Source organism: Ignavigranum ruoffiae (assembly GCF_023195815.2).
GTDB lineage: Bacteria > Bacillota > Bacilli > Lactobacillales > Aerococcaceae > Ignavigranum > Ignavigranum ruoffiae.
Map to the genome: position 1 here is coordinate 1,326,446 of NZ_CP096206.2, position 230,686 is coordinate 1,557,131.

Annotated in this window: 201 protein-coding genes, 16 tRNA genes, 3 rRNA genes and 1 pseudogene (1 of these 221 only partly in view); 55 read left to right on the plus strand and 166 right to left on the minus strand. The window is 39.3% G+C overall.

Going from position 1 to position 230,686, the window contains the following annotated elements; genetic code table 11:
- The 5 genes from M0R79_RS06285 to M0R79_RS09280 all read left to right on the plus strand — a co-directional run.
- Positions 1-264, plus strand: the end of a protein-coding gene (locus M0R79_RS06285; protein ID WP_248415964.1) for a hypothetical protein. The gene continues 312 nt to the left of window position 1, outside the view; the window shows 264 of its 576 coding nt (coding positions 313-576); its start codon lies beyond the left edge, outside the window; its stop codon occupies positions 262-264.
- 329 nt (positions 265-593) lie between these two features.
- Positions 594-1,535, plus strand: a complete 942-nt coding sequence (locus M0R79_RS06290; protein ID WP_248415963.1) for a DDE-type integrase/transposase/recombinase — start codon at positions 594-596, stop codon at positions 1,533-1,535.
- Positions 1,536-1,751: 216 nt separating this feature from the next.
- A tRNA-Arg gene (locus M0R79_RS06295) sits at positions 1,752-1,824 on the plus strand.
- A gap of 202 nt (positions 1,825-2,026) precedes the next feature.
- Positions 2,027-2,614, plus strand: a complete 588-nt coding sequence (locus M0R79_RS09275; protein ID WP_310795404.1) for a helix-turn-helix domain-containing protein — start codon at positions 2,027-2,029, stop codon at positions 2,612-2,614.
- Complete coding sequence (locus tag M0R79_RS09280; RefSeq protein WP_310795421.1) at positions 2,578-3,453, plus strand: IS3 family transposase; 876 nt, start codon at positions 2,578-2,580, stop codon at positions 3,451-3,453. Before M0R79_RS09275 ends, M0R79_RS09280 begins: the two co-directional genes overlap by 37 nt.
- A gap of 344 nt (positions 3,454-3,797) precedes the next feature.
- On the opposite strand, the gene M0R79_RS06305 is transcribed toward M0R79_RS09280, so the two are convergent.
- The 9 genes from M0R79_RS06305 to M0R79_RS06340 form a co-directional block, all read right to left on the minus strand.
- Positions 3,798-4,082 carry a DUF7675 family protein gene (locus M0R79_RS06305; protein WP_248415962.1) on the minus strand — a complete coding sequence of 95 codons (285 nt, stop codon included), beginning with the start codon at positions 4,080-4,082 and terminating at the stop codon, positions 3,798-3,800.
- Between the two features lie 516 nt (positions 4,083-4,598).
- Entirely contained in the window at positions 4,599-4,799 is a 201-nt protein-coding gene (locus tag M0R79_RS06310) for a hypothetical protein (RefSeq protein WP_248415961.1), read from the minus strand.
- A 424-nt stretch (positions 4,800-5,223) separates the two neighbouring features.
- Entirely contained in the window at positions 5,224-6,159 is a 936-nt protein-coding gene (locus M0R79_RS06315; protein ID WP_310795419.1) for an IS3 family transposase, read from the minus strand.
- Complete coding sequence (locus tag M0R79_RS09285; protein ID WP_310795404.1) at positions 6,063-6,650, minus strand: helix-turn-helix domain-containing protein; 588 nt, start codon at positions 6,648-6,650, stop codon at positions 6,063-6,065. The genes M0R79_RS06315 and M0R79_RS09285 overlap by 97 nt, the downstream gene beginning before the upstream one ends.
- Before the next feature lie 86 nt (positions 6,651-6,736).
- Positions 6,737-6,898: a histidine kinase gene (locus M0R79_RS06320; RefSeq protein ID WP_248415960.1), complete on the minus strand. Its 162-nt coding sequence runs from the start codon at positions 6,896-6,898 to the stop codon at positions 6,737-6,739.
- Between the two features lie 403 nt (positions 6,899-7,301).
- A complete protein-coding gene (gene surE / locus M0R79_RS06325) occupies positions 7,302-8,072 on the minus strand; it encodes a 5'/3'-nucleotidase SurE (RefSeq protein WP_259560358.1) in 771 nt (256 codons plus the stop codon).
- Positions 8,073-8,078: 6 nt separating this feature from the next.
- A complete protein-coding gene (locus tag M0R79_RS06330) occupies positions 8,079-8,456 on the minus strand; it encodes a RidA family protein (RefSeq protein ID WP_092570464.1) in 378 nt (125 codons plus the stop codon).
- 58 nt (positions 8,457-8,514) lie between these two features.
- Positions 8,515-9,705, minus strand: a complete 1,191-nt coding sequence (gene megL, locus M0R79_RS06335; RefSeq protein ID WP_310795405.1) for a methionine gamma-lyase — start codon at positions 9,703-9,705, stop codon at positions 8,515-8,517.
- A 21-nt stretch (positions 9,706-9,726) separates the two neighbouring features.
- Positions 9,727-11,124: a Na+/H+ antiporter NhaC family protein gene (locus M0R79_RS06340; protein WP_248415958.1), complete on the minus strand. Its 1,398-nt coding sequence runs from the start codon at positions 11,122-11,124 to the stop codon at positions 9,727-9,729.
- A gap of 403 nt (positions 11,125-11,527) precedes the next feature.
- On the opposite strand from M0R79_RS06340, the gene M0R79_RS06345 reads away from it, so the two are divergent.
- Entirely contained in the window at positions 11,528-13,051 is a 1,524-nt protein-coding gene (locus tag M0R79_RS06345) for an AcpB/EbpR/MafR family transcriptional regulator (protein WP_248415957.1), read from the plus strand.
- A gap of 114 nt (positions 13,052-13,165) precedes the next feature.
- On the opposite strand, the gene M0R79_RS06350 is transcribed toward M0R79_RS06345, so the two are convergent.
- From M0R79_RS06350 to M0R79_RS06360, 3 genes are all read right to left on the minus strand, one after another.
- Positions 13,166-14,638 carry a carbon starvation CstA family protein gene (locus M0R79_RS06350; protein WP_248415956.1) on the minus strand — a complete coding sequence of 491 codons (1,473 nt, stop codon included), beginning with the start codon at positions 14,636-14,638 and terminating at the stop codon, positions 13,166-13,168.
- 133 nt (positions 14,639-14,771) lie between these two features.
- Positions 14,772-15,527, minus strand: coding sequence for a LytR/AlgR family response regulator transcription factor (locus M0R79_RS06355; protein ID WP_092570474.1), 756 nt, complete (start codon positions 15,525-15,527; stop codon positions 14,772-14,774).
- On the minus strand, positions 15,524-17,284 hold the full coding sequence (locus M0R79_RS06360) for a LytS/YhcK type 5TM receptor domain-containing protein (RefSeq protein ID WP_159428821.1): 1,761 nt from the start codon (positions 17,282-17,284) through the stop codon (positions 15,524-15,526). The genes M0R79_RS06355 and M0R79_RS06360 overlap by 4 nt, the downstream gene beginning before the upstream one ends.
- Positions 17,285-17,581: 297 nt before the next feature.
- On the opposite strand from M0R79_RS06360, the gene M0R79_RS06365 reads away from it, so the two are divergent.
- Positions 17,582-17,654: transfer RNA gene (locus M0R79_RS06365), tRNA-Ala, on the plus strand.
- Between the two features lie 113 nt (positions 17,655-17,767).
- Here M0R79_RS06365 and M0R79_RS06370 read toward each other — a convergent pair.
- Entirely contained in the window at positions 17,768-20,857 is a 3,090-nt protein-coding gene (locus M0R79_RS06370) for a Cna B-type domain-containing protein (protein ID WP_248415955.1), read from the minus strand.
- A 12-nt stretch (positions 20,858-20,869) separates the two neighbouring features.
- Positions 20,870-22,783 (minus strand): hypothetical protein, encoded by a 1,914-nt coding sequence (locus tag M0R79_RS06375; RefSeq protein WP_248415954.1) that lies wholly within the window; start codon positions 22,781-22,783, stop codon positions 20,870-20,872.
- Between the two features lie 287 nt (positions 22,784-23,070).
- On the opposite strand from M0R79_RS06375, the gene M0R79_RS06380 reads away from it, so the two are divergent.
- Complete coding sequence (locus tag M0R79_RS06380) at positions 23,071-23,877, plus strand: DUF6612 family protein (protein ID WP_092570483.1); 807 nt, start codon at positions 23,071-23,073, stop codon at positions 23,875-23,877.
- A 247-nt stretch (positions 23,878-24,124) separates the two neighbouring features.
- Here the strand turns inward: M0R79_RS06380 and M0R79_RS06385 are convergent, their stop codons facing one another.
- The 3 genes from M0R79_RS06385 to M0R79_RS06395 are packed head-to-tail and all read right to left on the minus strand — an operon-like array spanning position 24,125 to position 26,518.
- Positions 24,125-24,859 (minus strand): ABC transporter permease, encoded by a 735-nt coding sequence (locus M0R79_RS06385; RefSeq protein ID WP_092570485.1) that lies wholly within the window; start codon positions 24,857-24,859, stop codon positions 24,125-24,127.
- 1 nt (position 24,860) lies between these two features.
- Positions 24,861-25,601, minus strand: a complete 741-nt coding sequence (locus M0R79_RS06390) for an ABC-2 transporter permease family protein (protein ID WP_092570487.1) — start codon at positions 25,599-25,601, stop codon at positions 24,861-24,863.
- Entirely contained in the window at positions 25,598-26,518 is a 921-nt protein-coding gene (locus M0R79_RS06395) for an ABC transporter ATP-binding protein (RefSeq protein ID WP_092570490.1), read from the minus strand. Before M0R79_RS06395 ends, M0R79_RS06390 begins: the two co-directional genes overlap by 4 nt.
- A gap of 138 nt (positions 26,519-26,656) precedes the next feature.
- Between M0R79_RS06395 and M0R79_RS06400 the strand changes: the two genes are divergently transcribed.
- The 4 genes from M0R79_RS06400 to rpmF all read left to right on the plus strand — a co-directional run bounded on the left by M0R79_RS06400 (position 26,657) and on the right by rpmF (position 29,340).
- Positions 26,657-27,349 carry a response regulator transcription factor gene (locus tag M0R79_RS06400; protein ID WP_092570492.1) on the plus strand — a complete coding sequence of 231 codons (693 nt, stop codon included), beginning with the start codon at positions 26,657-26,659 and terminating at the stop codon, positions 27,347-27,349.
- Positions 27,350-27,352: 3 nt separating this feature from the next.
- Positions 27,353-28,678, plus strand: a complete 1,326-nt coding sequence (locus M0R79_RS06405) for a sensor histidine kinase (RefSeq protein WP_248415953.1) — start codon at positions 27,353-27,355, stop codon at positions 28,676-28,678.
- 65 nt (positions 28,679-28,743) lie between these two features.
- Positions 28,744-29,145, plus strand: coding sequence for a hypothetical protein (locus tag M0R79_RS06410; RefSeq protein WP_092570496.1), 402 nt, complete (start codon positions 28,744-28,746; stop codon positions 29,143-29,145).
- Between the two features lie 15 nt (positions 29,146-29,160).
- Complete coding sequence (rpmF, locus tag M0R79_RS06415) at positions 29,161-29,340, plus strand: 50S ribosomal protein L32 (protein ID WP_092570498.1); 180 nt, start codon at positions 29,161-29,163, stop codon at positions 29,338-29,340.
- Between the two features lie 217 nt (positions 29,341-29,557).
- Here rpmF and M0R79_RS06420 read toward each other — a convergent pair whose 3' ends face one another.
- A complete protein-coding gene (locus M0R79_RS06420; protein ID WP_259561195.1) occupies positions 29,558-30,502 on the minus strand; it encodes a nitronate monooxygenase in 945 nt (314 codons plus the stop codon).
- 264 nt (positions 30,503-30,766) lie between these two features.
- The gene (locus M0R79_RS06425; protein ID WP_248415952.1) at positions 30,767-32,647 is read right to left on the minus strand and encodes a fructose-1,6-bisphosphatase; all 1,881 of its coding nucleotides are present in this window, start codon (positions 32,645-32,647) and stop codon (positions 30,767-30,769) included.
- A 337-nt stretch (positions 32,648-32,984) separates the two neighbouring features.
- On the opposite strand from M0R79_RS06425, the gene M0R79_RS06430 reads away from it, so the two are divergent.
- Entirely contained in the window at positions 32,985-33,710 is a 726-nt protein-coding gene (locus M0R79_RS06430; protein ID WP_092570504.1) for a hypothetical protein, read from the plus strand.
- Between the two features lie 43 nt (positions 33,711-33,753).
- On the opposite strand, the gene glmS is transcribed toward M0R79_RS06430, so the two are convergent.
- From glmS to M0R79_RS06450, 4 genes are all read right to left on the minus strand, one after another.
- Positions 33,754-35,550, minus strand: coding sequence for a glutamine--fructose-6-phosphate transaminase (isomerizing) (gene glmS / locus M0R79_RS06435; RefSeq protein ID WP_092570506.1), 1,797 nt, complete (start codon positions 35,548-35,550; stop codon positions 33,754-33,756).
- Positions 35,551-36,483: 933 nt separating this feature from the next.
- Positions 36,484-37,038 (minus strand): DUF402 domain-containing protein, encoded by a 555-nt coding sequence (locus M0R79_RS06440; protein ID WP_248415951.1) that lies wholly within the window; start codon positions 37,036-37,038, stop codon positions 36,484-36,486.
- A gap of 118 nt (positions 37,039-37,156) precedes the next feature.
- On the minus strand, positions 37,157-38,362 hold the full coding sequence (gene mutY, locus M0R79_RS06445) for an A/G-specific adenine glycosylase (RefSeq protein WP_092570510.1): 1,206 nt from the start codon (positions 38,360-38,362) through the stop codon (positions 37,157-37,159).
- A 12-nt stretch (positions 38,363-38,374) separates the two neighbouring features.
- The gene (locus M0R79_RS06450) at positions 38,375-39,196 is read right to left on the minus strand and encodes a RecX family transcriptional regulator (RefSeq protein ID WP_248415950.1); all 822 of its coding nucleotides are present in this window, start codon (positions 39,194-39,196) and stop codon (positions 38,375-38,377) included.
- A gap of 115 nt (positions 39,197-39,311) precedes the next feature.
- Between M0R79_RS06450 and M0R79_RS06455 the strand changes: the two genes are divergently transcribed.
- Together M0R79_RS06455 and M0R79_RS06460 are read left to right on the plus strand one after the other, a co-directional pair.
- Positions 39,312-40,085 carry a threonine/serine exporter family protein gene (locus M0R79_RS06455; protein ID WP_092570514.1) on the plus strand — a complete coding sequence of 258 codons (774 nt, stop codon included), beginning with the start codon at positions 39,312-39,314 and terminating at the stop codon, positions 40,083-40,085.
- A complete protein-coding gene (locus tag M0R79_RS06460; protein ID WP_092570516.1) occupies positions 40,085-40,561 on the plus strand; it encodes a threonine/serine exporter family protein in 477 nt (158 codons plus the stop codon). The genes M0R79_RS06455 and M0R79_RS06460 overlap by 1 nt, the downstream gene beginning before the upstream one ends.
- A gap of 190 nt (positions 40,562-40,751) precedes the next feature.
- Here the strand turns inward: M0R79_RS06460 and purL are convergent, their stop codons facing one another.
- The 19 genes from purL to M0R79_RS06555 all read right to left on the minus strand — a co-directional run bounded on the left by purL (position 40,752) and on the right by M0R79_RS06555 (position 67,756).
- The gene (purL, locus tag M0R79_RS06465) at positions 40,752-43,001 is read right to left on the minus strand and encodes a phosphoribosylformylglycinamidine synthase subunit PurL (RefSeq protein WP_375163558.1); all 2,250 of its coding nucleotides are present in this window, start codon (positions 42,999-43,001) and stop codon (positions 40,752-40,754) included.
- Between the two features lie 5 nt (positions 43,002-43,006).
- On the minus strand, positions 43,007-43,684 hold the full coding sequence (purQ, locus tag M0R79_RS06470; protein WP_248415947.1) for a phosphoribosylformylglycinamidine synthase subunit PurQ: 678 nt from the start codon (positions 43,682-43,684) through the stop codon (positions 43,007-43,009).
- Positions 43,685-43,686: 2 nt separating this feature from the next.
- Entirely contained in the window at positions 43,687-43,935 is a 249-nt protein-coding gene (gene purS, locus M0R79_RS06475; protein ID WP_248415946.1) for a phosphoribosylformylglycinamidine synthase subunit PurS, read from the minus strand.
- A 796-nt stretch (positions 43,936-44,731) separates the two neighbouring features.
- Positions 44,732-46,294: an ATP-binding cassette domain-containing protein gene (locus M0R79_RS06480; RefSeq protein WP_248415945.1), complete on the minus strand. Its 1,563-nt coding sequence runs from the start codon at positions 46,292-46,294 to the stop codon at positions 44,732-44,734.
- Entirely contained in the window at positions 46,281-46,733 is a 453-nt protein-coding gene (locus tag M0R79_RS06485; RefSeq protein ID WP_159428822.1) for a helix-turn-helix domain-containing protein, read from the minus strand. Before M0R79_RS06485 ends, M0R79_RS06480 begins: the two co-directional genes overlap by 14 nt.
- A gap of 206 nt (positions 46,734-46,939) precedes the next feature.
- Entirely contained in the window at positions 46,940-48,322 is a 1,383-nt protein-coding gene (locus tag M0R79_RS06490; protein WP_248415944.1) for a L,D-transpeptidase family protein, read from the minus strand.
- Between the two features lie 198 nt (positions 48,323-48,520).
- Complete coding sequence (gene gatB, locus M0R79_RS06495; RefSeq protein WP_248415943.1) at positions 48,521-49,951, minus strand: Asp-tRNA(Asn)/Glu-tRNA(Gln) amidotransferase subunit GatB; 1,431 nt, start codon at positions 49,949-49,951, stop codon at positions 48,521-48,523.
- Between the two features lie 13 nt (positions 49,952-49,964).
- Entirely contained in the window at positions 49,965-51,422 is a 1,458-nt protein-coding gene (gene gatA / locus M0R79_RS06500; RefSeq protein WP_248415942.1) for an Asp-tRNA(Asn)/Glu-tRNA(Gln) amidotransferase subunit GatA, read from the minus strand.
- Complete coding sequence (gatC, locus tag M0R79_RS06505) at positions 51,422-51,718, minus strand: Asp-tRNA(Asn)/Glu-tRNA(Gln) amidotransferase subunit GatC (RefSeq protein WP_248415941.1); 297 nt, start codon at positions 51,716-51,718, stop codon at positions 51,422-51,424. Before gatC ends, gatA begins: the two co-directional genes overlap by 1 nt.
- Before the next feature lie 18 nt (positions 51,719-51,736).
- Complete coding sequence (locus M0R79_RS06510) at positions 51,737-52,966, minus strand: CamS family sex pheromone protein (RefSeq protein ID WP_248415940.1); 1,230 nt, start codon at positions 52,964-52,966, stop codon at positions 51,737-51,739.
- Positions 52,959-54,986 carry an NAD-dependent DNA ligase LigA gene (gene ligA / locus M0R79_RS06515; protein ID WP_248415939.1) on the minus strand — a complete coding sequence of 676 codons (2,028 nt, stop codon included), beginning with the start codon at positions 54,984-54,986 and terminating at the stop codon, positions 52,959-52,961. Before ligA ends, M0R79_RS06510 begins: the two co-directional genes overlap by 8 nt.
- A 162-nt stretch (positions 54,987-55,148) precedes the next feature.
- On the minus strand, positions 55,149-57,437 hold the full coding sequence (pcrA, locus tag M0R79_RS06520) for a DNA helicase PcrA (RefSeq protein WP_248417176.1): 2,289 nt from the start codon (positions 57,435-57,437) through the stop codon (positions 55,149-55,151).
- Positions 57,438-57,500: 63 nt separating this feature from the next.
- On the minus strand, positions 57,501-58,643 hold the full coding sequence (locus M0R79_RS06525; protein ID WP_092570540.1) for an ATP-grasp domain-containing protein: 1,143 nt from the start codon (positions 58,641-58,643) through the stop codon (positions 57,501-57,503).
- A gap of 93 nt (positions 58,644-58,736) precedes the next feature.
- Entirely contained in the window at positions 58,737-59,225 is a 489-nt protein-coding gene (locus M0R79_RS06530) for a glycoside hydrolase family 73 protein (RefSeq protein ID WP_248415938.1), read from the minus strand.
- Between the two features lie 224 nt (positions 59,226-59,449).
- Positions 59,450-59,974, minus strand: coding sequence for a hypothetical protein (locus M0R79_RS06535; protein ID WP_092570544.1), 525 nt, complete (start codon positions 59,972-59,974; stop codon positions 59,450-59,452).
- Between the two features lie 101 nt (positions 59,975-60,075).
- Positions 60,076-61,887: a serine hydrolase gene (locus M0R79_RS06540; RefSeq protein WP_092570546.1), complete on the minus strand. Its 1,812-nt coding sequence runs from the start codon at positions 61,885-61,887 to the stop codon at positions 60,076-60,078.
- A gap of 81 nt (positions 61,888-61,968) precedes the next feature.
- Positions 61,969-65,832: an FtsX-like permease family protein gene (locus M0R79_RS06545; RefSeq protein ID WP_248415937.1), complete on the minus strand. Its 3,864-nt coding sequence runs from the start codon at positions 65,830-65,832 to the stop codon at positions 61,969-61,971.
- Between the two features lie 34 nt (positions 65,833-65,866).
- A complete protein-coding gene (locus M0R79_RS06550; RefSeq protein ID WP_248415936.1) occupies positions 65,867-66,568 on the minus strand; it encodes an ABC transporter ATP-binding protein in 702 nt (233 codons plus the stop codon).
- 9 nt (positions 66,569-66,577) lie between these two features.
- Positions 66,578-67,756 (minus strand): class I SAM-dependent rRNA methyltransferase, encoded by a 1,179-nt coding sequence (locus M0R79_RS06555; RefSeq protein ID WP_259560390.1) that lies wholly within the window; start codon positions 67,754-67,756, stop codon positions 66,578-66,580.
- Positions 67,757-67,901: 145 nt separating this feature from the next.
- Between M0R79_RS06555 and M0R79_RS06560 the strand changes: the two genes are divergently transcribed.
- Complete coding sequence (locus M0R79_RS06560; protein WP_248415934.1) at positions 67,902-68,480, plus strand: TetR/AcrR family transcriptional regulator; 579 nt, start codon at positions 67,902-67,904, stop codon at positions 68,478-68,480.
- A 532-nt stretch (positions 68,481-69,012) separates the two neighbouring features.
- Here the strand turns inward: M0R79_RS06560 and M0R79_RS06565 are convergent.
- Positions 69,013-70,074: a hypothetical protein gene (locus M0R79_RS06565; RefSeq protein ID WP_248415933.1), complete on the minus strand. Its 1,062-nt coding sequence runs from the start codon at positions 70,072-70,074 to the stop codon at positions 69,013-69,015.
- Positions 70,075-70,253: 179 nt separating this feature from the next.
- Between M0R79_RS06565 and M0R79_RS06570 the strand changes: the two genes are divergently transcribed.
- Positions 70,254-71,711 (plus strand): NCS2 family permease, encoded by a 1,458-nt coding sequence (locus M0R79_RS06570; RefSeq protein WP_200793404.1) that lies wholly within the window; start codon positions 70,254-70,256, stop codon positions 71,709-71,711.
- 88 nt (positions 71,712-71,799) lie between these two features.
- Here the strand turns inward: M0R79_RS06570 and M0R79_RS06575 are convergent, their stop codons facing one another.
- The 7 genes from M0R79_RS06575 to M0R79_RS06605 form a co-directional block, all read right to left on the minus strand.
- Entirely contained in the window at positions 71,800-72,954 is a 1,155-nt protein-coding gene (locus tag M0R79_RS06575) for a metallophosphoesterase (RefSeq protein WP_248415932.1), read from the minus strand.
- Positions 72,955-72,966: 12 nt separating this feature from the next.
- Positions 72,967-73,737, minus strand: a complete 771-nt coding sequence (gene phnE / locus M0R79_RS06580) for a phosphonate ABC transporter, permease protein PhnE (RefSeq protein WP_248415931.1) — start codon at positions 73,735-73,737, stop codon at positions 72,967-72,969.
- On the minus strand, positions 73,737-74,516 hold the full coding sequence (phnE, locus tag M0R79_RS06585; protein ID WP_248415930.1) for a phosphonate ABC transporter, permease protein PhnE: 780 nt from the start codon (positions 74,514-74,516) through the stop codon (positions 73,737-73,739). The genes phnE (M0R79_RS06580) and phnE (M0R79_RS06585) overlap by 1 nt, the downstream gene beginning before the upstream one ends.
- On the minus strand, positions 74,513-75,277 hold the full coding sequence (gene phnC, locus M0R79_RS06590) for a phosphonate ABC transporter ATP-binding protein (protein WP_248415929.1): 765 nt from the start codon (positions 75,275-75,277) through the stop codon (positions 74,513-74,515). Before phnC ends, phnE (M0R79_RS06585) begins: the two co-directional genes overlap by 4 nt.
- A gap of 88 nt (positions 75,278-75,365) precedes the next feature.
- Positions 75,366-76,283 carry a phosphate/phosphite/phosphonate ABC transporter substrate-binding protein gene (locus M0R79_RS06595; protein ID WP_248415928.1) on the minus strand — a complete coding sequence of 306 codons (918 nt, stop codon included), beginning with the start codon at positions 76,281-76,283 and terminating at the stop codon, positions 75,366-75,368.
- A gap of 328 nt (positions 76,284-76,611) precedes the next feature.
- A complete protein-coding gene (locus M0R79_RS06600; protein WP_310795406.1) occupies positions 76,612-77,340 on the minus strand; it encodes an amino acid ABC transporter ATP-binding protein in 729 nt (242 codons plus the stop codon).
- Positions 77,341-78,807: an ABC transporter substrate-binding protein/permease gene (locus M0R79_RS06605; protein WP_248415927.1), complete on the minus strand. Its 1,467-nt coding sequence runs from the start codon at positions 78,805-78,807 to the stop codon at positions 77,341-77,343.
- Positions 78,808-79,111: 304 nt separating this feature from the next.
- Here M0R79_RS06605 and M0R79_RS06610 point away from each other — a divergent pair, with 304 nt between their 5' ends.
- Positions 79,112-80,647: a ClC family H(+)/Cl(-) exchange transporter gene (locus M0R79_RS06610; protein ID WP_248415926.1), complete on the plus strand. Its 1,536-nt coding sequence runs from the start codon at positions 79,112-79,114 to the stop codon at positions 80,645-80,647.
- 37 nt (positions 80,648-80,684) lie between these two features.
- Here M0R79_RS06610 and M0R79_RS06615 read toward each other — a convergent pair whose 3' ends face one another.
- Both M0R79_RS06615 and M0R79_RS06620 read right to left on the minus strand, forming a co-directional pair.
- The gene (locus M0R79_RS06615) at positions 80,685-83,510 is read right to left on the minus strand and encodes an ABC transporter permease (protein ID WP_248415925.1); all 2,826 of its coding nucleotides are present in this window, start codon (positions 83,508-83,510) and stop codon (positions 80,685-80,687) included.
- An 11-nt stretch (positions 83,511-83,521) separates the two neighbouring features.
- Positions 83,522-84,223 (minus strand): ABC transporter ATP-binding protein, encoded by a 702-nt coding sequence (locus tag M0R79_RS06620; RefSeq protein ID WP_248415924.1) that lies wholly within the window; start codon positions 84,221-84,223, stop codon positions 83,522-83,524.
- 168 nt (positions 84,224-84,391) lie between these two features.
- Here M0R79_RS06620 and M0R79_RS06625 point away from each other — a divergent pair, with 168 nt between their 5' ends.
- The 4 genes from M0R79_RS06625 (at position 84,392) to M0R79_RS06640 (ending at position 88,576) form a co-directional block, all read left to right on the plus strand.
- Complete coding sequence (locus M0R79_RS06625) at positions 84,392-84,985, plus strand: TetR/AcrR family transcriptional regulator (protein WP_248415923.1); 594 nt, start codon at positions 84,392-84,394, stop codon at positions 84,983-84,985.
- Between the two features lie 123 nt (positions 84,986-85,108).
- Positions 85,109-85,191: transfer RNA gene (locus M0R79_RS06630), tRNA-Leu, on the plus strand.
- 1,250 nt (positions 85,192-86,441) lie between these two features.
- On the plus strand, positions 86,442-87,827 hold the full coding sequence (locus M0R79_RS06635) for an L-cystine transporter (RefSeq protein WP_248415922.1): 1,386 nt from the start codon (positions 86,442-86,444) through the stop codon (positions 87,825-87,827).
- 227 nt (positions 87,828-88,054) lie between these two features.
- Positions 88,055-88,576, plus strand: a complete 522-nt coding sequence (locus M0R79_RS06640) for a hypothetical protein (RefSeq protein ID WP_248415921.1) — start codon at positions 88,055-88,057, stop codon at positions 88,574-88,576.
- Between the two features lie 221 nt (positions 88,577-88,797).
- Here M0R79_RS06640 and M0R79_RS06645 read toward each other — a convergent pair whose 3' ends face one another.
- From M0R79_RS06645 to M0R79_RS06725, 17 genes are all read right to left on the minus strand, one after another.
- Positions 88,798-90,963 carry a Tex family protein gene (locus M0R79_RS06645; protein ID WP_248415920.1) on the minus strand — a complete coding sequence of 722 codons (2,166 nt, stop codon included), beginning with the start codon at positions 90,961-90,963 and terminating at the stop codon, positions 88,798-88,800.
- Between the two features lie 287 nt (positions 90,964-91,250).
- Complete coding sequence (locus M0R79_RS06650) at positions 91,251-91,514, minus strand: barstar family protein (RefSeq protein WP_248415919.1); 264 nt, start codon at positions 91,512-91,514, stop codon at positions 91,251-91,253.
- A gap of 9 nt (positions 91,515-91,523) precedes the next feature.
- Positions 91,524-91,973, minus strand: coding sequence for a ribonuclease domain-containing protein (locus tag M0R79_RS06655; protein WP_248415918.1), 450 nt, complete (start codon positions 91,971-91,973; stop codon positions 91,524-91,526).
- 103 nt (positions 91,974-92,076) lie between these two features.
- The gene (locus M0R79_RS06660) at positions 92,077-93,348 is read right to left on the minus strand and encodes an ABC transporter substrate-binding protein (protein WP_248415917.1); all 1,272 of its coding nucleotides are present in this window, start codon (positions 93,346-93,348) and stop codon (positions 92,077-92,079) included.
- Positions 93,349-93,382: 34 nt separating this feature from the next.
- Positions 93,383-94,210, minus strand: coding sequence for a carbohydrate ABC transporter permease (locus tag M0R79_RS06665; protein WP_248415916.1), 828 nt, complete (start codon positions 94,208-94,210; stop codon positions 93,383-93,385).
- Position 94,211: 1 nt separating this feature from the next.
- Positions 94,212-95,111 (minus strand): carbohydrate ABC transporter permease, encoded by a 900-nt coding sequence (locus M0R79_RS06670; protein ID WP_248415915.1) that lies wholly within the window; start codon positions 95,109-95,111, stop codon positions 94,212-94,214.
- Positions 95,095-96,141, minus strand: a complete 1,047-nt coding sequence (locus M0R79_RS06675) for an ABC transporter ATP-binding protein (protein WP_248415914.1) — start codon at positions 96,139-96,141, stop codon at positions 95,095-95,097. Before M0R79_RS06675 ends, M0R79_RS06670 begins: the two co-directional genes overlap by 17 nt.
- Positions 96,142-96,583: 442 nt before the next feature.
- Positions 96,584-98,179: a bifunctional metallophosphatase/5'-nucleotidase gene (locus M0R79_RS06680; RefSeq protein WP_248415913.1), complete on the minus strand. Its 1,596-nt coding sequence runs from the start codon at positions 98,177-98,179 to the stop codon at positions 96,584-96,586.
- Entirely contained in the window at positions 98,176-99,516 is a 1,341-nt protein-coding gene (locus tag M0R79_RS06685; protein ID WP_248415912.1) for an MBL fold metallo-hydrolase, read from the minus strand. Before M0R79_RS06685 ends, M0R79_RS06680 begins: the two co-directional genes overlap by 4 nt.
- 235 nt (positions 99,517-99,751) lie before the next feature.
- On the minus strand, positions 99,752-100,336 hold the full coding sequence (locus tag M0R79_RS06690) for a histidine phosphatase family protein (RefSeq protein ID WP_248415911.1): 585 nt from the start codon (positions 100,334-100,336) through the stop codon (positions 99,752-99,754).
- A complete protein-coding gene (locus tag M0R79_RS06695; RefSeq protein WP_248415910.1) occupies positions 100,333-101,184 on the minus strand; it encodes a Cof-type HAD-IIB family hydrolase in 852 nt (283 codons plus the stop codon). Before M0R79_RS06695 ends, M0R79_RS06690 begins: the two co-directional genes overlap by 4 nt.
- Positions 101,185-101,188: 4 nt before the next feature.
- Positions 101,189-102,604 (minus strand): glycoside hydrolase family 1 protein, encoded by a 1,416-nt coding sequence (locus tag M0R79_RS06700; RefSeq protein WP_248415909.1) that lies wholly within the window; start codon positions 102,602-102,604, stop codon positions 101,189-101,191.
- A gap of 70 nt (positions 102,605-102,674) precedes the next feature.
- The gene (locus tag M0R79_RS06705; RefSeq protein WP_248415908.1) at positions 102,675-104,096 is read right to left on the minus strand and encodes a PTS transporter subunit EIIC; all 1,422 of its coding nucleotides are present in this window, start codon (positions 104,094-104,096) and stop codon (positions 102,675-102,677) included.
- 27 nt (positions 104,097-104,123) lie between these two features.
- Entirely contained in the window at positions 104,124-105,560 is a 1,437-nt protein-coding gene (locus tag M0R79_RS06710; RefSeq protein ID WP_248415907.1) for a 6-phospho-beta-glucosidase, read from the minus strand.
- Positions 105,553-107,511: a glucose PTS transporter subunit IIA gene (locus tag M0R79_RS06715; RefSeq protein WP_248415906.1), complete on the minus strand. Its 1,959-nt coding sequence runs from the start codon at positions 107,509-107,511 to the stop codon at positions 105,553-105,555. The genes M0R79_RS06710 and M0R79_RS06715 overlap by 8 nt, the downstream gene beginning before the upstream one ends.
- A gap of 114 nt (positions 107,512-107,625) precedes the next feature.
- On the minus strand, positions 107,626-108,453 hold the full coding sequence (gene licT, locus M0R79_RS06720) for a BglG family transcription antiterminator LicT (RefSeq protein WP_248415905.1): 828 nt from the start codon (positions 108,451-108,453) through the stop codon (positions 107,626-107,628).
- Positions 108,454-108,653: 200 nt separating this feature from the next.
- Positions 108,654-109,745, minus strand: coding sequence for a LysM peptidoglycan-binding domain-containing protein (locus M0R79_RS06725; RefSeq protein ID WP_248415904.1), 1,092 nt, complete (start codon positions 109,743-109,745; stop codon positions 108,654-108,656).
- A 381-nt stretch (positions 109,746-110,126) separates the two neighbouring features.
- On the opposite strand from M0R79_RS06725, the gene M0R79_RS06730 reads away from it, so the two are divergent.
- Positions 110,127-110,408: an ArsR/SmtB family transcription factor gene (locus tag M0R79_RS06730; protein ID WP_248415903.1), complete on the plus strand. Its 282-nt coding sequence runs from the start codon at positions 110,127-110,129 to the stop codon at positions 110,406-110,408.
- A gap of 148 nt (positions 110,409-110,556) precedes the next feature.
- On the opposite strand, the gene M0R79_RS06735 is transcribed toward M0R79_RS06730, so the two are convergent.
- The 4 genes from M0R79_RS06735 to M0R79_RS06750 all read right to left on the minus strand — a co-directional run bounded on the left by M0R79_RS06735 (position 110,557) and on the right by M0R79_RS06750 (position 114,624).
- Positions 110,557-112,347 (minus strand): serine hydrolase, encoded by a 1,791-nt coding sequence (locus M0R79_RS06735; protein WP_248415902.1) that lies wholly within the window; start codon positions 112,345-112,347, stop codon positions 110,557-110,559.
- A 24-nt stretch (positions 112,348-112,371) separates the two neighbouring features.
- A complete protein-coding gene (locus M0R79_RS06740; protein ID WP_248415901.1) occupies positions 112,372-113,127 on the minus strand; it encodes a hypothetical protein in 756 nt (251 codons plus the stop codon).
- A 136-nt stretch (positions 113,128-113,263) separates the two neighbouring features.
- On the minus strand, positions 113,264-113,746 hold the full coding sequence (locus M0R79_RS06745) for a GNAT family N-acetyltransferase (RefSeq protein ID WP_375163581.1): 483 nt from the start codon (positions 113,744-113,746) through the stop codon (positions 113,264-113,266).
- 17 nt (positions 113,747-113,763) lie between these two features.
- Entirely contained in the window at positions 113,764-114,624 is an 861-nt protein-coding gene (locus tag M0R79_RS06750) for an MBL fold metallo-hydrolase (protein WP_259560400.1), read from the minus strand.
- Between the two features lie 170 nt (positions 114,625-114,794).
- On the opposite strand from M0R79_RS06750, the gene M0R79_RS06755 reads away from it, so the two are divergent.
- Complete coding sequence (locus M0R79_RS06755) at positions 114,795-115,097, plus strand: DUF6693 family protein (RefSeq protein ID WP_248415898.1); 303 nt, start codon at positions 114,795-114,797, stop codon at positions 115,095-115,097.
- A 179-nt stretch (positions 115,098-115,276) separates the two neighbouring features.
- Positions 115,277-116,377 (plus strand): site-specific integrase, encoded by a 1,101-nt coding sequence (locus M0R79_RS06760; protein ID WP_248415897.1) that lies wholly within the window; start codon positions 115,277-115,279, stop codon positions 116,375-116,377.
- Between the two features lie 161 nt (positions 116,378-116,538).
- On the opposite strand, the gene M0R79_RS06765 is transcribed toward M0R79_RS06760, so the two are convergent.
- From M0R79_RS06765 to M0R79_RS06840, 17 genes are all read right to left on the minus strand, one after another.
- Positions 116,539-117,474, minus strand: a complete 936-nt coding sequence (locus M0R79_RS06765) for an IS3 family transposase (RefSeq protein ID WP_310795419.1) — start codon at positions 117,472-117,474, stop codon at positions 116,539-116,541.
- Positions 117,378-117,965 (minus strand): helix-turn-helix domain-containing protein, encoded by a 588-nt coding sequence (locus tag M0R79_RS09290; RefSeq protein WP_310795404.1) that lies wholly within the window; start codon positions 117,963-117,965, stop codon positions 117,378-117,380. The genes M0R79_RS06765 and M0R79_RS09290 overlap by 97 nt, the downstream gene beginning before the upstream one ends.
- Before the next feature lie 370 nt (positions 117,966-118,335).
- Positions 118,336-118,419 (minus strand) — tRNA-Leu (locus tag M0R79_RS06770).
- A 16-nt stretch (positions 118,420-118,435) separates the two neighbouring features.
- Positions 118,436-118,507: transfer RNA gene (locus tag M0R79_RS06775), tRNA-Cys, on the minus strand.
- 23 nt (positions 118,508-118,530) lie between these two features.
- A tRNA-Gln gene (locus M0R79_RS06780) sits at positions 118,531-118,602 on the minus strand.
- A 17-nt stretch (positions 118,603-118,619) separates the two neighbouring features.
- Positions 118,620-118,692: transfer RNA gene (locus tag M0R79_RS06785), tRNA-His, on the minus strand.
- A gap of 13 nt (positions 118,693-118,705) precedes the next feature.
- Positions 118,706-118,776, minus strand: a tRNA-Trp gene (locus M0R79_RS06790).
- 48 nt (positions 118,777-118,824) lie between these two features.
- Positions 118,825-118,905: transfer RNA gene (locus M0R79_RS06795), tRNA-Tyr, on the minus strand.
- Between the two features lie 4 nt (positions 118,906-118,909).
- A tRNA-Phe gene (locus tag M0R79_RS06800) sits at positions 118,910-118,982 on the minus strand.
- Between the two features lie 4 nt (positions 118,983-118,986).
- Positions 118,987-119,059: transfer RNA gene (locus M0R79_RS06805), tRNA-Asp, on the minus strand.
- A gap of 6 nt (positions 119,060-119,065) precedes the next feature.
- Positions 119,066-119,138, minus strand: a tRNA-Val gene (locus tag M0R79_RS06810).
- 19 nt (positions 119,139-119,157) lie between these two features.
- A tRNA-Glu gene (locus tag M0R79_RS06815) sits at positions 119,158-119,229 on the minus strand.
- Between the two features lie 86 nt (positions 119,230-119,315).
- Positions 119,316-119,404: transfer RNA gene (locus M0R79_RS06820), tRNA-Ser, on the minus strand.
- 7 nt (positions 119,405-119,411) lie between these two features.
- A tRNA-Asn gene (locus M0R79_RS06825) sits at positions 119,412-119,484 on the minus strand.
- Between the two features lie 16 nt (positions 119,485-119,500).
- Positions 119,501-119,616: ribosomal RNA gene (rrf, locus tag M0R79_RS06830) — 5S ribosomal RNA — on the minus strand.
- Positions 119,617-119,703: 87 nt separating this feature from the next.
- Positions 119,704-122,572: ribosomal RNA gene (locus tag M0R79_RS06835) — 23S ribosomal RNA — on the minus strand.
- 332 nt (positions 122,573-122,904) lie between these two features.
- Positions 122,905-124,451 (minus strand): 16S ribosomal RNA (locus M0R79_RS06840).
- The 16S, 23S and 5S rRNA genes sit together here with 12 tRNA genes alongside, the layout of an rRNA operon.
- Positions 124,452-125,022: 571 nt before the next feature.
- On the opposite strand from M0R79_RS06840, the gene gshAB reads away from it, so the two are divergent.
- Complete coding sequence (gshAB, locus tag M0R79_RS06845) at positions 125,023-127,320, plus strand: bifunctional glutamate--cysteine ligase GshA/glutathione synthetase GshB (protein ID WP_092572598.1); 2,298 nt, start codon at positions 125,023-125,025, stop codon at positions 127,318-127,320.
- A gap of 233 nt (positions 127,321-127,553) precedes the next feature.
- On the opposite strand, the gene lplA is transcribed toward gshAB, so the two are convergent.
- The gene (gene lplA, locus M0R79_RS06850; RefSeq protein WP_248415896.1) at positions 127,554-128,561 is read right to left on the minus strand and encodes a lipoate--protein ligase; all 1,008 of its coding nucleotides are present in this window, start codon (positions 128,559-128,561) and stop codon (positions 127,554-127,556) included.
- Positions 128,562-128,814: 253 nt separating this feature from the next.
- Here lplA and M0R79_RS06855 point away from each other — a divergent pair, with 253 nt between their 5' ends.
- Both M0R79_RS06855 and M0R79_RS06860 read left to right on the plus strand, forming a co-directional pair.
- Complete coding sequence (locus tag M0R79_RS06855) at positions 128,815-129,807, plus strand: hypothetical protein (protein WP_248415895.1); 993 nt, start codon at positions 128,815-128,817, stop codon at positions 129,805-129,807.
- A 55-nt stretch (positions 129,808-129,862) separates the two neighbouring features.
- Positions 129,863-130,468 carry a thioredoxin family protein gene (locus M0R79_RS06860; RefSeq protein WP_248415894.1) on the plus strand — a complete coding sequence of 202 codons (606 nt, stop codon included), beginning with the start codon at positions 129,863-129,865 and terminating at the stop codon, positions 130,466-130,468.
- A 300-nt stretch (positions 130,469-130,768) separates the two neighbouring features.
- On the opposite strand, the gene M0R79_RS06865 is transcribed toward M0R79_RS06860, so the two are convergent.
- From M0R79_RS06865 to M0R79_RS06900, 8 genes are all read right to left on the minus strand, one after another.
- Positions 130,769-132,235 carry an LPXTG cell wall anchor domain-containing protein gene (locus M0R79_RS06865; RefSeq protein WP_248415893.1) on the minus strand — a complete coding sequence of 489 codons (1,467 nt, stop codon included), beginning with the start codon at positions 132,233-132,235 and terminating at the stop codon, positions 130,769-130,771.
- Positions 132,236-132,573: 338 nt separating this feature from the next.
- On the minus strand, positions 132,574-134,373 hold the full coding sequence (locus M0R79_RS06870) for a hypothetical protein (protein ID WP_248415892.1): 1,800 nt from the start codon (positions 134,371-134,373) through the stop codon (positions 132,574-132,576).
- Between the two features lie 75 nt (positions 134,374-134,448).
- Entirely contained in the window at positions 134,449-135,711 is a 1,263-nt protein-coding gene (locus M0R79_RS06875) for an ABC transporter permease (RefSeq protein ID WP_248415891.1), read from the minus strand.
- Positions 135,708-136,439: an ABC transporter ATP-binding protein gene (locus M0R79_RS06880; RefSeq protein ID WP_248415890.1), complete on the minus strand. Its 732-nt coding sequence runs from the start codon at positions 136,437-136,439 to the stop codon at positions 135,708-135,710. The genes M0R79_RS06875 and M0R79_RS06880 overlap by 4 nt, the downstream gene beginning before the upstream one ends.
- A gap of 782 nt (positions 136,440-137,221) precedes the next feature.
- Positions 137,222-137,998, minus strand: coding sequence for an SDR family NAD(P)-dependent oxidoreductase (locus tag M0R79_RS06885; protein WP_248415889.1), 777 nt, complete (start codon positions 137,996-137,998; stop codon positions 137,222-137,224).
- 197 nt (positions 137,999-138,195) lie between these two features.
- Positions 138,196-138,268: transfer RNA gene (locus tag M0R79_RS06890), tRNA-Lys, on the minus strand.
- 256 nt (positions 138,269-138,524) lie between these two features.
- Complete coding sequence (locus tag M0R79_RS06895; RefSeq protein ID WP_248415888.1) at positions 138,525-139,256, minus strand: Panacea domain-containing protein; 732 nt, start codon at positions 139,254-139,256, stop codon at positions 138,525-138,527.
- Between the two features lie 16 nt (positions 139,257-139,272).
- Complete coding sequence (locus M0R79_RS06900; protein ID WP_248415887.1) at positions 139,273-139,884, minus strand: RelA/SpoT-related domain-containing protein; 612 nt, start codon at positions 139,882-139,884, stop codon at positions 139,273-139,275.
- A gap of 527 nt (positions 139,885-140,411) precedes the next feature.
- Here M0R79_RS06900 and M0R79_RS06905 point away from each other — a divergent pair.
- The gene (locus M0R79_RS06905) at positions 140,412-141,158 is read left to right on the plus strand and encodes a hypothetical protein (RefSeq protein ID WP_248415886.1); all 747 of its coding nucleotides are present in this window, start codon (positions 140,412-140,414) and stop codon (positions 141,156-141,158) included.
- Between the two features lie 164 nt (positions 141,159-141,322).
- Here M0R79_RS06905 and M0R79_RS06910 read toward each other — a convergent pair whose 3' ends face one another.
- From M0R79_RS06910 to M0R79_RS06925, 4 genes are all read right to left on the minus strand, one after another.
- Positions 141,323-141,706, minus strand: coding sequence for a VOC family protein (locus M0R79_RS06910; protein WP_248415885.1), 384 nt, complete (start codon positions 141,704-141,706; stop codon positions 141,323-141,325).
- Positions 141,707-141,742: 36 nt separating this feature from the next.
- Positions 141,743-142,624: a DMT family transporter gene (locus tag M0R79_RS06915; protein WP_248415884.1), complete on the minus strand. Its 882-nt coding sequence runs from the start codon at positions 142,622-142,624 to the stop codon at positions 141,743-141,745.
- Positions 142,625-142,784: 160 nt separating this feature from the next.
- Entirely contained in the window at positions 142,785-143,780 is a 996-nt protein-coding gene (locus M0R79_RS06920; RefSeq protein ID WP_248417174.1) for an alpha/beta hydrolase, read from the minus strand.
- Complete coding sequence (locus tag M0R79_RS06925; RefSeq protein ID WP_248415883.1) at positions 143,780-144,364, minus strand: DapH/DapD/GlmU-related protein; 585 nt, start codon at positions 144,362-144,364, stop codon at positions 143,780-143,782. Before M0R79_RS06925 ends, M0R79_RS06920 begins: the two co-directional genes overlap by 1 nt.
- A gap of 128 nt (positions 144,365-144,492) precedes the next feature.
- Here M0R79_RS06925 and M0R79_RS06930 point away from each other — a divergent pair, with 128 nt between their 5' ends.
- The gene (locus M0R79_RS06930; protein ID WP_248415882.1) at positions 144,493-145,374 is read left to right on the plus strand and encodes a LysR family transcriptional regulator; all 882 of its coding nucleotides are present in this window, start codon (positions 144,493-144,495) and stop codon (positions 145,372-145,374) included.
- A 105-nt stretch (positions 145,375-145,479) separates the two neighbouring features.
- Here M0R79_RS06930 and M0R79_RS06935 read toward each other — a convergent pair whose 3' ends face one another.
- From M0R79_RS06935 to M0R79_RS06955, 5 genes are all read right to left on the minus strand, one after another.
- Positions 145,480-145,719, minus strand: coding sequence for a hypothetical protein (locus M0R79_RS06935; RefSeq protein ID WP_248415881.1), 240 nt, complete (start codon positions 145,717-145,719; stop codon positions 145,480-145,482).
- 491 nt (positions 145,720-146,210) lie between these two features.
- Positions 146,211-146,780 (minus strand): NAD(P)H-dependent oxidoreductase, encoded by a 570-nt coding sequence (locus tag M0R79_RS06940; protein ID WP_248415880.1) that lies wholly within the window; start codon positions 146,778-146,780, stop codon positions 146,211-146,213.
- Entirely contained in the window at positions 146,773-147,186 is a 414-nt protein-coding gene (locus tag M0R79_RS06945) for a MerR family transcriptional regulator (RefSeq protein ID WP_248415879.1), read from the minus strand. Before M0R79_RS06945 ends, M0R79_RS06940 begins: the two co-directional genes overlap by 8 nt.
- A 266-nt stretch (positions 147,187-147,452) precedes the next feature.
- A complete protein-coding gene (locus M0R79_RS06950; RefSeq protein WP_259560408.1) occupies positions 147,453-147,731 on the minus strand; it encodes a DUF503 family protein in 279 nt (92 codons plus the stop codon).
- 360 nt (positions 147,732-148,091) lie between these two features.
- The gene (locus M0R79_RS06955; protein ID WP_248415877.1) at positions 148,092-148,643 is read right to left on the minus strand and encodes a hypothetical protein; all 552 of its coding nucleotides are present in this window, start codon (positions 148,641-148,643) and stop codon (positions 148,092-148,094) included.
- A 187-nt stretch (positions 148,644-148,830) separates the two neighbouring features.
- On the opposite strand from M0R79_RS06955, the gene M0R79_RS09295 reads away from it, so the two are divergent.
- Together M0R79_RS09295 and M0R79_RS09300 are read left to right on the plus strand one after the other, a co-directional pair.
- Positions 148,831-149,418, plus strand: a complete 588-nt coding sequence (locus M0R79_RS09295; RefSeq protein ID WP_310795404.1) for a helix-turn-helix domain-containing protein — start codon at positions 148,831-148,833, stop codon at positions 149,416-149,418.
- Entirely contained in the window at positions 149,382-150,257 is an 876-nt protein-coding gene (locus M0R79_RS09300; protein WP_310795421.1) for an IS3 family transposase, read from the plus strand. The genes M0R79_RS09295 and M0R79_RS09300 overlap by 37 nt, the downstream gene beginning before the upstream one ends.
- Here the strand turns inward: M0R79_RS09300 and M0R79_RS06965 are convergent.
- From M0R79_RS06965 to rhuM, 5 genes are all read right to left on the minus strand, one after another.
- Complete coding sequence (locus M0R79_RS06965) at positions 150,219-151,556, minus strand: serine hydrolase domain-containing protein (protein WP_248415876.1); 1,338 nt, start codon at positions 151,554-151,556, stop codon at positions 150,219-150,221. The genes M0R79_RS09300 and M0R79_RS06965 overlap by 39 nt on opposite strands.
- A 54-nt stretch (positions 151,557-151,610) precedes the next feature.
- Positions 151,611-152,240, minus strand: a complete 630-nt coding sequence (locus tag M0R79_RS06970) for a TetR/AcrR family transcriptional regulator (RefSeq protein ID WP_248415875.1) — start codon at positions 152,238-152,240, stop codon at positions 151,611-151,613.
- A 326-nt stretch (positions 152,241-152,566) separates the two neighbouring features.
- Positions 152,567-152,872: a DUF503 family protein gene (locus M0R79_RS06975; RefSeq protein WP_248415874.1), complete on the minus strand. Its 306-nt coding sequence runs from the start codon at positions 152,870-152,872 to the stop codon at positions 152,567-152,569.
- Positions 152,873-152,926: 54 nt separating this feature from the next.
- Complete coding sequence (locus tag M0R79_RS06980) at positions 152,927-153,538, minus strand: Type 1 glutamine amidotransferase-like domain-containing protein (RefSeq protein WP_248415873.1); 612 nt, start codon at positions 153,536-153,538, stop codon at positions 152,927-152,929.
- A gap of 123 nt (positions 153,539-153,661) precedes the next feature.
- Positions 153,662-153,811, minus strand: coding sequence for a RhuM family protein (gene rhuM, locus M0R79_RS09360; protein ID WP_248417173.1), 150 nt, complete (start codon positions 153,809-153,811; stop codon positions 153,662-153,664).
- A gap of 762 nt (positions 153,812-154,573) precedes the next feature.
- Here rhuM and M0R79_RS06985 point away from each other — a divergent pair.
- From M0R79_RS06985 to M0R79_RS07010, 6 genes are all read left to right on the plus strand, one after another.
- Complete coding sequence (locus tag M0R79_RS06985; RefSeq protein ID WP_248415872.1) at positions 154,574-154,990, plus strand: helix-turn-helix domain-containing protein; 417 nt, start codon at positions 154,574-154,576, stop codon at positions 154,988-154,990.
- The gene (locus tag M0R79_RS06990) at positions 154,987-155,511 is read left to right on the plus strand and encodes a hypothetical protein (protein WP_248415871.1); all 525 of its coding nucleotides are present in this window, start codon (positions 154,987-154,989) and stop codon (positions 155,509-155,511) included. Before M0R79_RS06985 ends, M0R79_RS06990 begins: the two co-directional genes overlap by 4 nt.
- 722 nt (positions 155,512-156,233) lie before the next feature.
- The gene (locus tag M0R79_RS06995) at positions 156,234-156,383 is read left to right on the plus strand and encodes a type II toxin-antitoxin system HicA family toxin (protein ID WP_375163582.1); all 150 of its coding nucleotides are present in this window, start codon (positions 156,234-156,236) and stop codon (positions 156,381-156,383) included.
- A 64-nt stretch (positions 156,384-156,447) separates the two neighbouring features.
- Positions 156,448-156,882, plus strand: a complete 435-nt coding sequence (locus tag M0R79_RS07000; RefSeq protein WP_248415869.1) for a type II toxin-antitoxin system HicB family antitoxin — start codon at positions 156,448-156,450, stop codon at positions 156,880-156,882.
- Positions 156,883-157,054: 172 nt separating this feature from the next.
- Positions 157,055-157,246: a type II toxin-antitoxin system HicA family toxin gene (locus tag M0R79_RS07005; protein WP_248415868.1), complete on the plus strand. Its 192-nt coding sequence runs from the start codon at positions 157,055-157,057 to the stop codon at positions 157,244-157,246.
- 48 nt (positions 157,247-157,294) lie between these two features.
- Positions 157,295-157,672, plus strand: coding sequence for a type II toxin-antitoxin system HicB family antitoxin (locus M0R79_RS07010; protein WP_248415867.1), 378 nt, complete (start codon positions 157,295-157,297; stop codon positions 157,670-157,672).
- A 239-nt stretch (positions 157,673-157,911) separates the two neighbouring features.
- Here M0R79_RS07010 and M0R79_RS07015 read toward each other — a convergent pair whose 3' ends face one another.
- The 11 genes and pseudogenes from M0R79_RS07015 to M0R79_RS07065 all read right to left on the minus strand — a co-directional run bounded on the left by M0R79_RS07015 (position 157,912) and on the right by M0R79_RS07065 (position 169,165).
- Complete coding sequence (locus M0R79_RS07015; RefSeq protein ID WP_248415866.1) at positions 157,912-158,838, minus strand: DUF4349 domain-containing protein; 927 nt, start codon at positions 158,836-158,838, stop codon at positions 157,912-157,914.
- 223 nt (positions 158,839-159,061) lie between these two features.
- Positions 159,062-159,742, minus strand: coding sequence for a metal-dependent hydrolase (locus tag M0R79_RS07020; protein ID WP_248415865.1), 681 nt, complete (start codon positions 159,740-159,742; stop codon positions 159,062-159,064).
- A 28-nt stretch (positions 159,743-159,770) separates the two neighbouring features.
- On the minus strand, positions 159,771-160,559 hold the full coding sequence (gene yghU, locus M0R79_RS07025; protein ID WP_248415864.1) for a glutathione-dependent disulfide-bond oxidoreductase: 789 nt from the start codon (positions 160,557-160,559) through the stop codon (positions 159,771-159,773).
- 269 nt (positions 160,560-160,828) lie between these two features.
- Positions 160,829-161,161, minus strand: a complete 333-nt coding sequence (locus M0R79_RS07030; protein WP_248415863.1) for a hypothetical protein — start codon at positions 161,159-161,161, stop codon at positions 160,829-160,831.
- A 76-nt stretch (positions 161,162-161,237) separates the two neighbouring features.
- A complete protein-coding gene (hemW, locus tag M0R79_RS07035) occupies positions 161,238-162,368 on the minus strand; it encodes a radical SAM family heme chaperone HemW (RefSeq protein WP_248415862.1) in 1,131 nt (376 codons plus the stop codon).
- 133 nt (positions 162,369-162,501) lie between these two features.
- Positions 162,502-163,674, minus strand: a complete 1,173-nt coding sequence (locus M0R79_RS07040) for a MalY/PatB family protein (RefSeq protein ID WP_248415861.1) — start codon at positions 163,672-163,674, stop codon at positions 162,502-162,504.
- Positions 163,664-165,254: pseudogene (gene malX / locus M0R79_RS07045) on the minus strand (maltose/glucose-specific PTS transporter subunit IIBC). The gene M0R79_RS07040 and the pseudogene malX overlap by 11 nt, the downstream one beginning before the upstream one ends.
- Positions 165,255-165,307: 53 nt before the next feature.
- Entirely contained in the window at positions 165,308-166,084 is a 777-nt protein-coding gene (locus M0R79_RS07050; protein ID WP_248415860.1) for a MurR/RpiR family transcriptional regulator, read from the minus strand.
- A 106-nt stretch (positions 166,085-166,190) separates the two neighbouring features.
- Complete coding sequence (locus tag M0R79_RS07055) at positions 166,191-166,697, minus strand: helix-turn-helix domain-containing protein (protein ID WP_248415859.1); 507 nt, start codon at positions 166,695-166,697, stop codon at positions 166,191-166,193.
- Positions 166,698-166,757: 60 nt separating this feature from the next.
- Complete coding sequence (locus tag M0R79_RS07060; protein WP_248415858.1) at positions 166,758-167,222, minus strand: NUDIX domain-containing protein; 465 nt, start codon at positions 167,220-167,222, stop codon at positions 166,758-166,760.
- A 170-nt stretch (positions 167,223-167,392) separates the two neighbouring features.
- On the minus strand, positions 167,393-169,165 hold the full coding sequence (locus tag M0R79_RS07065; protein WP_248415857.1) for an oleate hydratase: 1,773 nt from the start codon (positions 169,163-169,165) through the stop codon (positions 167,393-167,395).
- Positions 169,166-169,293: 128 nt separating this feature from the next.
- Here M0R79_RS07065 and M0R79_RS07070 point away from each other — a divergent pair, with 128 nt between their 5' ends.
- The gene (locus M0R79_RS07070; protein ID WP_248415856.1) at positions 169,294-169,911 is read left to right on the plus strand and encodes a TetR/AcrR family transcriptional regulator; all 618 of its coding nucleotides are present in this window, start codon (positions 169,294-169,296) and stop codon (positions 169,909-169,911) included.
- On the opposite strand, the gene M0R79_RS07075 is transcribed toward M0R79_RS07070, so the two are convergent.
- Genes M0R79_RS07075 through M0R79_RS07090 form a run of 4 tightly spaced genes read right to left on the minus strand, consistent with a single transcriptional unit; the run spans position 169,892 to position 174,588 of the window.
- Positions 169,892-172,345: an ABC transporter permease gene (locus tag M0R79_RS07075; protein WP_248415855.1), complete on the minus strand. Its 2,454-nt coding sequence runs from the start codon at positions 172,343-172,345 to the stop codon at positions 169,892-169,894. The genes M0R79_RS07070 and M0R79_RS07075 overlap by 20 nt on opposite strands.
- Complete coding sequence (locus tag M0R79_RS07080; protein ID WP_248415854.1) at positions 172,338-173,018, minus strand: ABC transporter ATP-binding protein; 681 nt, start codon at positions 173,016-173,018, stop codon at positions 172,338-172,340. Before M0R79_RS07080 ends, M0R79_RS07075 begins: the two co-directional genes overlap by 8 nt.
- 37 nt (positions 173,019-173,055) lie before the next feature.
- Positions 173,056-173,931, minus strand: coding sequence for a sensor histidine kinase (locus M0R79_RS07085; protein WP_248415853.1), 876 nt, complete (start codon positions 173,929-173,931; stop codon positions 173,056-173,058).
- Positions 173,932-173,934: 3 nt separating this feature from the next.
- Positions 173,935-174,588, minus strand: coding sequence for a response regulator transcription factor (locus tag M0R79_RS07090; protein WP_248415852.1), 654 nt, complete (start codon positions 174,586-174,588; stop codon positions 173,935-173,937).
- Between the two features lie 188 nt (positions 174,589-174,776).
- Here M0R79_RS07090 and M0R79_RS07095 point away from each other — a divergent pair, with 188 nt between their 5' ends.
- The 4 genes from M0R79_RS07095 (at position 174,777) to M0R79_RS07110 (ending at position 178,845) form a co-directional block, all read left to right on the plus strand.
- A complete protein-coding gene (locus M0R79_RS07095; RefSeq protein WP_248415851.1) occupies positions 174,777-175,718 on the plus strand; it encodes an ABC transporter ATP-binding protein in 942 nt (313 codons plus the stop codon).
- A complete protein-coding gene (locus M0R79_RS07100) occupies positions 175,711-176,922 on the plus strand; it encodes an ABC transporter permease (RefSeq protein WP_248415850.1) in 1,212 nt (403 codons plus the stop codon). Before M0R79_RS07095 ends, M0R79_RS07100 begins: the two co-directional genes overlap by 8 nt.
- Positions 176,909-178,099: an ABC transporter permease gene (locus M0R79_RS07105; RefSeq protein ID WP_248415849.1), complete on the plus strand. Its 1,191-nt coding sequence runs from the start codon at positions 176,909-176,911 to the stop codon at positions 178,097-178,099. Before M0R79_RS07100 ends, M0R79_RS07105 begins: the two co-directional genes overlap by 14 nt.
- Positions 178,100-178,188: 89 nt before the next feature.
- On the plus strand, positions 178,189-178,845 hold the full coding sequence (locus tag M0R79_RS07110) for a nitroreductase family protein (RefSeq protein WP_248415848.1): 657 nt from the start codon (positions 178,189-178,191) through the stop codon (positions 178,843-178,845).
- Between the two features lie 214 nt (positions 178,846-179,059).
- Here M0R79_RS07110 and M0R79_RS07115 read toward each other — a convergent pair whose 3' ends face one another.
- The 10 genes from M0R79_RS07115 to M0R79_RS07155 form a co-directional block, all read right to left on the minus strand.
- Positions 179,060-179,878, minus strand: a complete 819-nt coding sequence (locus M0R79_RS07115; RefSeq protein WP_248415847.1) for a glycosyltransferase family 8 protein — start codon at positions 179,876-179,878, stop codon at positions 179,060-179,062.
- Between the two features lie 44 nt (positions 179,879-179,922).
- Positions 179,923-180,273, minus strand: a complete 351-nt coding sequence (locus M0R79_RS07120; RefSeq protein WP_248415846.1) for a DUF4298 domain-containing protein — start codon at positions 180,271-180,273, stop codon at positions 179,923-179,925.
- A gap of 481 nt (positions 180,274-180,754) precedes the next feature.
- On the minus strand, positions 180,755-182,053 hold the full coding sequence (locus M0R79_RS07125; RefSeq protein WP_248415845.1) for a hypothetical protein: 1,299 nt from the start codon (positions 182,051-182,053) through the stop codon (positions 180,755-180,757).
- Between the two features lie 107 nt (positions 182,054-182,160).
- Complete coding sequence (locus tag M0R79_RS07130; RefSeq protein WP_248415844.1) at positions 182,161-182,850, minus strand: type 1 glutamine amidotransferase domain-containing protein; 690 nt, start codon at positions 182,848-182,850, stop codon at positions 182,161-182,163.
- A gap of 345 nt (positions 182,851-183,195) precedes the next feature.
- Positions 183,196-183,846, minus strand: a complete 651-nt coding sequence (kdpC, locus tag M0R79_RS07135) for a potassium-transporting ATPase subunit KdpC (RefSeq protein ID WP_248415843.1) — start codon at positions 183,844-183,846, stop codon at positions 183,196-183,198.
- 11 nt (positions 183,847-183,857) lie between these two features.
- Entirely contained in the window at positions 183,858-185,912 is a 2,055-nt protein-coding gene (gene kdpB / locus M0R79_RS07140) for a potassium-transporting ATPase subunit KdpB (RefSeq protein WP_248415842.1), read from the minus strand.
- A 26-nt stretch (positions 185,913-185,938) separates the two neighbouring features.
- The gene (locus M0R79_RS07145; protein WP_248415841.1) at positions 185,939-187,681 is read right to left on the minus strand and encodes a potassium-transporting ATPase subunit KdpA; all 1,743 of its coding nucleotides are present in this window, start codon (positions 187,679-187,681) and stop codon (positions 185,939-185,941) included.
- A 21-nt stretch (positions 187,682-187,702) separates the two neighbouring features.
- Positions 187,703-187,780: a K(+)-transporting ATPase subunit F gene (gene kdpF, locus M0R79_RS09365; protein ID WP_375163583.1), complete on the minus strand. Its 78-nt coding sequence runs from the start codon at positions 187,778-187,780 to the stop codon at positions 187,703-187,705.
- A 440-nt stretch (positions 187,781-188,220) separates the two neighbouring features.
- Positions 188,221-188,919, minus strand: coding sequence for a response regulator (locus tag M0R79_RS07150; protein WP_248415840.1), 699 nt, complete (start codon positions 188,917-188,919; stop codon positions 188,221-188,223).
- On the minus strand, positions 188,912-191,590 hold the full coding sequence (locus tag M0R79_RS07155; protein WP_248415839.1) for an ATP-binding protein: 2,679 nt from the start codon (positions 191,588-191,590) through the stop codon (positions 188,912-188,914). Before M0R79_RS07155 ends, M0R79_RS07150 begins: the two co-directional genes overlap by 8 nt.
- A 196-nt stretch (positions 191,591-191,786) precedes the next feature.
- On the opposite strand from M0R79_RS07155, the gene M0R79_RS07160 reads away from it, so the two are divergent.
- Positions 191,787-192,044 carry a hypothetical protein gene (locus M0R79_RS07160; protein ID WP_248415838.1) on the plus strand — a complete coding sequence of 86 codons (258 nt, stop codon included), beginning with the start codon at positions 191,787-191,789 and terminating at the stop codon, positions 192,042-192,044.
- A gap of 92 nt (positions 192,045-192,136) precedes the next feature.
- Here the strand turns inward: M0R79_RS07160 and M0R79_RS07165 are convergent, their stop codons facing one another.
- From M0R79_RS07165 to M0R79_RS07180, 4 genes are all read right to left on the minus strand, one after another.
- Positions 192,137-192,562: an SRPBCC family protein gene (locus M0R79_RS07165; protein ID WP_248415837.1), complete on the minus strand. Its 426-nt coding sequence runs from the start codon at positions 192,560-192,562 to the stop codon at positions 192,137-192,139.
- 206 nt (positions 192,563-192,768) lie between these two features.
- Complete coding sequence (locus tag M0R79_RS07170; RefSeq protein ID WP_248415836.1) at positions 192,769-194,193, minus strand: basic amino acid/polyamine antiporter; 1,425 nt, start codon at positions 194,191-194,193, stop codon at positions 192,769-192,771.
- 22 nt (positions 194,194-194,215) lie between these two features.
- A complete protein-coding gene (locus M0R79_RS07175) occupies positions 194,216-195,304 on the minus strand; it encodes an alanine/ornithine racemase family PLP-dependent enzyme (protein ID WP_248415835.1) in 1,089 nt (362 codons plus the stop codon).
- Positions 195,305-195,431: 127 nt separating this feature from the next.
- Positions 195,432-196,199, minus strand: a complete 768-nt coding sequence (locus M0R79_RS07180) for a dimethylarginine dimethylaminohydrolase family protein (RefSeq protein WP_248415834.1) — start codon at positions 196,197-196,199, stop codon at positions 195,432-195,434.
- A 113-nt stretch (positions 196,200-196,312) separates the two neighbouring features.
- Between M0R79_RS07180 and M0R79_RS07185 the strand changes: the two genes are divergently transcribed.
- Complete coding sequence (locus tag M0R79_RS07185; protein WP_092571999.1) at positions 196,313-196,963, plus strand: GntR family transcriptional regulator; 651 nt, start codon at positions 196,313-196,315, stop codon at positions 196,961-196,963.
- 93 nt (positions 196,964-197,056) lie between these two features.
- Here the strand turns inward: M0R79_RS07185 and M0R79_RS07190 are convergent, their stop codons facing one another.
- From M0R79_RS07190 to mgtA, 4 genes are all read right to left on the minus strand, one after another.
- Positions 197,057-197,836 carry a dimethylarginine dimethylaminohydrolase family protein gene (locus tag M0R79_RS07190; RefSeq protein ID WP_248415833.1) on the minus strand — a complete coding sequence of 260 codons (780 nt, stop codon included), beginning with the start codon at positions 197,834-197,836 and terminating at the stop codon, positions 197,057-197,059.
- Between the two features lie 150 nt (positions 197,837-197,986).
- On the minus strand, positions 197,987-198,433 hold the full coding sequence (locus tag M0R79_RS07195) for a GNAT family N-acetyltransferase (protein ID WP_248415832.1): 447 nt from the start codon (positions 198,431-198,433) through the stop codon (positions 197,987-197,989).
- Positions 198,434-198,445: 12 nt separating this feature from the next.
- Positions 198,446-198,961 (minus strand): GNAT family N-acetyltransferase, encoded by a 516-nt coding sequence (locus M0R79_RS07200; RefSeq protein WP_248415831.1) that lies wholly within the window; start codon positions 198,959-198,961, stop codon positions 198,446-198,448.
- Between the two features lie 125 nt (positions 198,962-199,086).
- A complete protein-coding gene (gene mgtA, locus M0R79_RS07205) occupies positions 199,087-201,618 on the minus strand; it encodes a magnesium-translocating P-type ATPase (RefSeq protein ID WP_248415830.1) in 2,532 nt (843 codons plus the stop codon).
- A 305-nt stretch (positions 201,619-201,923) separates the two neighbouring features.
- On the opposite strand from mgtA, the gene M0R79_RS07210 reads away from it, so the two are divergent.
- The 3 genes from M0R79_RS07210 (at position 201,924) to M0R79_RS09310 (ending at position 204,398) form a co-directional block, all read left to right on the plus strand.
- Entirely contained in the window at positions 201,924-202,871 is a 948-nt protein-coding gene (locus M0R79_RS07210) for an alpha/beta hydrolase (RefSeq protein WP_248415829.1), read from the plus strand.
- Between the two features lie 100 nt (positions 202,872-202,971).
- A complete protein-coding gene (locus tag M0R79_RS09305; protein WP_310795404.1) occupies positions 202,972-203,559 on the plus strand; it encodes a helix-turn-helix domain-containing protein in 588 nt (195 codons plus the stop codon).
- A complete protein-coding gene (locus tag M0R79_RS09310) occupies positions 203,523-204,398 on the plus strand; it encodes an IS3 family transposase (RefSeq protein WP_310795421.1) in 876 nt (291 codons plus the stop codon). Before M0R79_RS09305 ends, M0R79_RS09310 begins: the two co-directional genes overlap by 37 nt.
- A 114-nt stretch (positions 204,399-204,512) precedes the next feature.
- Here the strand turns inward: M0R79_RS09310 and M0R79_RS07220 are convergent, their stop codons facing one another.
- The 17 genes from M0R79_RS07220 to M0R79_RS07300 all read right to left on the minus strand — a co-directional run bounded on the left by M0R79_RS07220 (position 204,513) and on the right by M0R79_RS07300 (position 221,747).
- A complete protein-coding gene (locus M0R79_RS07220; protein ID WP_248415828.1) occupies positions 204,513-205,469 on the minus strand; it encodes a glutathione S-transferase family protein in 957 nt (318 codons plus the stop codon).
- A 54-nt stretch (positions 205,470-205,523) separates the two neighbouring features.
- A complete protein-coding gene (locus M0R79_RS07225; protein ID WP_248415827.1) occupies positions 205,524-206,957 on the minus strand; it encodes an FAD-dependent oxidoreductase in 1,434 nt (477 codons plus the stop codon).
- 244 nt (positions 206,958-207,201) lie between these two features.
- The gene (locus M0R79_RS07230; protein WP_248415826.1) at positions 207,202-207,762 is read right to left on the minus strand and encodes an LOG family protein; all 561 of its coding nucleotides are present in this window, start codon (positions 207,760-207,762) and stop codon (positions 207,202-207,204) included.
- Entirely contained in the window at positions 207,759-208,076 is a 318-nt protein-coding gene (locus M0R79_RS07235; protein ID WP_248415825.1) for a MazG nucleotide pyrophosphohydrolase domain-containing protein, read from the minus strand. The genes M0R79_RS07230 and M0R79_RS07235 overlap by 4 nt, the downstream gene beginning before the upstream one ends.
- 222 nt (positions 208,077-208,298) lie before the next feature.
- Positions 208,299-210,200: a purple acid phosphatase family protein gene (locus M0R79_RS07240; protein ID WP_248415824.1), complete on the minus strand. Its 1,902-nt coding sequence runs from the start codon at positions 210,198-210,200 to the stop codon at positions 208,299-208,301.
- Between the two features lie 119 nt (positions 210,201-210,319).
- Positions 210,320-211,159 carry an MBL fold metallo-hydrolase gene (locus M0R79_RS07245; protein WP_248415823.1) on the minus strand — a complete coding sequence of 280 codons (840 nt, stop codon included), beginning with the start codon at positions 211,157-211,159 and terminating at the stop codon, positions 210,320-210,322.
- A gap of 81 nt (positions 211,160-211,240) precedes the next feature.
- The gene (locus tag M0R79_RS07250) at positions 211,241-211,651 is read right to left on the minus strand and encodes a GNAT family N-acetyltransferase (protein ID WP_310795407.1); all 411 of its coding nucleotides are present in this window, start codon (positions 211,649-211,651) and stop codon (positions 211,241-211,243) included.
- Positions 211,652-211,880: 229 nt separating this feature from the next.
- Positions 211,881-212,417, minus strand: a complete 537-nt coding sequence (locus M0R79_RS07255; RefSeq protein ID WP_248415822.1) for a hypothetical protein — start codon at positions 212,415-212,417, stop codon at positions 211,881-211,883.
- A 315-nt stretch (positions 212,418-212,732) separates the two neighbouring features.
- Complete coding sequence (locus M0R79_RS07260) at positions 212,733-213,707, minus strand: NAD(P)-dependent oxidoreductase (protein WP_248415821.1); 975 nt, start codon at positions 213,705-213,707, stop codon at positions 212,733-212,735.
- A gap of 89 nt (positions 213,708-213,796) precedes the next feature.
- Positions 213,797-213,994: a GNAT family N-acetyltransferase gene (locus M0R79_RS07265; protein ID WP_248415820.1), complete on the minus strand. Its 198-nt coding sequence runs from the start codon at positions 213,992-213,994 to the stop codon at positions 213,797-213,799.
- A gap of 31 nt (positions 213,995-214,025) precedes the next feature.
- The gene (abc-f, locus tag M0R79_RS07270) at positions 214,026-215,636 is read right to left on the minus strand and encodes a ribosomal protection-like ABC-F family protein (RefSeq protein WP_248415819.1); all 1,611 of its coding nucleotides are present in this window, start codon (positions 215,634-215,636) and stop codon (positions 214,026-214,028) included.
- Positions 215,637-215,856: 220 nt separating this feature from the next.
- Positions 215,857-216,198, minus strand: a complete 342-nt coding sequence (locus M0R79_RS07275; RefSeq protein WP_248415818.1) for a YkvA family protein — start codon at positions 216,196-216,198, stop codon at positions 215,857-215,859.
- Positions 216,199-216,349: 151 nt separating this feature from the next.
- Positions 216,350-217,198: a MerR family transcriptional regulator gene (locus tag M0R79_RS07280; protein ID WP_248415817.1), complete on the minus strand. Its 849-nt coding sequence runs from the start codon at positions 217,196-217,198 to the stop codon at positions 216,350-216,352.
- Positions 217,199-217,389: 191 nt separating this feature from the next.
- Positions 217,390-218,904, minus strand: a complete 1,515-nt coding sequence (locus M0R79_RS07285) for an ABC transporter permease (protein ID WP_259560435.1) — start codon at positions 218,902-218,904, stop codon at positions 217,390-217,392.
- 157 nt (positions 218,905-219,061) lie between these two features.
- Positions 219,062-220,048, minus strand: a complete 987-nt coding sequence (locus M0R79_RS07290; protein ID WP_248415815.1) for an extracellular solute-binding protein — start codon at positions 220,046-220,048, stop codon at positions 219,062-219,064.
- A gap of 11 nt (positions 220,049-220,059) precedes the next feature.
- Positions 220,060-221,013 carry an ABC transporter ATP-binding protein gene (locus M0R79_RS07295; RefSeq protein WP_248415814.1) on the minus strand — a complete coding sequence of 318 codons (954 nt, stop codon included), beginning with the start codon at positions 221,011-221,013 and terminating at the stop codon, positions 220,060-220,062.
- 284 nt (positions 221,014-221,297) lie between these two features.
- Complete coding sequence (locus M0R79_RS07300; RefSeq protein ID WP_248415813.1) at positions 221,298-221,747, minus strand: SixA phosphatase family protein; 450 nt, start codon at positions 221,745-221,747, stop codon at positions 221,298-221,300.
- 354 nt (positions 221,748-222,101) lie between these two features.
- Here M0R79_RS07300 and M0R79_RS07305 point away from each other — a divergent pair, with 354 nt between their 5' ends.
- Together M0R79_RS07305 and M0R79_RS07310 are read left to right on the plus strand one after the other, a co-directional pair.
- Positions 222,102-222,368 carry a type II toxin-antitoxin system prevent-host-death family antitoxin gene (locus tag M0R79_RS07305; protein WP_248415812.1) on the plus strand — a complete coding sequence of 89 codons (267 nt, stop codon included), beginning with the start codon at positions 222,102-222,104 and terminating at the stop codon, positions 222,366-222,368.
- Positions 222,361-222,669 (plus strand): type II toxin-antitoxin system RelE/ParE family toxin, encoded by a 309-nt coding sequence (locus M0R79_RS07310; RefSeq protein ID WP_248415811.1) that lies wholly within the window; start codon positions 222,361-222,363, stop codon positions 222,667-222,669. The genes M0R79_RS07305 and M0R79_RS07310 overlap by 8 nt, the downstream gene beginning before the upstream one ends.
- Positions 222,670-222,954: 285 nt before the next feature.
- On the opposite strand, the gene M0R79_RS07315 is transcribed toward M0R79_RS07310, so the two are convergent.
- Positions 222,955-223,392 (minus strand): VOC family protein, encoded by a 438-nt coding sequence (locus M0R79_RS07315; RefSeq protein ID WP_248415810.1) that lies wholly within the window; start codon positions 223,390-223,392, stop codon positions 222,955-222,957.
- A gap of 345 nt (positions 223,393-223,737) precedes the next feature.
- Positions 223,738-225,126 (minus strand): ATP-binding protein, encoded by a 1,389-nt coding sequence (locus M0R79_RS07320; protein WP_248415809.1) that lies wholly within the window; start codon positions 225,124-225,126, stop codon positions 223,738-223,740.
- 257 nt (positions 225,127-225,383) lie between these two features.
- Here M0R79_RS07320 and M0R79_RS07325 point away from each other — a divergent pair, with 257 nt between their 5' ends.
- The 5 genes from M0R79_RS07325 to M0R79_RS07345 all read left to right on the plus strand — a co-directional run bounded on the left by M0R79_RS07325 (position 225,384) and on the right by M0R79_RS07345 (position 229,739).
- Entirely contained in the window at positions 225,384-226,736 is a 1,353-nt protein-coding gene (locus M0R79_RS07325; RefSeq protein ID WP_248415808.1) for an efflux RND transporter periplasmic adaptor subunit, read from the plus strand.
- Positions 226,729-227,478 carry an ABC transporter ATP-binding protein gene (locus tag M0R79_RS07330; protein WP_259561198.1) on the plus strand — a complete coding sequence of 250 codons (750 nt, stop codon included), beginning with the start codon at positions 226,729-226,731 and terminating at the stop codon, positions 227,476-227,478. The genes M0R79_RS07325 and M0R79_RS07330 overlap by 8 nt, the downstream gene beginning before the upstream one ends.
- Positions 227,468-228,697: an ABC transporter permease gene (locus tag M0R79_RS07335; RefSeq protein ID WP_259560441.1), complete on the plus strand. Its 1,230-nt coding sequence runs from the start codon at positions 227,468-227,470 to the stop codon at positions 228,695-228,697. Before M0R79_RS07330 ends, M0R79_RS07335 begins: the two co-directional genes overlap by 11 nt.
- 102 nt (positions 228,698-228,799) lie before the next feature.
- Entirely contained in the window at positions 228,800-229,306 is a 507-nt protein-coding gene (locus M0R79_RS07340) for a GNAT family N-acetyltransferase (protein ID WP_259560444.1), read from the plus strand.
- Between the two features lie 133 nt (positions 229,307-229,439).
- A complete protein-coding gene (locus M0R79_RS07345; protein WP_259561199.1) occupies positions 229,440-229,739 on the plus strand; it encodes a VanZ family protein in 300 nt (99 codons plus the stop codon).
- A gap of 241 nt (positions 229,740-229,980) precedes the next feature.
- Here M0R79_RS07345 and M0R79_RS07350 read toward each other — a convergent pair whose 3' ends face one another.
- Complete coding sequence (locus M0R79_RS07350; protein WP_248415805.1) at positions 229,981-230,463, minus strand: acyl-CoA thioesterase; 483 nt, start codon at positions 230,461-230,463, stop codon at positions 229,981-229,983.
- Positions 230,464-230,686 lie beyond the last annotated feature (223 nt).

The following is a 230,686-nucleotide window of genomic DNA, read 5'->3' on the forward strand; positions in this document are numbered from 1 at the left end:
GCTTTAGAAAACTTGTTCACTGTTGAGATTTCCGACGGTCAGGACGATAAAGCTGTCAATGATTGGACAATCTATCCTTTATATGAAGATGGCGATAATCAAATGGCCATCAGTAAAGAATTTAATTGGGATAAGAAAATCCAACCCGGGGCTAGCCAAGTGTTCATGATTATCTATCCTAAAGACTACCTCTACTCCTATAAACTCTTAGTGAATGATGGAGACTTAAGCTTAGATGCTTATATTAGTGAGTACGAAAAATAAGGTATAATTCCGTAAAGATTCTATGTAAATATTACAAAAATAAAGCGAGTATTTATCTGTCAAGGGAGAGCTAGCAAGCCTAGACCCTACAAACCTTAATCGATAAATATTCGCTCTTTGTCTGTGCTATTAATATTTCTAAGCAAACTGATGCTAATAAAGGACCAATCTAATCATAAATAAAATGTAATGTTTTGATTGTCCTGGCCGTGATTTTAATAATAATTTTCACAAATGTTAGACGATAATACATATGTGACAAAAAAACATAAAAAAATAGGAAGCTTCTGATACACTATGTTTGAGCAGAACAGTGAAAGGAGCTTCCTATGAAACTCATTATAACAGAAGAAATGCGCTATCGGAAAAAAGTTGTCGAATATGCGATAAAATATAATAACAATGCAGCGGCCGCTAGACGATATCATACGAGCCGCCAGAATGTGAAACGTTGGCGGGATCGCTACGATGGCAGTTGGGATAGTTTACGATTAAAGAGTCGCCGACCCCATTCCCATCCGAATCAGCATCGTCCTAAAGAACTTGAAATCATTCAACAAAAATATCAACGGTATGGTCATGAAGGACTTGCCGAGGTATACGTTCAATGCCGTCGTCAAGGATACACCCGAAGCTATGACTCGATGTGTAAGCAAGTGCGCCTAAGAGGTTGGAATCGCAACGAGAAACCGGTCAAAAAGACCTATCCGAAAACAAACTGGCGTCCTCATCTCGTCACATATCCGGGTGAAAAGGTCCAAATCGATATCAAATATGTTCCTCAACAGTGTATTCGTTGGGATAGCCATGGGAAACGTTATTATCAAATCACAGCCATCGACGAATACAGTCGAAAACGAGTCTGTAAAATTGTTGACGAAAAAAGTGTGACGCATACGGCGACCTTTCTCATTGATTTAGAAGACAAATTTGGTTTTAAGATCGACACCATTCAAACCGATAATGGGTCAGAATTTACAAACTCAATGCATGATACCCAACAGCTCAGTGTATTTGAAGAAGTGCTAGCCATGAAAGGGATTCGTTATCAACGCACCCGACCTTACTCTCCATGGCAAAATGGCATTGTAGAACGGAGTCATCGAGAAGATAGTGAACGCATTTATGGTCGTGTATTTGATTCAGAAGCCCAGTTGATCGCGGCCCATCAACGTTACATAAACCGCGGGAATAACGTTCATCGCAAACAATTAAACTTTAAAAGCCCGAATGAAGTGGTTAAAGAATATTTTGAGACGACGATGTCCTAGCCTTAACCAGTTTATCTTTTTCCTGGGGACGGTCAAGGATCGCGGTGCTTTCCTCCTTGACCGTCCCCAGGAAAAAGATGATTGAATGATAGGCTCGGCCAGCATCAGAAGTTTTCTATATTTGTAACATATGTTTGACAACTCTAGAGATTTTAATAATATTTTTCACAAATCTAATTATTTTTACTTCGAAATATGATATGATAGATAAATCAGATACCGATAGCTCAATTGGATAGAGCTCCAGCCTCCTAAGCTGAAGATGCGGGTTCAATTCCCGCTCGGTATATAATTAGACTTTATTACATATCAAAACACCCGATGAACCTTGATAATAAGCCTTTATTCAGAAAACTTCATTCAAATAAATGATTATGAAAGGGAGGATAAGGAGGATAAAAAAGGTGATAAATAATTGCTCCCCAGACAAAATCAAAGTGTACTGACCCCCTAAAGTTGGACCGAATGATCCAACTTTAGGGGGTATTTGTATGGCTAAATATAGTTTAGAATTTAAAATGAAAATTGTATCCGAATATCTTTCTGGAACCATCGGGATGAAGACGTTGACGAAGAAATATAAGATTAAATCCTCCCAAGAATTAAGAACCTGGGTGAACGCTTATAAAACTTTAGGAATAAAAGGGTTAATGCGCTCTCGAAAAAATAAGACATACAGTGTAAACTTTAAGTTAAAAGCAATCACTTTGTATGAAGCCAGTGAGAAATCCTATCAAGATGTGGCGAATGAATTGGGATTGAATAATCCTTCACTGATTCCTAGATGGCGTCAAGAGTATCATAACCACGGGATTGAAGGTCTTTCTCGCAAACCAGGGAGGCCACCAATGTCTAAGCAAGAACGAACGAGCAGAGAAAAACGAACTTCTTCTATTCCATTGAAGATAACGGATCTAGAGTGGGCAAATAAACGAATTGAAGAACTTGAGTATGAATTAAAGATGCAAACGATAAAAAATGAATACTTGGAAATGCTAAGGAGCTTGCGGCAACAGAAAGCAATGAAGACAAAGCAAGAATCATCCACAAGCTCCGACAACAAGAAAGATTTACTTTAGCTGAGATTCTTGCGGCGATTGATTTTCCTAAATCCACTTATATGTATTGGCAAGCTCATTGGAAAAAATCAGATCCAGACCAAAAAGTCAAAGATGCCATCTTGTTGATTCGTAAGAAACATCCGAATTACGGCTATCGTCGGATTCATGCGACCCTTGTTAACCAAGGGTGGCACATTAATAAAAAGAAAGTCCAACGTCTCTGTCAAGTATTAAAGATTCAGGTTAAAAACTTCGGACGTAAATATCGAAAATACAATAGTTACAAGGGAGTCCTAGGACGGATTGCTCCTAACCGGATGAATCGAAGATTTGAGACGTCCATCCCTAGACAAAAGATTACTACGGATACGACCGAATTCAAATATTATGAAGAAGATCATTCTGGTAAACTTCAAGTTAAGAAAATGTATTTAGATCCTTTTATGGATCTGTATAATCTAGAAATCATTAGTTTTAAAGTATCTTCTCAACCGAATCGGATCACGATGATTGAGGCGTTGAAAGAAGCTTTAGAAGCATCGAAAGAATGCGCCTATCGACGAACCTTCCACTCAGATCGTGGCTGGGCTTATCAAATGAAGGAATATCAGGCGTTACTAGTAGAACATCAAGTATTCCAAAGTATGTCGCGTAAAGGGAATTGTTATGATAATGCCCCGATCGAAAATTTCTTTAGTGTGATGAAACAGGAGATGTATTATGGGAAAATATATCGAAGTTACAAGGAATTAGAAACTGCAATCACAGATTACATTCAGTATTATAACGAAGAACGAATTAAAGAAAAATTGAATTGGCTAAGTCCTGTGGCATATAGAAAAGCGCAAGCGGCTTAACAATTTATCATTAAACCAAAAGAGAGACAAACACAAAATAGTGTTCATCTCTCTGGTCCAACTATTTGGGGTCACTCTAAAGGACTAGCATAGGCTAGCCTTTTTTTTATAAAAAAGCCCAAGATAATAATATAACATGAATTTACATGGCTTTTATTATTTTTTAGCGGTGGCTAAGTTGATTATAAAATCCGCCAACTTATACATATTTTATTTAAAACAAAAAATTAACCTGCCTCCAATTAAGTAAGTAGGTTTTTTGATCGCCAAATTTAATTTTTTTATCTATTATTATCCCCCCTTTCTAAGGGTGCCAATCAAAAACACCTCCTAAAAATAAAAAATTACGGTTTAAGTTTTGCCATCTCTGGAAACTCTTCTTTAAACATTTTTATTTGCTTATCAGACAACTTATGTGGATAGTCTGACCAAAAATTGTATATTGTTTCCATATCAAAACTAAAAAGAAATTTACCTAAAACTATTTGACCATCTTGTAGTTCGTCTATTAGATAAATATTATTTTCAGGAGTTTCTTTATAAAAATCTGAATATCCATCAAACTCATTTTCATAAATAATCATTGTGTCATCATCCTCATCCTCTATTTTTTGAATATCATTTAACATAATCATCAACTCCCTTCTTTTCCATTGTTGTATTAATAAACCTAAAATTTTTGGAATGCATCGCTTTCATTAAGCGAGTCGGCATTGATTAAATAGCTTTTTCAAGATATTCTTTTCCCATTAGATCCATTTTTGACTTCTTTTTTGTGATATGTATTGGCGCGAGAAAAAATGTGCAGTACGGTGTGAAGTCCCGAGCAACCAACGGTGGGGTGGTATGCCCCCACTCGGTATATAACTAACCTTAAGAATCAATCAATACCCCTCATAATTATTGACAACATAATGCTTTCATACAAATTTGATTTATTTTGATTTGGAGTAAAATATTGAGTGTGGCGTAAAATTTGCCCCCTTATAGATGATTAAAAAAGGTATAGAATAGACTAGTCTAATTTAGACTATAAATCTTAACTAATCGATTGCATATCTCTATCTTTTTTTACTTTCTTATGTCTATTTCAAAATCATTTTAACCGATGAATTGCAATAATAAGTGCGACAAAAATATCTCCTTTATTCAATAATCTCTATTTTTATTATATCGTCCTCATAAAATTCATAAGGATATAGGTGACCAATTGCATCAACAATAATACTTTCCTTGTCATTTTCATTATCTTCAGGATATATATAATCGGTCACTTTTCCCCTAAAGATTTTTCCATCCGCAGATTCTATAATAACTTTCTTGCCCCAAACTTTTTTTATTCGCATCTTTATTCCTTCCTTGTTGCAAATCTCTAAAAACCTGCCAAGTTATAAAATATATTTATTATTCAGACTCTCAACACTCTCAACTATACTACTACACTTTCCACAATAAATGTATTTTTATATTCTGTTTAGTATCTTATGCTTAATTAACTATTAGTGAAGTATCCAATTTTGGATTTGTTTTTTATATCAAAAAATTACCGCACCTCGGATTAAGGAAGTAGGGTTTTAATTTAATTGCCAAATTTAATCCTATTACCTAACATTACCACTCCTTCCTAAGGGGGCCAATCAAAAACACCTCCTAAAAATAAATATTAAAAAGGCACATCTAACATCTTACAATAGAGTGACCCCAAATAGTTGGACCAGAGAGATGAACACTATTTTGTGTTTGTCTCTCTTTTGGTTTAATGATAAATTGTTAAGCCGCTTGCGCTTTTCTATATGCCACAGGACTTAGCCAATTCAATTTTTCTTTAATTCGTTCTTCGTTATAATACTGAATGTAATCTGTGATTGCAGTTTCTAATTCCTTGTAACTTCGATATATTTTCCCATAATACATCTCCTGTTTCATCACACTAAAGAAATTTTCGATCGGGGCATTATCATAACAATTCCCTTTACGCGACATACTTTGGAATACTTGATGTTCTACTAGTAACGCCTGATATTCCTTCATTTGATAAGCCCAGCCACGATCTGAGTGGAAGGTTCGTCGATAGGCGCATTCTTTCGATGCTTCTAAAGCTTCTTTCAACGCCTCAATCATCGTGATCCGATTCGGTTGAGAAGATACTTTAAAACTAATGATTTCTAGATTATACAGATCCATAAAAGGATCTAAATACATTTTCTTAACTTGAAGTTTACCAGAATGATCTTCTTCATAATATTTGAATTCGGTCGTATCCGTAGTAATCTTTTGTCTAGGGATGGACGTCTCAAATCTTCGATTCATCCGGTTAGGAGCAATCCGTCCTAGGACTCCCTTGTAACTATTGTATTTTCGATATTTACGTCCGAAGTTTTTAACCTGAATCTTTAATACTTGACAGAGACGTTGGACTTTCTTTTTATTAATGTGCCACCCTTGGTTAACAAGGGTCGCATGAATCCGACGATAGCCGTAATTCGGATGTTTCTTACGAATCAACAAGATGGCATCTTTGACTTTTTGGTCTGGATCTGATTTTTTCCAATGAGCTTGCCAATACATATAAGTGGATTTAGGAAAATCAATCGCCGCAAGAATCTCAGCTAAAGTAAATCTTTCTTGTTGTCGGAGCTTGTGGATGATTCTTGCTTTGTCTTCATTGCTTTCTGTTGCCGCAAGCTCCTTAGCATTTCCAAGTATTCATTTTTTATCGTTTGCATCTTTAATTCATACTCAAGTTCTTCAATTCGTTTATTTGCCCACTCTAGATCCGTTATCTTCAATGGAATAGAAGAAGTTCGTTTTTCTCTGCTCGTTCGTTCTTGCTTAGACATTGGTGGCCTCCCTGGTTTGCGAGAAAGACCTTCAATCCCGTGGTTATGATACTCTTGACGCCATCTAGGAATCAGTGAAGGATTATTCAATCCCAATTCATTCGCCACATCTTGATAGGATTTCTCACTGGCTTCATACAAAGTGATTGCTTTTAACTTAAAGTTTACACTGTATGTCTTATTTTTTCGAGAGCGCATTAACCCTTTTATTCCTAAAGTTTTATAAGCGTTCACCCAGGTTCTTAATTCTTGGGAGGATTTAATCTTATATTTCTTCGTCAACGTCTTCATCCCGATGGTTCCAGAAAGATATTCGGATACAATTTTCATTTTAAATTCTAAACTATATTTAGCCATACAAATACCCCCTAAAGTTGGATCATTCGGTCCAACTTTAGGGGGTCAGTACACAACTGTAAGTTATTAGTGTGCTTTCTAATAATTTAATTCTTGTTCTTTTTCATCTTTTTTCTGTATTCTTCAATTTTCTTTCTATTTTTCTTAGCTTGTTCTTCTTGCTCTTTTGTTAATTTACGAGGACACTCTGAATTATATCTTGCTTGGATTATTTCTGCTACCTTTTCATCAGTTAATTTCTCTTTCATTTTCTATCACCCTTAAAATCTTAAATTCTTTATTCTTATATACTTCTTCTAATTTAGTATTAGTATTTAATTAAAATTCTATTTGTGTAAAGCCGCCTCAAAAAAGAAAGATGACTTCAACAAGGAAATTCAAAAAAGAGAGCTAAAACAACTGGCAAAAACAAATAGATAAACATATCGAAGTTTTTATTCGATTAAAGAATAAATAAATATAAACGATATTGATTTAGAATTTGCTCTTAAAGTCCATGAAATAAGGACACAGAAATTAGTAACTAAAAACCATGCTTGAAATGAATCTTCTGACCCCCTAAAGTTGGATGCTTTGGTCCAACTTTAGGGGGTCAGTCTATAATCAGGCGTGTCTATTTTTCTAAACTTTATTCATTTCCTTAAAAGACAACTAACTTTCAGCATCAAACACTTCTTGCAGAGCTTGGCAAAATGATCGAGGACTTGAAGCAAGCTGAATTGGCGTAATCGTCGTATACCCAGCTAAGACCCGGTCTAAATCGGATTGGTCAACGACTTTCTGGTCAGACCGATGCAACCAGTAGACAGGCTCATCTTTAGGGGTTCGATAGGCCTGATACTCAAAGCGTAGTTCAGCCTGGTTTAATGGCGCGACTATTATCTTCGATGTTGTTAGCTGCTCTTCCTTGACTAAGTTGATATTATAGAAACAATACTCAGGCAAGGATATTTGGCAGAGCATATGCCAAATTTTTGTCAGTTGAGGCAGCATATGATCGTAATCAATTTGGCCCTGTTCTGACTTTCTCGCTGAAATGGCCATGGCCGGAACACCGTGAAGACTTGCCTCAACAGCTGCAGCTACCGTTCCCGAATAATAGATATATTGACCGATATTATCACCCAGATTGATCCCCGACATCACCCAATCAATTGGTTGATCAATCAAGACCTCCAGACCCAACTTGACACAATCTGCTGGCGACCCATTGACAATGTAAGCTGCTTGACAGCCAGGAAAGTCAATCTTTTTATAAGCGAGGGGTTGTCGCATGGTAATGGCTTGACTGGTTGCACTTTGCTCACTGGCAGGAGCAAGTAAGTAGACTTCTGCCCTTTGACTTAACCATTGGACTAAGGCTTTTAAGGCTGGTGAATGAATGCCGTCATCATTTGATACCAGGACTCTCATCATCGTCATGACAGATTAAGCGCGCTCAGCGATAACTTCTATTTCTACTTTAGCTCCGAGTGGTAAACCAGCTACAGCAAAGGCGCTTCGAGCCGGATATAAACCAGCAAAAGCTTCAGCATAGATTGTATTCATTGCTTGAAAATCATTAATATCAGCCAATAACACGGTAACTTTAACGACATTGGCTAAGCTTAAGCCTGCTTCTTCCAAGACATATTGAATATTCTTAAAGACTTGTTTAGTCTGAGCTTCAATATCCCCTTCGACCAACTTCCCGATTTCTCGGTCAATACCAATTTGACCAGATAGAAAGACAAGATTGCCACTTTCAATCGCTTGAGAATAAGCACCTACCGGTTGGGGAGCAAATTGTGATTCAATGGTTTTCATACAATTCCTACTTTCTTCTTATAATCTGCCTCGATTATAACATATTCTCTAGATAATCCTATAATTTATCTAAGCCCATTTTTAAATCAGCAATGATATCATCGGCATCTTCTAGGCCGACTGATAGACGAATTAATCCTTCCGCAATCCCTGAGGCTGCCCGTTCTTCTTCAGTATAAGGTGAATGAGTCATAGAAGCTGGGTGTTGGATCAGCGTTTCACAGTCGCCCAGAGAAACCGCCAAAGTACATAATTCTAATGAATTAATGAAATTAATTCCAGCTTGTTTGCCACCTTTGACTTCGAATGAAATCATGCCACCAAACTGGTTCATTTGTGATTTAGCTAATTCGTGTTGAGGGAAGCTAGCTAAGCCTGGATAGTAAACTTTTTCGACATTATCGTGGCTTTCTAAGAATTCAGCAATCTTCATTGCATTGCTTGAATGTTTCTCCATCCGTAATTCCAAAGTTTTCATGCCTCTTTGAATCAAATACGCATCGAAAGGTGATAAAACGGATCCGGTCATATCTTTAATCCCAAATAAAGCGACTTGACTAATAATTTCTTTGCTACCTACCGCAAAGCCGGCAATGACATCACCGTGACCATTCAAGTATTTGGTTGCTGAGTGAACCACCACATCGGCACCAAGTTCAAGCGGTCTCTGGATATAAGGGGTATTGAACGTATTGTCAACAACCAAATAGCAGTCCTTTTGAGCCTTGACTAACTCAGCAGTCGCTTTGATATCGGTGATTAACAAGTTAGGGTTGGCTGGCGTTTCTAAATAAACAACCTTGGTATTCTCTTTCATGGCTGCCTTAATTTCTTCTTGGTTCGAAGCATCCACAAAGGTCACTTCAACTCCATAGCGTGTTAAACCATGACTTAACAAGGCAAAGGTACAACCATAAAGTGTTTTCGAAGCGACTACGTGGTCACCAGCCTTTAATAAGGTCCATAGTACTGAACTAATAGCTCCCATCCCTGAGGCAGTAGCGACTGCGGCTTCACCTGCTTCAAGATGAGCTAACTTATCTTCAACTACTTTAACGGTCGGATTTCCTAGACGACCATAAATATACCCCTCTTCTTCCAAGGCGAAACGACGGCCACCTTGTTCTGCATTTTCAAAGACAAAGGTTGAAGTTTGATAAATGGGTGTTGTCAAAGCTCCATATTTATTCGTATCATGTCCTGCATGAATCGCTCGAGTTGCAAAACCTAAATCTTTGTTCATTTCCATAATTACCACTCCTCATATATTTTATATTGTTATTGATTTTTGTCTGGGACATTCTTCCAGGACGGTCCATTTCTCAAAGTCCCAAGGGTGTTTGTGAATATAACCATTCGCAAACGGATAAATACTAGAACCAATGGTTAATAAAAGTACGATGAACTGATACCAAAGTAGCGGAATGATCTCTAGTGGACTAACCGCGCCTTTGGTTAAACCAGCTGCAATTAAGACCTGCGCGCCATACGGGATTAATCCTTGCATAAATGTTGAATAGCAAGAAAGCAAGGTGGCTGAGCGCCGTGGATCAATGCGATAAGTTTCAGAAATCCGTCGGCATGTTGGGCCGGAGATAATAATTGCTACCGTATTGTTGGCAACCGCCGCATCAATTAAGGAGACAATCGCCCCAATGCCAAATTCAGCCGTCATTTGATTCTTAATGACTTTCTCAATTTTATTCAATATCCACTGGATACCGCCGCCATAAGTCACTAAGGCAGCGAGACCCCCAGACAGAATGGCTAGCAGAACCATTTCAAACATGCCGGCAAAACCATCGTAGCTCAACTGGGTATAGGTCACGAGATCAAACTCACCATAGAATAGACCGATGATTCCTGATATCAGTAAACCCATGCCTAGTACGACAAAGACATTCATGCCCATCAAGGCGAAGATTAAGACGAAAAGATAGGGAATCACTTTCACTAGCTCATAGTCATATGAAGCAACTTGTAAATCGGCAATCGATTCCGGCCGACCGAAAATATAGAGTAGGATTACCGTAATAACCATGGCTGGAAGAGCAATCATAAGACTGGTTCTAAATTTATCCTTCATGGAACAGCCCTGTGTTCGAGTCGAAGCGATCGTCGTGTCAGAGATAATTGACAAATTATCGCCAAACATGGCCCCACCAATTAAAGCCGCGATCATTAAAGCTAAAGAAACTCCTGTCTTGTCAGCAAATCCAACTGCAATCGGCCCAACTGCGGCAATCGTTCCGACTGAGGTCCCCGTGGAAACCGAAATAAAACCCGCAATTACAAAAATTCCGATAGTAATCAATGATGGTGGAATGAAATTTAAACCTAGATTCACTACTGAATCGACCCCACCCATGGCTTCCGAAACTGTTGAGAAAGCACCGGCTAACATATAAATCATAATCATAATGATAATGTCGCTATCGCCACAACCTTTGATAAAGACATCGAATTTGTCATCGAACTTTCCTTTGATTATTAGAAAGCCAGAGATAATCCCGATTAAAATGGCAATCGGTGCTTTTAACACATAAAACCCCATCGGGTCTCCCTGAGAAACAAAGAACATACCTGCGCCAAGATAAATCCCTACGAAAATTAAAAAAGGAACGAGAGCTCGTGCTGAGCCAACTTGTATTTCTTTATCTTCTTTCATATATTCACTCCTTTATTATGAATCTGTGTATAGGCTGCCCTCCTTTGTAAAATGATTTCGCTTTCATCGACAGCTCTATCATATACGATTTTTCACTGAAATCACTTTCACAATCCTGCATTTACAGGCTTAAGTCTAATAATACAGACACCAAATCGCCAAGAAATTAGTACAGAATTCTGCTATAATCATTCAGTTAAGATAGGGATTAGATTGTTTTCATAAAATTTATTGTAACAAGACCTTTCTTCTGTTTCATGGATGATATGACAAATTTTGCTTCAGTAATCTCGAAGGGGTTTATCAATTCCTTGCCCCTCGGGGTATTTCTTTATCTTCGGAAACTTTTTCTGGTAGAATGATTGAAGAATGTAAAACGTTTACATATATTAGGGGGATTATTATGCGTTACATGTTATCCAAAAGCAAACTACGAATGGTTGAGTTAGTAGACTTTCTTTATCCCCAACATGATTGGCTGACCATTAAAGAAATTGCCGACCATTTCGGCTGCTCTGAACGTACCATTAAGAAAGATCTGGCCTTAATCCGTAATGAGAGTCAAGAAATTTATACAGAAAGTTCCAGTGAGGGAATTCGCCTGCATGTCGCTGAAAATCATGGCATCGAGAGCTTCTATCGGCAAATATTTGCTAATGATTATGTATATACCTTATTAGAATATTTACTCATTCATGGCGAGACCACCATCGAAAAGTTGTCCGAAGATTTATTTATCAGTGTGCCTACACTCTATCGTTTGACCCATCAAGCCAACGAAACTTTAAGCAGAAATTTCGAAGTTAAAATTCAAACCAGTCCCTTTTCCTTGGTAGGTAATGAGAAGACGATTCGTTTTATCATTGCGCAATACTATACCGAGGCCTATCCAAGTTATCAGTGGCCCTTTGAATATCTTGATGAGCATTTTCTAGAAGAATTCTTAATTTTTCTAAGTCATCATTGCCAAATTAAATTAACCTTTGCTGATTTGCGGGCCTTGAAACTCTCTACAGCGGTTTATCTATATCGCCACTTTGACCAACATATCGCCAATTGGCATATCGATCAGGATAAATCGGATGATTATTATCATTCGTTGATGATGGATTATCGCTTCCGCAATTTGCAAGCAGAATTTGAACAACGCTATCAAATAACCTTTAATCAGAAAACGTTTGAAGATCTTTTTGGTCCATATTTAAATCCACTCTACTTTCTATCATTTCGAGATTGGCAACAAGAACGAAAATACAGTCCCTTGGCTGAGAAATCCTATCAATTCCTTTCTCACTGGCTGACTGACCTCGCTCGTCAATTTGAAATCCCTCTAGAGAATAAAGATCTAATCATGTTAAAGCTACATAATACTTTACAAACCGAAGGTATCGAGACGCGGGCGATTTTCTTAATGTCTAATCGTAAGCAACAATTTTGCCAGTTGATTAAAGATAAAGATCTCGAATTCTATCATAAGGTTCATCAAGGAATTCTTGAATATCGCCAACTCTTCCATAAAAATGACAACATTCAAATAGTATATCATATGATTTATCTGGTTTATATCACTTGGACTAACCTATTTACTCATTTAGCCAACCGTAAAAAGCCGATCAATGCTCTGATATTAAGTGACTTTGATCAGGGGCATACCCTCTTAATTCAAAATATTATTGACCATCATTTTGCCAATCGCTTAGTGACTCATGCTTATCAGTCTTTAGACATCAAGGAGTCCATCTTGCAGAAATATGATATTATTATCGCAAACTTCCACATCCCTCATACCAATCATCCACGAATTATATGTGTAGATTGTGTACCCACTAAATCCGATCTCGTCTGGGTGAATCAGATGATTGAACAAGTCCATGAAGAACGAGACAAAGAGGTTAAAGCGCAGAATTTTTTCCCAATCATTGAATAATTGGCCTCAGATTAAAAAGACTAACCCGCAATTCATCACTTCACTAAAAATAATAAAGTGAAGAACGGATGACAGGTTAGTCTTTTATTGGATAAATGTTTCTCTAAAGTTGGCTTATCTAGCCAAGGTTTGAATCGGTAGATGATCATTCAGTAAAGCATGACCAGGTTCTAAGCGATTCTTCTGAATTCGGCCACTCTTAATAAACAAAAGCGTGATGGTAGTTGAAATCAAAATACTGAAACCGTGAGTCAAGAAACCTAAACCTAGATTGAAACCAATGGGTTGGCTTAAAATATAAGCGACACAAGCATAGAGCATTAACACAGCTGGTAAGAATGTTACCCAGTAATTCCGCTGATGCAAGAACAGATAACGGGTAGATACGAATAAGGAAATTACTGCCGTAACTTGATTAGCCCAGTTGAAATAGCGCCAAATAATATTGAAATCCATCATAGTTAAGACAAAAGCGACCGCGAAGATGGGTAAAGTTAAGGTTAATACATCTCGAGCTGTATCTTGTTTAAAACCAATATATTCCGCGAGAATATTACGCAAACTTCTAAAGGCAGAAAGTCCTGAAGAAATTGGCAGAACAATCACACCTAGAATAGCGGCTGTCCCTAATACATTCCCTAAAAGCAATACTGAGACTTGATTAACCACATAAGAAGGGGTACCCGTTTGAATCATTTCGGCTAAGGTTCGACCTTCAAATAAAGTCATTGAAGCCGCTGCCCAAATCATCGCAATAATCCCTTCCGCAATCATCATTCCATAGAAAGTAATTCGCCCTTCTCTTTCTTTGGTCATAGTCCGACTGACCATCGGAGTTTGGGTCGCATGGAACCCTGAGATAGCCCCACAAGAAACCGTAAAGAATAAAGCAGGAAAAATAGGCGTATGGTTTGGATGAATATTGGTTAAATGAGCAACATTCAAGTCAGGAAGTTGATAACCGCCAGTAAGTAGAGCAATTCCCATCGCCACTGTTGAAAGGATTAATATTCCGGCAAACCAAGGGTAAACTTTACCCATAGCTTGATCGATTGGCAAGAACGTCGAAATAATGTAATAGACAAAGATGAGGAAAGTCGTCAAACCAATACCAATAAAATCTGGAGTAATATCGGCAATCAAGGTAGCAGGCGAAATCACAAACACAGTCCCCACCAATAAGAGCAGTAACATGATAAAGATATTGACCAGATGACGAACAGGCTTGCCGAGGTACTTGGCCGCTAGTTCTGGTAAGTGAGCTCCATTATTTCTCAATGAAATCATACCGATCATATAATCATGAACGGCTCCGGCAAAGATACAACCTAGAACAATCCAAATATAAGCCGCTGGTCCATATAAAGCTCCCATAATCGGTCCAAAAATAGGTCCTGTTCCCGCAATATTTAATAATTCAATGATACAATTTTTCCACCGTGGCATCGGTACAAAATCCATACCATCTTGTAATACTTCAGCCGGAGTTAAGCGGTCTGGATTAATTTGAAAGTTTCTTTCAATATAACTTCCATAAAATATATAGCCCAAGATTAATAAGACAATTCCGCCAATAAATGTTAACACAGCCATCTTCCTTTCTTTCAATAATGCGCTTACATTATATGAAAGAAAGAGCTGTTTGCGTAAAATACATGACGAAATAACTAATATTTCCGATGAAATGCAGTCTTGCCCCTTTCAAATACAGTAAGACCTACTAGTCTATTCCTAGCATGGTCTTAAAATGATTCAAATAGGAGCGACTAACTGGAACTTTATCTCCATTAATCATGGTTAAACGAAAAGTTTGGTTAAACCAAGGCTGAATTTCTTTCAGGGCCGTTTGGTTAATAACATAAGATCGATGAACTTGAATAAATCGCTGCCCGGATAATTTCTCTCTTAGGGCTTTTAAGGTGGTTTTACTAATGTATACTTTTTCAGCTAAGTGAATCTCAACTTGGCCCGCATCCGCCAATAAATAAATAATTTCTTGCGGATCAATCATAATTATTCGGTCTTCGATTTGGATGGGCAAAGTCGAGCTGGGCTCAGTTATAATTGTCGATGTCGCTATTTCCTCAGTTTTTGTTTGAACTGAATTTTTATGACTAGCAGCCAATCCTTGAATTTTAGTAATAATTCGTTGGACTTCTTCTTGACGGAAGGGTTTTAACAAATAATCGACCGCATTTTGATGGAAGGCATCAATGGCATACTGACCAAAAGCCGTGGCAAAGACAATATAAGGCGGATGATCTAATTTGTTAATCATTTGAGCAAGTTCGATCCCCGACTCTTCTTGCATCTGAATATCTAGAAAGGCCACATCAAAGGTCTGCCCCAATAGTTTAGGGAGTGCTGTTTTGATGGAATGACTTGATTCTACCTTAGCTTGAGAATCAACCGACTTAATCAGATAAGTCAATTCCTGAATGGCTAAAGGTTCATCATCGACTAAGATATAATTCATGATATTTGACCTCCTTGAATGGGGATCTTGGTCTCAATACAAGTCCCTTCCCCTTGGCGACTCTCAATCTGCAAAGCTGCACTTTGATCAAAAATTCCCACTAAACGTTGATTGAGATTGTACAAGGCGGTTCCAGTGCCAGTCTCAGATTCTATGGGTTGATGCGTAATTTCCTTTAGAATCTCTAGACGGATGCCCCGACCATTATCTTGGACGCGTAATAATAAATAATTGGCTCTACAACGAGCTTTAACCCATACCTTGGCACCATCTTCAACTTGCCAATGTTTAAAAGCGTGGCGCATCGCATTCTCCACCAGTACTTGAACGGTAAAATTCGGCAATTCAATAGACAGACATTGAGGGTCTACATCAAAATTGACCTCTACCCGACCAGGAAAACGGGCCTCCTCTATTTCTAAATACGCTTGAACATGTTGAATTTCTGCAGCCAAGCTAATTAAAGGATGTTGGTGATTGGTGAGTGAAGCCCTGAAATAATCGGAAAGATTGAGCAACAAGTGGCGAGCTTTATCAACATCAAAACGCATAATGGCTGAAATAGTATTCAAAGCATTGAAGAAAAAATGGGGATTCACTTGGGCTTGTAAACTTTTGAGCTCAGCTTGTTCGAGCAATTGTTTCTGCGCTTGAATCATCCCAAAGGTTAATTGCATGGAAAAGATATCTGCTAATCCAGAGGCTAATTCTTCTTCTAATGCAGTTATATCTTCTGACCGGTAGAAATAAAATTTCAAGGTTCCTAAGGTCTCATTTTGGTTCTTTAGAGGCACGATAATGCCTGCTGCGATTGGGCAATTAGCTTGATGACAACCAATCTGGTCTGAATTCAAGGCAATCGACTTCTTACCACTAGCTAAGGTCGTCTGAGTCAAGTCGGTGCGAATATCTTGGCCCGCAAAATGATGGTCAGAGCCTGCACCAATATAAGCCAACACTTGATGATCATTGGTAATTGAAACGGCGGCTGCGTTGACAGCGGGATAAATCAATTCGACCAAAGCTTGAGCAGAGGTTCGATTCAGTCCTTGATTGAAATATGGTAAGGTTTGATTAGCCAGTGACAGTACTTGAGAAGTCTGGATGGCCTTTGTATTTACCCCTTGGCGAATTAATAATTGAATGATAGACATAAAGACACCCGCACCCAGACTATTCACCACAACCATAGGAATGATAATTAGTTGGATTAACTGAAGCGCTTGACTAGCATTCTGGCTGAACAGATAGATAATCAACATTTGCAGAAGCTCCATCATGGTCGCACAAAGACTAGCTTCACTCACCGATAGATAACGTTGTTGGCGAATTGATCGATCCCCCAGTAAGCCAGATATAATCCCTACCGAAACTGAAGAAACAAAATAGATAAAGGGATCTAAACCTCCTTGTAGGACACGGACAATGCCGGTAACCAAACCCACTGCAAAACCTAGAAACGTTCCGCCAATCATGCCCGAAATACTAATCGCTAAAACACGAGAATTTGCTAAAGAAGCGCCCGCTGGAAGTTGCCAAAGGTTAGACGTATTAACAATTTGATCCCCTTCAACCACAACACCCATAAAATTTGAGATAATTGCAAACAAGGCAAAGACAATAAATAGCCAGACCCATGACTTCTTACTTTGGCGTTGCTTCATGGCTAATTGTAATTTATCCGTCGTCATTAAGGTGTAAGCCAAAATAACAATAAACGACGCCCTCAGTAATAACTGTAAAAATAAATTCGCCATCATCTTGCCCCCTATATCCATAGCAATATTTATTTTATAAGAAAGTCTAGCTAGACGCAAAAAATTGTTAGCTATCATTGATTTGAAGTGCCTTCGTCGCTTAATTCCTCAAATTATCGATAAACCACCACCCAAAAATAGATGGGAACATTTAAGCCAAGTCAGATTAAATCAGCATTCTCAAACAATATTTGATAAAATCAATTATAATCAGCTTTTTCAATTTCAGGTCTTGCCATCTTTCAGTAAACATGATAGACTAATAAAAGTTTCTGTTTTAATTAATCAGAAACTTCTGGGGGCGTAGCTCAGTTGGGAGAGCGCTACAATGGCATTGTAGAGGTCGTCGGTTCGATCCCGATCGTCTCCATTCCATATGAATAATTCAAAAAGACTAGCTAAGTTGCTAGTCTTTTTGCTATTTATCCATAAAAAATAGAGCAGTAGATTATCTACTGCCCTATCAAAATCTCTCAGATGTGTTTAATAGGATTGACGCTTAATTAACACACATCCAAGTCCAACAAATAGTAGTCCAAATAAACTATATGCAAACAATTCAAGGTCTGATTCACCAGTTTCCGGTAAAACATTGGCTTTAACCACTGGAATTTCTGGTTCTTCAGGAATCTTCGGCTCTTGAGGCTCGTTTGGTTCTTCTGGTTCCTCAGGCTCGTTTGGTTCTTCTGGTTCCTCAGGCTCCTCTGGCTCTTCAGGCTCTGGATCCTTAGGTTGATCAGGTTGCTCAGGGTCAGGATATTTATTAGTAATTTCAAACCCTTGAGTCATATCCCCAGTGATTACAACTTCCACACCTTCTAATAAGTGTTCAGCCACGGTATATAGATATTTTTTACCTTCAGCATCCCATTTAGGAAGGTCTTTCCAAGTATAGGCTGTCTCCCCATCTTTGAGTTCAATGGTATCGACGACTTCGCCATCACGCAGTAAATCAATCGTGATGGTTGGCTTTTCAGCTGGACCATTAATCCACACTTTCTTAACGCCTAGTTCCGTCAATTCAATAATAAACTCATTGATTAACTTATTGCCATCTTGGCGACTGGTATAGCCATCAACTGGACGTTCTTGAACGGTATAGGTATATTCGTTACCTTCTTCATCCCATTTAGGAAGGTCTTTCCAAGTATAGGCTGTTTCCCCATCTTTGAGTTCGATGGTATCGACGACTTTGCCATTACGCAGTAAATCAATTGTGATGGTTGGTTTTTCAGCTGGACCATTGATCCATTCTTTTTCGATGGCAAGTTGAGTTAAGTCAATAATAAACTCATTGATTAACTTATTGCCTTCTTGGCGACTGGTATAGCCGTCAACAGGACGTTCTTGAACGGTATAGGTATATTCGTTACCTTCTTCATCCCATTTAGGAAGATCTTTCCAAGTATAGGCTGTCTCCCCATCTTTAAGTTCGACGGTATCGACGACTTTACCATCACGCAGTAAATCAATCGTGATGGTTGGCTTTTCAGCTGGACCATTGATCCATTCCTTTTCGATGGCAAGTTGAGTTAAGTCAATGATAAACTCATTGATTAACTTATTGCCTTCTTGGCGACTGGTATAGCCATCAACTGGACGTTCTTGAACGGTATAGGTATATTCTTTACCTTCTTCATCCCATTTAGGAAGGTCTTTCCAAGTATAGGCTGTCTCCCCATCTTTAAGTTCGACGGTATCGACGACTTCGCCATTACGCAGTAAATCAATTGTGATGGTTGGTTTTTCAGCTGGACCATTGATCCATTCCTTTTCCACTTCAATATCTATTTTATAAGTGTTCTTGATCTGCCAGGTTAATCCATTCGTATTATCCGATTGAATCAAGTCAACTTTTGGATAGCTACCATGCTCATTTGGAGTTGGATTTGTTACATTGAATAAACTATAAGCCACTCCATCAATCATTAGTTTAGGTAGATACAAACGATATAATCCATCAGCATCTTTACGTAGATAGAAGTTATACTCAGTTAAGCCAGGCACATTGCTTTCAACTACATATTCAGCAATTCTTAATGGTTGACCATTTAAAATCAACTCGATGGGATTTTCCTGACCAAAAATCACTGATTTATTCAATTGAGTTAACCATTCACCATCCAAAACAGGATGTGGAATCTTATCCCAAACAAATTCTTGTGATTCAACTATTTTATCATCAACCACTAAATTTAGCTTAATATTACCCATAAAATCTTTAAAATGATCGTTGGTAGGTAATAATCTAATTAAACCATCATCAGTTAAGCCAGCTTCCGGACGATAGTTATCTGCATATTCTATGCGGAAAATATATTTTCCTTTTGATGGAATCTCAATATATTTTCCATTAAAGTGATCAACAGTAGCTTCTTCTATACTGTATTTTCCTTGGGCCAAAGCTAAAGGATCTAAGCGATCGAATCGACCTTGCCATTGATTTTCTTTATTTAAGATTAATTGGCGATAAACTGGTTTTCCATCTTGATCATAAGATTCAACAACCTTTTTGCCATCTTTTAATAGATAAACAATAACTTCCTTGGGAAAATCTTTCTCAGGGATTTTATCTTCATTTATCCATTTTTTCTCAACTTCTAGGCTAGTTTGCTCGAAATTGGTTAGGGTAAAAGTATGTTCACTAGCATCTTGAACAATTTCACTGGTTTCTACCAGTTGTTCTGCCATAAATCCACTACTTGCGGTATCGTCATAATCTTGAATCCATAGATATGGTAAACGTAATGTATAGGTGCCATCAGCATTCCGAACTAAAACGACGGCATAACCACTATCATGAATACCATAACCGTGAATATCTTTACTCCAGTCTTCTCCATAATCGATGAAGGCTCGATCTTGGCCGTAGTATTCGATATTGTTAATTTTATTCAGCAATAAAGGATGCTTCAACAAGCTTTGCCATTGAGTTGCTTCGGTCAATTCAGCATGATCAATTAAAGTTAATGCTTGATCTTGATCTTTGAAATATAAGTAAATCTTAGATTCTGGCATTTCTGCTTCATCATCATAATCTGGACCTAAATCTGTAGAGAAAATACGTTTAATCACTAGGTGACCTGCTTCAATTTTCTGTTCATCTTGTTGAACACGTTCAGTGACTTCAACATGGTATTGATTACCTTGTTCAATCACTAAGTATTTCAAACCACGTTTTGCCAATTCAGCCGCTGAGAAAATCAAGCCTTTATCTAAAGAATTTGCCGGCAGACCTTCAATGTCAGCATAAGGCGTTTGGTGGAATAAAGCAGACCATTGATTATCCTTATTGAGCGTGATTTCACCATATTTATATAGGCGAGGATCCTTGGCATAATTATCGCGGACATATTGGCTGTCTACATCTTCTGGCACAATAAAGATATCAACGATAACATCCTTATTTTCTACCGAAGAAGAGATTGAAGGATCCCAGATTTTCTCAAGACGTAAGTTATAATCACCCAAATCTTCTGGTGTGGTTAGGTTAGCATTAGAGCCAAAGCCCCCACCATTTCGTGAAGTATTACCTAGGATAAAGGTTTGCGCTGTTTGCCAAGCTTCTTCCATCAGAGCGTCATCTTATACCGCACGTAAATTAACCATAAGATCGGTATATGATAGATGATCAGGAATCTCGTCGCCTGTCTTTCCTTCTTGAATGAATTTAATAATGTTCAAGGCTTTAGTCACTGGTGAAAGTTGAGAGTAAAACTTATCTTTAATATTTATCTTATTTAAAAGGAAATATTTAGTCTTCTTAGAGAAGGTTAAATCTCGACCCGCACCATCTGCTTTATTATTAAAGACATAAACGGTATGGCCATCGCCTATATGCACAAATCCAGTTGGACAATTCCATAAGCCACCACCATTACCACCACCAAATGAATCAATCCAAGTGGCTCGAGCAGTGTTTTCAGTAATCAATAACTTATCAAGAATTTGAATACGTGGCGGGAATGAAACATAGACGCCACCACCAAAATTATTTGAACGGTTGTCCAAGATCATTGTTTTTACAAAGTGAACAAAGTTAGTGTCTACATAGACACCTCCACCCACGGTAGAAGCCACATTCTTATAAATCAAGCCACCCTTTAATGAAGCTTCTGATTTATTTTCTTTGAGGTGCTTCTCGTAGTTTGCAGGAGTATTAGCATATTCGCGGTTGACAATGTTACTGAATTCACTCAAAAATTGATCAGAAACAGCAATTCCGCCACCAGATCCAGAACGATTATTGGCCACAATCCCATCATTCAATGTTAATTTGGCCGCCGGATAAACAGTAATTCCGCCGCCGGATTGGAAGCGAGTATTTGATTTGTTATTAACAATCAAACCACCATTCATTTCGAAATAGGCAGTATCAGCCGAACCGAATAAACTCCCTACAAATACACCACCAGTGATTCCCCCATTGTTATTATCAATCAAGCCATTGTTCATCGTAAAACTAGCGCCTGGGTCAACATAGACAGCTCCAGCCGAGGTCGGACGAGTATAATCAGGGTCAATCTTTTCATAAGATGTATTCTGACTGATTCGTCCCCCATCCATAATCAATTGGCCACCTTTTTTAACTTTAATCGGCGCTGTATAACCATGATTGTTCTTACTTCCCATAAGAATAGCATTAATGATACGTAGCTTACCGCGGATATCCATCATGGTTCCTCGATCGTCAAAGGCAGTTTGAACCGAGCTATTGCCATCGATATATAAAGCGCTTTCTTTATCGCCCAAAATCAGTTCACCTATAACTTCGAACAAAGTATCGGTCACAAAGTTATCAGCCCGTCTAATTACAACAGCCCCTGATTCACGTGTCGGTAAAGGATTATTGGTTAAATCACCAATCTTTATTGCTTCCTCTCCGCGACGTCGAGCTTCTTCAATGATTTCTCGTTGACTAGCTTCGCCACGGTTAGCTGCATCTGCTGGTTGTTCAATCGCTTGCCAAGCTTCATCTGCTACTTTTGCATTATTAGCCGTTAAGGTAATCTGTTGATCCTTACCAATTCTCAGTTTCTCCGTTAAGTCAAAACTGTCCATAATCTTAATGGTGGTAGCTTCAGTGCCGGCTTCAGCAATCGCTTGCTTTAATTCTTCAAAAGTCCGCACTTCCACGACAGATGCATCTTCAACATTTGGACTTGGGTTCTCTTCAGCTGCTAAGCTACTATCTGCAGCAGGTGTTTCTTCCTCAGCGAGTATGTCCATCTCTGGGCTAGGGATTTCATCTTCTGCAGGCATCACTGGATCAGTTTGAGGAACAGCTTCCTCCTTACTGCCTGATTCTGGCTCTTCGGTCAACATTTCAGCAACAGGAATCCCTGAAGCTTCTTCGGGTTCAATTTCTAAAGCATTATTGACCGTTCCAACTTCTGGTTGTTCCACTAAATTGACTTCTTGAGCACTGACTATATTCATCGGAATAAAATACAAGACCATCGTAAATAACACAAATAAACATCGTTTAAATCGATTCATGTCATTTCTCCTTTCTATTAAATATTTAGAATAAAGCCAAAAAAGCCACCAATAGATTTACCCAAAAATAAACCCACAATGACTACCCAACTTCATTCTATAATAATATTATCACATAATAATTATTTATTCAGTAATAAATTTATATTTCTGCCAATTATTAACCGATTTAATAGTTGATAAAATTTGCACATGTAGCTGATTTAATCCATAGGGAATACCTTATCTTTGGTATTAACTTTACGCTTCAGTTATACTCAATTTAATCGAAGGAAAGGAGCTTTTAAATGAAAAAACTACTGAAAAGTATTGTCTGTTTCTTAATATTCAGCCTAAGCATAAATCTAGCTCAGACTGCTTACGGCCAAGATGAGGCTTTTGATTTAAGTCAGTATAGTGAGAGTAATATGGATGTCAAGGAATTTTCCGATAAAATCAGCCAGGCCGCTAACGAAATTGAAAATGTCGAAGAAGATATTAATGTTGATATTCTCGTAGAAACAGCTGAAGATGAAGATCAATCTAACTTAACGGGAAACTTTAAACTATTATATGATCAAACACAAAGTTTAGCGTCAGTCATTCTAAACGTAGAAGTAGACGATGGCAATCAGCTTCAAAAAAACCAAGTATATATGCCCAATGGTGAAAAAAGTCTTTGGATCCGCGAAGATAGCCAAGATAATTGGACTAATCAAACACCAGCAGGCCCGCTTGACCAATACCATTCCAAGCCCAATTATCTTCTAGTCTTAGACACAATTCTAGACTTACAAGACGATCTAAAGATTCTAGAAAATGAAGATGCTTACGTTCTGACTCCAAAAGATGATTCGGTTGATTTATTTCACGCTTTTCAAGACCATTATGATCTTAAATTCGACGGAAATCCGAACGACTTAGATCAACAAGCCATCTTTATCTTTGACAAGGATAATTTTAACCTAAGCCAGGTCCATCTTAAATTCTTCTTTGAAACGGAGGAAGGACGACTGAATATGGACGTCTTAACGGATTTCTCCAATTGGAACCAACTCGACCCTAGTATCTTTGAACAAAATCCTGAAGAAGCCACCATTGAATCATCATTCTAATAATTATTTTTTTGACTTGTTTAGTTATTTAATAATCTGTTTTATGCCTTATCGCCAATAAATCTACAAAAGACCGAATGACAAATACAGAAATAAGGGAACCTCCTCCACATTATTTACTTGGTATAATATTTCAAGCAATGTCTGTAGAGTCCTAATCCACTAGGAAATTGTTAACCCTATTCTGATTGATTATACTTCGGTCCTTTTTTCGAATTGCTGGTAATAACATCGCCCTGAATATTCTTTATTTTCTTAATTTTCTAAAATAGGCTATTTGCAGATAATAGAATAGTACAAAAATCAGCAGACTAGTAGCAATCATCTTGAACCACTCCGCCCCACTAACATCAATATTTGGATATTGATTATTCATGGCTAAAGATAATTTCGCTGAGACAAATAAATAAGAGAGAATTTCAATTCTTTGCTGACTGGCCAAGAAGAAAGACAAAATCCCAGTAGCTAAAGATATTGCCACGGGAATGGCAAAACTATCAAATCTGAGTGATAAATAGGATTGGATACACATCATGACTACTGAAAATAAGGTGACCCAGCCCAACCAGCCCGCTATACCCAAAGGCATGGCTGATTCAAAATTAAATAGACTCCCAGCACTAAAGTAAAGAAGGATAAACCATAATTGACTGAGACAAATCACAATGAACGCCGTCATAATTTTGGCTAGAATAATTTGTCCTTCTGAATAGGCTGCTGAAAGTAGGAGTCGTATGCCATGATGGCGATGTTCTTGTCGCCAAATGAACGCTAAACACAGTCCTACAACAAAAGGATAGAAGAAGGAACCATAAAATAGAAAGACTTGCGTCCATAAGCTAACCCATTCTCGCTGTAAAATAGCTTGATTATAGGAAAAATTAATACTACCAAAAATCACGGCAAACAAAGGGAGTCCAATTAAAGGAAGATATATTTTGGATTGCTTTAATTTCAAAAATTCAAGTCTGATTAAATTCATTTTATTCACCTACCTTCGTTTTTTGGCCGAAATACACGCCGAGAATACCGAGAAGGAATCCAGCTAGGATTGGATAGAAAGTGAAATTTCGTAAATGGTATTGGAAAGTTTCACCAACTCTTTCTGCATCAAGGCGCATCAATAATATATACCAGGCATAGGGTATGACATAAGTCATCAATTCTGAAATTAACATTACCGCGATTCCAATTAATGAACCAAAGATAGCTCCAGCCATATTAGCCAAAGGATTCTCAAATTTTAGGGCCAAATAATAATGAACGCCACTTAAAGCAAAATTCACCGCCACAGTTCCTAAATAATAATAAGCTATTTCAATCGCAGAAAGACTAAAGGGAACTGAATAAACCATTAGTATGCCAAAAATTATTAAATACATCAGGCTAGTAAATAGCCAGAGAACCCCCTGCAAATACCAAAACTTAACTTGGTTCACCGTCTGAACCGACAAACCACTGGTATAAATTATTTTCCACATATTGTGTTTAGCTTCCTGTTGAATGCCAATATTATAGATACTGGCAATTAATAATGGATTAACAATAATTGCCAAGAGACTCAAGGCATCAAAGACTTTGTATATCGTAAAATGATTAATATCACCCATTATTTGTAAAAATACAATGAAAAGATTGATAAGTATCATTCCGATAAAAAGAATCACAAAATAGAATAAAGAATATTTTTTAGCTTCTAATTGAAATAATTGACCTAAATTCATTGAATCCCTCCTGACAGACTCTTGTCAGCAGTGAATTCTATAAATAGTTCTTCTAAAGAACGAACATTTTCATAAAGTCGATAAACCTCAATTCCAGCTTGAACCAATTGCTGATTCATTTGAGCCACTCTGGCATCTTCTTGATAAGGCAGTTGGATTTCATCAGCTTGGATTGATTGGTTCGGCAGATTCAGTAAAGAACATGCCAATTCATTATCAGATGTTTTTATACAAAAGCTACGCCGCTGGTGATGTTTAAAATTCTCTATCGTCCCTTGATACAAAAGTTCTCCCTGGGCTAAGATTCCTATCTGACTGGCCATCTTCTCAATCTCATCCAAGGCATGCGATGACACCATAACGGTTGTCTGATAACAATCGGGCAAACTTTTGACTAAACGACGAATTTCATCTTTGGCCTGGGGGTCTAAGCCGTTGGTCGGTTCGTCCAAAATCACCAAAGGAGGACGGCCCATGATAGCCATGGCTATCGCTAAACGCTGCTTCATCCCAAGGGAATAATGTTTAACTTTCTTCTTTACCTGGCCGGACAAGCCGACAATTTCAAGCGCCTCTTCAATAACTTGCGCTGGTAATCTCTTCATTTGACTGACAATCTCTAAATTTTCGGGTCCAGTTAAATTCTCGTAATAAGAGGGTTCTTCAATCAAAGCCCCAATCCTTTGCATGAGGGCTTGACGGTCTTGGTTTTGTCGATCTTGCCCGAATAAATGAACAGCTCCACTGGTAGCTTCTTGTAAGCCACATATAATCTTCATAATGGTTGATTTACCTGCTCCATTCGGACCAATCAGTCCGTAAACTTCGCCTTGTTGAATGACCAGCTGATCGATATCGACGACTTTTTGTTGCTGAAACGACTTGGTCAAATGTTCAAGTCTGACAATTTCTTTCATTCTTATCACCTCGTATTCAGCTTAACTCATAAATCATAAATCCAGCTAAATTCTACCTTAATTTTCCCTTAAATCGGTCAGAATCAGTCAATGTTAATCCTTTACCATGATATACTAAGAGAAAGGAGGGACTTATCCGTGAACTATTATCAACGCCGTCTATTATTGGTCGAGGATCACCAAGAGATTGCTCAATTTATTCGTCAAAGTTTAATACAAGCCGGTTTCCAATCGATTAATTGGAAAGCAGATTTCCAATCCGCCCTTCTAGCACTGGACCAAGAGGCTTTCGATTTAGCCATACTAGATATCATGCTTCCTGATGGAAATGGCTATGACCTTCTACAATATATTCGTCAAAGTTCGCGTATGCCCGTCCTCTTCTTATCGGCCGTATCAGATATTGAACAACAATATAAAGGCTTTGAATTAGGTGCTGACGATTATATTGTCAAACCCTTTAAGACACGTGACTTGGTTCTGCGGATTCGTTCCTTGCTTAAACGAGCCTATCCAGAAGCCAGAAATTGGATTCAAATTGGCAACCGCAGAGTTGACTTTAGTCGGGCAATCATTATTCATCAACAAGAAGAAATTCCTTTAACCGCCAAAGAATATGCTATTCTTAAGGTATTAGCGGACCAACCTAACCGGATAGTAAGCTTTGACCAAATAATGATACAAGTCTGGGGGCATGCCTATGAGGGCTATCAGAATAGCTTGATGGCTCATATCCATAAAATTCGCCAAAAAATCGAAAATAACCCCACTGAACCTAAGTATCTATTGACAATGAAAGGCTTAGGCTACAAATTAAATTTGGAGCGATAAAATATGTCTACGTTCAAATACTTAACCCGCTTGATTGCCCAATCAACTCTGACCATCTTGCTGGTCTTTATTACCAGTTTGGCCATTTTTATAGCTGCTGTTTTTTTCCTCTTGGTGCAAGATTATCATACTAATCATCATCCAAATCAAATCCAGGTTCAACTAATAAATGATACTCAGGAATTAGAACTCACCAAAAGCAATAAAGATCTCTTAAGAAAAGAAAAAATTTGGCTGATGGAACTTAATCAAGAAGGACAGATCGTCCAATCGTTTGATCTGCCAGATAACTTAAAGCGAGATTATCAACTGAATGATGTCGTTCGCTTTACCCGCTGGTATTTAGAAGATTATCCCGTCTTCTCTTACCCTATCAATCAACACTTGTTAGTCCTAGGTTACCCCAAACACAGCTTTGATAAATTTCCGATGAATTATTATCGTTTAACCAAATTAAAGGGTTTGTTTTTGCTGGGTTTAATATGTTTCGCCATTTTTGCCCTTGGTTTATATATCATATATTTACGAAACCGATTATCTTTGAACCAAGAACTTGCGCCAATCAATCAAGCTATTCAAGATTTACAAAATCAACAAGACATTTCCTTGAATGAAGTCGGTAGCTTTAGCGAAATCAAACGTACGCTTAATCAAACTGCTCAAGTTATCCAAGACCATCGCAAGCAAAAAGATCATTGGATTCGTGGTGTAAGTCATGATTTACGAAACCCTTTGACACTTATTCTCCAACATAGTGACAACTTGGCAAATAAAATAAAGGATGCCAACGACCTGCAACAAATTGAAAAGCAAGTCCAAAATATGCAAGATATTATAGAAAATTTAAATTTATCCTATATCTTGGATCAACAAGAGCTCCAGCAACAAATTGAATCTGTCTCTTTTAATCAAATACTACGAACTATCCTGACTGACTTTATTAACACATATCCCGAACTGGCTATTGATTATCAAATAGTGGACCAAGAAATTTATATCCAAGCCATTCCTTCCCTTATTCAACGTGCCATTAATAACATACTCTACAACTCTATTAAGCATAACCAAGAAGTGACTATAAATATTCAGCAAAGAATTGAAAACAATCAGATTCAACTAGATATCATAGATAATGGGACCATCACGCTTCAACAAGTCGAAAAGTTAAATCATAAAACTGACAACTACGAGAACCATGGCCTCGGCAGTCTGATCAGTCAACAAATTATCCGCCTACACCATGGAACGATGAAATATTTTTATCAAGACCCTGGTCTAAAAGTTAGTCTCCGACTACCCCTAGCTCGAGAAAAACAAAATAATTCTTGACAGGTCATAAACGATTTAGTAGGATAATTAGTAATTGTTACTATTATTTGATTGGAGAAATTATCATGGATGCTTACTTTACCTATCCCGAATTAGTTGAAGAAGCCTATAGCTTTTACCAAAATTCCGATATAGAGATCGATAAACTCAGTCTTTGGCGGAATATGGTCGATTTAGGGATCCTCGATGGTCTAGGACAACCGACCTCGGCAGCCATAAATTCTGGTCTAGTCCGTGAATTTATCGAAGAAGAAAATCTTAGCCTGGCGGAATTCAAAGAAGTCTATCCAGTTTTTGATCGTTATTCGGATCAATTCTTTATCTTTCAGGACGGCTTCTGGCAAGTCCATGCTGATTTGCTTGACCTTATCCAAATAGATATTGAAGATGGTAGCCTTTCAGCACCAGAGGTGATGGAACTGGAAGCCTATTTCAACAATCAGATTGATGACATATTTAAAGATTAAAGGAGCGAAAAATATATGGCAGTCCCAAAAAGCAAAACCTCAAAATCTCGTAAAAATAAAAGACGAGCCCAACACAAGTTGTCCAGTCTAAACCTTAGTTTCGATTCGCAAACCGGTAGCTATAAAATGAGCCACCGAATTGATGAAAATGGCTACTATAAAGGACGACAAGTCATTAAAGTCAAACAAAAATAAAACTGAATAATTGTTTAATTGCAAATTAAACGACAGACATACGAAGCAAAAAGATCCACTGACAAGTCAGCCAATTTCTCTATTGGCTAGCTTGGTGGATCTTTTATTTACGCTTAGCTGGGTGTAGTAGCGCGGATAAATCTTCTTAACTACAAGAAAGACAAGTTTACAAGAAGTATTTATTCTGCCAAGCGGATATTAAATAATGTTATGCAAACTAGTAAATAATCTTTAAATCTTTTAAGACAGCTTCAGCTTCGTTAAAGAGACTTTCAATAATTTCTTTACAAGGGCGAATTTCAGTAAACATACCCGCAACTTCACCGCACATTGGTGATCCGGTATTCATGTCGCCTTCATAAACCGCACGGCCAAGCGAACCTTCTGTCAATTTCATGAGTTCTTCTTTTGGTGCATTTTCTTTCTCTAGTTCATAGAACTTAACTAACATTTCATTGGCTAGGGAACGAACAGGGTCTTTCATTGAGCGACCTGTTACAATCGTGGCAGTGTCATTAGCATTAATAACGGCTTGCTTATAATTCTCATGAATTGGGCATTCTTCAGCAGTTAAGAAAGCTGTTCCGACTTGAATACCTTGGGCTCCGAGGGCATACATAGCCACTACTGAACGGCCATCTCCAATTCCTCCAGCCCCAATGACCGGAATATCAACTGCATCAACGATTTGAGGAAGAAGTGACATGGTTGAGGTTTGACCGATATGGCCCCCAGCTTCTTGCCCTTCAGCGACTACCCCATCAGCGCCAGCAGCTTCCATCTTCTTCGCATGTTTAATTGAAGCAATGACTGGGAAGACTTTGATTCCCGCTTCTTTCAAGCTAGGAATATATTTAGCCGGCGATCCAGCTCCGGTAGTAACCAAATCAACTTTTTTCTCAATAATAACTTCGACTAATTCATCGCAATTATCAACTTGTAACATCAAATTAACACCGAAGGGTTTATCAGTGATTGCTCTTAAATCATCAATTTCTTGGCGCAGTTGATCGGCAGACATACCACCAGAAGCGATAATTCCCAATCCACCTGCTTCTGAAACGGCAGCAGCTAGTTTATGAGTCGCAATCCGAGCCATAGCCCCTTGAAAGACTGGATATTTTATCCCTAACATTTCACAAACCGTTGACATAACATACACTCCTTTTGTGTTATTTTTCACATTTTATGTTTAAATTATACACTTAGGATTTTTGCTTTTCAAGCTACAATATTTTGTTTTTGCTATATAAAACTTGCTAATTAAGTCCATTAAAATGTAAAAAAAGCCGATACAATCAAGTTTACATAGCATTCATAAGTGCTCGCCTACAAAATTGTATCCGCTTTATTAAATTATTTAATCACTTTATTAGAGAACCTTATTGAAATTGACTCGACAAAGGTATATGTGAATTATAGCACTTTACTGCTTGTTTTCCAAGTCCTGACGCTGTTTTAAATTCTCAAAAATTTGTACACTTTGGTCTTGGAGCATCTTGCCAATGTCAGTGTCCTTAACTTGTAAACGTTCAGAACGTTTTAATACCATCTTTTGTTCTGGCAGAATGGTGATGCGGTTCTCAATGGCATGTTTTTTATTCTTAAATGGATGGTGAGCTGCCAAATAAACCTCATGAGAATTATCAACCAAGGTATAGCCAGCAATTCCGGTAACTTTATTATATGCTTTAGCCAAGCCGCCATCGATTACTAACATTCGTCCATTGGCTTTGATTGGGTCTTCCCCACTCTTGGCTTTGACGGGCGTATGACCATTAATGATATATCCTGATTTACTTGAGCCAAATAGGTCCATCAAGCGAAGACAGAATTTCTCATCATTGCGATAGAAATAATAAACATTCTGAATTTCTTTATGGGTTTCTTTCTCGGCAATGTAATAACGTTCGAAAGTCTTCATGGTATGCTTACCAAAGAGTGACGACCCTTCGCCACACCAGAGATACCACATTAAATCAGTGGCAAAGTCTTCATGAGATTGGGGATCGGCCATTGCCTGATAAATAGCTTCTTGATAAAAATCCATCAAGGCCTTCCCTGAATAGCTTTCACCATTGAAACTAATCTCTTTTAGTGAACCATCTTCATTACAAGGAATGCAACCGTGGAACAATAAATTGCCATTATAAATCGTGTACATCGAGCCTTGATCAACTAGAAAATCAATATGTTTCTTTAAAGACTCACTATTTTGGAATTGATTCATTAAATCAACAATAATCAGCTCTTCATCTAAGGTCAATTCGTAAGGATTCTCATAATCAACCAAATCAAAGGCGCCATTAATGATGTCATAGGTGCGTTGATTGATAGTAATCGTCTTGCGATCTTCGGACAGCTTCTCAAGTAGTAGGCGATTACTTTGTTTAAACTCTGGTCGACGGTGGATAATTTGCCCCTCTAATTTGAATTGAATGATCGCAATCGCTTGGTGCATCTTGGAAATTGCAATTTGCTCTTCCACCGTATAATTGTCTTTCTCGGCTCCCCGTGGTCGGAACTCATCATTATCTTGATAGTATTTCTCTGAGAATTTACGTAAACGGTTTAAATTAATCCCATAATCGTCTTCCAACAAACGAGTATGTCCATAGCGCAAAGTAATTCTCAAGACAATCGCTAAACAAGCAAAATTGCGAGCCATCGCCCCCATCCAAATCAAATCATGGTTGCCCCATTGAATATCTAACGATGGCGCTTTCATCAAAGCTTCGATAATCAGGTCTGGTCGCGGCCCACGATCATAAATATCCCCTAAGATATGTAGATGATCGACCACAAAACGTTGAATTAAATAAGATAATACAACCGCAAAATCATAGGCTAAGTTCAAATCGATAATCATTGAAAAAATTGAATCAAAATATTCTTGTTTATTACCCGATTCATCATATTGATATAAAAGTTCTTCTAGAATATAAGCATATTCCTTGGGCATGGCTTTGCGGACTTTCGACCGAGTATATTTACTAGAAACATAACGTGTCACCCGAACTAATTGGTTTAAGAGAATCATCCAATCTTCATCATTATAATTCTTCTCTTTCAAAACCTCTTCGGGATAATAAATAATATAGCAGAGTTCCTTCTGACTCGCTGTCGACAGTTCCCCCCGAAACAATTCCGCGACTTTGATACTGATAATGCCGGAGCAATTTCTCAATATATGATCAAACGTTTCAAATTCCCCGTGCAAATCACTGATAAAATGTTCCGTAGCTTTGGGAAGTTGTTGTATTGCTTCTAAATTTATTAACTCTGTCAAACTCTCCAATGTATTCATCAATCCATCTCCTCATCCAAACATACATCTACCTTATAATAATACAAAACAGCGGATATATGTCAATCTAAAAGACAAAAAATACGACTTATTTCATAAATTTAGCAAGAATCCTCGTAAACAATTCAATATTAATTTAGGAATAATATTATTTTGAAATAGAATTATTTAGAGAAAAAACGGCGAAGAATTCAGAAATTCAAAGAGTCCCCTTATTGGCCTGATAAGAGTCTCAAATTATTATATTAATACATCTGAATCCTGCCTAGCATTCAACGAAAGATCATGTTATCTTGAGCCTAGTTGCAATCATAAGCAATGAGGAGGATGGATCAATATGACAACTAAAGCGAAAAATAATCAAAAAGTTAAATACCATTTAAATAAGGATTGGCAGGGACTGGTAAACTATTTATTGTCACAAGGTCACCGACTCAATCCTCAATACTTAAATAAGATTGACCCTTTATTAATTTTTAATCTGGATGCTTGTCTCACTTCAGCTAAGACCTTAATCATCGACCACCATAATCAAATCTGGCATAGTTCTGAAAACTTTCGTAAATTAGCTAACCAGTGGTTCAACGAGGTCGCCTACTCCTATCCTGATTGGTGCAATGTTCTGGCAAAGATTCTAGGAAATCGGCAAAAAGACTTCCCGTTTGTCTATGGTAATCATATCTTCATTAAACTTTATCTAGATGCGAGTAGCACCTACCACTGGATCAACTTGAGTCATTGTCAATCTATCCAAAAAGAAGAACAGATAAACCATCTCCGTTTTATTTTTGACTATGACGGTGACGACCTCCCTCAACACTTTAAAATGATTATTGATAGTCAAAGACAACAACTTCAACAACAAATTCGCCTGGCTTATCGCCTCAATCAAACTTATCATCAAGCCTTACGTCTATTCTTGCGGCAATTTCATTCCATGCAAGATTCTTCTTATTGGCTATTAACTCATCCCTGTTTTCAATCCTTAGACGAGCAACTCAGTCGTAGTCAGAATCTCTCATTGCAGGCACAAGATCTTCGCCCACTCCTTTTACCAAAATAAAAAACCTATGTTAACCCAAGATAGGTCAATATAGGTTGATAGATTACTCAACGGTCACTGACTTCGCCAAATTCCGCGGTTTATCTACATCTAAATCTTTAGCCAAAGCCGTATAATAGGCTAATAACTGACCGTATACTACACTGGTCAATGGGCTCAATAAATCTGAACTGGTCGGCAAAATTAGCTGATCGCCTGCTTGTTGATTGGCTTCATCGGCAATTACAATAACCTCAGCTCCCCGAGCCTTGACTTCTTCAATATTACCTCGAGTGTGAGCTGCCGTCTTTGCGTCGGTAATAATCGCAATGACCGGAACCCCTTTTTCAATTAAGGCAATCGTTCCATGTTTAAGCTCACCGGCGGCAAAAGCTTCTGTATGAATATAAGAAATTTCTTTTAATTTTAAGGCGGCTTCCAAAGCCACTGCATAATCCAATTGGCGGCCAATATAGAAGACATGTTCAGTCGCTAGTAAGGTATCTTTAACAATACGTTCGATTTCCGACTTATTGGCTAAGATAATTTCGATATCATTGGCCACTTTACTTAAGGAAGCAGCGATGTTTAAATGCTTATCTTCAGCTAAGGCATCACAGAGAATGGCTAACATAGCAATTTGAGCAGTATAAGCCTTGGTAGAAGCCACCGCAATCTCTGGACCGGCATGTAATAAAAGCGTGTGTTTAGCTTCCCGAGATAAGGTCGACCCTTTAACATTAGTAATGGTTAACGATGGAGCATTCCATTCATTAACTTGTAATAATGCTTGACGTGAATCCGCCGTTTCCCCACTTTGACTTAAGAAGATAAAGAAAGGATGTTGCGATTTAAGCGGTGGATGATAAGCAAATTCGCTAGCTAAATATACTTGACACGGCACACCTAACCAATCTTCGAAGAAGCTCCGTCCAACCAATCCCGCATTATAAGATGTGCCACAGGCTACAATATAAACTTGGTCCGCAGCTTTTAAATCCGCTAAGATTTCTGAATCAATTCGTACGGTTTGATCTGGATAATATGTTTGGATTAAATGACGGATAACCCCTGCTTGTTCATCAATCTCTTTTAACATATGGAAAGGATATGGACCTTTTTCAATATCTTGAACATCAATATCCGCATAGAAACTAGATCGTTCTACAACTTCTCCTTGAAGATTTTTAATGGTAATGTCATCCGCAGATACAATCACAATTTCTTGATCTTTAATCGCTAGATATTCTTGACTTAAATCAATAGTAGCCATGGCATCTGAACAAATAACATTGAATCCTTGACCCATCCCAACTAAGAGCGGACTCTTATTCTTGGCCACATATAGAACGTCCGGTTGAGTCCGATCAATTAAAGCGAGCGCATATGAACCACGAATCAATGAAAGAACCTGACGGAAGATTTCTTCAGTCGACTTGTCTTCAGCTTGTTTGACCATATAATCCATTAATTGAACAATGACTTCTGTATCGGTATTTGATTTAAAAGTGACATCTTTTAAACAGTTTTCCTTAAGTTCGGCATAATTTTCAATAACTCCGTTATGAACAAGGACAAAACGCTCAGATGCTGATACATGAGGATGAGCATTATCCGTCGTCGCCGGACCATGCGTTGCCCAACGTGTGTGACCAATCCCAGCGACGGCCCCAACATGGTCCTTAACAATAGCTTCTAAATCTTTAATCCGACCTTTGGTTTTATATAATTCACCATGGCCTGTACTATCCACCGTATAAATTCCAGCTGAATCATAGCCGCGATATTCTAAACGGCCTAATCCAGTTAATAAATGCTCTTGAATCTTACCTTGTCCAACAAAACCAACAATTCCACACATAAATATTCCTCGATTCTATTCTGAATGATTGCTTTTAGGTGTGTAATATTTCTTTTGGCTTAAAATTTGCATCTTAATTTTGTGAAATATTTGTAGACTACACTGCCTTGAGCCACCCGCCGAAATTTCGATAAGCTCAATCCTCGTCACCTATATAAGGTCTGGCGCTATCCAATTTATTTACCTTTCTATCAATTTTCTAAAAGCTTTATAATGTTAAACAATTATCAAGCCAATGTCAAAAGATTTCTTTGAAATATATTATTATTTTCAAAATATTCTCTATATAATCGGATGGGAAAACAGACCTATCAATAAATTAGCAACTGCACAAGAATACGTAAAAAAAACTAATAAATCCCCTTTTAAAAGGTAGAATTTTACTTGTATTTATTTGTGAACTATCAAACAATAAACGACCCTCACAATTTCCAAAATGTGCAGACAGCTTACACAGACTTAGAACCTGGTCGCTTAGATTTTGTCTAGTAGATCTAGTCCGGAAAAGCCTTGCTTTGAAGTATAATCACTTGCAAGCAGACTCCTTTATTTTTTATTGGGAAAGAGCTTTTGAAAAAAGAGAATAAATTCATTTTTAGCTTAGGTTTTGAATGGACCTTAAGAACCATTGGAACAGCATACTTTACTCACATCATTCCCTTGAACCTTTTGGCTTTTAGGGAATGAGTCGAAAAGTAAGTCTGGAGCTTATGTAATAAGCGGAAGACGGTGCCCTAATGGTTCGAAAAACCCATGCAAAACAATCTAAGCTAAAGTTTAACATTAAATTTTTGTTTTTGATAAATATATAGAAGATAATAAAAATGGTCTAAGCAAAATATCTGGTAGTATTAATTTTAGACAAAGAAAAAAGAGCAGTCACCTGCCCTAATCTCTCTTTAGGTCTTTACCTACCTCTATTGAGACTTCATCCTATTTAGTTATTTTCTTTTTATTCCGATAGGTCAACTGACAATATCTTTCATACCAAATATCAATAAATTTAGGCGAGAAAGGTCCCCGCTCTTCTTTAATCCAACGGACTAATTCCTTTATCTGATACTTAATAATCTGATCAATCTCATCTGAGTAATGATAGCGACGTCCATGTAATTCATATTCATCTAAATCCAGAAGCCGCTTCTCCCCATCTGGAAACACTTTAATATCTAAATCATAGTCGATGTACTTTAAGGCTTCCTTATCCATCACAAATGGGGAAGCCAGATTGCAGTAATAGGTCACTCCTCGTTTGCGTAGCATGGCAATAATATTAAACCAAAAATGTCTATGATAATAGACCAAGGCTACTTCCCGAGTAACCCAACGTCGACCATCTGATTCAATCACTAAAGTGTGGTCGTTACAACCGATAATAGACTGCTCACTGGTCTTTAAGACCATGTTATCGCGCCAAGTTCGGTGTAATGAACCATCATGTTTATAACTTTTAATAGTGATGAACTCCCCTTCCCTAGGTTGTTTCATCACTGATCCTACTTTCTATGATATTTAGAAAAAATTTGGATCATCCAAATTTATACAGAAATAGTATACCACAATTAGGGCCATTTTGTCCGCAAAGCAACAATTTTTAACAAAATCCTTATTTAGGATCAAAAGGCAACCTAGCTTGCAATAATTTCTTTTGTAAAGTAGATATTGGGATTTGATCAAGCTTTGATGCATCAATCCAGATAAAATCTTCTGGCCAGTTAACCGAGTCCGTCATTTCTTCTGCAGGGCTAAGGATTAAAGGCACCAGTTGACACTGCCAGATGCGATGACTAAAGACATGCTTAACTTGGCCATAGTGATTAAAATCAGTTTGTTGATATTGGTTGCGATTATGGAGTAGTTTCAACGCTTCGTTTTTGATTCCTAATGCTTGCAAATCCTGGCCAAAATCACGCCACAGCGGATCAATTAATTCACCGCGGCTGACAGTTTCCATTACCATATCTTGTTCAACCAAGGGGAAATGCCAGAGACCACTTAATAATTCCTGGTCTGTATGACGGCGCATCAAGAATTGTCCGGCAGCATTCTGAATCACATAAGCTAGATAGGTATGTTTACTGGCTTTAAGCTTGGCTTTTTTCACCGGATAGAGATGACTGGTCTGATGTTGGTAAGATTGGTCGAAATCCTTCAACGGATGAGGATCTGGCCTATCCTGATGAGGGGTCATGACCATCGCCCCCATATCCATCAGCGCTTGATTGAAATCGCCTGGGCGCTCAGGGTCAATCAACTGGTAGAGATAGGCACGAATCTTGTGTTGAGTTGCTGTTAAAGTTACATCCTCTTCAATTTCAAACAACCGGCTAACAATTCGAATCAAATTACCGTCCATAGCTGGCTCAGCTTGATTGAAAGCTATAGAGGCGATCGCTCCAGCGGTGTAGGGACCGATCCCCTTCAAGGTAAGTAAATCTTGATAAGCTTGCGGAAATTCTCCAGCAAAGTCTGTTTCAATCTGTTGAGCGGCCACTTTCATATTCTTCACTCGCGAATAATAGCCCAAGCCTTGCCAAAGGCCTAAGAGCGTATCCTCATCGGCCTGGGCCAGGGCGGCAACATCGGGTAATTCTTCAATAAAGCGATAATAATAAGGGATCACGGTCGCTACTTGGGTTTGTTGTAGCATGATTTCACTGACCCAAATTTTATAAGGATCCTGATCCTGGCGCCAAGGCAAGTCGCGGCCTGTTTGATCGTACCAGGCTAACAAGGTGTCTCGAAAGGCAGCAACCTGTTCCTCAGTCCAGGGAATCGGATATCTTTCAATTAACTGTTGACGTTTGACCACGGTACTTCCCTCCTATTTCTCAGCAAACCAGTCCAAATGATCTTGCAAGCAAGACTCGATATCATCCTGATTGAATCCTTTACGGTATAGATTTTGGCGGATTATTTGCTTTAATTGATTTCCCTGGTATATGCGTGATTTTCGTTGATAGAGCTTGGTAGCTTCGGCTTCAACCAACTCTTGATCATCGACATCATTGGTTAATAAATCATGATAGTCCACACTTGCAATCCAGTCTTGCGCATATCCCTTGCTTTGTAAGTGCTGGTTCAGCTTTAAGCTTTGCATTTTTCGACTGAGTTTACGATGTTTCTTGGTAAATTTTTCCGCCAGATGGCGCAAATTTTCTTGTCCCTGTGCTAAAGGATATTCGGCCAAAGCAAGCTGAATCTTTTCAGCGTTCAAGCCTTTTTGTCTGAGTTCTTGTTCAATCAGTAAAGGCCCCTTACGGTTAATCCGCATCTTGGTCCGGACATAGGCTTGGCCATAATAGACATCATCCACAAGCGCCTGGTCTCGCAACTTGTTCAAAATATGCTCAATGTCCTCCTCACGACTCGCTCGATCTTGGGGAAGATGTTTATGAAGATACTGACGCATTTGGTTAACCGTTCTTAAACCATAAGATAAATAATTTAAAGCTTGATTGTAATATTTATTGACTTCTTCATCATAACGAATATGAGCTAAGCGATCAGGAGTCACTTCCAACCCTTTGTACAAAGCATATTTGACCAGAATATTCTCATCAATCCCTAGATAGAATTTCCCATCAACATATAGATTATAGCGATTAGCTCTTTTACTTTGTTTTTCAATTTTACTGATAATCATCGCGATTCCTCATTCAATCTTAAATAATTACATAAAATGGTGCTAACATATACCTTTCTATGTTAACATGATTGAGAATAGAACCCAATCTTAATCTCTTGGATGAGGTGTGAACTTGAAACAGAAATATAAAGATTTAGTTGAAGTCGCTGCCCAAGCAGGGATTATTCTACTTGAATCCCATGCAGAATCTTATCGGGTTGAAGATACGGTCCGCCGTATGTTGCAGACCTCCGGCTTTTCAAAAATTGATGTCATCTCGAATACGACCGGTCTTTTTATCACTTTGGATGATGATGATCCCTTGGTCGAACCCTATACCATTGTTAAAAGAATTACCGAGCGAGGCAATCATTTAAATAAAATCTACCGCGTGAATAATATTTCTCGGTCGTTAGTTGATGGGACTCTGTCCGTTGAAGAAGCCAGTTACCTCTTGAAATTGGTCGACGACTCGGAATATACCGTGATTAATAAAGACATGGGCACCATCCTGATGGTAGTTGGCTTTGCCATTCTTCTAGGCGGTAATATTTGGGAGGTCCTGATTTCTTTTATTGCCGGTGGTACAGTCGCTCTCTCGCGCTTAGGTCAACAAGCTTGGAATCTGAACAGCTTCATTGCTGCCACCTTCGCAACTCTGCTGACCACATTGATTGTGAATGCGATCGTTTATCTGGTTCCTGACTATGCTCAAAGCGATATCATTATTATCTCGGCCTTGATGCCCCTCTTCCCCGGTATGGCCTTTACCAATGGCCTAAGAGATACCCTTAAAGGGGATTACATCTCAGGAGTGGCTCGAATTAGTGACGCCTTAGTAATCGCGCTTAGTATCGCCCTTGGCGTAGCGATTGGCTTAGCAATCTTTACCGGGGTGGTGAGCTAATGTTTTGGGATGTTTTTAATATCTTAGCCTTATTGTTTGCTGGCTTTCTCATCAGCTTAGCCGCTTCGATTATTCTTGAAGTGCCCCGCAACCTCATTCTTAAGAATGGTATTATTGGAATCATCGCTGAAGCGGTCTTTATCCTGACCAATTTGAAATTCAATGCTGCCATTTCAGTCTTAGCGGCCTCAATTGTCGTCACCTTAATTTCTCAAGTCGCTGCCCGCCTATATCGGGCACCGGTCACCGTCTTTTACATTCCCGTCTTCTTTATCTTTGTACCCGGGGCCGCCCTCTATAAGATCGCCTATTATCTAATCCAAGGTCAACAAAATCAGACCATTGATTCACTCTTTGAGGCCTTGACTATTTCCGGTGCGGTCGCCCTCGGCGTCTTCTTCGGCGACAGTTTCCTCGAAATCATGACCACCTTACGGAACAAAAGAAAGAACAAGAATGAAGAATTAGAATCATAAATTAACAATCGTCAAAAAACTCAAGCCCTCTCACACAATGCCTATCCTGAATAAGGGATAGAGATTGGTTGAGAAAGGACTTGAGTTTTGTTTTTCTTATATGCTACTTATTATCCTCGCAGTAAACAGCTTGTCTGGCTGACTTTATTTGACTCAGCATTCTAATACTTTTTACTGAATTCATCTAATATTAATATTGTAAAAGTTGCAAAATTTGTTGACGCCATTGGTCTTCAATATCTGACTTATGGAATTCGGCAACTTCTTCTAAGGAAGCAAGGATAATTTCATCAGAATTGTGAACTTGACCGAGTTTCTCAATTTGAATACCAGCTTGTTCAGCTAGACTTTCGAATTGTTCTTGGTCTTCGGAAGTAATGGTTAACACAAAACGAGATTGACTCTCACTAAAAAGTTGTGCACTGCTGCCATTATAATGGGCTTCGAATCCGAAAGGAGTTTTGAGCAACATTTGCATTAAGGCAACGGCCAAGCCACCTTCAGAAATATCATGGGCAGCCGTCAACAAGTCTGCTTGATTCGCTTGATAGACAAAGTCTTGCACCTTGGCTTCGGTTTCTAAATCAAAGTCCAACAGTCCAGCAATGTCACCAGTTTGATATTTTTGAATCAGTGAGCCGGCATAGTCATCTTTGGTCTGCCCGACTAGATAAATTAAGTCGCCTGCTTGTTTAAACTGTTGGGTTAAGACCTGATCTAGATTATCAACCAAACCAACCATACCAATCATCGGTGTTGGGTAGACCGCGCCATCTTGGTTCTCATTATATAGGGACACGTTCCCCGAAATCACTGGGGTTTCTAAGCGACGACATGCTTGAGTAATCCCCCGTGCTGCTTGGGCAAATTCGTAAAAGATTTCAGGATCTTTCGGATTACCATAATTCAAGCAATCCGTAATTCCTAAAGGTTTACCCCCTGAAGCAACAATATTTCGAGCAGCTTCAGCCACCGCAATTTGTCCACCTTGATAAGGATCTAAATAAATATAACGAGAATTACAGTCGGTGGTCATCGCCAAGGCTTTCTGAGTACCTCTCACCCGAAGTACTGCCGCATCTGAACCTGGTCCAACCACGGTTGAAGTTCTAACTTGGGAATCATAGCGTTGATAGAGCGGTTCTTTATCAGCTAAATCCGCGGTTAATAATAAATCGAAAAGACTCTTTTGAATCTCATCAATTTTCGGTACAAATTTATCTGCTTCTCGGTAGGCTTGCATCCGGGCAGGTTCGCTTTGAGGATTCTCATACACCGGTGCATCTTCGGCCAAGGTATCGACGGGGATATCAGCGACTAATTGACCCGCTTGGAAGACTTTATAGTCATGACCTTCCACGACCTTGCCACAAATAACGGCTTCTAAGCCATAACGAGCAAAGAGATCCGTTACTTGTTGCTCCTGACCTTGCTTCACACAAATTAACATCCGTTCTTGAGATTCAGATAATAGAATTTCGTACGGGGTCATTTCAGTTTCTCGTTGAGGAACATCATCAAGATATAATTCCAAGCCTGAATTGGCTTTTGAAGCCATTTCAGAAGAAGATGAGACGAGTCCAGCCGCCCCCATATCTTGAATCCCCACTAGAATATCGGCATGATTACGAATTAAATCTAAGCAGGCATCCATCAGCAGTTTTTCCATAAATGGGTCACCAACTTGAATGGCTGAACGTTGGCTTTCATTCTTCTCTGAGAATTCATCGGAAGCGAAAGTTGCCCCATGAATCCCGTCTCGCCCTGTCTTAGCGCCCACATACATAATTGAGTTATTTAATCCTTTTGCTTGTCCTTTTTGAATATCTTTGTGGTCAATCAGACCGACACACATGGCATTTACCAAAGGATTCCCCTTATAAGCTGCATCAAACTTAGTCATTCCCCCAACTGTAGGAACACCAATGGAATTACCATAGCCACCAATACCATCAACTACCCCAGATACAATTTCTTTCGTCCGTTGATCCGTCAATTCCCCAAAGAAGAGAGCATCTAAGACAGCTATCGGTTGTGCACCCATTGAGAAGATATCACGCAGGATACCGCCAACCCCGGTTGCTGCTCCTTCATAGGGTTCTACTGCTGAGGGGTGGTTGTGAGATTCTGCTTTAAATACGACCGCTTGTTCATCGCCAATATCAATAATACCAGCACCTTCCCCTGGACCTTGTAAGACTTGAGGCCCTTCGGTATAGAATTGTTTGAGGATGGGTTTAGAATTCTTATAGGAACAGTGTTCACTCCACATCACAGCATAGAGACCAGTCTCTGTGTAGTTAGGCAAACGACCTAGAAGGCCTTGAATTTTGTCATACTCTTGATCTGTAAGACCCCATTCTTGATAGATTTTGGAGTCTCGCACCTCTTCAGGCGTCATCGCTTGTAATTGCATAATCGATTCCTTTCTATCGTTCATCCTGATTAAAGTTTGTCCTTTAATGCATCTCTTAAAGAAGTAAAGACTCTTAAACCATCAATATAACCTAGGACAGCTTCAACAGCCCGTTCAGGATGGGGCATTAGCGCCACCACATTTCCTTCCTTATTAGAAATTCCAGCAATATTAGCAACCGAACCATTTGGATTATCTCCTTCAGGATAACGGAAAATGATCTGATTGTTCGCTTCCAATTCTGCCAAAACTTCAGGATCACAATAATAATTCCCTTCAGCATGAGCGATTGGGAATATGACTTCCTCGCCAGCTTGATACTGTTGAGTAAAGATTGTCTGATTATTTTCAATAATTACCCGTTGAGGTTTACATACAAAGTGGAGTCCGGCATTGCGTGATAATGAACCTGGCAATAGGCCAGCTTCAGTCAAGATTTGAAATCCATTACAGGCCCCAAAGACTGGCACACCTTGAGCTGCCTTCTCTTTAATCGCCTTCATGATTGGACTACGCGCAGCAATTGCCCCAGCCCGTAAATAATCCCCATAAGTAAATCCACCAGGAATTAAGATAGCATCATAGCCAGCCAAACTTTCTTGACGGTAGTCGACATAGTCCACATCTTCCTTTAGCACCGAATTGATCGCTTCATACATATCCAGATCACAATTAGAGCCTGGAAATTGAATTACCGCAAATTTCATCCTTATTCCACCTCAATTTCATAACGATAGGATTCCATCGTTACGTTGGCTAATAACTTATCACAAATATCATCGATTTTCTCTTCTAAACCAGCCCGATCATTCTCAACAATTCGAAGTTCAAAGTATTTACCCATTCGAACTTCTTCTACCATATTGTAACCCATACCATGAATTGCCTTCTTGATAGCTTCCCCTTGCGGATCCAGAATTGATTCCTTATAACTCACATATACCTTTACTAGAAACATTGCCCGTTCCTCCATTTCTGATAATCTGACCTATCAGCCATTATTTGCCTTCACTCTAACACGCTTTCCCCTAAAAAACAGCAAAAAATGAACTTAATTATTATTTTATCCGTAAACGTTCGGGTTTTGATTTAAAGAAGATAATTTTTGCCTAGAAAAAACCTATCCCTAGATATCTCTAAGAATAAGCTGGACAAAATTTTGATAATCAAACTCCGCTATCTCTTTCATTCCCTTAAAGACTCCTTCTTATAGGAAGTGAGGCCTAAAGTAAGTCTGGAGCTGATGGAATATTTGGAAAAGGTGCCCAATTTTACTTTTCCGACTTTCAAAAACTATTAATAGTAATTGACTAAGTAGTGTGTGATTAAACTTTCAAAATAAATATGAATCAATGAAACTCGCAAGCATAAGAAAATCCACCTAGCTTATAAACTCTTAGCAACCAGTCGCTTAGAGCTTGTCTAGTGGATTTAGTTCGGAAAAGAAACGCTAAGAAGGACGGTTGCTTAATCTAGTCTTGGTGCTAATTCCCATATTTATGCACATAAAATGATTGTTTAACATATCCAACTATGCATAGTGATTAAGTATTTTTATGATTGGGCTTTGATTTTACATGGCATATCTGAACCATCGGAGTAGCATACTTTACCCACATCATTCCCTTGAAGCCTCTGGCTTTTAGGGAATGAGTCGTAAAGTAAGTCTGGAGCTTATGGAATAAGCGGAAGACGGTGCCCAATGGTTCAAGATATCTCATGTACAAAAGATCAAAGCGTATATATCAATTTTTTTACAACACGATTCTGCGGTTACAGTACTTATCCTTACTTGGGTCATGGCTGATTACAAAGACAATCTTATCCCCAAAGTATTCCTTTAATAACTGAAATATCTTCTCAGCACTTTCTTCATCAACCGCACTGGTAATCTCATCCAGAATGATGACATCAGGATCTTGTAACAGCAAGCGAGCGATGGCTATCCGTTGCTTCTCCCCGCCCGAGAGATTACTCCCCCCTTGTTGAATGAAACTCTGCCAATCTTTATATTCAAAAATAGTTGATAGAATCTCGGTTTCTTCTAAGAGCACCTTTTCCTCTTGATTCAAGGCTCGTCCATTGCCAATATTCTCCGCTAAAGTCTTATTAAAGATTGGCGGTTCTTGAGTTAGGTAGGCGATTCGACCACGCAAGTTCAAGTTTGAGACTTGATCTAGCGGCAAACCATCAATATAAATTCCTGAGCTAGTCCTGAATTTCAAGAGCGCTTTCATCAAGCTACTTTTTCCAGAACCAGACGGACCAGCCACTTTAATCCAATCCCCTCCAGTAAATTGTTGATTGATCACTATCTTTCGTTCATGATCTAGTTGATAAATGACCTCGTTCATCTGAATCGAATCGATCTGCTCTATTTCTACTCCATGATCTACTGCTTCTGTATAGGGCAAAATGTGCTCCATTAAATAATCTTCAGCGGTACGTAAAGAAGACATATCTAAATTCGCTCGAGTTAAATCACCCATGGCTTGGAAATATATCGGCAAGACAATACTTGTCGTCAAGAGACTGGCAATACTGGTTTCGGCCTTAGCTACCGACAGAATCAGCAGTAAATATATAGAATACTGGACGCACTGATTAAGGCTAGAAATTAAGTTGGAAGAAATATTGGCAAAACGATTGGTCTTAGCCAAACGGCCATAGGCTTCAAGAATATCCACGGCGATTAATTGATGGATTGTATTGTAAGAGGCCAATGATTTTAAATAATCTACATTGGCTACAATTTGGATAATATTTTGTTGAGTACTGGCGAATTTCTCTTGAAAGTTCCGCATACGTTGACTCAGACTACAGTTGATATAACGAAAGCCAAAATAATTAATCGGCAAGAGTAATAATAAACTAAGAAAAATCTTGAAATCCAACCACAGAGCTACGGCTAATGTTAAGGCAATTAAGACGCCCGCTGTTAATAAACTATTCAAACCTCCCATAACAAAAAGGTAAAGAGCATCCACCACTTCAAAGAATCGTTGAATAATCGCAGTTGCCCCTTGTTGCACAATCTGGTCATATTCAAGTTGAAATAAGTAGCGCAGATTATCCTCAAAATGATTAGCATTCATCTCTTGGGTCCATCGCTCTCGTATCATTGTCAATAAGGATTGTAGCAAGAATGAAACCAGCATCATACCAACAAAAATAACTAATATTGTTTGACGCGATAAATTTAAAAGAGGACTATTAGGGACTAATAAAGGTAGTAACACTCGAGACAAAGCTAGAATCAAAGCGGACAGAGCCACCATAAAAAGTAATTTCTTGGGAATTTTCTTAATCAATTTCATCTTGAGCGCCTCTTCCTAAATTTAAGGCTGTATAAATCAGCGAAAATTCATTCAGATCAGCCATTAGATTTACCTGAATTCGTTGATCAGAGACTTTTTGCATGAAATAGGACAAACTACTTTTAGCATGGTCAGCCAAATATTGATTAATTTTCTGGGTAAAGACCTGACTAAATTGTTCTGCAGTGGTTGAATCGCTAAAACTCTTTTCAAATTGCAGGGAAAAGTAGTCAGCTTCCTGGTCAATAAATCGTTGTTGATTTTGATTGCTTTGATACTCTTGTTGAATAAATCGTTCAACATCATCCTGAGTAAAATGCCATTTGCCGGCGAATTTCTGTCCTCTTAGTCTACCATCACGCAAGTAGTTACGGATAGACCGTGTTGTCACTCCTAACAGTTCTGCCACTTCTTTACTTGAATAAGTTTCTTCTTCCATGTACATCCTCCTTTTTAAATTTTTCCTATATTTTCCTATTGTTACCTTTATTTTCCTATGTTTTCCTTGGAAATGCAAATAAATTTTCCAAAAATTAAGCAAAGAACGCTATCATCGTTCTCTCTTCCTTGTCCGAGAATATAAACAAAAAATGCATAAAAAAGAGTTGGGCCGATGGTCCAACTCAAAAATAATTTTATTTAATTTTAGTAGAATACAACGACTGGGGTTCCTACGTTAACATATTGGAAAATAGTTGCTACTGCATCATAAGGTGTATTGATGCAACCGAGCGATCCGGCATAGGTAAAGACATCGCCCCCATAAGCTCCTTGCCATGAGGCATCGTGAATCCCTTGGGCATTGTCATCAAAACGAATCCAATAATTTACCGGCACACTATATTCGACCTTCAAACGTGGATTATAACCAATTAAATCCGTGTTGGCTAACATTTCGTTAACCGCATCGGCTCCCGGAACGGTATCGGTTCCCGGCATCCCTGAAACAATACCAGTTTCAACGATTAATTCGCCATCAACATAGAGCAACATCGTTTGATAGGTTAAATCAATCTCAATATAAGTATCACCAAATTCATTGGCTTCACCACCGTTGTCACCCGTACTATAAATTTCTGGCTTCCGTTTAACATCTTTACCTGCTAAGATATCTGCTTCTAACTCAGGTAATTCCAATTCTGTATCAATCTGCCAGCCCAATATACCTGGTGGAACCTCTACGGTTCCTTGATACGTTGATTCAAATTCTCTTACAGTACCGAAGGTGGAGTATTTTTCATTCAAGGAATCTAAATATGGCACTAAGGCTTCTTCATCCACGACAATCTCACCTTGATCATCCAAGGAAACCCATTCGACCAATTTATCATTCGGAATTGTAACTTCATCCCCAGCTAATAAATAAGTTATCTTAAGATCCTTATAATTATTAATCTTAGCCAGTTTGGCTTCCAATGTTTCTGTATCCGTCACATCTAGATGGGTCGTATAGTTATCTTCTAACTGAATTGTATCTTGATGACTTTCAACCGCTTGAATGATCGACTCGGTCAATTGGTCAAAATTAATGGTCGTCCCATCTTTACCATCTTGAATATAATATCCTTTTTTATCATCATGGGCTAAAGTATCTGGTGTTGCTTCTTGCCGGTCTTGATTCCCTAGTCCTGCTTCTTCAGCTAAGCCCTTCAATTTATCAGTATCTAATTCTACTTCATCATGAAGCCCCTGTTCAGCTTTAGTCGTCTTCATAAAAGCGAGTGGCCAAGAAGTCACATCCCGTTGCTGATAAAGTTCTTCCAGTTGTTGGTCAAGATTAATCTTAGGTTCTAAATCTTTCAGTTGAACGGTTAAGACTTCTTGGCCTTTCTCTTGGATATGCAGTGTCTTGTCCTCAAGATCTTGACAAACTTTATCCTTGGCTTGAGCTAATGTTAAATTGCCAATATTACTGGAAATAAATTGGGTATTGGCCGTAAATTTATCGGTATAATATTGTTTACCTAAGAAATAGCCTCCTATGATGGTTAATAGAAGGACCGTTCCTATAATGAGTTTCTTTTTCACTGTCAAAACGCCTTTCTACTTAATTAAACATCCGTTATTAATTATTCGCATTCATAGGATACCATAACTTAGAATTCGAAACTAGGGAATTTAAAGATTTCTTAAACTTATCTTAAAATTTAACATATTATTCATAAAAAAGACATAATTGAAACCTCTTACTGCACTAGGGGTTTCGCTTATGCCTAGTTGATTAGATTAAGCTTGATCTAAACTTGTCTTTAATAATTGATTAACCACTTGTGGATTTGCTTGACCCTTGGTCGCTTGCATAATTTGGCCGACTAGATAACCCATCGCCCGTTTCTTACCATTCTTGTAATCTTCAATAGATTCTTGGTTCTTAGCCAGAACGTCATCGATGATTGGTTGTAATTTCGCTGGGTCACTTAATTGAACCATGCCTTCAGCTTCGACAATTTCCTCAGCATTTCCACCTTTAGTTACCAGAATCTTAAAGAGTTTCTTGGCCATCTTCGAAGAAATCGTGCCGTCATCAATCAACTGAATCATCTGACTCAAGTTTTCTGGTGTCAATTTAGTTTCAAGTAGACTTAAATTCTCTTTGTTCATATGCGCTGACACTTCACCCATCAACCAGTTGGAAACTTGTTTAGGATCCACTTGGTGGGCGACTGCTTGGTCAAAGAAGTCTGACATTTCTTTCGTTTGGGTCAGCACCATCGCATCATAAGCTGGCAGTTCAAATTCATGAATATACCGATGGCGGCGTTGATCCGGCATCTCAGGCAGAGTGGCTTTAACAGTATTAATCCATTCTTCCGAAATCGTCATTGGCGGCACATCTGGTTCAGGGAAGTAACGGTAATCCGCAGCCCCTTCTTTTACCCGCATTAGAATTGTCTTACCCGTACTTTCATCGAAACGGCGGGTTGCTTGTTGGACTTGATCACCCCGGCGAAGAATATTGGCCTGACGTTGTTCTTCATATTCTAAGGCTTTCTTAACATAGTTAAAACTATTTAGATTTTTGATCTCCGTTTTGGTACCAAAAGCTTTTTGACCATAGGGTCTAAGTGAAATGTTGGCGTCACACCGGAGAGACCCTTCTTCCATCTTCACATCGGAAACACCCGTATAAAGAATTTGTTCCCGTAATGCTTCCAAATAAGCATAGGCTTCTTCAGCTGAACGGATATCTGCTTCAGAAACAATCTCAATTAAAGGAGTTCCTTGCCGATTCAAATCAACATAAGAAAATCCTGCTTGGCCGTGGGTATTCTTACCTGCATCTTCTTCCAAGTGGAGACGGTGAATCCGAATCCGCTTAGTTTCGCCATTGACTTCAATATCCAAATACCCGTTCCGACCAATTGGCTGGCTTTCTTGGGTAATTTGATAGGCTGAAGGATTATCAGGATAGAAATAATTCTTGCGGTCGAAGGACATTTCGCGTGCAATCTCGCAATTTAAGGCCAGAGCAGCTTTCATGCCATACTCAATGGCTCCGCGATTGGCTACGGGTAGAACCCCTGGATAAGCCCAGTCTTTAGGATTTGTATTGGAGTTTGGTTCAGCACCGAAGTGAGCAGCTGAAGTTGAGAAGATCTTAGCTTGCGTCTTCAGTTCCACATGGACTTCTAGTCCGATTACTGTTTCAAAATTCATTACTTACATCCTCCTATAACTCGGGTCTTTGGTTGACAAAGTCATGGTTCTTTTCAAAATTATCTGCCACTTGATAAATCCGCGCTTCGTCAAGGGCCTTGCCCATTAATTGTAAACCAATTGGCAGATTATTTTGGTCGAAACCAGCTGGAATCGAAATACTTGGAATCCCCACTAAGTTCACCGGTACTGTCAACAAGTCCGCTAGGTACATTTCAATTGGATCTTGGGTACGGGTACCAATCTTAAAGGCTGTAGTCGTTGTTACCGGCCCCATAATTAAATGATAATTCTCAAATACTTGATTAAATTCGTCCTTTATCATGGTTCTGACTTGAGCAGCCTTCTTGAAATATTCATCATAGGCCCCTGAACTTAAGGAGTAAGTCCCCATCATAATCCGGCGCTTAACTTCAGCCCCAAATCCTTCTGAACGAGTCTTGAAATAGACTTCTTCTAAGTTGCTGGCTTCTGGTGACCGATAACCATAACGAATTCCGTCGAAACGTTGCAGATTTGAAGAAGCTTCTGCAGAAGCAATAATATAATACACATTGATGCCATATTTTGAATGAGGCAGGGATACTTCTTCAACAATCGCTCCTTGAGATGCAAAATAAGCGGCCGCTTCTTCCATGGCTTGACGGATTTCAGCTTGAATCTTATCCGACTTAAATTCTTTAGGAAAAGCAATCCGTAGACCCTTGATTGATTGACCGATGAATTTGCTGTAATCAGTATCTATAGCTTCTAGACTGGTCCCATCTTGGTCATCATGACCCGCAATAACAGATAATAATTTGGCATTATCTTCTACAGTTAGCGTCATTGGCCCAATTTGATCTAGACTAGAGGCAAAAGCAATCGCTCCATACCGTGAAACTGCTCCATAAGTTGGCTTCATGCCAACAATCCCATTGTAAGCGGCCGGACAGCGGACACTTCCCCCAGTATCGGTTCCTAAAGAAGCTGGTACTTGACGACAAGCGACCGTGGCACCTGAACCTCCAGAAGAACCTCCGGGTACGTAATCTAGATTCCATGGATTGTGGGTCGTTCCGAAATAAGACGTTTCAGTCGAAGCTCCCATCGCAAATTCATCCAAATTTACTTTACCAATTATTATCGCTCCGGCTTCTTTAAGCTTACGAATGACCGTCGCATCATAGACAGGTACGAAGTCTTCTAGCATTTTGCTCGCAGCTGTCGTTCGTAAATCCTTCGTCAGAATATTATCTTTAATCGCAATTGGAACACCATTGAGGGCAACACTTGAATCTTGGTAACCTCTCTGATCCGCTTCTTTGGCAGCCTTCAAGGCTTCTTCTTTATTAAGACTGATAAAGGCATTGAGTTGTTGATCAGTGGCATCGATATAGTCGAAAAGATGTTCCACAAGTTCAACACTGGTAAATTGTCCTGCTTTTAAACCAATTTGAATTTCTTTGATCGTTGTTGGAAATTCCTTCATTAAGCTTCCTCACTCTCTATAATGACTGGAACTCGAATAAAGCCGTCTTCACTGTCGGGCGCATTGGCTAACATCGCCTCAGGCAAGTCGCTAGGAACGGCTTGGTCTTCGCGAAAGACGTTCTTCTTCTGATTACCATGGAAGGTCGGCTCGATCCCCTCGGTATCAATGACCTGTAATTCTTGAACCAAAGCCATAATACGACCAATTTCATCGGTATAGCTTTCCAGTTCATCCTCGGCAATCACTAATTTGGCTAATCCAGCTAATCTTTGAATATCTTCTTGATTTAACATCTGCTTCTCCTTTACCTATTAATGAAATACATGGCTTTGTATTTGATTCTTATCGGCAGACCGGCTAATAAAGGCTTGAATCCCATCTACCGATTCAATCCGAATTTCTAAGTCAATGTTCTCTGGCAATTCATCTTGGACCACGTCGCTAACATGCTGAGCCAGAGCGGCGACTTGAGTATTTTGATAGAATTGAGTCACAATCTCAATATCTAAACTTTTGAGCGTATCATCGACATATAAAGCTTGACCGCTAATGCCATTCAGATTTGGAAAGAAATCTAAGACACGATTCCTAAAGCTATCAAAATAAGTATAGCGTTCAGATTGTTGTTCAGGATCCAAAATCGGTAGTAGCACCCGATATTCATTATGCTCGGTCCAATCAGCTACCGCATTCCCTTCGCGAGAGATACCATCGAGAATAAAGGTACCCCCTACCACATCACTATTCGGGGCATCACGATATAGACCCACTAGAATGGGGATTGAACGTAATTCTTCAGTGTTACGCAAACGACCCACAATGATATTCGCATATTGTTTACCGCGCTCGCGCATTTCACCCATTGAAATTTCTTGTTCATGAACCACGCCCTGATCATCGGTGTATGAATAGGTTGAATTCATAGCTAATCCAATGACGATGCCACTTAAAGCAAACCCATCCTCAGTCTCAACCATAATATTCTTCTCTAGTATTTGATTCAAAAAGAGGGGCGTAGTTTGATTATCGACGGACACTTGATTGTTATCACCGGACTCGGTCGATTCTTCTAACGTCGTTTCTTCCGAAGTCATTTCTGTCATGGTTGTTTCTTCTTCAGAAGTGGTCGTCTCTTCCCCTTCAGCCAAGGCCGGATTCAAGCCTTCGGGATTATCTTCCGATTCACGACCTAGCCAAGCGGTCAAGGTTTCTGAGTCAATTAATTGGCCTTCTTGCAAATAATATTGGTCTGGTGGAAAGACTGATTTACTAATCCGCATCAATCCTTCTTCGAAAGCCTTGGCATTACCGACAGAGGCCGGTGTATTAGTTGAAGAAGCGGAAGCCCCTAATTGATATTTACCATCGATAATGACCGCACGGTATAGGTCGGCCGCTAATTGATGGTTGGTCGTATTTACCGTCGCTTGGTTTGGTTTAACCTCAGCTTGATCATCTTTGGGCCCCACATTTTCAATACATCCTGTCAGACTGGCTAGGCAGGCTAGCAGGGAAATCCCTTGTATATATCGCTTATTCATTCGCATCTACCTCATTTAATTTCTCTAATAATTCTGCTTCATTGATTACTGGCACCCCTAAATCTTGAGCCTTCGTCAATTTGCTCCCAGTCTTCTCGCCGGCGACTAAAAGGTCGGTCTGTTTGGATACACTACTGGTCACATTGGCTCCCAGTTGACTTAATAAATCTTTAATCTCATTTCGGGTATATGTTGATAAACTTCCTGTGACGACTACGGTTTTGTCTTGCCAATATGACGATCCTTGAGCGATTTGATTTTCGTCTTTGTCACGGCTCAGCTTCAAGCCTGTAGCTTCTAGTCGCTTGAGTAGATTGAGTGATTCTTCATTCTCCATATAGGCACGGATTGAATGGCTAATCATCGGACCAATACCTTCAATTTGACTAATTTCTTCGGCACTGGCCGCTTGTAAGGCATCCATACTCATGAAATGGTCGGCTAATAATCGAGCGGCTTTAGCCCCAACATGACGAATTCCTAAGCCAAAAATTAACTTAGCTAAGTCTTGATTCTTACTGGCTTGAATTGATTGGTAATAATTTTCGGCTGATTTCTCCTTGGTTTGAGGCAGTTTGAGGAAATCTGCTACTTCTAAATCATATAAGTCAGCCACATCGTGAATCAATTCTTGCTCTAACAATTTTCCAACGACCTTCTCGCCAATACCGACAATATTCATGGCATCTCGGGAAGTGAAATGAGAAATCTGAGCCAATTGTTGTGCCGGGCAAGCTAGATTGATACACCGTAAGGCGACCTCTTCATCCAACCGGACCAATTTACTTTGACAAACTGGACAATGGTCAGGAATGGATAAAGGCTCAGAGTCCTCTGGACGTTGATCCACTAAAACACTCACGACTTCGGGAATAATATCGCCTGCTTTCTGCAGTATCACTCGGTCATGCAAGCGAATATCTAAATTCTTAATATAGTCCACATTATGTAAGCTAGCGCGTTGAACTTTGGTACCAGCCAATTGCACAGGAGACATGACCGCCGTTGGCGTCACCACGCCCGTTCGACCTACGGTCCATTCGACCTCAAGGACCTCTGTTTCAGCTTGTTCTGCCTTAAATTTATAAGCAATCGCCCAGCGTGGGGCTTTGACGGTAAAGCCTAAGCGATCTTGATCCTCAAAGCGGTTCACTTTGATCACCGCACCATCAATTTCATAATCCAAACTTTGACGTTGTTGTTCAATTTGCTGTAGAAACTCAATGACTTCTTCCTTGGTCTGACACAATTTGCGGAAAGGATTGGTTCTAAGACCAATTTTCTCCAATTCTTCGAAGAGTTCCGCCTGCGAACTAGGCTGAAAGTCCTCGCCAATCACTGCACTGTATAAGAAAAGATTTAGTTTACGTTGAGCCGTAACCTTAGGGTCGATTTGGCGCAAAGCTCCAGCAGCGGCATTCCGTGGATTGGCTAATGGAACCTGGCCAGACTCTTCCCGGCCCTGATTTAACTCGAGAAAGACGGCTTTAGGCATATAGGCCTCGCCACGGACAATTAAATTGATTGGCGTTTGTAAGCGCAGAGGCATCGATTTGATGGTTCTTAAGTTCTGGCTGATATCTTCGCCGACGGTTCCATCTCCCCGTGTGGCTCCATTAACAAATTGACCACCCTCATAAGTTAAGGAGATGGCCAAACCATCAATTTTACATTCCACCATAAACTCAACCTGATGACCTAATTGTTGAATCACCCGATCCAAGAAATTGGCCACTTCCTCAGCTGAAAAAGCGTTATTTAAACTATACATCGGTACTTGATGTCTAACTTTATTAAAGCCTGATAGCAATTGATCGCCGACACGCTGAGTCGGAGAATCCTGGCGAATCAAGTCAGGATAAGCCTTTTCTAAGCTTTCTAACTCACGGTAGAGCATATCATAATCATAATCGGTGACGGTAGGTTCATCTAAAACATAGTATTGATAAGCATATTGATTGAGCAAGTCAATAAGTTCATCGATTCGTTTCTGAGCCTCTTGTTGGTTTGAATTTGGCACCTTTCAACCTCCGTTCTATGTCTTGTCTAGTATAACATTAAATAGTTAAACTGTAATCGAAAAGCGGTCTTTTTCCTTTGAGGGTCGCTCAATTATACAAACCTTTATTCAGTAGCTTTTCTTGCACAGATTAAGCTTGGCGAGTCAATCATTTCTAATCTCTTATTGATCGACTTTTTTAATCGGAGCGAACTTGGCTAGGACTTGTTTGTCTCCTTGACTGGCAAAGGAAATCGTCAGCAGTTGGTCGCCACCGGATTCAACAACTTGCTTGACTTGACCTAAGCCCCAAGCCCGATGATCAACTTGGTCACCAACTTGCCAGTGCACATCGTTATCGGTCACTTGACTTTGAGTGCGGGCCCGCTTATTTCCAGAACTTGTTCGAGGGTTAAGAATCACCCGGCGGGCACTTTGTCGGGCCTGATTGTCTCGTTCATCAGGCATCTTCCAGCGTTCGACAAAGTTGGTCTGTGATTTTTGTAAATACTGGTCGTCAATTTCATCGACGAAGCGACTGGGCAGATTTTGTTGGTAGCGACCATATAAGAGCCGGGACCGAGAAGCGGTTAGATACAAGACTAGTTCGGCGCGGGTCATCCCCACATAGGCTAATCGGCGCTCTTCTTCAAGTTCTTCTTCACTTTCAAGCGCTCGCCTCAGTGGAAAAAGACCCTCCTCTAAGCCGACAATAAAGACATAAGGAAATTCTAAGCCCTTGGCCGCATGCATGGTCATCAAAGTGACTTGGTCAGCTGTTTCAACATCGTCCTGATCGGTTGCTAACGAAAGATCCGCTAAGAAACGGGTTAACTTTGGTCGAGCCTGGTTGGCATCCTGATTTTCGCCATTAACTTTAAAATCAGGATCACTTTCCTCTAAATCACTAAAAGCTTCATCAAATTGCTTGGTCACCGATTCGAATTCTTCTAAGTTCTCTAGTCGATTCTGAGCTTCGAGCGTTCCTTCTGTTCTTAAAGACTCAATATAATCGCTCTGTTGCCAGACTTGATCGACCAACTCACTCATGGTTAGAAATTCAGCCTGCTGTCTTAAGCGCAAAACCATCGCTTGAAAACGTTGTAACTTAGTAATGGTTCTTGCTGGTAGATTGGAATGATTCAGCTCGCTTATTGCCTGAAATAAGCTGAGATTGATTGATTGGGCAAATTCGGCTAATTTATCAATCGTAGCTTGACCAATCCCCCGCTTAGGCACATTAATAATTCGGTTGAAGGAAAGATTATCTACTTCGTTATCAATTAAGCGTAGATATGCTAGAGTATCTTGAATTTCTTTACGCGCGTAGAATTTAAGACCTCCAATAATTCGATAAGGTAAGTTGGCCTTAAGAAGTTGTTCTTCCAAGCTCCGTGATTGGGCCTGAGTCCGATAAAGAATAGCAACATCCTGATTAGCCAGTCCCTTATCTTCTTTTAACTGATAAATTTGTTGAATAACATAACGCGCCTCATCAATATCTGTTTCGGCCATATGGAAGTGGACTTTCGGACCTTCAGGATTATCTGACCATAATTTCTTAGGTTTACGATGCACATTGTTGGCAATCACAGAGTTAGCTGCATTTAGGATATTTTGCGTAGAGCGATAATTTTGCTCTAAGAGGATGACTTTAGCATCAGGATAATCCTCTTCAAAGTTGAGAATATTCTCCATGTTAGCGCCCCGCCATCCATAAATACTTTGATCAGCATCGCCCACTACACAGACATTCCGAAGCAAACCAGTGAGTAAGTGAATCAATTGATACTGACTATGGTTGGTATCCTGATATTCGTCAACGTGGATATAATGAAATTTCTGTTGATAGAATTCACGAACATCCTCATGTTCAGTTAAAAGCTTAACCGTCAGCATAATCAAATCATTGAAATCCATCGCATTGCTCTGAAAGAGTTGACTTTGATATTGCTTATAAACAGTGGCTTGAATATCGCCGAAATAACCCACAACTGTCTCAGCATAAGCATTCGGCTCTAACCCCTCATTCTTAGCCTCATCGATCGCTGCTAAGAAATTCTTATAGTTAAATCGTTGGCTGTCCAGATTCAAACGCTTCATAATTTGTTTCATCAATGTTTGCTGCTCACTACTATCAATAATTGAAAAATTCGTTTGATAGCCTAAGCGATGGCCTTCTCGACGCAGAATTCGAGCACACATGGCGTGGAAAGTAGCCACCCAAATCGATTCGGCTTGCGGCCCGACTAAGTGTTGGATCCGGCTTTTCATCTCGTTGGCCGCTTTATTAGTAAAGGTAATCGCCAATATATTCCAAGGGTTGACCGCTTCTTGTTCAATTAAGTAAGCGATGCGATGGGTCAACACGCGTGTCTTGCCCGATCCGGCCCCAGCCGCTATCAACAAAGGACCTTGGGTGGTTAGGACGGCTTCTTTCTGTTTGGCATTCAACCGGTCAATACTTTGCATTAATGCCGTTGTCACGATATATTCCTCCTAAAATAATAAAACGATGTACCCTTTGTACACCGTTTAAAGTGATGACTCTGCTAATAGATTGGTAATTTCAACTTGTCTTTGACAGCTCTCTAGTGAATCCCCAGTAACCACGACTTGGCCTAACAAATTTGGACTAGCCGACAAGTAGGAATTAAATAAGGCAAACCCCCAGTCGGTTCTCAACATATATTGAGTCATGACTGACTCTTTGTTCAAGGCTTCTAATGGGTATGAGATGGCTGCCGGATGTTGAATCCTTAATTTTGGTAAAGGTAAGCCAACATAGGCTCGGATGGTCGCTTCAAAATGCGACACCGACATTGAGCCAATGGTGAACATGGCTTCACTGGAAAGACCGATGCTAGCTCCATTGAGATAAATCACGCCTGCCGCAGTAACCAAGAAGGTCAGCGTCAAAGAGCCAATCAAATGAAGATCGTCAGCCAATTGATGGGCTATTCGAAACATCTCTTGAGTAATATATTCATCCACTTGAGCTGGATAGCGAACTTGTTCTCCCGAAGCAAAACCTTGGTTGACAATCTCAAAGATTGGATAGATTAAAATTTCTCCCCGTTCATTACGGACGGCTGTGAGCGATACTCGTTTTTCAGTAGGAATCCAAGATTCAAGGATACATGACCCCCGCTGTAATTTTTCTTCAGCTTGTGGATAATCCTCAGTAGAATAGAGGAAGACGTGTTCCTTGGCATCTTGCAAGTGGCGTTGACTCGATTTCAGCACAGCTGGGAAGCCAATATATTCAATGGCTTCTTTAATATCTGTTAACGAGGTCACTAAGGAGAAAGGCGCAACCAGAATACGATGGGCATCTAGATAGGCTTTCTCGATAAGTCGGTCGGTCGTAATCGCCCGCAAATCTTCCGACAAGGTTAAGTCCGTCTGTTGGGCCAATATATTAAATTGTTGGTTAGTTAATAACCCTTTTTCGACGACGACTAAGTCTACCCGACTGGCAAAATATTCTAAGGTTTCTTGATCAAGGGTATTGACGACCACCTGCCATGAGGCAAATTGACGAATCGGATTATCTTCATGAATGACTAAGTTTCCTACACGATAGCCCAATCTTCCTGCTTCTTGTGCTAATATAGCCGAGGAAATCGATTCTCCAATAATTCCAATGGTTTCCCCGGGATAATGTCTCTGCGCCATCGTGTCACCTCCATTAATATCTTTATTATTTTAGCATATCTAATCCTTTTTGTAAGGATATCTTAATGAATTTATTGACTCTACTTTGAATTATTAGGGACTAGTCTGATCATATTGATCAAGTTGCCAAGTTTCAATCATATCAATTAACTTCTGGGCATAATCAGGATCGGTTGCATAGCCCGCCTCAGCCAAGCCCTGAGCTTGACTCTGATAATCTTTGCCCACTTTGACTGCCTGATAATAATTGGGATCCCAGGTTGTACCATAATAGATTAATTCAGCATGGGCTCGCATCGAACTAGCCCAATCTGGATAGACTTTGAAGCGATCCTCCATCTCAGTCATTTCGCCATCAATGAATTCTAAAGTGGGTAAATCCACCCCTGCTGGATCAGAAGCTTCCGTCTTTACCCCATATAGATTATGATATTGGGCTGATAACTGACTTTCGCCAAAATTAGATTCCAAAGCGGCTTGGGCCATGGAGATACTGGCGAGTATCCCGTATTCTTTCTGCAAAGTTTGGGCGATTGGAGCAATTTCTTCAATAAAATTTGCCTGTTGTTGATAGGTTATCATCTGTGGATCTTGATTTTGACCCGGGCTAAAATTTATCCATTTAAAAACCAGCACAAGAAAGAGACCCAGCAGAACAAATAAAAAAATAGTCAAACAGCCGATTTTTTGGAGAAATTTCGGCTTAAATTTTTTCCATTTTTTTATCAGCGGATGTTGTCTGGGTCTTTTCTTAATGGTTTTACGTTTATAAGTTTTTGCCTTTTTTGTCGGCATCGGCATCACTCTTAATCTTTGTCTTTTAGTTTTTCACTTTCATCATCGAACCATTGGAGTAAGCGGATCTCATCATGACCAATTTGTTGTTGAATGACTCCAGGCAAACGATACTCAATAATATCATTATAACCCCAGAAATTGTAATCAGCAATCACCCGCAGAATGACCATGTTGGAACGGCGTAGACTGTCTTCTTCATTCTCTTCGGTTTGAGCCCATTCGACCCGAGCATTGCCATGATTCATCCAAGTCTTGCCAATTTGATATTTCAAGAAATGGTATTCGCTGACCGGGTCAATCATCCCAGGCATAATTTCTGAATTGCGGACGACTTTTTGTACGAGCATCCATTCATAATCGGTAAAGAGGGTTGAGAGAATTTGAACGTTCTCATATTTTAGCCCTTGTTCGCCCTTCTTCCAGCGGTCCCAGGACTGAGGCGAGATGCCCAACTTTTCCGTATAAAAAGCTTTCTCACTGATATACTTTTCGTTAATCGCCCGAACGACAATATCAATTAAAGATTTATTCATATTCATCACCTTTTACGTGTATTTTTAATTAATTATACACCCTGAAAGTGTATGATGCAAAAAGAAACCGGCACGAAGCCGGATTCTTTGTAGTCACAGAATTAATTTCCTGAAGTATATTGATAACTTTGAGTGGCTTCATTCCAGAACCAGGTGACTGGAATCGGATTCCCTGCTTCATCTGTAATGACAGGTAAGGAGACATTGCCTCGACCTTCCACATATTGCTCAGAGTATTGTGGCGTTGGCTCAGCGGTCACGGCCGGTTCTTCACCAATAATTTCAACCTGAGCATTCTGACTTGTCGCCTCAGTTTGTTCCGTACTTTCTTCGCTTGTGGTCTCTTCTTCGGTTGAAGTGACTTCACCCGTAGTTAATAGTTTCATACTATCTTGCACGGCTTGGCGAATACTATCTACACTGGCTTCAGCATCTTCCATTTCTGAAGCGAGAATGACTAAGACATAAGTTTTATCTTCTCCTTCAAGGATCGCTGAATAATATTGTTGTTTACTATTATCATCAACGGAAGTAATCTCATAACGACGACGGACGTCAGTTAGGTTCTCTTCTGGATACTTGCGTGAGATTGGCGTTTGAAGCAAGGCTTCTTTCAATTGTTGGTCAGTTGTCTCATTGATTAATTGATCTTGTGCCAGCTTTTCTAGCAATAGCACAATGTCCTTGACATTGGTCACAGCACCTTGGATACTTCCAGTCTCATCGCTGGCCAACTTATTGGTCACTTTCGTTCCAAAGTAATTTGATTCATTTAACCAAAGATTGAAGTCATTAGGACCCCCCGTCGCTTGAATCAGGTGATTCATCGCGGTCACATCTTGTTGCTGAACGACCAAGCGAACAAGCGATTCTACTGAATATTCACTTTCAGGTTCAGCTTGGGCAAATTCACCTTGATCGCCTTCGGCAATCAGTTGTTCATTTAATGGAATTGTTTGGTCCATGGTCAAGCTATCTTGGTCGACGGCTTGATACACTCGTTCAAGAATAAACCAAGCAATCATCGCATCAGCATCCACTGATTGACTATCGTAGACAAGAGCCCCGTCTTGATCTGAACCGACTTCTTTAATCATCGCAGAAACTTTTTGGTTGGTGCCGGCTACTTGGTCATAGATTTCATTAAACTGATCGAGTTGAGCTTGATCCAAATTGTTCTTAGGTAACTTATAGCTTAGACTTTCTTTGAAATTCAAATCCTTGGCTTCAATCACTAAATTTTGTTCTTGGTTACCATTCGATAAGACATCTGCACTTGGATCATTGAAAGAGATGGTCAGGCGATTGCCTTCTTTAATTAAAGAATATTCATCTTCAATCACTTTTTCTTGACCATTGCTCATCAATTTAAAACTAAAAGTATCGCGACTAATCTTATCCACCGGTCCCTCGAGGTCTAAATTCACTTGCACAATCGGGAACTTATCTAGATTGACCTGGCTATCTTTCAATACCAGATCGGCCGCCTCACTTTGACTGGCTTCACTTGTCGCTTCTTGACCAGCCTGGGTCGTCGCTTCTTCTGCTGATTGAGAAGCCGCTTCTTCACTTGTTTCAGATTCTTTGGTTGGGGCTTGGGCAACTTGAGGTGACCCATTAAAGAATTGTTCAGCGCGTTTAAATAATTGAGGTCCAAACATAAATGCCAAAAACACCAGTAAGACCATCAGTAAGAGTTTGAACAGCCCCCAAATAAATTTACCGACGCCAGAGGCTTTCTTACGAGGTGTCTTAGGTACGATGGTAACTTCTTCAAATTCTCTTGTTTTAGGACTTTCTTCAAGGGGGGTAGTCTCTTGACTTTCAATCTTATCATCGCTACCAAATACATAACCACAATGGGCGCATTGATGTTTACTCCGGACTTTACGTCCACAATTTGGACACTGCATACAAAAAACCTCCTGTATTTTCCTCGATATATTCCTCTTTATTGTAGCATATTCACTTGACTTTTGTCAGTTAGAAATGGTCTATTCTACCGCCTTCAAGGCCTCAACCATATCAATATGTCGAATCTTTCGATGCATAACGGCCATGACAATCGCTGAGAACAGAATCGTAAGTAAGAATGAATAAAGATAACTTAGTAGATGGACTCGTGGGTAGAAGAGCACATCATTGAGCTGCATCGTCTTCATTATAAAATGAGTCAAACCATAGCCCATGGCCATACCCAGACCAGATCCTAAGAGGGTCAAGACCAATATTTCATCATAAATATACAGACTGACTTCGTGACTATAAAACCCTAAGACCTTAATCGTCGCTAACTCTTTCATCCGTTCCTGGATATTGATGTTGGTAAGATTATAAAGGACGACAAAAGCCAAGCCAGCTGCAGAGACGATCAGGACGACCGTAATTAAATCCAGACTCCCCAAGGAACTTTCAATGCCAGATGCTAAATCCGAAATTTCAAAGACGGTCAGAACGGTCTCTTCGTTCATTAAAGCTTCTTTAACTTGACGATGATTTTGACTACGATAATCCAAATAAAAGGCATTCACTACCGGTTCTTCTAACATGTATTTGCGATAATCATCCGCCGTCATATACATATAATGACCAATGTAATTCTCTGTAACCGCCTTGACCGGAATTTCTTGTTGGAGGTTACCGTAACTAATAGGTAGCCGTCCTCGTTCCTGACTCTTGACAAATTCTTCTAATCGTTCACTGATATAAATTTGACCTGGTTTCAAAGCAAGTTGTTGATCCGGAGTTTGCCGACGGTGAAGATGAACTAGTTGGTTAAAGCTGGTTAAATCCTGATCCAGCGGAACAATCAAATTAATCTCTTGATTGCTAATCTGATCGAGGCGACTTTGGATAGTGGCTTGATAAATTGGCACGTAGTTATTTATTTCTTGATTTTGCTTTAATTTATCTTCTATTTGCTGAACTTCTTCAGCTTCGGCTCCTTCATCCAAGATAACAATCGCATCAAAAGTCTGAATTTGCTTAAACTGCTGATCGATAATCCCCGAAATGGTATTGGAAATACCAAATCCAGTCACAATTAACATGGTACAACCCGCCACCCCTAAGAGCGTCATGGCATTGCGTCCCTTGTAGCGAATCAAATTACGCACGGTCATCTTGCTCTTAAAGGATAAAGCGCGCCAAATTAGTGAAATTCGCTCTAAGAGAATTTTCTTCCCTGATCTTGGGGCTGGGGGCCTCAATAGTGAAGCTGGCGTCTCTTTAAGTAATTGTTTGGGTGAAGCAATGGCTGGGATTAGTCCTGTCGCTAAGGCAATCGCCGACACGGCCAAAATCCAGCCCATTGAATAGACAATGACGGGTTGATCGAACAGAAACATGATATTGTAAGCTTTGAGAATGACATTAGGAAAAATTGCATAACCACTAGCTAGACCAATCAACGTTCCTAAAAGGGTAGCTAATCCAGCATAGATAACAAACTTCTTCAAAATGTCCAGATCAGCAAATCCTAGTTGTTTCAAGGTTCCCATGAAATTTCGCTGTTCAGTGGTCATCCGCTTCACGGTAGTAAAGCTAACCAGTACCGCAATGAATAAAAAAAACATAGGGAAAATATTAGAAATCACATTGAGTTGATTGGCATTGTCACGGACACTCAAATAGACAGAGTCTTCTTGACTCAGTTTAATTAAAAACTCTGGTGTTAACAATTTTCGTAAGTCTTCACGGGCTGATTCTAGCGCCTGCTGGCCAGATTCAATCTGAGCTAGGGCTTCAGGATAAGTTGAAGCGAATTCCTTTGATGCAGATTGATAGGCATTTTGACCAGACTGATAGTCTCTTTCGGCCGCCGAAAGTTGCTGGCGCCCCTCTGCTAAAGAAGCTTGACCCGCTTCTATTTGAGCCTGGGCGTCCACCAGTTGTTGCCAAGCTACTGCCAATTGATCATAACCTGCAGCTAAGGCGTTCCGCCCACTCTCTAATTGCAAGCGACCTGCTTCCAATTCCCGGCTGGCGCTCTCAAGCACGCTGGGTGATAATTGCTGATAGGAAGCAATTTCTTGCCAAGCTGAGGCTAATTCCTGGCTAGCCTGGTCGAGCTGTTCTTTCTGGCTATAATATTCTTGCCAGCTACTCTCTAGTGCATCTTTCCCTTGGATGAAATCCTGAATTCGACTTTGCCAAGTTTGGTACAAGTCACTTTGACGGATGGATTCAATTTGGACTTGATCGAGTTGCTCTAATAAACTAGCCAATTGATTCGCCAACGCTTGAGAATTATTCTCTTGAATTTGACTCTCTTCTAAAGCTGCATAAGCCTCTAATATTTCTTGATCAAGCGCCTGTAATTCAGCCATCATCTGATCCAATGTAGCTTGGTCGATTGCTGAGTCAGCTTCTTCGCCTGATCCGGTTTCATCTTGATTCCCTGCTTGACTTAACAAGAATTCAATTTGATCGGCTAACTGGGCCCGTTCTGCTTCTAACTTAGCTAAATCAGTCGAAGCGTTAGGCAAATCGGTGGTCGAATTATCGGCTTGTTCCGATTGCAAGGTTTCAATTTGGCGTTTGATTTGATCAATGAGGCCAGGATAATCATTGACTAAAGATTCCAACTCGGCAAGATTGTCAATGCCAGCAGGTAAGAGGTCTTTAAGTTGAGCCTCAATGGCTGAGCGAGCCGACTCATAAGTCGCTTGACCAAATTCTAGCTGTTGGCGACCAGATTCTAGTGCCGCTAAACCAGATTCTAGTTCAGTCTGATGCTGAGTCAGATTAGCAATTATCTCGGCAAGACCACCATTTAATAAACTCTCGGCCAATTGATATTGGCCGAGTCCTTCTTGATATGAAGCTTCATAGCCATTCAAAACCTGTTCTTGTTTGGCTATTTCTTGAGCACCCTGATGATATTCTTGATAGCCTTGTTGATAGGCCTGCCAACCCTGGTCAATTCTTGCTTGACCGGCTTGTAAATCGGCTCGACCCTGTTGAATTGCCAAACTAGCCGAATGCAAATCACTTCCTTGCTGTCTTAAAGCCTCTTCGCCACTTTCCAGTTCTGATGAAGCTTGTTCAAGTTCGGCTTCTTGCTTGGCTAACTCTTCTTCAGCCTCCTGGGTCAACTGACTCAACTTGGCCTCACCTCGACCATCGAGTGCTTTATTGATTGCTTCTTTGTCTTGTTTAAGTCGATCTTCCCAGCTGCTTTCATAAGCTTTTTGATTACTTAAATAACGATCCCAAAAGAAGGCATCCGTATAAATATCCGCTTGAATCGCCTCGGCTGTCGAAAGGGCAAAAATATCAATCGACTCATTACCGCGGTTTGTCCGTTCGAAATAAATGGGACTCTCAACGAAACCAACTACCTTAAAGCGTTCTTGCTTCAAATGGGGTGCCTGGTCGTCTGCGCTCTCTTTCGATTTATTAGTTAAATCAATCCAATCACCTAAATTGACCGTCAGATCTTGATTGTCCTGATAATAATCCAATAATTGACTATCCAAAGCAATTTCATTATCTGCTTGGGGCCATCTTCCTTTGTTGAGTTTAAAGAAATTCTGCTGAGGATCCTTGGCTAAGGGGTAGACCTTGACCGTTAAATCACCTGGCGTCAAATTCACACGAGCCGAACTGATTGGCAACCAATCGACCTCCACTTGGGCCAATAAGTCTAAATCTGCTTGATTAATGCCATAAGTTCCTTGAACTTGACCATGGGGAAGATGATTTTCGCGGAAATACTTCTGACTGGTCGCAATCATCGACGGCCCTGCAGCCTTAATCCCTATAAAAAAGGCAACCCCCAAGGCAATAATCGCCAATATCGATAAAAAGCGGGGAAAGGACAATTTAATCTCCCGCCAGACATCTTTCCATAGCATCTTCTTCCCCTCCTTTCTACTTGAAAATAACACACTACCATTTTATTTCTTCCACACGTTTAGGATGGTCCACCTGCTCAATCTCACTGACTTTACCGTCATTAATCCGAATTACTCGGTGGGCCATTTGGGCAATCGTCGAGTTGTGAGTGATGACCACAACCGTCGTATTAAATTGAGCACCCATTTCCTGCAATAATGCCAACACCTGTTGTCCCGTTTCAAAATCTAAAGCCCCAGTAGGTTCATCAGCCAAGAGTAACTTCGGCTGACTGGCGATGGCTCGGGCAATCGAAACCCGTTGTTGTTCGCCCCCTGATAATTGGGCCGGGAAATTATCCAAACGGTGGCCTAAGCCACATTGTTGAAGCACTTGATCAGCATCTGCACGACTTTTTGAGATTTGAATCGACAGTTCTACATTCTCGCGGGCGGTCAGATTGGGTACTAAATTGTAATTTTGAAAGACAAAACCGATATTTTCACGGCGGAATTTAGTTAACTCTTTATCAGAGTAATCGGAAATATCCTGACCATCGACCCATATTTCGCCCGAAGTTGGATGATCCATCCCGCCTAATAGATTCAGGGTTGTCGATTTACCTGCTCCTGAAGGGCCTAGGATTACGGCAAACTCCCCCTGCTCAATTGTAAAAGAAACTCGGTCATTGGCCTTGGTCACAATATCACCGGTACGATATTCTCTTGTCACATCAATAAATTCAATATAGGCCATACGAACCTCCTAACAAGTCCGATAAAATACTAAGACTTTCAAGTATTGACTTTGCGGATCTTCACTGGTCGGGTAGTCTTCAGGCAGATCAAAGGATTGAATTAATTGACATTTCCCTGGATGCTGATTGGCGACTTCAATCATCTCTTGACGGAAATCGTTACTATCATAGCCACTGTGATTGGTAGAAATGACGGTCATCCCCCCTGGCTTAGTCAGGGTGAATAATTCTTCAGCCAAGCTAGGGTAATCTCGATCAGCTGAGAAAACATATTTTTTAGTGCGGGCGTAAGTTGGTGGGTCGCAAACCACCCAATCGAATTGAAGTTGATGTCTTTTGGCATAACGTAAATAATCAAACACATCCATGATTCGAATTTCATGGTCGCTTTCGGCGAGATTGATACCATTCAAACTAAAATTATCAGTAATCCCTTGACGACTCCGATTCGCCACATCTACAGAAACCGTCTTCTCAATACCGGCTAAAGCAGCCACTAGTGAAAAAGCCCCCGTATAAGCAAATAAATTTAACAAAGACTCGCCTTGAGCCTGTTGGCTAATAAATAAACGCACATCTCGTTGATCGGTAAAAATACCGGTCATCCAGTCCTGACCCAGATAAATCGCAAAAGATACCCCATTTTCTAAAATCATCAAGGGTTGAGGGGCCTGATCGCCCCAAAGATGTTGGATGGCTGCTTCATCGCCAGTCAAATCGAAACGCAGCGTCTGATAACACCCTTTGAAATCATAGGGACTGGCTTGCAAATAATGGTTTAACCATTGACGATAGGCATAGATTCCCCGTGAATACCAATTTATTTGTAAATACCCATCATAATAATCTAGGGTAAAGCCACCTACTCCATCCCCTTCACCATTAAATAGACGAAAAGCATTGGTCTTTTGTAAATCAAAACTTGCAAAACGTTGATCAATGGCTTGGACAAGACAATACTCGAAGAATTCTCGAGTAAAATATTGGTCTGCGCGAGTACTATAAATCCAGGCAAAGCCCTTATGCTGACGACCCACAATCGCCTGGGCTAAAATTTTTCCGTTCGCTTGAGTCAAAGTAATGCGTTGACCCTCTTCCTCATTTTCTATGCCCTGACCGCTTAGGAAATCCTCTTCTGTAATTAATTTATATCCCTGAAGAATCTTTTGACTAGCTTCAGACTTCATTTTGTAAGTTGTCATAACTTTCCCCAATCTCCTATTCGTGTTATAATCGATCCGATGTTACAATTGTAACATCAACATGATTTGAGTACAAGACTCGAGCCCGCTGCTGTGACAATCCTAGCCATTTTGTAAAGGATGTGAACCAATGACAAGTTCGAACAAAAATAATCTAGAACTAAGCAAAGAGTCTTTACGTACCGCTTTGCTACAATTAATGCATGACACTCCACTTCATCAAATTAAGGTCACTCAACTTTGTCAAAAAGCTGGCGTTTCCCGAATGGCATATTATCGCAATTACCCCTCGCTCTTGGCCCTCTATCAAGATATCATCCATAGCTTCTTAGCCGAATTTCTGCAAAATTCCTACCACTATATCCAAGCAGGTCGCTGGCAGGACTTCTGGTTGAAATTCTTTACCTATATCCATCAACATCAGGATCTGGTTCGAATTATTCTAAATCATCAAAGTCAAAGTGAAATTCTCCATTACTTGAACCAATTATTTGTTCCTAAAGACCAAGAAATTAGCCAACAACAGCAATATTATATCCGCGGAATCATCGGCCTGACCTATAATATAATGTTGGCTTGGGTTGAAAGTGATTTTAATTTATTACCCGAGGACCTGGCCCAGCTCTGCCAACAAATGATTCCATCCAGCCTAACTGACCAAGGACTTCATCAGTTTTTTCATCCAAAATCAGATAACCAAGACTCATAATCGATTTTTTAAAAGCAACTGAATATTTAGCAACATTCCTTAGATATCTATGGTGATAGGCCACGTAGAAATCCAAATCATATAAAAAAATACGAATCAGTATGACACGCAAGAAATAGAAGATCCACGCAGCTTACAAGTACTTAACGACTTGTCGCTTAGAACTTGTCTAGTGGTTCTAGTCCGGAAAAGCCTCATGCTTTGAAGGACGGTTACTTGCCTGTCAACTGATTCGTAGATTTTTTGTTCGATGATCATTCATATTTTAAAGCCATTAATTTGAGATTAAATGAATAGCTTAGGGCCTTATTTTTATAGAAGTGTTAGAACCATCGGATTAGCATACTTTACTCTCATCAGTCCCTTGAAGTCTTCGACTTTTAGGGACTGAGTCGTAAAAGTAAGTCTGGAGCTTATAATATAAGCGGAAGACGGTGCCCTGATGGTGCTTACACTTAATAAAAAAGACCTAAGCAAAATATGCTTAGATCTCAAACAGTTTATTGAATTTTATTAATTTTTACTACATTAATTAATCCGTCAGCAAACTCAATTCCTGGTTCAAATCCTCCAGACTTAAGCTATTTAAGTCACTTTCCTCAACGAGTGGTTCAGCCAATGGTTCCACATAAACACTCAACTGATAATTATGCGTTCGATACTTGGCCGTTTCATGATCAAAAATATTTAAATCAAAATCTTCCACCAAACCCACAAAATCCGCCTGATAAGTTAACATGTCAGGATCCACCAAGAAGGTATACTGGGTTAATTTATCAGAAACCGTCTTCGACTGGTATTGATAGATCATGTGGCCCACCTGATCAACCGCCTGAAATTGATTTAGCCGACCATTCAGCTGTAAACCCCAAGAAATAAATGGTCGATGCGCCTGCCATTCGAGACCAGCTTCTACATTTAAATTCTGTCCCGCCACTTCATCCGACAAATAATCTGTTCTTTGGTAAAAAGATACCGTTTGATCAAAATTTAATATTCCATCAGGAATCCCTAAACGTTGACTGCGAATGCCTAGACGTTGATCTTGAATGGCTCGAATCACTTGATAAGGTTTAAAATTTCTAACTTGGTTCAAAGAAGGTAGAAGCTGCAAAGATGGCGTCAATTGACTCACAAGCAAGTCAGAATTTCCTCTGCTCGGAATACTTACAAAAGTCTCTTCCAAGGGGAATGTCTGACCGATTTGCTGAAAGGTCAACCCACTGACAAAACTCGGCTGAATTAACGAATCCAGGGCTAGGTAGTTTCTTTGTAAATCTTGAAAACTTAACAAGTGATAAGTATAAGGTTGTTGAGATGTCTCAGCAAGTGAACTCTCCTGGGTTGCCGGATAGAAATCTAATCTTAGGTCCATCGCCCCATGTTTTTGATCGACTAAAGCCCGGCCATATAATAAGAATTCACCAGTATTTTGATTCTTTAATTGATATTGGACTTGATATTGGTCCAGACGCCGAATTTTGGCCAAAGTTTGTTCAATGGATTTCATTTGCTGGAACTTACTAACCAGCAGCACTTGGCTATGAACTTGAATGGGTTCTATAAAAACAGGACAAAGCATCAATAATGCCAAGCAGAAACCCCTTAATCTCTTTCCCATCATCATCCTCTTTTCTCAAACAATATTGCCATCGCTCTCAGCAAAAACACGAACATTAATCCTGAAAAAATTATTAATATTAGTTATTTTCACTTGCCTCTTTTAAATCGTGGTATACTCAGCCTACAAATTAATCATTGGAGGGAAAATTTTTGGAAAATTTCTTTAAACTAAAGGAAAACAACACTTCCGTTTCCACGGAAATTATGGCTGGGATTACCACATTCTTAGCGATGTCATATATTCTTTTTGTCAACCCTGCTATTCTATCACAAACAGGGATGCCAAGTCAGGCAATCTTTCTGGCAACTTTATTTGCTTCAGCCATTTCGACATTATTTATCGGTTTATTCGCCAATGTTCCTTATGCCTTAGCACCCGGAATGGGACTGAATGCATTCTTTACCTACACCGTCGTATTCAGTTTAGGTTTTACTTGGCAAGAAGCTTTATCCATGGTCTTTATTTGTGGTCTATTTAATATTCTAATCACTGTAACCAAAGTCCGCAAGGAATTAATTCGGGCCATCCCAGAATTCTTACAACATGCGATTTCAGCAGGAATTGGTGTCTTTATTGGCTATATTGGGATTAAAAATGCTGGACTGCTCCAATTTATTTCTGATGCACCGAATATCGTTTCAATCAATGGTGGTCCTGCCGATGCGACTTCTTTCCCGGAAGGTGTTTATACCGTCTTAACTAATTCAGCCATTGTGCCTGAATTGATTAAATTTAATAATCCATCGGTATTCTTAGCACTCTTAGGACTCGCCATCACCGTTATACTAATGATTCGCAATGTTAAAGGTGCTATTCTGATTGGTATTCTATTGACTTCGATTATTGCTATTCCAATGGGCGTGACTGATTTATCCAGTCTAAATATGGCTGAGAATTCGTTGGGTAATGCCTTTGGCGAATTAGGTCAAACCTTCCTCGTGATATTTACCCCAGCTGGTTTACCATCCTTATTCAGTGATTTAACCCGCTTACCGATTGTCTTAATGACCATCTTTGCTTTCTCATTATCCGATATCTTTGACACGATTGGTACCTTTATCGGTACTGGTCTAAAAACAGGTATTTTCACCAGTCAAGATATTCAAGACCTAGAGAATTCAACGGGATTTGATTCTAAGATGGATAAGGCCTTGTTTGGCGATGCGATTGGAACTTTCTTTGGCGCCTTATTAGGAACCTCAAATACAACCACTTATGTTGAGTCTGCTGCTGGAATTGGTGCGGGTGGACGAACAGGATTAACTTCAATCTCCACCGCAGTGATGTTCTTATTAGCGATGTTCCTAGCGCCATTTCTTAGCTTAGTCCCTGCTGCGGCCACTGCCCCAGCCTTGATTATTGTCGGCATCTTGATGTTAGCTTCAATCAAAGAAATTGAATGGGATGACTTCTCGATAGCGGTCCCTTCTTTCTTTACCGCCATCTTTATGGGCTTAGCCTACTCTATCTCAAATGGGATTGCAGCTGGCTTCATTACCTATGGTTTGATTAAATTATGTAAAGGCGAAGCCAAGGATTTACATCCATTAATGTGGATTTCGATTATCCTCTTCCTATTGAATTATGGTATTCTAGCCATTCTATAGGTATTCACTTGCAAGAAGCACATGAGGTGCTTCTTTTTTTATACGATAAATAATAAATTTAACAGCGACAAATAATGATGACAACCCTTCAAGCTAAATAGCGACCTGAGTTGACTAAGAAATCGAACAGAGGAAAGATTAATCTTTGTCGACAGTACTTGCTCGGTAAATTTCCGGCAAGACTAAGAACTTCTTTGAAATTTCCCTGAACATCGGCAGCTTGCGCTGGCAACAAATGTGCTCCTCGCTTAACTATGACTTGGTTAAATTCTTCTTTATTAAATAGGTATTTAGCTAAAGAGAAGGGTTGGGGGATTGCCTGATATAAATCAGCCCAAGTCTCTGCCGATAAATCCCAATAAACCCACTGATCCGGGAAAATTTCTCTCAGAGTCTGTAATCCATCTTGATAATCAGCGGGAGAATGAAACCAATCTGCGAAAGCTTGTCGATCCTCAAGTGGCCAAGGATGGTCTTTCAAAGGATGAATCCTTGCTTCAAGCCAACCGCCTTGCTCTGACCATAATAATTCGCCATAACAACTTCCCTGACTACCGGCCTGAATAATCGCTTGACCGGTAGGAATAATCTGACTATAAGTGAAGTGCTGATGACCACAAATTAAACCCTTCACTGCTGGATAACTTTCTAAGAATTCATGAGCTTGGTCAGCTTGATTCGGGTAGGTCCATAATCGATGTTGTCTCAAATCTTTAATCAAGCCCCCGTGGTAGGCTATTAGAATCAGATCGACCCTCCCTTCCAGTTGGTCAATCAGTCGGCCCACGCTAATCAGTGGGTCTTCGATAAAGACTTCTAAACTATGAGCATGGGGCATGGTTTGCCGACATTCACTATTGAGAACGCCAATCATTGCCACCTTGTATCCACGAATTTCTCGAATGATATAAGCATCAAAGCAAGCTTGACCTGATCGATCAAAGACATTGGCAGCAAGATAAGGCATGTCTATAGCTACTACCTGTGTCTTCAACCAAGCCAGACCATAATCTAAGTCGTGGTTTCCGATGACCATCGCATCAAAAGCCAAATCATTGGCTACATTGACCAAGGGGGAGATTTGATTAGTCTTAGCAAAGTAGCTGGCCAAGGGGCTACCCGTGAAGAAATCACCATTATCAATAAAAATATCGATCCCTGCGCGAAAACTGGGTTTAGCTAATTCATACAAGCCTCGATCAAGGAAGCCATGAATATCAGTGGTCGCCACAATCCTAATCATAATATTTCCCCCTTATTTTAGCTTATGACGTAAGATAGCATTCAAGTAGTCGATCAGTAAGACCACGAAAATAATCGATAAGAGAATAATACTAACTTTGGACCAATCGCGTTGCTGTAAAGCAAAAATAATCGGCGCTCCGATACCGCCCGCCCCCACTAAACCAAGCACAGTAGCACTTCGGACATTAATTTCAAAATGAGTCAAAATATATGTGAAGGTCTTAGCCACAATTTGGGGAAGCTTTGCATATTGAAAAACTTGCCAAGCACTGGCCCCACTCGCTTCAAAAGCTTCAATCGGTTGCCATTCAATTTGATCACAAGCCTCGGCGACTAACTTACCAACCATACCCACCACTTGGATACTTAGGGCCAAAGCTCCGGCAAAGGGGCCAGGACCCACAATTCTAACAAAAAGAATCCCATAGATTAAAGCAGGAATCGCCCTTAAAAAAGCAAAAAATCCTTTAATCACGCTCGATAAACTCTGCAATTTACGACCTGTTATTCGCTTAGAAGCTAAGAGTGCTAAGGGAAAGGCTAAGATCGACCCTAATACTGTTCCAAAAAAAGCAATATTTATCGTCTCAATCATCAAACTCAATAAATCTTCTTGGCTACCATCATAGAGGTAGGTCCACTCAGGTTGCATCAAACCACTTACAATATGCCGTAAATCACGCCAATGTACTAAAGTCATATTAGAAAAATCAATCCGCATGAAAGTTAGGACGAGCACACAGATAAAAATAATCGATAATCCAAATTTTTTCCGAGACATCAGAGCACCTCTTTTCTGAGATAATAACTCAGCCCATCCGTCAGCAACACAATTAACAGAACAACCAAAATAATTAGAGAAACGCGATCATATTTGAAAAAACCTAAATTTGTCTGCAGAACCACCCCTAAACCACCGGCACCCACATAACCCAAAATCGCTGAAGCTCGAATATTCACCTCGAAGGCGTATAGGCAATAAGAATAAATGTCATGCTCGACTTGAGGCCATACCGAATTACAAGCAATTTGCATTCTACTCGCTCCTACCGCCTGATCCGCTTCAAGCGTTTGCGCATCAAGCGTTTCAATACTTCCATAAATCAATTGAGAAACCATCCCAAAAGTAAAGACAGCAATCGTGAGAACTCCCGTAGCTGGTCCAATACCGATAATGGCAACAAATAAGGCTGCTAATAATAAGTTAGGAATGGTCCGAATCACGGCAAAGATTGAGCGAATAATGGCCGACAAAGCTAACAGTTGAGAGACCATCGGTGTTGCGAGGAAGGCTATCGGAATAGCTAATATAGATCCTAGAAACGTTCCCACCACCGCCATGGCTAGCGTATCGATTACTGGGTCAATAAGTTTGGGAAAATAAGCCCAGTCCGGGTTCATAAAAGAGGATAAGAAAAGCTGGAATTGTTGCCGATTATCCAACACCTCCCGCCAATCGGCCGCTAAGTTGTGTTGACTATAATAAAGAATGACTAATAGGCCTAACAAACCTAACAGATGAAGACCTAAACGATCATGGATAGTATCTTTCAATCTCATTTCGAAGCCACTTCCCTTAGCCAGAGACTTTGCCCATAAATTTCTTCCAGGCGCGCATCATCTGCATCCTGAACTGGACCGTCAAATACAATCCGTCCCGATTGCATGCCAATAATACGACTGGCATAGCGACGTGCCAAGTCAATAGAATGGAGGTTAATCACAATGGTTCGACCATATTTCTGATTTAAACGTTGGAAATCTTTCATAACACTCTCAGCAATAACCGGATCGAGCGAAGCCACGGGTTCATCCGCCAAGATAATTTCCGCTTCTTGGACAATAGCCCGAGCGATGGACACTCTTTGTTGTTGGCCTCCTGATAAGTTACGAGATCGTTCCTTTAACTTATCCTCTAAGCCAACTAGTTTTAACGCTTCGATAACCTTTTGATAATCAGTTGAACGATACCAACCCAGTAAAGTCTGTAAGTTATTGTAGTAACCTAGACGACCTGAAATGACATTCTTCTGAACGGTATGACGTTTAATCAATTGAAATTGTTGAAAAATCATACCAATATTACGTCGGATTTCTCTAAGTTCACGACCTCGAGCTTGAGTCAAGGACTGACCATTGATAAAGACTTCCCCATCACTGACTTCAATGAGACGATTTATCGTACGTAACAGCGTACTTTTCCCAGCTCCCGAAGAACCGATTACCGCCACAAATTCGCCTTGGTTAATGGTCAAATTAATCTGGTCCAAACCGCGCACACCATTGGCGTACACCTTGCTTACATGTCTTAATTCTATCATTCTAAGCTCCTTATCCTGATAAATTCACAAAAAAATCTCATTTGACAGACCCTGCCAAATGAGAAACAAAGCTTTGATAAATGATTCTTTATTCAGCAGCGATCTTGGTATATTCAACCACTGTGTCATAAACCGACTCATCAGCTTCAACATAACCTAAGTGATTCCATAAGGCCATAATATCTTTACCTTCATCAGACTGATTCATCTCCAAGAAAGTTTGTTTTACTTTCTCTTTCAAATCAGCATCCATCTTTGGTTGAACTGCAATCGCATCATTAGGGATTTCCCCTTCAGATAAATATAATACTTTTAAATCTTCTGGAAGTTTATTATCTGGGAAAGCCTTAGAGAAAACATAGCGCGTACCTTGGAAAGAAAAGCCGGCATCTTGTTGACCATTTAAAATCGCCGTAATCATTGATGGAATATCGTTCACCACGGTTAAGTTAGCTTCACTGACTAAATCAATTCCTTGGTTTTTTAATTCAGCAATCGGATAGATATAACCGGAAGCAGAGCTAGGATTTAAGGTCGCAATGTTCTTGCCCACTAAATCTTTGACATCTTTCAGATCACTGTCTGCCTTGACTAAAATCTCAGCTCGGAATGATCCGGTCGTTTCACCCTCTAAGGGTTCACCAGTTTCGTCATCAAATGCTCCCAAAACAGAGGTCAATAATGCTTCAGCTGCTCCCATCTCGCGTGCTTGCGTATAAGCAGCTGGTGGCATAATACCGATATCCACTTGACCAGAAGCCATCGCTTGAACAATAGTTGAATAATCAGTGGCTAAGGTGACATTCACTTCCCGTCCTAATTTCTCACTTAAATATTTAGCGAAAGGTTCTGCCTTAGCCTGCATCGATCCATCATTATTAGTTGGTACAAATTGAACTTCAAGAGCTTTCTCTTCAGCTTCAGCCTTGAAATTTAAACCAGTAGCAACGAATACAATAGCAATCAGCACCAGAGAAACGATCGATAAGAAAGATTTTTTACCCATGAATTATTCCCCTTTTTTTAATTGATACCTTTATTATAAGTAGGAATTATTAATTTTAAGTAAATCTTTTGTAAATCTTTGGCAAAGGCTAAAAATAATTTAAGTTTCAATACTTTTTTAAACAAAGCAAGCTTCATTTAATCAATATAAATAACCGAACGGTTATCAATGATCAGAATCTTTAAGTTTGGACTTTAATTTTTTCAGTGGATTTTGCTAAGCAATTTCCAGGAAAAGGTTGTTCCTTACTTGATGGGTTGATTCATATATTGAGTAACCATTCGGTTCATTTGTTAAATTAAGTATTAAGTTTTGACTATTCTTTGACTTATAAGACTTTATCAAGGAACTCTTTGGTTCGTTCTTCTTTAGGTTGATTAAATAATTGATCAGGAGTGTTTACTTCAACCACATAACCTTCTTCCATAAAGACCACCCGGTCAGCAACTTCACGGGCGAAGCCCATTTCATGTGTTACCACAATCATGGTCATCCCTTCATTAGCTAGATTCTGCATGACAGCGAGAACATCGCCGACCATCTCCGGGTCGAGGGCGGAAGTTGGTTCGTCAAACAGCATAATGTCTGGTTTCATCGCCAAGGCTCGAGCAATGGCCACCCGTTGCTTCTGACCTCCTGAGAGCGAACGCGGATAAGCATCAACCTTATCAGAGAGGTCAACTGTTTCTAATAATTCTCGCGCATAATCTTCGGCCTCTTTCTCAGACATCTTACCTAATTCTACCGGAGCTAGGCTAATGTTGTCCAAGATCGATAAATGAGGGAAAAGATTAAAGTGTTGGAAGACCATACCAATATGCTCGCGGACTTTATTAATATCTACATCGGCAGAAGTAATATCTTCTCCCTTAATCAAGACTGATCCCCCTTGGATGTCTTCCAGACGGTTCAGACAACGAAGTAGGGTTGATTTGCCCGATCCCGATGGGCCGATAATACAGACCACTTCACCCTCTTCAACTTCTAAATCAATTGACTTTAAGACTTCATGCTCACCAAATGATTTCTTTAATTGTTTTACTTCTACTATCGACATTTAAACCATCAACTCTCTTTCTAGACGGTTGGAAATCTTCGTAAGAATCGTAATCAGAATGACATAGATCAAACCAACAATTAACCAAATTGATCCTGATTGGTAAGTACGGGCAATGATAATTCGTCCGGTCTGGGTGAGTTCGACCAGGCCAATAATGGATAGAATCGAGGTATCTTTTAGAGTAATGACAAATTGGTTAATAAAAGACGGCACCATCACTTTTAAAGCCTGAGGTAAGATAATTTTCCTCATGGTTGTCTTCTTACTTAGACCTAGTGAACGCCCTGCTTCCATCTGACCGACCGGGATGGCTTGAATCCCACCACGAACAATTTCAGCAATATAGGCTGCTGCGTTTAAGCCCAGCGTTAAGATGCCTGCGACTGGGGTGGCGAATTTGATGCCAGTCATCTGAGGGATCCCGAAGTAGATAAAGAAAGCCAGTACTAGCAGTGGCAAGCCCCGCATCAAATCAATATAGACTAAAGCAATGGTTGACAGGACTGTATTTTCTGAATTTCGCATCATCCCTAATAGAATTCCTAATACAAAGGCAAAGAATAAAGAAGCAAAGGTAATCAGAATTGTCTTATATAAACCTCTCATCAAGGCAGGTAAATTTCCCTTTAATTGACCGAAGAAGGAATTATCCACCGTTTCATCGGCTTCGGCACCAATATATCTATCGAGGATTTCGTCATATTTACCGGAATCCTTAATCGATTTCAAACCAGCATTAAACATTTCTAGCAGTTCCTTATTTTCGCCTTTACTCACTGCGAAGCCAAAAGGCATCTTTTCGATTTCTTCACCAATTAGGCGTAAATCAATGGTTCCTGTATTGACCGCATAGGCCATGACCGGGTAGTCTTCAATCACGGCATGACTATTTCCAGAAATTACATCTTGATACATATTGACCGAATCTTCAAATTTGGTCACTTTGTAACCATATTGATCTTTCAAGCGCTCGGCAATATCGGCCCCTTGTGAACCAATTTTGGTCGCAACCTGCTTGCCTTTCAAATCTTCAAGTTTTTGAATATCGCTTTTGGCATCAACGGCAAACATGGAACCTGCTTCAAAGTAAGGATCAGAAAAGTCAAAGGATTGTTTTCTTTCATCAGTGATTCCCATGCCATCAATCATACCGTCAGCCTGTTTAGATTCCAAAGCTTGCAGCCCTGATGAAAAAGGCATAATCTTGTACTCTATCTCAAAACCTTGATCTTCAGCAATAGCTTCCAGAATCTCAATATCAATTCCAATTAATTCACCATTTTCATCAGTAAATTCAAATGGACTATAATCTGTAGAGGTAATCACACTGTACGTCTTTTTCTCTTGGGCAAGTGCTTGACTAGCGGGCAATATCAGACTTAAACCAAAAATGAATAAGATCCAACAAGACAAGACCGACCCGATTTTTTTACTTTTTTTGTGTTTTTTACTTTTAGTATTCACATAAATCCACCTCTTGTTAAAAATTTTAAAGAATAAAATTAAAAAAAGCAAAAGATATACACTATAATATGAAATATATATGAGTTTCTGTGGATTTTTTCTTATTTTAATCTAATCTTAATCAAGCGAAAGCAAAAAAAGACGCCTGCAAAACAGACGTCCTATGTTAGAAGCGCTAACACAAGATTAATTCTATCACTTGCCTAGTCAGGTCGCAAGATTTATGACTATGAGTGAAATCAATTTTCCCACGCGCTATCAACTTATGCTAAAATGGAAATGTATGTTCTAAAGGAGGAATTCGATGCAATCCGGTCCCACAAATACCTTAGAGTCACAACCCTCGCTACCAATCCTGATGGTTTTAGGGGCCATCATTGGACTCGTCGCTGGCTTAACTTCGATTGCTTATCGCTTTGTGATTAGTCAATTTGAAAGCTATCGACATATTTTATATAGTCAGACAAGTTTATTCTATCTTATCTTGTATGGACTGGCTATCTTATTGATTGCCTATATTCTACGACGTTTATTACAATGGGCTCCTTTTTCGAATGGATCTGGTATCCCGCAAATTAAAGCAGAAATTATGAATCATATTGATCAAGCGGCTTGGCCAACTATCATAAGTAAATTTTTCGGTGGATCATTAAACAGTCTGATTGGTTTTAGCCTAGGAAGAGAAGGCCCCTCAATTCAAATTGGAGGTATGGCTGGCAAATGGTTGAGTCAAGTCTTCAAAGTACCTAGCCTTTCCCGTAAATTTCTAATCACAGCTGGTGCCTCGGCTGGATTATCTGCGGCTTTCAATGCACCTCTGGCTGGCGTTCTGTTCACCTTAGAGGAAATGTATGGCACCCTATCAGCAGCCATTATCGTGCCCAGCATGGTAGCCAGTCTGGTAGCCAACTTCGTTTCCTTTAAATTAATGGGTCTGGAATACTCTTTCTCATTCGCCATTAATCAGAACCTGCCCTTGGATTGGTGGTATTTATTAATTATACTCGGCTTAGCTTCGGGAATTGTAGGTGTTGCCTTCAATACTTTATTGGAACAAGGCCGCCAACTGTTAGCCAAGAGTAAGTTGAAGCCTTACACTATTATCATCTTGACCAGTTTCATCGTCTTGGCACTAGGTTACACCTTGCCAGAAGTGCTTGGTGGTGGCCATCACTGGATCGAAGAAATGTCCACTCGACACTTCAGTCTCGCCTTTCTAGCCCTAATTCTTACCGTAAAAATGATCTTAACCATTCTTTGTTATAATTCAGGTGTCCAAGGGGGCATCTTTCTCCCTGTCTTAGTCTTGGGCGCAACGCTGGGAAATATTATTGCTCAAAGCAGTCTAACGCCCCAAGATCAAGACACCTATTTGATTAATTTCATGATTCTGGCCATGGCCGGTGTGCTGACTTCGGTAGTTCGAGCACCCCTGATGTCAATTCTCTTAATTACCGAAATGACTGGCTCTTTAAATCATTTCATTAATATTGCCATCGTCGCTTTCATCGCCATGGTGACCGCTGATTTATTAAATTCTCAACCAGTCTATCATACCTTATACAGCAATCTACTCCGACGAATCGAACGTGATCAATTACAAATCCATGATCATCAACAAATAATTATCTCGCCGATTCAAATCAGTCACTCTGATCGCCAGGCCTCATTATTGATCAAGGATCTAACCCTGGATTGTCCCTTCCAAATTGTCATAGTCATTCGCGAAGAACAAAGCTTTATCCCAAACGGATCCGATGTGCTTCTACCCGGTGATTTAATTTACGTCGCTTTCGCCAAATCCGATGCCGAAAAAGTTATTTCCTATTTCCAAAGTTAAAAGAGACCGGATGCCTGAATCGGTCTCTTTGTTTTATTTATTCAACAGATTTTAATGCTTCGAGCATATCTACTCGTCTTAAGCGCCGATTAACCATAAATCCTAGAACTGTGAAAATAATCACTACAATTGCCAATGGTAACAGGTAGGCCATCGATCCAACAATCGGGTTGAACATAACATCCTCTGGGGCCACAGTCGTAATAATGTAACGATGAAGTAGATTTCCCAGTAGATAGCCTAGTAGAATCCCCACTAAAGATTGAATAATTGTTTCACGATAGATATACATTGTCACTTCTTTATTATGGAATCCAAGAACTTTGATCGTTGACAATTCACGTAATCGTTCCGAAACATTGATATTGGTCAAATTATAAAGGATAACAATCGTAAGGAAAATTGCCACCACGATCAATACTTCCATAATCATATTGAGTGAATCTACTACAGTAGCTATCTGATTTATATGAGATATGTTTTGAATAACACCTTCAACACCCTTTAAATTCATAAATTGGGTTGCTATTTCTTCCACATTTTCTTTAGACTTATCTTTTAGCTGAATAAGCTGACCATTGGTTTCATAGTCTTGTGCGAAAGATTTTTCATAATATTCTGAATTCATAAAGACAAAATGAGCAATATACATTTCTGTAACATCAGCAACTTTAATCGTATGATTTTTCCCTTGTGAATCTTCAATTTCAAAAGAGTCACCAGGTTCTAGATCCAATAATTTAGCCAGTTTTTCAGAAATTATTGCCCCGTCAGAGCTCAACTTTAAGGCTTCTCGATTCTCCCGATGATTCAAGTTCAAATATTGGTTGAAAGCAAGCGATTTTTCTGGAACGATCAAATTGATTTCTTGTTCATCCGCTTTCTTTCCAGCAACTTTTGAAAGTTTATCGAAATGGATAGCCAAATGATGAGCAATGTCATCTTGATCTAATTTTTCCGATAATTTATGGTTTTCTTCATCAGTCAAGTAATCTTTTTGAGCGACAATCATGTCGTATTGGATTATTTCTTGGAATTGTCGATTACTAATCCCTGAGATAGAGTGTTGGACCGCTAGACCAGCAAAAAGCAAGGCCACACCCCCACTAACACCAAAGATTGTCATAAACATCCGTTTCTTATAACGAAAGATATTTCTTGCGGTAACCTTCTTGGTAAAGGAAAGCCGTTTCCAGATAAAAGGGATGCGTTCTAATAAGATTTTTTCCCCCTGAACGGGTGGTTTTGGTAATAACAATTGGGCTGGACTTTCTTTTAATTCTTGTCTAACGACTTTTAGTGCTGGTATGACCGCACTGATAAGTGCGAGGATTATGGCAATCAAGGTAACATCCCAATAGAAGTGAAGTTCTAAAGGTTGAATCTTATATGCATCTTTATATGCTGAATATACAATGATTGGTAATAAGGTATGTCCTAGGGCAATCCCTATTGTTGCTCCCAATAGACTCGCAACTAATCCATATACAACAAACTTCTTACTTACATCACGATCCGTATAGCCTATGGCTTTTAATATTCCAGCATTCATTCTTTCTTCATCGACGAACCTTGTCATCGTATTAAAAGTAACTAAAGCAGCCACAAAATAAAGAAAAATCGGAAAAATATTGGCCAAATCTTCAACTATTTCCTCGATATTCGTGTAAATTTTATAACCTTTGGCTCCGGGCGTTTCGCGTCGAGTTAAAATCGAATATTTAGATTCAGTCAAATTTGTTATAAACTCTTCCGCTTTGACAATATCTTTTTCAGCTGTTTTAATCGTTTCTTCGGCATCAGCTTTCTTTTCTTCAAATTTGTGGTGTTTGTCCTCATATTTTTTGGCATTATCTTGCCATTCAGCTTCTGCCAAATCATAACTAGCTTTTTTCTCATCATAAACAGCTTGCAAGGCTTCTGGATTGGCCTCTGCTTGGGCTTTTAATTGATTTAAAGTTGCTTTACTCTCGTCTAGTTGACGACGTCCTTGGTCTAATTGATCTTTTGCATCTTCTAATTCGATTTCCTTATTTTTAATTTTTTGACGACTATCAGCAATATCTTGTTGTCCTTCTGAAATCGCTTCTTGAGTATCGTCCCTTAATTCTTGATAACGTTCTGCAGAACGATGGTCAAATTGGTCCTCAAGCTCTTCTTTATGCTTATGTAGACGCTTGATATATGTCTGACTATAGGGATTCACTCCAACTAAGTTATCAAAGCTTAAACGAGCATTCATATAAACCGGAGAATCGAAAGTTATCGGTGCAACGACACCATAAGCCTTTAATTCACCTGAACCTGATTGAGAAGGACCCAAACTTACAGTCGACAAAATCTCCGTTGAATCAACGAAACCAACCACCTTAAATTTATGATTCTCCAAATTATAATGGTCAAGACTGTTAGGTAATTCTTTCACATCAATCCAAGAGTCCAAAGGATATTGATCCATCATATCTGAATAGAGCGCAATTTCATTCTTTTTGCTCGGCAGAATGCCCTCTACCAATCGATATTGGGAAAGACTTGGAGTTTTAGAAAAAATTCGTAAAGACTGATTGGTTCTTTTAATAACGACATCTTGTTGATAACCAAATTCGACTTGATTAATCCCAGCCACTTGCTGAATCAAATCTTTATCATCTTGGTTCAACCCATATTGACTCATTACAATGATATCGGCTAATTGATGTTGATCAAAATAATCTTGACCGGTTCGACGCATGTCAGGACCGGTAACTTTTAAACCCACTAAGGCGAAAGATCCTAAAGCTATTAAACAAATAATTGAAAAAAATCGTCCTTTAGAATGTCTAAAAGCCTTGCGGATATCCTTCCATAAGGTACTTTTCTTCATGATTCTCCCTCCTACCATTCAAGTTCTTCAATTAGTTTGGGCTGATCATTCAAAGAAATTTCAGACACACTAGCGTCATGCATATGGATGACTCGGTCTGCAATCGGCGCTATGGCACTATTGTGGGTAACAATCACAACCGTAGCTCCCTGTTTACGACTCATATCTTGAAGTATTTGTAATACTTGTTTCCCCGTATTATAATCCAAAGCACCTGTTGGCTCATCACACAAGAGAATCTTTGGTTTTTTGGCCACTGCTCGTGCAATTGATACACGTTGTTGCTCCCCACCAGAAAGTTGGGCAGGAAAATTATTAATTCGGTGCTCAAGGCCTACCTTTTTTAAGACTTCCACAGGGTCCTCAGCATCTTTTACGATTTCAGTAGCGAGCTCAACATTTTCTTTAGCAGTCAAATTAGCTACCAAGTTATAAAATTGAAATACAAATCCTACATCATTTCGCCGATATTCTGTTAATTGATGAGAACTATAATCAGAAATATCCTGATTATCAATAATGACTTGCCCCTTAGTATTACTGTCCATGCCACCAAGAATATTTAATACCGTTGATTTACCTGCACCAGAAGCGCCGAGAATCACAACCAGTTCGCCTTTTTCAATTTCAAAATTGACATCTCGGTTAGCCGTTATTTCAGTATCTCCTGTTTGATAAGTTTTATAACTATGTTTCATTTCTATATAACTCATATCTTCACTCCTTATGAATATTTACCCTAGATTCGGTAGAATTAAATAAAACACGCCTCAAATAAAATGAACAGCGTGTTGATTATTTAATGGTCATATTATAAAATGACCTCAGATAGGAATCAATAAGCAATAATCAACAAGTTGTTGATTTAGGAAGGATAAAACATGAGTCAACGACAAACAAAAACTAAAGAAAAAATCAAACAAGTCTTAATCAAACTCGTTAAAGAAAAGGGCTTAGCCAATGTTACCGTTAGCGACATCGCCCGCGAAGCTCAAATAAATCGCGGAACTTTCTATCTACACTACATTGACAAATTTGATTTAATTGAAAAACTAGAAACAGAAGCGATTAACGATTTATCTGCGATATTATTGGCCGAACCTGAAAAAGAAGCCCTTACTTCCCCCATCGAACTTTTCCCATATAGTCTAATCCTACAGACCATGTACTATATCAAAGATAACTATGCTTTTATTGCTACCATGACGCAACAAGGACACAACCAAGAATTTATGGAACAGTTCAAAAATATCTTGAAACAATTAATCCAACAAAAATTAGATCGCCACCATATCCAACTGGCTAATGTTTCAGGTCTTTCCGTGGAATATGCTGATGAAATCCTTTCCAGCAGTATCTTGGCCATCGTTACGCTTTGGGTTAGACGGGAGCTTAAAGAAACACCAGAAGAAATTGCCGAAATGATTGTCCAGACTAAACATTATGGACCTTATCAAATTATTCAAAAATATTAAACTGTACCCAATTCTTAGCTCTTGAAACAAAACAAACAAATTACCAAATTATAAAGAATGACATTTGGATTGAAGTATTTGACAGATAGGCTAATAATAGCGTATAATAAATTCTATCGTCATGCGGACATGGCGGAATGGCAGACGCGCTATCTTGAGGGGGTAGTGAGTGAATACTCGTGTGGGTTCAAATCCCATTGTCCGCATTATCAATTTTTGTTGTTTTTTTAAAGAAGTATAAACGTTGGTAATATAATGTTTTAAATGTAAAATGATATTGTTTGATATTAACTAAAATCAAATTTTACAAACAATTTTACATACAACTTTTATAAATTAATATGTCCTCAACAAAATTCAACAAAATATTATTTTTTAAGAGCCTGTAATTGGCTCTTTTTATTTTTAAATGAGATAAAAAATGTAACAGACACAAAATAAGAATCCTGTCACTCGCAAGAAGATGGAAATCCACGCAGCTTACAATCTCTTACGATTTGTCAATTAGAGATTGTCTAATGGATTTAGTTCGGAAAAGCAAGGCTTTGAAAAACGACCAACCCAGATATCTCTTTTTATTCTTCAAAAAAACATATAATCTTTAGTTCGAGTAATCTAAAAAGTTATTTTTTCTTAAGTCGGAAGCATGGGCATACGAGAACCCTAGGATCAGCATACTTTACCCACATCAATCCCTTGAAGCCTCCGGCTTTTAGGGATTGAGTCGAAAAGTAAGTCTGGAGCTTATGAAAATAAGCGGAAGACAGTGCCCAATTTTTTCTATTATTGATAGATACTAATCTCTCATAAATTTAGTAAAACAGAAAATTTTAAAGAGATTAAATGAGTTTTGATAATTTCATTAACAAAATACGAATCCTGACACTCGCAAGAAGATGGAAATCCACGCAGCTTACAATCTCTTACGACTTGTCGATTAGAGATTGTCTAGTGGATTTAGTTCGGAAAAGCAAGGCTTTGAAGAACGACCACGCCCAACACTCTCTTATTTTATTATTCAAAAAATATAAATTTTAGTTCGAGTAATTTATTAAGTTATTTTTTCTTAAGTCGGAAGCATGGGCATACGAGAACCCTAGGATTAGCATACTTTACCCACATCAATCCCTTGAAGCCTCTGGCTTTTAGGGATTGAGTCGAAAAGTAAGTCTGAAGCTTATGAAAATAAGCGGAAGACGGTGCCCAAGAGTTCGAGTAAGCCCATGCCATAGACTTAAACAAGAAAAAATTGTCTAATCCCATTAATTAGTCTTTCTAAAATTATAATCTTTCTCATTTTAATCACATTATTTGTTTGATTATCAGTTAAATATCATAGTTCCTTGAATGGATACTTATGCCTTTACAAGCTTATTCTCTTTTGTTAGAATTCGTACTATAAATTCTGAGAGTTTACAGATGTAATCTCTACTATTTTATTTAGGAGGATGGTTTGATGGCAATTATTTTATTTTTATTCGTTTTTCTTACCTTATTGTTTTTACTTTTCCGCATGAGTCGGACTCACGTAGCCTATGCCAAACGGGTCTTCACCGGCTTGGGCTTAGGGATTGTCCTGGGGGCAATCATTCAGTGGCTATACGGCGTTGAGAGTGATACCACCAATCAAATAATGGATTGGATTTCGATCGTCGGCTCCACCTATATCAAATTGTTACAAATGTTAGTCGTGCCTTTAATCTTTGTTTCCTTGGTTAAAGCCTTTACCCAAATGGAAGGCCATAGCCACCTAGGGAAAATCTCAGCCCATATTCTTACCGTTTTAATTGGGACTGTTTCTGTTGCAGCGACATTGGGAATTGCCTCAGTATTGCTATTTGGACTTAATGGCGCTGAATTCAGCCAAGGTGCTCAAGAATTGGCTCGCATTGAAAGCCTGCAAGAACGCAGTGCCATGGTTGCCGACCTCAGCCTACCTCAACAGATTATTGAATTCGTGCCAAGTAATATCTTCGAAGATTTAGCAGGTAGCCGACCAACCAGTACCATCGCGGTCGTTATCTTCTCAGCCTTAGTAGGAATTGCCTATCTAGGTGTCGCCCGAAAATATCCAGAAGATGCACGAACTTTCAAGGGTATTATTGATGCCCTACACCGCATTGTCATGCGCTTAGTATCACTTGTTTTACGCATGGCTCCTTACGGAATTCTGTCTCTGATGACCATGATGGTCGCTACTTCCAGCTTACAAGCCTTGTTGAACATGGGAACCGTCTTATTGGCTTCATATTTTGCTTTTGCCATTATGTTTATCATTCATGGACTCATCTTGGCAGTCAATGGTCTGTCACCGATGACTTACTTTAAGAAAGCTTGGAATGTCTTGAGCTTTGCCATTACCTCTCGCTCTAGTGCAGCGGCTCTGCCTTTGAATATTGCGACTCAAGAAGAGGCCTTTGGGGTCGACTCTACGACGGCGAATTTCTCAGCCACTCTGGGAATGTCCATTGGCCAAAATGGCTGTGCCGGAATTTATCCTGCCATGTTAGTAGCTATTATTGCTCCAACCGTTGGTCTTGATTTATCTAATCCGATGACCTGGTTAACCATTGTCGCAACTGTAGCGATTTCTTCATTTGGTGTCGCTGGTGTTGGTGGGGGAGCTACTTTCGCTGCCTTGATTGTCTTTGGAACCTTGGGCTTACCGATTGAAATTATTGGTCTAATGGTTTCTATCGAACCGGTGATTGATATGGGGCGGACAGCATTAAATGTTTCTGATTCTATCGTGGCAGGTCTAGTCACTTCTAAACGACTACACTCGATGAATACACAAGAATTTAATGATCCCGAACAACAATTAACAACTGAAATTGGTTAATTAATAGACTTATTGTTTAAAAAGCTATTCTAAACCTGCTTGAAAGTAATTTCTTGCGCTTTGGGATAGCTTTTATCTTGCTCAATTATTGATCCATTTCTACTTGGCTTAAATTTATTTTCGGCTATAATTAAATTATAATGATAATCTCTTAAGTCCGTTCGTCAATTTTGCTGTTTTTTGCTTCAACGATTCAGAAAGAATAATGAAATTAGAGGAGGATCTGTATGCTTAAGAAGTGTCAACCCTATCTGTTGTTTAGCTTAGCTATCTTTTTTATCTTTAACCTATTTTCCCCTCACGTTGTAGCCAAAGACTTAAGTTTTGAAGATTTTATCGGAACTTATACGCTAGAGGATAGTTTTATTAAGGAGCTTTCTGTCGAAGAAGACCAGGTCATACTTTATCTAGACGATATCGAGCAAGCTATTGGCAAAGATGACCCGCTAGAAGAAGTTTACCTGCAGATTAAGAATTTTGTGGCCAACGAACCTAGACAGGACTTAGCTGATCCCACTGAAAGTAATCAAGACTCGCGCTTAATCGCCAAAGCTTCTTATCAAGAAAATAAAGATACCGATCATGAAGTGAGTCACCAATTAGTCTTTGAAGATTTGATTCAATCGGCAATGGTTCAAGATAACCGCTTAGAATTAGCTTTAAATGATAAGTATCTCTTCCAACTTTCTAAGGACAAAGATGGTAACTTAGTTGATGACCAGCACCAAGTCACTTTCAACAAGCAATAACTTTATAGAGACACATGGAGCAATCACTTATCCAATAGAATTTAAATATTTAAACAAAAATAGACCGAATATTTACCTGCATCGGCAGAAATAAATCTGACGAATAGTAAATATCCGGTTTTTTTTATGATATATTGATTGACTGAACCCGAGAACTTATGTCTGGTTTCTATACCTTGCCTACACAGACAAAATTTAGCTTCAATCTTATCTAAACTTTATCAACCGCGTTTCAGACCGATACGCTGACTTTGTGGATCCAATGAGATCACTTCAACTTCAACAATATCGCCGACGGCGACCACTTCTGCAGGATGCTCGATAAACTTATCTGATAATTTGGAAATATGAATTAAGCCGTCTTGCTTGACGCCAATATCGACAAACGCTCCAAAATCAACCACATTGCGGACCACCCCTTGCAAGGTCATACCGACTGATAAATCTTCAAAACTTAAGACATCCTCGCGTAAGATCGGGGTAGCTTGACCATCACGAATATCCGCCGTTGGATGCATCAAGCCAGCCAAGATATCCTCGAGGGTTTCTTTACCAGTAGCCAAACCTTGACTCAATTCAGTAAGATTAAGCTGGCCGAGGGCCTGTGTGGCTTGTTCACTGCCCAGGTCAGCCAGATCAATACCGGCTAGGGCTAAGATTTTCCGGGCCAAGGGATAGGATTCAGGATGAATCGAGGTCTGATCTAAGGGATTGTCTCCACCTAAAACCCGGATGAAACCAATCGCTTGCTCAAAAGTCTTGGGACCGAGTCGTTTTACTGCTTTAATCTGGTCTCGCGACTGATAGCTACCGATACTATTGCGATAATCCACAATATTCTTGGCGGTCGTTGAACTCAAGCCTGAAACATGCTGTAGGAGTTGAACCGATGCCGTATTGATATCGACGCCAACTTGGTTTACCGTCATGTTGACCACGAAATCGAGTTGTTCGTTTAAGGCTTTTTGGGATACATCGTGTTGATATTGACCCACTCCCATTGATTTAGGGTCGATCTTAATTAATTCTGCCAAGGGATCTTGCAAACGACGGGCGATTGATACCGCTGATCGTTCTTCCACTTGGAAATCAGGAAATTCTTGGCGAGCAACCTCACTGGCCGAATAGACTGAAGCCCCCGCTTCACTCACCACAATAAAGCGAGCGGCTAGTTGATGTTCTTGGATGACTTGGGCCACGAACTGTTCAGATTCTCGACTGGCTGTTCCATTGCCAATCGCAATCACTTCAATTTGATATTCTTCGATAAGTTCAGCTAGTTTGTCAGCTGCGGCTTGTCTTTGAGCTTGGCTGGCCGGTTTATGCGGATAAATGACTGCTTTGGCTAAGACGTAACCTGTTTCATTAATCATCGCCAATTTACATCCCGTTCGATAAGCTGGGTCAAAGCCCATAATCCGTTTGCCCTTTAGGGGAGCTTGGAGTAACAAATGACGCAAGTTATAACCAAAAACTTCAATCGCTTGTTGGTCAGCTTCTTCTGTCATTTGGTTGCGGATCTCACGCTCTATCGCTGGTTGAATGAAACGCTTGTAGGCATCTTCGATGGCTACCAAGACACGGTCCTTCTTCGGCTTGGCCAAAGAATCAGCCACAAAGCGTTTAACCATATAATGAATCGCTGGTTCAGCATCCGCCTCCACCTTGACCGAGATGACGCCTTCTTTTTCAGCACGATTCATCGCCAATGTCCGATGGGCCTGAAGTTGGCTCAGCTTTTCCGTGAAATCATAGTACATTTCATAGACCTTTTGCGGGTCTGATTCTGCGTCTTTCAATTGACTTTGGACCACCGCATTATAATGATAATACTTGCGAATAAAATCGCGGAAATCAGCCCGATCAGACACAGCCTCAGCGATGATTTCATGGGCTCCCGCTAAGGCGGCTTGAACGTCTTCTATCTCTTCGGAAAGAAATTGCTCAGCCTTCTGCTCAATATTGCCAGTCTCTTCTGGGGCTTGTAACCAATCTGCTAATGGTTCTAGTCCCTGTTCCTTGGCAATCATGGCTTTGGTTCTCCGCTTTTGCTTATAAGGTCGGTAGAGATCTTCAACTTGTTGCAAAGTGTCAGCTTGTTGGATCGCTATTTGTAATTCTGGGGTGAGCTTGTCTTGCTCAGCAATCAAACGTTCAACATCCGCCTTTCGCTCAGCTAGGGCTAAGATTTGCTGTTGCTGTTGTTGGATTTCATATATTTGAACCTCATCTAAGGATCCCGTCCTTTCCTTACGGTAACGGGCAATAAAAGGGATCGTATTCCCCTCCGCTAACAATTCTAGCGTTGCTTGGATCTGCCGAGCTTTAATTTGGGTCGCCTGACCTATCTGTTGAATTAAATCGGCTTGAGTCATAATCTCTGACATAGAACAATTCCTCGCTTTCTATAACGAGCTAATTATAGCATAGGTTGATGGGACCAACAAAACCTGGGCTTTATACTTAGGCAATATAAAGTCATATAGCTTTCTTAATATAAAAAGCTGGGCTCCCTAATGAAACCCAGTTTTATAAAGATTGACTTCTACCGTTTTATACTTTTATATTGCACTTATATCCAACGTTTTTCCAAGTCAGTCCATTTTGTTTTGTTTTTTCCAAAGTGTCATCAGCTTAACATAGTGATAAATCACGCTATTTGCTAGCTGACTGCTTACCAATACATCACAACTTCGTAGCTGTCTTCAAAGTTCAAATCGCCAAAGAGATCTAACAAATCACGACCATAATCACCTAGATTATCCAAACAGTAGCGCGCATTAATAAAGGTAATCTGCAAATCGGGCAAATCTAAGAGGACATCCCATAAAGCATCTAAATTATGTCCCGTATAATCAGGCAACTGTAACATCTCAATCAAATATTCATAGGTCGCTTCTCGACTGGTCATCATTTGCCCATCAATAATATAGTCCATAGTTTCCTCCTAATATAATTGTTCAAAGGTCTGATAATGATCGGGGGTGTAATAAATCAACCCATCATTGGAATAAATCAAGCGTTCAGGCCCGCGATGGTCGGTATAACCTGATTGAAGGTCAGCCTCGTAATACTGTCGGCCTTGTGCTTTGGGAAGTTTGCCTTCACGATTACCGAAACGATTGCCACCTACCACAAATTCTTTGTCTTGAGGAGTCCAGCCACGGTTCTCCGCTTCCTGTTTACTAATATAATTGTCAGGTAAACGCTGGTACTGATGAATATAAGCGGCCACTTCTTCTTTACTATAATAATAGCCATCCTCTTGAATGTGGCTGGCTTGTTCGGTCACTCCTTGCGAAACTTCTTGAACCGGTGAATTCGTATTGGTAAAGAACCAGACCAAACCCGCTAGACAGATTAACAATAGACTGGTTAGTGTTTTTTTGCTTTCCATAGTTAATTCCTTTCATTTTTTATTATCATAACAGAAAGTCTGCATTAAAAATACCTTGCCGGTTAAAGCAAGGTAAATTATTTGTTGCTGGCAGAATCTTTCATTAAAGTCCTAAGTGGCCTTTGACTAAATCTTCAATGCTTTGCAAGCTTTCTTTCACATCAGCATCATTTAAGACAATATCTTCGATGACTGTATTCAATTCATTAAAGACCTCACCAGAACCTACATATGGAACTTGTGATTGTCCGTATTCTAATTCTTTGGTTGCTGCTTCAACATAAGGGTTTTCTTCCAAATATTTCTTCCAAATTTCAGAATCTGTACCCGATTTGGTAATTGGTAAATAGCCTGATTTGGTGGCCCAAGTAGCTGTATTATCGGCCTCTAAAAGATAAGCCATAAAAGCCACAGCACCAGCTTTCTCTTCATCAGTGGCTGATTCGAAGATCCCTAAATCATTCCCGGCAAATAAAGTTAAAGCTTCACCCTCACCGTAAACTGGGATTTCAGCCGTTTCTAAGGTCATTCCGGATTCCTCAACCCCTGGTAATACATAAGGGATTCCGGCAGAAGAACCGATATAAAGAACAGACTCACCTTGAGAGAATGGACCAGACATATAACCATCTTCACCAGCGGTCCGAGCATAGCCTTGATCAATTAAATCTTTTAAGAATTGCATAGGTTCCACGGCTTTATCTGAAGCGATATCGGTTGAAGATAAGTCTTCAGCGATCCAAGTAGCCCCATTTTGACGGGCCATGGTTTCTAGTTCCATGGAGAAGCCATTCTCTAAGCCCATGGCTGGTTTATCTACGCCAGCTTCTTTCAAGGCATCACCTAAAGCTTTGACTTCATCCCAGGTCTTAGGAACTTCAACGCCCGCTTTATCCAATAAGTCCTTATTGACGAACATCAAGCGAACTGATTTAGAGAATGGAATCGCATAAATTTGGTCATCCATCTTGACTCCGGTCATAAATCCTTCGTAAATATCATCCATTAAGGCTTGGCTAAAGCCATTTTCATCGGTAAGTAATTCATCGAGTGGAGTCAGAATTCCTTCACCAGCGTAATCGGTGATATTTGAAGGGGTTAATTGAGACATGGTTGGTAATTCATTGGATACCACAGCACCAAGAACTTTTTGATTTAAGGTATCATATTCACCTTGGTTTTGTTCGACCACTTCATATTGATCTTGAGACTCATTGAATTGTTTGACTAATTCAGTGATGGCTTCTTGATGCGGACCATTCATTGCATGCCAGAAAGTCACTTTCACTTTTTCTTGAGCGGATACAGACGTTAAGCTAAATAAGCTCGCCACCGCTAGGACAAAAACAGCTAGTAGATTGATAATTTTTTTCATGGAAAATTTTCCCTCCTGAGATTTTTCTGAAACTTTAACCTTTAATACCAGCGCGCGAAATTCCTTGGACAATATACTTCTGCAACAACAAATAGATGACTACCATGGGCACAATGACCAGGGTTGAAGCAGCCATTAACAATTCGAAGTTAGTGCCTGCTTCCGTGGTAAAGGCTTGCAGTCCCACGGGTAAAGTCCGTAAAGATTTATCATTCGTGACAATCAAGGGCCACATGAATGAATTCCAAGAACCAATCACTTTTAGAATCATTACCGCCATCAAGGTTGACTTAGACAAGGGCACCATGACTTCCCAGAGGAAGCGCCAGTCCGATGACCCATCAACTTTGGCTGCATAATAAAGAGCATCTGGGATCGATTCGAAGGATTGTTTCAGGGTGAAGACCGAGAATACTGAGGCTAGCCAAGGGATAATTAGCGCCCCATAAGTATTAATCAAATTCAATTTCGATAAAGTGACGAAATTAGGGATGGTCATTAACTCACCAGGAACCATCATCGTTGACAATAAGAGAATAAACAAGACATTCTTGCCCCAAAATTTCATCTTGGCAAAGGCAAAAGCCGCTAAAATACTGGTAAATAATTCGCCCACAGTGGTGATTGTAGTCACAAAGAGCGAATTCAAGAAATAACGGGCAAAAGGAGCCGTCTTTAATGCTTTGGCATAATTAGAGAATAGCCAAGACTTGGGCAACCAAGTTGGTGGGATTTGAGCCACTTCACCCGGAGATTTCAAGGAAGTTGCTAACATCCAATAAAAAGGGATCACCATCAAAATTCCACCCAAGGTCAGCAAGACATAGCGTAAAATTGTACTCAGCTGTTGTCTGCGATGCATGCTACTCCCCTCCCCGCTTAGCAAAATAACGATTACCATAGTATTGGATTAAAGTAATCGCTAGGACGATGGCAAATAATACAATTCCCGAAGCGGCAGCTACCCCGTATTTATTCTGGACATAGAATTTTTGGAAAAGATAATAAACTAAGGTAGTCGCAGAACCCGCTGGACCCGGCCGACCCGAGAATAAAGCGAAGACTTCATCAAAAACCTTGAATCCATTAATCACGCCCATGACGGATAGTAGGAATAACATTGGCCGTAACAAGGGCAGCGTAATGGTCCAGAAACGTTGCCAAGGCCCAGCTCCGTCAACTTTAGCCGCTTTGTAATAGCTGTCATCAATATTAGACAGGCCGACCAATAATAAGAGGATATTAAAGCCCAAGCCTTTCCAAATTGCCATCAAAATAACGGCAATCATGGCATAGTCAGGAGAATTGAGCCAATTGATCGCTGGTAGCCCCAGACTAGTCAAGACATAATTTATTAAACCAAAGCGTGAGTGATACAACCAAGACCAAACCACAGAAATAGCCACGGTCGAAGTGACAAAGGGAATGAAATAAAGTGAACGAAAGAAACTCTGTAATCTTTTGATACTATAGAGCAAATTGGCAATCAAAAGCGAAATCACTAACGAAGCAGGAACAACACCTAGAACATAGAGCGCCGAATTCTTCAAAGCCTGGTAGAATTTCCGATCTTTCAATAGAATCTGATAATTCTTAAAGCCATAAGCGCTGAATTCACCAGTGAAGATTTTAAAATTCTCTTGCAGACTCATCTCAGCCGATTTAAAAATTGGATAAATCGTAAAGATGCCGACTAAAATTAACATCGGTAGAATGTAGAGGCCAGCTCGCCATGTCGACTTCCAACTAGCTTTCTGGTTCATGGTTAGCCTCCTCAATCCGTCGGCCTTGTTTATCAAAACGCAAGAGATTCTGATCCGCTACCTTGAAGAATAGTTCTTGGCCCACTTCGACGGGCGTCGAGGATGTTTGAGACCATACGAAATCCTCACCAGGACCTTGTAAATAGATTGTCACATCTTTACCGACCTGCTCAATCCGACTTACCTGGCCTTTCAGTAAAGCTTCATCTGCAGAAGTCATGATTAAATGCTCAGGCCGTACCCCTAGATATTGCCAAGCATCCTTATCTAAGATTTTATGTTTTAATAAGTTAGGACTCTGAGGTTGGAAGATATTAATCACCGGCGACCCAATAAATTTTGCCACAAAAAGATTTTCCGGCTGGGCATACAAGCTGACGGGGTCAGACATTTGTTGGATTTCACCCTGATTAAGAATCATGACGTTATCTGCTATCGACAAGGCTTCTTCTTGATCATGGGTTACAAAGATGGTCGTGATCCCAGTTTCTTGTTGAATCCGCCGAATCTCACGGCGCATCTCAATTCTTAGCCGGGCATCTAAGTTGGACAAGGGTTCGTCCATCAATAAGACAGAGGGTTCTTTGACTAAGGCACGACTAATGGCCACCCGTTGCTGTTGACCCCCTGATAATTGACTAGGAAATTTATCTAATTGGTCAGCAATTTGTGTGAGTTCTGCCATTTTCATCGCGCGTTGGACTCGGTCAGCCTTAGGAACTTTAGCAATCTTTAAGGGATACATAATATTATCCAAAACGGTCATATGAGGATAAAGGGCATAATTCTGGAAGACTAGGCCAATATTCCGTTTAACCGGGTCTAAATCCGTCACATCCCGATCATCAAAGAAAATCCGACCCGAACTGACTTCTAATAAACCTGAAATCAAATAGAGCGTCGTCGACTTGCCACTCCCACTCGGACCCAAGAATGAGGTCAGTGCCCGGTCAGGAAGATTAAAAGAAATATGATTTAATACCGTTTTATCTCCAAAACGTAAAGAGACATCGTCAAAGCGGACTTGCACGTTCTCACCTCATCATAAGATAGTTACAACTTAAATATAGCAAATAATCAGCCATTGTAATGTAAAGATTATGTAAAGGTTGATGATGCCCTGGTATTAAGCCTTGCTATCATAAGCTTTTACCAACCATTATTAAATTAACTAATCATTATATAAGCAATGGGGAAAGAATAGTCAGAAAATAAAAAAGTCCTACCTAGCTAAAAGGCTCATCAAATTATGATTGAGATCTTAGCAAGTAGGACTGAAAAATATTGAATGAAAATTTGTCCAGTAACTGAGTACTCAGGATTATTAGACAAATGGTTTTCAAGAGGAACAGAAATCGGTTGAACGCCGTTTTTAAAAGCGAGGATCGCATAAAACAGAGTCGAGTAGTTTAAATATTTGAATTAGCCAAAAATCACTATCCCCCGAAACCATCTCACGCTATCGGCGAAAGTTACTCGTCCAGACTTAGAGGATCTTTGGCTAAGGAATAGTGTTCCACGAAATCCATATGACGATAATTGTGATTAATGGCTTGCCAATCACTGGCAGTGTAATTTTCCAAGGCTTGGTGGATTAATTTTGCAATATCTATCTCAGACAGGGATAAGACTTTGTCTTTACTAAACCAATGATAATTGCCGCCACCAACTGATCGGTATTGGGTCACAGCGACCGTATAAACTTGATCCATCACTAAGGCTTGGCCAGTAGCTTCATCGGTCATTTCTAGCACGCGTTGGCCGACTGGCTGTTTTAAATCGACTAAACAATGGAAACCTGAATAAAGGTCATAGTTGTAATGTTGAGGTTTTGGCTCTAATTTACGAGGGTTAACCCGCAACTCTCCTCGCGAATTAAAAGAGAAATATTTCAAATTAAATTCCATAATCTCTTTTAACTCTTGACCAGTCAAAGCCACCTTAGCTATCAAGTTATAGAAAGGATAGGATAGGAGCAACTTCTCATTGGTAATGGGACCGACAAAATCAGCGAAACTATCATTAACGATCGCAATGCCAGAAAATTGTGCCCCCGTCTCTTTTAACTGCAATTGATTTAAGAGTTCAGCATAGGGATGGCCGTACAAACGTGCAGCAAAGGCATCTTGAGTTGGCGATTGAATATCGGCGCTACCAATCACATGGTGAAGCCATTGACGTCCTTGCTGATAATCTGGATTCAAGACAGTCATCAGATTGCTATCATCTTCCTTAGCTTTGCTAATCGGAATGAGTTGAGCCGACTTATCAATTATTCGATGGTGATCAATGGTCAAATCAATTCGGCCGATAAATTCGCCACCAAATCCAGGCTGTACTACGGCAACTTGTCTGACGATCTCGGCAATCTCACGGTGTTGGTGACCCGTCAAGAGCACATCAATTCCCTGAATTTCTTCTAACATTCTGGCTCCTTGGTTTTCACCGGTTTGCGGTTCAATCGGTTGGAAATCAACCAAGTCCTTCTCAAATCCACCGTGATAAGCTAGAATCAGAACATCGACTTGGGGTCTAAGTTCAGTCACATATTTTTTAGCTGTTTCAAAGGCATCAGGGAAATCAAGACCTTGATAATTCTGAGCTAATTCCCAATGTTTAATATAGGAAGTTGTTAAGCCAATAATCCCGATCTTTTGGCCTTGAATTTCAATGATATCGTAGGGTTGACCATAAATAGGTTGACCCGAAATAGCGTCCACGGTATTGGCTGCCAGAATCTTCGCCTTTAATTGTTGCAAAATGTGATCACGATATTGATTACCAAAGTTAAACTCATGATTGCCAATCAATTGATAATCGTAATTCAAATAGTTCATGACCCGGGCAAACATATCCCCATTTTCTTCAATTTGAGCATAATAGGTGGCTAAGCCAGAACCCTGAATAAAATCACCTAAATCTATGGTTAAATAAGGATGATCACATTCAGCTTGTAATTTTTTTAAGCATACGGCTGTATCTTTGAGCGATAAATTATCGGCGTCTGGCCGTTCAATCCATTGTCCGTGGGTATCACTAGTAACAAAGAGGGTTAATTCCAAAGTCATGCCATTCCTTCCTTCTGTAGGTCAATCATCGACTTGATTTCTTCTATAGTATACCACTGATGCTTGACCGGCAAGCAAGTCGCTAGGCCATGTTGGTTTAAAGCCTGACCAAATTCCAACGGATTGAAGCTATGCCAAGGCAAGACTCCCTTGGCTTGAATCAGATACGCCAGGTTGAGTAAATCACGCTGTTCAGCATGACCAGAGACATCCGCTTGATAGAACGTCCAACCGCGTTCCACGATCCCGCGGACAAACGCCTCATAACCAGGCATAAATAAACCTAAAGGCTCGCCATTCGAATGTAAATAGCTACCTCGAGGCAATTGATCAATAATTTCCAGGAAATCTTGATCCACTTGGATAAGATAGGACCCTGGATCAGAATGAATAGCGTCTAAATTGGCTTGTTTGATAGATTTGACCGTTAAATCTGCCGGTAGGAAGGCCTTAATAAAATGATAGAAAGCTTCTTGAACTAGGACCTGCCGCCCACATTGCTGACAAAGTTCGACAAGCTGGATGAAACGCTCTACATTTTGCGGATAACCATTAAAGGTAAACAGCTGATCAGGTTGCTGAATCAATAAGTTTTCTATCTTCTGTAAGAGGCCTAACTCGCTAGGTGCTTGAAGCGGAGTCATTAATTCAGCCAAAGCCAAAGCGACGGGTGTTTGCCGATCGGCAAATTCAGAGAAAGAGGTCCCTTCCAGAAGAAGCAAATCAACCTGCTTCTGCCGAGCCTCTAAAGCCCAAGTCCAAACCCGCTCGGGGTGAAAACCGGTTAGACGCAAATCTCCTGAATGAATCAATTGTCCATCCGGACACTCAATAAAGATCACTGAAGCACCCAAAGTATCATGGTCACTCTGTCGATAACGGATTTTAAAGGGTCCAAATTCTAAGGGAACCTCTGCTTCCACCGGTCTTAACTCAAGCTGATAATCTGATAAAAAGCCATGATTGACTAACTGTTGATAAAGCGGCAGCGCCTCCACTGAAGCATAGATCGGCAGCTCTGAACTTACATGCTTCAGAGAACCTAGATGGTCAATGTGCAGATGACTGAGACAAATAATGGTCTCTTTTTGCCGGGATTGATAAGATTGAATTTGAGTCTTTCCCACTTGTTCTTGTGGATAGATTCCATCAACCTTGGGTAACAAGCCGATTTCGATTAATTCGGCGGTCTTAGATAAATCAAGTAAATCTTTAGCCTGAGCACCCACCTGAGCCCCAAAATCAGTAATCACACGATAATCCCCATGTTCAATAAGAATAATATTCCCGCCAATTGTATCTAAGCCAGCCAAAAATTGAATCCGTGTCGCAGTCATTCAGCCACTCCCTTTCCTTTACCCATTGTACGATAGGAGAAAGAAATTTAATAGGAGAAATGAGATAAAGCAAAAAAGAACCCATGATTTATACCTAAAAAGGCTACAACACCTTTGTCAATTCGCCAATAATTTAACAAAAATTAACGAATAATAATGATAAAAATACCTCTAAGCATAAATAATGGATTCTTGTTTTTCAATTTCTAAAGACAAATAATCACTGAAGTTTTACCTATTTACTTGATTCTACTGTTGGATCAAAACTTTCTTGCAAATAAAACTTATGGTTTTCATACTTATAATGTAAAATGCAACAATTCGTAAACTCTGGTCGAATATCTCCTTGCCGACGCCAATTTAAATAAAAAGCATACATAGCGCCGCCATGCGATACGACTAATTGATTACCCTCAGCCTGCTCCATAATTTCTGTGAGTGCCTGAGTCATTCTATCCATAACCTCATGGACATCTTCTCCCCCATAAGGCACAAAATTGTCCCCATGAGAAACTTGCCCAGGTTTATGAGGGGGCTCCAAATAGGCTGGACCGCCTTCAAAGCGACCAAAATTCCACTCTTTTAATAACTTACTACGATTATAGGGACCTTGATAAACTAAATTCAGAGTATCTTCAGCTCGTTCAGAGGTTGAACAATGAGCCTGAGAAAACTCGACCCCTAATTCTTTCAGAAATTTTCCTGCCTGTTCTGCCTGGGCAATTCCCAGTGGGGTCAGCGGTGAATCACAAAAACCTTGGGTCCGACCTAATTGATTAAACAGAGTTTGACCATGGCGCATCAAATATAAATCACTCATAATTTACTCTCTCCCTCAATTAAACCCAAATGAACGAATCCATGATAGAGTCCATCTTGTTGAACATCCTTGGCGACATAATCCGCCATACTTTTGATTTCTGTTCCACCAGACCCCATGGCCACGCCTGTACCACAATACTCCAACATTGGAATATCTATCTTGGCATCGCCAAATGCAATCGAATCTTCACGCTTTATCCCGATATGTTGTAAGATAATATCAATTGCCTTGCCCTTATCTATATTCGCTACACCAATATCACCAAAGAGAGCTTGTTCGCCTGCTCCACCCCAAGTACCGACCTTAAGATGGGGGAAACGCTGACGAGCCTGCAGATAATCTTCATAAGCGTTCAGAATAAAAGAAACTTTATTAAGATCTGCGCGATACAATTCTCCATCATAGATCATCTCAGGAAAAACCTGTTCTACAGTCACGTGCTCAGCGTTGTCTTTCCCCTTATATGCAGAATACGCTTGAAGTGGCGCCCGCCCAGCTTCTTTGAAATTCTTTGAAGCAAATAATCCGTGATTTGATTCTAAAAAGAACTCTAGCTCCTGCTGATGTAACCAATCCACAATCTCTTTAGCATCAGTCTTAGAAAGAACTTGTTCAAATAAAACTTGATTATCTAGCTCCACATAGGATCCATTTCCGCCAATATAACCGTCGAAACCAATCGCCAAGATATCTTCATACATTTCGGCTTTAGAACGTCCGGTAACGGTAAACACTTTATGGCCATTTCTTCGCGCTTGTTGGATCGCTCTAATAGCAGACTCAGGAATATTCCCTTCATAATCAGTTAAAGTTCCATCCACATCAAGAAAAATCGCCTTCATCATCACATTAATCCTCCTCTAAACAAGCTCCATTCGTTTCAATCACCTGTTTGTACCAATTAAATGATTTCTTTCTATAACGTTTCAGACTACCAGAACCGTCATCATGCCGATCAACATAAATAAATCCGTAACGTTTAGACATCTGCGCAGTTGAAGCGGAAACTAAATCAATACAGCCCCAGCTAGTGTAGCCCATAATTTCTACCCCATCTTCAATCGCTTGGCCAACTTGATATAGGTGCTGATTTAAATAGTCGATGCGATAATCATCTTCTACCCACAGACCCTCTGGTCCTTCGACTAATTCATCCTTGGCACCCAAGCCATTCTCTACAATGAATAAGGGAAGTTGATAACGATCATAGAACTCATTCAAGACCAAACGTAAACCAACTGGGTCTATCTGCCAACCCCACTCAGAAGCTGATAAATAGGGATTCATTACTCCTCCCATGATGTTACCCTGACCACTGCCATACTCTTCTGGATTATGAGCCTGGGCCACCGACATATAATAAGAGAAAGAAATAAAATCAACCGTATGTTTGGCTAATAATTCTTGATCACCTGGAGCAAAATTAATATTTATACCATTTTCTTTAAAGAATCGCCGAATGTAATTAGGATATTTCCCTCGGACATGAATGTCGGAAAATAGGTAATTTTGATTCTCGAAATCTCTTACAGCGAGTTGGTCTAAAGGATGGGCGGTCATTGGATAAGCTGGCATGGCAATAACCATACAACCAATTTTAAAGTCTGGATTGATTTCGTGGCCAATCTTAGTTGCTAAAGCAGAAGCGACTAATTCATGATGGACCGCTTGATATAAATCTTGCTTGGATAAATCTTCCTTTGGCGTAGCAATGCCTCCTGACATAAAAGGAGCATGCAAGACTGAATTCACTTCATTAAAGGTAAGCCAATATTTTACCTTATCTTTATAGCGATTAAATATAGTTCGAACATAACGTTCATAAAAATCAATCATCTTGCGATTGGCCCAACCATTATATTCTCGAGCCAAATGCAGAGGCGTCTCATAATGAGAAATGGTCACTAAGGGTTCAATATCATATTTCGCCAATTCATCAAAAACTCGATCATAAAAAGCTAACCCCGCTTCATTAGGCTCAGCTTCATCACCCTGAGGGAATATTCTCGACCAGGCAATCGATAAGCGAAAAACTTTAAACCCCATCTCGGCAAAGAGGGCAATATCTTCTTGGTAACGATGATAGAAATCAATCGCTTCTAGTTTTAAATTGTCTGGTGTTGGCTCTTCTGTAACTGGCCCAAAACCACCCTGAGGAGTCACATCTTGAACAGATAAGCCTTTGCCATCCTCTTTATAAGCCCCTTCGAGTTGATTAGCCGCTGTCGCTCCACCCCATAGAAAATCTTTTGGAAAAACAACCATAATGAACCTCCTTAAATATTAGTAAATAGTTTCAAAATATCGAGCCCCATTAAAGAGCTCGATAATCTGATTAAATACTTTCTTTCTCCCGATAGAAAAAGTACGTTAGAATAAATCCGCCAATCGTTGCGATAAAAATTGCCACTTTATAATGGATTAAGTTAGCTGTATTTTGTCCTGATGGATCAATAAATCCTGGAATTGAGAAAATACCTAAGCCAGGCATTTGAAATGTCGTAACCTTAAAAATACCTAAATAAAGTCCTTGAAGTGCCGCAGCGACACAAGATAGATAAAATGGAAATTTAGCGGGTAGGGTAAAACCGTAAATAGAAGGTTCAGTAACCCCAAATAAAGCTGAGATAGTAGCTGGAACTCCTAATGTTTTTACTTTTTTATTTTTTGACTTCATCATCATAGCCAAAAGTGCTCCTACTTGACCAAAACTTACTGCTGAAATTACTGCAAAAATGACAGACTGACCTGTATTGGTCAATTCAATAATACCAATTGGTACAATACCCCAATGAAGCCCAAACATAACTAGAATTTGCCATAAACCACCTAAGATAAGACCAAATAATATCGGACTAACTTCATTCAACCAGGTAAATAACGCCCCAACTAAATTAGTTCCCCAAGTAGCGATTGGTCCTAAAATTAATAAAGCAACTGGGACTGTAATCACTAGAACTAAGAAAGGTGTCATAAAGCTTTTAACGTTATCGTGTAGCCGATCTTTGACAAAGTGTTCAATGATTGAAGCAAACCAAACCGCTAAAATCATCGGAATAACCGTTGAGTAATAGCCTGTTCCTAAAATTACTGGTATACCCAAAAATGTGGTAAATATTGGCGATTCAAAGACTGTCCCTGCGAACAAAGTATACAAAGGCTCTCCTGCAGTAACATCCAACAGAGTAGGATAGAGCATTGCGCCTGCTAAAGCAATTGCGGTGAAATGATTCATCTTAAATTTCTTAGCTGCCGTAATTGCAATCAACATAGGTAAGAATTGGAATAATCCATCGCCCGCAGCATTTAAAATAATATACAAACCATCAGAATGAGATACACCCAAAGCAGAAATAATAGCCACTAAGCCCTTTATCATCCCAGCAGCTGCCATGGTTCCTAGGAATGGTTGAAATATCCCAGACATTAAATCGATGAATTGATTGATCAGATTTCCCTTGGGGAGATTCTCTTCACTCTTGCTGGTCTCTTTTTCTTCATCGCCCAATGTGCTTACATTTAAAACCGCTTGATAGACATCGGGGACATGGTTACCAATAACTACTTGATACTGGCCAGACGCTTGGACAACAGATACGATTCCATCACGATTTTTTAAATATTCAGTATCCGCTTTACTTTCATCTTTTAAATGAAAGCGAAGTCTAGTCACACAATGACGTAAATCAATAACATTTTCTTCCCCACCGACATGTTGGATAATATCTCGCGCTAACTCATCATAATTCTTAGCCATAATCTTTCCTCTTTCTAAATTTATTAACTATATATTTTCTAAATTACTACCGTTTGTTGCGATAACTTGCTTATACCAGTCAAATGATTTCTTCTTGATTCTTTTGAATGTCCCCTTCCCTTCGTTATCACGGTCTACATATATATAACCGTATCTTTTCTTCATTTCGCCCGTTCCAGCAGACACTAAATCGATACAGCCCCATGAGGTATAACCGATCACTGGAATTCCATCTTCTTCAATGGATTTACCCATCTCTTCAATATGAGCCTTTAGGTAGGCAATGCGATAATCGTCTTCAATTCTGCCATTTTGATCAAGCTTATCAGCAGCTCCTAGACCATTCTCAACTACAAATAAAGGTTTTTGATAGCGATCATATAATTCATTCATCGTTATGCGGAAACCGAGCGGATCAATTTGCCAGCCCCATTCTGAACTCTTCAAGTATTCATTTTTTATCGAAGCAAAGATATTTCCTTCTGTTTGTTGATTTACCTTGGGATCAGCCGAAGCAACCCGAGATGAATAATAAGAGAAGGAAATGAAATCTACAGTATTTTCTTTTAATAATTCTTCATCTCCTTTTTCGAAAGGAATTTGAATGCCTTGCGCTGCTAATCTTCTCAAAGCATAATTTGGATAAACTCCGCGAGATTGAACATCTATAAAGAAATAATTCTCCTGATCCATGATTTGCGCTAGACGCACATCTGCAGGATTATGGGTGTGGGGATAATATTGACCAGCAGCAATCATACATCCTAATTTATTATTTGGATTAATTTGGTGAGCAATTTTCGTTGCTAGGGCAGAAGCTAATAGTTCATGATGAGCTGCTGTATATTTTATTTCTTCTTCATTTTCTCCTTCATTGAAGACAATACCTGCTCCCATAAAAGGCGCATGGAGAATCATATTAATTTCATTAAAAGTAATCCAATACGTGACTAGATCCTTATATCGAGTAAAAAGGGTAGTAACTAATCGCTCATAGAAGTCAATGAGTTTTCGGTTGCGCCATCCGCCATATTCATGAATCAAATGCATAGGCATATCAAAATGAGTAATGGTAACAATGGGTTCAATACCATATTTATGTAATTCTTCAAAGACCGATTGATAAAATGCAAGCCCATCTTCATTCGGTTCTAGTTCATCTCCCTTAGGAAAAATTCGAGACCAAGCAATTGACATTCGATAGGCTTTGAAACCCATCTCAGCAAAAAGAGCAATATCTTCTTTGTAACGATGGTAAAAATCGATCGCTTCTTTGGCTGGATAAAAATGATCTTCGTCGAAAGAAAAATGTTTCATATGTCCTGTAATAATAGGATATCTATCTGGACCCGTAGGAACTAAATCTACATTAGCCAACCCTCGACCTCCTTGGTCAAAAGCTCCCTCTAATTGATTAGCTGCAGTTGCTCCACCCCATAAAAAACCTTCTGGAAATTTAACCATTATTGCTTTCATCCTTTCTATTTTCTTTCATTACCGTAATGATCGTATCTTCTAAACAAACCTGACCTTTATCAGTCAGCAGTAAACACTCATAATAGTGACTATTCAAAACCACGATTGGTGTCGTTAATTGATACCCTTCCTTCAAAATTAAATCACGATCAAACGACATCAGCTTTTGTCCTAATTCAACAGCATCTCCTTGTCTTATAAATGTCTCGAATCCCCTTCCTTCCATTTTTACCGTGTCAATCCCAAGATGAATTAATAGTTCAACACCTTGTGATGATTTAATACCGATTGCATGATGAGTAGGAAAAAGGCTGGTTATCTGGCCATTAAAGGGTGCATAAACACAATTATCTTTAGGTATTATGGCTACCCCATTGCCTAAGGCTAAAGAAGCAAAAGCTCTATCTTCAATGCTCCGGAGATCTCGAATTTCACCAGTGAAAGGGGCATGAATCGTTTCAATCACTTCGCCTTCTTGAATAAGATTCGTTTGATTAGTATTGACATTGTTTAGGGACAATTCACTCTCCTTCTGCTTGTTAACAATAAATTGGTCATGACTTTTCCTTAAAATAAGGGGTAGGAAAATGGTAAGAACTATCAAACATAATGACAAAAAATAACTCAAGGCATCTATGTTTTCTCCATTCCCTAAAATTGAGAAAAAGCTGATTCCTCCGCTATTCAAATGATTTGACTTGAGTTTAAAAATCCAAACAAACCAACCTTGAAAAGCCCCCATTAGGAAAGAAATTATTAATAGGTGAAGTTTTGAAATAATAAAAGCAAAAAACGCTGGCTGACCAATGCCAAACAAAGCTAAGATTGCTGAAATAATCCCATATTTACTTGTCTGTTGGTTAGCTCTATATAACATGAGACTAAAGATAACTCCGACGAGTGCAAAACTCGCGAAAGATGTGATTGACAAAATTGATGAGTATCCCAAGGAATTTAGCTCAAAAGCAATTTGCTGATTTACCCAGGAAGTTAACCCAAAAATGGACAAAAATTGCCAGAAACCTCCTAAAAATATCGAAAACCACATAGGACTATGGGTATATAACCAGGATAGAGAAAAATCGATCAAATGATTCAACCAAGCTAACAAGGGACCAAAAATGAATAAAGAACAAGGCACCATAATCAAAATAGTCATAAAGGGAGTCATAAATCCTCGAACATTGGTTGAAAATTGCTTCTTAAAATACTTTTCCAATTTACTAGCACCTATAATCGTAATCATAATTGGGATTATCGTCCCATAATATCCCTGGGATAAAAAGATCGGTAAATTAAATAACTTAAACGATGGTATCAGATTAAATAGAGTGCCTGAAAGAATTTCTTTGCCTGCTGAAGTGTTAATCATTTCAAGAAATGATGGATATAAAAGAGAAGAGGTAATCGCAAGTGCCGTGAAGAGGTTCATTTTTATTTCTTTAGCCACTGAAATTGCAACAAACACAGGCAGAAACTGAAAAAAACCATCGCCAATTGCATTTAAGAAAATCATTAATCCATCATTCAGTAAATAGCCTAAACTTAACAATATATTAAAGATTACTTTTATCATTCCCGCCGCAATCATTGGGCCTAATAAAGGATTAAAGATTGAAGAAATAAAATTTAACACCCTATCTAAACCATTTCCTGTAAATGAATCGATAATCTTAGCAGATGTTGAACCTTCTATCAGGGTCATTATTTGCTCATATACTTCAGGAACGTGGTTGCCAATCACCAATTGGTACTGCCCTGAAGCTTGTATCACTGTCAGTATTTCTGGATTATTTTTAAAATACTCTGTATCAGCTAAGTTGACATCTTTAAGATGAAAGCGCAGACGCGTAATACAATGGCGCAATTCTTCTATATTTTCTTTACCACCGATATGATTTAAGATGTCATCGGCTAAATCTCGATATGGCTCAGTCATCAAATCCCCCTTTCAAAAATAAAAACCTAAATAGACATAAACTCCTTATCTGCTTAGGAATTTAAATCTATTTAGGTTTTGCCTGCAAAATCAGTAACAATCCTGAGAAATTATTCAATTATTTACTAGCCTTTGAATATGAATCGTTAAGTAAGCTATCTCATCCAGAGAAACATCGTATTGATAGGTATTTTCGACATAAACCTGGATGCGTTGTGCACATGCCAGAGAATCGGGATAAGATGCTTTAACTTGATTAAATAGAAAAATATCGTCATCATTAACCTTTTGCTTATTAATCACCCTCTGAGCAAAATACTGTAAATGAGTCACAAATCGATGATAAGAAATGCTTTCCTCATCATAAGAAATCGCAAAATGAATCTTAACAATATTCAGTATATCTTGCACAAAATTAACCATTTTAATGGTCTCTTCCATCAATCCTGATTCCTTTTGGGCATTAATGAGATGGAGTGCGATAGAAGCAGCTTCATCGTTTGGTAAATCAATCCCCATTCTTTTTCGTATCAATATTAGCGCCTCTTTACCAACTTCATATTCTTTGGCATAGAGTTTTTGAACTTCCCAGGACAATGGATTCTTTATGTTCAAATCATTTTGTATTCTTTCGAAGGCGAAATGCAAATGATCAGCAAGAGTTATATAAAGATTGGACTGAAATTTTTTTCCCAATCTATCTTCAGCCAGAGAAATAATATCAATCACTAACTCAGATTCTTGACTGCTCAAATCTTGATAAAGGTTAATAAATGTCTCAGCATCTTCCTGTAAGACAAAGGTCTTTTCAATTTTTGAGGTGTCGATTTGGTCTCCTGTTTTCTTTTGGAAACCCAGGCCCTTTCCAATCAAAATGATTTCCTGAGAAATTTCATCTCTAGATTGGACTACGTTATTGTTATATACTTTTTCAATACGCAAGCTAGCACCTCCATATAAAGAAAAACCTAAATAGAATCAGACATACTCGTCCAAAGCTATTTAGGTTTTGCCTGCCGAACAGTCACAATCCGTATAAATAATTTATCATTAAAAAAATAAAAATGCAAGCATTTTCAAAAAACTATTTAAAAAAACAACGCAGCTTTCGCTGCGTTGTTTCCTAAATTCAAATTCAATGATTAATACCAGCCATTGGCTTGCCAGTAATTATAGGCTCCTGAGATGGATCCGTATGAACCTACCATGTAGTCATACATCCATGCTAATTGAGTATATGGGTTGGTTGCCCAGTCGCTTCCGTGACTAGCCATTTTATTACCTGGTAGGGCTTGCGGTAGACCATAAGCTCCTGATGATGGATTAGAAATAGTTGGATTAAAGCCTGATTCATGGTTAATGATGAAGGCCCATTGTTCTTTCTCACTGGCAGAGATACCATAATTTTGGCAGATCAACTCGAAAGCTGAATAGGCATCCATGCCTGCAGTTGGGGCTACTTGTTCTGAGGTCGTTTCAGTTTCTTCCACGGGAGCTTCGGTAACAACTTCAGTTTCTACTGGCGCTTCGGTCACTGGTTCTGTCTCTACAGTTGTTTCTTCTGGGCTTAATTCAGTCTCAACTGGTGTCTCGGTAGTGGTTTCGACTGATTCAATAGCAGTTTCGCTGCTAGCTTCCGTAGTGGCCTCACTCAGACTAGTTTCTTCCGTCCAGTCAGACTCAATTGCCGTCGTTTCGACTTCGGCATCTTCGGTCGTGGTTGTTTCTTCAGCGACCCATTCTTCAACCGCAGAGGGTTCTAACCATTGTTCAGTTGCTTCAGTTGATTCAGTCCAAGAATCTTCGCTTGCTGTTTCAAAATCAGCTACTGCTGGCATCTCTTCTGAGGCAATTTCTTGAGCCTCTGCCACATTTTCAACAGGTGCTCCATTAATGGACGAATACATTTCATCATTGACGGTCAAGGTATGGTTTACACGGTCAAATGAGATGGTTGATCCAGCGATAATTAAGTCGGGATTTTCAATTTGATTCAAAGCCGCTAATTCGAGCACACCCATGTCTAAGCTGCTAGCAATTGAAGTTAGGGTATCACCCCATTGAACGACGTAATCCACTTGATTTTCTTTTGATTGACGGACTGAAGCCATCACTTCTTCTAAGGACCGAGCTACCCAAGAGAATTGAGACAATGAATCATTGGCTTGGGCGACAGCGTGTCCGGATAAGGCCATTGACAAGGTCAAGGCAGTCAAAGTTAGTTTCTTTTTCATATTATGTAAAACTCCTTATAATAAGATCCCTCACGACCCAAAAAGAGGTCGAAAAAGAGGGTTATTTCTAACTACAAGGGACATCGTACCTGAAAAATCGGCCCGAGACAATCAAATCCGATGATTCGTTATCCATTCTTAAATTAACAGCGCGCTCTGTTATCTAAGCTACATCTCTGTAATCCAATCGTAACTTTTGTAATTTTGAGCTTTTTGCTAAATTTTCTCTCAATTAAACCTAACCTAAGCCCATCAACTCGCCATCATGATTCTATAAAACAATCTATTTAACTAGCCAGCTATACTTATTATATTATTTGTAATTTTAATATATCGTGGTAAAATATGAAATAAGTCCAATAAAAGAGAAGGAGGCATAAAATGAAAAGTATCGATGTCGAGGCTGCCGAAGTTCTTGAAAAAGTGAGTGTCATCAAAGTCTTAGCTCATCCAATCAGATATTCTATTGCCCTCGCTTTGTATCATAATGGAACCCTGAATGTCGGGGCGATTCAAGATGTCTTGTCTCTTCCACAGTCCACTGTCTCTCAGCACATCAGTAAATTGAGAGAAGCAAGAGTAGTGACTGCGTCACGCGAAGGCACAAAGATCTTCTATGAGTTATCTAACCCCATCGCTCGCTCCCTCATCACTAATCTCTAATGCCTATAATTTTGCCCAATAAAAGACGGTCGCAGGAGACATCGATTCGCTTGATCTATCCTTGACCGTCACCAAAATAAAATCCCCGAACCAAAATAATTGGTTCGGGGATTTTGTCTGTTTAGCCTTAAATTCTTAATCAGCCTTACTAATCAGCTTGAGTCGTCTCATCAACGCTAATCCATAATTTAGAACGAATGTCATTAAATGCGTCGTGTACACGAACGGAGAGTTGAGCCACTTGTTCTCCAATAATATCATAGTTACCCGGTTCAGCAGTATAAACAGCCAAGGAGTACTCGCCATAAGGCGTGACGAAAGTAGCCACATCATTCTGTTCAGTGCCACCTAGCCCTGACTTGTTCCATGACCGCGTGTCACCCCAAATGTAAGTCCGCAAGAAGGTATGGGTATTCATGGTAAACTTGTTAATCAACATTTCATCCCAGGGTTCTCCATTAACTTGATTGTTAGCCAAATAAGCGAAGAAGCGCGCCGCATCGGCGGGTGAAGTAGTAAACCAGGTACTATCCCCCCCATAATATTTCCCTTGGATATAGGTATCGTAAAGTCCCATCTGATGAATATGCGGATTAATGACTGGACCGCCACCAACCGTATCAATAATCAGATTCGCTGCCGTATTGTCCGAATAGATTGAAACTAAGTCAACGAGTTCATCAATGGTGAATTGTGAGCCATTAGCATAACCTTGGATAATCCCAGCTCCAGGCACTTTATCTTCATCATAGAGCGTTACCACGGATTCTGGGGATAGCTGTCCTGTTTTATACTGATGATAAAGCTCACCCAAGACATAAATCTTCTGGGTCGAAGCTGGGAAGAAAATCTGATTATTATAGGAAGTCTGGGCCATCGTTTCATTATTTATGAAGGAAGCACCGACGCGGGCATTAATCCCATCGACCTCTTCTTGCAAAATTTGATCAATCGTATCTAATAATTCGCGCTCACTATAATAGGTCAGGACATAATCTTGATAAGTCGTGTCTTTCTTAATCCAGCCCAAATCTTCATAACCGATATTGACATGGAGCCACTCGCCGTTTAGGGTTTGAGCCTCTTCCACTACTTCCATCGGCATCTCAAAAAAGTTCTCCGTGGTGGTTAACAAGCCAGAACCTTTGCTTCCCGGCGGTGCCGTCATAATCAAAGCATCAGTATTTTTATAGAGAATACTATATTGAACTGGCTTAATAGCTGCATTGGCTGAATATTGTCCCTTAGGCGTTAGATAGATGGTCCGCCATTGAGGTCGGGGCATTAACTTTGCCAGACGTTCACGTTGACCATTCATTTGCTTCACTTGGGGAATATCAATCACTTGGGCGGTCGTTAGCCCCTGTTGATAATAACGCCAGCCCTCGAAGGGCAAGTCATGCCAGCCGGTATAAGGTTGACCAAATTGAAATAGATAGACCTTGCCCGCCGCCTGATACCAAGCGAATTGATTGATGCTCTCTTCTCTGATTAATTGATAGCGATTGGCCTTGGACTTGGGTGACAGCTTGGCAACATTGGGACTGTAGTAGAACCAAGGGACGACCTCAGGTTCTTCAACAAGCTCGGTCGTTGCTTCTTGATTCACCACTTCTGCGAGCAAGGGCTCATCAGTTCGATGCGAAACCCCTACATTCAAGTCGTTATCTTTTAGACTTTGAACCAAAATCCGATCCTCGGGATCCAAATTGAATTGTCGTAGAGGAGTATAGTGCGATAGCTTAGGCCCTTGCTTGGAAGCTAAGGGCTGGTCTAGCGAGAATTTCTCGGAAGAAGTCATATTAAAGATCCCAGCGACTACACTTACCATCAACCATACCACGACCATCAGCATTAAGATGGCGGCCAGCAGCCACCAAATTCGATTCTTTCTATGCTTAAGGGCTTGATCTTGAATTGAACCCCATATCTTCTTCACGGCCTAATCTCCTCATCTAAGTCATTAACGATTTTTAAACAAGCGAACTTTTGCATCGGGATTAATCTTAACCTTCATTTGTTTGACGAAATATTGAAACATTTCTTGCGAGAGTTCCATCTCAGGAATCATCTTTAAATATCTTTGATAAGGAATTTGTTCTCTTAACTCAATTTCATCGGCCTGGTTATGTAAGACATTCTGCATGATGAAGCTCTCATAAGTTTCTTCATTCAATTGCCGACCAGATTGGTCGAAGATATCTTGGGCAATCAATTTAAAGGTAAAATCTTCCAGAGCGTGTTCCGCAAGGATATCTCGCACATCCCCCTCAAATTCAAGTTTCAGTCGATCCCGAGCATACGCCTTTAACGTTCGACCTTTTGCTTGAGCATAAGCTTCGACTTGTTCAATATATTCATTAACATAGGCCTCTTTTTCTGCGCGGTCCATCACCGTATTGGCCGTTTGTCGGTAGAATTTCAAGATAAATGGTAAAACTTGTTCGAAATATTGATAGTTTTCTTGATTCTTCTGGTAAGTATCCATACCGTATTGTTTTAGCTGAGCCAAATTGTCGATGCCAGGTAAATTTAAAGCCGCCACTTTCTCATCAGTTAAGGCTGACCAGTCTTGACCCGTCATCTTGGCATATTGTTCTTCGGCATAATCCACTAAAGGCTGAGCCACGGCGTCCCAGGATGGAATTTCAATCGTTAGTAAATCCTCAGGTATTGGAATATTTTGATAATCAATATAATTGGTCACACTACTCTGCATCAGAACCCTCCTCGTCATCTCTTAATTTTAGCTAAGCCTTTCAGTAATCTCAAGTTTAAAATAAATTGGTTCTAAGCTAACTCTTTATAAAAATATAACCGATAAATTTAAGCTAGCTTAGAAGTTTCTTCAGCCATTATAGTCTCAGGATCATCCATTGGTCCATCGTATAATGACTGCCAACCATCTGAGCCAAAGGTTGGGTCAAGGATGTAAAGCCTATTTTCTGATAAAAGCTTAACGCATCAGTCAATTTTGAAGAGGATTCTAAGTAAAGTTGCTGGTATCCGGCTAAACGGGCTGCCTGACAAATATGGTCGAAGAGCTTACGACCCAATCCTTGATGCAAAGCCTCTTGTTTGAGATAGAGTTTCTGTAACTCGGCAACGGGAAAGCCCTCTTGAATCTGACCGTAACCGCCACAACCCAAAATTTGCTGACCCTCTGCTAACACGAAAAAGGCAGACCGCTCTTGCTGCTGATAATGCTCAAACAGATGGTCTAATTGTGGATCCGTGTAAGAAGTTCCCGGCAAATCCAAATGATAGTGTTCTAACGATTGACGAATTAGCTGGGCTAAAATTGCATTATCCTTTACTTCAATCGGTCGAATATTCACATCGAAATGCTGCAAGGCTAGTCCTTCTTTCTAAAAGGCTGTAAGGCTGGCTTACTGCGTTCTAAAGCAAAAGTCATTTCTCGACTTTCAGGATCAAATTTGGCCAAGCAGTAACTAGGGTCATGATAAAAGCTAAAATAAGCGCCATTCTGCAAGCCATAATTCACCCAGAGTTCCTTAGATTGAATCGTATCTTGCGGATAATCATCGACAGCCGGCACCCACAAAGGATTCAGATGCAAATGAGTCATCAAATGATCGGCCAAATGAAGCACCATTTCACCACCTTGACTCAACTTAATGATCGCATGACCAATACTATGGCCCTTAGCTTGAAACAATTCAATCGCATCGTTGACGCGATAATATCCACGCCAAAAGTCAACCTGATCAACAATCGGTTGCCAATTCTCCTGACGGTATGTTGCTCGTGTCCGTAGAGGTGGTTGTAGCAGTTCATCCCATTCAATTTCATTCACCAGAATTCGAGCCTTGGGATAGACCAACTCATACCCGGATTCAGAGCGGCTCGAACGGCGCGACGAGCCACCACAATGGTCATTATGTAGATGAGTCATTAGAATCAAATCAATATCTTCTGCTTGTAGGCCCAGTTGAGCGAGCGAAGCTAAGGTTCGATTCTCGCCAACGACCCCTTCATGGCGAATCGTCTTAGCATCCAATTTATCGAGCCCATACCCCGCATCAATCAAAATATTCTGACCTTGATACTGAATAAGAATCGGGTCACAGGTTTGCGAAACTTGATTATGCTGATTCACTTCGACCAAATTCCGCCAAACAACCTGTGGTACCGGACCAAACAACCGTCCAGCATCACACCAAAAAGAATTCCCCTCCAAAAAATGAAGCGTCATTCCCTGAAATTCAAAACTATCCACAAGCTATCCCCCCAATTAAAATTAATTATAAGCTTATAATAATAGGTAGACAAAGGATTTGTTTGAATAAACTAAATTATCTGCTTTACGAGAGCTTCATCCATCGATTACAATAAACTTACATTATTAAACACTGGAGGACGACAATGAAACAAAGTTATTTTGACGGATCCTTACTTTCTTTTATCGGCAATCGCCTATTGGCCCTTATTATCATTTGCTTTACTTTGGGTCTAGCTACCCCATGGGCAGTCATCATAATGACAAAATGGGAGATTGAACATACGGTGGTGAATGGGCAACGTTTATACTTTGATGGCACAGCCACACAACTATTCGGCCACTGGTTGAAATGGTGGTTTCTTACGATTATTACTTTCGGAATCTATAGCTTCTGGGTTGGCATTCGCATGCGCCAATGGAAGGCACAACATACCTATTTCAGATAGAACGAAAATGGAAAATACTCACGAGAAAACTTTTGCCCATAAATAGAATCAATAAATTTTGTCCCACTCATTACCTTTCATGCCTATAAAACTGATAACCTAATAAGCTAATCTTGATAGCGCTCTTAGCGATGTCCTATGATAGATAATATTTTATGGATAGAACAGGAGCGAATATTATGTCAGTAGCTAAAGACAAAAGAACAGGTAAATGGATGTGTCGTGTATCATATAAAGAAAATGAAAAATATAAACAAATCACTAGAAAAGGTTTTAGTACAAAGAAAGAAGCTCAAATCAAAGAAGCTCAACTAAAAATAAATCTCGAAAAAAGATTTTTAGTGAAACAGCAACTCAATAAAACTATAACCTTTGCAGATTATTTTGAAAATTGGGCTAGGAAATATAAAATCGGTCTCTATTCTGCCTCTACCGATGAAAAATATGAATATGATATTAAATTGGTTCATAAGTATTTTGGTAGAAAGAAAATAGCAGAGGTTACCAGAGATATGTATCAAGATTTTATTAATCAAAGAGGCAAAGGAAATGGGAAAGATATCGTAGAGAAAACCCATGGAAGATTAAAAGCCTGTATGCAAGATGCATTATACGAAGGACTTATCAATCGAGATCCCACCTATAAATCCGTTTTACGCTATGAAATAGCTGGAAATAACAAATTGAAATATTGGAATGAGAAAGAATTTCATAAAATCATATATTATCTCAAAAACAATATGACTCCAGCAAATTTAATCCTTTATATTGCCGCCCTCACCGGTCTAAGAATTGGCGAGATATATGGCCTATCATGGGATGATATTCAGCGGAATAAACTATCCGTAAATAGAAATTTCGATTACAAAAACAACGAGTTTACTCCGGGAAAAACAAAATCTTCAATCAGAACGATTTCAATTACCGAAAATTTATACAGCGAAATAATAAGATACAAAAATTCCAAACACAAATCTGATAATGAGCATCTTTTTATAGATAGGGGTAAGCCTTGCATCAGTTACAACGGACTTCGTAAACACCTGAAGAAGGTATGTAACATGCTGGCCATCGACTTCTTACCCATTCATTCCTTTAGACACTCACATTGCTCATATTTAATCTTCCAAGGAGTGAATATTCATTATATTTCTAAAAGACTTGGCCATACAACCGTCATCGAAACGCTAAAAACTTATTCACATATTTTTGATGAATTTGAACAACTTCAAAACAATAAAGTAATCGACGCACTGACTAATATCGAAGGTGCAAAATAAAGTGCAAAAAATTTAAGACAAACATCATCCAAGACAATATTTTTCCTAGACTCAAAAGCATTAAAAAAGACCAAACGTTGAGTAGAGTGACCCCAAATAGTTGGACCAGAGAGATGAACACTATTTTGTGTTTGTCTCTCTTTTGGTTTAATGATAAATTGTTAAGCCGCTTGCGCTTTTCTATATGCCACAGGACTTAGCCAATTCAATTTTTCTTTAATTCGTTCTTCGTTATAATACTGAATGTAATCTGTGATTGCAGTTTCTAATTCCTTGTAACTTCGATATATTTTCCCATAATACATCTCCTGTTTCATCACACTAAAGAAATTTTCGATCGGGGCATTATCATAACAATTCCCTTTACGCGACATACTTTGGAATACTTGATGTTCTACTAGTAACGCCTGATATTCCTTCATTTGATAAGCCCAGCCACGATCTGAGTGGAAGGTTCGTCGATAGGCGCATTCTTTCGATGCTTCTAAAGCTTCTTTCAACGCCTCAATCATCGTGATCCGATTCGGTTGAGAAGATACTTTAAAACTAATGATTTCTAGATTATACAGATCCATAAAAGGATCTAAATACATTTTCTTAACTTGAAGTTTACCAGAATGATCTTCTTCATAATATTTGAATTCGGTCGTATCCGTAGTAATCTTTTGTCTAGGGATGGACGTCTCAAATCTTCGATTCATCCGGTTAGGAGCAATCCGTCCTAGGACTCCCTTGTAACTATTGTATTTTCGATATTTACGTCCGAAGTTTTTAACCTGAATCTTTAATACTTGACAGAGACGTTGGACTTTCTTTTTATTAATGTGCCACCCTTGGTTAACAAGGGTCGCATGAATCCGACGATAGCCGTAATTCGGATGTTTCTTACGAATCAACAAGATGGCATCTTTGACTTTTTGGTCTGGATCTGATTTTTTCCAATGAGCTTGCCAATACATATAAGTGGATTTAGGAAAATCAATCGCCGCAAGAATCTCAGCTAAAGTAAATCTTTCTTGTTGTCGGAGCTTGTGGATGATTCTTGCTTTGTCTTCATTGCTTTCTGTTGCCGCAAGCTCCTTAGCATTTCCAAGTATTCATTTTTTATCGTTTGCATCTTTAATTCATACTCAAGTTCTTCAATTCGTTTATTTGCCCACTCTAGATCCGTTATCTTCAATGGAATAGAAGAAGTTCGTTTTTCTCTGCTCGTTCGTTCTTGCTTAGACATTGGTGGCCTCCCTGGTTTGCGAGAAAGACCTTCAATCCCGTGGTTATGATACTCTTGACGCCATCTAGGAATCAGTGAAGGATTATTCAATCCCAATTCATTCGCCACATCTTGATAGGATTTCTCACTGGCTTCATACAAAGTGATTGCTTTTAACTTAAAGTTTACACTGTATGTCTTATTTTTTCGAGAGCGCATTAACCCTTTTATTCCTAAAGTTTTATAAGCGTTCACCCAGGTTCTTAATTCTTGGGAGGATTTAATCTTATATTTCTTCGTCAACGTCTTCATCCCGATGGTTCCAGAAAGATATTCGGATACAATTTTCATTTTAAATTCTAAACTATATTTAGCCATACAAATACCCCCTAAAGTTGGATCATTCGGTCCAACTTTAGGGGGTCAGTACAGAGCTTGGTCTTTTTTTCAGCGCCTATTTAACGGAACAAGTACATCTTCAACGACAGATCTACCTGTAACAATCTTTCGCGATAATTTTTCAATCAATATGACCAAGTAGCAGATAACGTGTAACACCATAACCCCCGAAGCAGAAAAAGTCATCATTCAATCACAAAATGAATCAATAAAATATACTTACATAAAATAAGACGATAGAACCACTTCAATCACCTTTCATCGACTCAACAGTCTTTGACAAAGAGCCCTAAAAAAGAGCACCTCACTCATAAAAAGTGAAGTGCTCTAAAGCTTGATACAAAGCCAATACCGATGGTCGGGGTCGAACCGACACGCCCGTGAGGGCACAGGATTTTGAGTCCAGCGCGTCTGCCAATTCCGCCACATCGGCAAATTAATAAAGCAGAAGGCGGTAGTCGGATTTGAACCGACGAATCAAGGTTTTGCAGACCCATGCCTTACCACTTGGCTATACCGCCACATAAAAATATCAATGAAAAAACTGGGGTAGCTGGATTCGAACCAACGAATAACGGAGTCAAAGTCCGGTGCCTTACCGCTTGGCTATACCCCAATAATAATATTAAAAAGGGCGACTGATGGGAATCGAACCCACGAGTGTCGGTGCCACAAACCGATGCGTTAACCACTTCGCCACAATCGCCATAATGCACCAACAGGGATAGTAGGAATCGAACCCACATCAATGGTTTTGGAGACCATTGTTTTACCATTAAACTATATCCCTATTATACAGGGAAAGAAATGTAAATTCCCTACGATTCTTTAATATTAATGGAGGGGGGCAGATTCGAACTGCCGAACCCGAAGGAGCGGATTTACAGTCCGCCGCGTTTAGCCACTTCGCTACCCCTCCATGATGGCTTGGGACGGAATCGAACCGCCGACACCTTGAGCTTCAATCAAGTGCTCTACCAACTGAGCTACCAAGCCAATACGGTCCGGACGGGATTTGAACCCGCGATCTCCTGCGTGACAGGCAGGCATGTTAACCCCTACACCACCGGACCAATGAATGGAGGTTAACGGGATCGAACCGCTGACCCTCTGCTTGTAAGGCAGATGCTCTCCCAGCTGAGCTAAACCTCCAGGGAATATTAAATTCGTATAGTCCGTACGGGACTCGAACCCGTGTTACCGCCGTGAAAGGGCGGTGTCTTAACCACTTGACCAACGGACCAAAATAATAAGTAAGTGCCTCTGCTGAAGAATTCAAATAACTCTAACCTAAAGCACCATATATGACATAAAGACTGTTCATCTTTACGGAGAGTAAGGGATTCGAACCCTTGAGACGAAAGAATCGCCTACACGGTTTCCAACCGTGCTCCTTCAGCCAGCTCGGACAACTCTCCAAGCTTACTCCGCAAGCAGGGCTCGAACCTGCGACATCATGATTAACAGTCATGCGCTCTGCCAGCTGAGCTATTGCGGAATGAGAAAATTACCCTGCGCGGCAACGACCTACTCTCACAAGACCAAAGGTCCCACTACCATCGGCGCTAAGAAGCTTAACTGCTGTGTTCGAGATGGGAACAGGTGTGTCCTTCTTGCCCTCATCACCACACAGGTAATCTCTTCGCTGAGTGTCTAATCACTCAAAACTGAATATCAACCCTTCATCCAAATAATTCCCATCACTTCCCTCAAATCCGTGGTTAAGTCCTCGACCGATTAGTACTAGTCCGCTCCATACATCACTGTACGTCCACTCCTAGCCTATCTACCTGATCGTCTCTCAGGGGTCTTACGAATTGGGAAATCTCATCTTGAAGCTGGCTTCGCACTTAGATGCTTTCAGCGCTTATCCATCCCGCACATAGCTACCCAGCGATGCTCCTGGCGGAACAACTGGTACACCAGCGGTGCGTCCATCCCGGTCCTCTCGTACTAAGGATAGCTCTTCTCAAATTTCCAACGCCCGCGACGGATAGGGACCGAACTGTCTCACGACGTTCTGAACCCAGCTCGCGTACCGCTTTAATGGGCGAACAGCCCAACCCTTGGGACCGACTTCAGCCCCAGGATGCGATGAGCCGACATCGAGGTGCCAAACCTCCCCGTCGATGTGAACTCTTGGGGGAGATAAGCCTGTTATCCCCAGGGTAGCTTTTATCCGTTGAGCGATGGCCCTTCCATACGGTACCACCGGATCACTAAGCCCGACTTTCGTCCCTGCTCGACCTGTCTGTCTCGCAGTCAAGCTCCCTTCTGCCTTTGCACTCTGCGAATGATTTCCAACCATTCTGAGGGAACCTTTGGGCGCCTCCGTTACACTTTAGGAGGCGACCGCCCCAGTCAAACTGCCCACCTGACACTGTCTTCCGTTTCTTTAACGCGAGTTAGAGGGGTCATTCACCAAGGGTAGTATCCCACCAGCGCCTCCATGTAGACTAACGTCCACACTTCATTGGCTCCTACCTATCCTGTACATGGTCAACAAACACTCAATATCAAGCTACAGTAAAGCTCCATGGGGTCTTTCCGTCCTGTCGCGGGTAACCGGCATCTTCACCGGTACTATAATTTCACCGAGTCTCTCGTTGAGACAGTGCCCAAATCGTTACGCCTTTCGTGCGGGTCGGAACTTACCCGACAAGGAATTTCGCTACCTTAGGACCGTTATAGTTACGGCCGCCGTTTACTGGGGCTTCAATTCGCACCTTCGCTTGCGCTAAGCGCTCCTCTTAACCTTCCAGCACCGGGCAGGCGTCAGCCCCTATACATCACCTTACGGTTTAGCAGAGACCTGTGTTTTTGATAAACAGTCGCTTGGGCCTATTCACTGCGGCTGACGTCAGTCAGCACCCCTTCTCCCGAGGTTACGGGGTCATTTTGCCGAGTTCCTTAACGAGAGTTCTCTCGATCACCTGAGTGTGCTCCACTCGACTACCTGTGTCGGTTTGCGGTACGGGTTACCATTTATTCGCTAGAAGGTTTTCTCGACAGTGTGGCTAGTTCCCTTCGCTACTTCATTTCACTCCCGGTCACAACTCAATGTTACAATGAGAAGCCTTTTACTCCTCATCCACCTCGTTGCTTCGACATCCTCTTCCATCCGGATGCGGAACATTACCTCCTGTGTCACTCCATCACTCAATCACAAATGATAAGTACAGGAATCTCTACCTGTTGGCCATCGCTTACACCACTCGGCTTCAGCTTAGGTCCCGACTAACCCAGGGCGGACGAGCCTTCCCCTGGAAACCTGAGTCATTCGGTGGACGGGATTCTCACCCGTCTTGCGCTACTCATACCGGCATTCTCACTTCTATACGCTCCACGACTCCTTACGGTATCGCTTCGCCGCCTATAGAACGCTCTCCTACCACTCATCTTACGATGAATCCACAGCTTCGGTATACTGTTTAGCCCCGGTACATTTTCGGCGCAGGGTCACTCGACTAGTGAGCTATTACGCACTCTTTCAAGGATGGCTGCTTCTGAGCCAACCTCCTAGTTGTCTAGGCAACCCCACATCCTTTGCCACTTAACAGTAATTTAGGGACCTTAGCTGGTGGGCTGGGCTGTTTCCCTTTCGACTACGGATCTTAGCACTCGCAGTCTGACTCCCAAAGATACGTCTATGGCATTCGGAGTTTATCTGGATTCAGTAAGTCGATAGACCCCCTAGTCCAAACAGTGCTCTACCTCCACGACGCTTACTTTGAGGCTATACCTAAATATATTTCGGAGAGAACCAGCTATCTCCAAGTTCGATTGGAATTTCTCCGCTACCCACACGTCATCCGAACACTTTTCAACGTGTTTCGGTTCGGTCCTCCAGTGTGTTTCACCACACCTTCAACCTGCACATGGGTAGGTCACTTGGTTTCGGGTCGATAACACCTGACTGTCGCCCTCTTCAGACTCGCTTTCGCTACGGCTCCGTTTCTTCAACTTAACCTTGCCAACTATCATCACTCGCCGGTCCATTCTACAAAAGGTACGCCATCACCCCTTAACGGGCTCTGACTACTTGTAAGCACACGGTTTCAGGTTCTTTTCACTCCCCTCCCGGGGTGCTTTTCACCTTTCCCTCACGGTACTGGTTCACTATCGGTCACTAGGGAGTATTTAGCCTTACCAGATGGTCCTGGTCGCTTCCGACGGGATTCCTCGTGTCCCGCCGTACTCAGGATCCTCCCGGGGAGGTTACAGTTTCACCTACGGGGTTCTCACCCTCTTTGACTGACTTTCCCAAGTCATTCGGTTACTGCGTCCTCTCCCGTATGGGAGTCCTACTACCCCATGGTGCATGCACCATGGTTTGGGCTCTTCCCCGTTCGCTCGCCGCTACTTAGGGAATCGATGTTTCTTTCTCTTCCTGCAGGTACTTAGATGTTTCAGTTCTCTGCGTTTACCTCACTTGCGTGTCACAACCTTCAGTTGTGGGGTTCCCCCATTCGGAAATCTCCGGATCAAAGCTTACTTACAGCTCCCCGAAGCATATCGGTGTTCGTCCCGTCCTTCATCGGCTCCTAGTGCCAAGGCATTCACCGTGCGCCCTTGGTTACTTAACCACTCTTTCGCGCTCTTGGTTTGTTATACTTTCGTACAACTCGGTTTATTTCTCGGTTCATTATCTAGAAATTATTTGCCATAAATTATGCTCGCATCGAGACACAATCTATGGTGTGTTTGATATTCAGTTTTCAATGATCAAACAATTTTAAACAAGCCACCCCCCCCCCCCCCCCCCCCCCCCCCCCCCCCCCCCCCCCCCCCCCCCCCCCCCCCCCTCAGGGGCCCCCGCTACTACAGGCCCAAATAGTTGAGCGATTCTCTATACATTGTAGAGTGAAAGCTCACTCAAAACTAAACAAAGACAGCCACTTGTTTCCAAGCTCCTTAGAAAGGAGGTGATCCAGCCGCACCTTCCGATACGGCTACCTTGTTACGACTTCACCCCAATCATCTGTCCCACCTTCGACGGCTCCCTCCCTAAGGTTAGGCCACCGGCTTCGGGTGTTACAAACTCTCGTGGTGTGACGGGCGGTGTGTACAAGACCCGGGAACGTATTCACCGTGGCGTGCTGATCCACGATTACTAGCGATTCCGGCTTCATGTTCTCGAGTTGCAGAGAACAATCCGAACTGAGAATGGCTTTAAGAGATTCGCTTGCTCTCACGAGGTCGCTGCTCGTTGTACCATCCATTGTAGCACGTGTGTAGCCCAGGTCATAAGGGGCATGATGATTTGACGTCATCCCCACCTTCCTCCGGTTTGTCACCGGCAGTCTCATTAGAGTCCCCATCTCAATGCTGGTAACTAATGATAAGGGTTGCGCTCGTTGCGGGACTTAACCCAACATCTCACGACACGAGCTGACGACAACCATGCACCACCTGTCTCGCTGTCCCGAAGGATTTCGCTTATCTCTAAGCTATGCAGCGGATGTCAAGACCTGGTAAGGTTCTTCGCGTTGCTTCGAATTAAACCACATGCTCCACCGCTTGTGCGGGTCCCCGTCAATTCCTTTGAGTTTCAGCCTTGCGGCCGTACTCCCCAGGCGGAATGTTTATTGCGTTAACGCCAGCACTGAGGGGTGGAAGCCCCCCAACACTTAACATTCATCGTTTACAGCGTGGACTACCAGGGTATCTAATCCTGTTCGCTCCCCACGCTTTCGAGCCTCAGTGTCAGTGTCAGACCAGAAAGTCGCCTTCGCCACTGGTGTTCCTCCATATATCTACGCATTTCACCGCTACACATGGAATTCCACTTTCCTCTTCTGCACTCAAGTGACCCAGTTTCCAATGACCTTCCACGGTTGAGCCGTGGGCTTTCACATCAGACTTAAGCCACCACCTGCGCTCCCTTTACGCCCAATAAATCCGGACAACGCTTGCCACCTACGTATTACCGCGGCTGCTGGCACGTAGTTAGCCGTGGCTTTCTGGTTAGATACCGTCAAGTCCTGTACAGTTAATACAGGATGGTTCTTCTCTAACAACAGTGCTTTACGGACCGAAGTCCTTCTTCACACACGCGGCGTTGCTCCGTCAGACTTGCGTCCATTGCGGAAGATTCCCTACTGCTGCCTCCCGTAGGAGTTTGGGCCGTGTCTCAGTCCCAATGTGGCCGATTACCCTCTCAGGTCGGCTATGCATCATCGCCTTGGTAAGCCGTTACCTTACCAACTAGCTAATGCACCGCGGGACCATCCTTTAGTGATAGCAAAACCATCTTTCCCCAATGAGTCAGGCGACTCACTGGCCTATGCGGTATTAGCATCCGTTTCCGAATGTTATCCCCCGCTAAAGGGCAGGTTTCCCACGTGTTACTCACCCGTTCGCCACTCACGCGGAAGAAGCAAGCTCCTTCTTTGTGCGTTCGACTTGCATGTATTAGGCACGCCGCCAGCGTTCGTCCTGAGCCAGGATCAAACTCTCATGAAAGATTGTTTGAGTCTTTACTCAATTCAATACTGACTGTGTGATACCAGGTTTAGACTGGGGTATCGCCAGTGTCTCGAATTTATATTCGGGGGTGTTCATAATGAACCCCTATTACAAGTTTGGTGTGTCTTTGTTCAGTTTTCAATGAGCTTTCGTGCGCCACTGTCCTCATCAAGGGGTTGTGACGCAACTATTACATCATACCATCGAGCGATGACTTTGTCAACAAGTTTTTTAATTTATTTTAAAATTTCTTGTGGACTTTTCTCTCGATGTAAGCGCTACATTGTTTGGTGTAGCGACATTTAATATATTATCATCTTCTCTAAGTTTAGTCAATATATTTCTTAAATATTTTAAAGAAATTATTTTCTTAACTAACCGATCAGATTGACAGTCGCTCTTAGCGACAAGTAATAATATAGCATGGTCCTCTTTGGCCTGTCAACACCTATTTTGCTTTTTATCTTGTTTTTCTGATTTTTTAGGCTTATGCTATTGCTTACGAACGCTTTTATTCTCTTTTATAGGCTTTTAGTTTATAATCGAGACAGTTAGGAGGACTTATATTATGAGACGTTTTGATCCATTATTTACGGAAGCGGATCTCCTTGAATTATGGCAAAGTACCATAGGGATAGAAAGAGAGACCCTCCGGATTAAAGAAGATGGACAGATTGCCAAGACTCCCCACTCTAGTCATTGGGGAGATCGCGCTTATCATCCTTATATTCAAACCGATTTCGCCGAAAGTCAGCTAGAATTTATCACTCCGCCCGCGAAGGATAGTCAGGAAGTTATGGCCTGGTTGGCTGCCATCCATCAAATAGCTGCCCAAGAAAATGACCAGCAAGCGGAGTGGATGTGGCCATATTCGACACCCCCTGCCGTCCCGACTGATGGCAAGTTAAAAGTGGCCCAGCTATCAAATCCAGCTGATGTTCACTACCGCGAACACTTAGCAAAATTCTATGGGGTGGATGTTCAACTGCTCTCAGGCATTCATTATAATTTCCAAATCAATCCTCGAGTTCTGGCCAACAAAATAAGTCCCGATGCTGATGCCATCGCGGTGACCAATAAGATTTATGCCAAATTGGGACGGAATTACTTACGTTATCGTTGGATCTTAACCTATTTATTAGGCGCGGCCCCTTTTGTGCCAGGAACTTATCAAACTAAACTTTACGGCAAGCCGAGTCAACAACCGATGCGCTCAGTTCGCTTGAGTCGTTATGGCTATATGAATGACCCGAAAGTCAAGATTCGTTATGATCAATTCGAACATTTCGTTGATGATTTGGAACAAGCCGTCGAGGATGGTTTACTTTCTGAAGAGAAAGAACTCTATGCTGACGTGCGTTTCAAGCAATCCAAACCCGTTCGCAAGTTGATGGAACGGGGCATCGATTATATCGAGTTACGTAATTTTGACTTGAATCCTTTTGCCCCTTATGGGATTAGTCAAGAGGATATCGATTTCGTTAAATTATTTGTGATTACTTTAATCCTCCTACCCGACGTTCATTCCCAAGAAGCAGTGGACCAAGGTAACCAATTAAATCTAGCTATCGCTGAGGCTGATCCACTAGCACCCCATCAACAGGACAATGAGGTGGGTTGGTTCTTCCAAGAGATGAAGTATCTGACTCAGATTATTGATCAAGAATTGCAGACAAATTACTTAGAGCTGGTTGAAGCCAAAGAAAGACAAATGAGTCAGCCAGAACAAACTCTAGCTGGTCGCTTGCATCAGTTATATCAAGATCAAGCTGGCATGGTTGAGCATGGATTAGCCATGGCTAAAGACCATCAAGAAGTCTACCTAGAACGACCTTACCTATTGCACGGCTTTGAAGCTTTGGAGATTTCGACCCAAGATGTAATTAAAGAAGCCATCCGCCTTGGCCTAGAAGTAGAAATTATTGATCCGGCAGAAAATCTGATTAAACTTCAACACCAAGACCATTTCGAATATATTCGTAAAGGAAATATGACGGCTTATGATAGCCTGATCTCATACTTCTTAATGGAAAATAAAGTCGCGACCAAAAAGATTCTAGAAAATGCCGGCATCCATACACCGCGCTCAGAAAACTTTTCGCAGATTGAATTGGCTAAAGCCTACTATCCTAGTATTCAAGACAAGGCCTTTGTGATCAAACCTAAATCTACCAATTACGGTTTGGGCATTAGTATTTTTAACCAGGGGGCGAGTCGGGAAGATTACGAAGCTGGCTTGAAGGTAGCCTTTAAAGAGGACAAGGAAGTCTTAATCGAAGAATTTATTGAAGGAACAGAATATCGCTTCTATGTCCAAGGGGATGAAGTCAAAGCTATCTGCCAACGCCAACCCGCCCATGTGATTGGTGATGGTCAGCACACCGTCGACCAATTGATCGACCAAGAAAATCAACATCCGCTCCGTGGCCCGCAACACAAGGCACCCATGACCTTATTAGCAAAAGGCGACATTGAACGGATGCAATTGCACCAACAAGGTTTAGACTTCAATTCAATTCCCGACCCAGATCAAATCGTCTATTTGCGTCGGAATACCAATGTCTCTACCGGTGGCATTTCTATTGACCGGACGGACGATACTGATCCATCCTATAAAGACTTGGCGGTAAAAGCCAGTCAAGCTTTGGGCGCCTTCTTCTGCGGGGTCGATTTGATTATTCCCGATCGGACGGTCCCAGCCGACCAAAGTAAATATGGCATTATTGAAGCAAATTTCAATCCAGCGATGATGATTCACCGCTTTGTCGGCCGGGGTCAGGTCCGTTATCTTGGCCTAGAAGTGATTAAAGCCCTCTTCCCTGAACTTAAAATGACCGACAATGAACACACGACTTTCCCAGCATAAATCAAACACTTTAGCAAAAAAGCACTTGAATGATTCACTGATTTAGTGTAATCATCCAAGTGCTATTTTTGTGCCTATTGGCTGTTAAAAAATATTTCAGCATCCGTCCTTAAATAGCTCGCCAATTAAATCAACTGAGCGCTTTTTCAGCAAGAATTAACTAATGACAACTTCTCCTAAAATCTTATAATCAGCCACAAGTCTAAAACAGTGCTAGCCAGCCAGCAAACTGACTAATCAAAAATAAGGCTAACCAATTCTTCTGCGGTAACTTGACCTAGATAATGCTGTAAATTAATCTGTTCGAAGGTTTCTTTAAGAGCCTGCCGTTCATAACGCACGCCGACCAATTGGGCTTCCAATTCATGGATGTCACCTAGACCAAAGAAATCACCATAGATTTTAGCTTCTTTAATCCGTCCTTCTGAAATGTTAAAGCGTAAGTCGACCAAACCAAAAGGAAATTTACGGGCATGAGCTACGTCAAAATCAGGCGATTGACCATAGTTCCAGTCCCAATTGCCAAAACGTTCTTGGCGAATTTCTTCGACTTTGGCCCAATCTTCTTCAGTCAGATGATATTCAGGCACGTCTTGACGACGGTCGACCTTGAAGATAGCTAATAATAACTTGTCACGAAATTCTTCAGTCGTCAGACTTTGATATTCAGCATCGACAAAGGGTTTGATATTGGTAACCCTTGAGCGAATCGACTTAATGCCTTTGGAGGTCATCTTTTCTTGACGCGGTTTCAAGGCATGGGTAACTTCTTCTAAATCGGCGTCGAATAGAATCGTTCCATGGGCCGTCATTCGACCATCTTTAGCATACATGGCGTTACCCGAGAACTTCTTGCCATCAATCAACAAGTCATTCCGCCCTTGCAGTTCTGCCCCGATGGCCCCCATATGATGCAGAGCTTCAATCACAGGCTTCGTAAAGGAAGCAAAATCACGGAAAGAACCGTCATCATCTTTAATAAAACAGAACGAGAAATTGCCACGGTCATGGTATACAGCGCCGCCCCCTGACATCCGGCGCACTACTCGAATCCCCTTCTTTTCGACATAAGCTTGATTGATTTCTTCTAATGTGTTCTGATTGCGACCAACGATGATTGATGGATCGTTGATATAGAATAATAAAATCGGTTCATCAACCAATTTATTCTCGACCAAGTAAGTCTCCAAAGCAATATTCACACTGGCATCGTAGTTATTCTGATTGTCGACAAAAATCATAAACTTCCCCCTATAAACTTATTAACTTAGGTCAAGTAAATAATCAGCGGATCTAAATATAATACCCTTCTCTTATTTGCTTCATCCTAACTGCCTAAGTATAGCATGATTCAATCTGTTTTCAAAAATATCGCACTTAGGTTACAATATGATTAAATCAGCATGATATAAGTAAAAATAAGAACGTTTTCTCTAAATTTTTGGTATGATAAAGATATACAATCGCATTGGATTAGAAAGAAAGGAATCATCTATGAAGAAGACCCCAATTTTAATTAGCCTGTTGGGGCTAGGTCTATTCCTTAATAGCCCGCTACAGGGTACGGTTCTGGCCCAGACAGAGACTCAAACGCTAGCCAGTCCGTCCAAATCAGCCGATAAAAAAGAAGAAATGAGTGCCCTCAGAAAGGGACTCATCGAAGTCATTGATTTAATTCGTCAAGACCATCCAGAAATTGTCGTGACCGACTTAGACATTCACCGACATCAATTCACTGATAAGTATGTCTACCGGGTGGGTGCTACAACCGCCACTTACGAATATGAAGCGATCTACTATGATGGTGACTTCAGTCTGAACTCCCAACCGATTGCTGAAGATCGACAAGCTACGGTACTCGAATTGATTAATAAGCGCAATGAGCGTCTAGACGATCGCTTAAACTGTGATATGGTGACCAACCTGATGCGCAAACATTTCAAAAAAGCTAAAATCACTGATTGGCACTTCGACGATAATCGATTCGAAAGTCCAAAAGAACCGATAACGCCAATCAAAAATCAAGTGGCTGAAAGTAGCGAAGAACAAGAGGAAATCCCTGAGATGGATATCTTCTGGATCGTTGATTTAATCGAAGGCAACCTCAAATTTCGGGTTAAAGTCGATGCCTTTACGGGTGAATTCGTCAAACTCGACAGCTATGCCAATTATGAAATAGATACCGTCGCCAGTCGGATTAATTATTACAAACAATTCTATGAAGGCAATACGACACCAACCGATGACACCATTATTATCGAAACACCGCAACCTGAACCACCAGCTAGCACAAGCACAGAAACGACTGAATCAAGTTCTGAATCCTCTACTTCTGAACCGCCAGAAACAGAAAGTACAACTGAATCTCCAAGTGAAACTAGTCCAGAAACGGAAGAACCCGAACCAGACCAAGATAAAACTAACAACACCATTCAGAGCAAAGAACGAAGTGGTCCACAAAGTTTAGAAATCGAGACGCCGTCATAGACACTATGGCGGCTTTTCTATATACTAAGGACAAATATAGAAAAGAGGCAAACAGATGAAACGATGGACACAAGCCCTATGCCTGATGGTCTGCGGCACCACCTTGGTCAGCCCAATGCTTAATAATACCAATCAAATTGAGGCTAAAGAGCAAAGTACAACAGAAGAAAGCCAAAACAATTCCGACCAAGTCGTCGAAATTGACCCAGAAACTAAATTCTTACAAATGACGGCCGAAGATAAAGCAAAAGCTTATGAGAAACTCGACCAAATCGAGCTAACAAGTCAAGAAATCAAACCAGTCCCCAAATATTCTCAAGTTAAAGCGATTCATTCCGCCGAAGAATATCAACGCTTAATTGATCAATCTAAAGAAAAGCCAGTCATTATCTATTTAGGCTTCGATGAATGCCCTTATTGTCGGGCTTTCCTGCCTAAACTGAATCACTTGGCTCAGGAATTAAATTTAGACATTCATTATTACAATACGACTGACCGTGAAAAGGATGAAAATTTCGCTGACGTGGTTAATTTCTTTAAAGTTCAGACCGTTCCCCACACTTTCATCATCCAAAAAGGCAAAGTCATTGATCAAATTGATAATAACAACACGATGAAAGAGATTGAAGCCTTCTTAATATCTTTCAAAGATTTGAAATAATAAAAGACCCTCAGCAAGAGAAAAGCCAAGTATGGTAAATCAACCACACAAATCCCAAGCTTGTTGAGGGTTTTACTTTGATTAAATAATAAACAAAGTAGTTAATGAATGACTTAATTTTCGCCTAATAATTTAATTAGTTTCACTTTATGATTGCAATATTCAATGCTCGATAAGAAACAGGACAAAAAATAGTTCACTGATCTTCCATAGCTCACCAATAGTCTTTGACAAAGAGCCAAAAAAGACATTAAAAAAGAGCGCTGGCGAACCAGCACTCTAAACTTAAATTTTATTTAATTAGTCTTCTTTAGAGAATTTAGGAGCAACTAGACCTAAACCAGCTAAGATAGATAATGCAGCAGCACCGAAGATAGCGTAAGTAGAAGCTTCACCAGTTTCTGGTAATTTAGCGTCAGATTTCTTGTCTTCTTTCTTTTCTACTTTCTTACCATCTTCAGAACCTTCTTTATCGGTACCTTTTACTGTAGTTGTTTCTTCTTCAGTTGTAGTTTCAGGTTCTGGATCTTCTGTTTTACCGTTGATTGCATCACGGATAGCTTGTGCTTCTGCAGAATCTTTACCGTATTGTTCTTCAGCTTTCTTCAAAGCATCCTCTAATTCTTTAGAAGTTTTACCAGTAATTTCTTTAACAATATCTTGTTGTTCTTTAGTAATATTAATTAAGCTTGGATCAGTTGAGTTAGCTTTTGAACCTACTACTAATTCATGTAGGTTTTGTTCGTAATATGCTTTGTCTTTATATAATTTAGAAAGAGCAGCTTTCTTTTCTGCAGCTTTCAATTGAGCACTTGCCAATGCTTTTTGAGCAGCATCATGGTCAGCTTCAGCTGAAACTAGAGCAGCTTTAGTATCGATAACATTTTGTTCAGCTTTTTTAAGAGCAGCTTCAGCATCTGCAACACGTTTTTCAGCAGCAGTAATCTTAGCATCTACTCCGTAAACATCACTAACATTATATTTACGTTCTAAGTCTGCTAATTTAGTAGTTAATTCAGCATTAGCAGCAGATACAGCTGAATCATGTTTAGATTGAGCAGCATCCATAGCGTTTTGACGTTCGTTTTTCTTTTGTTCCATTGCATTACGAGCGGCTGTTAAATCAGCATAAGCTTGTTGTTCTTGAGCTTGTAATTCAGCAATTACATCAGCAGGAGCAGCAGGATCTTGAGCTTGAGCTTCAGTTAGTTTTTGAGCAACAACATCATATGCTGTTTTAGCAGCTGCAGCAGCATTTTCTTCATCAATACCGATTGAAGCAGCTTCTGCTTTTTCAGTTTCTAATACTTGAGCAGCAACATCAACTTTTTGATCACATGCTTGTTCTAAAGCTGCTTTTTGAGTTGTATATTCACCATATGAAGCTTTAAGGTCGTTCAAAGCTTGTTCAGCGTTAGCTTTTTCAATTTTAGCAGCTTCTAATTTTTTCATAGCAGCAGCATAATCAGCTTTAGCAACTTCGTAATCTGCTGCTTTCTTTTCAGCATCTTTCTTAGCAGCAGCTAATTCAGCATCAGCCTCTTCAACAGCTTTAGTTGCTTCAGGAATAGCTAAACGAGTTGTTTCGATTTTTCCAGCTAATTCTTTTAATAATTTAGCATAAGTTTCTTGAGAAACATTTACTAGAGTTTGATATTCAACATTATCGTTATCTTTGTAATATGCGTTAGCAGCAGGAACGACAACAGTAGCTAAAGACATAGCTGTAGCTGAAACAGCTACTAATTTAACTAATGATTTTTTCATTATAATTTTCCTCCTATAGAAAAACCTAATTATTTTTATAAAACCTAAGCGACAATCCGACCGGTAAGTCTACCACTTATTCAGAAAGCTTTTAATTTCTAAAAGTTTTCTTAAGTTTTACCATGGATATCATATCGATTTCTTTAACATTTGTCAAACATTCAACCAATTAGATATCAAATTGTAACACTTCTGCAATAAACCAACCTGACTGTGAAACCTAGCAATCTTGTGTTTGTAGGGGCTTTCCCCTAACCACAACTATATTATAGCAGAGTCTTTAAAAATTGCAAGGACTTTCTTAAGATTTCTTAAACTTTTCTTAAATATTTAAAATATTATGGTTCATAGTAAAGTAAATCGAATTGTTTGCTGTTGAGATCTTCTACTACTTCAATGTTCTTCATAGCCTTATCTTCAAAACTGGTCCAAACATAGCGAATTTGTTGAGTGTCCGGTTTAAATTCGACGATGGTTGGGTCGCCTAACTTTTTGCTGATGTTGTTATAAATTTGAGCATTATCTTCAGCAAGGTTATATAAATCATCCACTTTCAATGGGAAGACATCAAAGAGTCGAGCGGTTCGGTTATCCGTCTTAATTTCTTGGATCTTACCAGATTCGGTTTCAGAGATAACTTGAATGTAAAGGACCTTGTCATCGGCAATGGCCAAATATTTCTGAGTCGTACTTGAGCCGGCTTCACTTTCAACGGTTGGCTGACCTAACCAAGATTGAACGGTCTCCCGATTGACTTCTTGTCCTTCTTTGATGCTAGCCATCATCGTTTCGAAGCCTTGACGTAAACTACCCACCCCTAAAAGTTTGCTTTCATCATAGCTAAAGTCTAAAGGCACTTGACTGAGGATTGGATGATTGCTTTGGTCCACAGTCTCTTCGGCTGAGCTTTCTTCCGCAGATGATGAATCTTCTGACATTTCTTCTTGACTGTCTATACTTTCATCACTGGTTTCATCGTCTTGACTTTCATCGCTGTTGAGTTCACTTGCTTCGCTAGATTCGCTGGTTAGCTCATCTGGATTACCAATCAGGAAGGTCGTCATCTGTTGACCTAAGCCACTATCTTCTTCAGTAGTAGGAGATGTGGCGGTCGACACCATTCCCCCGATAACATTCAACCACATAAAGTCTTGAGCTTCATCACGAACATGAGGCACGACGATACTATCTAAAGCCAATCCTTGATCGACATGGTGACTAAGACCCACCACCGGTAGATTCATGTCAGCTAATTCTTCCACCATGGTCTCACCTGAACTTAATTGAGCCGCCTCTGATTCATCGATGGCTCGACTTTCAGCTTGATCTTCTTGAACTAAACTGATTGCTTGTAAACTACTATCAACAAAGACAAATTGCAAACGAATTGGAGCTGGAGTGTCTTGGCCGTAATAATAAGTTAGGAGTGAATATTCACCCATCTCTTCCAATTCACCTGGGGTTTGAACGCCAGTCGTCACAACGGGGCTTTCAGTGTCGGCTTCTTCAGATTCACTGCCTGTCGCTTCGCCTTCAATTAAATAGGTTTCGAAATCGGCTTGGACATCAGAAAGTAATGAATTCATTGGATCCATGCTATCGAAATTATAAGTAGCTAGAGCATATTGATAATCTTCAAAAGCGCGGGCAAAGATTGGGTCTTGCAAAGAATCTTGAACAATGGCTGGCCAATCTAACTCACTTTGCACTTCAGTAGTTTCTTCAGGTTTAGGATCGGTAATTGAAATTGGTGGCGTTGAATGGTCGACATCATTGGGTGCAGGCGGGTAAACCGGTTGCGGATAAATAGGTGCTGGTGTATGTTGCGTCCCTTCGGTTGATTTTTGTGTTGACTCGGATGACGCCTGGCTGGATTCAGCCGAACTTTCCGAACTAGAATTTTGCGGCGGATCGGTTGGTGTTTCTGAACTACTTGAATCAGCAGGGGGCGTTTCTGATGGATTGCCTGGGTCTGGATCACCTGTTTGGCCATCATCAGGCGTATTATCAGCTTGATTTGGTACAGTGGTATTGTCACCAGCACCTTCGTCTTCTCGGGCCCAAGCTGGGGCAATTGCGGTAGCCAAGAGCAATTGACTACTTAGACAGGCTAGGATGAGTCGTTTCATTTTGTTCATTGTTTGTTCTCCTTTTTTCTATATAAATATATCGGCTTTTGTCTGATTATATCAAATCTCGACGCGAAATAGTACTTAGAACCGAGACTTTCGCTCGCGCCAGGGTAGATAGAGGTACAACAATAAGGCAATGCTGACTAGCCAGGCGAGAAAACTCAACCAGTAACCACTTGCTAAGGTATAAATTATGGCTTGAGTCACTAAGAGGAGTCCCATCAGCTGACGGAAAGCAGCTAGGCTGTCCCCTTTTTGTGGATATAAGCGAAAGAAAACTTGATCATTGGGATAACTTCTTAACGGTAACAATTGAATTAAGGTCATCCATTGGCCCAGAATGCCCAAGGCGATGGCTAACCAAAGCGGTTGACTCCAGATTAATAAAAAAGCAATAAAGGCAGTCACTTTAAGCCAGACCCCGGAATAGGCCCCATGACGAACCAGTAAGCGTAAAAGTAGATAACTATAGGCTTGCTGGTTGAACATCGGCAGGGCTTGGATCAATCGATCCAGATAGGCTCGACGCTTTACCGTTGGTTGCAAGTTGGGAACATCAGCGAAGATGGCAATCCATTTGTAGAAGACGGCCCGTCGTTGTTGGTCTAACTCAACCACCCGATCGAATTGCAGACGCGTCTGGGCAGTCGGCTTTAAACCTTGGTATAAATAAATGCTAGCGACCAAGGCCAGTCCCAGAGGAACAATCATATTCCAGTGGGCGCCCAAATGAATGAGAGCCACACTGTAAATAAAACTCGCCAACCAGCGCCAAGCATTGCTGATTCCTGCTTGATGGAGGACATTATAATAACGAGCAAAAATATTCAACGCAGTCAATATAGCGGTAAGACCAATAAAGACTGGCCATTGGTTTAAAGTCCAAGCGGACAGATTCACTACGAATGGCAAGAGTAGGGCACTGATTAAGGCGGTAATGATGAGTGGTAAGACTAAACCTAATCGCGTCCCTTTTAACCAATAAGTTTGCCACTTTCTACCCTGACTGAATAGATAAGCTTCGTCAGGCGCTAATGTCAACCAGATCGGTCCACCTATTTGAGTCAGTAGCGTAAGGCCAAGTGAAAAAAATATTTCTAATGGAAGAACCCACTGACTTAAATCGGCCTGTTGAAATAAGGTCAAAATTTCACGGTAATAAAGGCCGAGGAAGGCTAACAAGACTAATAAAATAATGGAGAAATGGTCATTGACAATCAAACGGCCATATTTACCCATTTCTTTTAAGAGCGCCTGAGCACGAACTTGCCACAAACCGAGTAAGTCTTGGGGTACTTTTTGTCGAGACTGAGATGTCTGGGAAGAATGATTGTGAAGGCTCATTCAACCACCCCTTCAGTCATGCGAATATAAATATCTTCCAAACTGGCGGATGGCATCTCTAAGTGTTGGCGCAAATCTGCCAGATTACCGGCGCCTTTCAACTGACCTTTTTGTAAGAGTAGATAGCGGTCGCAAAGATTAGGGGCAATTGATAAAACATGGGTCGTCAAGAGAATCGCTGCCCCTGCTTCAGCCCGGCCTTTAAGTAGGTCAGTCAAGTCGCGAATGGCTAAGGGGTCTAAGCCTAAGAAAGGTTCATCAATAATTAATAATTGGGCATCAGTAATTAAGGCACAGATGACCATAACCTTTTGCTTCATCCCCTTCGAGAAATGGGTCGGGAACCAATTCAAATTTTGGGCCAAACGAAAACGTTCCAGCAACGGTTGGGCGCGGTCAAGCGCGGTCTGACGGTCAAGTCCATAACCTAGCGCCGTCATTTCAATATGTTCTTGTAGGGTTAAGCCTTCGTAGAGAATCGGAGTTTCCGGTATATAAGCGATTTGGCGCGCATAAGCTTGGTGGTCTTGGTCCAATGTTTGTTGGTTAATAGCCACTCGCCCTGATTGAATCGGTAATAGACCTAGAATCGTCTTCAATAAGGTCGATTTCCCGGCCCCATTGAGTCCGATTAAGCCCGTAATTTGACCGGCTTTTAAATTAAAACTCACATCTTGAATCACGGCCACATTCTGATAGCCACTATAGAGATGTTCTACTTCTAACATGATGTATTGCTCCTTTGATTTTAAACGTTTGCTTTGAATTCATTGAATCTTTAATCGATAAATCTTATTTTACCTTATTTAAAGAAAACTTACAGCAAGCAATGATTTTTGCTTTTGATTTTAAAATTAGTTTTAGGCAGAAATAACAGGAAGGAGACAAAAACTTTTCTGTGCCCTCTGCCTTTAGTCTGAATAGATTGGCACTGGGGAGTAAATACATTGGCTGAATTTTTATAAAATCAAGGAGTGTTTGTTAGCTTCTATAAATGGTATGTGCTTAGAATTTTTCTATTTGACTGGTGCAGCGAATCGTCAGAAAAAATTAAAATCCCTCAAACCTGATTTGCATTGTGACAAGATCATCGGTGTCCAATTTTTTAAGAGAATTACTGAACGATAAGACGCATAAATTTAGGCAACCGTTGTCAGTGCATACCTGGCAATATTTTCCCTTTCAAAGCAAAAAAAGACACCACAAAAGTGGTGCCTGGGATTACAACCGACCTCTAACCAAGCTAGTTAACTATTCTAAAAGGTTAAAACGAGTAGACATCAATAAGTTGGGTAGAATATAGAAAATCATATCGTTTGAATAGTTTGTTTTGTCGTGTCATCTTTAAGGATAATTCGTCTTGCTAACGAGTTGTTAGTAAAGTCCTAAAGTATAGGCGTTTCGTATGGAATATAAATCTGGTTAGAAGTCAAATTGTAATTGTTACTGTATTATAAAATATTTTTTCCAAGATTGCAATACATTTCACATATAAATTATAAAAATATTTCTATACTAATCGAATACCGCCATCAATAAAAATCATATTCCCTTGAACATAGGCAGCTGCTGGTGAAGATAAGAATAGAACGGCTCCATTCAACTCACCTTTTTCCCCACTTCGACTAGCAGGAGTCACCTGGTTATAGTAATTCATAAAATCTTGACTAGCCATCAAGGTGTCTTCCGTCATCTCGCTGGCGAAAAGGCCAGGACCAATCGCATTAACCGCAATGCCCTCTTTAGCATAAGAAGCTGCCATCGCCCGAGTTAAGCCCCAAACTGAAGCCTTGGATGCATTGTAAGAGTGACGGAGGAAAGGATCATTTTTGTCCGAAATGATGGCGTTGACACTGGAAATATTCACAATTCGGCCATAACCTTGTTCCTTCATCACCGGTACAACATAGCGCCCTGTGTGGAGAATCCCCTTGACATTAACATCAAAAGATCGATCCCAATCTTCATCAGTGATGGTATCCACCGTTCCTCTGACAGCGACTCCAGCATTATTAATCAAAATATCGATCCGCGGAAATTGTTGACGAACTTCTTCAATCGCTTGCTTGACCGAATCATCGTCACTCACATCACAACTAATGGGTAAAGCCTGAACATCCAATGCCTTTAATTCTTCAGCTAAAGCTTCAAGTTTCTCCTTACGGCGCGCCAACAAGGCCACATTGACTCCAGCTTTGGCAAAGGCGACCGCCATATCCCGACCCAAACCAGATGAAGCCCCAGTAATAACCGCAAATTGTCCACCCATATCAAATAATTTTTCCATCATTTCACTCCTATTCAATATACTAGCTTCATGATAGCCACTTGTTCAACAAAATACAAGCGCTTTCAGAAGAATAAAAAGATTTTCTAAAAATAACAAAAATTTTATTTTTTTCAGTCATTCTGACAATAACTTACAAATAAAAAGACGTCCTCAATATTATCTGTGAAAGATAAATATCGAAGACGATAAGAGAATGGGCTGTGAGGGGATCGAACCCGCGACCCACGGATTAAGAGTCCGTTGCTCTACCAACTGAGCTAACAGCCCGAAGACAATGAAATCATTATACGCCCTAGCTAAATCAAAATCAAGGGGAAATTTCAAAAAATAATTAAATTTTCTAGAGTTGTCAAACATATGTTACAAATATAGAAAACTTCTGATGCTGGCCGAGCCTAATGAAATGTGAATATACTTCACTCCAAGATGTAAGCTTTAATCCAAAAAGAGAGATAAACACAAAATCGTGTTCATCTCTCTCATCCATCTATTCGAAGCCACTTCAGTTTAAGTCTAATCTTTCTCAACTTTCTGTTAAACAATTCATAACTTTGTAATTATACTTTAAAATCGTTTGATCATCGATTTCGTTATTAGCTCCTTCCTGATAAACCTTATCCCAAGGGCCGCCAATAACATGGGTAATATCGATTAAATTGCCTCCATTAAGTTTCTTGGTTGTTTCGATTATTTTGTCAATAACATCCAAGACTTTAGGATTGATGGTGGTTTTCATCAATTTCATTCTATCTTCCAAAGAGAAGTCACAATGTATTTTTTCTTTCTTTTTATAGCCAATAAATTCCTTGTATACATCCTCAAAAACTGGACCATATTTATAAGCTACAGGTGCTTGATCCGTAACCTTTATGCCGATTTCCAAACAACGAGAATAGATTAAATATAATATTTTTTGAATTTCTAGCTTGTCTAAACTTACTTTACTTAGGATATATCTAGATATGTCTAACGACTTTGGCAACTCAGCCCTTTGAATGATTTTAACCTCAGATAGAAAATCTTCGTATCTTTCAAACCATTCAATTTCTTCAAAAAACATATCCTTTTCATATATCGACTGAATAGACGTATCTTCAGTAAAGATTCTATGAGTAGTAAAACCGTATAAAGAAACATCGTCTGTGATTGTTGTTGGTAAATCTTTACTTCTAATAGCCTTAGTGGAACTGATTTTAAATGCTAATCGTCGATTTGTTAGGCTTGAACTATATATAAGAACAAAATGTTTAATCATACCTACTCACCTCTCTTTATCTGAAGTATGTTTGTTTATATTTGAGATGCGAACGATAGTTATCTGATTCATCTTCATCATACCACACCTGAAGTTCCCACGGAAGAAAAAGGTTGGACTGAGCATTAAAGTATATGTGCATACCTCTATACCCGGAGTCATCTTTAAAATAATACTTACGAATAATATTATTTCGTTTATGATCATCGCACATTTGAATAAAACTCGGTTCTTGACTACAGTCCTGTTTTAAAATTATCCTGAAACCTAATATATCATTGACACACTTTTGTATCGGTATTCTTCCTGATAATTTTCCGCGATAATATTTCTCAATCTTATTCTGCAAGGATGCTAAAGACTTTAGTCTCATGGATAAATTTAAATCGGAGTGCTGATCCGACAAATCTGCGATAATGTTAGAATGAATTAATTTAGATGCAAAATAATAATACCTAGTTAAATAGTCAAAGAATAAATTTGATAATTTTTTATCCGTAACTAAATGATTAATTTGCTTCTTTTTATAATTGATTTCAGAGATTAAATCCTGACTATCAATCTCTCTATAAAAATCCAACTGAATCTTGCTGATTGAAAAAAATAGCTGGCTAATGCCATCCATCATATTTTTAACCTACCCATATTCATTACGATTTCTCACCCATTATTTCCTTGACTTTTATATTACAGAGAGACAGTATTAAAAGTTAAATTACCAGCTTTTATGATTAAATACCAAATTCCCAAAACAAACTTGTATCGTTTTCTAAAAAAAATTTTTTATTCTTTTTACAATCTCAGTATAACATATTGCGAACAAATGTTCGATGTTTATTTGTATTTTTTAGCTAAATTAATGAATTTGAGACTTAATTATAATTCGTTAAATTTATTACACTTCTCAAGGAGAGAATCCAATGATTTGAAATTTTTAATCTATCTAAGATTCTTTCTACTTAAATTTATGTAATGAAATGATGAGATTGGGTGTGATTGCTATACTTTTTGAAAGTTAACTCTGTTTTGCAAATTATGGTTCTCTATGATAGCACTATTTTTTATAACCATATCAAATTATAGACAAGTTCATAAGCGTCGAAAATCCTTTGCTTTTTGGTTAGACTGAAGCAAAGGAGATGAGGAGTTATGTATATGAAGAAGTTTGGCAAATGTCTCGCAATCAGTATCGTCTCTCTTGCCCCTTTTACACCGATTTTCCAGGACCAAGCGACAAGTGCCATTGTTGAAGCAGAACAAATTTCGCCTAAAGAACATGCTGAACAAGTCATCAAAGAAGTGAATGGCCTCTATCCTGGCCAAGCCTTTCCCACTCGAATCTTAATGGAAGATTCACCGGTCTATCTGGCTGTCTCAACGTCCGATCCTGCTGATAGAGCCAATTTCGATATATATTATTACGCCGAAGAGAGTCCGATTCCGGTAAATGATCAGAAATTAAATGATCTCGAACCGATTGCCGCATTTAGAAGAGTGGTTTATGAGGATGCCGAAACGGCTCAAAAAGCGGTCAAACAAATTATTAACGACAATGGAGAACCTGTCGATTTAGGCTACGGAATCACAGGATACCTATCTGGGGCAGCCGGATCTCAATATTTAACTTGGCAAGAAGGGAATTGGAGCTTCAATATTCAATCCCTGAATCAAGAGGAAGACGACCCTATTTCACTCGCTCAAGAGATTGTCCAATACTTGGAAGAAATCGCTCTCCCAGCACCTGAAGCTGTTGGACAAATCAATTTAAGAATGACATCGTCGACCTATCAAGATAATGTCGCGGCCTGGCAAGAAGGAAATGTCGTCTATATTACATCCCACGCCGACCCAATGACCTTAATTCAAATGACAGGTTCCATTACTAATCCGACTGAACAATAATTAATTTAATCAATTAGTAACTCGTAAATCAAACCTATAAACGCTTTATTAATCAGAGTTCTGTATTTCTCCCCATTCTATAGAACAATAGGCTACAAACAAAAACTTCCCAACTCACTGATCATAAGAAAGTTGGGAAGTTTTTTTATATGTTCCATATTCAATTAAACCGTAATTTCAATTTGATTGCCTTCAATCCCCACGACACAACTCTCATAATAACCATCTCCTGTTGTTCTGGGCCCACTGATGACCTCAAATCCATCTGCTTTTAATTTGGCCGTCAAAGCATCGACCTTGTCACGACTTCCTACTGAGAAAGCCAGATGAATCAATCCCGTTCTAGCTAGCGCCTTCTCAGCATCAACCATTTCAGGCCGGTTCATTATTTCAAGCCGTGCCCCATCATCAAAGGAAAGAAAGTAGGAGCGAAAGTTTGTCTTCTGATTGTGATAGAGTTTATTTGCTTTGGCATTAAAATATTTTTCGAAAAATTCTTTCGTATTTTCCAAATCATTGACGTACATAGCTATGTGTTCAACTTTCATCATAATCTCCTTTTCCGGAATGAATGACCATACGTATTATTTAAGCAGATTCTCCTTAATGGGTTTCAATTCCACCACCAGGATTCCACAGAAAATTAAGATTCCGCCGATGATCATCGTTAAAACAACCGGTTCCCCAAGCATTAATACTGCAGTCAGCATGCCAAAGAAAGCTTCAGTCGATAAAATCACGGCCGCTTCGCCACTGGTAGTATACTTTTGAGCCACCGTTTGTAACCCATAACCTACCAAAGTCGTTACAATCCCAATATACAAAATTGGCATGATTGAAGCAGAAGTAAAGGTCAGATGACTCTCACCGAAAGCAAAAGCAGCTACCCAGCTTAATATGGCCGCTGTTCCCATTTGCAGGAGCATTACCACCCAGTTGGGCATATTGTCACCATAGTAATCCGTATAAAATATGTGCCCGGCAAAAAATACTGCACCCACTAATGATAAGACATCCCCAAAGTTAAAAGCCAGTTCCCCTACACCGCCAGCAAATGAGGTGAAGCCAATCCCGATTAATGATACTAGAGCTCCTAAAAGAGCGTTCTTGGAAAGGTTCTGCCTTAAGACCAGCCAACCAATAAAAGGGACCAAAACGACATTGACTGCTGTTAGAAAGGAGTTCTTCGAAGTGCTAGTAAATTCAAGTCCCTTCGTTTGGAAGAAATAAGCCAGGAAGAGAATAGCTCCAATCGTTATCCCTTTAATAAAATCTCCTTTACTTATTTGCTTTATTTTCCCTAGATTCATAATCAGCAAGAAGACAAAGGCGATAGTAAAGCGTAAAGCAATGACTTGAAAGGTTGTAAAATAATCCAAAGCGATTGAAGAGAAAGTAAATCCTGATCCCCAAATCATTGCTGTGATTAATAAGCCAATTTTCCCTAGTAAGTTTTTATTATTCATAAATTCCTCCCGTAAAATCAATTACGGTCAGTATAACAATAATAAAATAGTCGCTCAATTATCCTGCATGGGCACTGGATATGGACTGATTCATTAGAAATAATTTTTGCTTTTAAGATTTACTAAGTCAATCAAACAAAACATCTGCTATTTAATCCGTTTATTTACTCAAGTGATTATCAAAAAAATCTTGAATTTTAGCAAACGGAATAATATCTTTTTGATCGTATAAATCCGTATGAGAAGCCCCTTCGACGGAAAGAAATTCTTTGTTGTCAGCATATGCGCTATTTCTGATCATATTTTGGAAAGCATCTTTTCCAAAATAATAACTATGCGCTTGATCTCCATGAATCATTAAAATAGCACTACGAATTTCATGACTATATTGCAATATCGGCTGATTCAGAAATGACATCGTTCCAGTCACATTCCAACCTTCATTAGAGTTCAATGATCGTGCGTGATATCCTCGCTGAGTCTTGTAGTACGCATGATAACCCTTAACAAAATCAGGCGCATCAGCCGGTACAGGATCAACTACACCACCGGCACGCTTGTAAGTCCCATTACGAAAATCTTCGGTTCGCTGTTGGTTAAATTGGCTACGAGCTTCGTATCGCGCCTGTTCGTTATCACTGGCATCATAATATCCCTTGGCAGCAATGCGAGTCATATCGTACATTGTTGAAACCAGAGTTGCTTTTATCCGAGTATCAATGGCTGCAGCATTCAACGCCATACCACCCCAGCCACATATTCCGATAATACCTATTCGATTGGCATCTACTTTGTTATAGGTCGATAAAAAATCAACAGCAGCCTGAAAATCTTCAGTATTGATATCAGGTGACGCTACATTCCGAGGATATCCCCCGCTTTCTCCTGTATAAGACGGATCAAAAGCAATCGTTAGAAAACCTCTTTCTGCCATTTCTTGAGCATATAAACCACTGGATTGCTCTTTGACCGCGCCAAAAGGACCTGCAACAGCTAGAGCAGGCAATTTACCATCCACACCTTTGGGTTCGTACATATCTGCTGCTAGGGTAATTCCATAACGATTCATAAAAGTTACTTTAGAGTGATTGACTTTATCGCTTTTGAGAAATACTTTATCCCAATCATTTACTAAGTCTAATGCTTCTTTATTCATCATTTAATTTCCTCCTCGTTTTCAATTCTTTTGATAAGTCTAGCCGGAACGCCCCCGACTACAGTGTGTTTCTCAACATTTCTAGTTACTACAGCCCCAGCTGCAATGACTGCGCCCTCACCAATCTCTACACCTGGACAAATTGTTGCTTTTGCTCCGATCCAAACATTATTACCAATTTTAATTGGTTTAGGAATCATATTGGCTCGATTCTTTGCCGACATGCTATGATTAAGTGTTGCCATCATGACGTTGTGTCCAATTAAGACCCCATCTCCGATTTCAATTCCCCCCTGATCTTGAAACATACAAGCAGTATTAATAAACACATTCTTACCAATTTTAATATGCTTTCCACAATCAGTATAAAATGGAGGAAACATCGAAAAACTTTGATCGATTTTGCTTCCAGTAAGTTGGCTCATTAATTCTCTAATTTCATCTTCAGTATGATAATCATGGTTCATTTTCATAGTTAACTTTAACGCATCTTGCGACAATTGATGCATAAATTGGTGGGTTTTCGACCCTGCAACGACTTCATTCCCAGAAGCCATTATTTTTAAGAACTCTTCTAAATTCATAACTAACCTCCCTACAGTTTGATTATATGAACAAGGATTTAAAATAGCCAATACTTATAAACTATAATAAGATATTCTTTTTAGCTATTTCATGATAGAATTTAGCTAACAAAATGAGGAGGATATAGATGGAAATTCGTGTTCTAAACTATTTTGTAGAAACTGCACGTTTACAAAATATGACAAAAGCTGCTCAGAAACTACATGTTAGTCAACCGACTTTATCCAAACAACTTAAAGAACTAGAAGAAGAATTGGGACAAAAGCTCTTCAATCGTTCTAAGCACCATAGTTATCTAACAGCAGAAGGGGAAATATTATACAAAAGAGCGACTGCTATTCTCTCCATTGTTCGTAAAACTGAAGCCGAGTTCCAATCTATGGTTGACTTTAATGGGGGTGATATATTTATTGGATGTGCCGAATCCTATGGTATTCATATTATTGCTATAGTGATTAAAGAATTAAGACAAACGTATCCAAATATTAAATTTCATCTTTATAGTGGCAACTATGATATGGTCACGGAAAGATTAAATCAAGGACTGATTGATTTTGGGATAACTGTACAAAATATAGATACCTCAAGTTATAATTCGCTAACTTTACCCTATCAAGATTCATGGGGATTATTAATGAGAAAAGACAGCCCTTTGGCCGAAAAAGTCAAGGTCCAAATTTCTGATTTAATGAATTTGCCCTTAATCATTTCCCGCCAAGGATTTACAGATGAAATGCCCAATGAACTGAAGGAAATGAGCCCTTCTTTAAATATTATTGGCACCTATAATCTCGCTTATAATGCTAGTATCTTCGTCCAAGAGGGCTTAGGTTACGCTATTTGTTTTGATAATTTGATTCATCCAAATTCAAGTACAAATTTAACCTTCAAAAAAATAGACCCGCCCATCCTATCTTCAATGAAATTAATTTGGACAGATCCCGAATCGCTTTCAAGAACAGCCAAATTATTTCTAGAACAAATAGAAAGTGAAGTGTCCAGACAATGACCCGTATTGAATTTATATGCTCCTTCCCATCTCCTGTATCTCATACTGATGTGCTAAAATCGATTCACCAAAAGGCAAGTATTGATATTTTGCTTTATTTTCTTATCAGGGAGCGAAGATAAAGCAGACAGCGGGTAAAATCAATAATAAAAGATAGAAAATCCAATCCGCTTTTCTTTTCCGTAAATAGATATAGACCAGGATGGTTGCTAACAAGCTGACAATGGGCACGGCAAAGATTGCCCAACCGAATAAAGGATTATAAAACGAGAAAATATAAACCCAGAGCAGACTTACTAGAAATTCACACAAATAGATTCCTAAAAATACTCCTAATAATTTCATAAGCCACCTTTTCTGATTGTCCTCACTATTCCTACTATTGATATCTAGAATTGTAGGGAATTTGATTGCGGATTTTTTATCGGGATTTCAGCCAACTTTCCCTATTTACGTAATAGGATTGCCAAACATCGACCTTTGATCAAAAAAAATTCAGCTTAATTATTATTGAATGTTAGGAATAAAACAAGTTTTATAGCTTCATAAGATGATAAATGATTGACTTGCATAAATTTTCTTAAAGTATTTTAAATCATTAGGCTGAAGTGTAAATAAAACGAGGCACCCAAAAACTTATGAAGTCTTGGATGCCCTATTTACTAGGTCGTCGATTTTACGTTTCAATCAACATTCGGGCAAAGTATTCTCGGGTAAAAATTTTTAAACGACTTAGACGGATTTTAATAAATTTTCTGTACTTGATTAATGAACTCATTTACCAACCATCGATCCGCACATTTATTTCTCTACTTTATAATCTTCTCTGTACTCATTTAATGAGCGACTTGTTTGGTCAATTTTTCACTAATTTTAGCAATTTGATGATTGATTTTTTCTTCTGTTACCTTACTTGAATTAATATTTTCAATGAAATAATGTTTAACTTTCATCACACCAGAAAACTTTAAAGGATATTTCACGGCCATTAAACCGCTGCTGCGATATATTTTATGAAGCCACTCTGGACCACCCAAAGTGTAGATTAGGAAAGCCTTTTTACCACGCCAGTATCCATTATGATAGTAGTCTTTCTTTTTGAAACTAAAGGCTTCATTTGGCCAGAGGACACTATCGATAAAGCCTTTTAATCGCATGGGAACATTTAACCAATATAAAGGATAGACAAAAATCAGCGTATCACTTTGTTTCAATTGATCTTGAATTTCCACCATTCGCGGATCGCGTTCAGTCTGATAGCCTTGTTCTAAAGAGAGATTCAGGGATTCCTCTGACAAATCCACAACTTGTAAATCCTGTTCTTTCTTTTCTAGAGATTGTTTTATACTATTAAAGACTCGCTTGCTGACTCCATTCGTTTCGCCACCATAAATCAGACTAATCATAGTAATACACCTCCGTTATTTTCTGAATAATTTCTTGTTTATTTTTTTGATATTCTTGGCTATTTCTTGAGAGGTCTCCTATTGTCTTTAATTTACTCAGTACTTCTTTTTTTCTCTGCAAGTCGCTTTCAATCTCTTCGGTCAATTCTTGAAAATAGGCTTTCGATTGCTGATTGCAATCCTCAGAAGCCGGTTGACGATAGAAAGTTAGAATTTGTTTGATATCAGTTAAACTCAGTCCAAAGTCTTTTAAGGATACAATTAATTTAATCTGCAAGATAATCTCATCGTCAAATAGTCGATAACCATTGTCATTTCGGGGGATGTCAATTAAACCTTTATCTTCATAAAATCGGATCTTAGAAGGAGTAATCCGACAGGCTTTAGCAACTTCTTGAATCTTCATATCATCACCTCTTGGTTAAAGATTAACATTAAACTATGGTTGAAGGTCAAGGAGATTTGCTCAAATATTTCAATAAATTCTGTTAGAGCTGATAAACCTACCTTAAAACATAAAAAAGACCGTCCTGGAAGAAATAAATTTCCACCCAGACGGATCTTCAAAGGCTGAATTATAGCCATGCTTGTTATTTTTCAGCAAATTGTTTCTACATAACCACAGAAATTTTATATGATGCTAGGGCAAGATTTTGATGTTGTCCTTATCAGTCAAAGATTCCACACATCAACTACATCCCAAGTCAAACTTCGTAATACACAAGATCTGTCGAGCGTAAAGCCATAGACAAAATCTTGAATCTTTAGGATATATTCTTCGCCCTCACTCTCATTCAGACAAACAAAGGTAGCCGAAACCACTAACTGCTGAACCGAATCCTGTAAATCTGTTTCACGAACGCTTAAGGAGAAGTCTTTTTTTAACTTTGCCATCAGCGATTGACGAACAGCGCGTTTATCTTTAAGCGAGCCAGAAAAGGTGGGGTCCAACCAATTTTTAATCCCTAGGACATTCAAACTCAATCTCCCCGGTACAATAGCATCACTTGCATAATAATTAATCCTACTTATTTATTTTATTAGAGGTTCTTAGTTACCTAAGATACAGCCAATGATATCACCGTATTGCGTTAATCGAAGCAATTAGAATTCCTTTATTATCACTCAAAAACAATCGACTCAACCGAAAAAAATCCACTCGATTGTTAGTTCATACTCCTAGCCAACATCAACATCCCTCATAAATTTCACTCGATCACTATCTAACTAGATGGGCATTTTCGGTCGGGCAAGCTTCCGATTGCTCAAAAATTTCAGCAGACTGCACAAATTGACACCAATATTCTTTGTTTAATTAATAAAGCTAAAGCCCAAGATACTCCATTCAAAGAGCAAAGAAAAGAGTGAACCTAACATAATCACCGACAGGACAAAGAATTGTTTATTCTTGAAGATACTTTCCTGTTTCCACAATTTTATACCGCGAACGATAAAGCCTCCAGCTAAAACAACCAATATCCAGAGCACTACTTGAAGGATCTGGGTACTTGAGTTTTGAATCAGAGGGAGTGGTGTCAAGAAGACCGGACTGAAATAAACGCCGACAGCGATTAAAGTTGTTAAGCCTATTAAAATAAGACCGTATTGGTAAGACCATAAACCGGAATCCTTCTTCAACTTGGAACGTATCAATAGCTGATAGATTGGCATGACAAAGAAATATAGGATAGCTAGTATTAGTACGGCAGCATATCCCAGCAGATGGCCTAGACTGCGCCGGTTCTTCAAAGCAATGAAATCTTGGCCATTACCAAATAAGGCTTGAAAATCACCTGCTTCATCCTTTTGAAAATTTAAATTAGAGAAAATAAGTTTGATGAAGGGATGAGATGCTTTAACCAATTGAAATACACCTGGTTGAGTTTGAAGATACTCTCCCTTCATACCTGAGAAGTTGAAAGATATTCTATTGTCAGTGATTTTCTTTATCCTTGCTAAATTTAAATAATTAAAAAACTCAAGGGGGGTTTAGAGTGTGTACTGACCCCCTAAAGTTGGACCGAATGATCCAACTTTAGGGGGTATTTGTATGGCTAAATATAGTTTAGAATTTAAAATGAAAATTGTATCCGAATATCTTTCTGGAACCATCGGGATGAAGACGTTGACGAAGAAATATAAGATTAAATCCTCCCAAGAATTAAGAACCTGGGTGAACGCTTATAAAACTTTAGGAATAAAAGGGTTAATGCGCTCTCGAAAAAATAAGACATACAGTGTAAACTTTAAGTTAAAAGCAATCACTTTGTATGAAGCCAGTGAGAAATCCTATCAAGATGTGGCGAATGAATTGGGATTGAATAATCCTTCACTGATTCCTAGATGGCGTCAAGAGTATCATAACCACGGGATTGAAGGTCTTTCTCGCAAACCAGGGAGGCCACCAATGTCTAAGCAAGAACGAACGAGCAGAGAAAAACGAACTTCTTCTATTCCATTGAAGATAACGGATCTAGAGTGGGCAAATAAACGAATTGAAGAACTTGAGTATGAATTAAAGATGCAAACGATAAAAAATGAATACTTGGAAATGCTAAGGAGCTTGCGGCAACAGAAAGCAATGAAGACAAAGCAAGAATCATCCACAAGCTCCGACAACAAGAAAGATTTACTTTAGCTGAGATTCTTGCGGCGATTGATTTTCCTAAATCCACTTATATGTATTGGCAAGCTCATTGGAAAAAATCAGATCCAGACCAAAAAGTCAAAGATGCCATCTTGTTGATTCGTAAGAAACATCCGAATTACGGCTATCGTCGGATTCATGCGACCCTTGTTAACCAAGGGTGGCACATTAATAAAAAGAAAGTCCAACGTCTCTGTCAAGTATTAAAGATTCAGGTTAAAAACTTCGGACGTAAATATCGAAAATACAATAGTTACAAGGGAGTCCTAGGACGGATTGCTCCTAACCGGATGAATCGAAGATTTGAGACGTCCATCCCTAGACAAAAGATTACTACGGATACGACCGAATTCAAATATTATGAAGAAGATCATTCTGGTAAACTTCAAGTTAAGAAAATGTATTTAGATCCTTTTATGGATCTGTATAATCTAGAAATCATTAGTTTTAAAGTATCTTCTCAACCGAATCGGATCACGATGATTGAGGCGTTGAAAGAAGCTTTAGAAGCATCGAAAGAATGCGCCTATCGACGAACCTTCCACTCAGATCGTGGCTGGGCTTATCAAATGAAGGAATATCAGGCGTTACTAGTAGAACATCAAGTATTCCAAAGTATGTCGCGTAAAGGGAATTGTTATGATAATGCCCCGATCGAAAATTTCTTTAGTGTGATGAAACAGGAGATGTATTATGGGAAAATATATCGAAGTTACAAGGAATTAGAAACTGCAATCACAGATTACATTCAGTATTATAACGAAGAACGAATTAAAGAAAAATTGAATTGGCTAAGTCCTGTGGCATATAGAAAAGCGCAAGCGGCTTAACAATTTATCATTAAACCAAAAGAGAGACAAACACAAAATAGTGTTCATCTCTCTGGTCCAACTATTTGGGGTCACTCTAGTTCCTACTGATATCCTTGCAGTCACAAAATTTCCTTCAAATGTTTTGACGTCAGGAAGATTGGCTTGATCTAGTTGAATCTGGTCCATCGAATCGCCAAATAGTAATTCATGAAGCCCTGCCGTAATTTCGATTTCGCCCGCTGTATTGGTCAAGACGATCATGGCGAATTTACTTTCAGGATCCAAGGACAGTTGGGTGGAGAATCCCGCTGTATTCCCCCCATGACCGAAGGCTTGGCCTGAATGACTCTTATAAGTAAAGAAGCCATAAGACGTGCCCGTTTGCTTATCATCGACAGATGTTTGAAAGATTTGTTGTAGGGTTTCATTTTGAAGAAGTTTGGACTCTTTCTGCTGCATCAAATCGATGGCAAAGTAGCATAAATCATTGGCCGTGCCATTGACTGATCCAGCTGGATACAAAGGGATATAGGACCAGCCTATCTTCTTGAATTGATTACCCGCTTTGACATAGCCCTCAGCTTTATTAGCTAAGATGGACGAATTATCTTTCCAGGTCCAATTCCCAGAAGTTTTCCTCATCTCAAGCGGTTTGAAAATTTGTTCCTTCTCAAAGACGTCGAAAGTGGTCTGTGTCAAATGTTCAACCACTAATGCTGCCAGAGCAGTGGCATAATTTGAATAAGAACTCAAGGTACCTGGTCGGTAATATTGACGTGGGTGAGCTTGACTCAGAGCATCCTCGAGCTTGATTTGGTAATCAGGTTCTTTTGTTTGGAGCAGGTCAAAAGGATATTCACCAAAACCACTGGAATGATTCATAATATTTCGCATGCTAATCGGATATTTGGGATTAAAATGATTATTAAAACTTTCAGGTAGATATTCTTTAATATTGTGATCCAAATTGATTTGACCGGCTTCGACTAATTTTAAAATGGAAGTCCAGACAAATAATTTACTAATCGACCCATACTCAAAGACTGTGTCTTCAGTGACTTTAAGCTTCTTATCGACATTTGCATAACCATAACCTTTAGACAAGATAATTTCTCCATCTTTGGCAATAGCTACAGAAGCGCCTACACTGGAGGAACCAATATGCTCGTCCATAAATCGATCAATTTCAGTGGCTAATTGATCAATCGGCATACCTGAAGGAGTGGTATCCTCCTTACCAGCTACTACTTCAATCATACTCCCTAAAATCACACAGCAAGATAAACCTATGAAACTGATTAATTTAATAATTTTCATTTTTATCCTCCTTACATACCGACGGTATGTCTTTGCTTAAAAAAAATAGCTGAGCTATTTTTTTAATTGGTTAAATAAATTATTGGCGACCTGTGATAAATCTTCATCAAATAATGGTACGTTCATTTTTTCTAACACCTGACGCAAAAAGTTAAATTTATTTTTAGCCTGCTCTGCCGTTAATTCACTCAAACGCAATCCAATGGCTAAGTTGGTAAATAGTAAGGTTAATTCTGCGATTTCAGCCGGGTAGGCAGTTCGAATTGAGCCATCCTCAATCCCCTCCCTAATCAATTGGTCGATTAACGGCACATATTGATTCATTAATGCCAAATATTGTTCACCAATCAGTCGGGGGGTTTGAATATAAACTTGTCCTGCATAAAAGAAACTCAATTTTTTGAAATTTAGTAATTCCTTACGAAAAACTTCTCGCAATTTTTCTAAACCATTCTTTCCTTGCAAAGCTTGAAAAGGATCTTCCATCGCATAGTTTGCCACTAAACTCTCAAAGATGGCTTGCTTAGAATTGAAATGATGATATACTGCTCCCTTTGTCATGTTGCCCAGTCTCTTGACAATATCATTGATAGTCGTCTTATCATAACCCTTTTCTAGAAAAAGCTCTTCCGCTACCTCCAAAATTTTTTGTTTGCTATCTTCACCTGATTTCATTCTAGACATTCTTGACCTCCTAATCCTCATAACATACCGTCGGTATGTTATGATTTTAGTTGATTTTTTACTTATTGTCAATAAAAAATTTTTCGAAGAATGTAAAAACAAATTCGCTGTAAATTCTCTCAAATGTTTCAATAAATTCTAATAGGGTTGATAAAGTTACCTTAAAACATAAAAAAAGACCGTCCTGGAAGAAATAAATTTCCACCCAGACGGATCTTCAAAGGCTGAATCATAGTCATGCTTGTTATTTTTCAGCAAATTGTTTCTACATAGCCACAGAAATTTTATATGATGCTAGGGCAAGATTTTGATGTTGTCCTTATCAATCAGAGATTCCACACATCAACTACATCCCAAGTCAAACTTCGTAATACACAAGATCTGTCGAGCGTAAAGCCATAGACAAAATCTTGAATCTTTTGGATATATTTTTCGCCCTCACTTTCATTCAGACAAACAAAGGCAGCCGAAACCACTAACTGCTGAACCGAATCCTGTAAATACGTTTCACGAACGCTTAAGGAGTAGTCTTTTTTCAACTTTGCCACCAGCGATTGACGAACAGCGCGTTTATCTTTAAGTGAGGCAGAAAAAGGAAGTTCTAAACAGATTTCGATGGCAAGAATATTCATATTTTACCTCCTATGAGCAAAGCCGGTCACTTATCTGATGATTCAGGGTAATGTCTAATTTAAAATCGTAGCTTCTTGATTTTGGTATAGGACAGCTGTATGATTATCTATCTTTAGCAAAGGCAAAGACGTATTTTGATTTACCACTTTTTGAGCACTTTCTGCAAAAGGAGGTTCACCATAGTGCGAAACAATATAATCAGTTATCAGAGCCAAGCCATTAGTACTTTTTAATTTTTTTGCTTGATGCTTATCATCCATAGCAGCAGAATATTCAATGTTAGGTGTGGTAATGATAGCTCCAGCTGATTCGCCGACATAAATCATTCCACTAGAAATTCGCTCATTGATTACTTGCTTTAATTTGTTTGCTTCGATGGATTGTAGTAAGAAGAAGCTATTCCCACCACTGATATAGAGAAGTTCTGTTGAATTCAATATTCCAACTATTTCCTCACGGTCTTTACAATCAAAATCCACTTCAGTTATTTGATAGCCATGTTCTTTAAACCAATTTCTAGCATCATCAACATATTTTTTATATTCTTCAACTTTACTAGCCGTGTCAACAAAAGTAACTTTCTTTTTCGCTAGTATAGGTTCTATATATTGTCTATACTGATTTTCAGTTCCTATAAAAGAACTCGTTAAAAATAGTCTTTGCATGTCTATCCTCCTGTTTTTCCCATTCATGGTAAAGTCACAATCATTAGAAATTTTATCATTTTATATAGCTATAATTCGTTGATCTAAACAAAATTTCCGTCGCCCAACGTCGGAAATGGGTGGCTATTTTGACTTTACTCTATAACCTAACCAAATAATTAAATCCAAATTATAGTGAGTGATTTGTCTTTCAACTAGTCTCTTGCCTTCTTGTTGAACTGTTCGGAATTTCCAAACAGTTGACTCCGCAGATAATCCCTCTTCTTCATAAATATTTTTATATGTTCACCAACATTTTCTTTACTTGATTGAAATAATATAACAAGATGAAATATTGTCAATTATTCTGTTTTATCTATCTGCCCCAACCCTGTAAAAACAGGCATTTGTTATTCGCCTCCCGAAGCCAATCCCAAGATCTTTTTACTATTTAATTGACCTAAACACTCATGGACTCGGGAATTATAGGGGCAGTAAAACATCCCAAACACGCTCTTTTGTCTATAAATAGTCTTCATGAAAGATAGGTTGTGCTATTCCATCCTTTCTCGATCCCTTGATCAATTGTTTCTTTATTTATATCCCTACATGATTTCATATATCATCCATCTCACAAATTCTTATTTATTTCTATTTCAACCAAACGTTACATACCTATCGTAGTTTGAAATTAAAAAATGCTTGCATCGTTAGTCCATATTGCAGACAATACTTTGGTCTCTATTTGATATAGATTCAAAATGAGAATTATTACTACAATGCTCATGCCAAAATAGTTTATATTAGGATAAAATTGTATATTTCTCTCGTTTCATGCTAGTCTTGTTATTGCCTATAAATATCATATTTAAGAAAACTCTTGATAATTTCAACCTAACTATTTCATCCGTGATTGAATATCTAGTTTACTACCTTATTCATAACTTTGGTGAATGTTTTATTTTAATGTGAATCCTTTTCACTTCACGCTTTGTGAAAGAATAGACCATGAAGTTTAAGCGAACTTTTGTAAGATAAATGCATGGAGGGAAATAAATGTTTGCGAAAAAAATCAAAGCACTTAGAAAAAAACAGAATCTCACTCAACAAGATTTAGCAGAGATTTTAACAGTCTCAAGAAGCTCAATCTCAAAGTGGGAGACTAAAGCAGCTTATCCAGATATTTTGACTTTAATCCAAATTTCTGAATATTTTTCAGTGTCTCTAGATAATTTATTGAAAGAGGATGCAGAGATGACAGGACAATTAGATAAAGAAGTTCACAGGGGTCGATTAATGTTGAAATGGTATATAGAATTACCTTTATTCGCTTTATCTTTTTTTGGCATTACATTAATACTTAATAATCTATTAGGTTTAAAATTCAATACAGTTTCTGAATTTTTTACAGCGCTAGTATTTTATGGTGTTTTCAAATTTTTAGATAAAAAGAATGGAGACAAAGAAAAGTGAAAAAAATAATTTTAGGGTTAATCAGTTTAGTTATTTTAATGAGCAATATCTTTTCGCCATCAGCTATAGCACAAGAAGACGGTTTGACTGGCAGCCAGTTAGACGAGGCTATCATCGAATCAATTGCTTACGACCAATCTACTGGATTATTTGTTTTAGAAGAAGAAAAGGCCACTGAATTAGGCATGAGTTATGAACAAGTAACTAACCTATCAGAATTCCTAAATGCATTAGATTATGAAGATACAGAAACTTTAATTAATCTGACTGGAGGCTCAAGAGAACAATTAGACAATGCAACTCCAAGTCATGTATACTTTGACTCCACTTATGATATACAACCTAACGCGGTGATTACTTCTGCAATGGTTATCAGTGCCTTAAAAAATATTGGGACTGGATCTGCGATGGCTGTCGTCAGAGCTATTACTAATTACGGAATGGCTTCAGCATGTAAAAATACCGAATGGAGATCACAGTTTAAAATATTTAATGATTTCTGTTCAGCTAACGGCTGGTAATTATCCTTAGCAAACTATATTATCCCTCCGATAAGAGTCAATATTAAATTTGACTCTTATTTTTATCTTCGATCTATTTTTTAAAGTTCTGAATCAAATATCAAGAATACCCAATTTTAATAGGATTACCCAATATCAATAATACATTCACTATCATAATTCTTTTAATTTTTCCCCTACAGTCATAAGATAATCCTCCTAAAATTATTCTATATCCCAATTAAATCAATTAATCATACGTTACAACATGAATATGCGTGACTAAGATGTCACTCACCGTAACAAGCGACAAAAGAGTATATTTTAACAAGAATCTCCTTTAGAACTTAAACATTCCAATACGTTTCAAAAAACTGACCATGTAATATTTGTTGAGATTTATGTTCTTCTCTGGCTCATAGATAAATCATACAAGAATTAAAAGTAAACTTAGTTGCAATTTATATTCAGTCATCATAATTAAATAAACCAGAAATCTTAATCAAAAATATTAGATGGGATTCTGCTTTTTATTCAATATGAAAACTAAATTCTGCCCAAATTTTGAATTATTTATAAATTTTTGGACAATGTTTACTTTCTTTATGGATGGGAGTCGGTTTCTTGGCTAAATTTGTGTAATTGCTCTTTACAGGATAAATTGTTCATAGTTATTTATAGTACGTGTTACACGTATTATAATATAAAAGGAGCTTCATACTATGCCAATGAATCAAAGAGAAATGATTAAGTTGCTCAAAAAGAATGGATGGACCCACACATCTAACAAAGGTAAAGGTTCGCATATCATAATGAAAAAGCCAAACCACGGGTCAATCATCATTCCCAAAAGCGAACTGAAAATCGGCACTGAGAGAAGTATCTTAAAATAGGCAGGTCTTTTGTAAGTCATTTTCTTAGCCTGTGTCTCGTCGTTGAAAAGAAAGGAAGATTTCAATGAAAGCTGTTTATCCTGCAATATTTTATTATGACAATAATTCCAATGGTTATTTTATTACCTTTCCCGATTTTGAACAATCTGCCACGCAAGGTGATACCATTAATGAAGCAATGGAAATGGCAGCAGAATATCTAGGAATGGCCATTGCAGATATTATAGAGTCCAATCAAGAATTACCAACCCCATCAAACATCAATGGTCTATCTTTGACTGCAAATCACACAGTCATGGATGATGACGAATTTGAAACATTTACTGACTTATCAAAATCCTTTATTTCTTTGGTACCTACCGATGTTTCTCAATATCTGGGCATGGATAAACTTGTTAAAAAAACATTAACTATTCCAAAATGGGCTGACACGATTGGCAAAGAACTTAGATTAAATTTCTCGCAGACACTTACAGAAGCGATTGCACAAAAAAACTAGGCGTGTGAAACGGCTAGTTTTAATTCAAATAATCAATCTTAGAAACTAACTTCATGTTTTACTATCTACTAAATATTTAAACTGAATTATTTTAACGATTTTTTATCGAAGATAATATCAAAATCTTGTAACATGCGCATAAAATGTGTATTATGATGATAGGAAGGATTTCATGATGCCGATAAAACCAAAAGACCTCGTCAAAAAACTAAAAGAAAATGGTTTTAAAGAAATTAGACAACGTGGAAGTCACAAGGTAATGTATAATCAGCGGACTAACAAAACAACTGTTGTTCCTATGCATAATAAAGATATCGATGATATTTTCTTAAAAGAAATTCTAAAACAGGCCGGATTGAAATAGTCGGCGAATTAATTTTAACAACTGATAATATAGAAAGGAAAATAGAGTATGTTAGTCTATCCAGCTACTTTTGAAAAAGGCAGCCAATACTATGTCGTCATGTTTCCCGATATTCCTGCAGCCATGACACAAGGCGAAACTATCGAAGAAGCCTACGAGATGGCTAGTGAAGTTCTCGGTGCCGTACTCGAAGATTATAAAGAGTTTCCTAAACCCTCATCGATGGATCAGATCAAACTGCAATATCCTAACAAAGATGTTGCCTTAATTGGCATTGATTTAAACGCCTACCGGCGAAAATATCATTCCAAAACCGTACGTAAAAATGTGACAGTTCCTGAATGGTTAAGTGACTTGGCAATTAAAGAAAACATCAATTTCTCCCAAACATTAACTGAAGCATTAAAAGAAAAACTAGGCGTGTGAAACGGCTAGTTTTTTTATGCGCTACATTTCGAGCAATCAATTCGTTCAATATCATTATTTGATTGGAAAAATCTTGACTCGCGATACTCTTTTCTAGTTTTCAGCCCACTGATTACCGATAAGAAATCCGAATCTTGGCGGCTATTGCACTCAAAATTCGGAAATTGTGCTTCATTTATTATTCAAAGGAGTCCTTTAAAACCAATTTTTCTCTGCAAACTCTATTGACCGACTAACTGTTACTTCCGATCGATTTCACTATCTATTGTTTCGTCACGGGTGTCCGCATTTTTGTCTGCTTGAATTGAAGGAATCTCTTTGATATAGACTTTAGTCGGTGCATGTCCTTTGTGAACGAACTTGTTAACCATTTTACGGGCAAAGACATAAGTAAAGATAGCGACGAATAAATAAGGAATCACAAAGAATAGACTGATTAATGACCAAGCAAACAAAGGAATGGCGAAAGTGAAGAACCCGGAGAAAGCTTGGACGAAATAATCAGCCACACTAGGTTTCTCGTTATAGTAACGTTTTACTTCTTTCAAACTAATATCTAAAGTAGAATATTTCACCGAGTCTTGGGTCTGATTCAGACTAGCTTCCAGATTTCGTTGTTCGGCTTTTAATTCACGTAAATTATCTTGATAAGCAATTTTTTCGGCTGAAGGCAGATTCTCTTCCGCTAATTTCTTCTCTAAATCAGCGATTTCCGCCTTTACTTCTTCTAGCCTTTCTTGATCTTGATTAATTGTGTCGGTCTGATCCTGGCTAGACAAGGAAAAGTTGGCCACCTTGTAATCTTTCTTAATCGTTTGAATAAATTCTTGTAATTGTTCTTGAGGGACATCCACGGTAATAGAAATTTGATTCAAGACACTTCGACTCATTTCATCAGAATACTGAGTCGAACTCTGAGAGGTAACTTTGCCCTTGACAGCCTCTACGGATTGTAGGAAACGTTCGTAATCTTTCTCATAGGCTTTACTTTCAATCGTTGCCGACCCACTATAAGATACCTGTTGTTGACTGCTATAACCTGATTCAGTTTTCTCAACATAATCCGTTCGTGTCGGTGTCGTATTTGGAAATAGATTAGTCGCATTGTCACAACCCCAGAGAAATAAGGCACAAAACAGGAACAAAACAATCTTCTTTAATTTCATCAGATTCCCTCCTTTTGTACTCATTATACTGAGTCTGATTAAACTTTAGAAATAATATGACGTCTCTTCTTTGAATTCGATGCATGTTTGAGCGTGTTTCTCGTTTGGCTATCGTAAAACAAAAAACCCCACAAGAACTCGCTGATTAAAACGACGTCTTGTGGGTTTGGTATTTGATAATAAAACTTAGGCGGATTGGTCTAAATCGCCACCCTTACTCATCTTATAGATTGATGACTTCGCCAATATCGGTTAACAAACCTTGGCCATCAGGTAAACTGGCGACAAAAGCCTGGGGATCTTGTTTAATGAGTGGGAAGGTATTGTAATGAACCGGCATGACATGTTTAGCTTTGAGCCACTGGGCTGCTAAAAGCGCATCACGCGGACCCATGGTGAAATTATCGCCGATTGGAATCAGCGCTAAGTCAATATCAAATAGGTCGCCATACAATTTCAAATCAGAGAATAGAGCAGTATCACCCAAGTGATAAAGGACCTGATCATCAGCTTCGATAATTATACCGGCAGCTAAGCCCAAGGTAACCGGTAAGCCATCGATTTCTAACGAGGAACCATGGATCGCCTGGGTGAAGGTTACCCGACCGAAATCAAAACGATGACTACCGCCTGGTTGCATACCATGACATTGAACGCCTTGACTCGCTAAGTATCCCGCCAGCTCTACATTACAAATCACTAGGGCTTGGTTGGCTTTAGCAATCGCGACTGTATCCCCAAAATGATCACTATGTGCATGGGTTAAAAGAATATAATCGACTTTAACTTGCTCAACCTTAAGATCGGTTCCTTCATTCCCTTCAATAAAGGGATCAATAATAAGTCGATGGCCAGAATTGGGGAAGACTTGAACCACTGAATGATTATGATATGAAACTTTCATGGTGAGGCTCCTTTCTGCTTAGCTGAAATTATTCTGCATCAATGGACTGATATTCTACGGCTAATCCAGCTTGGACGGCAGGGCGCTGATTAATCTGTTCGGCCCAAGCCTTCACATTAGGATAATCTTCTAATGATAAGAATTCATACGAGCCTGGATAAATCTTATCCAAAGCTAAGCGACCAAACCAAGACCAATTAATAATATCGGCAATGGTATAAACGTCGCCACATAAGTATGGTTGATGAGCCAGTTCACCTTCGAGCACACTTAGCAGACGTTTGGTTTCCATAGCATATCGATCAATCGGATATTTCTGTTTGGTCGGAGCATAGGTAAAGAAATGACCGAATCCTCCACCAATAAAAGGTCCCGCCCCTACTTGCCAAAAGACCCAATTCAAACATTCAGTGCGACCTGCCCAATCTTGAGGAATCAAGGCCTGATACTTATCCGCTAAATATAGTAGAATCGATCCGGATTCAAATACACGTATCGCTGGGTCTGCTGACGTATCTAACAAGGCAGGAATCTTGGAGTTCGGATTCAATTCAACAAAGTCAGAACCAAACTGATCGCCTTCTTGGATATTAATTAAGAACAAGTCATAATCTACCGCAAAACCTAGCGCTTTTAATTCTTCTAGCATAATGGTTACCTTAATCCCATTAGGTGTGCCGAGTGAATAAACTTGATAGTCATGGTCGCCTTGGGGCAAGCTTTGCTCAAATCGCTTACCCGCTGTCGGTCGATTACCAGAACGCTTAGAATTCTCGTCTTCCCATTGCCAAACTTTAGGAACTTTGTATGCTTCCATCTAATCCCTCCTTCTCTTACTTACCAACATTATATCATTGATTACAAAGAAAGATAAAAATAAGGCCGTCGATTGTTTAGATAGCTTCAAGAAGCACAAGCCAGATCAGACAAAGACCGCAATTCTATAATTATTCTGGTCTTGTAATTAGCTACGCAACACGGGTCTCAAGTACAGACCAAAAAGGCGATTGAATTACTCCAATCGCCTACTCTAGACACCCCAACAGCCTTTAACCAATCGCCAAAGTTCTGAGGTAGTCTGTACAATTAATGATTTCTATCTTGGGTATAAAGTAGAACCAAAGCAATCAATACTAACCAGTGAGAAACCTGCCAAATAATGAAATTAAGCAATAAGGCCAGGCCAAAACTCAAGAGATTCCCTTTCTCAAAAGGATAGAAACCAATTAAAGTCTGATAGTGGGGATCAATCCGATATGTCTTGGCTAGACTTGAAATTAAAATAACTGCTACTGGAAATAAGATAAGCGGCAAGGCAGCCCAATGATTATCTAACAGAAAGTACACAAGCGACATGGCGTAATTATAAATCCAGAATTTCTGTGGCATAGTTGTTAATTTATTACGAAGCTGTTCCATGGTCATCACTCCTTATAAATTAAAGATACCAGATTTTGTCTGAAATACCTCAGTCCTCAGCCGTAATTTTAATCTTTTATAATATATCTAGATAAAATTGGTTGCCGACATCCAAACCAAATTTGGTAAAAGTAAATTGCCCATCTTTTAGCGATACCGTTCCGAGTTTAAGGTGTTTGTCGATGGCTGCTCTATATTTTTCTTCGAAATTAATATTGAATTTCTGATTTAGCTCAGCTATGGCGAAACCTTTAATTAAACGCAGGTTCAACATGATGTATTCCTTTTCGCGATCTTCGAATGACAACTGTTCTTGATAAGCTATCGGTTTCTGACCTTGGTCAATTTTGGCAAAATAATGATCAAATTGCCGGCAATTGCTGTAACGAACCAAATCAATATTCGAGTGAGCTCCTAAGCCTAGACCAATATAATTCGCTAGCGTCCAATATTTTTGATTATGGCGACTTTCTGCACCAGGTCGGGCAAAGTTAGAAATCTCATATTGCTGGTAGCCCGCTTTAGCTAGCTCAGACTGTATGTAATGATACATATCGCGTTCTGCTTCATCTTCAATCAATTGAATTTGCCGCGTCTGAACCCAACGAGCAAAAGGGGTCCCCTCTTTAATCATCAGAGAATAATAAGAGATATGGTCCGGATTTAATGACAAGCCTTGTTTCAAGTCGGATTTGAGAATCGCCATATTTTGTTTAGGATTGGCAAACATTAAATCAATGCCTAAATTCTTGACGCCCATTTTGCGTAATAAATCCACTCGGTCGCGAACGGTTTGACCATCATGGAGGCGACCCATCAAGGTCAATACCGCATCATCAAACGATTGGACCCCCATCGTATAACGGTTAAAGCCGTGCTTAAGATAGACTTCAAGTCGTTCCGCCGTGACTGATTCTGGATTCATTTCTATTGAAATTTCACAGTCTTCACTTACGTCAAAATAGGCATAAATTGCCTGCATAATTCGATCCATCTCTTCAGCAGCCAGATAGGACGGGGTGCCACCACCAAAATAAATACTATCTAATAAGTAATCTTCTTTAGCATATAAAGCCATTTCTTTAATTAAATAATCGACATACTTCTCCATCATCCCTTCTTGTCGGGCAAAAGTAAGGAAATCACAATAATGACACTTCTTCTGACAAAATGGAATATGGACATAGAGTCCCATTGTTTCTTTCATATAAACCCTCTTCTTGTTTTCTTAAGTGTATTATAAAGAATCTATCGATGAATAACAGCCTCTGGACTAAATCTTAACAAAAAACGATTTGAACCCGTTCGATTCAAACCGTTTATTGAGGAAATTAGGGTTTCTATTGCTCAACCATTTCATAGGCCAGTCGCAATCCATTCAACCCAGCTTGTAGTTTGGACCACGGACAACCTATGTTTAAGCGGAGAAAGTTAGCTCCATTGCCGCCATAAACTGAGCCATCCATAATCGCTACTTTCGCTTGATTGACCAGTATCTTCTGAAAATCCTTCATCGAGCAAGACAATTGACTCATATCAATCCATAATAAATAAGTGGCTTCAGCCGGAACTACCGATAATTTAGGACAATATTGTTCAATAAATCCGATGGTTCTTTGTTCGTTCTGTTCAATATACTGATTTAGCTCATCTACCCAATCTCCGGCATGCTGATAAGTATCCATGGTCGCTAACATGCCTAGATTACTCGGTGAGCTAAGTCCATCTGCCCCCTTAAGCAAACTTAAGAATTGGTCTCGTAGTTCCTGATCTGGAATCATTAGATATGAGAACAATAAACCAGCAAAGTTAAAGGTCTTGGAACCGGAACTGAGTAAGGCAACCCCTGTTTGCTTAAAATCGAGAATCGGATGATGATGTGTGCCCGGGCGGACAATATCCATATGTATCTCATCGCTAATAATAAAAACTTGATATTGCTGACACAAAGCGACGATCTTCAGTAATTCTTCCCGCTGCCATACCCGGCCGGTCGGATTATGGGGCGAACAGAGTAACAAGATCCGATTTTGTGAATCTTGCATTAAGGACTCCAAATGATCAAAGTCAATAGAATAGCGTCCCTCGTGATAGCAAAGTGGGTTCTCAACAACTTGACGTTGGTTGGTTCGAATTGTCTTATAAAAGGCATCATAAGCAGGTGTTTGAATAATCACTCCTTGTCCTTCTTGACTTAATAAACGAATTAATAAGGACACTGAATACATCACACTGGGGCTATATACTACCCAGTCCGAATCAATGGTTGAATCGAAGCATTGCTTAAACCAAGACACAACACTTTCTTTAAAATCTGGATGATTCCAGCGGGTATACCCCAAGATACCATGGTCCAGTCGTTTCTTCAAAAGCTGAATGGTCGATTCAGGCAAAGGAAAATCAGTATCTGAAATCGTAAAAGGAAGCAAGTCAGCTTTACCAAATCGATCATAAACATAATCCCATTGAGTACAATAGGTCCCTTTTCGATTGATGACTTGATCAAAGTTCATGAGTATCCCCACTCATCATATAATCTTCCAATTGATTACGTACCGAAGTGACTTTCGTTCCGATAATGACTTGAACATTCTCTTTATCTAAGTGAACGACACCTAGAGCACCGAGTTCTTTTAATCTCTCATCTTGAACTTGGTCGCCGTCAGCCAGCACTAACCGAAGACGGGTTACACAATTATCCAATGATAATAGATTATCTTTCCCACCTAAGGCAACCAAGATTGCTGGAATATCATAGTCTGATTGCCCTTTGCTCTTTAACTCTTCCCGACTATATTCTGTTTCGCTAGCTAATTTCGCTCTTCCTGGTGTGGGTAGGTTCTTCTTAAGAATAACCGTCTTGAAGACGAAATAATAAATCGCAAACCAGATTAATCCAACCACTAAGACCAGATACCACTTAGTCTGATTACCTTGTAAAATTCCAAAGATAATAAAATCTAGAATACCACCATCCGTATTACCAATGGTCACCCCAAGTAAGGCCATCACCATGAAGCCAAGTCCAGTCATAATAACATGGAAGACCCACAATAAAGGACTCACAAATAGGAACAAGAATTCGATCGGCTCGGTAATTCCAGTCACTGCGGTGGCTACGACGCCAGAAATGAGCAAACCTTTAATTGAAGCTCGACGTTCAGGAGAAGCTGTATGATACATGGCTAATGCAGCCGCAGGGAGACCGAAAATAAATGTCGGCATCTTACCTTGTGACAAGAATGCTGTGGCTTGAGGCGAAATCGCTAGGCCTTTACTCAATTCTTCATAGAAGATATTTAAAGCTCCAACAGTCTGGTGACCATCGACCAACATGGATCCTCCGGCTTCGGTAAAGCGAATCAGAGCAACCAAGATATGGTGTAAACCAAAAGGCAGTAAGAGACGTTCCCCAGAACCAAATAAGAAAGGTCCAAAAACCCCAGAACTTTGAATAGCTTTACCAATTAGAGCAATAAACATGGCAAAGTAAGGCCAGATAAAGGGTAAGCCCAAGCCGACTAAGCCCATCAACAAGGAACTAATAATAGGTACAAAACGGACACCAGAGAAGAAAGAGAAACTATCATGTAATTGAATGTCATAGTATTTATTGTGTAAGTTATAAACAATCAACCCAGCAATAATTCCGCCGAGGACCCCCATCTCTAGCGTTTGAATGCCAAAGACCATCCCTTGTTTGATCGGCTTCAGCCAACATTCCTCGAGCATTCAAGACGAAATTAATGGCTAAATGCATCACGGTGTAACCGACGAATCCAGAGAAGGCAGCTACCCCTTTTTCCTTGCGAACTAAACCGAGCGGAATCGCCATCGCGAACATCACGGGTAAATAAGTGAAGGCAAAGCTCCCAATGGTCGACATAAAGGCAAAAATTAACTGCAGAATAGGATGCGCTAGAAATGGTAATTTATCCAACACGGCTGGACTCGTAAATGAACTTCCTATTCCTAATAATAAGCCCATAAAGGCTAAAAGGGCTACCGGCAACATGAATGTTCGGCCTAAGCCCTGAAAGAATTCCATCATTGATGATTTCTTCTTCATTGAATCAACTCCTTTTTGACTCATTATACTGAAGAAAGAAAGTTTCGAAAGCACTTACAAATAAGTTCGAAATAATTTCAATGACTTTCAAATATTTCCACTAATTTCCAGACCAAGAGATCGCAAAGATATTGCAGACTCAGTCGCGAGCTAATATCGGCATCCAATTGATATCTAAGTGCGGTCGGTCCATAAAAATGCAGGGTGGATAAGCTTTGTAGGCTAGAATGCTGATTCCCAGTAATGCTGATTAGGCGGACCCGATTGTCGTGGATGTTTTGAGCCCAGTTAAGTAGTAATGGCGTTTCGCCAGTTTGGCTGATAAATATTGCTAAGGATTGACAATCTAAGCGCTTGGAAACACGAGTTAAATCATCCCAATCACTGCGGGCATTGGCTGAGTAATTCAATTGTTGAAGTTTGCGGTTTAATTCCTTGCCAATATACTCGCTCCCGCCCACCGCGAAAATTTCGATATTCCCTGCATCATGAATAAAAGTTACAGCTTGCTCGAGTGATAATTCGTCTAGCTGTTGACAGGTTATCTGGAGCTTGGTCTGAATCTCACCGAAATATCCCTGATTTCCCTGCTTCATCGACCCATTATGAGATTTTACCTCAGTTAACCTTGGTTCTTCTTTCAAGAAGCCGTATTTCATCTCTTTAAAGCCGTGAAAGCCTAATTTCTGAGCTGTTCTGGAAATGGTTGATGGCGAAATAAATAACTCCTTGGCCAACTGATTGATGGTGATTCGTTCAATATACTGGGGGTGCTGCAGGCAATAATCTAAGACGCGTTTCTCAGATTCACTGAGCTGATCACGCATTTTGCTATATTTAATCTTCTGATTCAATAAATTAGGTCACCTCACTCACAGCATCGTCATAGTTGATTCATCATTTCTTGATTTGTCTTGTTGATGTCGCTTTAATATTTCACCTTGGCAGAAAAAATTCTAGCTAAATTGACTTTTCAGAACCATTGACTTCCTGGCCATAATAGAAATACAGACGGAGGGCCAGATAAATCGCTGTCAACAATAATAGATTGATATAGAAACTGGTCGCCGGCATAAATCTTAAAGCTAGCACAATCAGCAAGCCACACCCCGTCTTGATAAAAATTTTAAGTAAGTCTTGACCAGGTCGATGGATAAAGAGATAAATAAAGCGACAGACAAAGGCTAATAAAGCACCCACACCTAAAATAATGTGTAAAGCTTTCTTGAAGAAATCACTGGCTGAGGAATTCGAATCTGTCGGTTTCGGTGAATTCATCTGCAAACTGCCCGACTCTAATTGAAACAATCGAGTAAGCAAGCGCCGGGACAACCAATCCGGCTGACTTTTATTGTCTTCCCATCGCTGAATCGTCTTAGGGGCTACATAGATTTTATCTGCTAGCGTATATTGGGTCATTCCTAATTGTAGACGACGATGCTTGATAATTTCTCCAATTTGATCCATCATCTTCCTCTTTTCAGTCTTATTTATCTTACTGGCCGACCTGATCGCACTTACTTATTGCTACAGATAGTCTAATTGGTTAATATTTTTGTGCAGAAATTCGTTAGCCTCTTGCAAGAGTTGTTTCTTACTTTCAAATTGTAAGTACTCCAAACAGGCTTGATAAGGTAAAATCAGTGCATGGCGCACTTCCTCTTCCTGGATTTTTATCTCTTCTTGGTCAAACTCTCCTAAGAAATAGATGTTTTCTTTCTCTGCATTGTTCTTTTCAGGCAAGATATAACGCTCGACCTTACGAAAATTAGCTAACAGGCGCGGATGTACATCGACTTCTTCTTCGATTTCACGAAGTGCTGTCTCAACCTCACTTTCGTTCGCTTCTACATGCCCTTTTGGAAAACCAAAGGTCCCGTGCTGGTCTTCAATTAATAAATAATTAAGTTCTCCGTGATTTCGAGTAAATAATACGGCCCCACAAGCCGTTTCTTTCGGCCCTCGAGCTTGAATCTTATCTGTTTGCTTCATCGATTCCACTCCTATCTTCTTTATATTATAGCGAAAAATATGAAATCCACCAATATGAGAATCAAAAAAGAGCCTCACTCAGTCAACGACTCCAGTGAGACTCTATATTAATCAAGTTGCGAGAGGGGAGCTACTTGATTACTTATGAAAACTACCTCATCCAATCAACTCTAAATTAAATCATAGTCTTCTAAGAGTTCTTCGATAAAGGTATCCTCTGTTTTAGCGAGGATTTTCTTCATAAGCATTTGTTTAGAAAGTGGTAATTTTCGCTCGCTTAATTTTTGGCCATCGGCTAAACAATTGACTGCTTGCAGTAACATTCTTAAATCATAGGTAGAAGCAAATACTTCAGGCACACCACGATCGACATGAAGGAGTTGATAAACAGCTTCCATCGCAGTACGAACAGAATATTCGGTCGTGAAGACGGTATCTCGTTCTGTCTCAGCGAAATTACCAATAAAGGCTAGGTTCTTGGAACCATGGGGTACTACTAAAGGACGGTCACCTTTAGCGCGCGGCATAAAGTATGCTGTAATATAAGGCATATATGTTGGAACCGTATTACATGATTCATTGGCTAAGCTTTCGATTTGATCGAGTGGTACTCCCATATGGTAGAGCCATTCTTGAGCAATTTCAGCCCCTGAACATTCGATAATGGGTTTCTTGATATAATCACCGGGGACGTCAGAATATAGGGCATAGATCCAAACAACTAATTGGTCATCGGCTTGTGCCTTGAATTGAGGTTGCCGGTTTAAAGTGAAACTCAATTGCCATTTGGAGTCGGTCACCGTCACGATTCCTCCCGTTACTGTCTTACCGGAAAACGGATCCCGTTGACAATTTTTCTCAATGTATGGAGGTATTTTATCATCTAAGGTTGTCGTTGTTGCGGATACAAACCAGGCTTTCTTGGGAATACCTTGGTAGAATTTCTCAGGTCGGCCGAAACTTTTATCTTGGGCAGCTAAATTTCGCCATAGTTTCCAAGATCCGCCCATCGCTTCTGTTGGGGGTGCTGGTGTTTGATTATCACCTCGAGTCGTGCTTTCGGTAATACTACCGTTGGTAACAAATACCAGATCGTTCTCGGTGAGGTCGATTGTTTTCTTTTCACCTTCTTGAGTCATTTCAATCTTTGTAGCTACTTTCTTATCATTAGAAGCATTGACTACAATGTTATCGACACGGGTATCATAAACAAATTCAACCCCATGTTCTTCTAGATAAGCGACTAATGGTAGCACCAAGGATTCATATTGATTATATTTGGTAAATTTCAAGGCTGAAAAATCAGCAATACCCGCAATATGATGGATGAAGCGCATCAAGTATCGGCGCATTTCCATCGCTGAATGCCAAGGCTCGAAAGCAAACATCGTCTTCCAATAAATCCAGAAATTAGATTTAAAGAATTCTTCACTAAAAACTTCTTCAATCGTGACATCATCCAGGTCTTCTTCTTTTCTTAAACAAAGTTTGATAATCTCTGCTTGAGCTTGATCTGATAAGACCATCTTGCCATCCGAATCAATCCGTTGACCTTGCTTACGAATAATCCGACATCTTGAGAAATTAGGGTCATCTTTATTTAACCAATAGAATTCATCCAAGACTGAGGCGTCATCGATTTCTAAAGAAGGAATCGAACGGAATAGATCCCACAAACATTCGAAATGGTTTTCCATTTCACGACCCCCACGTAAAACAAAGCCTTCATTGGGTACATAGGCTCCATCCAGGCTACCACCAGGCAGGGGCAGTTCTTCTAAGACATGAATGCGTTCGCCAGCCATCTGACCGTCACGGACTAGGAAACTAGCGGCCGCTAAGGAGGCTAGCCCTGAACCGATGATATAGGCTGATTTTTGGTCGACTCCAACAGGTTTTCTTGGGCGAGCAAATGCTTCGTAATTACCATTTGTGTAATACATAGATATCACTCCTTATTAATCTATGTATTCATTTTACTGCGATTAATCTCTACCTTACAGAGATAAAAGCTACTCAGTGTCGCATAAGCGACAAATAGCGTATAATTGTCCACAAAAGAGGTGAAGCTATGAGTTCAAAAGATTTAAGAGCCCAGAAAACCGAACAAGCCCTACGAGACGCCTTCCTAGATTTAACTCGCCACCAATCCTTTGACAAATTAACTATTCAAGATCTGTGTGATCAGGCCCAAATTCGTCGTTCGACCTTTTATCGCCACTACCAAGATAAATTTGACTTCCTAGGTCAGCTAACCCATTATTTATTGGCCGAATTTAACCAAAAAAATCGTACCAGCTACTCCGTTCTTCAACCAGAGGATTTCTATCGGGCCGTAATCGAAGATATCCTAAATTTCCTCCAAGACTACCATTATCTATCTTTGAGTCTGCTTTCCAGTGACTACTATACCTTAATCGCTGATATCCTCTACCAGCAAATTTATCAGACCATCGCCAATCGCTTCCAACTGGAAAAGAAAAATGGCTTTGTCTTCTATATGGAAGAAGAGCGACTGGCCGAGTTCTTGGCCGGCGGGATTATCCGCGTTGTCTTTAACTGGGTTCGCAGTGGTCAAACCACTGAAATCGATCTACTGACTGAACAAATTTATAAGATGTTGATTCAATTCTGGAAATCAATTCCGAATACTCAACAAAGCCAAGATTCTAGCGAATTAAATCAATAATAGCTTGATTTAGAATTCTCTTAAGGCTGTAGTGGAAGATGACTATATTCAGTAAATAAATTAACAGGGCAAAACTCATAAAAACAGGCCATGGAAAATAATTCAGCAGAATTGGCAAGCTCAAACCAGGATTTAACCAAGAAGTGACGAGGATAACGATGGCTAACAGAATAAAGACGAGAACAAATGATTTAATTTGTTCCAAGCTATAATGTTTTTGATATTCAGCTGCTAAATCCTTTCGGTGAATTCCCAAAGATTGAAGGACACCGATCTCTTTACTTTGCGTCTGTAAAGCCAATTGAATTGAAGCATAACCATTGGTAAGATTAAAAATCAGCACTAATAAAGCAGTAAAAAGAGCTAGGATGGCTAAGGATTTCAGATCTTTGATACGTGCAGCTTCTGCATCGCGGACATCGTTGATTCCAAAACGCTCATTGGGCGCTACTGTGTCCTTCAATCGCTGAACAACATATTCCTTCAAATCATCAATGATTGAAGGATCCACCTTTAATTTCAAGGAATAATTATGAGCGAATTTTTGCGAATGTTTCTTTTCTGAGTAGTCTTGCCAAGATTCCATATAGGTATGAAAAGTATCCATATCTGTATACATAAAGATTTGATAAGGCAATAAACGCTCCTGATAAATCCCTACATCATCAATCAGACGATCGATAGGCAATTTAAACGTGTCAGATTGCGTCAGCTGACTTTCAAGAATACTGTAATCAATTGATTCTAATGAAGAGAAATATGGAATATAGTCTGCTTCATCAAGTGCTTGATTAGGATCTCTTTGTGTTTGGTTCAACAATAGAATTTCACCTTTTTTGCCCCCAAGGTTGGCAAACGCTTGATCATCAAGCCCAAATAAGAATCCTTCTAGATATTCAGAATTTTCTCGTGAAAAAAACTCTTCATTTAGTAAATTCTCCTCTAAAGCTTTAGAATAATTCAATTGAGGATCAATCATTAAATACTTTTGAGTACTTATAAAGGAAGATTCTGCTTCAATGCTCTCTTTTAAATCCTTCAATATTTCAGGTGTTTCGGCTTGTTGGGTTCGTAAATTAATTTCCAAATTATAGGCTGGTTGATAACTATAATGAACTCGGTAAAATCGAGCTATACCCCCTACAAAGCAAAGCAAAGCCACTATAAAAATTCCAATCGTTGAAATATAGCGCTGGCTTCGAATAACCCTGGCGTTATTTCCATGAAGTTCTTGCCAGAAACTTGGCCGAGCTTTTCTTTGATAATGAGATAATTCAATATTCCCTCGCAATCCTTCAATGATAGAAATCTGACTTAATCTTCGTGCAGGTGCAATGATTGCTAAACTAATCATGACTAGCATCACTAGTAGGAAAGTCAGACTTATACCCAAATGATAGGGAATGCGAACCACAGGAACACCATTAATTTTGGCTAGTAGATTACTCAACAAATTGGTTAACAGGAAGCCCGAACCATGCCCCAGAAGTAGGGGCACTATCGCAATTAGACTACCGTCCTTTAATAATTGTAAATATATTTGCCAAGATGTCGATCCAATTGATTTATACATGGATAACTCTCGAACTTTCTCCAAGCCCCAAACAGTAAAAATATTTTTGATAAAGAAAACCAAAACCAAGATTAGAATAACTAAGAAGAAACCATTTAATATCATGACTCGATTTCGCTGCCAAAAAGTTTGATCCGCACGATAATACCTAATCCAACTTTGAACAAAGTTAATTTCAGGAGATTGTTTATGGGTTTCCTCTTGGATGATTCTTTCGAGCTCATCTTTATCTTGATATGCCGCGACAAAATTCGAAAAATTCAAAAATGTATTTTCAATTTGATCCTTAGGATTCAACAAACGATAGGCTCCATGAAGCCCAGTCATTCGATTATATGGGTTATCGATGATGCCAACCAAGCGATATGACTCTGAGTCTTGAATAATAAAACTTTCTTGTGAGGTCAATGTCGCATCAATAGAAATCGCTTCCAATCCTAATTGGCGCTGTCCATAGTTCACTTCTATCTGATTATCCAATGATAGCCCTAAAGTGTCGACTAAATCTGCTGACAAGATGATTTCATCTGGCTTTTGAGGTAAGCGGCCCTCTAAAATCAATCCTGATCCTAACATCTTTAGATAATTTAAATCTACTGAACGAACAATTGTAAGCTGATCAGCAATCTGGCTAACTTTTCTCGTGCCTTCATTAGCTACGCGTTCCACTTGTTTGACTTGCTCAATTTTTCTACTTTCCTCAAGACTAAGCGGTTGATTCAATGCAGCCTGATAAGGTGATTCTAAAGTGAAAGCATCCTTGGTTGTTTTCATTTGAATGTAGGAAAAGAAAAGAATAAATGTTATAAAGAGCGAACTGATGAAAATAGCCAAGATTAATGGCAGTCTGCGTTTACCCATTAGAATCATCTCCTACTAGCTGTCCATCAACGAAAGTTAGAATACGATCTGCTTGAAGAGCAATTGATTCATCATGAGTAATGATAATAATGGTTTGCTTCAATGAACGATTAAAATATTTAAATAGTTCAATGATTTCTTGAGAATTATCTCGGTCAAGATTTCCCGTTGGTTCATCTGCCAAAATAATCGCTGGACGATAGATTAGACTACGGGCAATAGCCACCCGTTGCTGCTGGCCACCAGAAAGTTCATTTGGAAAGTAGTCTAATTTATTTTCAATGCCTAATTTCCTTAAGAGTTCATCGCGGAAATTTAAATCAACAGGTCGATGATCTAGCTTCAATGGTAACTCAATATTGTGCTTAACTCTAAGATTAGGGATAAGATTATAGAACTGATAAATCAGACCCACTTTACGACGGCGAAACAACGCTAATTCTTTCTCGGAATAAGTAACTACATTGGTCCCTTCAATATATATATTTCCCGAAGTCGGACTATCTACTCCGCCGATCATATGCAAGAAAGTTGATTTCCCCGACCCACTCGGTCCAACCAATGCTATGAATTCACCTTTATCAACTTTCAAACTGACATCATTTACTGCATAGAGATCTTGCTTTCCCTGCTGGTAAATTTTTGTTAAATGTTCTATTCTTAAAATCTCCATCGTATTGATGACCTCCTTCTACTGTCATCATACAAGGTCAATGTGATAAAGAAGTGACATGATAGAATTTAAACGTGAATTTGGCGCCCTGGTCGGTATTCATTACTTCAAGGTCACCATGATGCTTTAGCATCACTTCTTTGGCGATTGCTAAGCCAAGTCCGAACCCATTGGAATCGGGTTGCTTATAAAAACGCTGGAAAATCTTGCTTTGTGAATCTTCGTCAATTCCCCCACCATCATCTTCTATTTCAATTTGATGGTAAATGGGATTCTGACGCAAAGAAATAATAATTTTTCGAGTAGTTTGCTGTTGAAGAGCATTCTTCAATACATTAATCAATGATTCGGCCAACCAATAAAAATCTCCTTCAATCAGATCTGACTCGCCTTGGCGAATAATCTGAACACTGTGGACATCCATGTCTTCTTCTAATATTTCTAGAGCATAGTCAACCAACTCATTACTATGAATTATTTCGACCTGCATCGACTTATCTGGCACTTGTAGACTGGCTAATTTCAATAATTGTTCACTCAAAACTTGAAGCCGAGTAAATTGACTTTCTAATACCGCTAACTTTTCACTAGAAGCCTGTCCCTGTCTCAGTTTTTTGATATTTAAGGAAATGCCCGTCATGGGTGTTTTAATTTGATGGGCAATATCTTCTAGGTTCTGACTTTGAAGGGCAGCCATGGCCTGAGTTTGTTCACGCTCTTCAATTAATTCAAGAAATAATTTATAAATTTGATCTTCCAAAAGGGCAAAATCATCTTGTTTCATGGTCATCCTATAATTTTGATGATACATTTGATCAATATATTCAAGGATTTCACGAATCCGCCGACGTTGACGATAACGAAACCAAAAGTAAACTACTAGAATGCTTAATGGCCAAAATATTAATACCATAATTTACTCCATTCTATAACCAATCCCACGAACTGTTGTAATAATGCTTTTATCACTTTTATCACGAATTCGTTTAATGGTCGCGGTTAAAGTATTATCATTGACAAATTTTTGTCGCTGATCCCAGAACCGTGCCAATAATTGTTGGCGAGTGAAAATTTGCTGGGGATGAAGAATAAAGTGAGCCAGTATCTCATATTCCAAAGCGGTCAATTCTAGGAGCCGCTGGCGATAAGTAATTTGTCCTTGGTCAATATTTAATGAACAGGATTTATATTTTATGATTGATCCTGACTTTATGGTAGATTGGCGTAAACACACATCGATTCTCGCTCTTAAAACTGCTAAATCAAAGGGTTTCGTTAGATAATCGTCCGCCCCTTGGTCTAAGGCAGTCACGATATCTCGCGGTTTATTTTTAACCGTTGTAATAATCACTTTACTACCTTGTTTCCTAGCTATAGGTAATAAATCTAATCCATCTCCATCAGGAAGATTTAAATCAAGAATAATTAAGGAATATCCCACCATTATCTTTTGTTTAGCCGTCAGATAATCTTGGCTAATATCAACCTGGTAACCTAGATTAATCAAATAGCTTTGCACTGCTTGACCAATGACTGGATCATCTTCGATGAGTAACAACTTAGCATTCAAGGAACGTCACCCTTTCTTTAATAAATATTGATGACTTTCTTATTATACCATTGTTGCTGTAGCTAAATAGATGTTTCTTGAGCGTTATTAATGACATTTGTCATCTAACTGATGACATCCGCCAATTACTTTTTAACCGGTTTCATGCCATAATGAATCTGAAAGAAAAGTAAATAGGAGGGCGCCCAATGAACATCGTCGAAATGGAAAATGTGGTGAAACGTTATCAACAAACGCTGGCCTTAGATCACTTTAATCTGCAAGTCCAAGCGGGAGAAATCTATGGCTTACTCGGTCCAAATGGCTCGGGAAAGACAACCGCCATTAATTGCCTACTCTCTTTACTCAAATTTGAGAAAGGATCCATCAAAATTTTTGGTCAGCCGATGTCGCCAGATAACTATGATGTCAAACGCAGGATTGGCTTAGTCATGCAAAATGTCGGCGTCTATGATGAATTAACCGTCTATGAAAATATTGATTATTTCTGTAGCTTATATATCGATAATAGCAAGAAACGCAAAGACTTGGTCCAACAAGCGATCGAATTTGTTGAATTAGAAGATTTTGTCAAGTATCGACCTCAGAAACTATCTGGGGGACTTTTACGACGTCTGAATTTGGCTTGTGGTATCGCCCATCAGCCTGAATTGATTATTTTGGATGAACCAACGGTAGCTGTCGATCCTCAATCTCGCAATAAAATCCTACAAGGGATTAAAGATTTAAGGAATCAAGGCAAGACGATTATCTATACTACCCACTATATGGAAGAAGTGGAAGCCCTGTGTGATAGCATCACCATTATGGATCGGGGCAAAGAACTCGTGTCTGGCACCAGCGAGCAAATTAAGGCGCTCTCAGTCAGTGGAGATGTGGTCCAAGTGGAAAGTTATGCCCTGCCTGAAGGTTTTGTCCAAGAACTATCCCAGTTTCCTGGTGTTCAATCGGTTCAGCCTTTAGATAAAGGGCTCGAAATCCGCTTTGAGAAGAACAGTCAACAAATTGTTCCCCTCATCCATCACTTTGACCAAGCTCAAATCGATATTCTCAACCTAACCATCCAAAAACCTAGCCTCAATGATGTCTTCCTGGAGATTACTGGGAAGGAGTTGCGTGATCATGCTTGAACATCTAGGATATGAATTTAAGAAATTTTACCGTAACCGTGATGGGGCTCTGTTCGGCATCTTATTTCCGATTGGTTTTGCCCTGATCTATGTCTTTGCTTTTTCGAATCTTTTGTCAGACGAAGCTACTTTCGACCCTCTACCGGTCGCCACCATATTTGAAAATCAGCCGGAACAAATTAGTCAAGTGTTAGATAATATTGGTCGTCCAGGTGAAATTGTTGATGACCAAGTCCAAGCACTAGAGCCAACTAAAGAAGATGCTACGGACCTAATCATCTATGTGCCATTGACCGAAGCAGAGGCTGATCGCTACCTCGAACAACAAATCTTCAGTCATAAATTAATTCTCCGTGAAGATCAGGAGCAAATCAAGGCAGACTTAGAAATATTACCAGCAGCGACTAAAAGTTTATCAACCAGTGTCCTCTACCAGGCTTTAGAATCTGTCCTCAGCATTCAACAGGTCATCCAACGCCAAATCAAGACCCATTTTAATCAACCACTCTCTTTATTAGAGATGCAGAAGAATCTATCTTCTGGAATCCAACCCCAAACGATTATCCAAGCGCAGGGAAATAAAGGAAGTTCAGGATTTACGGTCTTCTTCTATGCCTGTCTGGGCTATATTTGTATTTATTTTATGACATCGGGCAGTCAGATTATCATCAACAACCGGGCTGATCGTGTCGTCCAAGCTGGTCGATTAGAGATTGCTCCTCTGCCGCATCGGCTCCAGATTCTACGATCTTTTATCCCTGTTGCTGTCAGTTCACTCTGCTTGACCTATCTGGCTTATGCTATCTTTGTCATCGCTAAGATACCCTTAGGTCCCTATCACCTTGAAATTCTATTATTACTGACACTGGGGGTCCTGACTGGGTTATTACTGGGTATGGTTCTCGCTTTAATCCTCCCAGTCAGTCCGGAGCAGATATCAGCCATTATGAGTGTGATTGGTCTGATTCTGGGTGCGTTTGCTGGGTTAATGGCCCCGCCACTCACCGAATGGTTGCAGAAGAACCTAAGCTGGGTTAACGAGATCAACCCCGTCGCTTTAGTCAGCAAAGGGATTTATTATTTAAATAATTATCCCAGCCAGCAACAATATCAGCAGAACTTGCTCATTCTAGCCAGTTATGTCTTCGGCTTAAGTTTGATTGTCTTCCTAGGAACAGGAGGGAAGCGTTATGAAACTCTTTAAATTATTCTTCCGACTGGCCCGTAAATATAAAAAATATTATTTGATCACCATTATTTTATTACTGGTCGTCACCTTACCCTTAAAAGGTAATTCAGCCTTTCAAAACGATCAGGAATTTCAAAGCGTTGATTTCAAAATGACCATCTTTAATCAAGATCAAGGGTCAATTTCTAGGCATTTAGTTAACTATTTAGCAAGTAAGGCCGAAATCGTCGAACTAGAAGATGATGCCGAAGTGAAGGCGGATGCCCTTTACAACTTTGATACTTATTACATCTTAACGATTCCTGAACATTGGTCAGAAACGATTCTGACTGATAAGACCATTCCACCATTAGCAAAACAGCCTACTGCCGACAGCGAAGCTGAAATTTATATTGATAATATCATCTTTACTTATTTGAAAAGTCTGGAAGCCGAAATGATCAATTTCAATCAGAATTCCGACGATAAAACCATTCAGCGCTCTTTAGATCAAATGCAGGCTGATTTACAGCCCCATATTCAACCACATGTGATTCGCCAAGAAAATCAGCAGAATAATGTTAGAAATTTTGGTTTAATCTATTGTTCGATGATTGGTTTTGTCACGATGATGACCTTTATCAAAGTAATTGGTGGGGTCCAACGTTCAACCCAAAATCCAGAAATTAAAAAAAGAGACCACCTCAGTAAAATGACTGAATTTTCTCGAACCAGTCAACTCTGGTTCGCCTCATTGACTTGGGCCTTTACTTATTGGCTAATGCTAATGATGCTGGGACTGATTATTTTTGGCTTCGAGCCCCTGGTCCAAACCCAAGGTCAACTCTACATGCTGAATGCCTTGTTGGCGATATTCGGTATTCATGGATTGGCCTATTTACTTTCTACCTTAGCCCAAAATAAGGGCGTGATTGATTTCCTATCCATTGGCTTAAGTCTACTCTTGTCCTTCTTTTCTGGCGTATTCGTTCCTTTGCAAATTATTGACCCGACCATGAAGAAGCTAGCATCCTTGGCCACACCAATCTGGCAAGTCCAAACCAATGAAATGATTGCTAACTTATCTAGCTTTGACTGGGCTCATAGCCAAGCAATCTGGCGCAATTTTGGCATCCAAGTGCTGATTATCCTCGCTTATTTCGCCATCAGCTATATGATTCAACGTCATCGATTTATGAATAAAGTAAATTAAATGATTGATAATCGGTAGCTTAGACGGCTTGAATCCCCTTTTATTTAGTTTTATAATTAAATTGTGAATAAATGAACAGGAGGATTGCTATGAAACAAGACTTTGTGAATAATGATTTTGCCGATATTTTACTCAATCGCCACTCTATCCGTCACTTCGACCCTAAAGTAAAAATAGATCGCCAAACCCTGACCGATATGATCTCAGCCACCATTACAGCACCGTCTGCCTGTAATCTGCAGGCTTGGAAGTTTATCATTGTCGATACCGAAGCCGGCAAGGACAAATTAAGACAATGCTTTATGAAGTTTAATTCTCCCCAATTAGAAACTTGTGCCGCCATGGTCGTCATCTTCGCCGATGCCCTAGCCTTCCATTCCTACCGAGATTTGTGGGATCAAGCATACCAAGCTGGTCGAATCACGGCCGAGAAACGCGATGAAGTTCTGGCTACTTTCTTGCCTCTATATGAAAGAGCCCCTAAGGAAATGCTCATCGTCGATGCCCAACGGGATGCTTCTTTGGCCGCCATGCAGCTCATGCTGATTGCTCGGGCTTACGGTTATGATTCTAACCCGATTGCTGGCTACGACGGCAAGCAATTGACTCAATTACTCGACTTAGATCCTCAACGTTATATGCCATGCATGGCCCTAGCTATTGGTAAAGCCGATCCTGACCATGCCGAAGAAGAAGTTAAATCTATACGCTATGCCCTTGAAGATGTGTTCAGCTTTGTAGAATAAATGGTTTAAATGAAGCGATGATATCTAGCTAACCTTTAATCTAGATAAGTTGCACACGATCTACTTACCCTATTATAAGAACCCAGGACATACATCTAGCTCTGCTATATTCGACCACAAAAGTTTATAATTACGCTAGTCAACTTAAAAATCCACCAAGCAGTTTCTTAGCCTGAACGACTAAGAAATCCTGCCTTGGTGGATTTTAGCTATATTAATTTTCTAACAATTTACAAGCTTGGGCTTGATAGTGCTTGTATAGTAAAGCCAAACCGTCAGCGACTTTGGGGATCCACGGTTTATTGCGACCACAGAAATGAAGAAAGACCGTATGGACCATCACCCAATCTGAATTCCACTCACCGCGCGACAAGCTTTCATAAATAAAACCATAGCGTGTGTCATAGTTGTAGACTTCATCAGGAAGTGAAATAATTTTCGGTCCATAGAGCCCATTTAAAACATCTTGATCCGGTAAAAATAGAGCTCGATAATTGGTTTCAATAAAAGCAAAAATATCTTCACGTCGAACTTGTTGGCGAATTTGCTTGAGGTTCATTAACAGTACACCTGAATTGAAATACTCGGTCACTTCAGCCAGACCTAAACGCTTCTGATTAAATTTATTTAATAAATTACCAACCTTGGTATGACTCGCTGCCGCATATAAATTCATTCCCAAATCTAGCTGATAAAGATTAGAAAAATCATTAATACAAAGAATATCAGCATCTAAGTAGAGAATCCGATCTAAATCCTGAGGTAGGAATTCATGGGCTAAGAGCCGATAATAAATGGTCTCCGGATAACGGTCGGTCGTTGGTGCATCAGAAAACCCGGTCTGACCTATAATAATGGGCTGATAGTCATAGCCCAACTTTTTAATAAAATCCGTGATCTTATCGGTCTCCTTTAAGGCCTCTTTTTGTAGAATATAGACGGTCATCTTTTCTTGATGATGACAAGAGATAGAATATAGTGTGGTTAACATTTGATCGACAAAATTATCATCAATCGAAAATAATAGATTCATGGGACTTCCTTCCTAGAGCAAAGACGACTTCCTTCAATAGATTCCTAGGGATGTTTTAAGAGCAGGGCAGCAACTTCGATCAAACGAACCGACAAATCATAGTTGGCCCCAACCAAGTTAAAAACTTCATCTTCAGAGAGAACGCCTTGTTTGACTTCGGCCGGAATAATTCCTTGGTTGCTGTCATCCATATCTTGGCGAAATTCTTGACTCCCGTAATAATCTAATAAGCGCTGATAGTCTTCTTCGGATTCCACGAGTTGTGATAGGGCCTGGTCCAAAGTTTTTACAAGCTGCCAACGACGATCTTTGACTGCCTCCATATATTCGACCCACTCGATCCGCTGCTTTAATTGAGCTTCTTCTTTTCCTGCTTCAGGTTGATGAGATGACATCGACGGTTCCACTCCTTTTGATCTTTTCTCTATCATCCACCAATCATGAAAGATTTGCAAGAATCTTCTTTCAGAAATCAATGATATAAATATATAAATTAACACAGACACTTCAGATAGATTGACCAGACTGCATGGCTGAAGATAATACCCTAAGCGTGGGAAACTTTTATAAGCAGATCGATCCTTATTTCAGCTTAGAAAAAGAAAACATCTGAATCTCCGCAAGAACAAGCGCCGTCATTCCAGCTAAACAGCCAGCTTTCACGGAAAAATACAGTGAAAAAGCTAAAGAATCAATAAACATAGGCTGATTACCTAGCTAGATGAGCTATTCTCTTGTTCAATACACAGAAACAGATGTTATTTTGTAAGGATGAATAATTGTATTTGTTCGAAAGGGCCAATCTGGTCCCTCAATGTTTTATTTCAAATCTCGTGATATCGGCGAAATCAAATAGATTTCTTAGTGAATACTAAATTAAGCTTCAAATTGTTGCGCCAAACTCTGACTTGAAAAGGCTTGAGAGTCTTGACCCTTGGCGTCAACCCGACCGGCGACTTTCACTTGACCAATCTGGGCGCCTTCTTCCATAATCACCGTCGTTACTTGGTCTCCCTCACTGAGGATATCCCCTTCAACGATGAATTCGTCCAGGGCTCCCCCTTCCTTGAGTGAGAAGGCATAAGCCGGAAGATCAACATTCACCCCTTTGACCAGGGATTGACCTAGACTACCAAAGGTATGAATATTCCCGCGAATTCTTAAGCGATCCACTTTCTTAGAAATCTGAATCCCCACAGCCCCATCATTATGGGTCACAATATCGGAAAACAGTCCTTCTTTAAGATAACCATCATATTGGTTATAAGCACGTGCCCCAGTACCATAGGTTTCAATGCTAGCATTGGCTTCAAAATAATCAACTTGGCCGAAATTAACGAAGCCCACACCAGAAGGTCCATAAGAAACTACTTTGTCGTTGACGATCCACCGTTGAACTTTGCCCCAAGCATCTAGAACCATATCATTGACCCCATAAGTCATGGTCACACCATCATGGATAAGTTCGTCGACCAGCGCGCCGTATGAAATAAACATTCCTGCCGTGATATAATCAGCGACACCTTGAGGAAGCACTCCGGTAGAATAAATATCATTTACTTGGAGGCGGTCGACATGAACTTGACTACCTTGGTCGCCAAATCCAGAAATAAAGACACCAGAACCCCAAACCGGTTGATCTGGCAAACCAATAGCCAACCCTTCAATACTCGCTTCAATCTGGCTATCTTGGTTCGGATTGAAATTATAAAGAGTAAAGGCACCTTGCAAGACATTAACCCCATATTTTTGTGGTTGTTCCAGATAAGCCCGCGTATCGGTATTGATCACATGTACATCGTTCACTTTGACTGCAGCTTTCAAGGTAGGTGCTCGGAAAATCAATGAGACTTGTCCATTAATCTTTAAATTCTCCAAAATAAGTTTACCGAAATCTTCTTCACTTTGTTGAGCTAATATTTGGATCGCTTTCTTATCTTGTCGAGTCATCAAAATCATATCTTTAATTTGGCTAGACCCACTAAGAATCAGCCCATCTGAATGGGAGAAGATTAATCGTGGCAGGATCCCATCTTCCTGAGCCTTGGCAGAGATCGATACCTCAGGACTTAAATATAAAGGACTGGCCAAGGTCACTGAACGGGTCAACACAATCTCCGTCTTTCCGTCTCGAACAGCTTGCATTAATTCGGCACTTGAACTCACTTCGACCATTTTATCGCTCCTATCATAATGATTCATATTTTTATTTCTAAGGCTAGTATTGATTAACATTTTACATCTATTTCTTGATTACGCGAAAAGCTTTAACTCATAATGATTTACTTTTTGCCTAAACTACGCACCAACAAGCGAGCAACATAGTGACTGGACATCGGGTTTTGCCCGGTAATTATTCGCCCATCTTTAAGGGCAAAAGGTGTAAAAGGAATGCCGCGACGGAAATTACAGCCGCGTTCGCGTGCAATCTGTTCGACATGGTAAGGCACAGCTTGGGCTTTACCCATTAACTTCTCCTCGCGAGTGGTAAAACCAGTCGCTCTTCTACCTTGGAGAAGATAGCTTCCATCTGAATTTTGTAAATTTAACAAGCCTGCTAAACCATGACAGACTGAACAAAGATAACCCCCTCGTTGGTGGATTTCTTCAGCAACTTGCTTCAAAGCTGGATTATCTTTGAAATCTGCTAAGACCCCATGACCCCCTGTATAATAAATCGCTACATAATCTCTAGCTTTAACTTGCACTGGATTCAGCGAATAAGTTAAGGCCCGATCTTGAAATTGAACGGATTGATAACGATTTAATGTTGATCGGTTGGTAAGTAACCAGTGTAGACTCATTGGATCAATCGGCACCACCCCGCCTTGCGGGCTCACATAATCTACCTCTAGTCCAGCTTGTTCAACCACGTCGACGAAATCAGTCGCCTCGGCTAACCATAAACCGCTAGCATATTTGTGTGCTCGATCGTAATACTCAGAATTCGTTAAGACAACTAAGACCTTCAATCCAACCACCCCTCTTATTGACCTTGAATGACTCATAAATATTTGTATTGCTTAACTTAATCCTAGCACAATTCAGCTTTGCTTTCTTACTTAAACGCTCAAAATAAAAAGTGATATTTAAACAAAAAGTTTCTCTAGGGTCACAAATATCACAAATTCTTTTAGATTGAGATATTTAAGACTGTCAATGAAAAACATTCTCCATAAAAAACTACCTAACAACTGGACAATCGGCACTGATTATCCAGCCTATTAGGTAGAAATTTTTAAATTTAATGGTCTCTATCGTTCAGTAGAGCTTGTTTATTGCAAATTCTATAGAGAGCCTACATATTTTCAAACGGATTAATTCTGCATTGCTTTAGCAATATCGATATTTACGAGCAGAACATTGACTGTTTCTTCACCTAAGATAGATAATAATTTCCCTTGCGTATGTTTCTGAATAATCTTTTCTATACTACTTTTATCTAGACCTGATGCCTTGGCAATCCGGTCGACTTGAATTTCAGCGGCCGCTTTGGAAATATGTGGATCTAAACCTGATCCTGAAGCGGTCATTAAATCCGTCGGAATGTCTTCGACTTTAACCCCTGGGTTTTTGGCAAGAAATGTTTGCATATCTTGTTTAACCCGGTCAGCGAGTGCTGGATTGGATGGAGCGTAATTATCTGAACCCGATGCTAAGCCAGCAAACTCACTGCCATCGAGATAGGTTTGATTGCCGGCTGAGTCTTCTCGATATACATTGTAGTGATAATCCGATGGTCGACTCCAGAGGAAATAATCTTGATGAAACTCTTGGCCAACATTCTTCGCGCCAACATGCTGACCATCAAATTCTACTAAACTCCCCTTAGCTTGACTGGGGAATAACATAGCGCTCAATCCGGTCAAAATCATCGGAAAGATAAAGCCACAGAGAACAAGCATGACCAATGTTAATCTGAATCCTTGCGATAAATCTTGCCAGAAAGATAATTGTTTTACTTTCATGAATCTGCCTCCTACATTCCTAATCCATTTAATAGTGGAGTAATCAAGATATCGATTAATTTAATCCCTATGAACGGAGTAATCACGCCACCTAGACCATAAATCATCATATTGCGAGCTAATAATTTAGCCGAAGACATAGGTCGATATTTAACACCCTTCATGGCTAGGGGAATTAAACAAGGAATAATTACGGCGTTAAAGATTAAAGCCGAAAGTATGGCACTTTGAGGGGTCGCTAGTTGCATGATATTTAGCACACCTAATTCAGGAATCGCTAGCATAAACATGGCTGGAATGATAGCGAAATATTTGGCAATGTCATTGGCAATTGAGAAAGTTGTTAAACTTCCGCGTGTAATCAATAATTGCTTACCAATTTCAACCACTTCCAGAATTTTGGTCGGATCAGAATCTAGATCGACCATATTAGCCGCCTCTTTCGCCGCAGTCGTACCACTATTCATGGCTAAACCAACATTAGCTTGAGCTAAAGCAGGGGCATCGTTCGTTCCATCCCCAGTCATCGCTACAATCTTGCCTTCAGCTTGTTCTTTCTTAATCACTTCTATCTTATCTTCAGGTTTACATTCAGCGATAAAGCCATCGACGCCAGCTTCTTTAGCAATCGTAGCTGCAGTTAAAGGATTATCTCCGGTACACATAATCGTCTTAATTCCAATCGCCCGTAGACGTTCGAACCGTTCCGCCATACCCTCTTTGACTGTATCTTTAAGGTAGATGACCCCAAGGATGCGATTGTTTTCACACATCACTAAAGGTGTTCCCCCTAAACTCGAAATATGTTCTACTTGACCGATTAAGTCACTTGGGACCTGCCCCCCTTGTTCTTTGACAAAAGATATGATGGCATCGACAGCACCTTTACGTAATTGACTCCCATCTGCTAAATCTACCCCGCTCATTCGAGTCTGAGCAGTGAAAGGAATAAATTCGGCTGTATCCTCGATCTGACTTTGGTCGCCTAATTTAATAGCCAAATCTAAGGTTGATTTTCCTTCCGGAGTTTCATCATGGCGACTCGTTAAGCTGGCACAGCGAAGTGCTACAGATAAATCAACATCGCCGACGGGAATGATTTCAGCAGCTAAGCGATTTCCATAAGTAATCGTTCCGGTCTTATCAAGAATCATGGTATCAACATCCCCACAGGATTCTACAGCTTTCCCTGACATGGCGATGACATTAAATCGAGTGACTCGGTCCATTCCGGCAATCCCAATCGCGGATAAGAGTCCACCAATCGTCGTAGGAATCAGACAGACCGATAAAGCAATCAAGGTTGAAATAGGTAAAGTAATTCCTGAATATTGGGCCATTGGGTATAAGGTTACAATCACAATAAGAAAGATAATGGTCAAAGATACTAACAGTGTATTCAAGGCAATTTCGTTAGGCGTCTTCTTTCTTGAAGCCCCTTCTACCAGTGCAATCATCCGATCCAAGAAACTGTTCCCAGCTTCTGAAGTAATTTGAATCTTCAACCAATCCGATACAACCGTCGTTCCCCCAGTTACCGATGAGAAATCTCCGCCAGATTCACGGACAACTGGTGCGGATTCACCAGTAATCGCCGATTCGTCAACCGAAGCCACTCCTTCCAATACTTCACCATCACCTGGAATGACTTCGCCCACTCCGACCAAGACAATATCACCTTTATTTAATTCACTAGAAAGAACGACTTCTTCAGTGCCATCTGCTAAGAGCCGGCGTGCCTTAGTATCTTGTTGGGTCTTCTTTAAACTTGCCGCCTGGGCTTTTCCTCGGCCTTCAGCAATAGATTCGGCAAAATTAGCAAATAATAAAGTCAGTAATAAAATCAAACACACAAACAAATTATAAGTCTGTGAATTCGCATCCACCCCTGTTCTAGAAAATAATTGGGGAAATACACTTAACAATAAACTAATCAAGAAACCAACTTCAACGACAAACATCACAGGATTCTTTGCCATATAGAGTGGATTTAGTTTCTTGACTGACCCCAGCAGGGCATCTTTCATTAAATCCTTAGTAAGCAACGATTGATTATCTCGCGCCATGGAATCTTCCTCCTCATCAAATAATCTTATAAAGTTAAATGCTCTGCAATTGGACCCAATACCAAAGCCGGAAAGAAGGTCAAAGCAGCAAAGATATAGACCACAAAGACTAAAATCAGCGCGAAACTAATTGTATCCGTTTCTAGACTTCCGGCAGATTGATTCATGAAAGGTTTGCGCATTAAAGATCCAGCAATCGCTAATTGAATCACGATCGATAAATATCGCCCAAAGAACATTACCAAACCTGTCGTTATATTCCAAAATGGTGTATTATCGCCTAAGCCTTCAAAGCCAGAACCATTATTAGCCGCCGATGAAGCATATTCATAAAGTATTTGCGATAATCCATGATAGCCTGGATTAGACAAGGCTTCTCTTCCCCAAGTCGTCCCAACGGCTAAAGCCGAAAAAGCTAGAATTAATAAGGGATGAATAATAATAGCTAAAGCGGTGAGCTTCATTTCACGGCCTTCGATCTTCTTACCCAAATATTCAGGCGTCCGGCCAATCATCAATCCACAAATAAATACTGATAGGATGGCATACATAATCATATTCATTAATCCTACCCCTTTGCCCCCAAAGACCACATTTAGCATCATATGAAGCAGGGGAACCAAGCCACCCAGTGGAGTTAACGTATCATGCATATTATTAACAGTACCCGTCGTAAAGGAAGTTGTCGTAGTAGTAAACAAAGCGGATTGAGCAATACCAAAGCGAACTTCTTTGCCTTCCATACTTCCCATCGCCTGACTCAAGCCAAGTCTTGCTAGGATCGGATTGCCTTGATTTTCAGCCCAAACACAGAGAATTAGACCTAGGAAGAACAAGATACTCATGGCCGTAAAGATACTTCGACCTTGCGGACCAAAGAATCGGGCTGTGAGCCCCTTTACTCGATACTTTACTAGATTGAGTGGATTTGAATGTTGGTTTCGTTCGACCAACATCTTGCCAAAAGTGATGACACAAGCGCCCGGTAAAAGCATCATCGAATAGAGTTCAATCAAATTAGAGAGAATGGTTGGATTCTCAATTGGCGTACTCGAATTGGCGCCCAGAAATCCACCCCCATTCGTTCCTAAGTGCTTGATAATCTCTAAAGCCGCTACCGGTCCCATTGCAATGACTTGTTTACTGCCTTCCAAGGTATCGACAATGATGTTTCCCGATAAATTTTGCGGAACTCCTTGCCAAACCAAAAGTAGACCCCCGATTAAAGAGAATGGGAGTAATATTCGGCTGGTAATTCTAACCAAGTCGACATAGAAATTTCCCATATTATCCTTGGAATTACCGACAAGTCCACGGATAAAAGCCACACAAGCGGCATAACCACTAGCTGCTGAAACGAACATCATAAAGATAATGACCAACATCTGAGATAAGTAGGACAAACCACTTTCTCCAGCATAGTGTTGTAAATTCGTGTTGGTCATAAAGCTGATCACAGTATTAAATGATAAAGATGCTTCCATTGCCCCAATCTGATTCGGATTGAATAATCCTATACTTTGCAAACGTAGAATAAGATAGGTCAATAGGAGCATGATACCGTTGGTCTTGACCAAACTTAAAGCATATTGTTTCCAATTCATCGCCTGTTCTGGATGAATCCCTGCCAATTTATAAATAAATTGATCCAGTGGATTCAATAGCGGATCTAGTCGAGTCTCCTTCTGAAGCGTGACACGAAACATATAATTCCCTACTGGAATCACCAAGATTAAATAAATCAATAAAGTCAGCAGAATCTGCCACATAAACTCACCTTCTTTGTCTTTTTAAAATTTATCTGTATGGACTAAAGCGTAAATCAAATAGATAAATAACAAGATAATAATTACTGAAAGTACAATCATAATCTAACTCCTTATTCTTTATGTTCGATTTGTCCCTGGCACCATTGAATTAATAAGATGACAGCGATAATAGACATCATTACAATTAAAATCATTAGGATATCCAACATGGTTATTCCTCCTTCATCATTTCAAAACTTAGTGTACAGCAAAGCTTATAAAGTTGGTCTTAGCGCTTGAGCTCGGACATTAAGATTGCATAAAGATTGACTAAAATAAGAAAAAATCCGCATCAATCCACCGATCAAGATCATCCAAGATCTATTACGGTCAGAAAGACACGGATGTTATGAAAGTTGATGGGAAGAAGTGCTGGATTTCCTTAAAAAACTCATCTAATTAAGATTATAAGCTAGACAATCCAAGAGGTCGTGCTTATATCTTGAGCTATGGGAATGATTGAAGTTGCTTAACTCGTCAGCTCTTTCATCATCAATAATTTATTGCTTTATCATTCGATAACCTACACCGATATGTGTTTGTATATAATTGGGATCTGAGGGAGTGGATTCAATTTTCTTACGCAGGGTCGCCATAAATACGCGTAAAGACGGCACATCAGCACCGATACTACTTCCCCAGACTTCTTTAAGGATGAAATTATGGGTTAAGACTTTACCTGTATGTTTAGCCAACACCGATAGTAATTTATATTCAATTGGCGTTAAATGGATTTCTTCTCCATGCATATAAGCACACCCAGCTGCATAATCAATTTCTAAGTCGCCGTTTTGGTATAGGCTAGATGGCGCTTGCGTTAGCGTTGTTTCTGTTTGACTTCGTCTTAGAGCAACTCGTAAACGGGCAAGGAATTCTTCAATACTAAAGGGTTTGGTTAAATAATCATCGGCCCCAGCATCCAATGCTTCTACTTTGTCTTGGTCTTCGCTACGAGCACTAACCACAATAATTGGCACTTGGCTCCAACCGCGTACTTTGTGAATAATTTCCACCCCGTCCATATCAGGCAAACCTAAATCTAAAATAATGACATCTGCATTATAAGATACGGCATCTAACAAAGCCTCGGATCCAGTCTTAGCTGTATGATATTGATAGGCTTGCGTATCCAAAGTTGTTCGAATCAAATTTGTAATTGCAGGATCATCTTCAATAACTAATATTTTTGGTTTATACATTTTCTATATTCACCTCTTCTAAAGGAAGCGTAAAGGTAAAGACTGTCCCTTGGGGTTGATTATCTTCCACCCAAATTTTACCTCCATGAGCTTCCACAATAGACTTACAAAGACTTAAGCCCAACCCCAAACCTCTACGACTATCTGACCGCCCTAAATCCGCTGTATAAAACATATCAAAAAGATGTTCTTTGGCCCGCAGCGGAATTCCTGGTCCATTATCCTTGACCTGAATCCATACCGAATGGGCTTTTCGTTCTGCCTTTAAATAAATTTCAGAGCCTTCTTGAGTATATTTAATCGCATTGTTCAATAAATTCACTAGCACTTGGACAATTAAGCGGCCGTCCATTCTTGCGACGAGAAGTTCATCGGGGAGTTCAACTTTTAAATAATGATTTGCTATCTTTCGGTCCACATGAGTTACCGCCTCATGGAAGACATCTTCTAATAATTCAGCATTGATGGCTAACTGCATGGTTCCATTGTCAATTTTGGTAATTGAGAGCAAGTTTTCTGTCAGATTGACTAACCACATCGCATCATCATAAATTGAAGTATAAAGTTCTTGCTTCTTATTCTCTGCTAAATGAATACTTTGATCCATTAATACAGAAGCATTGCCACTAATACTCGTTAAAGGGGTCCGCAAATCATGAGAGATCGATCGTAGGAGATTAGACCGCAGTCGCTCTCGTTGTGTCTCAATTTCAATGAATTGCTTTTCCTCGATCAGTCGACGTCTTTCCAGCATTAAACCACAGTCATTCAATATGGAAACCATCAGATTCTTCTCAAACATCGTTAAATCTGGATAATATTTGGTTGGAATACCGATAACTCCTAAGACCCCTTGAGTTCCCCGCACCGCCATGTATAGGTTCTGCGCATGCGATAAGGTGTTGGTGGTTGCACCAGCGTGCTTGTTGTTCTTAATCACCCAACTCGCAATCGCTAATTCGTCTTGAGTTAATTCACCAATCAGCTTGCCCATCCCAGGTCGGCTAGTCTCATGAAACTGCAAAGGCTTATTGACTTTGACCAAGCCATATAAGATAGGGCGCTTGAGGAGCTCAGTAATTTGACTTGCCGCTACTTGAAGAATCTCAGCTTCACTTTGGCCCTGGGCTAATTTCTGATTACTATTCATCAGAATCTCCATATGATAAGCTCGCTGAGCCGATTCTTGAGCCTGTTTCTTCACTCGGCTGGCCAATGTACTCGAAATCAAACTAGAAAATAACATAATCAGAAAGGTAACCGGATAATCCGGCGCGTTAGCCGCTAACGAAAACCGTGGAATCGTAAAGAAGTAATTAAAGCCAATCACACTTAATAAGGAAGCTAAGCCTCCATACCAATGCCCCCGGGTCCAGACAGCAGTTAATAATACTGCCAGAATATACACCGTAATAATATTGGCTTCTCGTAAACCAATTTGATAAAAACCAAAACTAATCACCGTGGCTAAAATATTTAAAGCAATGACTTTAAGAATATCCTCCCAAGAAAAAGCGAGCGATGTGTTATTAAACAGCTTATAATCTCTTGGCTGATCCAGCTGGCTGTCGGGAATAATATATATGTCAATATCAGTCACGAATCGAGTTAACTTATCCGCCAAAGTTTTCTGGTCCAACAATAAACGATTAGGTTGATGGGTCCGTCCGAGCACGATTTTAGTAATACCACTGACTCGAACATATTCGGCAATCTGAGTAGCTGGATCATCGCCATATACGGTAGAAATCTGAGCGCCAAGCTGTTCTGCTAAGCGTAAATTAGCTCTTAGTTGTTTCAGTTCATTACTTTTTACAGCTTTGTGTTCTGAATTGTCTACATACAAAGCCGTAAAATGACTATGAAAGGCCTCAGCCATTCTGGCAGCTGTCCGGATTACTTTAGCATTACTCGGCGAACTTGAGATACAGACGAGGATATGTTCACTGGCCTTGACACTTTGTTCATTTCCTGCTCTTTGGGCATGGCGACTTAAATGATCGGCAGTTCGACGCATAGCGATTTCTCTTAAAGCGGTTAAATTCTCACGAGTAAAGAAGTGATCTAGGGCGCGTGAAGCTTGAACCCGTTGGTAAATCTTACCCGACTTTAAGCGTTGGATTAAATCATCTGGCTCAATATCAACTAACTCAATTTGCTCAGCTGCATCGAAGACTGAATCAGGCACCCGTTCCGTCACGGCCACCTGAGTAACTGTGTCGACCACGTCTTTTAATGATTCAAGGTGTTGTATATTTAAGGTCGTATAAACATCAATCCCAGCGCGCAATAGCTCTTCAACATCTTGATATCGCTTGCTATGTCTTAAGCCCTGGGCATTGGAATGAGCTAATTCATCGACCAGAATAAGTTGCGGTTTACGCTCCAATGCTGCATCAAGATTTAATTCTTTCAAAGTCAAACCTCGATAGTTAATCACTTGCGCTGGAATCGTCTCTAATCCTTCAAGTAAGCGCAAAGTATCCGGTCTAGTATGGGGCTCAATATAACCAATCACGACATCAATGCCTTGGTCTTTGGCGCTATGAGCTGCTTCTAACATTCCATAGGTCTTACCTACTCCTGCGGCATAGCCACAAAATATCTTTAATTTCCCTTGCATCGATCCTGACTGATCAAGCTGATAATCCGATTTTAAATCTTTCACCATAAGCTCACCTTCTTTCGATTCTCCTAAGATTATTGTACTTTATCCGACCTTTTGACCTCGTAAAGACTAATACCATGACATTAAGATTGTATAAAGATTTTATCTTAATCTAATATTAATACCTTTGCTGATGCTTTAACACTATCTTTTTATTGTTTGTCTTATACTAAAGACAAATAAAAAAGGAGGACTTATCATGCGCAACCAACATACTACCGTACCCAAAGTGCATTTCTTAATCAGTCCAACAGAAACGCATAAATATACCTTAAAACCATCTGTATCGCGGACAAGTTTCCAGCGTGATCACCAATTGATTAATCATTTACAAGAGCACCCATGGTTATGGTGGATAGTGATTCTTGTGGGAATGCCTTTAGCCAGCCTCTTGGCTGTAGCTACCATGACTTCATTATTCAGTCTCTTTTTTGTTTTCTTCGATTCTCTAAGTTAACCATTCACAATTTTATTATTTCAACATCATTAAGACAAAAAAAGACAAGATAAGCAAGTTGCAACACTTATCTTGTCTTTAATATTTTGATGTTAACCTAGGACATTAATCAGACTGGCTTCTTCACAGACTAAACTTTTCTTTAAATCTTTCATGAATAACTTTTGTTGATTCCGTATAAAACTACCAACGAAAGGTATCAAATACAACTTCTTAGCAACAACTTCTTCAGTAAAATCAAGAGTGGTATTATCACCTTGCTTATAGAATTTCCCCGTCCATTTACCTTTTAAATAACGATTATCAATCTCAAACTCCCATAATTTATATTTAACAACTTGACAGGTTGTCATCGTAGTTTCGATGCCATTCTTACTAACTTCTACAAAATGCTTATCATCGATAATCCTTGTTGAACTTAAATCACTACGCCATTGATAATTCGCAACATCAGTCACTTGTTGCCAAACCCGATCAATCGGGCACAATAAAGTGACCTTGATATTTGCCTTAGCCATTGTTGCCCCCTACAAACCTTTCTATATTATATTCATGAGAATTTCCCTTAAATTATTTCATTTCTCAATCTACTTTCATTATAACATAGATTCGCGATTATAATTTTAAGAAAAGATATTATTTGGATTAAAAAACTACAGAAAATGAATTCAGATTTAAATTCCTTGAAATACAACCGAGAATATTTATTAAGATTAAATATATACTACATTGAGGCAATATCAATGGTACCATTGACTACCATAACAATGGTGATCAATGTCAATAAGAGAATAGCCAGGGCGCCGATTAATTCATACTTGTTAAACATCTTCTTATTATTCTGCTTACAAGCTAGCATATAGAACAGCATACAAGGAGCAAATAAGAATGTGGTGACCAGAATATACTCAATCCCTGAAGCATTAATACAATACCCCATATAAATCGTTGAAATAATTCCTAAAATAACATTCTTTGATAAACCACCTTCCCATTTGTAGGATAGTTTAGCTTGACTTAATGATACGAAGAAATAAGGCACTAACATGGTACTGGATGCAAGTAAAGCCATGAAGTTATAGGCTGACTGATTGACTAATAAAGACAGGAAGAAGAATTGAATGATTCCGTTGGAAATCAACAACGCATTAACTGGGGCTTTATATTTATTCTCTTTCTCAAAGATTTTCGGGAATATACCTTCTTTGGCCGCTTGGAAACAGATTTCCCCACTAAACATAATACAAGCAAACCAACATCCAATCGCAGAGATGGCCACACCTATATTAATCAAAGCAGCTCCCCAAGGACCGACCACACTCTCTAAAACATAGGCCATAGCTGGTTTACCCAAAGTAGCCAGTTCTCCTTGGCTCATTACCGCGAAACTTAGTACAGTGGTCAGCAAATAAATTGCCGTAATAATTGCAAAAGAGAGAATCACTGAACGTCCTACTGTAGCTTTATCTTTAGCACGGGCAGAATAAACGATAGAACCTTCCACACCCACAAAGACCCAAACCGCTGAAATCATTGCTCCTTTAATTTGCGGTCCGACCAGTCCCCAATCAAAACCTTGATTCATTGTTCCCCAGAAATCAGCAGTAAACATATCATAGTTAAAAGCGATTAATAATGCGACCACGAAGATTGCCAGAGGGACCAATTTAGCAATCATAATCAAACCGTTAATTTTAGACGCGAAATCAGAACCACGTAAAATAGTAAAGTGCATTATCCATAAAAGAATGGAAGCCCCGATGACCGCCCAAATCGTCTGACCATCTCCAAAGGCCGGGATAAAATAGCCTAAGGCACTGAGAGCTAATGAACCTAGAGCCACGTTCCCCAATACAATGGACAACCAATAACCAATAGCAGAATTAAAACCAACAAAATCTCCAAAGCCCTCCTTGGCATAACTATAAATTCCAGCATCCAACTCAGGTAATTTGTTGTTTAAATTTTCTAAACATAGGACAAAAATGCCCATTCCCATCCCAGATAGAACTAAGGATACGATCATTGGTCCGACAGCAGCCGACTTAGCCATGTCAGACATCAAGTTGAAGATACCGCCTCCGACGACAGAAGTTACAGTCAAGGCAACGAGGCCCCATAAACCTACTTTCTTTTCTTTTGTTTCCATTGTTCTACTCCTTTATTATAAATTATATGTATTGCTTATAGATGTATTCTGAACTTGATGCCAGTAATAAATTTTCATACTGTAAGGTGAATTTTATTGTATCTCCCAATTTATAATTTTTTTCAGATTCAGTAATATCTACGATAGTATGGTCACTTGAACCGCCTTTTACAACAATATTCTGATCTAGGGGAATCAATTTGGTCATGTCGCCAATGTCTTGCCGTCCCATTGCTAAGAGAGCCCGATCTCGTCGGCCGATATCTTCGTACACTGGTCGATTGCCGAAAGCATCTACTGAAATCGTACCAATCGGATGACTTGGTTTATTATGGATCTCAATAATTTCACCTTCTAAAATAAATACATCCCCATGCATCTGATCAAAATGATAGTCAAAATATAATTCCATATCTCGTAAATAAATGCCGTCACCAATCCGCAGATGATTGATCCCCTTTGGCATGGTTTTATTTAAGACTAATGGCACGGAGGTCGTAGCACCTCCAGAAATCCAATCTAGCGATCGACCGATCTGCTCTTCAATAATGCGCGCATTCTCAATTAATTGGCCTAAATTTTCTTGATCTGGTTCTATCGAACCATAACATCCTAAATTAGTTCCGATGCCTTTTAGATAAAGATTGGGACATTTGTTCTCTACATAAACAGCTGCCTGAATCAGTTCTTCTTGCTCAAAAAATCCTTCACGCAAATCACCAAGATCATTCATCAAGACGACTTCGTGATGTTTGTTTTTTCTCTGACAAAGCTCGTTTAATGCAGTTAATGTTTCTATTTCAGAATTCAGACTGCAATCTGCAACTTCAATCAATTCATCGAGTTCACTTAACATGGGAATTCTTAAGGCTAAAGTATGGATCGACGGATCCATCTTTTTAATCCTTTCAAGTTGACAAAGTCTTGATGAAGCTAAGTGTTTCATCCCAGCCTGGATAAAATTTTCTATTATCTCTGGTATACCATTAGTACCCTTAACTACTCCACTAACTACGATTCCATAATCTTGACACACCCTCATCATGGTTTGAATATTTGATTGTAATTTCTTAGTATCAATGAGTAAACGAGGATATGGTCCCTTAGTCATGATTTTCCCTCCCTGGATGTTCATTGTTACCGCTTTCAAATAGATGATATGTAAAAATAAAGGGCAGCATCCACTATCAAACTCATCGCGAATCCTACCCTATACCATTCAAATTTATATTATTTTCTTAGAAACGTAATGAAAGACAAGACAAGCCACCATCAATTTTGCGATATTCTGAAGTATCAACTACTAAAGTTTTATATCCTAAGTCTTCAATCTTTGCCTTAATATTTGGATAACCTTCTGGCACAATCACTGTTCCATTTACCCAGATACAGTTAGCCCCATATGCCTCATCCATTTCCACTTCAAGTTTATTGAAATCTTTAAAGCATTCTTTGGTCGTAAATTCTCCGCAGACAATTAAATTATTATTTTCTAAATAAGCAAGCCCAGTTTTTAAATGCAGCATGGTATCTAATTTGACGGTTTCTCCGGTCATACCATATTTTTCTAGAATTGCAATCATTTGGTCGGCTCCTTCTTGATTAGTCCGATCAGACAAACCAATGTAATAATGATCGCCAACCATCATAATATCTCCAGCCTCAATCGTTCCAGGAGCTTCTATTTTCTCGATATTGTCGTAGAATTTTCTAAGTGCTTGATGCATATCTTCTAAAGCAGCTTCTTCACGTCGGGTTTCCGCACCAGGACGAGTGATAATGGCACATTTTGGCGTACATAAAGCTACGTCCTCTACAAAGCAAGCATCCGGAAATTCATCTTTAGGTTCTAATACTGTTACATTCACACCACATTTAGTTAGAGCGCTTACATAATTTTCATGTTGAACTAATGCTTTTTCATAAATCGGTTTTCCTTCGTTAGCACTGGTCAAGCCTTCAGAGATTGATTTACTTGGTACACGAACGATAACATTTTTGAACATAACACCACTCCTTTATGATTTCTTATCTAAAGTATATTGTATACAATATTTTTTGTCAATAGTGAATCGATTGTCAGAAAGAAAAATATATACTACAATATTTTTTATAAACGATGGAGGTGCTAGTTATCAATTCTAAAGATAAAGTCTATGAGTATATTTCCCAACAAATTACTGAAGGAAATATTCTCCCTAATGAACGCATTACTGAACAATCGCTGGCAGAAGCGACAGGTCTTAGCCGTACACCAATACGAGAAGCCTTATTACACCTAGCTGCTTTAGAGATTATTGAACATACGCCAAATAAAGGGTTTAAATTAGTTAATTATACGCTCAAAGATCTTGAAGAAGTTTATCAACTAATTGGTGTATTAGACGGAAAATCGGCTCAATTAGCCGCACCTTTCTTGACCGAAGAAGATTATTCTTTAATGCAATTCCATATCGATACGATGTATTCAGCAATAGCGAATGGTCTGTATATAAAATACAACGAGATTCAGGAAGCTTTTCATGATATCTACATAAATAAGGCGCAAAATCGACGATTAATTAAAGAAATTCATCAGCAAAAACAATTTCTCATCGCCAAAGCTTTCAGTAAATCCGATCCTAATAATTTGAAAGATATTTTGAATAAAACCAACGACGAACATCAAGTCATTTTAAATCTGTTTAAGGAGAATAATTTGTGTGAACTGCGTCGTTATTTAGAAGAAGTCCATTGGCGGATAGAAAATGCCCGTTATGACCTTTGGTAAAATATAGAGAAAAAAATACCCCTTAAAACTTAGTAAAATCTTCTCAAGGCCATAAGTTTTAAGGGATATTTATATGTAGGTAGCAGATTATAATTAGAATCTTAATGAAAGACAGGTTAAGCTACCATCTATTTTCTTAAATTCATCGGTATTGACAACTTTAACGGGATAACCTTTACTTTCAATATAGGCTTGTGTTTTCGGATGTCCAGCTGGAACTAGAACTGTTCCATTAATATATAAACTATTTATAGCATAGAGTTCCTCATCTTCGACGACATGCCGGTCGAATTTTTGGAAATCTTCAACTTTATTCATGGTTGGACTTACCAACATATTATTATTTTCTAAGTAAATGGCGAAATCTTTTAGATGAAGTCCTTCAGTTACAGGAACGGTTGAAGAAGTATAACCGAATTTGCTGACAATGTTATTAAATTGTTTAGCTCCTTCTTCATTGGTTCGATCTGAAAGCCCGACAAAGAAATGTTTATCAACCTGCATTACATCGCCACCCTCCATGGTTCCGGGTGCTTCAATATGAAAAATTTGATCATCTTTGTAATATTTCTTAATTGCATCCATGATCTCAAATTTTTCGCCGTTTCTTGATTCTCGAGGTGAATTGGTGATAATAGCACATTCCTGCATCACTACAGCAGGATCTTCAACAAAACATGAATCTGGATATTCTTCTAAAGCTTCCAAAACCAAAACATCCAGACCCAATTCTTCCAGAGCTTTCACATAACCCGCATGTTGCTTTACAGCATCCTCATAAATCGGGGCATCATCACTAAACATTCCCGTAGTAATCCCCTCTAACATTGATTTACTTGGTTTACGCACGATAGCCTTATCAAAAGTCAGCATGAAACATCCTCCTAGTAAATTATTTAAGCGTTTACGCGCTTTCATTGCTATTATATAGTATACAATATGCAAAGTAAACTTAATTTATTAAGAAGATTACCGAACACTGTTATATTAAGGAGATTCGCATAATATTTATGTATACAACACTTATTTGTTAAATCGTAATTCAAACAATTCCTCTTCTACCTGTTGAAAGCCTTGCTTCATAAACATCTGTCGACTGCGTTCATTAAACGAATAAATTCTCGCAAATACTTTGGCCATATTTTTATCTTGGGCCCGCTGAACCATTGCCTGAATGCATCTACTTCCAATTCCTCGTCCTTGGAATTCCTTGCAAATCACAATAGCAAGCTCACCAGAATCTTGCAGAGTACAGTCCCCTACTAACTTGTCTTGATATTTTACATAGTAACAATCACCATGTTGATCCAAATAATGATACATCGCTTGGAGACGGTCTATATCATAGGCTTGATCAATATTATCGACCATTTTGCAGATTTCTTTGTCTTGGTACCAGACTAGCGCCTCTGCTTCATTGTCAAAATATGGAAGCAAGCTCAACTCATCATCAATTTCAATCACTGTCATTTTATCCTCCGTTTATTCTTCAATTTTAAATGCCGGGTCATAGCGCATGGTACCCGATAGTGTCATAGCGGCTGGATCTAATTTTGAGGCCATAAAATATTCTGTAGCTACGTCAAAAGGAGAATCAATTCCAAACTGATCCGCTGGTAGATAATCAAAGCGCTGATAATAGGCTGGATCGCCCAAAACAATCGAATATGGAAACGAAAGTTTACGCGCAATTTGATGGCCTTGACGGACTAATAGTGAACCAGTGCCTTGATTTTGAAACTCAGGTAGGACAGCTAAAGGAGCTAAAGCAAGCACTGTTACTTGACCAACATATGCGCGTGAAAACATGATAAAACCTACAATCTTTCCGCCTATTTCTGCGACCAAGGTTAATTCTGGGATATATGCTGAACTTTTAAATAACTTGTAGACTAATTCAGCTTCTTGACCATCAGAATACTCCACCCCCGCAAAAGCAAGACCTATTAGCTCTTTTATCTTAGCTAAATCTTTTATTTTAGCCATACGAATATCCATTGTTCCCTTCCTTTGTCGTTTTGGTTAATAGATTTTAAATGATGAATGTAGATAACTTGTAGAGCTAATTTCTCATAAAATTTTCTCGATAGATTATAGAAAATTTTAGAAAAATAATTCTTAAATTAAATCTTATGGTACCGATAAAATATTTTTTTGCTGATTTCTCCAACTACTAAATAAGTAATAATTACCCCAAATATTATTCCCCAGATCGTTAAAGGAAGAGGAATAAATCCTAACAGCTGATTAAATGGAAGATAAGACAGACTGGCTGTCAGTAAAATCACAGCTAGGGAAACGTAAATTAAGGAAACATTGGGTCGAGAATCAAAGGCTACCTTACTCGTTCTAAGTACTAACATTAATAGTATCGCAGAGATAACTGATTCAGTAAACCAAGCAGTCTGAAATAGGGTTTCGTCTGCATTTAAATGAAAAATTAAAATTGCAAACATTAAATAATCAAAAATTGATGAAATTAATCCAAATACAATCATAAACTGTATGATAAACTTAAAATTAAAGCGATGAGGAGTACAAATCCATTCCGAATCTACATTATCTGAGGCTAGCATCATTGAAGGTAAGTCTTGTAAAAGATTGGTCATCAGAATTTGCTTAGGTAATAAGGGAAGAAATTTCAAGAGGACGGAAGCCCCAGCCATTGAAAACATGTTCCCGAAGTTCGCTGATATGGCTATAAAAATATATTTCATCGTATTAGCAAATACTTTCCTTCCTTCTTTGATTGCATCGACCACAACTCGTAATTCGCTTTTCAATAATACAATATTAGCAGCATCTTTAGCTACGTCTGTTGCATCGTCGACGGAAATAGCAACATCAGCTTCGTGGAGAGGAGGAACATCATTAATTCCATCACCCATATATCCTACTAAATGCCCATTGGATTTTAACATCTGAATGATTGATTTTTTTCCTTCTGGTTCTACTTCGGCAAAGATATTAATATTTTCCACTATTTTTCTTTGCTTTTCTGGCGAAAATTGTTGCAAATCTGCAAAGGAAATAACCTGATTTGATGTCATATTTAATTCGTTTGCCAAGTATTTGGCTACTAATTCAGAATCTCCAGTAATAATTTTTAAATCTACATTTAAATTTCGTAAATCCTGTATGACTGATAATGAATCTTCTTTTAATGGGTCGAACATGGTAATTAAACCAGCAAAGACCATATTTTCGTTAAATTCAACGTCTTCACCCTCATCAAAAGCCTTGACGGCTAAGGCTAAACAACGAAATCCTTTCTGACTAAGTTCATCGGTCATCACATTGATTTCATCAATTTTTTCGGATAAATTTACTACCTTTGAATCAGTTGAAAGGGCATGCTTACAATAACCAAGAACATTTTTTACAGCACCTTTCATAATTACTAATCGTTGATGATCTAAAAATCTCTTTTCATTATACTCAATGGCTACGGATGAGACTTTATCATTAAAATTATAGACTTTTTCCTTAATAAGGCGTCCTGATTTTTTGTTATCGAGTGATAATTTTGAAAGAGCCTGATCAATACTATTATTGTTAGAAGTTGAATACGTCGCATTATCTTGAGCTAATAGAAGTAGGTCATCAGACTTTTGCTTAGACAAGTCATACACGCCATCGATACTCACTCCCCCTTGAGTGATTGTTCCTGTCTTATCTGAACATAATATATCCATCCCACCAATATTATCAATTACTTCTAATTGTTTAATAATAACATCTTTTTCAGCCATTCTTTTTGCACCTGTTGATAAATTCACTGAACTAATTGCCGGTAAGAGTTGCGGAGTAATTCCTACTGCTAGTGAAATTGCAAACATAAATGAATCATATAAATGTTTATGCATTAAAATATTTAATAGGAAAATCAAACAAATCATAATTGCGGAAATGAACATTAAAAGTTTTCCGAAACGATTAAGTCCCCGGCGAAATTCTGTGGTAGGTTGGCTTTTAGATAAATCCCGAGAGATATTGCCGAAATAAGTTTGAGTTCCAATTTGAGTTATCACGAGTTGACCAGTTCCTGAAACTACATTTGTTCCCATAAAACCGCTATTACTTCTTTTAGCCAAAGGTGTATCGATCTTAAGTGGGTCTGTATTTTTCTCGACACTAAAAGACTCTCCGGTTAATGATGATTCATTTACTGTTAAGTTATTAGTCTTTATAAATCTTCCATCAGCGGGAATGATATCGCCAGTATGTAAGACTACAATATCCCCAGGTACTATATCAACTGTATCAATTTCTTGTTCTTTCTGATTCCGGATAACAGTGATATGAGATTGTATTAAACCAGATAAACTTTTCATAGCTTGACTGGCATTATATTCTTGCCAAAAAGATAATAGTGAAGAAAGAATTACAATGGAAAAAATAATAGCCGCATCAATCCAATCACCTAGAAAAATTGAAAGAATTGAAGCTCCTAATAACAACAAGGTAATTGGATCTATAAATTGTTTTAAAAATATTTTTACTAGAGAGGTTTCTTGTTCAGTTTCCAGCGAATTTTTTCCATATTCATTATGACGATTACTGACTTCAGCTGAATTTAGACCGAGCTCTGCATTCGATTTGAATATTTGAATAACCTCTTCAATCGGCAAATTATAATATTCTTTCCGTTCCATGGTCACCCTCCAAAATTTATTTGTTTCAATTTCAACTTGATTATACATTATTTAAAACAAATTTATCGCATAATTAGCCATCAATTAGTATATTTCGTATTTTATTGTTAAGAGAAATACTAAACTTGAATGACCATAATGACGATTTCTGTGATAATTTCTTATTCTAATACATAAAACAGTTCTGAAACCTTTTTCAATTTAGAGAATCAAAAAACATATTTATATGCTAAAATACAACTAGTTAATTCTCTATATTTATTCTGAAAGAAGCGCATTGTTATTTGGTTATTTAGGAGGAACGAATGAAGAAGAAGATATTGTGGTCAATCTTGGCCGTCATTGGGTTACTTTTTGTAGGCTTTTCGGTCTATATTTCGATACAGGTAGCTGACGGCACGACTCATTTAGCCGATCGTGAAGATACCTACGAAAATTCATTGACTTATTTAAAAGAACATGACTTTGATTTGAATCAATTTAAGAAAGATCATAAGATGATATTTTCAAAAATAACTTCTTCAGCTTTTGGCCATAAAATTCCCTTGCTTGAGGTAAAGACAAGCGCCCCATCTAAAGGAGCTGTCATTATGGTCCATGGCTTGGGGGGCAGCAAGGAGAGTATCCTACCTATTAGTCAAATGTTTCTAGACTTAGGTTATGATATTTACGCATATGACCAACGCAATTCTGGCGAAAATATGGCAGAGACTAACACTTTTGGCGTATTAGAAAGTAAAGACTTAGAAGATGTTACCCATCGGGTCGCCAAGACATTAGATTCCAATCAAACATTGATATTATGGGGAGAATCATTCGGTGGAGCAACGGTGGGCTTAGGAGCAAAAAATTTAAGCAAAGACGTCGATTACCTCATTCTAGATAGTCCGGTTGCTGATGGTGAAGCCATGACTCGGCAAGAACTGAACAATATTTCAGAAGAAACAGGCCTTCCTCTAGACTACATGCTCACATTAGGTGATTGGAATCTCCGCATTAGCCAAGGCTTCTCATTAACTGACAGCAAAGTGGCCGAACAGATTAACGAAGTTCCCACCCCACTGTTAATCTTCCACTCCAAAACCGATGAAGTGGTGCCTTATACCATGGGCCAAGAAATTTTTCAGGCTAGCCCGGCAAAACATAAAAAGTTCATCTCGGTAGATCAAGGAGAACATGCCTCTCTCTTCTATGAACAAACGGATCTGTATCGTCAATCGATTGAACAGTTTCTAAATCAAACTTCTGATTGACTCATCATAATATAACAAACAAAAAAATCCATCCTGACAAGCTCGATTGTACTGACCCCCTAAAGTTGGACCGAATGATCCAACTTTAGGGGGTATTTGTATGGCTAAATATAGTTTAGAATTTAAAATGAAAATTGTATCCGAATATCTTTCTGGAACCATCGGGATGAAGACGTTGACGAAGAAATATAAGATTAAATCCTCCCAAGAATTAAGAACCTGGGTGAACGCTTATAAAACTTTAGGAATAAAAGGGTTAATGCGCTCTCGAAAAAATAAGACATACAGTGTAAACTTTAAGTTAAAAGCAATCACTTTGTATGAAGCCAGTGAGAAATCCTATCAAGATGTGGCGAATGAATTGGGATTGAATAATCCTTCACTGATTCCTAGATGGCGTCAAGAGTATCATAACCACGGGATTGAAGGTCTTTCTCGCAAACCAGGGAGGCCACCAATGTCTAAGCAAGAACGAACGAGCAGAGAAAAACGAACTTCTTCTATTCCATTGAAGATAACGGATCTAGAGTGGGCAAATAAACGAATTGAAGAACTTGAGTATGAATTAAAGATGCAAACGATAAAAAATGAATACTTGGAAATGCTAAGGAGCTTGCGGCAACAGAAAGCAATGAAGACAAAGCAAGAATCATCCACAAGCTCCGACAACAAGAAAGATTTACTTTAGCTGAGATTCTTGCGGCGATTGATTTTCCTAAATCCACTTATATGTATTGGCAAGCTCATTGGAAAAAATCAGATCCAGACCAAAAAGTCAAAGATGCCATCTTGTTGATTCGTAAGAAACATCCGAATTACGGCTATCGTCGGATTCATGCGACCCTTGTTAACCAAGGGTGGCACATTAATAAAAAGAAAGTCCAACGTCTCTGTCAAGTATTAAAGATTCAGGTTAAAAACTTCGGACGTAAATATCGAAAATACAATAGTTACAAGGGAGTCCTAGGACGGATTGCTCCTAACCGGATGAATCGAAGATTTGAGACGTCCATCCCTAGACAAAAGATTACTACGGATACGACCGAATTCAAATATTATGAAGAAGATCATTCTGGTAAACTTCAAGTTAAGAAAATGTATTTAGATCCTTTTATGGATCTGTATAATCTAGAAATCATTAGTTTTAAAGTATCTTCTCAACCGAATCGGATCACGATGATTGAGGCGTTGAAAGAAGCTTTAGAAGCATCGAAAGAATGCGCCTATCGACGAACCTTCCACTCAGATCGTGGCTGGGCTTATCAAATGAAGGAATATCAGGCGTTACTAGTAGAACATCAAGTATTCCAAAGTATGTCGCGTAAAGGGAATTGTTATGATAATGCCCCGATCGAAAATTTCTTTAGTGTGATGAAACAGGAGATGTATTATGGGAAAATATATCGAAGTTACAAGGAATTAGAAACTGCAATCACAGATTACATTCAGTATTATAACGAAGAACGAATTAAAGAAAAATTGAATTGGCTAAGTCCTGTGGCATATAGAAAAGCGCAAGCGGCTTAACAATTTATCATTAAACCAAAAGAGAGACAAACACAAAATAGTGTTCATCTCTCTGGTCCAACTATTTGGGGTCACTCTAGATGACTTGCCCAGGATGGATGATTTATTTTACTTTTAAACAGTGTAATCCAAATCAGGACCCAGTGGCACGATTTGGTTAGGGTTAATGGTTGGATGGCTCATATAATAGTGACGCTTGATATGATCAAAATTCACCGTCTCGCTGACACCCGGATAATTATATAGACGCTTAGTATAGTTCCATAAGTTTGGATAATCCGTTAAATGTTTCAGATTACATTTGAAATGGCCAAAATAAACCGGTTCAAAACGAATTAAAGTAGTGAACAAACGCCAATCCGCTTCAGTAAGTGTATTTCCTACTAAATAATCTTGATCGATAAGCCGTTCTTCTAATTTATCTAGGGTGGTAAATAAGTTGCGAACTTCTGCTTCATAAACTTCTTGTTTAGTGGCAAATCCAGCCTTATAAACCCCATTATTCACATTGTGGTAGACTAACTCATTAATTTCATCAATTTCTTCACGCAATTCTTCTGGATAATAGTCGCCTTCTTTAGCTCCTAAGTCATCAAAGGCTGAGTTAAACATGCGAATGATATCTGCCGATTCATTGGAAACGATGCGATCTTGTTTCTTGTCGAATAAGACTGGCACAGTTACCCGTCCCGTATACTTAGGATCATCGTTTAAGTAAACTTGATATAAATAATCAAATTGATGTACTGTATCTGGAATCACGCCGTCCCCTTCTTCAAAGGTCCAGCCGTTTTCACCCATATAAGGATGAACCACCGATAGAGAAATAATATCTTCCAATCCCTTGATTTTCCGGAAAATTAAAGCTCGAGAAGCCCAAGGACAGGCATAAGATACGTATAGGTGATAGCGATCTTTCTCTGCTTTAAAGCCTCCTTCACCCGTTGGTCCCGGACTGCCATCCTTGGTAATCCAATTACGAAATTGAGTCTGAGTTCTGACAAAATGTCCTTTAGATTTCTTGGTATCGTACCATTTGTCTTGCCAAACACCCTCCACTAAAAGTCCCATTCAAATTCCTCCTAAATGTGTATGAATGACCTCAACCCGCCTACTTAATGTCGATTACTGTTCTGCCAACATCTTGCCAACAACATAACCTTGAGTGTAATTGTGACCTAAATTTAAACCACCGATGGATAAAGGATAATCGATTGATCCATAGAAGTTACCTGCTAGGTTACCAATCGCATAAACTCCTTCAATTGGTTGATCATGAACATCGAGGACCTGATTATGTTCATTAACCACAATACCGGAACAACCTTGAGTAAAGCGAACATGACGGTGGGTTCCATAATATGGTGGCGTATCAATGGCTGATAGATGTTCTGGAGCAACACCAAAGTCGACATCTTTACCTGCTTCAACTAATTCATTATACCGTTGGACGGTTTCCTTAAAGGTTTCGACATCAGTAATCTGTAATTTTTCAGCAAGTTCTTCTAAAGTATCGGCTTTAAAAGTAGCAATCTGATCAACTAGGACACCTTTCTTCTCGCCGGGTTCTTCAGGCATATAATTCTTCAGTTCAGCTTTATCTGGAATTTTCTTGGCCCAATTCTTCGCTTTTTCCAGATAGGCATCGTCGAAGATCTGCGCATAATGGCCACCTTCGGTTAAGGTATAACAGTTCATGTATTCCATCTTAACCTCTTCATTGACGAAACGAGTTCCATCTAGTTTCACGCGTAAGAATGGCAAGGACATCATTGCGCTCGGTCCAGAATCCATATCATGAACCATCTTGGTATGGCCCACATTTTCCATTCGACCACCGATACCGATTAACATTTTATGACCATCGCCGGTACGACCCGTCTTTTTCTTCTCAAAATGAGCCACATCTGGTAAATACTGCTGCATCATGGCTGGGTCATTCTGATAATCACCCGTACCTAAGATGACTCCCTTACTGGCATTAAATTGTTGATAGCCATCGACCGTTCGGGCAATCACGCCGGTTACTCGGTCTTGTTCTTTAATCAATCGGACAGCAGGTGCATTATAATAAATATCAACGCCTTGTCGCTGAGCCAGTTGACAAAGGGCAATCATGGCATCGCCAACATCATAAGGCTTAGGGCCGACAAGCAAGGTAACAAATTGTAAATCCAAGTCCTCTTCGTCAATCAAGCCTTGTTGCGGGCCATTACCTAGTTCATTCACATGAACGCCAGCTTCTTTCATCTTAGTATATAGCCATAACAAAGCTTTACCAGAATGTTTAACATAGGATTCAATCAGGCCACGTTTAGACCGATCGTCATTGTCAGCCATCATTCGTTTGACTAATTTTTGAACGGCAACGGGATCAGAATGATCTACATCGATTCCTGCACTAATGTGACCACAGGCAGAGGCATGGCGTTCCTTTTGAATAATGGCTACCTTTGCCCCACTTTCAGCAGCTACCAGGGCGGCTGGCACACCTGGTGACCCTGCTCCAATCACAACAATGTCATAATCATGGACTGCTTCAATTTTCTCTAAGACCATTGAAATATTCCTTCTTTCTGTTGAGTCCAAAAGCTGTGCTGATATTTCGAAATCTAAGCTTTACATCTCTATTTTATCATAGATTAGAATGTCTACAAGGAATATCACTTATGGCTGCACAGAAAAAGCTACAAAATATGCGTGATTCTGTGAGGTAAATCTAAAAATTTAATCCCCAATCCCAATTTGCTGTGAGTAATGAAAGATTAAAATATGTTATGAATAAATTATACAAATGTTTAATTCAATAGGTCCGAATTTTTGGCGGCCGATAATTAGAGATAAAATCTTCTATCCTCGATAGACTATTGTCAATCATAATCTGATCACGATCAGCTTGGTTCAAGAAACCTTCACTTACCATATGATTAAATAGATAACTTAAATGATTGTAATAACCAGCAATATTATAAAGAATACAAAGTTTATTATTCTGTCCTATCCGCGCCCATGAGATGACCTCAGATATTTCCTCTAAGGTTCCAGGACCTCCAGGCAAAGCAATAAAGGCATCAGCCAGATGGATCATTTTAAGCTTTCGCTCAGTCATATTTTCTACTAGAAATAAGTCGGTCAGCCGATTATGAGCGATTTCACGTTCTTTTAGGAATGACGGCATCACACCTATAGCCTGACCACCATCGTTTAATATGGTATCGGCCATCACCCCCATCAGACCAACATTCCCACCACCATAAATTAATGTGTGATTATTTTGAGCCATCCATTTGGCCAATTCCTGAGCTTTTTCTTGATAAACATGATGATTCCCTACGCTTGCTCCACAATATACGGTAATATTCATTGATCAAACCTTTTTTCTAGTTTATTTTTATGGGCAACCATAATGTCTTCTAAAGAAATTTGGTACTTATCAGCTAAAATAAAGATATTATCCAAGACATCCCCTAATTCTTCTTTGATATCGGCTAGATTCTCAACCTGTGAAGGGACTTCTTCATCAGGTCGGTCACGACCGATCTCATATTTACGAATGGCTTGGGCTAATTCGCCCACCTCTTCCGTCAAAAAATTACTCCGAATAAAAGGATTATATTGATACCAGTGGCGCTCCTGATAAAATTCACTGACCCAAGCTTGATAATTCTTAATATCCATTAATTCAATCACCTCTACTACTTTTCAGACAATGCAGAGAACACTGTCTGAACTATTGTAACATAAGAGCTTTTTTCATCTAGTATCTTGATGTTCAACTAAATTTTGCCATCTGAATATGTTTTTATTCATTAAAAAATCCCTATTCTATTCCTAACTTGTAACTAAATCGAGTTAAGAATATAAATAGGGATGTATAAATTCCGTAGGTAAATTTAAGATTTATTTTTCAATCACATAAGTATGAATTAAGTTGGTTTCACGATTATCTAAATCTTCACCAATCACTTCATACATTTTATACGTAATCTTATCGGCAGTTACGTCAACCACTGCATAGTGTTGGATATTTCCTTCACGGGCATTGGAGTGGCCATCAGTATAGAATGGTGAACGGAATGGTTGATCTTCAGTAACAAATAATTCGCGGAAGGCTTTGATATCATCTTCAGTGACTTCGTAATCCATTAATTCAGCGAAAGTCTCATGAATATCTTCATTCTCTTTCAACCATTCAAAGGATTGATTCTTATAAATCGCATCATAGTTCTTCGTTCCGGCTGTGTCAGGTACGATATTAATTGTTCCTTCCGGAGAGCTATAAGTTGTTACATTATCCTTGGTAACCCCTTCAGTAGCTACACTAGCTTTAACGAAACTCTTCTCATCGTATTTCAATGCATGGGTGGCTGTAACATTATGGTCATGACCATTTAAGACTAAATCGACATCATATTGGTCTAAGATAGCCATTAACTCATCGCGAACTAATTGAACTTTCTCATCTTCTAAAGAGTGATAAGAAGCTGATACCAGCGGACGGTGATAATTAACAATAATCCAATTAATTTCACCCTTATCTCGTGCTTCTTGAGCTGCCTTAAGTTCTTCTTCGAACCAAGTCATTTGTTCCTCAGAAATCATTGGTGATGCATCTTCTTCTGACTCCATATCATTTTCTGTATTGAGGGTAATGAATTGAACACCATTATAACGTGTTGAATAAGCCACACCAGATTTCATGTCTTCAATTTCATTGGGGGTATGAATATGTTGTTGGAAATCTTCATTGTCATGGTTACCTGTTACGAATAGATGAGGCATAGTTTGATTTAATTCACTTAAAGCGGTTAAGGTCAAATTCCACTCAGTATCATTGTAATCATCATTTACTACGTCACCCGTATGGATAGCAAAGCTGGCTCCCTTAGCCTCTTCATTAGCTAAAATTGAATCCATGGTAGATTTAGAGTAATCTGCCTCTGAACGTTGATTTTGAGAAGCAAACGCATTTTGTGTGTCGGTATAGTGGACGAAAGTAAAATCTTTAGCTTCAGCTTGGGCAGTAGTAAAGCTAGCTTCTTCTGACAATTCACCTTCTTTGTTGCCTACAGCATAATGATAAACCGTTGCTGGTTTTAAATCTTCTGCCACTGCTTTATAAGCTGTTTCATTAAATTTAGCATAAGGCACTGGCACGGAATATTCTTCATAGCCTTTATCCAACCATAATAAATTATCCTTGCTAAAAGCTTCATCGGTGAAGTAACCTAAAACTTTATCAGCTTGATCAAGGGGTTGAAATGGATCATCAAGATCGGTTAAAGGTTCATCTTCCTCTTCGTCCCACATAATCGCATAGACGAAATGTCCATCATCGGTTTGTTGTACATAATAAGCATCTTCAATCACTGAGATCTCTGGCGTTATTTCGACCGCCTCATCAATACTTTGACCCTCTTCCCAAAGATACAAACGTGCTTCTTTGTCTTCATCCGTCGTATGCCATTGGAAATACATTGAGGTCGCTGGATCTTCACTTAGATTCGTGGTGATACGATTCGGCTTGTTATTAACAGGCGCCTCGGTCTTAGCAGGATTCTCCTCAAGAACTTCAGCTTTCTCGCCACCGATGGTAACAGAAATGACCTTGCCTTGATCATCCTTCTCAATGCCATCATTCTCTGAGAAGGCTTCAGGCGTTAATTTTGGATCCTTAGCCTTTTCCTCATTATGGGCTAAAGTTTCCTCAGCTACTGATTGAGCAAACACCGGAACACTAACACCAGCTAATAAATTCGATACCAATACAGTCGTTAATACCGCTTTCTTTAAAGATTTCATCGACTTCTCCTTTACAAAGATATTGTAAACTCAGTTACAATGTTCAGTATAACTGAGCAGTGTAAATCTTCTGTAAAGGTTCAGTAAAGATTGAGTAAATTCCAAAATGTCTTTCAACATTAAAAATCAAAACTCGTTCGTGGGAGTTGAACTAAGGTATTGATGCCATGGTCTTCACAATATTGAACTAATTCGAAAAGAACCTGATCGGTATGCTCGGCAAGCTGAGGCATTGCTTTAGTCGGCTTAGCCAAGGATACAAAAAAATTATCCCAATGAATGGGAATCACTAAATTGGCTTGAGTCTGACCTATGGTTTGATCAAAATAAGTCTCTTTTTCCTCGGGCTTCATCTTGGTAATTCCGGCTAATGCCAAGAACAAGAGGTCAGCAGTCCAGCCTTTTAGATTTCCTTCTATATAATTACAGCTTGGATGGATTAAATACGACTTCTTACCATGTTGAATATAAAAATCAAACGAGCCACCTTCTTTATAGGCCCGAACCCGATTAGGTTGGCTCAGCGGTTCTTCGATTTCTTGACCTAAATCATCATTAAATGGATTGGGGTTGGAATGAATCGAGGGAATAATGCGAATCTGATAATCCCCTATTAGACAAGCTTGATCAGCCTGGAAAGTCTCTAATTGGCTGTCAGCAAGGCCCGCGCCACGCCCTACGTTAATTGTTGAAGGACTGCCGTATAACTTTGCCCCGGTTATTTGAGCCAGATAAGGCGCATCAAGTACATGGTCGTAATGTGAATGAGATACAAAGATTGCTTTCAAACGACTGAAATCATGCTTTTCCATCATCTCTTGAATGATTTCATGATCAACTTTCAACTTGGTAAACAGGGCTTGACCAATCGATGGACGGCTAAAATGGGCATCAAATAGAATCTGATCCCTACCATCATCAAACAACAAAGTAGTCGTGCCAAAACTGGTAATCTTCAACGAGTTCACCCCTTTCCTGGTTATTCTTGATCGTTATCACTTTAAGTTATTATATATCTCGGCGGAGATAAATCATGTCTTTTAATAGTTGGCCCGCTTCAATAATTGGCTGGTCATAATTTTCAATGAAAAAGTTCTTAAGACGATGATGAGGGCTGAAACCACATTTTGATAGAAAGGGAGCGTTAGAGGACTTTCCCCAGTTCCGACTTGTAGAATTGAATAGGTCTGCCCATATTCTTCGACGACAAATTCAATCATTGCCTTACCATATCCTCGCCCTTGAAAAGGAGTATCGACGGCCAAGTTTTTAATTTCTAAAATCTCTTCGCATTCATCAGTTAAAACACATACTGCTCTTAGATCTGGATCTTCGAGAACATAAAGCTGTCCCCGATCAAGATAACGATCAATCATGCTCTCTTGCTCGTCCGCCAATAGTAAAAGTGGCAAATAATCTCGTTTCCGATGCTTAATTTCTCTAATAATCATACAATCCCCATCTACAATCTCAATAATTTCCCTTCTCTGACTGATACCCACTGTTTTAGACTCTTCTAAGCGTGATTAAAATCTAAAAAGTGACACGGTTGATATGGATAGATGTTCCGATAATAAATATTTTTGTTTCACTTTTTGTATCGTTACAACAATATTTATGATAATTAATAGAATACTGAAATTAATCAAGATACTTGTAAATTTTCATGATAAATCAACATCACGAATCACGATCAGACTGCAAGGTCAGCAAGATCTGATCCTTGACCTCTTTTGTCGAAATTACCAACACAATGGCAAAAATCAAGTCTAGTAAAACAGTGATAAGATGAAAATAAAAAACGGCATGATCAACTAAGATTGAAACGATTTTTATCAAAATAAATAGAGCGTAAAGACTCAGATTGCCGAAATAAATCTTGGTCAGCTTTGATGAGATATTGACTTCGGTTCGATGTTTCCAAAAAATATATCCATTGATCAAATTCTGAATCATCGAAAGCGGGGTTAAAATCAGGATGGGAAGGGTCAAAACTAAAATAATAATAAATCCAAATCGATATTCATCCTCGCTAGAAAGACTCTGGCTCATTTCTAACACAAAGAAAATAGGGAGTAAAGAAGCTGCAATTAGAAGAAGACTAGCTGGCAAGAGTAGAAATCTATGTTGCCAAACTTGGTCTTTTCGCAATTGCTTAAAAAATATAAAAATACTTAAGCCAAGAAAGGCAAGGCAGATAATAATAATTGTAAACATATCGGAGTCTCCTTCATCGGGATAATTTTCTTAATTATGCCATGAGTATTTTAGATTTTCTATTTATTAGCCTATTTAGCACCTTTATTTTTTCCGCGAGTAGACAACACCTGAAACTGCCTGCTTCATTCCTCTAAATAAAAGAACAGCATACGAGAAAAGATAATGTTTGAGATGAAACAATATTTAGACACCGTCAAAGCAAACACACAATCCCTCCTTGAATGTCTAGCGTAATAGAAAAATTGGCCACAAAAAACTCCCATCCTCACTTGTTTTCGTCTTTTGGAAATCGACCGGAGGATGAGAATATTTTTAGTCTACTTGATAAGTCAGTGCTTGGCCTTTCAGCCCTTTGACCGCTTCACTGGCTGCAATTTTAGCCATTTCGGTTCGAGCCTCATAGGTATCGTTACCAATATGTGGCGTCATCACAACTTTCTGGGTCGCTAATAAATCTTGATTTATCTTTGGCTCTTCTTCGTGGACATCAATTCCAGCGCCAGCAATCCAACTTTGCTTCAACGCCTCGACTAAGACTGCTTCATCAACAATTCCGCCACGAGCCGTGTTGATTAAATAGGCCTCTTCTTTCATCAGTTTAAGTTCTTCTTCACCGATAAAATGATGATTATCTGGCGTGTAGTTCATTTGCAGAATGACGTAATCGGCCAAGCTCAAACCTTGTTCGAAGTCAATATATTGAGCGCCGGTCTCTTTTTCCGCCGCTACAAAATTTGAACGGTCTTTAAGATCATAGTAATACAAGTCCATATGGAAGGCTTTGGCCATCCGGGCAATTTCCTGACCGATATTGCCGAAGCCAACAATCAAGAGTTTCTTATAAGCTACTTGATGGCCGCCTAAGAAGCCCATCACTTGCCAACCGGGAAAATCATTGGATTGGACCATTTCCTGTGTTTGCAGAATATTACGTGATAAGGCTAAGACGAGACCTAGGGCCAACTCGGCTGTTGAAGCAACAGAATCTCGGCTCGGTGTATTAGTTAACACAACCTGATGTTGTTTGGCAGCTTCGAAATCAATATTATTGACGCCCGCACCCACGTTGGCAATGATTTCTAATTGGGGACTGGCTTCAATGATTTCAGCTGTTATCTGAACATTCACTCCAGAAATAATCGCTTGAGCTTGCTTGCTTTTCTCTATAATCTCTTTGGAGGATGGTGTCGTCAGTTCACCATGCATTTCTAAAGTGAAACCTGCTTCTTCAATAATTGACACCGCTTCTTGAGGTAATTTAACCGCTGAATAAATTTTCTTAGTCAATGACTTCATTCCTTTCTTTGGACGACGATTGTAAGAAATCTTTGCACATTGTTCATTGCTATCGAGCTATTTCCCGAAGTAATCACGCTTTAAATCGAAACTGAAATAATATACATTCCCTGACCTTGGTAACGATCAAATGTTGGCTGATACACTAAACCTAAACTTTCGGCAGTTCGGCGAGATGGAAGATTGTCTTCCTTAGTCAACACCATCAAGGGATAAGGAATCTTTAACACGTTCTTTACATGATGAATAATCATTCGTTGGCTAGCTATCTCTGCCATAAGCTGTCCTCTTCCTTCTGCCAAAAGAATATTAATTACGGTTGTGTTTTTGATTTAATAAATCAAGATATTCTTCTTCTAGACGAGCTTTCTCCTCGGTCGGTAAATCCTGAGAAAGTAGGCTATTTAGTTGAGTTAATCTGAAATCGATCAACATTTGCTGATCACTTTTTGCTTGTTTCTTAGTCAGCTGATCTTGTTGATAGTCTTGTAAATTTCCCGCGAAAGTTTCTATTTGCTGATGCTTAATCAGAAATAATTTATTCGCCAAATGATTGATGAATGAAACATCATGACTCACAAAAATAAGTGGACGATCCATATGCAATAAGAGTTCTTCCAAGACTTCAATAGCCTGAATATCCAAATAGTTGGTCGGTTCATCCAACATCAGCAGGTTTGCTTTTGAGGTGATTAATTTTGCGAGTTTGACTTTAGCTTGCTCACCGTCACTGAGAACTGCCACCCTTTTATAAATACTATCGCCTGTGAATCCTAAACGAGCCAAGACAATCCGAGTCAAAGTCTCATCAAAGATCGAACTGGTCAAAATGTTCTCTAAAATGCTGGACTCTAAATCCAGATTTTCTTCCATTTGACTATAATAACCAATCTGCAACCGAGGATGGGTCTGGACTTGCTCTCTTGATAATATCATCTTTAACAACGTGGTTTTGCCCGAACCATTCGGACCGATTAATGCAATTCGATCCCCGCGTTCAATGGTAAATTTAGCCTGTCGAAAAATTTTCTTATCCTGATATGATTTGTTCAGCGATTCAGCCGAAACCAAAACCTTAGCCCGAATAGCTTCTCCCTCAGGCAACGAAAGTCTAATCACGCTATCTTCTTTGGGTTTCGCTTTAACGTCAAGTTGTTGCATCCGAGTTTCAATGGCTTTGACTTTATTATCTAACTTTTTCTTAACGGATTGACCCCCCATTTTATGCAGACGCGCTTCAGAATTCCCCATTCTCTTGGGTGTTCTTCGCACGGCAGCCGATTGTTGGCGGACCTGCTGAGCTAACTTCTTTAAACGTTGCTTCTCTTTGACAAATTGCTGGTATTCACGTTGAGCAAACTTCTCGCGCTTAATCTTCTCGTCCAAATAGAATTCATAATTGCCATTATAAATTTCAATACTTCCCTGGCTCAATTCAAATATTTTATTACAATTTTGATTGATAAAATTCCGATCGTGAGAAATAGCTAGAAATCCCATAGTTCTCGCTTGCAATCGCTGGCTCAATAAATCCTTTTGTTCGAGATCTAAATGAGAAGTAGGCTCATCTAATAACAAGAAAGAATCAGGATGGTCTAAGACTTGAGCCAATCGTTGGCTTTGGACCTGTCCTGGACTGCCCTGCTTTAGTAAATCCGTTTGTTCGATAGAAGTATCCTGATCTTGCCCAGACTCTACGCCAAGCTGATCATCGCTGAAAAGATAGCTTAGGGACATTTGAATATCAATCTGTCCGCTATATTCTTGATCTAAGCCGGCCAATATTCTGAGTAAAGTCGATTTACCTACACCATTCTGGCCAATTAAGCCTATTTTATCAGTCGCTTCAATCGATAGGGCTTCTACATGAAGTAGATTACGAACGCCAATAGTTTTATTCAATTGTTGTATGTTTATCATAAATCCTCCTTTAGTTGAGAGGACTTATCCTCTCATTAACTGGGTAATAGACAACATACTGTGTTCATTGCACTGTACCTCCTGTATCTTAGTAATCATATTTTACCATTGAAGCCAGTATTTCCAAAGTAATGCCCTTTATCAAGTCAAAAACCCTCAAACTGGTTCTTAAACCAATTTTGAGGGTATCTTAGGTATTTTAAGTTTGAATCATCTTAAATTAATTTTGAAACAAAAGATACCAGCAAACCGCCAATACTAGCCAAATAAAAAGAATCGGTAAAGCAAAGAGCCATTTGTTCTTCTTGGGTGAAGCATAAACTTCTTTAGCTTGTTGGCGTTTCTCAGCTAAGGTGTCTTTGGGGATAAAATAAACCGTTAAAGCAATCAAGATGGGTAAAATGATTAAGTCATCAAGATAACCTAAGACAGGGATGAAATCAGGAATTAAATCAATCGGTGATAAAGCATAAGCGACTGTGATTCCGGCAATAAATTTAGACAACAGTGATACTTGCGGACTCTTCAAACACAAATATAAGGCTGGAATATCCGTCTTCAACTGTTAAGCTCGCTCCGTTAATCGAATCGCAATCACCTTCTTCATCAGCAATATTGGCTCATTCAGTAACTTTCCAATCCAATAGTTGGTTCTTATCTTTTCAATCGGTATAATTTTGCTGATTATCAAATATGCCGATCTTTGGAGATGACTATGAATGTATTTCCTCATCCATTAACTGACTTGCTTTGATCAGCTTATGATAATAAGCATCATATTGGGGACTAAATTCGCGGATCATTGGAATAGCAATCTCATAGTACTTATGGTCTAACATAAATTGCTTGATTTTGTCTTTGATAGATTTCAAAGGACTGGTCAAATAATCTTGACTCTGTAAGAAAGCTTGATAGGTGTCGACTTCCTCCTTATGTTCAGCCAACCATTGTTCAGGTTGTTCAATGGCTACTTGTTTATCCGCTTGAATTGCGGCTAAGACTTGATAATCGAAGTTCGCCGTCACTTGTTCAATATAAGATATTTCAAGGTCAGAAAAATCAATATCCGGCAGCGAATCTAAATAGGCAACATAGCGATTAAATGACGACGCTTTATCCTCAACTAGCTCATCAGTGAAGAATGGTTGATAAGCTGCGAAGAAAGCTTGGCCAAAGTAACCTGGAAAGATGCGGGTTAATCGCTGGTAAATACTTTCGCTTTTTTCTAAAAGGGCTAATTCTTGCTCAATCTCCTCAACAGCTTGTCCATCAATCAATTGGCTAAGTAGCTCATTTCGTCTTTGATCCACTTCTACTTGGTGCTGTTGTCGACGCAAAATGGAGGCTCGATTTTCTGTCCCAGTCAATATCGTCTGAATATCTTTTAAACTTAATCCTAATTTGCGGTAAAGACTGATCTTTTTTAATTGCTGGATGTCCTGAGTTGAATAATCTCGATAGCCATTGGCATCTTTAGTAGGTTGAATTAAACCTTTTTCTTCATAGTATTCAATAGCTTTCCGAGTCAAACTGGTAGCTTCTTGAACTTGACTTCTTAACATCTTCCTCTCCCCCTTCACAAGCACTATATCACCGCCCCTAAGGGACAGGTCAAGTACACTATTAATTTTTATGAAAAGGTACCTGCTTAAACTATAATTCCAAACAAAATATCTCCATTGAATGATTATTCAGAAATATCTGTGAGTGGTTTTTGGAAATGGGAATATGGTGTTTGAAATGAGATTTGTCTCTATTCGCCCTTTAAACGATGAATGAGTTGATAGAGAACCAATAAAATCAATATTGTAAGTACAACCGTAATCGTCGCCATAGCCATGCCAATCGAGACTGATCCTTGTTCAAATTCACGCATGATAAATGTTGAAATCACATATTGTCCTGGCGGCGAGACCATGCTCGAACCGACAAGCTCTCTTAATCCAATAATAAAGGACATCATCCAGGCCAAGATAATTGACCTCGCTAAAAGTGGTAAGTGGATCTTAATAAATATTTGAAGGGTAGATGCTCCATATATTTTACCCGCTTCAACAATATTTTCTCCAATTTGGTTATAAGCTGAATTGACATAATTTATCGTGTAAGGAATAAACAGAGCGACATAGGTTATCAATAACATCCCCATAGTATTGTAGATTGGCAAAGTTTGGTATACCGTATTCCAAAATATCATTAAGCCCAAGACAATTACAATTCCTGGCAACATTTGTGGAATCAAGGCTATAAATTCTAAAATGTAGTCCATCTTTTTCTCTTTTTTCCGAATGACTGTAACGAGAAAAGTTCCGATAAGCACACAGAGGCAAGCAGATACCGTGGCTAGCACAAAAGAATTTCCTAAAGCATTCAAAGCTCTCTGATTATCAGTAAATAGATGGATATAATGATCCATGGTAAAATTTCCAGATTGTAAACCTCGGCCCCGTCTTTTAATCAACGAGGTCATAATTACTGAAAAATAAGGGATACCTATACTAACTAGAAAAATAATAAGGAGATAAATCCAAGAAAATAACTTTTTAATCAAAGAAAGCTTCATGGTTCCCGTTCGATTGGACCGCGATCCAACCAAATTATATTGACTCTTATGGGTAATCTTGGATTGAACCCACCACACCAAAAAACAAATCACCATCAGTAAGATTGATAAAATCGAGGCATTCTCAAAACTTACTGGAGCGACGGTCGCATTGCGATGAATCGATGTTGTAAAAACTTCAAAACCAAAACGAGCTCCGATTGTCGCGGGAGCACCATACTCCGAAATTGTCCGTACAAAAATCAATAAAGCTGCGATAGCATAATTTCCTCGAATTAAGGGGAATAAAATCTTCTTGATTCTTTGATGAAGTGGCGCCCCAAAAACAGCCGCACTTTCTTCTAAACTATTAGGAACATTACTTAAAGCCTCGCGCATCATATTTACCATAAATGGAAAATTAGAAAAGGTCATCACAATAACCAAACCCGCCAACGAGAAAAACCATCGGTGGCTCCCGGTAATTTGTGGAACTAGCTGTTGCAGCAATCCCCTTTTCTGCATGAAAAGAATCCAGCCCATCGAAGCGATATATGGTGGCGTCATAAAAGGTACCATAAGAATGATATCAAGCCAACGATGTTTACTAAATTCAGTTTTAGCTAATAAGAATGCGATAGGAAAGGCTAAAATCGTACTTACGATCACCACCAGAAAACCTAAAAGAAGTGAATTTGCAATGGTATTTACATTCTCAGAATCCAATAATACGGTAAATGATTGTGTCAGATTCAATTGCCCATTTGAATAGACTGCCCGTGATAAAAGTATCAAAATCGGCCCGAGAATAAGTATAAAGAATAAGATTCCCAATCCTATTCTGAGAAAGGGAATCTTTTGATTTCTCTGCATGGAATAGAAACTATTGAACGATTTCGTTCATATGGGCAGCATCTTCATCCGCGTGTTCCATCATTTTCTCCCAATTAATTTCTAATTGTGGAATATCTTGTAAAGCGGCACGATTCGTTACTTCGATGTCAGATCGTCCTGGTAATAGATAAGCATCAACAACAAGTTCTTGTGCTTTATCTGAGAATAAAAACTCAATAAATTGTTGAGCTAATTCAGGATTTGGAGCTTCTTTCATAATCATCGCAGGACGAGGATTAACAATGGTTCCACCTTTAGGGTAGTAGATTTGTAATGGTTCTCCATCTGCAATCGATTTATAAGCATTATAGTCAACGCCAGCGATTAAGGCACCTACTTCACCCACGGTTACTGATTCCAAGGCAGCTTTATTGGCTCCAGGAATGACTAAACCATTAGCAGCAATCGCTTCAAATGTATCCCAACCATTATTTTCAACATAGGCGGCTAAGAAATCTTTAGCTGATCCAGATTTTTCAGCATCAGGGAAAGCCACATTATCTTTATATTCTTCTTTGGCAAAGTCGGCCCAATCCGCATCGAGTTCTGGATATTGATCAGTGTTATAAATGACCCCCATGGCAGAAGCAGAATAACCAAATAAAGTTGAATCATTATCAACCCATCCTTCGACAATATTTTCCGCTTTTAGATCATAATTGGCAATTTTATCTTCAGCTTTCATTCGGAGTCCATCAGTCCAAGAAGCAAGAATTACCACATCAGCTACTGGATTAGCGGCTTCTGCATCAAGACGAGCTGTTATTTCTCCAGTGGTTCCTTGGAAGAGCTCAACATCGATACCAGTTTCTTCGGTAAAGGCTTGAGCAATTTTCTCAGCAAGTCCCGCCGGTGATGGCATATAGACCGTAATTTTACCTTTGTCTTGAGCAGCAACAGTATTTTTTGTTAATAAATTGGAGATTGGAAGAACGATTAATAAAAATGCCAAAATAAATTTGAATAATTTTTTCATGGTTAACCCCCCTAAGATTTAATTTGAATAATATTTTCTTGCTGAATGTCCATGCTTAAATGTTGATCTTTTGTAAACTTACATCTTGAATAACCAATCCATTGTTTATCATTATAAGATAGATGGATTTTATACTGAGTGCCAAGAAACTCACTACTGATTACTTTTACTGGAAAACCTTTTCCCTCTTGATTGAGAAGGGCCGATTCAGTTCGGAACATTCTTTCATCATCCAACCAATTAGAATCGCCTATAAATTGGGCGACAAATTTACTAGCGGGCTGATTATAAATTGTTTCTGGTGTCCCAACTTGTTCTACCTGACCATTTGATAAAACTACAATTTGATCACTCATCGCCATAGCCTCAATTTGATCGTGGGTGACAAAGACTGAAGTAAATCGTGACTCATCAGCTAAATTCTTGATTTCAAGACGCATCTGTTCTCGGAGTATGGCATCAAGTGCCGAGAATGGTTCATCAAATAAAATAATATCTGGTTTTATCGCTAAGGCACGAGCAAAGGCCACCCGCTGTTGTTGTCCTCCCGATAAAGAACCCGGCTTCATTTGAGCAAAAGATTCTAATTTAACTTTTTTAAGTGCTTCGAGGACAACTTCAGAGATATTCTCTTGATGCTTCCTCACTCTCAAACCGAAAGCGACATTCTCAAAAACACTTAGATGCGGCCATAAGGCAAAGTCTTGAAATACGAAGCCTAACCCTCTCTGTTCAGTAGGAACGAAAAACCCTTTATTACGAGAAAAAACACAAGTATCATCGAAATATATTTCGCCCTCATCTGGTTCTTCTAAACCAGCAATCATGCGTAACAAAGTTGTTTTTCCACATCCCGATGGCCCCAACAACGTCGTAAAAGACTGCGAATCAATCGTCAAATTGATATCTTTCAATACTAGCTTGTGATCAAAACTCTTACTCAGATTGATCAACTTAATTTCCATAATTCCCTCCTTTCATAACAACATATATATTATAATCTTGCAATGTAAACTCTATGTAAATTTTTTGTAAATAATATGTAAAGAGGTTTTATTTGGAATTTATCATCATCTCATTCTTAAAACACCAGAAACCATTAAAATCTGTGATTTAATCCATCAAAAAAAGCTCTGACCTAATTGATCAGAGCTCATTACTGCTTACATCTTATTTAGAATTTATCATAAAAATAGTGGGTCATGAACCGATATTAAAATGCAATTTTATTAACAAATAGACCGAAAAGTTAAAATTCTTTGGGCCGGATAAAATCTACGAGTTTTTTGTCTGGCCAATCAATGACCGCCAAATGACAAGTTTTCATCTCCTTGATCTGACCTAAAATACGTGATAAATAGAGCTCAATCCCTGGACAATGACCAATCAACATAATCGAGTCTTCCGTCCGTTCTTCCACCGCATCACGTAGAGCGATCCATTCAGCCTCATAAATTGAATCTAGAAAAATCACTTCGGGTCGAGTTTTCATTAATTTAAGAATTGGACTGAGGGTTTCTCGGGTCCGCTTGGCGCTCGAACAAAGAATGACCTCAGGCTGATAGCCTTGTTGGTCAATATAATCAGCCATAGCTTGAGCATCATTGTAGCCTCGTTGATTCAAGGGCCGATCAAAATCTGCTAATTGAGCTTGATCCCAAGAACTCTTGGCATGTCTGAGTAAGTATAATCGCTCCATAGTTCCTCCTTAGAAAGTTCTCTTTGTGCAATATCTTATCACTTTAAAGAAAGAAGCCCAAGTAAATACAGCCTGAAGAAATTAAACTCACTGCAAGACTTCACGATAGCTGATTCAGTTGAACCAGAATTCTCTCTTCTGATGTAAGCTGCTTCAAAATAGGATCTAAACAGAAATTTTATGAGCTGATACCTAGATCGCAAAAAACATAAAATTGCGAATAAAACGAGATTCATTCATGAAAGATGTAAGTAAAGATAAGAACTCAACTATACCTATCAATATTCATCTATAGACTTTCTAATGAAATCAGCCTATGATATCTTTGGAGAAAATAAAAAAGGAGGATAAAAGATGCCACGTATTCAATCAAGTACTGACTTAAGAAATAGTTATAATGAGATTTCATCTTTCTGTAATCAATCCCATGAACCCGTCTTTATCACAAAAAATGGACGTGGTGATTTAGCAGTCATGAGTATAAAAAGTTATGAAAATTTGGTCGGCAAGAAAGAGCTTTATCATTTATTGGAAGAAAGTATGGAAGACATTGATTACCATCGAACTCAACCCTTAAATATGGTCATCGAGAAATTAAAACAAGATCTAAAGAATGACTAATAATCAAATCTTAGTGAACGAAACTGCAAAGAATGATCTGCAAAATATAGTCAATTATTTAAAATTCAATTTCAAATCGCCAGCTTTAGCCCATAAATTTCTAATTGGAATTGAGCAAACTATGTCAGAGTTAGCCTATTTCCCACAAAAATTCCAACTCGTCTCAGATAGTTTCCTCACTAAAAGAGGTTTTCGCAAGATACATTATAAAAATTATTTAATCTTTTACACCATTAACATCGATCAGAAGATTGTCTATATCCATCGTATTCTTTATTATGCAGAAAATGGTCACAATTAATTTAACTTTTTTCGATGTGGTACTTCTTAAATCTATTCCTGACTAATCTCATTAAATGCAACAGGATTAATTAGATGCAAAAAATCCGAATATCTACCTAAGTTGTAGAATCCGCAAAAAGCGAATTGCCCGAAACAACGATGCTAAGTGGCTTTAGTCTACAAAACTATCGTCTGTCTAAGACCATGCTATTAGGTAAATATTCGGTTTAATTTTGAACATATTTAAAAAATAGTGCCCATCACTATGGACCAAACTGCCTAGTTATCAAACAACTATTTTTTTTTAGTAAGCAGACAACATCCATGAAATTCCAAAAGGATCATCGAACATGGCAAATAAGGAAGTCCATTCTGTTTCGCCCAAAGGCATGGTAATTTCACAGCCCGCTGCTTCTGCTTTATGATAAAACTCCTTAGCCCTCGCCACTTCCTCTGGATGATTACCATCAAAAGTAAAGCATACATTCGCTCCTGTATTATCAATTTCGCGTTTACCCCAGGTATCAGAGACCATTAAACTCTGACCCAAAATCTCAAACTCCGCATTCATCACAAAATCTTTAGCCATTTCCGCTGGCATCTGCATATCTTCAGCCGAATCAGCAAACATGGCATCATCGCCCATCACTTTACTCAAGATTTTTGCATCAAAATGTTCTTGGTAGAAATCTAGCATTTCATTCGCCCGATTGGTATTTAAATAAACGACTGCTTTAAACATGGATATCACTCCCTTTTGATATTGAATCGGCAAACTCTTAATAAGCTACGATTCAAGTAAAGTATAACTGATAAAAAGACATAAGGCTAAGTTTAACGATTCGTTTCGATAGCCTTTTTAGGATACTATTCCAGGATTTTTTAATTTGGGAAATGATTCATTATCAATTGGCATAATTCTGAATCAACAAGTTTGAGATAAGGTTCTCCTTGCTTATAAATCACCCCTAACCATATGATCTGCTTGTCTAAAATAATAATAGGACAGATTTAGCTTTTCTTCTTTTGGTTTGAATAAGAAATTTATTACTTACTCTGGTTTAATTCGTCTTACTTTCTACCCCTCTTATTTATGATGATACATTTCGTCCAAAGTTATTAATTCAACTTGATTGTCACTACTTTCAATATGATAGAAATCAGATTTACTGGTTAACCAAAAATAAGATTTTGCAGTCGGAAAAATTAGTGATTTATCAATTAATTGAGATAATATTTCTTGTTTCGTCGACTCATTTCGCCATTTTGCTTCTATAAACAGATAATCGTTACCTTTACCAACTGCTAGCATATCGATTTCAGATTCCTGCTTTAGCCTTCGGTCATTTCCCCACCAATTTCCGTAATCTTCTGGAATAAATGGAACGCGATTTTGTTTGATTCGTTCTTCGTAATATTCTATGGATATTTTCTCAAATACTTTCCCCATAAATTGATTTAAATTCTTAGCAATTGATTGCTGATAAACTTGAACACCCAGATCGAGATTTATTAAATTTAGATTCGTCTGAACATAGCCAAACCAAAACAAAAACAAAGTATCACTAATTACATAGATTGGCCTTCTCGTTTTTCTATTTAGTACAGGGGTCTTTCTTTCAATGATTCCTAAGTCAATCAAAGCTGTTAAATAGTGATTTAAACTACCTGAAGCCATACCAACTTTATTAGCTATTTCATTCAACTTAGAAGCACCTTGAGCAATTGAGAATAAAATATCGTTATAAGTTTTAGGTTGTCTAAGCTCTTGTTTTAACAGATTAGATGTTTCTTCATATAAACGTCCGTTTGTCTTTAAAAAGAGTTCAATAATGTTTTCTTCAATCATCTTTTGATCATCAAAATAAGTTAAATATTCTGCAACGCCATTAGTTAAGCCAAACACAATCGCCTTGTCAGTTGGAGAATAGTTGTTCACAAATTCTCCTGCTTCTAAATAATTAAAAGGACAGATTTTATATTGACTTGTCCGTCTTCCGTATAAAGGACTTTTATAGCCTAATACTTGTTCTTGCATGAAGCTCATCGACGAACCACACAAAATTAAAAACAACTGACTCTCATTTCTGTATTGATCTATAAATTTTTGGAGTAATGATGATATATAAGGAGATGACTCAGCCAAATAAGGATATTCATCAATGACAAATATAAATTTGTGTTTCAAGCTATATTCAAATAAAAATTTAAAAGCAGCTTCAAAACTTGAAAAATTTGGTAGTCCAGAAATATTTCCACACGCAGCATAAATAGCTTGTGAAAGTAAATTTAAATTTATTAACTCATTAGATTCAATGGCTACAAAATAATATCCCGGCTTATCTAATAAAAATTGTTTAATCAGCGAAGTTTTGCCAACGCGTCTTCTTCCATAAATAATCGAGAAAGAAAAATCTTTTGTTGCAAACTCTTGATTCAGTTCTTTGAGCTCAAAATATCGACCTATAAATTTCATGAAACCACCTCAACATTATTCTACAACGCAACAATACGATATGCAATAACATATTATTGCATATCGTATTGTTGCATTTTATAATTCCCAACGAATCATTTTATTTTGCCAGAAGACATTTTGTTAAATCTTTATTTATTCAAATATTTCTTCTAAATTTCATTGACTTTGGGTGTATCATTGGTACAATACACTTAGCATGAAGAAGGCGCTTAATTCGCCGAACAATGATGATGTTAAGATGGAGGCAAAGATAAATGAGCACGAAACGAACAAGTATAATAGTGGCTGCGATAATTTTATTAATGATTGGGATTGTATGGTTTTCTAATCTTTTCACTCCGGTTAGCCAAGATCGCGTCGGTGCTCAACTAGGCGATCCGACCATGGATCCAGCAATGATGAACCAAGCTCCCCTTACTGATGAAGAAGGAAATGAGTATTATTACTATGAGATGATGGCACCACAAGAACCGATTAGCCTCAAAGGAGAAGTTCAATTAGCTACTGACCAATCCTACTTTTATAACCCAGAGCTGGGTGATATCAATAATATTAAGGTGAAAGACGGACAGAAAGTTAAGAAAGGACAGGTTCTATTTACTTATCAGGCTGCTGACAAAGAAATCATCTACCAATTGGAAGATGCCCAGCGTAAACAAACACGCCTTTATAATGCGCGAGAAGATTTGATTGATCAATTAAGCCAATTAACTGGAAATATTTATAATTATCAAGGAGATTGGATTGACTATAATGGCTGGGACGAAAAAGGTGGCTATTATATCCTCGAAGAAATTGGCCAAGCGAAAGATTATCCAATGAGTGAGAATAACGAAGCAGCGGCACAAATGCCTAGTATGGATGAGGCTATGATGATGGATGACTTCGAAGGACAGGTTGAAGGGATTAAGGAACAAATTCGTCAACTTAACCGCGAAATTGAGGATATTGAAATTGAGATTGGTCGACTTAATGAGAAATCTCAAACCCAAGTCAAGGCTAAAGTCAATGGTAAAGTCATCCTAAACCAAGACGGCAAAGATAATGCTCAAATTCCGCTGGTACGTGTTATTAGTGAAGATATTTCAATTACGGGAACTGCTAGCGAATATGAGTTCTATTTGTTGAAAGAAGACATCCCAGTCGATATTTATATCAACGCAGAAGACCGAGAAATACCGGGAACCTTGGTCGCTTATGATCAATATCCTCAGAGCTTTGCCCCTGGCAAAGAGGATTCCGCGGATCTCTCGGCAGGATTTGGCCCTGCCCCTGGATCACAAACAGGTAGCCAATACGGTTATACTGTTCAAGCTGACGAATTTATTCAACCAGGATTTTCGGTCAAAGTGAAGATTAAATCACCTGGTTTTATGGTTTCCCCTTCCGCACTCGTAGAAGAACAAGGTAAAACTTACGTCTTTGTTTATGATCAAGGTATCGCCCGCAAAACCGAAGTCAAAACTGAAAGAGAAAGTGGCAATGTAGTCATTCACCGTGGTGTCAACGAAGGAGACCAAGTCTTATTAGCGGGCTCACTACTCACTGACGGACAAGAAGTGAAAACCATTGATGAAATGGCAGCGGGGCAAGATGGCAATGAATAAGCAAGCCTTGATTCAACTCAAAGATTTAAATAAATACTATCAATTAGGAAAGGATTCTTTTCAAGTTTTGAAAGATATTTCCTTGACCATTTTTGAAGGAGAATTTGTTTCAATAATGGGTCCTTCCGGATCGGGAAAGTCAACTTTGATTAATATTATCGGTTTCCTCGACAATAATTTTGATGGGGAATATCTTTTCCAAGGCAAGTCGGTCCGCAAGCGGAACGATCGGCAAATCTCGACCTTGCGAAATAAACACGTAGGCTTTATCTTTCAAAGCTTCAACTTAATTGAGAATATGACCGTCATGGAAAATGTTTGCCTGCCGCTTTTATATGCTGGTAAATCTCGAAAAAATGCGAAACAAATTGCTGAAAAAATGCTTAGTCGCTTGGAAATTTTAGAAAAAGCCCAGAATAAATCCTATGAACTTTCAGGGGGACAAAAGCAGCGTGTGGCCATCGCTCGAGCATTGGTCAATCGCCCTCAGTTTATCATTGCCGATGAACCGACTGGAGCCCTAGATACCAAAACTTCCAGAGTCATTATGGATGTCTTGGCCGATTTGCATCAAGAATTTCAAACAACGGTCATTATGGTGACCCATGACCCGAGCTTACAAACCTATGCTGACCGACATTTAGTCATCGTCGATGGTCAAATTCACCAAACTGGTGCCATTGAAGCGCAAGATTTGGCGACCCAATTCAACCAGTTAAAGGAGCTTGATGATGAGAATTAACGAATTACTCAAATCTACCCTAGCCACCATGCGTCTACATAAGAGACGTACCTTTCTAACTATGATTGGGATTATTATTGGGATTGCGGCAGTGATCACGATTATGAGTTTAGGGAATGGTTTTCGTAAACAATTTATGGAAGAAGTCGTTAAAGATGAATCGGGGCGGGTGAGCCAGGAATTCTATTATAATCTTGAAGGATCCCTGTTAGACCATGAATGGGCTACTTTCAACCCCTTCTCTGAAAAGAACGTCCAAGATATCAAACTATTTCCTGGAGTATCTGAAGTCGTATTAGAGAATGAAGATCAAAGTAATCAGACATTCTATCAAGAAATCAAAAATCGGGATAAAAGCCTGAATACTGGATTAAAGGTCGTCGACCACAGTGAATTAGACTTAGTTGACGGTAGGAATTTGAGTTTTTCTGATAATCAAGGCGCTAAGCCTTATATCGTTATTGATGAGATGTTAGCGACCGAACTCTATGGGCAACCAGACCAAGCCTTATCAAAATCGATTAATCTGAATGAACGAGAATATACTATTGTCGGTGTCTTTCGCCAACAAATGCCTGAAGAATCAGATGGTATGATGGCCATTACCATGGGTGATGAGGCCCAGGTATATATGCCAACTCAGACTTATAAGCGATATAATGATAGCAATATGATTAATTTCTCGATGAAAGTCTATTTTGATAAAGGGGCCGATATGAAAGCTATCTCAGCGGATATAAATACCTATCTACAAGAAGAAGGTGCCGGCCTGGAGAAAGGTTCTTACACCTATTTCGATATCTCTGAAATGATGGAGGAAATCTCCAACACCTTGCAGACCATTACCTACTTCATCTCCGCCGTCGCTGCAATCTCACTATTTATTGCTGGGGTCGGCGTCATGAACATGATGTATATCTCTGTTTCTGAACGGACCAAAGAAATTGGAATTCGCCGATCAATGGGAGCCACGGCCAAATCTATTCAATGGCAATTCTTGCTCGAAGGAATTTCCATTACCTTACTCGGTGGCGTGATTGGTTACCTGTTTGGCATTGGTATCGCTACGATTGCCGGGAACTTCCTACCCTTTAAGGCAGCGATTGATATTCCCACAGCCCTGGTCAGTGTCTTTATATCGATTATGATTGGCATCATCTTTAGTGTCTTCCCCGCTCGCCAAGCTGCCCGGAAGAACGTCGTTGAAATCTTACGCTAAGTGAACTGATCTGGTGGTTACGATCTATTTTCATATTTTGGTCAGAAAGCAAATATAGAAAATTTGTTGACTTAACATCTCATTTGAATAAAGGGGGATATGATGAAACTACGTCGACCCAACGAGCAATACCTTGACGCCTATCGAGAAGCTATCGAAGAAGATTACCTATATCGCCCCCATTCACCCTGCTTATTTCTAAATCCAGATACCATTATCCAAAAAGCAGATTATTATGAACACGCAGTGAATTTGCCACCAGGTGTAGTAAATTCCTCTATCTTTTGGCTAATTGATCAGGATAAGTTTATTGGAGAGATTCATATTCGCCACCAGCTGACACCCGCCTTATTAAATTACGGGGGACATATTGGCTATGAAATACGTTGGTCAGAAGCAGGTAAAGGCTACGGAACTCAGATGCTAAGCTTAGCCCTAGACTACTGTCGGGAAACGCTGGGCTTAGACCGCGTTCTCTTGACCTGCGATGACAATAACTGGGGATCTATCCGAGTGATTGAGAAGAATGGTGGAATATTACAAAACAAGGTTATCAATGAATTAGACCGAGGAACAGTCACCTCTAGAAGATACTGGATTGAATTATAATATTGTTCGAAATGTTCTTAACGAGGGAGGATATAAAGTGAGACGGCAAGGTATTGCCAAGATAATGTTTTGGCTCTATTTAATATTTTTGATTTGGTTAGTCATTTTTAAATTCAATTTATCCTGAACCGACATCCATCGAGTTAGAGATCTCAATTTAATTCCATTTCACTATGAGAATGTAGTCGAAGGAGATATACCATTATTTGAAGCATTCCTGAATTTACTCGTATTTGTTCCTTTTGGCTATTTACTTCGATTGGCTTATAAAGGAAATTTTATCAGAAATTTATTGCTGATCTTCAGCTTGAGTCTGATCTTTGAAATCAGCCAATATGTATTTGCTATTGGCGCTTCCGATATTACCGATTTAATCTCTAATACCCTGGGAGGAGCCATAGGACTCGGCCTGGCCAAGTTGTTCCATCGATAAAGAATTTTCTAAATTAATTCAGTCCAAAAATTCCCAATCCAAAAGACAGTCAGCTTTGGGACCAAAATTCTAACTAAGGGAAAATATCACGAATCAATTTAAAGACAGGAGCTAATCAAACACAATTTAGCCCCTGTCTTATTATTTTTATTTTTAATTTCAAATCTAATACGAACCTCTCAAAGCTAATTAAAGCATAGAATTGATTTCATGGGGCGTTTTACTTCGTAAATCTTTTATCTTACATATTATCCTTGACCGCCACGGCTACCATTCTTGCTTTGGCTGTAGTTTTACCATCGACTGCCATGGTCATATTGATAATGGCTTTCTTCTCCGTCAGTTCTTCGAGTTGAGACGTTACCGTAATTTCTTCATTCATCGGCGTCGGTGACTTATAATCGATCTCCAATCTGGCTGTAATAAAGCGGCCAATAACCGTGTCTTCATTTAATTCTTGACCTTTTGCCCGATGATTAAACCAGGCTGCAGAAGCTGTCCCATGGCAGTCAAAGATCACGGCAATCATACCGCCGAAAAGATTGGCTGGGACACCACCCGTATACATTTGATCCGGCATCACGCGAACAATACAACTCTCTCCATCTTCACTAGGGTAGGACTTCATATGCATTCCTTGTTCATTCTTAGGTCCACAACCCCAACAATGTTGAAACCTCTCACCATAGGTTTCTTGAATCGCTAATTTGGTGTTTACTGACATAGAATCACCCTCCTTATTTTAATAATTTCAATAATAAAGCCCTTACAATTTGATTATAACGACATCGAAAAGCAAAGTAAATATCTGCAAAGCAAGCATGATAAATCTTTCGCAAAATTTAAGTTTACAGCAAACGTATATTCACGGTTATCTGGTATTTAAATTTTGACGACAAACTATTTCCCAATGAAGCAAATATCTTAAAGTTTATTCGCTAAATTAT

Bases quoted from the DNA above. Each gene is read 5' to 3' on its own strand.
- M0R79_RS06290 (WP_248415963.1), top strand. From the start codon at position 594: ATGAAACTCATTATAACAGAAGAAATGCGCTATCGGAAAAAAGTTGTC.
- M0R79_RS09275 (WP_310795404.1), top strand. From the start codon at position 2,027: ATGGCTAAATATAGTTTAGAATTTAAAATGAAAATTGTATCCGAATAT.
- M0R79_RS06305 (WP_248415962.1), bottom strand. From the start codon at position 4,082: ATGTTAAATGATATTCAAAAAATAGAGGATGAGGATGATGACACAATG.
- M0R79_RS06310 (WP_248415961.1), bottom strand. From the start codon at position 4,799: ATGCGAATAAAAAAAGTTTGGGGCAAGAAAGTTATTATAGAATCTGCG.
- M0R79_RS09285 (WP_310795404.1), bottom strand. From the start codon at position 6,650: ATGGCTAAATATAGTTTAGAATTTAAAATGAAAATTGTATCCGAATAT.
- M0R79_RS06320 (WP_248415960.1), bottom strand. From the start codon at position 6,898: ATGAAAGAGAAATTAACTGATGAAAAGGTAGCAGAAATAATCCAAGCA.
- surE (WP_259560358.1), bottom strand. From the start codon at position 8,072: ATGACGATGATGAGAGTCCTGGTATCAAATGATGACGGCATTCATTCA.
- M0R79_RS06330 (WP_092570464.1), bottom strand. From the start codon at position 8,456: ATGAAAACCATTGAATCACAATTTGCTCCCCAACCGGTAGGTGCTTAT.
- megL (WP_310795405.1), bottom strand. From the start codon at position 9,705: ATGGAAATGAACAAAGATTTAGGTTTTGCAACTCGAGCGATTCATGCA.
- M0R79_RS06340 (WP_248415958.1), bottom strand. From the start codon at position 11,124: ATGAAAGAAGATAAAGAAATACAAGTTGGCTCAGCACGAGCTCTCGTT.
- M0R79_RS06345 (WP_248415957.1), top strand. From the start codon at position 11,528: ATGCGTTACATGTTATCCAAAAGCAAACTACGAATGGTTGAGTTAGTA.
- M0R79_RS06355 (WP_092570474.1), bottom strand. From the start codon at position 15,527: ATGAATTATATCTTAGTCGATGATGAACCTTTAGCCATTCAGGAATTG.
- M0R79_RS06360 (WP_159428821.1), bottom strand. From the start codon at position 17,284: ATGGCGAATTTATTTTTACAGTTATTACTGAGGGCGTCGTTTATTGTT.
- M0R79_RS06370 (WP_248415955.1), bottom strand. From the start codon at position 20,857: ATGGAAGAAGCTTGGCAAACAGCGCAAACCTTTATCCTAGGTAATACT.
- M0R79_RS06375 (WP_248415954.1), bottom strand. From the start codon at position 22,783: ATGAATCGATTTAAACGATGTTTATTTGTGTTATTTACGATGGTCTTG.
- M0R79_RS06380 (WP_092570483.1), top strand. From the start codon at position 23,071: ATGAAAAAACTACTGAAAAGTATTGTCTGTTTCTTAATATTCAGCCTA.
- M0R79_RS06385 (WP_092570485.1), bottom strand. From the start codon at position 24,859: ATGAATTTAATCAGACTTGAATTTTTGAAATTAAAGCAATCCAAAATA.
- M0R79_RS06390 (WP_092570487.1), bottom strand. From the start codon at position 25,601: ATGAATTTAGGTCAATTATTTCAATTAGAAGCTAAAAAATATTCTTTA.
- M0R79_RS06395 (WP_092570490.1), bottom strand. From the start codon at position 26,518: ATGAAAGAAATTGTCAGACTTGAACATTTGACCAAGTCGTTTCAGCAA.
- M0R79_RS06405 (WP_248415953.1), top strand. From the start codon at position 27,353: ATGTCTACGTTCAAATACTTAACCCGCTTGATTGCCCAATCAACTCTG.
- M0R79_RS06410 (WP_092570496.1), top strand. From the start codon at position 28,744: ATGGATGCTTACTTTACCTATCCCGAATTAGTTGAAGAAGCCTATAGC.
- rpmF (WP_092570498.1), top strand. From the start codon at position 29,161: ATGGCAGTCCCAAAAAGCAAAACCTCAAAATCTCGTAAAAATAAAAGA.
- M0R79_RS06425 (WP_248415952.1), bottom strand. From the start codon at position 32,647: ATGAATACATTGGAGAGTTTGACAGAGTTAATAAATTTAGAAGCAATA.
- M0R79_RS06430 (WP_092570504.1), top strand. From the start codon at position 32,985: ATGACAACTAAAGCGAAAAATAATCAAAAAGTTAAATACCATTTAAAT.
- glmS (WP_092570506.1), bottom strand. From the start codon at position 35,550: ATGTGTGGAATTGTTGGTTTTGTTGGACAAGGTAAGATTCAAGAGCAT.
- M0R79_RS06440 (WP_248415951.1), bottom strand. From the start codon at position 37,038: ATGAAACAACCTAGGGAAGGGGAGTTCATCACTATTAAAAGTTATAAA.
- M0R79_RS06450 (WP_248415950.1), bottom strand. From the start codon at position 39,196: ATGATTATCAGTAAAATTGAAAAACAAAGTAAAAGAGCTAATCGCTAT.
- M0R79_RS06460 (WP_092570516.1), top strand. From the start codon at position 40,085: ATGTTTTGGGATGTTTTTAATATCTTAGCCTTATTGTTTGCTGGCTTT.
- purL (WP_375163558.1), bottom strand. From the start codon at position 43,001: ATGAACGATAGAAAGGAATCGATTATGCAATTACAAGCGATGACGCCT.
- purQ (WP_248415947.1), bottom strand. From the start codon at position 43,684: ATGAAATTTGCGGTAATTCAATTTCCAGGCTCTAATTGTGATCTGGAT.
- purS (WP_248415946.1), bottom strand. From the start codon at position 43,935: ATGTTTCTAGTAAAGGTATATGTGAGTTATAAGGAATCAATTCTGGAT.
- M0R79_RS06480 (WP_248415945.1), bottom strand. From the start codon at position 46,294: ATGAAATTGATTAAGAAAATTCCCAAGAAATTACTTTTTATGGTGGCT.
- M0R79_RS06485 (WP_159428822.1), bottom strand. From the start codon at position 46,733: ATGGAAGAAGAAACTTATTCAAGTAAAGAAGTGGCAGAACTGTTAGGA.
- gatB (WP_248415943.1), bottom strand. From the start codon at position 49,951: ATGAATTTTGAAACAGTAATCGGACTAGAAGTCCATGTGGAACTGAAG.
- gatA (WP_248415942.1), bottom strand. From the start codon at position 51,422: ATGAAGGAATTTCCAACAACGATCAAAGAAATTCAAATTGGTTTAAAA.
- gatC (WP_248415941.1), bottom strand. From the start codon at position 51,718: ATGTTAAATCAAGAAGATATTCAAAGATTAGCTGGATTAGCCAAATTA.
- M0R79_RS06510 (WP_248415940.1), bottom strand. From the start codon at position 52,966: ATGAATAAGCGATATATACAAGGGATTTCCCTGCTAGCCTGCCTAGCC.
- pcrA (WP_248417176.1), bottom strand. From the start codon at position 57,437: ATGCAAAGTATTGACCGGTTGAATGCCAAACAGAAAGAAGCCGTCCTA.
- M0R79_RS06525 (WP_092570540.1), bottom strand. From the start codon at position 58,643: ATGGCGCAGAGACATTATCCCGGGGAAACCATTGGAATTATTGGAGAA.
- M0R79_RS06530 (WP_248415938.1), bottom strand. From the start codon at position 59,225: ATGATAACCTATCAACAACAGGCAAATTTTATTGAAGAAATTGCTCCA.
- M0R79_RS06535 (WP_092570544.1), bottom strand. From the start codon at position 59,974: ATGAATAAATCTTTAATTGATATTGTCGTTCGGGCGATTAACGAAAAG.
- M0R79_RS06540 (WP_092570546.1), bottom strand. From the start codon at position 61,887: ATGCAGTGTCCAAATTGTGGACGTAAAGTCCGGAGTAAACATCAATGC.
- M0R79_RS06545 (WP_248415937.1), bottom strand. From the start codon at position 65,832: ATGCTATGGAAAGATGTCTGGCGGGAGATTAAATTGTCCTTTCCCCGC.
- M0R79_RS06550 (WP_248415936.1), bottom strand. From the start codon at position 66,568: ATGGCCTATATTGAATTTATTGATGTGACAAGAGAATATCGTACCGGT.
- M0R79_RS06555 (WP_259560390.1), bottom strand. From the start codon at position 67,756: ATGAAGTCTGAAGCTAGTCAAAAGATTCTTCAGGGATATAAATTAATT.
- M0R79_RS06560 (WP_248415934.1), top strand. From the start codon at position 67,902: ATGACAAGTTCGAACAAAAATAATCTAGAACTAAGCAAAGAGTCTTTA.
- M0R79_RS06575 (WP_248415932.1), bottom strand. From the start codon at position 72,954: ATGATTAGGATTGTGGCGACCACTGATATTCATGGCTTCCTTGATCGA.
- phnE (WP_248415931.1), bottom strand. From the start codon at position 73,737: ATGTCTCGGAAAAAATTTGGATTATCGATTATTTTTATCTGTGTGCTC.
- phnE (WP_248415930.1), bottom strand. From the start codon at position 74,516: ATGAGATTGAAAGATACTATCCATGATCGTTTAGGTCTTCATCTGTTA.
- phnC (WP_248415929.1), bottom strand. From the start codon at position 75,277: ATGATAGAATTAAGACATGTAAGCAAGGTGTACGCCAATGGTGTGCGC.
- M0R79_RS06595 (WP_248415928.1), bottom strand. From the start codon at position 76,283: ATGGGTAAAAAATCTTTCTTATCGATCGTTTCTCTGGTGCTGATTGCT.
- M0R79_RS06600 (WP_310795406.1), bottom strand. From the start codon at position 77,340: ATGTCGATAGTAGAAGTAAAACAATTAAAGAAATCATTTGGTGAGCAT.
- M0R79_RS06610 (WP_248415926.1), top strand. From the start codon at position 79,112: ATGCAATCCGGTCCCACAAATACCTTAGAGTCACAACCCTCGCTACCA.
- M0R79_RS06615 (WP_248415925.1), bottom strand. From the start codon at position 83,510: ATGAAGAAAAGTACCTTATGGAAGGATATCCGCAAGGCTTTTAGACAT.
- M0R79_RS06620 (WP_248415924.1), bottom strand. From the start codon at position 84,223: ATGAGTTATATAGAAATGAAACATAGTTATAAAACTTATCAAACAGGA.
- M0R79_RS06625 (WP_248415923.1), top strand. From the start codon at position 84,392: ATGAGTCAACGACAAACAAAAACTAAAGAAAAAATCAAACAAGTCTTA.
- M0R79_RS06635 (WP_248415922.1), top strand. From the start codon at position 86,442: ATGGCAATTATTTTATTTTTATTCGTTTTTCTTACCTTATTGTTTTTA.
- M0R79_RS06640 (WP_248415921.1), top strand. From the start codon at position 88,055: ATGCTTAAGAAGTGTCAACCCTATCTGTTGTTTAGCTTAGCTATCTTT.
- M0R79_RS06645 (WP_248415920.1), bottom strand. From the start codon at position 90,963: ATGTCAGAGATTATGACTCAAGCCGATTTAATTCAACAGATAGGTCAG.
- M0R79_RS06650 (WP_248415919.1), bottom strand. From the start codon at position 91,514: ATGGACTATATTATTGATGGGCAAATGATGACCAGTCGAGAAGCGACC.
- M0R79_RS06655 (WP_248415918.1), bottom strand. From the start codon at position 91,973: ATGGAAAGCAAAAAAACACTAACCAGTCTATTGTTAATCTGTCTAGCG.
- M0R79_RS06660 (WP_248415917.1), bottom strand. From the start codon at position 93,348: ATGAAAAAAATTATCAATCTACTAGCTGTTTTTGTCCTAGCGGTGGCG.
- M0R79_RS06665 (WP_248415916.1), bottom strand. From the start codon at position 94,210: ATGCATCGCAGACAACAGCTGAGTACAATTTTACGCTATGTCTTGCTG.
- M0R79_RS06670 (WP_248415915.1), bottom strand. From the start codon at position 95,111: ATGAACCAGAAAGCTAGTTGGAAGTCGACATGGCGAGCTGGCCTCTAC.
- M0R79_RS06680 (WP_248415913.1), bottom strand. From the start codon at position 98,179: ATGACTTTGGAATTAACCCTCTTTGTTACTAGTGATACCCACGGACAA.
- M0R79_RS06685 (WP_248415912.1), bottom strand. From the start codon at position 99,516: ATGACTGCGACACGGATTCAATTTTTGGCTGGCTTAGATACAATTGGC.
- M0R79_RS06690 (WP_248415911.1), bottom strand. From the start codon at position 100,336: ATGAGTGATTTATATTTGATGCGCCATGGTCAAACTCTGTTTAATCAA.
- M0R79_RS06695 (WP_248415910.1), bottom strand. From the start codon at position 101,184: ATGATGAAGGCGATTTTTCTTGATGTGGATGGAACTTTAACTGATTAT.
- M0R79_RS06700 (WP_248415909.1), bottom strand. From the start codon at position 102,604: ATGGTTGTTTTTCCAAAAGATTTTCTATGGGGTGGAGCGACAGCGGCT.
- M0R79_RS06705 (WP_248415908.1), bottom strand. From the start codon at position 104,096: ATGGCTAAGAATTATGATGAGTTAGCGCGAGATATTATCCAACATGTC.
- M0R79_RS06710 (WP_248415907.1), bottom strand. From the start codon at position 105,560: ATGGTTAAATTTCCAGAAGGTTTTTTATGGGGTGGAGCAACTGCAGCT.
- M0R79_RS06715 (WP_248415906.1), bottom strand. From the start codon at position 107,511: ATGACTGAGCCATATCGAGATTTAGCCGATGACATCTTAAATCATATC.
- M0R79_RS06725 (WP_248415904.1), bottom strand. From the start codon at position 109,745: ATGAAAAAGAAACTAACTTTGACTGCCTTGACCTTGTCAATGGCCTTA.
- M0R79_RS06730 (WP_248415903.1), top strand. From the start codon at position 110,127: ATGAAAAGTATCGATGTCGAGGCTGCCGAAGTTCTTGAAAAAGTGAGT.
- M0R79_RS06740 (WP_248415901.1), bottom strand. From the start codon at position 113,127: ATGCAGAGTAGTGTGACCAATTATATTGATTATCAAAATATTCCAATA.
- M0R79_RS06750 (WP_259560400.1), bottom strand. From the start codon at position 114,624: ATGACGCTTCATTTTTTGGAGGGGAATTCTTTTTGGTGTGATGCTGGA.
- M0R79_RS06755 (WP_248415898.1), top strand. From the start codon at position 114,795: ATGAAACAAAGTTATTTTGACGGATCCTTACTTTCTTTTATCGGCAAT.
- M0R79_RS06760 (WP_248415897.1), top strand. From the start codon at position 115,277: ATGTCAGTAGCTAAAGACAAAAGAACAGGTAAATGGATGTGTCGTGTA.
- M0R79_RS09290 (WP_310795404.1), bottom strand. From the start codon at position 117,965: ATGGCTAAATATAGTTTAGAATTTAAAATGAAAATTGTATCCGAATAT.
- gshAB (WP_092572598.1), top strand. From the start codon at position 125,023: ATGAGACGTTTTGATCCATTATTTACGGAAGCGGATCTCCTTGAATTA.
- lplA (WP_248415896.1), bottom strand. From the start codon at position 128,561: ATGATTTTTGTCGACAATCAGAATAACTACGATGCCAGTGTGAATATT.
- M0R79_RS06855 (WP_248415895.1), top strand. From the start codon at position 128,815: ATGAAGAAGACCCCAATTTTAATTAGCCTGTTGGGGCTAGGTCTATTC.
- M0R79_RS06860 (WP_248415894.1), top strand. From the start codon at position 129,863: ATGAAACGATGGACACAAGCCCTATGCCTGATGGTCTGCGGCACCACC.
- M0R79_RS06865 (WP_248415893.1), bottom strand. From the start codon at position 132,235: ATGAAAAAATCATTAGTTAAATTAGTAGCTGTTTCAGCTACAGCTATG.
- M0R79_RS06870 (WP_248415892.1), bottom strand. From the start codon at position 134,373: ATGAACAAAATGAAACGACTCATCCTAGCCTGTCTAAGTAGTCAATTG.
- M0R79_RS06875 (WP_248415891.1), bottom strand. From the start codon at position 135,711: ATGAGCCTTCACAATCATTCTTCCCAGACATCTCAGTCTCGACAAAAA.
- M0R79_RS06880 (WP_248415890.1), bottom strand. From the start codon at position 136,439: ATGTTAGAAGTAGAACATCTCTATAGTGGCTATCAGAATGTGGCCGTG.
- M0R79_RS06885 (WP_248415889.1), bottom strand. From the start codon at position 137,998: ATGGAAAAATTATTTGATATGGGTGGACAATTTGCGGTTATTACTGGG.
- M0R79_RS06895 (WP_248415888.1), bottom strand. From the start codon at position 139,256: ATGATTAAACATTTTGTTCTTATATATAGTTCAAGCCTAACAAATCGA.
- M0R79_RS06900 (WP_248415887.1), bottom strand. From the start codon at position 139,884: ATGATGGATGGCATTAGCCAGCTATTTTTTTCAATCAGCAAGATTCAG.
- M0R79_RS06905 (WP_248415886.1), top strand. From the start codon at position 140,412: ATGAAGAAGTTTGGCAAATGTCTCGCAATCAGTATCGTCTCTCTTGCC.
- M0R79_RS06910 (WP_248415885.1), bottom strand. From the start codon at position 141,706: ATGAAAGTTGAACACATAGCTATGTACGTCAATGATTTGGAAAATACG.
- M0R79_RS06915 (WP_248415884.1), bottom strand. From the start codon at position 142,624: ATGAATAATAAAAACTTACTAGGGAAAATTGGCTTATTAATCACAGCA.
- M0R79_RS06920 (WP_248417174.1), bottom strand. From the start codon at position 143,780: ATGAATAAAGAAGCATTAGACTTAGTAAATGATTGGGATAAAGTATTT.
- M0R79_RS06925 (WP_248415883.1), bottom strand. From the start codon at position 144,364: ATGAATTTAGAAGAGTTCTTAAAAATAATGGCTTCTGGGAATGAAGTC.
- M0R79_RS06930 (WP_248415882.1), top strand. From the start codon at position 144,493: ATGGAAATTCGTGTTCTAAACTATTTTGTAGAAACTGCACGTTTACAA.
- M0R79_RS06935 (WP_248415881.1), bottom strand. From the start codon at position 145,719: ATGAAATTATTAGGAGTATTTTTAGGAATCTATTTGTGTGAATTTCTA.
- M0R79_RS06940 (WP_248415880.1), bottom strand. From the start codon at position 146,780: ATGATTAGTCTGATTTATGGTGGCGAAACGAATGGAGTCAGCAAGCGA.
- M0R79_RS06945 (WP_248415879.1), bottom strand. From the start codon at position 147,186: ATGAAGATTCAAGAAGTTGCTAAAGCCTGTCGGATTACTCCTTCTAAG.
- M0R79_RS09295 (WP_310795404.1), top strand. From the start codon at position 148,831: ATGGCTAAATATAGTTTAGAATTTAAAATGAAAATTGTATCCGAATAT.
- M0R79_RS06965 (WP_248415876.1), bottom strand. From the start codon at position 151,556: ATGAAAATTATTAAATTAATCAGTTTCATAGGTTTATCTTGCTGTGTG.
- M0R79_RS06970 (WP_248415875.1), bottom strand. From the start codon at position 152,240: ATGTCTAGAATGAAATCAGGTGAAGATAGCAAACAAAAAATTTTGGAG.
- M0R79_RS06975 (WP_248415874.1), bottom strand. From the start codon at position 152,872: ATGAATATTCTTGCCATCGAAATCTGTTTAGAACTTCCTTTTTCTGCC.
- M0R79_RS06980 (WP_248415873.1), bottom strand. From the start codon at position 153,538: ATGCAAAGACTATTTTTAACGAGTTCTTTTATAGGAACTGAAAATCAG.
- M0R79_RS06985 (WP_248415872.1), top strand. From the start codon at position 154,574: ATGTTTGCGAAAAAAATCAAAGCACTTAGAAAAAAACAGAATCTCACT.
- M0R79_RS06995 (WP_375163582.1), top strand. From the start codon at position 156,234: ATGATTAAGTTGCTCAAAAAGAATGGATGGACCCACACATCTAACAAA.
- M0R79_RS07000 (WP_248415869.1), top strand. From the start codon at position 156,448: ATGAAAGCTGTTTATCCTGCAATATTTTATTATGACAATAATTCCAAT.
- M0R79_RS07005 (WP_248415868.1), top strand. From the start codon at position 157,055: ATGATGCCGATAAAACCAAAAGACCTCGTCAAAAAACTAAAAGAAAAT.
- M0R79_RS07010 (WP_248415867.1), top strand. From the start codon at position 157,295: ATGTTAGTCTATCCAGCTACTTTTGAAAAAGGCAGCCAATACTATGTC.
- M0R79_RS07015 (WP_248415866.1), bottom strand. From the start codon at position 158,838: ATGAAATTAAAGAAGATTGTTTTGTTCCTGTTTTGTGCCTTATTTCTC.
- M0R79_RS07020 (WP_248415865.1), bottom strand. From the start codon at position 159,742: ATGAAAGTTTCATATCATAATCATTCAGTGGTTCAAGTCTTCCCCAAT.
- yghU (WP_248415864.1), bottom strand. From the start codon at position 160,559: ATGGAAGCATACAAAGTTCCTAAAGTTTGGCAATGGGAAGACGAGAAT.
- M0R79_RS07030 (WP_248415863.1), bottom strand. From the start codon at position 161,161: ATGGAACAGCTTCGTAATAAATTAACAACTATGCCACAGAAATTCTGG.
- hemW (WP_248415862.1), bottom strand. From the start codon at position 162,368: ATGAAAGAAACAATGGGACTCTATGTCCATATTCCATTTTGTCAGAAG.
- M0R79_RS07040 (WP_248415861.1), bottom strand. From the start codon at position 163,674: ATGAACTTTGATCAAGTCATCAATCGAAAAGGGACCTATTGTACTCAA.
- M0R79_RS07055 (WP_248415859.1), bottom strand. From the start codon at position 166,697: ATGGATCAAATTGGAGAAATTATCAAGCATCGTCGTCTACAATTAGGA.
- M0R79_RS07060 (WP_248415858.1), bottom strand. From the start codon at position 167,222: ATGAAGCAAACAGATAAGATTCAAGCTCGAGGGCCGAAAGAAACGGCT.
- M0R79_RS07065 (WP_248415857.1), bottom strand. From the start codon at position 169,165: ATGTATTACACAAATGGTAATTACGAAGCATTTGCTCGCCCAAGAAAA.
- M0R79_RS07070 (WP_248415856.1), top strand. From the start codon at position 169,294: ATGAGTTCAAAAGATTTAAGAGCCCAGAAAACCGAACAAGCCCTACGA.
- M0R79_RS07075 (WP_248415855.1), bottom strand. From the start codon at position 172,345: ATGGGTAAACGCAGACTGCCATTAATCTTGGCTATTTTCATCAGTTCG.
- M0R79_RS07080 (WP_248415854.1), bottom strand. From the start codon at position 173,018: ATGGAGATTTTAAGAATAGAACATTTAACAAAAATTTACCAGCAGGGA.
- M0R79_RS07085 (WP_248415853.1), bottom strand. From the start codon at position 173,931: ATGGTATTAATATTTTGGCCATTAAGCATTCTAGTAGTTTACTTTTGG.
- M0R79_RS07095 (WP_248415851.1), top strand. From the start codon at position 174,777: ATGAACATCGTCGAAATGGAAAATGTGGTGAAACGTTATCAACAAACG.
- M0R79_RS07100 (WP_248415850.1), top strand. From the start codon at position 175,711: ATGCTTGAACATCTAGGATATGAATTTAAGAAATTTTACCGTAACCGT.
- M0R79_RS07105 (WP_248415849.1), top strand. From the start codon at position 176,909: ATGAAACTCTTTAAATTATTCTTCCGACTGGCCCGTAAATATAAAAAA.
- M0R79_RS07110 (WP_248415848.1), top strand. From the start codon at position 178,189: ATGAAACAAGACTTTGTGAATAATGATTTTGCCGATATTTTACTCAAT.
- M0R79_RS07115 (WP_248415847.1), bottom strand. From the start codon at position 179,878: ATGAATCTATTATTTTCGATTGATGATAATTTTGTCGATCAAATGTTA.
- M0R79_RS07120 (WP_248415846.1), bottom strand. From the start codon at position 180,273: ATGTCATCTCATCAACCTGAAGCAGGAAAAGAAGAAGCTCAATTAAAG.
- M0R79_RS07125 (WP_248415845.1), bottom strand. From the start codon at position 182,053: ATGGTCGAAGTGAGTTCAAGTGCCGAATTAATGCAAGCTGTTCGAGAC.
- kdpC (WP_248415843.1), bottom strand. From the start codon at position 183,846: ATGAAAGTAAAACAATTATCTTTCTGGCAAGATTTATCGCAAGGATTC.
- kdpB (WP_248415842.1), bottom strand. From the start codon at position 185,912: ATGGCGCGAGATAATCAATCGTTGCTTACTAAGGATTTAATGAAAGAT.
- M0R79_RS07145 (WP_248415841.1), bottom strand. From the start codon at position 187,681: ATGTGGCAGATTCTGCTGACTTTATTGATTTATTTAATCTTGGTGATT.
- kdpF (WP_375163583.1), bottom strand. From the start codon at position 187,780: ATGATTGTACTTTCAGTAATTATTATCTTGTTATTTATCTATTTGATT.
- M0R79_RS07150 (WP_248415840.1), bottom strand. From the start codon at position 188,919: ATGTATAAACCAAAAATATTAGTTATTGAAGATGATCCTGCAATTACA.
- M0R79_RS07155 (WP_248415839.1), bottom strand. From the start codon at position 191,590: ATGGTGAAAGATTTAAAATCGGATTATCAGCTTGATCAGTCAGGATCG.
- M0R79_RS07160 (WP_248415838.1), top strand. From the start codon at position 191,787: ATGCGCAACCAACATACTACCGTACCCAAAGTGCATTTCTTAATCAGT.
- M0R79_RS07165 (WP_248415837.1), bottom strand. From the start codon at position 192,562: ATGGCTAAGGCAAATATCAAGGTCACTTTATTGTGCCCGATTGATCGG.
- M0R79_RS07170 (WP_248415836.1), bottom strand. From the start codon at position 194,193: ATGGAAACAAAAGAAAAGAAAGTAGGTTTATGGGGCCTCGTTGCCTTG.
- M0R79_RS07175 (WP_248415835.1), bottom strand. From the start codon at position 195,304: ATGACTAAGGGACCATATCCTCGTTTACTCATTGATACTAAGAAATTA.
- M0R79_RS07180 (WP_248415834.1), bottom strand. From the start codon at position 196,199: ATGTTCAAAAATGTTATCGTTCGTGTACCAAGTAAATCAATCTCTGAA.
- M0R79_RS07185 (WP_092571999.1), top strand. From the start codon at position 196,313: ATGGAGGTGCTAGTTATCAATTCTAAAGATAAAGTCTATGAGTATATT.
- M0R79_RS07190 (WP_248415833.1), bottom strand. From the start codon at position 197,836: ATGCTGACTTTTGATAAGGCTATCGTGCGTAAACCAAGTAAATCAATG.
- M0R79_RS07195 (WP_248415832.1), bottom strand. From the start codon at position 198,433: ATGACAGTGATTGAAATTGATGATGAGTTGAGCTTGCTTCCATATTTT.
- M0R79_RS07200 (WP_248415831.1), bottom strand. From the start codon at position 198,961: ATGGATATTCGTATGGCTAAAATAAAAGATTTAGCTAAGATAAAAGAG.
- mgtA (WP_248415830.1), bottom strand. From the start codon at position 201,618: ATGGAACGGAAAGAATATTATAATTTGCCGATTGAAGAGGTTATTCAA.
- M0R79_RS07210 (WP_248415829.1), top strand. From the start codon at position 201,924: ATGAAGAAGAAGATATTGTGGTCAATCTTGGCCGTCATTGGGTTACTT.
- M0R79_RS09305 (WP_310795404.1), top strand. From the start codon at position 202,972: ATGGCTAAATATAGTTTAGAATTTAAAATGAAAATTGTATCCGAATAT.
- M0R79_RS07220 (WP_248415828.1), bottom strand. From the start codon at position 205,469: ATGGGACTTTTAGTGGAGGGTGTTTGGCAAGACAAATGGTACGATACC.
- M0R79_RS07225 (WP_248415827.1), bottom strand. From the start codon at position 206,957: ATGGTCTTAGAGAAAATTGAAGCAGTCCATGATTATGACATTGTTGTG.
- M0R79_RS07230 (WP_248415826.1), bottom strand. From the start codon at position 207,762: ATGAATATTACCGTATATTGTGGAGCAAGCGTAGGGAATCATCATGTT.
- M0R79_RS07235 (WP_248415825.1), bottom strand. From the start codon at position 208,076: ATGGATATTAAGAATTATCAAGCTTGGGTCAGTGAATTTTATCAGGAG.
- M0R79_RS07240 (WP_248415824.1), bottom strand. From the start codon at position 210,200: ATGAAATCTTTAAAGAAAGCGGTATTAACGACTGTATTGGTATCGAAT.
- M0R79_RS07250 (WP_310795407.1), bottom strand. From the start codon at position 211,651: ATGATTATTAGAGAAATTAAGCATCGGAAACGAGATTATTTGCCACTT.
- M0R79_RS07255 (WP_248415822.1), bottom strand. From the start codon at position 212,417: ATGTTTACAATTATTATTATCTGCCTTGCCTTTCTTGGCTTAAGTATT.
- M0R79_RS07265 (WP_248415820.1), bottom strand. From the start codon at position 213,994: ATGGCAGAGATAGCTAGCCAACGAATGATTATTCATCATGTAAAGAAC.
- abc-f (WP_248415819.1), bottom strand. From the start codon at position 215,636: ATGATAAACATACAACAATTGAATAAAACTATTGGCGTTCGTAATCTA.
- M0R79_RS07280 (WP_248415817.1), bottom strand. From the start codon at position 217,198: ATGTTAAGAAGTCAAGTTCAAGAAGCTACCAGTTTGACTCGGAAAGCT.
- M0R79_RS07290 (WP_248415815.1), bottom strand. From the start codon at position 220,048: ATGAAAAAATTATTCAAATTTATTTTGGCATTTTTATTAATCGTTCTT.
- M0R79_RS07295 (WP_248415814.1), bottom strand. From the start codon at position 221,013: ATGGAAATTAAGTTGATCAATCTGAGTAAGAGTTTTGATCACAAGCTA.
- M0R79_RS07300 (WP_248415813.1), bottom strand. From the start codon at position 221,747: ATGGAGCGATTATACTTACTCAGACATGCCAAGAGTTCTTGGGATCAA.
- M0R79_RS07305 (WP_248415812.1), top strand. From the start codon at position 222,102: ATGCCACGTATTCAATCAAGTACTGACTTAAGAAATAGTTATAATGAG.
- M0R79_RS07310 (WP_248415811.1), top strand. From the start codon at position 222,361: ATGACTAATAATCAAATCTTAGTGAACGAAACTGCAAAGAATGATCTG.
- M0R79_RS07315 (WP_248415810.1), bottom strand. From the start codon at position 223,392: ATGTTTAAAGCAGTCGTTTATTTAAATACCAATCGGGCGAATGAAATG.
- M0R79_RS07320 (WP_248415809.1), bottom strand. From the start codon at position 225,126: ATGAAATTTATAGGTCGATATTTTGAGCTCAAAGAACTGAATCAAGAG.
- M0R79_RS07325 (WP_248415808.1), top strand. From the start codon at position 225,384: ATGAGCACGAAACGAACAAGTATAATAGTGGCTGCGATAATTTTATTA.
- M0R79_RS07330 (WP_259561198.1), top strand. From the start codon at position 226,729: ATGAATAAGCAAGCCTTGATTCAACTCAAAGATTTAAATAAATACTAT.
- M0R79_RS07335 (WP_259560441.1), top strand. From the start codon at position 227,468: ATGAGAATTAACGAATTACTCAAATCTACCCTAGCCACCATGCGTCTA.
- M0R79_RS07340 (WP_259560444.1), top strand. From the start codon at position 228,800: ATGAAACTACGTCGACCCAACGAGCAATACCTTGACGCCTATCGAGAA.
- M0R79_RS07350 (WP_248415805.1), bottom strand. From the start codon at position 230,463: ATGTCAGTAAACACCAAATTAGCGATTCAAGAAACCTATGGTGAGAGG.